The following is a 183,981-nucleotide window of genomic DNA, read 5'->3' as shown; positions in this document are numbered from 1 at the left end:
GGAGCGGGGTCCCCCCCCCCCCCGCATGGTGGGGGTGGGCCCCTGCTGCGGCGGCCGCGCCCCCCCCCCCCCCCGGGGCGGGCGGCCGGGGGCCAACCCCCCCCGGGCCCGCCGTCCGCTTTCGTCTGCGCTCCTGGAGGGCGCCCCGCCGCGCGCCCCTCCCGCACACCGGCCGCCCCACTGCGCACGGCCATCCGGAGGATTACCTTCCGCAGGGTGGGGGTACGACCGCCGTGGACCGGTTTGCACCTGCCTGCCACCTGTAGTAACGGGAGGGATATTCACCATGTTCTGGGAAGCGCTCGGCTCAGTGGTCATCGGTCTCGCGATCGCCTACGCGAGCACCCGCCGGCTCCCTGAGCGGCTCCCGGCCCCTCCGCTCGTGTTCGCCACCGGCGCCGTCGCGGCGCTCTTCGGTGGCCTGGTCACGCACACCGCGGTGGGCGGCGGTCATCCGCTGGCGACGCTCGTCGGCGCCGTGGTGATGTGCGTGGCACTGCTCTCGCTGCTGATCCGCCCATCGGGACGGATGCGCCGCTCAGCGGCGGCCTGACGGCCCACCGGCCGCCGGGCCGCCTTTTTGCACGGTCCGGGTCCCGGGCCAGTGCCCGGGGACCCGGAGAAGAACGTCAGGCGGCCAGGCCCAGAGCGGCCATCCGCTTGGTGTGCGCCTCGGTGATCCGCGAGAACATCTTGCCGACCTCCGCCAGGTCGAAGCCGTCGGCGACCCCGCCGACGAGCATCGTGGAGAGGGCGTCCCGGTCCGCGACGACCCGCTGCGCCTGGCTGAGCGCCTCGCCCATCAGCCGCCGCGCCCACAGCGCCAGCCGGCCGCCGACCCGGGGCTCGGCCTCGATCGCCGCACGCACCTTCTCCACGGCGAACGACGCGTGCCCGGTGTCGTCGAGCACCTGGAGCACCAGCTTGCGGGTGTCGGCGTCCAGCCGGGCCGCCACCTCCCGGTAGAAGTCACTGGCGATCGAGTCCCCGACGTAGGCCTTGACCAGGCCCTCCAGCCAGTCGGACGGCGCGGTCTGGCGGTGGAACTCGTCCAGCGCGGCGGCGAACGGTGCCATCGCCTCGGTCGGCTGCGCGTCGATGGCCGCGAGGCGGTCCCGCAGCCGCTCGAAATGGTGGAACTCGGCCGATGCCATCTTCGCCAGCTCCGCCTTGTCCTCCAGCGTGGGCGCCAGCTTGGCGTCCTCCGCGAGCCGCTCGAAGGCCGCCAGCTCGCCGTAGGCCAGCGCACCGAGCAGGTCCACCACGGCGGCGCGGTACTGCGGCTCGGCGGATGCCGTGGCCCAGTCCTGGGCTGCGATCCCGGTGGGCTGCGCGGCGGGGTCGGGGGTCTCGTCAGACGTCTCCATGGAGCGCACAATAGCCCGCTCGGCTCGACGGGGAAGGCCCTGGTCAGACACGCGCGACGGACACCGCCCGACGATTCGCACAACACGGATGCGCGAATCCGGGGTACAGTGATAATGCACCCGCCGATGAGTCGGTGGGTCATCGCATGAATGCGGATGCCCGGTCGGAGGCCCGATCGGCTCCGACCGACAGGCCCTCCGTGCGGAGTGTGGGCAATACACGCACCGCCGACAGGGGTCCCGCTCGCGGCGCGAGCGGATGCGCGAGAGCCCAGTGGTCCTGCGCCATTCGGCCACCCACGGCCGGTCGATCCCGGCGCGGTACGACCCTCCTCGCCCCTGTGCGCCGCGTCTCACAGAAGAGGCAAGCATCCTGACTACGTTCCGAGACCTCGGGATCCTCCCCGAGACAGCCGAAGCCCTCGAGGCCGTCGGCATCACGTCCCCCTTCCCCATCCAAGAGATGACACTCCCCGTGGCCCTCGCCGGCAACGACGTCATCGGCCAGGCCAAGACCGGAACCGGCAAGACGCTCGGTTTCGGCCTTCCGCTGCTGGAGCGCGTCACCGTCCCCGCGGACGTCGAGGCGGGCCGGGCGCAGCCCGAGCAGCTCACCGACGCCCCGCAGGCGCTCGTGGTCGTCCCCACCCGCGAGCTCTGCCAGCAGGTCACCAACGACCTGCTCACCGCGGGCAAGGTCCGCAACATCCGGGTCCTCTCCATCTACGGCGGCCGGGCGTACGAGCCGCAGGTCGAGGCGCTCAAGAAGGGCGTCGACGTGATCGTCGGCACCCCGGGGCGGCTGCTCGACCTCGCCGGCCAGAAGAAGCTGAGCCTCTCCTCGGTCCGGGCCCTGGTGCTCGACGAGGCCGACGAGATGCTCGACCTGGGCTTCCTGCCGGACGTCGAGAAGATCATCCAGCAGCTGCCGGCCAAGCGGCAGACCATGCTGTTCTCGGCCACCATGCCGGGTGCGGTGATCTCGCTGGCGCGGCGCTACATGTCCCAGCCCACGCACATCCGCGCGACCTCGCCGGACGACGAGGGCCAGACCGTCGCCAACACCACGCAGCACGTCTTCCGGGCCCACTCCATGGACAAGCCCGAGATGGTCGCGCGGATCCTCCAGGCCGACGGCCGCGGGCTCGCGATGATCTTCTGCCGGACGAAGCGGACCGCGGCCGACATCGCGGACCAGCTCACCCGGCGCGGCTTCGCCGCCGGCGCCGTCCACGGCGACCTCGGCCAGGGGGCGCGGGAGCAGGCGCTGCGCGCGTTCCGCAACGGCAAGGTCGACGTGCTGGTGTGCACCGACGTCGCGGCCCGCGGAATCGACGTCGAGGGCGTGACCCACGTCATCAACTACCAGTCGCCCGAGGACGAGAAGACCTATCTGCACCGCATCGGCCGGACCGGCCGCGCGGGTGCCTCGGGTACCGCCGTCACCCTCGTCGACTGGGACGACATCCCGCGCTGGCAGCTGATCAACAAGGCGCTGGACCTGCCGTTCAACGACCCGGCGGAGACGTACTCCACCTCTCCGCACCTCTACGAGATGCTGAGCATCCCGGAGGGCACCAAGGGCATCCTGCCGCGGTCCGAGCGGACCCGGGCCGGTCTCGGCGCCGAGGAGATCGAGGACCTCGGCGAGACCGGTGGCCGAGGCCGCCGGGGCGGCCGTGGCGCCGCCGTCGAGGAGGAGCGCCCGCAGCGCACCCGGACCCCGCGCCAGCGCCGCCGGACCCGCGGAGGTGTGCCCCAGGACGCCGCGACGCCCGCCGACAGCGCCGCGACCGCCGGGGAGACCGCTGCGGACGCCGCGGAGCCGGAGGCCGGGTCCGCCGGGCCGCGGACCCCGCGCCGCCGGCGCCGGACCCGCTCGGGCGCGGGCGCCGCTCCGGAGGCCGCCGAGGCCGCGGTCGACACGGCGGAGGGCGCCGAGGCCAAGCCGGCCCGCCGCCGGACCCGCTCGGCCGCCTCCAAGGCCGCCACGGAGACCGCACCGGCCCCGGCGGCCGACGGGGAGGCCGCACCGGCTCCCCGGCGCCGTCGGACGCGCTCCGCGAAGCCGGAGGGCGAGGCGGCCGAGGCCGCGGCGCCGGAGGCCGGTGAGGCGGCGGGCGACGCCGCCAAGCCCCGCCGTCGCCGCCGGACGCGCTCCACGGCCGCCAAGGCCGAGACCGCGCCGGAGAGCTGACACAGCAGAACGCCGGACGGCCCGCACCCCACCCGGGGTGCGGGCCGTCCGGCGTTCCGGATCCGCCGCCGCACAGCTCCTCCCCTGCCGGCCACCAGCCCGGTGGCGCAGTCATCCGTCCGTTCGGCGGATTCCGCACGCCCGGCGCGGCGGTGCCGCCCGCCGGATGCCGGGACGTCAGGGACGGCCGCTAGCCTCAACCGCATGAGCAGGCCCCCCTTCCTCACCCTCCCCCCGTGCGCCCGGGCCCACCGACTCGGCACCGCGCGCGGCGACTTCGCGGTGCACGACGCCGTTCCGCCGGCCGGGACCCCGCAGCGCGGCAGCGCCCTTCTCGTGCCCGGATTCACCGGCAGCAAGGAGGACTTCATCGCGCTGCTGGAGCCCCTCGCCCACCGCGGCTTCCGGGTCGTCGCCGTCGACGGGCGCGGGCAGCACGAGTCCGGCGGCCCGCGCGACGAGGGCGCGTACGCGCAGGCGGAGCTGGCCCGGGACGTCCTCGCGCTGGCCGCCGCGGTGGGCGCGGACGGCGGGCCGGTGCACCTGGTGGGCCACTCCCTGGGCGGCCTGATCGCCCGTGCCGCCGTCCTGGCGGACCGCACGCCGTTCACCTCGCTGACGATCATGAGTTCCGGGCCGGGGGCGATCTGCGAGGCCCAGCAGGCCCGCACCAAGCTGCTGGTCGACGCGCTGCTGGTGTGGGACATGGAGACGGTCTGGCAGGCGATGCGGGAACTCGACCCGCCGGAGGCCGCGGGGGACGCGACCCCGCCCGCGGTGCGGGAGTTCCTGCACCGCCGCTGGCAGGGCACCGTCCCGGAACAGCTGATCGCCACCGGGAAGCAGCTGATCGGCGAGCCGGACCGGGCCGACGAGCTGGCCGCGGTGCCACTGCCGAAGCTGGTGCTCTCCGGTGTGGTCGACTACGCCTGGCCGGTGCCGCTGATGGACGCCATGGCGGACCGGCTGGCGGCCCGGCGCGCGGTGATCGACGGCGCCGAGCACTCCCCCGCCGCGGAGCAGCCGCAGCCGACGGCGGAGGCCCTCGCCGCATTCTGGGAGGACGACGGGGCCTGGGAGGGCGTCGGCGCCCGGGAGGGTGTCGGGGCCTGACAGCGCGCCGGAGGAAGCCGGAGCCGGTTTCCCGGGCGCCGCGGGTCCCGGCCCGGTCCGAACGGCCGGGGCCCGGTCAGAGCAGCTGGGCCTGGAGGTGGTCCCAGAAGCCGTCGCGGAGCGCCCGCCGCAGGTCAGCATGGCCCCGCAGGGAGTGCTGGAGCAGCCCCTCGGCCTCGTTCAGCAGCTCCTGGTCCGTGGAGCCCGGGAGGTAGGGGTGGCCGGGCAGCAGCTCGGCCAGGGCGTCCCGGCCGCGCTCCCCCAGCCATCGGGAGGCCACCCGGGCACCGACGAAGCGGACGTCCTCGCGGCCGGGCGCGGGACAGGCCTCGCCGCCGGGGTCCGGGTACGGCTCGTACGCGGCGGACCGCCGGGTCACGTACGGCTTGCAGAAGTCGAGGTCGAAGGTGCGCTGGCTGTCGACCTCCCAGAGCAGCGGGTCGGCCTGGTTGCGGCCGCCCGTGGCCTCGATGCCCCACAGGTGCACCCGGGCCCCGTAGCTCTGCGCCGCCTCGACGGCGGAGACCAGGTCCTCGTCGCCGCCGATCAGCACCGCGTCGCTGATGGCACGGTGGCGGGCGAGGGTCTCCAGATCGGTGCGGATCAGGGAGTCGACGCCCTTCTGCTGGTTGTTGGCGTTGAGGTTGCCCAGCCGGACCTTGACGTCGGGCAGCTCGGCGATCCGCTGCTGCTCGGTGGTGTGGAGACGGCGCCGGGCGCCGTCGTACCAGTAGACGCGGAGCAGCCGGCTGTCCGGGAAGATCGTCCGGGCCTTGTCGATGAACGCGTCGATGAGCCCCTCGGCGTCGAGGTCGAAGGCGCGCCGGTCCTCGGTGCCGGCGGCGAGCCGCCCCATGGCCGCGTACACGTAGCCGGCGTCGGCGAACACCGCGTGGATCGAGGGCGTGGTCGAGACCTTCGCCAGCACGCGCTGGAGCAGCTCGTTCGTCCGCTCGATGCCGGCGGTGACCGCGGCGGGGTCGATGGGCCTCGGGGGCTCTGCGTCGCTCATACGGGATTCATTCTCCGGGTCCCCGGAGAACGGTCACAACCTGCGGTCTTACCCGCCAGTAGTTAGTCATGCGAATATTTTCCTTAGCGTAGGGAATGTTTGCAGGGTGCACCTCGGTTGTACCGAGCACCACGCGGGACACCGAAGTCACGCAATCCACTCTTAACGGTCAGGCAATGACCGTGTCGAATCGCGGGCCCATCGTGGAATGAATCCCGCACCAGAGTTCTCCTCCAGGAGGATCAGACGAAGGGAGAAGCCCTATGCGCTTCGAGATCATGCACCTCGACGACGTCGACGGCACCGCCGTGGACAGCACCGTCGTGGACGCCGCCTCCGTCAACCGGATAGTGCAGCAGGCCGCGGCGAGCGGCACGCGCATCTACATCCGCCCGGCCGACACCGCGGCCCGGTAGTACTTCCGCGCAGCGCCCCCGCACACACCGTGCGGGGGCGTTGCGCTGTCCCGGGGGCGCGCTCGGCCGGCGTCAGGCGCCCTGGATGAACTGGGTCACGCCGTTCGCGATCTGCTGGACCGCGATCGCCGAGAGCAGCATGCCGGACAGCCGGGTGACCAGCACCACGCCGCCGTCCTTGATCAGCCGGATGATCAGCAGCGAGTACCGCATGGTCACCCACAGCACGACGTGCATGGCGAGGATGGCCGCCCAGACCGAGAGCTGACCGCTGAAGTCATGGGCCCGCTGCACCGCCAGGATCACGGTGACGATGGCGCCCGGACCGGCGAGCAGCGGCATGCCCAGCGGCACGAGGGCCACATTGACGTCCTTGGTCTGCGTGGGCTCGTCCGTCTTGCCGGTGAGCAGGTCGAGGGCGACGAGCAGCAGCAGCAGTCCGCCCGCGACCATCAGGGCGGGCACGGAGACGTGCAGGTAGTCGAGGATCTGCTGACCGCAGATGCCGAAGACGGCGATGACGCCGAAGGCGACGAGAACCGCCTGGAGCGCCATCCGGCGCTGGACCTTGACGGCCCGGCCGGAGGTCAGCGCGAGGAAGATGGGCGTGATGCCGGGCGGATCCATGATCACGAAGAGCGTAACGAAGACGGATCCGAACAGAGCGATGTCGAACACGGTGCAGCCTTGCGGGGAGAGTGGTACGAGAAGCGGCGGGAGCCGTAACGGACGGTCGGGGTGCGGGGCGGGTCAGCCGCCCGTGCCGGGCACGGGGAAGGCACCGGTCGCCCGGCGCACGATCTCGCCGTAGACCTCGGGGTCGGTGACGTACTCCCCGAGGCGGCAGGTCTTGCGGCTGCCGTGGTAGTCGCTGGATCCGGTGGCCAGCAGGCCGAGGTCGGCGGCGAGGCCGCGCAGCCGGGCCCGGGTCGCCGGGTCGTGATCCATGTGGTCGGCCTCGACGCCGTCCAGCCCCGCCGCGGCGAGCTCCGCCAGGGCGCTCTCGGGCACGCAGGCGCCGCGCTTGACGGCCAGCGGGTGGGCCAGGACGGCGACCCCGCCCGCCGCCTTGACCAGACGGATGGCGTCGAACGGGTCGAGTTCGTGCTTCTCGACGTAGGCGCGTCCGCCGTTGGCGAGCCAGTCCGGGGTGAAGGCGTCGGAGACGGTCGGCACGACGCCCAGCTCGACCAGGGCGGTGGCGATGTGCGGCCGGCCGACGGCCCCGTCGCCCGCGATCTCCGCCACCCGCTCCCAGGTGATGCCCACGCCCAGCTCGCGCAGCCGGGCGACCATGGCCTGCGCCCGGGGGACCCGGTCGTCCCGGACGAGCTCCCGCTCACGGGCGAGGTCGGGCTCGTCGGGGTCGAAGAGGTAGGCGAGCAGATGGAGGCCGATGCCGTCCCGCTCCTCCGCCTCCGGCGAGGCGGGGGCGAGCCGGCAGGAGAGCTCCGCGCCGGTGACCAGGGTCAGGCCCGAGGGCAGCGCGGCCTTCGCCGCGGCGTGGCCGCCGACCGTGTCGTGGTCGGTGAGCGCCACGACGTCGAGTCCGGCCGCCGCGGCGTTCCGCACCAGCTCGGCGGGGGTGTCCGTGCCGTCCGAAGCGGTGGAGTGGGTGTGCAGGTCGATACGCACGCGGCACGCCTCCGGGCTTCGGTCTCGGACGGGGGGACGCTCCAGGATAACGGGGCGGGCGCACCGCCCCGGACGGAGCGGTTCGGCACCGCCCGCGGCACCGGGGGAGGACCCGTTCGGAACCCTGCTTTCCCAGCGACTGTGAAGGTGCGGCAGCCGCACTCGGCAGTCCGGCCTTCGGAAGGCGGCCCGGGCGCGACGGCAGGCCGTCAACGGCTCCGGGCAGGCGCCGGGGTCCGCGCCGGGGTCAGGAGAGGATCCGGGGCGAGAGCGCCCCGCACGGCACGAGGTCGATCTCGGCGCCCGCCTCGCGCAGATCGGTGAGCACCACCTCGTCGTAGAGCAGCAGCCCGGACAGCTCCGGCCAGACGATCGCCCACAGCCACAGGCCGCGCGCCTCCCCCGCGAAGACCGCCCGGTCCCCGGGGACGCCGCCGACGTGCCAGAGCGGCGTGGGCCGGCCGGCGGCCAGCACCTTGGCGTCCGGTGGCTTGTCCACGCAGAGCCGCGATCCGGGGTCGGGCCCGGGAAGGCCGGCGTACCGGGCCCCCAGTCCGACGCCCAGCTCCTCGGCCACCAGGATCAGTTCGCCGACTCCGCCCAGCGGTCCGGGTCCTGAGCAGGCGACAGCCGTGGCCCGGCCGCCGTTGCGGTCGTCACCGGCGCACGCGACCCCGGTGAACAGCCAGCCGATGGGCAGCGGCCACGGCATCCACACCGGGACGTGGGTCCGGCCCACGACCACGCCGAGCGCTTCGACGCTCGGCGGGACGACGGGTTGCAGAGGGTGCACGGTGCCGTGAATGTCGCACTGCCACGAATCCGCGAAGAGACCGGGTGCCCGGACCCGGCCACCGCACTTCGGGCAACTGGGTTCGCCCCTCATAGGCCCCCACGGTCCTCCCCGGCCGTCGCCGCGTCAAGGACGATCACCCGTCCGGTTGCGACGGCGTCGGGGCGATTTACGTGTAGCTTGCATTAATTAGGCTGCCTAACCTACTGTGTGTCATGCACAACGATGTTCCGCCGAGCCGGAGGAAGTGGCAGACCATGCAGCAGAGCAGAAGCAGCGGCGGCGCCGTGGAGGACCCCTTCGAGGCCGGCCGTCCCAGCATCCTGCGCCAGCCGGGGGCCGTCTGGGCCACGGCCGGCGCGGCCGTGGTGGCGTTCATGGGCATCGGCCTGGTCGACCCGATCCTGCCGTCGATCGCCCGGGGGCTGCAGGCCACGCCGAGCCAGGTCTCCCTGCTCTTCACCTCGTACTTCCTGATCACCGCCGTCGCCATGCTGCTCACCGGCTTCGTGTCCAGCCGGATCGGCGGCCGCCGCACCCTGCTGGCCGGTCTCGCGCTGGTGGTCGTCTTCGCCGCGCTCTCCGGCACCTCCAGCTCGGTCGGCGAGCTGGTCGGCTTCCGCGCGGGCTGGGGCCTGGGCAACGCGCTCTTCGTCTCCACCTCACTGGCGGTGATCGTGGGCGCGGCGTCGGGCGGCAGCGCGGCGGCGATCCTGCTCTACGAGTCCGCGCTCGGCCTCGGCATGGCCTGCGGACCGCTGCTCGGCGCGGTGCTCGGCGACCTGAACTGGCGCTACCCGTTCTTCGGCACCGCCGCGCTGATGGCCATCGGCTTCGTCGCGATCACCGCGTTCCTGAAGGAGCAGCCGCGGCCGGCCCGGCGGACGTCCCTGCTCGACCCGGTCCGGGCGCTCGGCCACGGCGGGCTCGCCTCGGCCGCCGCCTCGGCGTTCTTCTACAACTACGCCTTCTTCACGGTGCTGGCCTTCACACCGTTCGTGCTGAACATGACCCCGTACGGCTCGGGCGCGGTCTTCTGCGCCTGGGGTGTGCTGCTCGCCGTCTTCTCCGTGCTGGTGGCGCCCCGCCTCCAGGAGCGCTTCGGCTCCCCGGCGGTGCTGGGCGGGTCCCTCGTGCTGTTCGCGGCGGACCTGCTGGTGCTCGGCTACGGCGACCGCACCACCGCCATCGTCTGCACGGTGCTCTCCGGCGCGCTCATCGGCCTGAACAACACCGTCTACACGGAGCTGGCGCTCGGGGTGTCCGACGCGCCGCGCCCGGTGGCCAGCGCGGGCTACAACTTCGTCCGCTGGTTCGCGGCCGCCGCGGCGCCGTTCCTGGCACCGAAGATCGAGGAGTGGACCGACATCCACATGCCGTTCGTGGTCGCCGCGGGCGCGGCGCTCGCGGGGGCGGCCGTGGTGGTGGTCCGGCGCCGCTCGCTGAGCCGCGCCGCGGAGGAGCCGCGGCCGGCGCACAAGCGGGAGGACGCGGTGCCCGCCGCCCAACCCGCCTGACGTCCCGGGGCGGCGGCCCGCCCCCTCAGGGGCCCTCGCCCCGTGCCCGCCCGGGCCGCGCGCTCACGGCGCCAGGGCCCCTCAGTCCAGCGGTACGGACCTGCGCTGCGGATCGCGCAGGTCCGTGCCGTGCGTCAGCCAGCGCTTCTCCAGGGCACCCGCTCCGTGCACCCGCTTCCAGGCCGCCTCGTTGGCGGTCATCGGCAGCAGCGGCAGGAAGCGCACCGGGTCCAGGGGCGCGTCCAGCTCCAGGTTCTCCACCAGTCCGCCGGACTCCGCCACGAGCACGGAGGAGAACGGCGCCTCCGGCCAGAGCGGCTCGCCCACGTCGAGCGAGGCCCCCGGCGCGACGACGACCCCCTCGACCTGCGGCGAGGCGGCCAGCACGGCCAGCGGACGGAGCACCTTGTCGGTGTCGGCCTGCCCGGTGCGGACCGAGATCAGCAGCTCGGCGCGGGGACCGCGCACCGGGTCGGCGAGGGCGGCGGTGGGGTCGGTCATCGGCTGCGCGGACATGCCGAGCGTGGCGTAGCGCACCACCTCGCCGTCGGCGAAGCGCAGGACCTCGATGCGGTCGGTGCCCAGGAAGGTGACCGCGGCACGCGCGTCCGGCGTACCCAGCGCCGACCGCAACCGGGCTTCGACCAGCTCAAGAACGTCTGACATACCGTGAGCATAGAACGCGTATGCAGCAGGCAAAGTCGAGACTTGACACGCCGGTCGACTGATAGTCTTGGCCGCTGATCAGGGCAGCACGGAGCAGCACCGTATGTCCGAGCCCTGATGATCAGTCTCGCGGCGCATGTCGCGATCCGTGTTTTCCCTACGGGGAACCGGCCGGAGGAGGTGGGGCTGCGGTGGATCCTAGTCGACCGTGCAGTACCAACAGTTCTTCCGTGCGCTGCCACTTCTTCGCGATCTGAAGCCTCCGTACCCAGCCGCCGAGCGGCGAAACCACTGAGGTTCACGGCAATCCGGAAGAGCGACCTCGTTGTGACTCGTCCGTGCCTTGATTTGCCGTCACCGCGGCGACAGCGGTGCCGCCCGCTTTGCCGGCGTGCAGAACACGCGTACGTCGGTATTACGGGCAGCGCTGTTCCCCCGGGGAACCCTCCCCCCGCGGAACCCAGCCGCCGACGGCCGGCCCGTAAAGGAGCCTGCCATGTCGATGATCCGTGACCTGCGTGCCGCCGTGCGCCCCGCCCTGCGGAAGGGGCTCGCCGGCTACGGCGGGACCGGGACCGAACAGCCCGGTGCGCCGACCTCCGTGGTGGACTGCGCCGTGTACCGGGACGGCAACCGTGTCCGGGAGCAGCTGACGCCCGGGGAGGCCATGCGCCGGGTGCGCTCCGAGGGTGGCTTCGCCTGGATCGGACTGCACGAGCCCACCGAGCAGGAATTCGCCGGTATCGCCCAGGAGTTCGGGCTGCACCCGCTCGCCGTGGAGGACGCGATCCACGCGCACCAGCGGCCCAAGCTGGAGCGGTACGACGACACCCTGTTCACCGTCTTCAAGACCATCCACTACGTCGAGCACGCCGAGCTCACCGCGACCAGTGAGGTGGTGGAGACCGGCGAGGTGATGTGCTTCACCGGCCGGGACTTCATCATCACCGTCCGGCACGGCGGCCAGGGCTCGCTGCGGGCCCTGCGGCACCGTCTCCAGGACGACCCGGAGCTCCTCGCCAAGGGCCCCTCGGCCGTGCTGCACGCCATCGCCGACCAGGTCGTGGACGGCTACATCGCGGTGGCCGACGCGGTGCAGGACGACATCGACGAGGTGGAGATCGAGGTCTTCAGCTCGGCGCCCGGCGGCGGCAGTGCCCGCGGCGGCGACGCCAGCCGGATCTACCAGCTCAAGCGGGAGGTGCTGGAGTTCAAGCGGGCGGTCTCGCCGCTGCTGCGGCCGATGCAGCTGCTGTCGGAGCGGCCGATGCGGCTGGTCGACCCGGACATCCAGAAGTACTTCCGGGACGTCGCCGACCACCTGGCCCGGGTCAACGAGCAGGTGGTGTCCTTCGACGACCTGCTGAACTCCATCCTGCAGGCCAACCTCGCGCAGGCGACCGTCGCCCAGAACGAGGACATGCGCAAGATCACCGCATGGGCGGCGATCATCGCCGTGCCCACGATGATCTGCGGTGTCTACGGCATGAACTTCACCTACATGCCGGAGCTGCACTGGAAGTACGGCTACCCGTCGGTCATGGCGGTGATCGTCGGGATCTGCTTCGCGATCCACCGGGGCTTCAAGCGCAACGGCTGGCTCTGAGCGGGGCTTCAGACCGGGGCACCGAGCGCACCGGCGGCTCCGGGCGCACGTCCGCCGGCCGGGGGCGGGGCGTCCGTCAGGGCACCCGCTCGCGGTCGCCCCTGATCACCAGGGCGAGGCCGGCGAGGATCACCAGCAGGGCCGCACAGCCGGCCAGGGGCGGGGTCTGGCCCAGCCACACCGCGGCGATCAGCGCCGCCCCCGGGGTCTCCAGCAGGATCGCGGTCGAGGTCACGGACGGCCCGAGGCCGCGCACCACGCGGTTGATCAGGGTGTGGCCGAGCAGCTGGGCGCAGACGGTGAGCAGGCCGAGCTTCAGCCAGGTCTCCCCGCTGTACCCGGTGAGCGCGGAGCCGGAGACCAGGCAGACGACCAGCAGCAGCGCGGCGGTCGTGGTGTAGCAGACGGAGGAGTAGGCGGTCGTGGTCACGGTGCGGCGCACCGCGGACCCGATCAGCACGTACCCGGCCGCCGCCATACCGCCGCCCAGCGCGAGGGCGTCGCCGGCCAGGGCGGACGGGGACAGCGACAGGTCCACCCCGGTGAGCACCAGCACCCCGAGGAACGCCACGGCGGTGCCCGCCCAGACCAGGGGGGCCGGCCGGTGTCCGCGCAGCCGGAGCACCACGGTCGTCCAGATGGGCGTGGTGGTGACCAGCGCGATCGAGGAGGCCACGGACGTCAGACGCAGGCTGGGCAGCCAGAGCCCGAAGTGCAGCGCGAGCAGGGCGCCGGCCGCGGCGGACAGCAACAGCTCCCGGCGGCCCATGCCGCGCAGTTCGGACCGGTGCCGGAGCAGCGCGAGCGGGGCGAGCGCGCCGGCCCCCATGGCGTTCCGCCAGAACGCGATGGCCAGGGCCGGTGCGGCGGTCGCCGCGATGAGCGGCGCGGAGAACGAGATCCCGGAGACGGCCACCGCGAGGAGCAGCAGGTCGATCCGGTGGGCGGACACCGCGCCGGGGGCGGCGGCGGTCCGGCCGCTACGGGTCGGGGCTGCGGGCACGGGGTCCTCACGGGGTGCGGAGGGGGAGAGCGGAGCGGACCCGTTCAGCGTAGGCCGCGGGGCGGGCGGCGCACCCGTGGGGCGGGCGCCGTCATGCCGGGGCTCCGGTGGCGCAGCCGTGACCGGACCGGAGGCGGCCGGGCGGCGAGGCTTAGAGTGAGGTCATGACGCAGACGCCCGCCCTGATGGACCGCGCCCTCATCGAGGAGGCCACCAAGAAGTCCGGCCTGATCTGGGTCCGGGGCAGCGACGGAGCGGTCGCGCCGGCCCGCCCGCTGTGGCACCTGTGGCTCGACGGCGCCGCCTGTCTCGTCGGGGACGGTCCGGGCGAGCAGCCGTTCACCGGGCTCGGTCTCACCGACGGCGGAACCGCCGAGGTGACCGTGCGCAGCAAGGACAAGGGCGGCCGTCTGGTGAGCTGGCCGGCCCGGGTGACCGAGCTGGCTCCCGGCGGCGAGGGCTGGCAGGCCGCCGTCGACGAGCTGAAGGGGAAGCGGCTGAACGCCCCGGACGCCGAGCAGATCACCGACCGCTGGGCCCGGGAGTGCCGGGTGCTGCGGCTGGAGCCCGCGGGTGCCCCCGGCGGGCTGCCGGACGGCTCACTGGCCGCCGTGCCCCCGCAGTCCCCCGCCACCACGCGGCGTCCGATCCCCGCCGCACTGCCGAAGCTGCTGGGCCGGGGGCTCCTGGGCCGCAGGCGCCGCCGGGGCGGCGCCGCGGAGTGAGGACGGCCGGTACGGCGGAAGGTCCGCGAGTTCCGTGGGAATTCCGCGGGCCCGCGGAAGGCCGGAGCGGCCCGGACGGCAAGCCCTAGTTTGTCGAGATCTGCCGGCCGTAGTCGACGATGTGTTCCTTGTCCGGCGCCTTCAGGCCGAAGTCCTGGTTCCAGTCGGAGAGTTGGACCACTCCGGCGCCGCCCGCGCGCTGCAGCCGCAGCGGGTAGGGCGTGCCCTCCAGCGAGACGTCGAAGGCGCCGCCGGCGCCGTTCCCCGCGGTGACCCGGACGGTGCGCACCCCTCCGACGCTGCCGCGGTCGCCGGCGGCGCGCTTGCCGTGCAGACCGAGCAGGCCGTCGAGCATCAGGTCCATCTCGGTGAAGCCGCTGAGCTGCTTGTACGCGGGGTCGCCGCTGGGCACCTTGACGTACTTGTCGTCGAGCTTGCTGGCCGCGGCGCTGTCGGAGGGCGTGGAGCCGCCCTGCTGGCCGGACCAGAAGGCGGTGTCGGCCTTCAGGTAGAGCTCGTCCCCCACCCGCAGCAGCTCGAAGCGCCTGCCCTTGGTGGAGACTTGGCCGATCCCGCCGTCCTTCTTCAGCCGCATGTCGAGCCGGTAGGTCCGCCCCTTGGTGACGAGGCTGCCCGCCAGCCGTACCGCCTCGGCGCCGTCGACGGCCTTGCGGGCCTTGCCCTCGATCTTCGTCGCGGAGAGCTTGCCGACGCCGTTCGTCCCGGCGTCGGGGTCCTCGCCGCTGCCGCACCCGGCGAGCGCCGCGGCGAGTCCCGTGCACACGGCCCCCACGAGTACCGCGTTCCGTGTGCGGGGGAATGCAGTCACGTCGGCTGTGCCTCCTGGATGCGGGTGACCTCGACAGCAGACGGCAGCGTACCTGGGCGGTACCCGGGGCTCGACAGGCAGCCGTCCGGCTCCCCTGTTCCGGCGGCCCCGACCGGGGCACGTTAGCCTGAATCCGATATCAGACCTTTTGCCCGGATTTAAGGAGGCGCGCGACATGGCGGGTGGCGCCCCCCGGGTCTTCATCTCCCACCTCGCGGGCGTCGCGGTGTTCGACCCCCACGGCGACCAGGTCGGCCGGGTGCGCGATCTGGTGGTGATGCTGCGGGTGGGAGGCCGGCCGCCGCACGTGCTGGGGCTGGTCGTGGAGGTCGTCAGCAGGCACCGGATCTTCGTCCCGATGACCCGGGTCACCGGTGTGGAGTCCGGCCAGGTCATCACGACCGGGGTGATGAACATGCGCCGCTTCGAACAGCGGCCGACGGAGACCCTGGTGATCGGCGAGCTGCTGGACCGGCGGGTGCGGCAGGTGGAGACGGGCGAGGAGGTCACCGTCCTCGACGTCTCGGTGACCCAGCTGCCCGGCCGCCGGGACTGGGAGATCGACAAGGTCTTCGTCCGGCGCGGCCGGGGCGGCGCGCTGCGGCGCCGCGGCGAGACCCTGACCGTCGAGTGGTCGGCCGTCACCGGCTTCTCCGTCGAGGAGGAGGGGCAGGGCGCGGCCAACCTGCTGGCCACCTTCGAACAGCTGCGTCCCGCGGACCTCGCGAACGTCCTGCACCATCTCTCCGCCAAGCGCCGCGCCGAGGTCGCGGCGGCGCTCGACGACGACCGGCTCGCCGACGTCCTGGAGGAACTGCCCGACGACGACCGGGTGGAGATCCTCGGCAAGCTCCAGGAGGAGCGGGCCGCCGACGTCCTGGAGGCCATGGACCCGGACGACGCCGCCGACCTCCTCTCCGAGCTGCCCGAGACGGACAAGGAACGCCTCCTCGGCCTGATGCGCCCGCACGACGCCGCCTCCGTGCGGCGGCTGATGTCGTACGAGGAGAGCACCGCGGGCGGCATCATGACCACCGAACCGATCGTGCTCCGGCCGGACGCGACGGTCGCCGTGGCCCTCGCCCGGGTCCGCGACCCGGACCTGACCCCCGCCCACGCCGCGCAGGTGTACGTGTGCCGGCCGCCCGACCAGACGCCCACCGGCACCTACCTGGGCGTGGTGCACTTCCAGCGGCTGCTCCGCGACCCGCCCTTCACCCTGGTCGGGGCCATCGTGGACAGCGATCTGCAGCCGCTGCCGCCGGACGCCCCGCTGCCGGTGCTGGCCGGCTACCTCGCGACGTACAACCTGGTCGCGGCGCCCGTCGTCGACGAGGCGGGGCACCTGCTGGGGGCGGTCACGGTGGACGACGTCCTGGACCACATGCTGCCCGAGGACTGGCGCGAGTCCGAGGTCCCCCGGGCGTGGGGAGCCGCCCATGCAGGCTGACCGCCGCGACGGCCGCACCGACCGCCCGCGCCCGGAGCGGGTGGAGCGCGCCGAGCGGGTGCGCCGTCTCGACCTGCCGCAGATCCGGCGGCGCAGGCCGCTGCCGGAGTACGACCCGGACGCCTTCGGACGGCTCTCGGAGCGGATCGCGCGCTTCCTGGGCACCGGCCGCTTCATCGTCTGGATGACGGTCGTCATCCTGCTCTGGGTGGTGTGGAACATCGCCGCGCCGTCGGATCTGCGCTGGGACGAGTACCCGTTCATCTTCCTGACGCTGGTGCTGTCGCTGCAGGCCTCGTACGCCGCCCCGCTGATCCTCCTCGCCCAGAACCGGCAGTCGGACCGGGACCGCGTCAGCCTCGAACAGGACCGCGCCCGGCACGAGCGCAGCATCGCCGACACCGAGTACCTGACCCGGGAGGTGGCGGCGCTGCGGATGGGGCTCGGCGAGGTCGCCACCCGGGACTGGATCCGCTCCGAGCTGGAGGAGCTGCTCAAGGACCTGGATGAGCAGCGACCTGCGGAAAGTGACCAACGCGACCGCTGACGTCCTTTCCTCGCCGTCGGTCCGGCGCCGTACCATCGGGGCATGGCTACCGACACGACCGACGCCCCCGACGCAGTGCCCGCCGAAGAGGCGGTGCGCGACGCGCTCGCGACGGTGAACGACCCCGAGATCCACCGCCCCATCACCGAACTCGGGATGGTCAAATCGGTGGACATCGCGGCGGACGGGTCGGTCGCGGTCGGCGTCTATCTGACGGTCTCCGGCTGCCCCCTGCGCGACACCATCACCCGCGAGGTCACCGAGGCGGTCTCCCGGGTGCCGGGCGTCACCGGGGTCAGCGTCGAGCTCGACGTGATGAGCGACGAGCAGCGCAAGGAGCTGACCGCCTCGCTGCGCGGCGGCACGGCGGAGCGCGAGGTGCCGTTCGCCAAGCCGGGCTCCCTGACCCGGGTGTACGCGGTGGCCTCCGGCAAGGGCGGCGTCGGCAAGTCCTCGGTCACGGTCAACCTGGCCGCGGCGATGGCGGCGGACGGGCTGAAGGTCGGTGTCGTCGACGCCGACATCTACGGCCACTCGGTGCCGCGCATGCTGGGTACGGACGGCCGCCCCACCCAGGTCGAGAACATGATCATGCCGCCGTCGGCGAACGGCGTGAAGGTCATCTCGATCGGGATGTTCACCCCGGGCAACGCCCCGGTGGTCTGGCGCGGCCCGATGCTGCACCGCGCCCTCCAGCAGTTCCTGGCGGACGTCTACTGGGGCGACCTGGACGTGCTCCTCCTCGACCTGCCGCCGGGCACCGGTGACATCGCCATCTCGGTGGCGCAGCTGGTGCCGAACGCGGAGATCCTGGTGGTGACGACGCCTCAGCAGGCCGCCGCCGAGGTGGCGGAGCGGGCCGGCTCCATCGCGGTGCAGACCCACCAGAAGATCGTCGGCGTCGTGGAGAACATGTCGGGGCTGCCCTGCCCGCACTGCGACGAGATGGTCGACGTGTTCGGCACCGGCGGCGGGCAGCGGGTCGCCGAGGGGCTGACCCGGACCACCGGTGCCGAGGTCCCGGTGCTCGGCGCCATCCCGATCGACGTCCGGCTGCGGGAGGGCGGCGACGAGGGCAAGCCGGTCGTGCTCACCGACCCGGACTCCCCCGCGGGCAGCGCGCTGCGGGACATCGCGGGCAAGCTCGGCGGCCGTCAGCGCGGCCTGGCGGGCATGACGCTGGGGCTCACCCCGCGCAACAAGTTCTGAACCGCACAACACCCGTCCGACGGCGGGGTGTTCCGGGGCGCGGAGTTCCGGGAACGCCCCGCCGTCGTCGCGTCCCGGGGTGTCCGCGGCGGGGACGGGCGCCGGGCCCGCCGCGGCGGGCCGGGGCACGGTCGGGAGGCGCCGGAGAGCGCGCGCTCTCCGGGCGGGGAAGCGGGGCGTGGGGCTCCGGGAGGCACCCGGTGGGATTCCGGCGGGACTCCGATGGCATTCCGGTGGGCCGGGACACGAGGGTTGCGGAGATGCCGGACGGTTCCCCCGTCGCCGCCCGGCCCGCTGATCGCCGCCGGCCTCCCCGAGCCGGGGGCGCGGTCCGTCAGCCGGTGTATCCGGCGATGTCCTTGATCACGGAGAAGCCGAGGCCGTAGGCGCTCATCCCGCGCCCGTAGGCGCCGACGTGCACGCCCTCCCGGGCCGGTGACGAACCGGCCAGCACCCAGCCGTACTCGGACTCCCGGTAGTGGAACGGGGTGGGCACGCCGTCCACCGGAAGCGACAGCGACGTCCAGTCGGGCGCGGACGGGTCCTCGGCCAGCTCCCAGGCGATCGCGGTCTGCTGGTTCAGCCAGTCGTCGCGCAGGGCCCGCTCCATCTGGCTCGGCCAGGTGCAGGAGAGCAGGCCCGAACCGGCCAGCCAGGCGGCCGACGAGACCGAGGTGGCCTCCAGCGTGCCGGTGCCGTCCGCGCTGCGCCGCACCGGACGGTCGGCGACCGTGACGACGACCGTGAAGCGCTGCTTGGCGTGCTCGGTCTCGACCCGTACCGAGGGCACCTCGCCGTGTCCGGTCGACCCGTGTTCGACCGTGCCGTCGGCAGCGGAGCCGACCTGCATCAGCCAGCGCGGGCCGGTGAAGGCCTCGTCCAGCCCGTACCAGGGAAAGCCTGCCAGCAGATAGCCGTCGAGACTGCGGCCTCCCGGCACGTCCTGGGCCGCTCTTCCGGCCTCCACATCGGTGGACGTACTGGGCTCGTCGGGCGCCCCCTGTGCCCCGGGCCGACTGGTCGTCTCCATCTGCGTGGTGCCTCCTTGTTGCCCCGTCGTCTCAGTGCGATCCGCCCCCGCGGGCGGCGTCACCCCGGACACAGGGAGGATAGCCACCCCGGTCCGCCCCGTCGGACATACGGGGGGATCACGTGGCGTCGGAGTCGAACGGCGGACGCTCGTCGGGGGCCTGGTGATCACGCTTGCGCAGCAGGTCGGAGCCGCCGGAGGTGCCGAAGGAGGACGCGGCCGCCCCGCCGACGGAGGCACCGCTCTCCCGGCCGCGCACCGCGTCGGAGACCTCGGTGACCTCCTTGCGGAGGTCGAAGCCGTTGCGGATCTCCTTCAGCCCCAGGTCGTCGTCGTCCATGAACTGCTTGCGGACGAAGGTCCGGGGGTTGAGGTCCTCGAAGTCGAAGTCCTTGAACTCGGGGCCCAGCTCGGACCGGATGTCGGCCTTGGCCCCATCGGAGAAGTCCCGGATCTTGCGGATGAAGCGCGAGATGTCCTGGATGAGCTTGGGCAGTTTGTCCGGGCCGAAGATGAGCACGGCAAGGATCACCAGAGCGACCAGCTCCAGTGGACCTATGTCATTGAACACCTTGCAACTCCTTGAGATGTCCACGGCCCGGCAGGTCGGATGAGGTCGTCCCCGCCGGGATGGGTGCGCGGGCCGGGGCCCGGTCCACGGTACCCGGCCGCGCGGCCCGGGCGGTACCGCATCACCGGCCGCTCGCGCTGCCGAGGGTGAGCCGGAGGGTGCGCTCGCTGCCGTCGCGCTCCAGACCGAGGCGGAGCCGGTCGCCGGGGCGGTGGCTGCGGATCTTGACGATCAGCTCCTCCCCGCTGTGCACCCGGGCGCCGTCCACCTCGGTGATCACGTCGCCGGGCTCGATGCCGGCCCGGTCGCCGGGGCCGCCGCGCTTCACCGACGCGGCTCCCTTCCCGACGCGGGCGCCGTCGCCGCGGTACTCCAGGTCCAGGGTGACCCCGATCACCGGGTGTGTCGCCTCGCCCTTGTTGATCAGCTCCTCGGCGACCCGCTTGCCCTGGTTGACCGGTATGGCGAAGCCCAGGCCGATGCTGCCGCCCTGGGCGCCGTCCGCACCGGATCCGCCGTCGGCGGCGCGGATGGCGCTGTTGATGCCGATGACCCGGCCGCGGGAATCCACCAGCGGCCCGCCGGAGTTGCCGGGGTTGATCGGGGCGTCGGTCTGGAGCGCGTCGACATAGCTGATGTCGCTGCCGTCGCCCTTCTCCCCGCCCGCGGTGATGGGGCGCTCCTTGGCGCTGATGATGCCGGTGGTGACGGTGCCCGCCAGGTCGAACGGGGCGCCGATCGCCACCACCGGGTCGCCCACCCGCACCGAGTCGGAGTTGCCCAGGGCCAGCGGCTTCAGCCCGGAGACGCCCTTGACCCGGACCACGGCGAGGTCGTAGCCGCTGTCCCGGCCGACGAGTTCGGCCTCGGCCGTCTCCCCGCCGCTGAACGTCACGGAGATCCCGCCGTCCTTGCCCGCGGGCTCCACGACGTGGTTGTTGGTCAGGATGTGGCCCCGCCCGTCGAGCACGAAGCCGGTGCCGGTGCCCTGTGCTCCGGCGCCCTCGACGTGCAGGGTGACGACGCCCGGCAGCGCGGTGGAGGCGATCCCGGCGACGCTGTGCGGATCGCGGCCTCCGGCCTCCGCCGGGGCCTGCGGCAGCTCCACCTCCGTGAGGCCGCCGTTGCGCTCGACGTACGCCCCGATGCCGCCGCCGATACCGCCCGCGACCAGCGCGAGCAGCAGCGCGCCGACGAGCAGGCTGCCGCGCCGGGAGGAGCGCCGGGGAGCATCGTCCCGGGCGGTCACGGGCCCGGCCGTGGCGGGCGCGGCGTACCACGGGTCGTAGCGGTCCCACTGGCTTCCCGGCGACGGGGCGGGCGTCTGCTGCGGTCCCGGCCGGTGTGCGGGGCCGGGCTGATGTGCGGGGCCCGGCTGATGTGCGGGGCCCGGCTGATGTGCGGGGCCCGGCTGATGTGCGGGGCCCGGCTGGTGGGGCACCTGGGTCCCCTGGGCGGGGGTCGCCGCCGGAGTTCCGTGCGGCGGAGTGGTCACGGGCCGCTGCACGGGCGGGGCCGGGGCCCAGGGACCGGGCCGGCCGTAGGGCGGGGTGCTGTAGGGGTCGGGCGCGTGCCGGGGCTGCGGCCCGCCGGCCGCGCCGTCGGCCGCCGGGCCCGGCCCCGGCTGCTGCGGCTCGGGCTGCGCGGGCACGGAGTCCGCGGGTACGGAGTCCGCGGGTACGGAGACGGCGCCGACCAGCGGCCCCTGCTCCTCAGCGGCGGACGCGGAGCCGACCTGCACGGATCCGGGCTCCGGAGCGGCGGCCGCCGGCTCCGATGGCGGGGCCGCGGAGTCCTGGTGTGCCGGTGCCGCGCTCGTCCCGGTCCCGGGGCCCGTCCCCGGAACGCCCCCGCTGCCGTGGTCCGCCTCCGCGGCCTGCCGGCCGATGGCGCTCCGCCGGGGCCGGCTCCACCACTTCGGCTCGGGCCCGGCGGCCTTCCCCTCGTCCATGTTCTCCCCAGTGCTCGCCCGGCACGGCACGGGCCGCTGCGCCGCCCGGTCCGCTCCCCCCGCGCCAGCGATTCAACCAGGTGCGCGCGGTGGTGCGCAGGGGGACCGGGCAGCGCGGCCACGCGCCGGGGAGCGTCAGTGGCCTGCGGAGGCCCGCGCCTCGGGGGCCGTGGCGGCGACGACCGGCTCCGACCGGTCCGAGGACGAGGAGGGGGACGGCGACGGGGCCGGAGCGCCGCTGAGCAGCTTCCCGCCGGGCGCGATGTCCTGCCGCACCGGGGCCGCCGGACGTATCAGGGGGCTGAGCACCGTGGGCGCCGTCAGCACCGGCGAGGCGTACGGGAACAGCGGGCCCGACGGCTCGGCGGCCGGCAGCGGGGAGGAGGGCCGGCGGGCCCAGCTGGGCACGGTGAGCGGAACGCGCTGGCCGCCCGGGGCCGACGCGACCAGCAGCGCATCGCCACCGCCCGCCGCTCCGCTCCTCGACGGAGCCGTGCGCACCGGTTTCACCGCGCCGTCGCCGCGCGCCGACGGGGTTTCGCCCGGCCCCTCGAACGGCAGCGCGCCGCCGAGAGCGAAGGCGGCCAGGGAGACCGCCCCGGCAGCGGCGAACGCGAACCGGCGGCCCCGTGAGGCGGACCGCTCGACGTCATGGATGCGGAAGCCGGACCGGTCCGGCCCGCGATGGGCACCCGCCGGACCATAGGCGAACTGCTCCGGAGACATGCCGAACACGCCGTCCCCGAAGCCGTTCCCGGAGCCGAAGGGCGCGCCCTCCCGGCCCGGATCGCCTCCGGGCAGCCCCTGGAGCCGCGCGAGCAGCCCCTCCGAGGGGGTCGGCTCCGCCGTCTCGGCGAAGAAGCTCTTCAGCTTCCGCTGGGCGTCGGCCTCGGCCTTGCAGGTGCAGCAGGTCGCCAGATGCGCCAGCACCCGCTCACGCGCGTCGTGTCCGAGCTCGCCGTCGACCAGCGCGGCGAGACGGTCGCCCAGGTGCTGCTCTGCATGGCTCGCACCACCGGATCCGATCACGCCCTCCCGCCCTCTCCTGCGATGGCCGGGACAGCGGCGGCCAGCGGGACCGCCCGCCCGGCGCGGGGCGCGGGCGCCCGGTGCTTGAGCGCCTTGCGCAGATGGGACCGGCCGCGGTGGATCCGGCTGCGGACCGTGCCGAGCTTGACGCCCAGCGTGGCCGCGATCTCCTCGTACGACAGCCCCTCGATGTCGCAGAGCACCACCGCCGCGCGGAACTCCGGCGCGAGGGTGTCCAGCGCCTGCTGCACATCGGCGTCGAAGTGGCTGTCGTGGAAGTGCTGTTGAGGGGAGGGCTCCCGGCTGGGCAGCCGCTCGGCGGCGTCGTCACCCAGAGCGTCGAACCGGATGCGCTGCCGGCGGCGGACCATGTCCAGGAAGAGGTTCGTGGTGATCCGGTGCAGCCAGCCCTCGAAGGTGCCGGGCGTGTAGGTGGACAGCGAACGGAAGACCCGGACGAAGACCTCCTGGGTGAGGTCCTCGGCGTCGTGCTGGTTGCCCGTCAGACGGTAGGCGAGACGGTAGACCCGTGCGCTGTGGGTGCTGACGATCTCCTCCCAGGTGGGGGGAGTCCACGCCGTGGCGTCCGCCTCGTCGCCGAAAGACGCAGTGCTGGAGAAGGTCGCGGTCGGCGCGGAGGCGGCGGTGGCGCGGGAACGGTCAGCGGTGTCGGTCACGGATTTCGGCTCGCCGGCCGACCTGCGAAAGCGCCTGAGCACTCCCCGGTCACCGGCCGCAGCCGCACCTCCCCTGTCGGCTCTGGTGGTGTCCAGTAGAGCCCCTACCATATCCACCTCGCCCGTTAGCTCCGGATAAGGATCTTTGACCCGCATTTTAGGCATCGTGGCGCCGCTTCCCTTCCCCGTTCCCCTTCCCCGTAACGCCCGGTCCCATCAGCGGGTTCCCGGGGCAACGGATACAGTCACCGTTGCGTCGACTACGGGGACAGGAGAGGGCCATTACCGGCAACCGCCAGACGAGCTGGGCGTTCGCCGATGCGTTCGTCGCCGAGGACGAGGCGCTGCGCTGGGCCCGCGACCGGGCCGAGGAAGCAGGGCTCCGCTCGGTGTCGTCCGGCACCGGTGCGGCACTGCGCCTGCTCGCCGCCGCGGCGGATGCCAAGGCCGTCGCCGAGATCGGCACCGGCACCGGCGTCTCCGGGATCCACCTGCTCCACGGCATGCGCCCCGACGGCGTGCTGACCACCGTCGACCTCGAACCGGAGCGGCAGCAGTTCGCGCGCCAGGCCTTCCGCGCCGCCGGCTTCGCCGGGAACCGCGCCCGGTTCATCCCCGGCCGGGCGCTCGACGTCCTGCCCCGCCTGGCCGACGGCGGATACGACCTGGTGTTCTGCGACGGCGACCGGACGGAGTGCCTGGACTACCTCGCCGAATCGTTGCGCCTGCTCAGACCGGGCGGGCTCGTGATCTTCGAAGGCGTCTTCGCGGACGGCCGGACCGTGGACTCCTCCACTCCGCCCACCGAGGTCCAGCGGCTGCGGGAACTCCTGCGCGCCGTCCGGGAGAGCACCGTCCTGCTGCCCTCGCTGCTGCCGGTGGGCGACGGGCTGCTCTGCGCCGTCAAGCGCTGACCCCGCCCCTCCGCCGGGGCGCCGGCCGGGGACACGCCTCCGGGACCCCGCGGGGCAGCCGCCCCCAGCGGCGCGGGGGCCCGCCCCGCTCTCCCGTGCCCGCACACGGCACTGCCCCGGCGTGCGGGCCGCGGTGTGCGCGTCCCTCGCCGGGGCAGTGCGAAAAGAGCTGTGGCCCGCGTCTCAGCCGACGACCTTCTTCAGCGCGTCGCCGAGCGCGTCAGCCTCGTCCGGTGTCAGCTCGACGACGAGACGACCGCCGCCTTCGAGCGGAACGCGCATGACGATGCCCCGCCCCTCCTTGGTCACCTCGAGCGGGCCATCGCCCGTCCGCGGCTTCATGGCCGCCATGCTCGTTCCCCTTCCTGAAACCAGCTCATCGTCAGCCGACGGCACCATGACATGACAGGGTCACCGGCATCGAACACATTGCTTCCAGGCCATTATCCCGCATGGCAGGACCCGATGACCAACATCGGTCGGCATACCTTCTGCAACGCGCTCCCGCAAAACCACCCAATTCGGCGATCGGCCTGCGATACTGCGCGATCCTCTGCCCGAGCGGGACACCGAAGAGTTGGACGCAGGTCACACACCAGGCGCCGGTGCCGGGGCCGACGATCTCCGCCATGCTGTTCCCGACCGACCACCGAGCCACCCGACGGAGGGGACCCTGCAATGGCGGACGCCGTGCTGCACGAGGTGACCGACGGCCTCGCGACGATCACTCTGAATCGTCCCGATGCCATGAACGCGCTCAACACCGAGACCAAGGTCGCGCTGCGGGACAGCCTGCGCCAGGCCGCGGACGACCCCGCGGTGCGGGCCGTCCTGCTCATCGGGAGCGGCCGCGCGTTCTGCGTCGGCCAGGACCTCAAGGAGCACATCGGACTGCTGGCCGAGGACCGCGAGCGGGGCAGCGGCAGCACGATGACCACCGTCCGGGAGCACTACAACCCCATCGTCACGGCGATCGCCGGCATGCCGAAGCCCGTGGTGGCGGGGGTCAACGGCGTGGCGGCGGGAGCGGGCGCGGGCTTCGCCTTCGCCGCGGACTACCGGGTGGTCGCGGACACGGCGGCCTTCAACACCTCCTTCGCCGGGGTCGCGCTGACCGCCGACTCGGGGGTCTCCTGGACGCTGCCCCGGCTGATCGGCCACGGGCGCGCCGCCGACCTGCTGTTCTTCCCCCGGAACGTCAGCGCGCAGGAGGCACTGGAGCTGGGCATCGCCAACAAGGTCGTCCCCGCCGACGGCCTCGCCGCCGAGGCGGAGGCCGTCGCGCGCCGGCTCGCCGAGGGCCCGACCGCCGCCTACGCGGCGATCAAGGCGTCCCTCGCGCACGGCGCGGCGCACGGTCTGGAGAGCACCCTCGCCAAGGAGGACGAGCTCCAGGTCCGCGCGGGCGCGTCCGAGGACCACAGCATCGCGGTGGAGGCCTTCGTGAAGAAGGAGAAGCCGCGGTTCCTCGGCCGGTAGGCCGCCGGGCGGCGGGTCCCACGGGGCGTCGGGGCCCGCCGGCCATCGGGACCCGCTGGAAGAGCCGCCGGTGAGCGGCGGGCCCACGGCGTTCAGGCCGTGCCGCCGCCCCGTGCGAAGCAGTCCGCCAGGTGGTCGTCGACCAGCCCGCAGGCCTGCATCAGCGCGTAGGCCGTGGTGGGACCGACGAAGCGGAATCCCCGCTTCTTGAGGTCCTTGGCCAGCGCGGTCGACTCCGGGGTGACCGCCGGGACGTCGGCCAGGGTGCGGGGTGCCGGGCGGCCCGCGGGGTCCGGAGCGTAGGACCAGATCAGGGCGTCCAGCTCGCCGTCGGCCAGTCCGGCGATGACCCGGGCGTTGTTCACCGCCGCCTCGATCTTGGCGCGGTTGCGGATGATCCCGGTGTCGGTGAGCAGCCGTTCCACATCCGCCGCGGTGAAGGCGGCCACGGCCGGTACCGAGAAGTCCCGGAACGCGGACCGGAACCCCTCCCGGCGGCGCAGGATCGTCAGCCAGGACAGGCCCGACTGGAAGGCCTCCAGGCACAGCCGCTCGAACAGCGCCTCGTCACCGTGGAGCGGGCGGCCCCACTCGGTGTCGTGATAGGTGACGTAGTCCTCGGCGGACAGGCCCCACGGGCAGCGCAGCCGGCCGTCCGGCCCCGCGACGGCGCCCGCCGCGGCGCTCATGAACGCGGCCCGGAGTCGCCGGGCCGCTCGTCCTGCGGGCCGTCCGTGCCGGACTCCTCCGCCTCGGACGACCGCCCCATCGCCGTGGCCTGCGCACCCGCGAGGGCCGCTTCCAGCTCGGCGATCCGGGCGTCGCGTTCGGCGATCTCCGCGCCGAGCCGGCCGAGCACGTCGTCGACGTCCGTCATCCGGTACCCGCGCACCTGCACCGGCAGGCGCAGCCGGTCGACGTCGGCGCGGGCGACCGGACGGTCCGCGGGCAACGGGTCGTGGAGCCGGTCCGGCTGCGCCTCCGGCAGCGCGACGCCGTCGTCACCGCCGACGACGACGAGCGTGACCGCGGCGACCACCACGACCAGCGCGACGAGCAGGAACCAGAACACGACGATCTCCCCGGGGCCGTACGAACCTGTGCCGATCTGTAGACCACGATCGTGCCACGCCCGCCCCTGCGCCGGGCGCGCCGCTGCCCGATGCCCCACATGCGGGGAACCGTCCCCTCCGCTCGGGCCCGCACAACCCCGTCCGGCCCGGCGGCCGTACTGCCCGGCAGGCGTTAGGGTCGCTCCGGGCCCGCCGGACCGGTGGGTCCCCAGGGCCTGTCCGACAACCGGCGCCGTCGCCCGCAGGGCGGCCCGAGGAGGTTACGCGTGGTGCTGCGTCTGGGGACGCGCGAGTTCGGGGAGCACGAGCCGGTGATCATGGCGATCGTGAACCGGACCCCGGACTCCTTCTACGACCGGGGATCGACGTTCCAGGACGAGCCCGCGCTCGCCCGGGTCGAACAGGCCGTCTCCGAAGGCGCCGCGATCATCGACATCGGCGGCGTCAAGGCCGGCCCCGGCGCGGAGGTCACCGCCGAGGAGGAGGCACGGCGCACGGTGGGCTTCGTGGCCGAGGTGCGCCGCCGCCACCCGGACGTGGTGATCAGCGTGGACACCTGGCGGCACGAGGTCGGCGAGGCGGTCTGCGCGGCGGGCGCGGACCTGCTGAACGACGCCTGGGGCGGGGTCGACCCCCGGCTCGCCGAGGTCGCGGCCCGCCACGGCGCGGGGCTGGTCTGCACCCACGCGGGCGGCGCCGAACCGCGCACCCGCCCGCACCGGACCGCCTACGACGACGTGATGGCGGACATCCTCCGCGTCACCGTGGGCCTGGCGGAGCGCGCCGTCGCCCTCGGTGTCCGGCGGGACGCGGTGCTGATCGACCCCGGCCACGACTTCGGGAAGAACACCCGGCACTCGCTGGAGGCGACCCGCCGGCTCGGCGAGATGACGGAGACCGGCTGGCCGGTCCTGGTCTCGCTGTCCAACAAGGACTTCGTCGGCGAGACGCTGGACCGCCCGGTCAAGGAGCGGCTGATCGGCACCCTGGCGACGACCGCGGTGTCGGCCTGGCTGGGCGCGCGGGTCTACCGCGTGCACGAGGTCGCCGAGACGAAGCAGGTGCTGGACATGGTGGCCTCGATCGCGGGGCACCGGCCCCCGGCGGTGGCCCGCCGCGGCCTCGCCTAGGGCTTGCCCGGGGCTCCCGGGGCTCCCGCCGGTGGGGCTGCCGCGCCCGGTACCGGCGGCCCGGTCCGCGCCCGAGCCGCCGTCGGCGGAAGGGCGCCCCGCTCCCGGCGGCCGCTGCCGCCGGGTGCCGCGCCGGGCCGGGGCCCGGCCGGGCGCCCGCGCCCGCTACTCCGGGGGCCGCGCCTCCACGGGCCACTCGGCGGCCGCGCCGGTGGAGATCTCCTTGCTCACCAGGGCGACGGCCTCGTCCACGTCGTCGGTGATGTGGAACAGCTCCAGGTCCCGCAGGGCGGCCTTGCCCTGGGCGACCAGGGTGTTCCGCAGCCAGTCGACCAGGCCCTGCCAGTAGTCGCTGCCGAACAGCACGATCGGGAAGCGGGTCACCTTGCGGGTCTGGACCAGGGTCAGCGCCTCGAACAGCTCGTCCAGGGTGCCCAGGCCGCCGGGCAGCACCACGAACCCGCGCGCGTACTTCACGAACATCGTCTTCCGGACGAAGAAGTAGCGGAAGTTCACGCCGATGTCGACGTACTGGTTCAGCCCCTGCTCGAAGGGCAGCTCGATGCCCAGTCCGACGGAGACCCCGCCGGCCTCGCAGGCGCCCCGGTTGGCCGCCTCCATCGCTCCCGGTCCGCCACCGGTGATCACCGCGAATCCGGCGTCCGCGAGCGCCCGTCCGATGCGCACCCCGGTCTCGTACTCGGGGGTGCCGGGGGGTGTGCGGGCCGAGCCGAAGACGCTGACCGCGGGTCCGAGTTCGGCGAGGGTTCCGAAGCCCTCCACGAACTCGGACTGGATGCGCAGGACCCGCCACGGGTCCATGTGGACCCAGTCCGTCTCGCCCTGCGGCGAGTCCAGCAGCCGCTGGTCGGTGGTGCTCGGCTGCACCTGGTGACGGCGGCGCAGAACCGGCCCGAGCCGCTTCTCCCCCGGGGCGCCCGGAGTGCCCTCTGGTTCGGCGTTGTCCACCGTGTGCTCCCTCCGCCTGTCCTCCCCACTGTGCACCGGGGAGGAATCGTTGCAGTTCAGCGTAGGCCCCCGGGGGTTACGGACCGGGGAACTCAGGCTGACAGCCAGGCCCGGAGCTTCTCCTCCGCCTCCAGGACGGCGGCGACCGCGACGTGCTCCTCACGGGTGTGCGCGAGCTTGGGGTCGCCCGGCCCGTAGTTCACCGCGGGGACCCCGAGCGCCGAGAAGCGGGCCACATCGGTCCAGGCGTCCTTCGGGGCGGGCTCGGTGCCGATGGCCTCGACGAACGCCACCGCGGCCGGGTGGGAGAGCCCGGGCAGCGCCCCGGGGGCGGAGTCGGTGAGCTCCACGTCGAAGCCCTCGAAGACCCCGCGGACGTGGGCCAGGGCCTCCGCCTCGCTGCGGTCCGGGGCGAAGCGGAAGTTCACCGTCACCGCGCAGGCGTCGGGGATGACGTTGCCCGCGTGCCCGCCCTCGATCCGCACGGCGTTGAGGCCCTCGCGGTAGACGAGGCCGTCGATGTCGACCTGCCGCGGCTCGTAGGAGGCGAGGCGGGCCAGGACGGGGGCGGCCTTGTGGATGGCGTTCTCGCCGAGCCAGCTGCGCGCGGAGTGGGCGCGCCGCCCGGTGGTCGCGACCCGTACCCGGAGGGTGCCCTGGCAGCCGCCCTCGACCTTGGCGTCGGTGGGCTCCAGCAGCACGGCGAAGTCTCCCGCCAGCCACTCGGGGTGCTTCTCGGCGAGCCGCTTGAGCCCGTTGAGCTCGGCGGCGACCTCCTCGTGGTCGTAGAAGACGAACGTGAGGTCGCAGTCGGGCTCGGGCACGGTCGCGGCGATGCGCAGCTGGACGGCGACGCCGGACTTCATGTCCGAGGTGCCGCAGCCCCACAGCACGCCGTCCGCGTCGAGCCGCGAGGGGACGTTGTCGGCGATCGGCACGGTGTCGATGTGACCGGCGAGGACCACCCGCTGGGAGCGGCCCAGGTCCGTCCGGGCCACGACCGCGTCCCCGTCCCGGTCGACGGTGAGGTGCGGCAGCGCGCGCAGCGCCTCCTCGACGGCGTCGGCCAGCGCCGTCTCGTCACCGCTCTCGGAACGGAAGTCGACGAGGCGGGCCGTGAGGGCGGCCGCGTCCAGGGACAGATCGAGTCTCGGGTGATCCATGCAGCCGACCCTAGGCCATGGCCCCGGAGCGGCCGGCGCCCTGCCCGCCGTCCGGCGGGCGCCGGGCCCGGGCCCGTCCGGTCCGTCACAGCGCCTCACCTTTCCGGCCGGTACCGTGGGCCCGTGTCCCAGCCGACCTCCCCCGCCCGCCGTGGCCGCCTTCTGCGGATCGGCGCGGCCTGCGCCGTACTGCTGGCGCTGGCCGGCTATCTCGCCGTGCACTTCTCGGCGACCGGGCCGGGGGCACCGCAGTGCACCGTGCGGGTGCCCGGCCGGGACGGCGACGGGTACGAGCTGGAGCCCGAGCAGGCGGTGAACGCCGCCAGCATCGAGGCCGTGGGGTCCGCCCGCGGGCTGCCGGAGCGCGCCATCACCATCGCGCTCGCCACCGCGATGCAGGAATCGGGCCTGCGGAACATCGACTACGGCGACCGGGATTCCGTCGGGCTGTTCCAGCAACGGCCGTCCCAGGGCTGGGGCAATGGGCGGCAGATCCGGGACCCGGTCTACTCGGCCGGGAAGTTCTATGAACATCTGGTGAAAGTCCCCGGCTATTCACGCCTTCCGCTGACCGTGGCGGCACAGAAGGTGCAGCGCAGCGGTTTCCCGCAGGCGTACGCGAAACACGAGCCGAACGCGTCGCTGCTGGCCGCCGCGCTGACCGGCCGCATGCCGGGCGCGTTCAGCTGTACGACACCCCCCGCCGACGGCAGGCCGGGGGATCCGGCCGGGGTCCGGGCGCAGCTGGTCCGCGAGTTCGGCCCGGAGGTCCTGCCCGGCCGGGAGGGGGGCCGGAAGCAGCGTGCCGCGGGCGGCGCCCGCTCGGTGGTCGCGGTCCCGGTCACGGCGGCAGTGGGGGACGGCACCGGCCACCGGGGCTGGGAAGTGGCGCACTGGGCGGTGGCCCACTCCACCGAGCTGCGCATCGCACAGGTCTCCTACGCGGGCCGGGTGTGGAGCTCCGGGAATTCCGGGCAGGGGTGGCGGAAGAGCGACGGACGGTCCGTGCCGGGCTCCTCCGGGGGCTCCGGCACGGTGCTCATCACGGTCGCGCGTTAGTGCGAGCGGGCACTCCATAGCGGTAGACCGCCGCCGTTTCCGGGTCGGCGCCATCACCCCGGTGACACCACTTCCGCATCCTCGGAATTCCCTGCGCATCAAGCGAAGTGACGGTTCGGCAGACACTGCCGGAAGCCCCTTTTCGTCCGCTTTCCGCCGGGACGGATAATGCGACGCATTACCAATTCTTTACCCGTGTTCGCCGCAACCTTCGCGGGCTTCACGCGGTAGTCACTGCGTCCGCCCGGCGGACAGGCACATCGTCAGAAGCTGAAGCAACTTCCCGTCGAAGGAGCACAATGTCCCTCCCCCTCACGCGTCGGATCGCCCGGGCCGCGCTGCTGGTCGCAGCGGGCGCCGCTCCCCTCGTCGGCGCGGCCGGTACGGCGAGCGCTGCGGACCTGCCGAGCACGTCCAACCTCGGCGGGGTGGGCTCGCTCGACGGCGCCAACCTCGGAAAGACCGCCAACGTCGGAAAGACCGTCGACAAGGCCTCCAAGGCCGTCGGCAAGCAGGCCGGTGACACCGGCAGCAAGACCGTGAAGCAGGCCGTGCCGAAGACCGCCGGCACCCTGGGCAAGGTCGGCAAGGCCGCCGCCCCGGCCGCGCGGAAGGCCGCCGGCGAGACCGCGAGCACCACCGGCCGCCTGATCGGTGACACCGCCCGGTCCGCGGCGAAGGGCACCGGGAGCGCCCACGCGCTGCCCAACGGCAACAAGCTGCCGTCGTACAAGTCGGTCCGCTGACGTCCGCCTGAAGCAGCGAGGGGCCCGGGGAGATCGCTCCCCGGGCCCCTCGGCGTCGTGTCCGCGTGCCGCCGACGGCGGCACCGGGCCGGCGGGTCAGCCGAGCCGGCGCACGGCCTCGGCGACCCGCTCGTCGGTCGCCGTGAAGGCGACGCGCACGAACCGCTCCCCCGCCGGGCCGTAGAAGTCGCCGGGCGCGACGAGGATGCCGCGCCGGGAGAGGTCCCCGACGGTGTCCCAGCAGGGCTCGTCCCGCGTCGCCCACAGGTAGAGGCTGGCCTCGCTGTGCTCGATCCGGAATCCGCTCGCCTCCAGCGCGCCGCGCAGCGCCGAACGGCGCGCCGCGTACCGGCCCCGCTGCTCCGCCACATGCGCGTCGTCGCCGAGCGCCGCGACCGTGGCGGCCTGCACCGGCGCCGGGACGATCATGCCGCCGTGCTTGCGGACGGTGAGCAGCTCGCCGAGCACCGCCGGGTCCCCGGCGAGGAACGCCGCGCGGTAGCCCGCCAGGTTGGAGCGCTTGGAGAGCGAGTGCACCGCGACGATGCCCTCGTAAGAGCCGCCGCAGATGTCCGGGTGCAGCACCGAGACCGGGTCGGCCTCCCAGCCCAGCTCCAGGTAGCACTCGTCGCTGAAGATCAGCACGCCGTGCTCCCGGGCCCAGGCCACGGTGGCACGGAGCTCGTCCCGGTCCAGCACCCGGCCGGTGGGGTTCGACGGCGAGTTCAGCCAGAGCAGCCGGAGGCCCCGCGGGTCGAGCTCGGTGGGACGGTCGTAGACGACCGGCTCGGCTCCGGCGAGCCGGGCGCCGACCTCGTAGGTGGGGTAGGCCAGGCGCGGGAAGGCGACGCGGTCGCCCGCGCCGAGGCCGAGCTGGGTCGGGAGCCAGGCGACGAGCTCCTTCGAGCCGACGACCGGCAGCACGTTGGTGTGCTCCAGGCCCGTCGCGCCGAGCCGCCGCGCGCACCAGCCGGTGAGCGCGTCCCGCAGCGCCGGGGTGCCCCACACCGTCGGATAGCCCGGGCTGTCCGCGGCATCCCGCAGAGCGCCGCGGATCAGCTCCGGCACCGGGTCGACCGGCGTGCCCACGGAGAGGTCCACGATGCCGTCCGGGTGGGCGGCGGCGGTCGCCTTGAACGGCTCGAGCCGGTCCCAGGGGAAGACGGGGAGCCGGGCGGAGACTGCGGACACGGTGCTCTCTTTCCTCGTCGCGCGTGGGTCTTCGGTCACGCGTGCTGTGTCGCTACGCGCCTCGGTCCCGCACGGAAGGATCTTCCGTGCGGGACCGAGGCGATGGGAGCGACCGCCGTCGGACCTACTGGTTCTGCGGCGGCAGCCCTGCGATGAAGGGGTGGTCGCGCTCGATCAGGCCGAGCTTCGACGCCCCGCCGGGCGAGCCGAGCTCGTCGAAGAACTCGACGTTCGCCTTGTAGTAGTCCTTCCACTCCTCCGGAGTGTCATCCTCGTAGAAGATGGCCTCGACCGGGCAGACCGGCTCACAGGCACCACAGTCGACGCACTCGTCCGGGTGGATGTACAAGGACCGGGAGCCCTCGTAAATGCAGTCGACCGGGCACTCCTCGATACACGCCTTGTCCTTGACGTCGACACAAGGCTGCGCGATGACGTAGGTCACGCTGTCGTTCCTCCTCGATAGGGGCGGCGTACCGGATGGCGGCTCCGCCGCAGGGCGCGCGGGAGCGCGGCGTCGTCGATGCCCGCCACCTAGTATCTCCGTTCCCGGGCACGAGACGAACAGGAGGGGCGGACCTAGCTGTGGAATTCACCACCGGCGGACGACTCAAAGTCTCCATCACCGCCGCTGACGTGGGCAAACGCGTATCCGTACGGCGCCTTGCCGATCCCGGAACCGGTTCCGGGATCGGCGGCGGGAGGTTTACGGACACCGTCGGAGTGCTCGACTCCTGGGAAGACGGAGTGCTCTCCGTCACACGCCGTACCGGGGAGACGGTACGGATCGCGGAGTCCGGCCTCGTCGCGGGGAAGGTCGTGCCCGCCGCCCCCGCCACGCGGCGCGGAGCCGTACGGGCGGGCGAGGCCGGACCGGCACGCCACCGGGGCCCGGCCGCGACCTGGCGGGAACTCGCCCGGACCGCCGCCCGGGCCTGGCCGCCGCTGGAGAGCGAGCCGCTCGGGGAGTGGGAGCTGCGCTGGGCCGCGGGGTTCACCCGGCGGGCCAACTCGGTGCTGGCGCTCGGCGACCCCGGGCTGCCGCTGGACGCGGCGCTGCGCCGGGTCACCGACTGGTACGCCGCGCGCGGCGGGACCCCGTATGTGCAGCTGAGCACCGGGGTGCCGGGGGCGCAGGAGGAGCTGGCCGCGGAGCTGGCGGCCCGGGGCTGGGTCCGGGAGGTGTCCGCGCTGATCCGGACGGCGCCGCTCGCCCGGCTCGCCGACGCGGAGCCCGCGGCCGCGGTGCGGCTGTCCCGCACCGTCGACGACGCCTGGCTCGGCCGCTACCAGCGGTCCGCCCGGCCGACGCCGGAAGCCGTGGCGGTGCTGCAGGGCGGGCCGTCCGTCCACTTCGCGACCGTTCCCGGGGCGGAGGGCGCGCCGCCGGCCGCGATCGGCCGGTGCGCGGTCGACGGGCGCTGGGCCGGGTTCGCCGCCGTGGAGGTGGACCCGGAGCTGCGGCGGCAGGGGCTGGCCTCGGCGGTGATGACGGCGCTCGCCCGCCGGGCCCTGGACGACGGGGCGTCCGCCGCGTATCTCCAGGTGGAGGCGGAGAACGACGGGGCCCGGGCGCTCTACGACCACCTGGGCTTCCGCACGCACCACACCTACCAGCACTGGCGGGCGCCCGAGGGCGGCCCCCACTGAGCGGGCACGAGGCGGACATGCACGACACCACGGCCCGGCGGCAGCGGTTCGCGGAGGCCGCCCGCTCCGAGCGGCCCGATCTCGCCCTGCTGTGCCTGCTGGTGGCCGCCGAGGCGGAGCCGGAGCTGGGCGAGGCGGGCATCGACGCGGCACAGATCGAGCTGGACCGGCTGGCCGGGCTGCTGCCCTACCGGCCGGTCGGCGGCGCGCGGGGCTGGGCACAGGCGGTCGCCGATCTGCTGGGCGAGCGCCACGGCTTCCACGGCACCCCGGCGGACTACCGGCGGCTGGAGTCCTCCCTGCTGCCGCACGTCCTGCGGCGGCGGCGCGGTCTGCCGATCCTGCTGTCGGTGGTGTGGATCGAGGTGGCCCGCCGGGCGGGAGCACCGGTCTACGGCTTGGGGCTGCCGGGGCACTTCGTGGTCGGCTTCGGCGAGCAGGACGCCCGGGTGCTGGTGGACCCGTTCGCCGGGGGCCGGGTGCTGACCGGCGAGGACGCGGAGCTGCTGGTGACGGGGACGACCGGTGAACCCCTGGCGCCGTCGATGCTCACCCCCGCCGAGCCGCTGGAGATCGTGCTGCGGATCCTCAACAACATCCGCGCCTGGGCGGCGGCGCGGCCGGAGCAGTCGGCGGTGCAGCTGTGGGCGGTGGAGCTGTCGCTGCTGCTGCCCAGCCACCCGGCGCGGCTGCGCTACGAGCGCGCCCGGCTGCTGGTGGAGCGCGGCGAGTTCCGGGAGGGCGCGGCGGAGCTGGAGGACTGGGCGGAGATCGTCGCGCCGGTGGACGCGGACGCGGCGGAGACGGCCCGGCACGAGGCGCTGGCGGCCCGGGCCAAGCTGAACTGACCGCCCCGAGCCGCGTACGGACGCGGCGAAGCCCCCTGCCCGGTCTCCGGACAGGGGGCTTCGCCGGTTGCTTCCGCCGGGTCCGGGGCCCGGGGGCGCGGCCGGGCCCGTACGGGGCGGACCTGCGGCTACCGCGCGTTCGTCTCGATCACGGCGACGCGCTTCGCGGGGCTGGTCTCACGCAGCGCCTGCCGCAGCGCCCCGATCACGTCCTGCGGGGTGACGGGGGTCTTCTGGCCGTTGCCGCGCTGGACGAGCACGCCGTCGAAGGTGCCCCCGTACAGCTTCTGGAGCGCCTTGAGGTCGTAGGTGTCGACGAGCCGGCCGTTGATCGGCTGCATCTCCACGAACTTCGGCAGGGAGTTCTCCGGGCTGAACGCGATCTTGTGCGCGGCGTCGGTCTGGACGGTGACCAGGCCGGACATCGCGGGATCGGCGAAGTCCTTCTTCGCGCGGGCGATCTCGGCCCGGTCGATGCTCGGCTTCTGCATGCCGACCGGGAGTTCGACGGCGCCGCTGCGGCCCGTCGCGGCCCGCTGCCGGAAGGCGTCCTCGACGGCCCGCACGGACTTGTCGACGTCCAGCGCCCGGTGGGTCCGGCCGGGCACGGCGACGGCCTTGCCTCCGGAGAACTTGATGCCGCCGTCCTGGAGGCCGGCGGTCTCGCCGGAGACCTGCCGCAGGGCGGCGGTGAGCTTCTCCTCGTCGACCACGATCTTCGGCTCGGCCTCGCGGGCCCCGCCGAAGAGCGAACCGATCACCGAGACCGGGTTGTAGTCCCGTCCGGCGGCGTTGCCGACGGTCGTCTCGGTGTCGAGGGTGAGCCCGGCGGTGGCGGGCTTGAGCGGGCGCTCCTTGCCGTCGACGGTGACGACCAGCGGCGCCTTGGTACGGCCGCTCAGCTCGCCGTCGAGCTTCTGCACCGCCGCTTCCTTGGACATGCCGCCGATGTCCACACCGAGGACGCTGGTGCCGTTCGGCACGTCCGCGTGGTCGAGCAGCAGACCCGCGCCGTACGCGACGCAGACCAGGCCGACCACACCGGCGCCGGCCAGGACGAGCTTGGAGCGGCCCTTCTTGGCCGGCCGGGCGGGGGCGGCGGCAGGCGCCGGAGCGGAGCCGGCGTCGTCGTCCGCGTCCGGCGAGCCGGGGAACGGGGTGCCCGGGAACGCCGAGCCGGGGAAGGGCGAGCCCGGGAACGGGGAGCCCTCGGCCGGCGGGACCGCCGGGAAGCCGCTGACCAGGGTGTCGCCGGAGACGTGGTCGGGGCCCTGGGGCGCGCCGGGACCGTCCGGGCCACCGGGGGCCCGGGGGCCGGAGTCCACGGGGATGCCGAGGTCACCGGCGCCGGAGTGGCCGGGAACGGGCGGGCCGGACCGTCCGGGCGCCGTCGGCCCGGAGGGAGCCGGCGCACCCGCGCCGACCGCCCCTATGCCCGGGGCGGGCGGGCGACGGTCGCCGCCGGGGCCGGGAGGCTGCTGGTTGCGCTGCGGGGGGACGTCCCCGCGGGCGGGGGCGCCGGATCGCGGACCGGCGGGCGGCACCGTCATGTCGCCGTCGCCGGACGCGGTGGGGCCCGCGGGACCGGAGCCGGGGCGGGGCGTGCCCAACGGCGGGGTCGACCCGGGTCCGGAGCCGGGCCCCTGGGCGGCGGGACCGGCTCCCGGGCCGCTGCCGAAGGGGGAGCCGGCGGCGGGGGTGGAGCGGTTGCCGCCGGCGCCGCCCTCGGAGAAGTACGGCAGGTCGGAGCGCTGCTGCCCGCCCTTCCCGGGGCCGGACGGCGCGTCGGAGCCGGACGGCGGGGTCGCGGGGGCGGACGGCGGCGCCGGCTGCGGCTTGCGCGGCGCGAACCAGTCGCTCGTCCGGGTCTCCTCCGTGCTCTCGGCGGCGGAGGCGCTGGGCTCGTCCTTGGGGGCGGGAGCGGCGGCGGCCGGCTTGGTGACCGGCTCGGCGGGCGCCTCGGCGGAGCCCGCGGCGGCCCCGGCCCCGGTGTCGCCCTCCTCGACCGGCTTGCGCATGACGACCGGCGGGATCGGCCGGGAACCCGGGATGTTGATCTTGATCCGGGTGGTCAGCGTTGTCTCGGTCCTCGGCTGCTCCTCGGACTTGGGGAGCGGGGTGGACTCGGCCGTCTCGGAGCCGTCGTGCGCGCCGTCGTCCTGCGTCGGGTGCAGCGACGGATAGGTACGCGCCCCGTACGGCGGGGTTCCCGAGGGGTAGGCGGCTCCCCCGCGGCCGGTGGACCCGGAGGACGAACTGTCAGATTCACGACTCAAGGCGGTTCTCCCGGTTAGCTCCGCCGCCCGGCATACCTCACGCGGGCGGCTCGGCGGCGCGCACCACCATACTGGGGCGGTCCCGGTAGCCCTCCCCGGACCACCGGATCACCCGCCCCGGCCACGGCCTCGCAGGATGGCGCGTTCTGTCACGTCACTTGTCAAGTCGGGCGGGCCGTACGCCCGGTGGGGGCGGGTGCGGCAGGGTGGCACACATCACAGCGACCATCGTTCCGCCCAGCAGGAAGATGTAGGATCCCACGCCCGCGCCGAAGAGGAAGTCCCCCTCCGGCCGGGCGGGCGTCAGCAGGATGACCGCCAGCAGCCAGCCCACGGCGGGCACCAACGCCCCGGCACGGACCCCGGCCGCCCGGAGCCCGCCGTAGCAGAGGCCGGCGACCGCCAGCAGGGCGAGCAGCAATCCGCCCGGGAACCAGGCCGCTTGGACGAGCGTGCCGGTGACCCCGGTCAGCGCCCCCAGCAGCAGAAGTCCGGCAAAGGCCGCGAGCCGCCCGACCGTCATCATGTCTCCTCCCGGCCGTCGGCGCCGGGCACACCGGCGAACAGGTCGCTCTCCGGGAGCTCCCCGCCCGGGGTGCCGCGTACCAGCCGGTAGTACTCCTCCACGAAGAGCGGCTGCCCGAGGTCGTTGGAGAGCGCGAAGAAGGGGCCGTCGACGGCGATCTGGGTGGCATGGGCCCGCAGGGCGGCTGACTTGGCCGCCGCGTGGGCCCGGCCGTCGATCCGGGCCGTCACCTCGGCGTCGTCGACCACGCCCGGCAGGTCCGCCGGCTCGGCGATCCCGGGGAAGGACGCCCCGGACTCCCGCAGCCGCGCGAAGCCGGCCTCGACGACCGACCGCGGCAGGCAGTTCCAGTAGATCTTCGCCACGGTGTGCGCGGCACCGAGCTCCGGCCGGTGGGCGGGGTCCGCGGCGAGATCGGCGGCGCGCATCGCGACGCGGTGTGCCTGGATGTGGTCGGGATGACCGTATCCGCCGTGTTCGTCATAGGCGACCAGGACCTGGGGCCGGACCTCCCGCACCACCGCGACGAGCTCTCCGGCCGCCGTGTCGACGTCGGCGCTCCAGAAGGATCCGGGGCGGTCGTTGGAGGCGACCCCCATCATCCCGGAGTCGCGGTAGCGCCCCGCGCCGCCGAGGAAGCGGTGGTCCTCGACGCCGAGTTCCTTCATGGCGGCGGCCAGTTCACCCGCGCGGTACGCGCCGAGGGTGTCCTCGCGGTCCGCGGCGAGATGGGCCAGCTCCGGCGGGATGACCTCGCCCTCCTCGCCGAGCGTGCAGGTCACCAGGGTGACCCGGGCACCCTCGGCCGCGTACTTGGCCATGGTCGCGCCGTTGTTGATCGTCTCGTCGTCCGGGTGCGCGTGCACCAGCAGCAGACGGCGGGACGGAGCCGTGCGCTCGGCGCTCCCCGGCGGGGCGGGCGACGCGGCACGGGTGGGCTGGTCGGTCATGGCTACAGCGTACGAGCCGTGGGCCGGTGCCCCGGCAGCCGGAGCCCGCCCCACGAGGGAGCGGGAGGCCTACCGCGGGAGACGACGGGAGCGGGCGCCCCGGGAGGGGCGCCGGAAGCCCGGCCGGGTCAGAACTTGATGTCCCCGATCATGCCGGCCACGTTCGTGGTCAGCTCACTGATCGTCGGGGCGATCGACGAGCTCGCCAGATAGAACCCCAACAGCATGCAGACCACCGCGTGTCCGGCCTTCAGTCCGGATTTCCGGACCAGCAGGAAGACGATGATCGCCAGCAGCACCACCGCCGAAATCGAGAGTGCCACGGCGGTTCACCTCCAAAATGCGGTCGGGCCAACGGACGGACAACATACCGATGCCACGGTCTTCATACCCACGATGCGCAACTGATCATAACTTTCCGTGCGAGGTCATGGATCGGTGCACAGGAGCACGAGGGGCGCAGGGGCGCCGCCCATCGTCCGGCAACGCCCGTACCGGTACGGGGATTTCCGGCCGCGCCGCGCCGTACGGGGCCGGTACGGCGTATCCGGCCGGTCCCCTTTCGGCCGGGAAGGGCGGAACCGGCCAGTCCGGTCTCTCGGCCGCCCTCCGGACCCCGGCCATCCCGATTAGGGTCGCCGCATGACCGGACAGCTCACCTTCCCGCGCCAGCACGCCCGAACCCAGCGGTTCACCCTGGGCGCGCCGCGCGCCTTCACCGTGTCGCCGGACGGCGCGCGGCTGGCCTTCCTGCGCACCCGGAGCGGCACCGACCGGGCCCATCTGCTCTGGGTGCACGACCTGGACACCGGCCAGGAGCGCATCGCCGCCGACCCGGCCGCGCTGCTCGGCGGCGCGGCGGAGGAGCTGTCGGCCGAGGAGCGGGCGCGGCGCGAGCGGAGCCGTGAGGGCTCGGCGGGCATCGTCGGCTACGCGGTGGACGACGCCGTCGAGCTGGCCGCGTTCGCGCTCTCCGGCCGCCTGTTCGCCGCCGAACTGCGGGCCGGCACGGCGCGGGAACTCCAGGTCCCCAGCGGTGTCGTGGACCCGCGCCCGTCCCCCGACGGGCGGCACATCGCGTACGCCATGGGCGGCGCCCTGCGCGTCGTCGGCGCCGACGGCGACGGGGACCGGGCCGTCGCCGCGCCGGAGCCCGGGGACCCGGAGGGCGTGACCCACGGGCTCGCGGAGTTCATCGCCGCCGAGGAGATGCAGCGCTCCCGCGGCTTCTGGTGGTCGCCGGAGAGCGACCGGCTGCTCGTCGCCCGCGTCGACACCTCCCCGGTGCGGCGCTGGTGGATCGCCGACCCGGCCCATCCGGACCGGGAGCCCGCCGAGGTCGGCTACCCGGCCGCCGGGACGGCCAACGCCGAGGTCCGGCTCTTCCTCACCGGCCTGGACGGGTCCCGCACCGAGGTCGCGTGGGACCGCGAGCGGTACCCGTACCTGGCGCGGGTGCACTGGTCCGCGGCGGGGCCGCCGCTGCTGCTCGTCCAGGCCCGGGACCAGCGCAGCCAGCTCTGCCTGGCGGTGGACACCGGGAGCGGTGCCACCCGGATGGTGCACGCGGACGAGGACCCGGTCTGGCTGGAACTGTTCCCCGGGGTGCCCGCCTGGACGCCGGACGGCCGACTGGTGCGGATCGCCGACGAGGCCGGGAAGCGGGTGCTGATGGTGGGCGACCGCCCGCTGACCGGCCCCGAACTGCACGTCCGGGCCGTGCTGGACGTCACCGACGACGATGTGCTGATCTCGGCGTCGGCCGGGCCCGAGGCGCCGGAACCGGCGATCGGCGAGATCCACGTCCACCGGGTGAACGGCCGCGGGATGGAGCGGCTCTCCGAGGGCCGCGGGGTGCACTCCGCGGTCCGCTCCGGCGGGGTCGTGGTGCTCTCCTCCACCTCGCCGACCGATCCGGGGGCGACGGTGCGGATCCACCGGGACGGCAAGCCCGTCGGCGTCGTGGCCTCCGTCGCGGACCGGCCCGTCCTGACCGCGCGGGCCCAGCTGTGCGAGGCGGGCGCGCGCAGGATCCCCTGCGCCGTGCTGCTGCCGTCGGGCCACCGGGAGGGGGACGGCCCGCTGCCGGTCCTCATGGACCCCTACGGCGGCCCGCACGGCCAGCGCGTCGTCGCCGCGCACAACGCCTATCTGACCTCCCAGTGGTTCGCCGACCAGGGCTTCGCCGTGGTCGTCGCCGACGGCCGCGGCACCCCCGGCCGCTCCCCCGGGTGGGAGAAGGCCGTGGCCCACGACTTCGCCGGCGCGACCCTGGACGACCAGGTCGAGGCCCTGCAGGCGCTGGCCGAAAACCACCCCCTGGACCTCAGCCGGGTCGCCATCCGCGGCTGGTCCTACGGCGGTTATCTCGCGGCACTCGCGGTGCTGCGCCGCCCGGACGTGTTCCACGCGGGGGTGGCGGGCGCCCCGGTCACCGACTGGCGGCTGTACGACACCCACTACACCGAGCGGTACCTCGGGCTGCCGGAGGAGCAGGCGGAGGTCTACGCGGCCAACTCGCTCGTCACCGACGAGGGGCTGTCGGGCGCCGCGGACCCGGCCCGGCCGCTGATGGTCATTCACGGCCTGGCCGACGACAACGTGGTGGCGGCGCACACCCTGCGGCTCTCCTCGGCGCTGCTCGCCGCGGGCCGCCCGCACGAGGTGCTGCCGCTCTCCGGGGTGACCCATATGACGCCGCAGGAGCAGGTGGCGGAGAATCTGCTGCTGCTCCAGGTGGACTTCCTCAAGCGATCGCTCGGCCTGACCTGAGAGCGGGGCGCCGGAATGACGTCGGCGGCCGACCCGGGACGCCGGCGGGCGGGAGGGCCGGCCCGAGCGCAAGGGGCCGGCCCCGAGCACGACCGGCCGGGGACGGCGTACCGCCCCCGGCCGGTCCACGGCACCCGCACGGCCGTACGCCGTCCAGGATGACGCGTTCACATATCGGCGCTGATTCCGCCAAGTTGCTTGTGTGTTAACGGCGTTGTCCGTTCCTTGTCACCGTCCGGCGGGGCGGTGCGGGCACTGTCAAGCACGCAGCCACGTCGATCTGCCCAACCTTCGCTCAAGAAGCGCCCGCCCGGCCCGGCTTCCTGTGCCTGCCCCTTGACTGGCAGTGACCCCCGTTGCGACAGTCCGCTCATCTCACGGCGTTCGGCGACGCCGCGATCCAGTGCAACGGACCTACAGTGCGGGGGCGTTACACGATGACGAGTCCATACCGGGCCGGTGCGACAGGAGTCGGTGCGCCCCTCCCCGCGGGGCCGGAGCCGGCCGGGGCGGCTGCCGCGGAGGTGGCGGGCCGCTCCCCGGGACAGCTCATGTGGCGCCGGTTCACCCGGGACCGGACGGGCGTCGCCTCCGCCTTCGTCGTGCTGTTCTTCTTCGTGATCGCGCTGCTGGCCCCGGTCATCTCCTGGCTCTACGGCAAGGATCCCTACACGACGTACGGGCTCGACCGGCCGGGCCTGCTCGACGAGTTCTTCTACCCGGTGAAGCCGGGCGGCGGCATCGACGGGGAGTTCTGGTTCGGCCTGGAACCCCAGCTCGGCCGGGACGTGTTCACCCAGCTGCTGTACGGCATCCGCACCTCGCTGCTGATCGCCACCGCGGTGACCGTGCTGTGCACGCTGACCGGCATCGTCATCGGCGTCACCGCCGGGTATCTGGGGGGCAGGGCCGACTACGCCCTCGGCCGGTTCATCGATCTGCTGCTGGCCTTCCCCGCCCAGCTGTCGTTCGTGGCCTTCACCCCCGTGGTGTACGCCCTGTTCGTCAGCCCGGAGAAGGAGACGCCGACCTCTCTGCGTGTCATGACCCTGATCATCGTGCAGTGGGCCCTGGGCTGGATGGGGCTGGCGCGGCTGCTCCGCGGCCAGGTGCTGAGCCTGCGGGAGCGGGAGTTCGTGGAGGCCGCCAAGGTCACCGGCGCCTCGCCGTGGCGGATCATCCGCACGGAGCTGCTGCCGAACCTGTGGACCCCGATCCTGGTCCAGACGACGCTGATGCTGCCCGCCTTCGTCACCGTCGAGGCCGGGCTGTCCTTCCTCGGCGTGGGCGTCGTCGAACCCACCCCCGACTGGGGCCGGATGTTCGCCGCGGGGGCCCGGCACTACCAGAACGACATCACCTACATGTTCTTCCCCGGCATCGCGATGGTGATCTTCGTCGTCGCCTTCAACCTGCTCGGGGACTCGGTCAGGGACGCGTTCGACCCCAGGACGAAGCGCTGACCCCGGCGGCGGGGCCTGAACGGCACTGACGCACCGACGGACGCACCACGGGGCGGGCTCACGCCCCGGCACTTCCCAGCCAGGCAGCACCAGGCGACCACGGACAGGCAGGTGCAGGAATCGATGAGAATGCCAGTGACGGGCAGGGCGCGGTGGGCCACCGCGGCTCTGGCGGCCGGGGTGCTCGTCCTCTCCGGATGCAGCGGCGGAGACGGCCGGAAGGACGAGGACCGGGGCGCGCCGCAGGGCAAGGACAAGAACCGGGCCGAGAACTACTCGGTCGGCACGCGGGCTGACTCCACCGGTCCGGCCGCCGAGGTGCCGGGCGCGAAGAAGGGCGGCACCGTCCACGTCCTGCAGCGCGACGCCTTCACCTACCTGGACCCGGCGCAGATCTACTACGGCGACCAGCTCACCGTCCAGATGCTCTTCAACCGGTCGCTGACCACGTACAAGGTGGCCGCGGACGGCAGGGTCACGCTGGTCGGCGACCTCGCCACGGACACCGGCAAGCCCTCCGACGGCGGCCGCACCTGGACGTACAGGCTGAAGGACGGGCTGAAGTTCGAGGACGGCACGCCGATCACCTCCGCCGATGTGCGGCAGAGCGTCGAGCGGCTGTACGCGAAGTGGGCCACGGACGGGCCGCTCTACATCCCGCAGTGGCTGTCGGGCGGCGGACAGTCCTTCCGGAAGGCGCTGCCGGACGGCCCGTACAAGGGAAAGCACCTGTCCAGCAGCGTGCTGGACACCCCGGACGAGAAGACCGTCGTCTTCCACTTCCAGCAGCCGCACGCGGACACGCCGTACGCGGTCGCCATGCCGAACGTCGGCGCCGTGCCGCACCGGGGCGGCAGGGACACCGGGGAGAAGTACACCAACCACCCGGTCTCCTCCGGGCCGTACAAGGTCGGCACCCTCAAGGCGGGGAAGTCGCTGACGCTGGTGCGCAACGAGCACTGGGATCCGCGGACCGACGCGGTGCGGCACCAGTACCCGGACCGGTTCGACATCCGCTTCGGCATCCAGGAGCCCGATTCCGGCCGCCGGCTGCTGGCCGACCGGGGCAGCGACCGGACCGCGATGTCCTTCACCAACGCCGTGACGATCGAGAACGGGCCCGCGGTCCTCAAGGACCGCGGCACCGCCGCCCGCTCCTTCAACGAGGTGCAGCCGTACGTCGACTACATGGCGATCAACATGACACGGCAGAAGGACAAGAAAGTCCGGCAGGCCCTGGCCTACGCGCTGCCCAACGGCCAGATCCTCGGCCAGTTCGGCGGGCCGCGGGCCGGGCAGGTCGCCGGGAACCTGCTCTCCCCGTCGCTGGCGGGCTGGAAGGACACCGACCCGTACGGCAAGAAGACCCATCCGGCCGGTGACCCCGTCAAGGCCAAGGCCCTGCTGAAGGAGGCGGGCAAGGAGGGGCAGGAGATCGTCTACGCCTACCCCAACACCACCGAGTACCAGAAGGTCGCGGTGGTGGTCGCGCAGGCGCTGGAGAAGGCCGGGTTCCGGGTGGAGAAGAAGGAGATCGACTCCAACAACTACTCCACCGAGATCTCCAAGACCGACAACCGGTTCGACATCTACCGGGCCTCGTGGGGCGCGGACTGGCCGGTCGGCTCGACCGTCGTCCCGCCGCTGTTCCACGGGGACGGGGTGGCCGACGGGTCCCAGAACTACTGGCACCTCAAGAGCGCCTCGGTGGACGCCGAGATCGACCGGATCAACGGGATGACCGATGTGGAGGCGGCGTCCGAGCAGTGGGTGAAGCTCGCCGAGCGGATCCTGAAGGACGAGGTCCCGGCGGTGCCGATCTTCTACAACCGGCAGTGGTCGCTGTGGGGTTCGGGCCTCGGCGGGGTGAAGTACCACTCCGTGTACGGGACCGCCGATCCGACCGGCGTCTTTGTGAAGTAGGCCTGCCCGCCGGGCCGCCTGCCCGCCGGGCCTCGGTGAAGCAGGCCTGCCCGCCCGGTCCTGCGGGGACCTGTCCGGTCCACCCGGCAGGTCCCGGCGCCCGGGCGCACCGCGGCCGGTCCCGCCGTCACCCGGCGGCGGGACCGGCCGGGCCCCCGTCCCCCGTCCGCCGGCCGGCCTCCGCCGGGGCCGCGGCGCTACCGGAAGACCGCGATGCCATGCTGCGATTCCTCCTCCGCCGTTCCCTCGGCGCCCTGGTGATCATTTTCCTGATCAGCGCGATCACGTTCTTTCTCTTCTTCGCCCTGCCCTCCGAGCCGGCCCTGCTGGCCTGCGGCAAGAACTGCAGCCCCGAGGCGGTCGCCCTGATCAAGGAGAACCTCGGTCTCGACGAGCCGGTGCCGCTGCAGTTCTGGCACTACCTCGCGGGGATCGCCGCGGGCCGCGACTTCGCGGTCGGCCGGTGCCACGCACCCTGTCTGGGCTACTCGTTCAACGACTCCCAGCCGGTCTGGGAGACCATCCTCGACCGCTACCCCACCACCCTGTCGCTGACCGTCGGCGGGACCGTCGTGTTCCTCGTCGTGGGGGTGGGCATCGGCATGGTCGCCGCCGCCCGGCGCGGCACCGTCACCGACAAGTTCTTCAGCTCGCTCTCCCTGATCGGCAACTCGCTGCAGATCTACTTCGTCGGCGTGATCGCGCTGTGGCTGCTGGTCGACACCTGGGGGGTGCTCGACAACCCCGAGTACACCCCGCTCACCGAGGACCCGGCCCGGTGGTTCACCGGGCTGCTGCTGCCCTGGCTGATCCTGTCCATCATCTTCGTCGCCAACTACAGCCGGATGACCCGTTCGCAGATGATCGAGCAGCTGGACGAGGAGCATGTGCGCACCGCGCGGGCCAAGGGGATGTCCCGCCGGACGGTCTTCTTCCGCTACGCCTGGCGCGGGGCGCTCGCCCCCATCGTGACCATCGTCGGCATCGACCTGGGGTCGCTGTTCGGCGGCGCGATGATCACGGAGTTCACCTTCGGGCTGCACGGCCTCGGCCGGCTCGCGGTGAACTCGGTGACCGAGAAGGACCTGCCCATGCTCATGGGCGTGATGCTGTTCAGCTGCACCGCCATCGTGGTGGCCAACATCATCGTGGACGCCCTCTACGCGTACATCGACCCGCGCGTGCGGCTCGCCTAGACCGGGGAGGGACCGTGACACTTCCGACCACGCCCGAGAACACCCCGCCGGCCCCGGCGGCCGGCCCGTTCCTCTCCGTCCGCGACCTGTCCGTGCACTTCGGCACCGAGGACGGCACCGTCAAGGCCGTCGACGGGCTCTCCTTCGGCCTGGAACGGGGCCGCACCCTGGGCATCGTCGGCGAGTCCGGCTCGGGGAAGTCCGTCACCAACCTCGCCGTGATGGGGCTGCACGACCCCCGGCACACCGAGATCCGCGGCGAGATCCTGCTGGACGGCCAGGAGATGACCGGCGCGTCCGAGCGGACCCTGGAGCGGCTGCGCGGCAACAAGGTCGCCATGATCTTCCAGGATTCGCTGACCGCGCTGTCGCCGTACTACACCGTCGGGCGGCAGATCGCCGAGCCGTACCGCAAGCACACCGGCGCGTCCCGGCGGGAGGCGCTGCTGCGCGCGGCCGAGATGCTGGAGAAGGTGGGCATCCCGCATGCCCGGCTCCGGGTGCACGACTACCCGCACCAGTTCTCCGGGGGCATGCGGCAGCGCGCGATGATCGCGATGGCGCTGGTCTGCAACCCCGAACTGCTGATCGCGGACGAGCCGACGACCGCGCTGGACGTCACCGTGCAGGCCCAGATCCTGGACCTGCTGCGGGATCTCCAGCAGGAGTTCGGCTCGGCGATCGTGCTGATCACCCACGATCTGGGCGTGGTCGCCCACACCGCCGACGACCTGCTGGTGATGTACGCGGGCCGGGCGGTGGAGCGCGGCACCGTCCGGGAGGTGCTCCGCTCGCCCCAGCACCCGTACACCTGGGGGCTGCTGAGCTCCATGCCCCGGCTGGAGTCCCCGGTGGAAGAGGCGCTGACGCCGATACCGGGAGCCCCGCCGAGCCTGCTGGCGCCCCCGGCGGGGTGCCCGTTCCACCCCCGCTGCGGCTTCGTCTCCGAAGTGGACGCGGCACGGGGGGCGCCGGGCGCGGGCGGTCCGCGGTGCGCCGAGGACCGCCCGGCGATGCCGGACGGGCGCGGAGCCGCCTGCCATCTCGGGGCCGGCCTGCGACAGACCATCTTCACCGGGCAGATCCGGCCCAAACTGGGAGCGAGCCGTCATGAGCAGTGAAGCGAGCGTTCCCGGTCCGCGTGCGGGGGGCGGGAGCGGGGAGGGGCGGAGTGCGGAGACCCGCGGTGGCGAGGTGCCGGGCGCGCAGGCCGTCCCCGCGCCTCCCGGTGAGCCGCTGCTCGTCGCGGAGCAGTTGGTCAAGCACTTCCCCATCAAGGGCGGCTTCCCGTTCCGCCGGAGGGTCGGCGCGGTCCGGGCCGTGGACGGCATCGATCTCACCGTCCACGCGGGCGAGAGCTTCGGACTGGTCGGCGAGTCCGGCTGCGGGAAGTCCACCACCGGGCGGCTGCTGACCCGGCTGCTGGAGCCGACCGCGGGCCGGATCGTCTACCGGGGCCGGGACATCAGCCACGCCGGCCGTGCCGCGCTGGCGCCGGTGCGCTCCGAGATCCAGATGATCTTCCAGGACCCGTACGCGTCGCTGAACCCGCGGCAGACCGTCGGCACCATCATCCGCGGCCCCATGGAGATCAACGGCATCCGTCCGCCGGGCGGCCGGGAGCGGCGGGTGCGCGAGCTCCTGGAGACGGTGGGCCTCAACCCGGAGCACTACAACCGCTTCCCGCACGAGTTCTCCGGCGGTCAGCGGCAGCGGATCGGCGTCGCCCGGGCGCTGGCACTGGAGCCGAGGCTGATCGTGGCCGACGAGCCGGTGTCCGCGCTGGACGTCTCCATCCAGGCGCAGGTGGTCAATCTGCTCCAGCGGCTCCAGCGGGACCTGGGCATCGCGTTCGTCTTCATCGCCCACGACCTGGCGGTGGTCCGGCATGTCTCGCAGCGGGTGGCCGTGATGTACCTGGGGACGGTGGTGGAGACCGGGGACCGCGACTCCCTCTACACCCGCCCCCGCCACCCGTACACCCACGCGCTGCTGTCGGCGGTGCCGGAGGCGGTGATCGGCGAGGAAGAGGAGGAGCGCACGGGCCGGGAGCGCATCCGGCTGGCGGGCGACGTCCCCTCCCCGATCAGCCCGCCGTCCGGCTGCCGGTTCCGGACCCGCTGCTGGAAGGCCCGGGAGCGGTGCGCGGCCGAACAGCCACCGCTGGTACGGATCGAGGGGAACGCCCCGGGGCACCTGACGGCCTGCCACTTCCCGGAGGAGCCGACGACGGCGGCCCGCGGCGCCGATGTCATCCTCGACCCCGCACTGGCCGCGATCGAGGAGGGGACGGAGCGGGACTGAAGCAGGCCACCGGGGTGGAGCCGGAGCAGAGGGGCCGGGAGTCCCGGCCGGCTGCCGGGGTCCGCGGGCGCGGCCGCTACCCCGCCCCCGTCGGCACCACCGCCGGTTTCTCCTCCGCGAAGTGGCAGGCCGACGGGTGGGCGGCCGGGCCGCCGGCGGCCGCCAGCCGCTCCGGCACCGCCAGCGGTGGTGTCTCCAGCGCGCAGATCTCCCGGGCCTTCCAGCAGCGGGTGCGGAAGCGGCAGCCGGACGGCGGGTCGGCCGGGGACGGCACGTCGCCGGACAGCAGGATGCGCTCGCGCAGCTCCCGCAGCTCCGGGTCGGGGACGGGCACCGCGGAGAGCAGCGCCTGGGTGTACGGGTGGGTCGGGTACGTGTAGATCTGCTCCTCGGTGCCGGTCTCCGCGAACCGCCCCAGGTACATCACGGCCACCCGGTCGGAGATGTGCCGGACCACGGAGAGGTCGTGCGCGATGAACACGTACGACAGCCGGAACTCGTCCTGGAGCCGGTCCAGCAGGTTGACCACCTGCGCCTGGACCGAGACGTCCAGGGCGGAGACCGGCTCGTCGCAGATGATGATCTCCGGGTTGAGCGCCAGGCCGCGGGCGATGCCGATGCGCTGGCGCTGACCGCCGGAGAACTGGTGCGGGTACCGGTTGATGTACTCCGGGTTCAGCCCGACGACGTCCAGCAGCTCCTGCACCTTGCGCCGCCGGTCGCCCTTCGGGGCCACCTCCGGGTGGATCTCGTACGGCTCGCCGATGATGTCGCCGACGGTCATCCGCGGGTTGAGCGAGGTGTACGGGTCCTGGAACACCATCTGGATGTTCCGCCGCACCGCCTTCAGCGCCCGCCCCGAGAGCTCGGTGATGTCCTGGCCCTTGAAGCGGATCCGGCCGGCCGTCGGCCGTTCCAGGTGGACCAGCAGCTTCGCGAGGGTCGACTTGCCACAGCCCGACTCCCCCACGACGCCGAGGGTCTCACCGCGCATCAGGTCGAAGGAGACGGTGTCGACCGCGCGGATCGCGCCGATCTGCCGCTTGACGACGATGCCCCGGGTGAGGGGGTAGAGCTTGGCGAGGTCGCGCACTTCGAGGATCGGCTCAGGCATGCAGCTCGTCCTTCCAGAAGTGACAGGCACTGGTCCGGCCGGGGACCTCGGCCTCGCCCATGGCCTCCGACAGCGGGGTCCCCGCCCGGGCCTGCGGCATCGGCACCACCGGCTCGGTGACCGGCAGCAGCGGGGGCCGCTCGGTCCGGCAGAGGTCCCGGGTGCGCGGGCAGCGCGGATGGAAGGCGCAACCGGGCGGTACGGCGGTGAGGTTGGGCGGCAGGCCCTTGATCGCGGAGAGGTCCTGGCCCTTCTGGTCCAGCCGCGGGATCGAGTCCAGCAGACCGCGCGTGTAGGGGTGCGCCGGACGCTTGTACAGCTCGTGCACCGGAGCCGTCTCCACGATCCGCCCCGCGTACATCACCGCGATCTTGTCCGCGACGTCCGCCACCACGCCCAGATCGTGCGTGATCAGGATCAGGCCCATGGTGAACTCGCGCTGGAGCTCCGCCAGCAGGCCCATCACCTGCGCCTGCACCGTCACGTCCAGCGCCGTCGTCGGCTCGTCCGCAATGATCAGATCCGGCTCCAGCGCCAGCGCCATCGCGATCATGATCCGCTGCCGCATACCGCCGGAGAACTGGTGCGGATAGTCCCCCACCCGCTGCTTCGCCGCCGGAATCCGCACCCGGTCCATCAGCTCCACGGCCCTGGCTCTGGCCTCCTTGCGGGAGAGACCCTGATGCACCCGGAACATCTCACCGAGCTGATAGCCCACCGACAGCACCGGATTCAGCGAGGAGAGCGCGTCCTGGAAGATCATCGCCATCCTGGCGCCGCGGATCCTCCGGCGCTCCTCCCGGTCCATGGTGAGCAGGTCCCGCCCCTGGAAGAGCACCTGGCCACCGGTGACGAAGCCGGGCGGGCTGTCCAGGATGCCCATGACGGCCTGGGCCGTGACGGACTTCCCCGAGCCGGACTCGCCCAGCACCGCCAGCGTCTCCCCGGCGTCGACCTCCCAGGACACCCCGTTCACGGCACGGGCGACGCCGTCCCGGGTCCGGAACTCGACGCGCAGATCGCGCACCTCCAGCAGCGTGGTCATGGAGCTCCTCCTCAGCGCAGCTTGGGGTCGAGGGCGTCGCGCACCGCGTCGCCGAGCATGATGAACGCCAGGACGGTGATGCTCAGCGCGCCGGCCGGCCAGAGCAGCATGTGCGGTGCGTTGCGGATCTGCGGGGCGGCGTTGGAGATGTCGATGCCCCAGGAGACGGTGGGCGGGCGCAGCCCCACGCCGAGGAACGACAGCGTGGCCTCCAGCGAGATGTAGGTGCCGAGCGCGATGGTGGCGACCACGATGACCGGGGCCACCGCGTTCGGCCCGACGTGCCGCAGCAGGATCCGGCCGTTGCCCGCGCCGAGGGCCCGGGCCGCCTGGACGTAGTCGTTCTGGATGGCGGTGATCACCGCGCCGCGGGCGATCCGGGAGATCTGCGGCCAGCCGAGCAGCACGATGAACCCGACCACCGGCCACACGGTGCTGCTGGTGACGACCGACAGGAAGACGAGTCCGCCGAGGACGACGGGGATGCCGAAGAAGATGTCGGCGGTGCGGGAGAGCAGGGCGTCCCCCCACCGTCCGTAGTAGCCGCCGAGGCCGCCGAGGAGGCTGCCGAGGAGGGCCGCGCCGAGGGTGGCGCAGACGCCGACGGTGACGGAGGCGCGGGCTCCGTAGACGGTGCGGGTGTAGACGTCGCAGCCCTGGGTGTCGTAGCCGAAGGGGTGGCCGGGCGCCGAGCCCTGCTGGGACTTGGCGAGGTCGCACTGGAGCGGGTTGCCGTCGGCGATGAGCTGCGGCCAGACGGAGATCAGCACCAGGAACACGATCATCAGCCCGGAGAGGATGAAGACCGGGTTGCGGCGCAGTTCGTGCCAGGCGTCGGACCAGAGGCTGCGCGGCCTGCCGGTGGGCCCGGCGGGTGCCGGACCGCCCTCGGGGCCGCCCTCCAGGGTCTCCGCCTCGCTGACGGCGAGGTCCATCGTGCCGCCGACGCCGGTCGGGGCGATCGCTTCCTCCGGGTCGTACGGCTGCTCAGGCATAGCGGATCCTCGGGTCGAGCACGCCGTAGAGGACGTCGACGACCAGGTTGGCCAGCAGGAAGACGATGACCAGCACGGTCACGAAGCCGACCACCGTGGGGGAGTTGTTCCGCAGGATCCCCTGGTAGAGCTGGAAGCCGACCCCGTGGATGTTGAAGATCCGCTCGGTGACGATCGCCCCGCCCATCAGGAAGCCGATGTCCGTGCCGATGAAGGTGACGACGGGGATCAGCGAGTTGCGCAGCAGGTGCCGGGTGATGACCCGGCGGCGCGGGAGTCCCTTGGCGATCGCGGTCCGGACGTAGTCGGCGCGGACGTTCTCCGCGATCGAGGTGCGGCTCAGCCGGGTGACGTAGGCCAGCGAGACCAGGGCGAGGACGGTGCCGGGCAGGATCAGCTCGTCGAACGGTGCCTCGGGCGACACCGACGGGCTGACGACCTCCCATTTGACGCCGAGCAGGAACTGCAGCACATAGCCGGTGACGAAGGTGGGCACCGAGATGACGATCAGGGTCAGGAAGAGCACCGTGGTGTCGACGCTCCGGCCGCGCCGCAGTCCGCTCAGCACGCCGAGGGTGATCCCGACGAGCATCTCGATGACGACCGCGACCACGGTGAGCCGCAGCGTCACGGGGAGGGCCTCGGCCATCAGCTCGGTGACGGGCTGTCCGTTGAACGCCGTGCCGAAGTCACCCTGGAAGATCTGCCCCATGTAGTGGAGGTACTGCTTCCACAGCGGCTGATCGAGGTAGAGGTCCTTGCGGATCTGCGCGGCGGTGGCGGCGTCCGGGGCCTTGTCGCCGAAGAGGGCCGCGACCGGGTCCCCGAGGGCGTACACCATGATGAAGATCAGGAACGTGCTGCCGATGAACACCGGGATCATCTGGAGCAGCCGTCGGATCACATAGCGGCCCATGGCAGCTCCGCGCGTGGTGGGCCGGCGGAGGCGGGTCCGCGGGACCGGCGCCGGCGGGGGCACCGGTCCCGGTGGCGGCCGGGCCTCACTTGACCTGGATCTCGTTGTAGACGGGGACGCTGAACGGGTTGAGCGTCACGTTGCTGATGCGCTCCGAGTAGCCGCCGTTGCCGTTCTGGTACCAGAGCGGGATGGCCGGCATCTGCTGGGCGAGGATCTTCTCGGCGTCCTGGAAGGTGCCGACGGCCTGTGCGGTGTCGCTCTCGCCGTTCGCTCGGTTGACGAGGTTGTCGAAGTCCTTGTTGGTGAACTTGCCGTCGTTGGAGGAGGCGCCGGTGTAGTAGAGCGGCTGGAGGAAGTTCTGGATCAGTGGGTAGTCCATCTGCCAGCCGGCGCGGAACGGGCCGGTCATCTTGCCGCTGGTGACCTGGTTGCGGTAGTCGGCGAAGGTGCCGACGGGCTTGACCGTGCAGGCCTGGTCGTCGCCCAGCACGTTGTTGATGCTGTTGCAGACGGCGTCCGTCCACAGCCGGTGGGAGCCGGTGTCGACGTTGGTGGTGATCGTCATCCGGCCGCCGGGGAGGCCGCCGCCCTCCTCGATGAGCTTCTTGGCCGCGGCGGGGTCGTACACGCAGGCGTCGCCGCAGAGCCCGGCCCGGTAGCCGCCGTCCGCCCCGAGGACCGGTGAGGTCCAGTCGGTGGCGGGGGTGCGGGTCTTCTGGAAGATCTGCTCGGTGATCTGCGGGCGGTTGATGGCCCGGGAGATGCCGAGCCGCAGCTTCTCCTTCCCCGGGCCCCAGTCCTTGTCGTAGTAGGGGAAGGTGAGGGTCTGGATGATGCCCGCCGGCTGGTTGATGTAGCGGCTGCCGAGGTCGCTGGGGGCGTTCTTGAGCTGCGAGGCGGGGATGTCGTCGGCCAGGTCGAGGTTGCCGGCCAGCAGATCGGTGTAGGCGGTGTTGTTGTCGGTGTAGACCTTGAGGTCCACACCGCCGTTCCGCGCCTTGTCGCTGCCGGGGTACTCGTTCCAGGTGCGCAGCTGCATCTGCGAGCCCTTGGTGTACGAGTCGATGGTGTACGGGCCGTTGCCCACCGGCTGGCTCAGCCAGGCGGAGTGGTCGCTGAAGAAGGTCTTCGGGAGCGGGGAGAACGCCGCGTATCCGAGGGTGTCGGGCCAGGTGGAGAACTTCTGGCTCAGCTTCACCGTGAACGTCCGGTCGTCCTTCACCTTGAGGCCGGAGAGGGTCTTGGCGGTGGGGCTGCCGGACTCCGGGTGGACCTGGTCGTAGCCCTGGATGGTGTCGAAGAAGGGGGCGTTCTTCTGCTTGTTCGTGATGAGGGCCCCGTAGTTCCAGGCGTCCACGAACGAGTGGGAGGTGACCTTCTCGCCGTTGCTGAAGGTCCAGCCGTCCTTGAGGGTGATGGTGAAGTTCTGCGAGTCGGTCGTATCGATCTTCTCGGCCACCATGTTCTGGGCCGCGCCGGTCCGGGGGTCGTACTTCTTCAGACCGCGGAAGACCATGTCCATGACCTTGCCGCCCTGGACCTCGTTGGTGTTGGCCGGCTCGAGCGGGTTCTGGGGGTCGCCCCAGGAGGAGCTGACGATTCCGGAACCGTCGGTGCCGCTGCCCCCACCGCCGCTGCCGCACGCCGTCGCGGCGAGGGCGACGGTCACGGCGCCTGCGGCCCACTTGGCGTACATGGCTCCGCGCATGGGTGCCTCCTTGGAGTGCCAGGTCTCACGTAGACCAAATAACACCCCAAATTGCCCCAAAGTGCACTTATGCTAACTCCCTACACGCGGATCATGCGCCAGATCCCCCCGAATGCCCGCCCCGCGGCCGGCCCGGTCCCGGGAACAGACGTGCGCCCCACGGACAGTCCCGTGGGGCGCACGATCCGGAGCGGGGCGGCCTCAGGCCGCGTGCACCACGTCCTTCTCCTCCGCGAAGTGGCACGCCGAATCATGGGCGGCCGGGGAGTCACTGTCCGCGAACCGCTCCGGGATCGCGAGCAGCGGCACCTCCGTGGAGCACTTCTCCTCGGCCTTCCAGCAGCGGGTGCGGAAGCGGCAGCCGGACGGCGGGTTGGCCGGGGACGGCACGTCGCCGGCCAGGATGATCCGCTCCCGGCCCTCGCGCGCCTCCGGATCGGGCACCGGCACGGCGGAGAGCAGCGCCTGGGTGTACGGGTGGGTCGGGTGGTCGTAGATCTCGGTGTCGGTCCCGATCTCCGCCATCCGGCCCAGGTACATCACCCCGACGCGGTCGGAGATGTGCCGGACGATCGACAGGTCGTGCGCGATGAACAGGTAGGAGAGGTTGAACTCCTCCTGGAGCCGGTCCATCAGGTTGATGACCTGCGCCTGCACCGAGACGTCCAGCGCCGAGACCGGCTCGTCGCAGATGATGATCTCCGGGTTGAGCGCCAGGCCCCGGGCGATACCGATGCGCTGCCGCTGACCGCCGGAGAACTGGTGCGGGTACCGGTTGATGTACTCCGGGTTCAGCCCGACGACGTCCAGCAGCTCCTGCACCTTGCGCCGCCGGTCGCCCTTCGGGGCCACCTCCGGGTGGATGTCGAACGGCTCACCGATGATGTCGCCGACGGTCATCCGCGGGTTGAGCGAGGTGTACGGGTCCTGGAACACCATCTGGATGTTCCGCCGCACCGCCTTCAGCGCCCGCCCCGACAGCTTGGTGATGTCCTGGCCCTTGTAGAAGACCTCGCCGGAGGTGGCGGTCTCCAGGGTCATCAGCAGCTTGGCGACGGTGGACTTGCCGCAGCCGGACTCGCCGACGATGCCCAGCGTCTCGCCCTGGTAGAGGTCGAAGGAGACACCGTCCACGGCCTTGACCGCGCCGACCTGCCGCTTGAAGAGGATGCCCTGGGTCAGCGGGAAGTGCTTGACCAGGTTGCGCACCTGGAGGATCGGCTCGCCCCGCTCCACCGGGGCCGCGATGGCGGCCTCCACCTCGGTGGTGGTGGAGGCGTCGCTCGTCACCACCTCGGTGACGTTCGGGGTCGCGTCCACGGCCTCATCGGTCTTCTTGATCTCAGCCATGGATCGTCTCCTTCCAGAAGTGGCAAGCGCTGCCGCGGCCGGCCAGCTCGCTGCCGTCCCGCTCGGTGACCTGGTGCAGCACCGGCACCTCGGTGCGGCAGCTGTCCTCGGCCTTCGGGCAGCGCGGGTTGAAGGCGCAGCCGGACGGGATCTTCAGCAGGTTGGGCGGCAGGCCCTTGATCGCGTAGAGGTCCTGCCCCTTCTGGTCCAGCCGCGGGATCGAGTCCAGCAGACCCCGGGTGTACGGATGCGCCGGACGCTTGTACAGCTCGTGCACCGGAGCCGTCTCCACGATCCGCCCCGCGTACATCACCGCGATCTTGTCCGCGACGTCGGCGACGACACCGAGGTCATGGGTGATGAGGATCAGACCCATGTTGAACTCCTGCTGGAGCTCGGCCAGCAGGTCCATCACCTGCGCCTGGACCGTCACGTCCAGCGCCGTCGTCGGCTCGTCCGCAATGATCAGATCCGGCTCCAGCGCCAGCGCCATCGCGATCATGATCCGCTGCCGCATACCGCCGGAGAACTGGTGCGGATAGTCCCCCACCCGCTGCTTCGCCGCCGGAATCCGCACCCGGTCCATCAGCTCGACCGCCTTGGCCTTGGCCTCCTTGCGGGAGAGGCCCTGATGCACCCGGAACATCTCACCGAGCTGATAGCCGACGGAGAGCACCGGATTCAGAGAGGAGAGCGCGTCCTGGAAGATCATCGCCATCTTGGCGCCGCGGATCTTCCGCCGTTCCTCGTTGCTCATGGTGAGCATGTCCCGGCCCTGGAACAGGATTTCGCCCTGCGGGATCCGGCCGGGGGGCATGTCGAGGATGCCCATGATGGCCTGCGCGGTGACGGACTTGCCGGAGCCGGACTCGCCGAGCACCGCCAGCGTCTCGCCGGGGGCCACGCTGTAGTTGACCCCGTTCACCGCCTTGGCGATGCCGTCCCGGGTGTGGAACTCCACGTGCAGATCACGGACTTCGAGCAGCGGGGTGCTCTCGTCGCCACCGGCACGGGGCGCCGGGACATCAGCTGATTCTTCGATGATGGTCACGTACGCCCTCCTCAGCGCAGCTTGGGGTCGAGGGCGTCGCGCACCGCGTCGCCGAGCATGATGAACGCGTACACGGTGATGCTGACCGCGAGTGCGGGGAAGAGCATGACGTGCGGGTTGTCGCGCAGGACGTCCTTGGCCATGGAGACATCGGTGCCCCAGGAGATCGCCGGGTCGGCGAGTCCCATGCCCAGGTACGAGAGGGTGGCCTCGGCCGAGATGAAGCCGCCGAGCGAGATGGTGGCGACGACGATGGCCGGAGCGACGGAATTCGGCAGCACGTGCCGGAACATGATCCGGGTGGTGCTCGCGCCGAGCGCCCGGGCCGCCATGACGTAGTCGGCGTGCTTGTTGGTGATCACCGCACTGCGCATCACCCGGGTGATCTGCGTCCAGCCCAGGAAGGCCAGCGCGCCGATGACCACGAGGACGTCGCGCTTGGTGAACGCGTTGAGCACGACCATGGCACCGAGCAGGAACGGCAGGCCGAAGAAGACATCGGTGAGCCGGGAGATGATCCCGTCCAGCCAGCCGCCGAAGTAGCCGGCAAGCATGCCGAGGACACCACCGACCAGCGTCACCACGAAGGTGACGCCGACACCGACCAGGATGGAGGCGCGGGTTCCGTAAACGGTACGCGCGTAGACACTGTTGCCCTGGTTGTCATAGCCGAACCAGTCGGGCTGGAAGAAGTGCGTCAGCTGGGGCTTGGTCAGGAAGTGGTCGGTGAGCTGTCCGGCTCGCGGGTTGGCGCTGGTGAAGAGCGTCGGGAACGCGGCCATGGTGAACAGCACGAGCAGCAGCAGCACCGAGATCACAAAGACCGGGCGGCGGCGCAGGTCGTGCCAGGCGTCGCCCCACAGGCTGCGCGCCTTCTCGGTGGCCACGCTCGCCGCGGGCTCGGCGGCAGGTGCCGCGACGGCGTCGACGACCTGCTCCGTCTTCGTCTTGGTCACGTCAGGCATACCGGATCCTCGGGTCCAGGACCGCGTAGAGCAGGTCGACGATCAGGTTGAGCACCAGGAAGATGAGGACGAAGACCGTGACGATACCGACGATCGTCGAGCCCTCGCGCTGGCCGAGCGCGTGGAAGAGCACGTTCCCGACACCCTGGACGTTGAAGATTCCCTCGGTGACCACCGCGCCGCCCATCAGGGCACCGATGTCGGACCCGAGGAAGGTGATGACGGGAATCAGCGAGTTGCGCAACAGATGGACACCGACGATGCGGCCCCGGGGCAGGCCCTTGGCCAGCGCGGTGCGCATGTAGTCCGCCCGGCGGTTCTCGGCGACGGTGGTCCGGGTGAGCCGCGCGACATACGCCAGCGAGAGCATCGCCAGGACGAAGCCGGGCAGCATCAACTGTCCGATGTCCATGGAGTCCTGGACGCTGGGCGTGACCCAGCCCAGGGTGTCGGCGAACAGCGTCTGAGCCAGATAGCCGAGGACGAAGACCGGGATCGAGATGACGACCAGGGTGAACGCGAGCACCCCGGTGTCCACCGCCCGGCCCGCCTTCAGACCGGCCCAGACCCCGAGAGCGATGCCCAGCACGATCTCGATGGTGAGGGCCACCAGGGTGAGCCGGACCGTGACCGGGAAGGCCATCGACATCTCGTCCAGGACCGGCCGGCCGCCGAACGTGGTGCCGAAGTCGCCCTTGAACAGATCGGTCATGTAGTTCAGATACTGCTGCCACAGCGGCAGGTCCAGACCGAATTCATGGCGCAGCTGCGCGACCTGGGCGGGGTCCGCCGCCTTGTCGCCCCACATCGCCCGGACGGGGTCTCCGGGGAGTGAGTGCACCATCAGGAAAATCAACAGAGTCGTCCCGATGAACACCGGGATCATCTGGAGCAGTCGCCGCGCGACGTAGCGCCCCATCATGCCTCCAAGCCGTGAGGGGTGGCGGCAGACCCTCGGCACCGCCCTGCGGTGGGGGTGCGGGGCCTACGCCTGCAGGCCGGTGCCGCCGCTTCGTACGAGCGGCGGCACCGGCCGGCGTTCCCGGGTTCTCTACTTCTGCTTCACCTGGACGTCGGTGAAGATGGGGTCGCCGTCCTGGGCGAACGGGATCTTCCCGAACACGTTCTTGGACTGACCGGAGTCGACCTTGTAGTACCAGAGCGGGATCGCCGGCATGTCGGCTGCCAGCAGCTTCTCGGCCTCCTGGTACTTCTTGACCGTCTCGTCGAGGGTCGGGGCCTTGTCCGCCTCGGCCGACAGCTTGTCGAACTTCTTGTTCGAGTAGGCGTCGGTGTTGCCCGCGGCCGTGGTGCCGTACAGGTCACGCATGAAGTTGGCGTTGACCGGGTAGTCCAGCGTCCAGCCGGACCGGTGCATCGACTTGACCTGCTTGTTGTCACGGGCGTTCAGGTCGGCCTGGAAGTCCGGCTTGGAGTCACCGACGCACTCGACGCCGGTGGCGTTGCGGATGCTGTTGCAGACCGCGTCGACCCAGATCTTGTGCGGCTGGTCCGCGTTGAACTGGATCGAGATCTTGTTGGTCGGGACGCCGCCACCCTCCTTGATGAGGGCCTTGGCCTTCTTCGGGTTGTAGGTGCACGCCTCACCACAGGCGCCGTCCTGGTAGCCGAGGACGTCCTTGGCGACGAAGCTGGTCGCCGGGACGCGGCTGCCGTTCAGCGTCTTCTTGGTGATGGTGTCACGGTCGATCGCCATCGACAGACCCTGCTTGACCTTGGGGTCGATGTTCTTCCACTGCTTGGTGTAGAAGGCGAAGGCGATGGTCTGGATCGACGACTGGTCGGTGTTGATCGCCCGCTCGCCCAGGTCCTGCTTGTAGTTGGCGAGGGAGGTCGTCGGAATCTGCTCGATCCAGTCCAGCTGGTCGGAGCGCAGGTCCGAGTAGGCGGCCTCGGCGGTCGTGTAGTTCTTGAAGTCGATGCCGCCGTTCTTGGCCTTGTTCGACCCCTTGTAGTCGTCGTACTTCCGGACCTTGATCAGCTTCTTGTGGTCCCAGGAGACGAACTTGTAGGGGCCGTTGCCGACCGGCTTCTCGCCGTAGCCCTTGGGGTCCTTGAAGAAGCCGCTGGGGAGCGGCGCCCAGACGTCGTAGCCCAGCTTGTAGGCGAAGTACGAGATCGAGTCCTTGAGGCTGATCGTGAACTCGTTGTCGTTCACGACCTTCAGGCCGGACATCTTGTCCGAGGTCGGCTTGCCCTTCTCGGGGTGGACGTCCTCGTAGCCCTTGATGTCCTGGAACCAGCTGGAGTTGGTCTGGCCGTTCTTGACGTTGGCCGACCAGTTCCAGGAGTCCACATAGGACTTGGCGGTGACCGGCTCGCCGTTGTGGAACTTCCACCCCGGCTTGAGCTTGACGGTCCAGACGGAGGAGTCCTTGTTCGGCGTGACCGACTCGGCGTTGATGTACTCGAGCTTGCCGGTGCCGGGCTGGTAGTCCACGAGGCCGGAGAAGATGGTGCGCAGCACGCGACTCCCCTGGCTCTCCTTGGCGTTCGCCGGCTGGAGCGGGTGCTGCGGCTCACTCAGCTGGGCGACAAGGATCCCCTTGGGGTCCGGCTTGCCGTCGTTGATGCCGCCGCCGGCACCGGAGTCGTTGCCGCCACCGCAGGCGGTCGCGGCCATCGCCACGACGATCGCGCCCGCGACCCACTTGGCGCTCTTGGCACCGCGCATGGGTATGCCTCCTCAGGAGTCCACTGTCCATTACATGGAAGGACGCCGGCCGCGCGCTGACACCCCTGACAGCTGCAGTCGGCACCCCCTGCTCGTGAGTCGGCGCTCCCCACAGCGCTTGACCCATTGACCCGAGCTCAATGGACCCAACTATCGAGTAGGTTCGCGCCGTAAACCACACGTAAGGGATCTCGTTTTGGTCACATCAAGTTCATCGAGATGCCCGAAATCCGGACAAAGGGAGCCCATGCAGACAGGCATGAAACGGACTGTTAACGCTTCTTCCGGTGATCGGTGCCCGATATCCGAACACGGCGCGAGGGAAATCCCGTTGACACGCGGGGGCACGCACGACGGCCCGGCACCCTCGTCGAAAGGGGTGCCGGGCCGAGCGTATCCCTGCGGCTGAAGAGCTGTCAGCTCATCGGCTCACGCGGGAGAGTCACCGGTGAGGCAGCGTGTCACCGCTTGGCGCGCGACGCCGTGCGGCCGCGCTCCTTCTGGTCCAGGACGACCTTGCGGATGCGCACGGCCTCCGGGGTCACCTCGACGCACTCGTCGTCGCGGCAGAACTCCAGGGACTGCTCCAGCGACAGCTTGCGCGGCGGCACGATCGCCTCGAAGGAGTCGGCCGAGGAGGAGCGCATGTTGGTGAGCTTCTTCTCCTTGGTGATGTTGACGTCCATGTCGTCGGAGCGGGAGTTCTCACCGACGATCATGCCCTCGTACACCTCGGTGCCCGGGTCGGTGAAGAGCACACCGCGCTCCTGGAGGTTGGTCATCGCGAAGGCGGTGACCGCACCGGAACGGTCGGCGACCAGGGAGCCGTTGTTACGGGTGGAGAGCTGGCCGAACCACGGCTCGTGGCCCTCGTGGATGGAGTGCGCGATACCGGTGCCGCGGGTGTTGGTCAGGAACTCGGTACGGAAGCCGATCAGACCGCGGGAGGGGACGACGAACTCCATGCGGACCCAGCCGGAGCCATGGTTGGACATGTTGTCCATGCGGCCCTTGCGGACACCCATCAGCTGGGTGACGGCGCCCATGTGCTCCTCGGGCACGTCGATGGTCATGCGCTCGACGGGCTCGTAGGTCTTGCCGTCGACCTCCTTGGTGACCACCTGCGGCTTGCCGATGGTCATCTCGAAGCCCTCGCGGCGCATCTGCTCGACCAGGATGGCCAGCGCCAGCTCGCCGCGGCCCTGCACCTCCCAGGCGTCGGGACGCTCGGTCTCCAGCACGCGGAGCGAGACGTTACCGATCAGCTCGCGCTCCAGGCGGTCCTTGACCTGGCGGGCGGTGACCTTGCGGTCCTTGACCGCGTTCTTGGCGTCCGCGCCCTTGCCGGTGCCGCCCTTGCCGACCAGCGGCGAGGTGTTGGTGCCGATGGTCATCGAGATCGCGGGCTCGTCGACCGTGATCAGCGGCAGCGCGACCGGGTTCTCCGGGTCGGCCAGCGTCTCGCCGATCATGATGTCGGGGATGCCGGCGACGGCGCAGATGTCGCCCGGACCGGCCTTCTCGGCGGGCTTGCGGGTGAGCGCCTCGGTCATCATCAGCTCGGTGATGCGGACGTTGGAGATCGAGCCGTCGCGCTTGATCCAGGCGACGGTCTGCCCCTTCTTCAGCTCGCCCTGCTCGACCCGGAGCAGCGCGATACGGCCGAGGAAGTTGTCGGCGTCGAGGTTGGTGACGTGCGCCTGGAGCGGGGCGGTCTCGTCGTACTCCGGGGAGGGAACCGTCTCGAGCAGCGTGCTGAAGAACGGCTCCAGGTTGTCGCTGTCGGCCGGGACGGTGCCGTCCTCCGGCTTGGTGAGCGAGGCGACGCCGTCACGGGCGCAGGCGTAGACGATCGGGAACTCGATCTGGTCCTCGTCCGCGTCCAGGTCCAGGAAGAGGTCGTACGTCTCGTCGACGACCTCGGCGATCCGGGAGTCCGGGCGGTCGGTCTTGTTGATGCACAGGATGACCGGCATCCGGGCCTGGAGGGCCTTGCGGAGCACGAAGCGGGTCTGGGGCAGCGGGCCCTCGGAGGCGTCGACCAGCAGGACGACCGCGTCGACCATCGACAGACCGCGCTCGACCTCACCGCCGAAGTCGGCGTGGCCGGGGGTGTCGATGATGTTGATGGTGACCGGGTCGCCACCGTCCTTCGGGTGGTACTTGACCGCGGTGTTCTTCGCGAGAATGGTGATGCCCTTCTCGCGCTCGAGGTCGTTCGAGTCCATCATGCGCTCGTCGAGGTTCTCAGCGGCGTGCGCGGCGAAGGCACCGGCCTGCTTCAGCATGGCGTCGACGAGGGTCGTCTTGCCGTGGTCGACGTGGGCGACGATGGCGACGTTACGAATGTCGTGGCGCGTGGGCATGGGTGACTAGCGCTTCTCTCGGATCGTGGGATGCGGCGTCTCATTCCTCGTACGCCCCGCCGGGCTGGCCCGCCTCGGCTGCCTCCCATGGTACGTGGACCGGAAAACTCCGGACTCCCCGGCGATGCCTACCGCCCGTACCACCCGTCCCCGCGCCGGTCAGGAGCGCGCCGGATCGCCCTCGCGGCAGCCGAGCCGGGCCGCCTCGCGCAGCCACGCCGGCCGCTTCTTCCCGGGCTTGGCGGCGCAGCGCACCACGTCCAGATCGGCCCCCGACCGCCAGGTGAGCACATGGCCGGAGGTGGTGCCGCTCCGGCCGGTGCCCCGGCAGGTGTAGGTGAAGTCGGCTTCGACCAGCCGGACCGAGCGGGCCGTGAGGTAGCGGCCGGACCGGCTCGCGGACCAGGTGCCGGTGGAGCTGCCGTCGTCCCGCGAGCTGGCCGGGGAGCCCTCCATGCCGTCACCCGCCAGGCCGTCGGCCTTCAGCCGCTGGGCGAGGGCCTGGATCACCAGGTCGGAGGGGAGCGCCGGGCCCCGGGCCGCCACCGTCGGCGTGAAGCGCACGAGTTCCACGTTGCGCTCGCTGCTGATCTCCCGGCCCTTGCGGTACTGCTGGGTCGGGGAGAGGTCGGTGACGACCGAGCGCTGGGCGGCGTTGAACCAGCGGTAGGTGCCGTCCTGGCACGCCTGCTCCACCGCCCGGCGGGCGGGCGGTGCGGGGGCGGGCCGCTTCGCGGCGGCCTCGGTCCTGGCCGGCTTGTCGTCGTTCTCCGCCGAGCAGCCCGCCGTCCCCGCTGCCACCAGGACGGCCACCGCTGCTGCGATCCACACACGCTGCATGCTCTCGACTCCCCCGTTCCCGGGTCTGATCACGGTCATGGTCTCGGTCCGCGGGGGACGGGCCCCCGGGGCGGTGCGGCGAGGGCCCTCCCGGCCGGTGGCGGGCCGGCCCTCGCCACCGGTCCGTCCGGGCGCTCCGCGGAAGCCGTCTCCCCGGAGCGCGTTGTACTGCGGAGAGCCCTGTCCTGCGGAAGCCGTCTCCTGCCGAAGCCGTCCCCGCCGGACCGGTCTCCTGCGGAGGCGCTACTTCCGGAAGCCGATGTCCTGGTAGCGCGGGGTGGCGAAGCCGAAGGCCCCGACGTTCGCGAGGTTCGACCGCGCCGCCACCAGCTGCGGCCGCTGGTAGAGCGGGAGCGAACCGGCCACCGCCCAGATCCGGGCGTCCGCCCGGCGCACCAGGCTGCGCGAGGCCGCGCCGTCCAGCTCGGAGACCGCCTGGTCGAAGAGCTGGTCGATGTGGTCCGTGCCGACCCGGGTGTAGTTCTGCTCGACGATCAGCGAGCCGTCCGCCGCGGGCTGCGGCTTGGCGAAGATCGGACGGGCGTCGGTGGCCGGGTAGGCGCTCGCGGGCCAGGACCACAGGGCGAGGTCGTAGTCACCGGCGGCGATGTGGTCCTTGAAGTAGCTGTCGTCCTTGACCTTGACGATCTCGGTCCTGACGCCGATGTCCTCCAGCATCGCGGAGATCCGGTCGCCGACGGTGCGCAGCGGTTCGGCACCGGTTCCGGTCGGCAGGACGAAGCGGAGGACCAGCGGCTTGCCGTCCTTGCGGACCGCGTGGGCATCGGCCGACCCGGCCCTGCTGCCGCCCGGCCCGGCCTCCTTGGTCGTGCCCTTCTTCTCCCGGTCCTTCTTCGCCTGCTTCTCGCCGTCCTGCTTCTGGCCGTCCTGCTTCTCGCCGTCGTCCTTCCGCGCGCTCTCTTGCTTCTCCCGGTCCTTCTTCGCCTGCTTCTCTTCGTCCTGCTTCTCCCGGGCCTTCTTCTCCTCGTCCCGCTTCTTCTCGTCCCGTTTCTTCTCGTCCTGCTTCTTCTCGTCCCGCTTCTCGTCCTTCTTCTCGCCGTGCTCCTCCCGGGCCTGCTTCTTCTTCTCGTCCCGCTCCTCGGCACTGCCGTCGTCGCCGTTGCGCCGGTCGTCCGCCTTCCCGCCCGCCTTGGGCAGGTCCGCGCCGCCCTCCCGCCGCCAGCCCGCGGAGCTCAGCAGCGCCTGGGCGGCCTCGGTGTCCTGACTGCCGAGCGCGGCGCTGTTGTCCTGGTAGCCCTGCTGCCCGGCCATCAGCAGATGGCTGCCGAGCGGCTGGGCGGGCAGCGCGAGCGGCTTCAGCACGGCGTCGGCGATGGCCTGCCGGTTGATCGCCCGGGCGACGGCCCGGCGCACCCGCTCGTCGGCGAGGGGCCCGGAGGCGCCGTTCAGCGCGAGCTGCGTGTAGGCGGGCTCCAGGGACTTGCGCACGGTGTAGCCGCGCAGGTTCTCCGCCCGGGCGGCCACCGCGCGGCGCGCCCGCTCGGCGGCGCGCTCCTGCGGCGTCCCGTGGGCCCGGGCCCAGGCCCGGAGCGCCTCCGTCGGACCGGCGTGGGCGGAGCGGAGCGCTCCGGCGAGCGACTCGCCGTGGTGGGCCGCCTGCCGCGCGCCGCCCTTCTCGCTCCGGCTCCCGCTCTTCGGCCGCGCCGCGGCCTGGATCTTCTCCACCGTCGACCGGTCGATGTCCGCGACGTCCAGCTCACCGGCGCTCAGGGCGGCCGCCCGCCGGTCCCGCGCCACGGCCCGGAACACCACCGAGTCCAGCTTCGGCCGCTCGCCCCACCAGCGCGGATTCCGGACCAGGGTGACCTTCCCCCGCCCCTTCGCACCGTCGACGCCCTTCAGCGCGAAGGGGCCGGCCGTGGCCTTGAGCGTCTTGCGGGCGCCGTCGTTGAAGGCCCCGGGGGTGCCCATGACGGCCTTGGGGTAGAGCGGGGTGAACAGCGACCGCCAGTCGGTGTACGGCTTGGCGAAGGTGACCCGGACCTCCTGCGGGCTGTGCCCCCGCTCGATCTTCCGGATCCGCTCGTACCCGGCGTTGCGCGCGGTCCAGTAGGCGCGGTTCCGGCCGCTGAGCGCCTTCCACTGGGCCACGAAGTCCTCCGCGCCGAGGGCCCGGCCGTCGCTCCACTTGGCCGCGCGCTTCAGCTTGTAGACGACGACCTGCTGGGGCTCGCGCTCGGTCACGTCCGCGGAGTCGAGGTAGTCGGCGTTCCGCTTGGGCCGGCCGCGCTCGTCGAGGGTGAACAGCGCGGGCAGGACCGCCCCGGCGATGCGGTCGCTGGCCGCATCGGCGTCGGACTGGAAGGTGTTGAGGGTCACCGGCACGGCGTCGATCGCCCAGCGCACCGTGCCGCCGCCGTGCAGCTGTCCGCGGGCCGCGGAAGCGACGTCCTGCGGTACGACGGCCTGCCGGGGAGTGGCCTCCTCGGAGGACGAGGAGCTGCAGCCGGCCAGCACCGGCAGCGGAAGGAGCACGCCCGCCGCGAGGAGCGCGGTGCAGCGGCGCTGACGGGAGGCCGCCCCGACTCGGATGCCGTCGATCGACATGTCTGAACCTCCGGGCTGGACACGTTTGGCGGCTTATGTCTTTCATCGCATCTATTGCTGCACCACTGAACGCGACGCCCCCCGTTCCGGGGCGCAGACACGGCGGACACGGGGGCTTTGCCACCCGGAGGGAGCAAGCCCGACGACACTCCGCGCGCTGACAGGGCGTATCCGGACGACACGAAATGGGTAATCGTGGTGGCGCCCTAGCCAAGGCAATATGTGACGCGCGACACTCTCATGCGCATCAGCGTTGTCAGCCTCCCTCCTGCTCCCTTCGACAGGAGGAGCCCATGGGAAGCGAGGGCATTTCATGTCCCTTCAGGACGATCTGACAGCCGCACAGCGCACGGTGGAGGAGCTGTTCCGCACCGTCGGCCGACTGGAGCAGCAGATCGGGACCGGCCTGGAGATCCGCCGGGTGCGCGCCGACGCGGACCATCTGCGCGAGAGTCTGGCCCTGCTGCGCGAGACCGCCCCACCCGAGCGGGCCGGGACCACGCCCCGCCGCACCGACCTCGTCACCATCCCCGACGCCCCCTACAACAGCGCTCTGTGGGCGGACGCCGAGGACGAAGGTCTCGGCGCGCGCGACCGGCGCGCGCCCTAGTGCCGTGACCGGAGAGGCGCACCGGCACGCGGCGCCCGGCACGGCACCTCGCCGCGGGCTCTCCGGCACACCTCTCCGGTCACGGCACCAGCCGACGACGGGCCCCTCCGCTCCACGTCCACCGCCGATCCCACTCCAGCACGGAGTCACTCTTGGCCACTGGCACCGAACCCCGACCGGGCACCGACGACCCCGGCGACGCACGGGGCGGAGTGCTCTCCGCCCCGCGTGCCGCCATTCCGGCGCGACATCTGCGGACCGACCGCTGGTGGCTGGCGCCGGCCGTCACCGCCGCCGGTCTGCTCGCCTTCATCGTCTACTCGACCTGGCGGGCCTTCGCCAATTCCCACTACTACGCGGCGCCGTACGTCTCGCCGTTCTACTCCCCGTGTCTCGCGGAGAACTGCGAGACCATGCGCGGCGGCCCCAACTGGGAGATCTTCGGCAGCTGGTGGGGCCTCTCCCCCGCCCTGCTGATCCTCATCTTCCCGCTGGGCTTCCGGCTCACCTGCTACTACTACCGCAAGGCCTACTACCGGGGCTTCTGGGCCTCGCCCCCGGCGTGCGCGGTCGCGGAGCCGCACCGCACGTACACCGGCGAGACCCGCTTCCCGCTGATCCTGCAGAACATCCACCGGTACTTCTTCTACGCCGCGCTGCCGGTGGCCGGGATCCTGACGTACGACACCGTGCTCGGCTTCCGGAACAGCGAGTACGAGTGGGGCCACATGGGTCTGGGCACCCTGGTCTTCCTCGTCAACATCGTGCTGATCTGGGCGTACACCCTGTCCTGCCACTCCTGCCGGCACATCATCGGCGGCCGGCTCCGGCACTTCTCCAAGCACCCGGTGCGCTACCGGATGTGGGGCTGGGTGGGAAAGCTCAACGAGCGGCACATGCTTCTCGCCTGGTCGTCACTGATCAGCGTCGCGCTCGCCGACTTCTACGTCTATCTGCTCGCCACCGGCGCCTTCGACGACCCGCGGCTCTTCTGAGATGGAGATGGAACAACGATGACCCAAGTCGACCGGCAGGCGTGGGACGTGGTCGTGGTCGGTGCGGGAGGCGCCGGCCTGCGCGCCGCCATCGAGGCCCGGGAACAGGGCATGCGGACCGCGGTGATCTGCAAGTCGCTGTTCGGCAAGGCCCACACGGTCATGGCCGAGGGCGGCATCGCCGCCAGCATGGGCAATGTGAACGCGGGCGACAACTGGCAGGTCCACTTCCGCGACACGATGCGCGGCGGCAAGTTCCTCAACCAGTGGCGGATGGCGGAGCTGCACGCGCGCGAGGCCCCCGACCGGGTGTGGGAGCTGGAGACCTGGGGGGCGCTCTTCGACCGCACGAAGGACGGGCGGATCTCCCAGCGGAACTTCGGCGGCCACGAGTACCCGCGGCTCGCCCACGTCGGCGACCGCACCGGTCTGGAGCTGATCCGCACCCTCCAGCAGAAGATCGTCTCGCTCCAGCAGGAGGACGAGCGGGAGCACGGCGACCACGAGGCGCGGCTGAAGATCTTCCAGGAGTGCACCGTCACCCGGGTACTGAAGTCCGACGGCAGGGTCGCGGGCGTCTTCGGCTACGAGCGCGAGTCCGGGCGGTTCTTCGTCATCGAGGCCCCGGCCGTGGTGCTCGCCACCGGCGGCATCGGCAAGTCCTTCAAGGTGACCTCCAACTCCTGGGAGTACACCGGTGACGGGCACGCCCTCGCGCTGCTCGCCGGGGCCCCGCTGATCAACATGGAGTTCGTGCAGTTCCACCCCACCGGGATGGTCTGGCCGCCGTCGGTGAAGGGGATCCTCGTCACCGAGTCCGTGCGCGGCGACGGCGGCGTGCTCCGCAACAGCGAGGGCAAGCGCTTCATGTTCGACTACATCCCGGACGTCTTCAAGGAGAAGTACGCGCAGAGCGAGGACGAGGGCGACCGCTGGTACGAGGACCCGGACCACAACCGCCGCCCGCCCGAGCTGCTGCCCCGCGACGAGGTCGCCCGCGCCATCAACTCCGAGGTGAAGGCGGGCCGGGGCTCGCCGCACGGCGGAGTGTTCCTGGACGTGTCCACCCGGATGCCCGCCGAGGCGATCAAGCGGCGGCTGCCGTCCATGCACCACCAGTTCAAGGAGCTGGCGGACGTCGACATCACCGCCGAGCCGATGGAGGTCGGGCCGACCTGCCACTACGTGATGGGCGGGGTGGACGTGGACCCCGACACCACGGCCGCCACCGGGGTGCCCGGGCTCTTCGCGGCGGGCGAGGTCGCGGGCGGTATGCACGGCTCCAACCGGCTGGGCGGCAACTCCCTGTCGGACCTGCTGGTCTTCGGACGGCGGGCCGGGCTGCACGCGGCGGAGTACGCCGCCGCACCGGCCGGTGGCGCCCGTCCGCTGCCGGAGGACACGGAGATCGCCATGGCGGAGGCGGAGGCGCTGCGCCCGTTCAGTGCCGAGGGCCCCGATCCGGAGCACCCGGACAGCCGCCCCGCGGAGAACCCGTACACGCTCCACCAGGAGCTCCAGCAGACGATGAACGACCTCGTCGGCATCATCCGGCGGGAGAGCGAGATGACGGAGGCACTGCACCGGCTGGCTGCGCTGCGGCTGCGGGCGCGGCGCGCGGGCGTCGAGGGGCACCGGCAGTTCAACCCGGGCTGGCACCTGGCGATCGATCTGCGGAACATGCTGCTGGTCAGCGAGTGCGTGGCGCGGGCCGGGCTGGAACGCACGGAGAGCCGCGGCGGCCACACCCGGGACGACCATCCGCGGATGGACCGGGACTGGCGGCGGATCAACCTGGTCTGCCGGCTCTCCGACCCGACGGGCGGCCTGGCCGCGACCGACACCGAGCGCGGACAGATCCGGCTGGAGCGGCGGGAGAGCGAGCCCATCCGGGACGACCTGCTCGGGCTGTTCGAGAAGGAAGAGCTGGTGAAGTACCTGACGGACGAGGAGCTGACCCAGTGAGTGGCTACGAGGCCCGCTTCAAGGTGTGGCGGGGCGACCCGGACGGCGGCGGCCTGGAGGACTTCCGGGTGGAGGTCCACGAGGGTGAGGTGGTGCTCGACATCATCCACCGGCTCCAGGCCACGCAGGCGCCCGATCTGGCCGTGCGGTGGAACTGCAAGGCGGGCAAGTGCGGTTCGTGCAGTGCGGAGATCAACGGGCGGCCGCGGCTGCTGTGCATGACGCGGATGTCGGTCTTCGAGCGGTCGGAGACCATCACGGTCACCCCGCTGCGGGCCTTCCCGGTCGTCCGGGACCTGGTGACGGACGTGTCGTTCAACTACACCAAGGCGCGGGAGGTGCCGTCGTTCGTCCCGCCGCCGGGGGTCGCGCCGGGCGAGTACCGGATGATGCAGGAGGACGTGGGGCGCTCGCAGGAGTTCCGCAAGTGCATCGAGTGCTTCCTGTGCCAGGACACCTGCCATGTGATGCGCGACCACGAGGAGAACAAGCCGGCCTTCGCCGGGCCGCGCTTCCTCATGCGGGTCGCGGAGCTGGACATGCATCCGCTGGACGCCGCCGAGGAGTCCGGCCTGGACCGCAAGCGGACCGCGCAGGACGACCACGGGCTGGGCTACTGCAACATCACCAAGTGCTGCACGGAGGTCTGCCCGGAGGGGATCAAGATCACCGACAACGCGCTGATCCCGCTGAAGGAGCGGGCCGCGGACCGGAAGTACGACCCGCTGGTCTGGCTGGGCGACAAGATCCGGCGGCGGGGCTGAGCCGGTGACCGGCCGCGGCCCGTGACGGCGGGCCGGGCACGCGCGGAGGGGGAGGGCCGGACGGCCCTCCCCCTCCGGTACGTCGGGCGCCTCAGTACAGGCTGAGCAGGGCCTCCACCGGGTCCACGGCCGCCGACTCACCGCCCGGCAGGGCGAGTTCGAACCAGACCGTCTTGCCGTGCGGGGTGCGGCGGCTGCCCCACCCCGCACTGAGCAGGCCGACGAGCTGGAGCCCGCGGCCGCCCTCGTCCGTGTCGCGGGCCCGGCGGCGGCGCGGCTGGACCAGACCGCCGTCCCAGACCTCGCAGACCAGGGTCCGGTCGAGCAGCAGCCGGAGCCGGATCTCACCCTCGCCGTACCGCAGCGCGTTGGTGACCAGCTCGCTGACCAGCAGCTCGGTGGTGTCCACCAGGCTCTCCAGGCCCCAGGCGACGAGCTGTTCGCGCGCCTGCTCGCGGGCCCGGGAGACCGACTGCGGCTCGGGCGCCAGCTTCCAGTCGCCGACCGAGTCCGCGGGCAGGCCCTGCACCCGGGCCATCAGCAGGGCGATGTCGTCCTCGCCGTGGTGGGTGTCCAGGGTGCCCAGGACGTGGTCGCAGAGGTCCTCGAGCGGGTCGGGGGCGCCCGCCGCCGAGGACGGCGGCGGGTTGGTGAGGGCGGTGCGGAAGTCCCGCAGCCCCTCGTCCAGCGGATGGTCGCGGGACTCCACGAGGCCGTCGGTGTAGAGCGCGAGCACCGCCCCGTCGGGGAGCTCGACCTCGACCTCCTCGAAGGGCTCCCCGCCCACGCCGAGCGGCATGCCGGTGGGCACCTCGAGCATCAGGGCGGGCTCGCCCGGCTCGACGAGCGCGGGCGGCAGATGACCGGCGTTGGCGAAGGTGCACCGCCGGGTGACCGGGTCGTAGACCGCGTACACGCAGGTGGCCAGGTAGACCTCGGAGAGGTCGGAGGCGGCCGCGCCGGAGCCGCCGTTCCGGGAGGCGGCCCGGGAGGCGGCCGCGCCGCCGTAGGAGCCGCCGGGGGCCCCGAGGCCGCGGGCGATCTCGTCGAGGGCGGAGAGGACCTCGGCGGGCTCCAGGTCGAGCAGGGCCAGCGTCCGTACGGCGGTGCGCAGTTCGCCCATGGCGACGGCGGCCCGCAGTCCGCGGCCCATCACGTCGCCGACGACCAGGGCGGTGCGGTGGCCGGGCAGTTCGATGACGTCGAACCAGTCGCCGCCGACCTCGGTGGCGGTGGTGCCCGGCAGATAGCGGCAGGCGATGTCGAGTCCGGCGGCCTCCGGGTCACCCGGCGGCAGCAGGCTGCGCTGGAGGATCAGCGCGCGCTCGTGCTCCCGGCGGTAGAGGCGGGCGTTGTCGATGCAGACGGCGGCCCGGGAGGCGAGTTCGACGGCGAGCGCGGTGTCCCGCTCGCCGAACGGCTCGCTGCCCTTGGTGCGGGAGAACTGGGCCAGTCCGACGACGGTGTCGTGGGCGACCATCGGCACCGCGAGGGTGGACTGCACGACGGCGCCGAGCTCCGGGCCGTCGTCGCTGTCCTGGCCGGGGATGACACGGGCCTGGCCGGTGCGCAGGGCGCTGGCACAGGGCGAGTTGAAGGGGTAGCGGTGGACGGCTCCGACGTCGATGGGCCGCGGCTCCCCGTCGTCGGGGACGGTGCAGGCCGAGATGACCACGGGGGCGTCGGAGACGGCGCTGGCGAAGGCGACCCGGCGCAGTTCCGCGCTGCCGTCGGCGAGCCCCGGCGGCGCCTCGTCCCCCACCAGCAGCCCCTGGTAGAGGTCGACGGAGGCCAGGTCGCAGAACTGCGGCACGGCGACGTCCAGGAGTTCCCGGGCGGTGGTCTCCAGGTCGAGGGAGTTGCCGATCCGGGCGCCGGCGGCGTTCAGCAGGGCCAGGTTGCGCCGGGCGCTGGCGGCCTCGCGTTCGGCGTTCCGGCGCCGGGTGACATCGGTGGCGAGTCCGGCCACCCCGATGGGACGGCCGCTCGCGCTGTGCAGCCGGAACAGGTTGACGGACCACCGGTGCCGCTCCTGGTCGCCGGGGACCGCCCCCATCAGCTGGAGCTCCGTCACGGGATTGCCGCTCTCCATGACCTGGCGGAGGGCCCCGGTCAGCCGCTCGGCCTCGCCGCGCGGCAGGTAGTCGGCGGGGCTGCGGCCGCGGTGGGAGTCGATGGTGCCGCCGAAGACCGAGGCGAAGCGGGCGTTGGCCCGCAGGATCCGGAGGTCCGCGCCGAAGAGGATGAAGCCCATCGGAGATTGACCGAAAACCGCCTGCGAGGCGGCGAGGTCGGTCTCGATGCTGCGCAGGGCGCGGACGTCCACGACGATGCAGACCGCGCCGCGGCCGCCGTCGTCCGCGCGGGCCGGCATCACATAGACCTCGGCGAGCCCGTGCGGCCCGGCGCCCTCGATGGCCCGGAACGGGACCAGCCCGACCCACTCGCGGCCGTCCATGATCTCCGCGATCTTGCGGTGCCCGAGGTCGCGCAGCTCCCTGGGGACGAAGGCGTCGATGGGGTCCTTGCCGACGGCGGCGTGGGCGGGGATTCCGAGGAGTTCGGCCGCCCGGTCGCTCCACTGCTCGATGCGGCCGTCGGGCCCGAGTGAGAAGGAGGCCACCCGGATGTAGTCGTAGATCGATCCGGGCGGATTGCTCTGCCACGTGGGGGCAGCCGCTGCCTCGTCAGGCGTCCCCGCCCCCGCTGGTATGTCGCTCACGCGCCCGTCCCCTCCAGCTCACCTTGCCCGGACCGGCCTGGGCCAGTATCCAGCACCCCGGCTGTCCGGAACACGGCCTTCACGATCACAGCACCGTCTCATTCGAGGGTGGGTGCGCCACCCCCGAAATGCTGCCGCCCACTATCGCATCGAAGATCGTTCAGCGGGACCGCTGCCGTGATCAGCACTACCTCCCTTCTCCTAACCAGGGAGACCGAGCTCGAACCACACCGCCTTGCCCCGGTTGCCGTGACGCGTGCCCCAGCGCTTGGAGGCATGGGCGACGAGCTGCAGGCCGCGCCCGCCCTCGTCGTCGGGTTCGGCGCTCCGCGCCAGCGGCGGATCGGGCAGCGGATCGGACACCTCGACGAGCAGCGCGTCGGCGCGGATGCGCTGGATGCGCACCCCGATGGGGCCGCTCGCGTAGCGCATGGCGTTGGTGACGAGTTCACTGACGAGCAGTACGGTCACGTCGCTCACCGCGTTCAGGCCCCACTCGTTCAGCGTCGAGCGGACCAGGGACCGCGCCTTGCGCACGGAGCCCGGTTCGGCCGGGAAGCTCCATTCGGCCGCCCGGTCCTCCGACAGGGGGCGTGCGGCAGGCGGAGCCGGGTCGAAGGCCCCTGCGCTGTCGCTCACGCCGACCACTTCCAGACCGCTGGCAGATCCCATGGCAGACCACGCTGTTCGATCTGTCCGAATACCGGGGGGATGTTCGGAACACCAGGGCGTGTTTCGAAGCACGCCCTGGAAGGCACATACCCGCTATCGAAGCCCGGCTATCGCGACATTCGGCGCACTGTGCCACGAAAGGCACAAGATGCGGGTGCTACGCCCCGCCTACCGGGCGCTCCGGCGTCCGGGGCTTCCCCGGCGCGCGGCCGGACAGCTCACGGACGGCCTCCCCGACCGCCGGACGGTCCTGGTCGAGCCAGTCGACCTCGTCGGCGCGGTCGGCGGTGAGCCAGCGCACCGCGTCGTGGTCCTGGAGCGGGCGGGGTTCACCGGCGACCAGCCGAACGGTCCACACCCGGAGCACATAACCCGGCGTCAGCGGCCACTCCCCGGGGATCCGGGCGAGCGGCTCGGTCTCGATGCCGAGCTCCTCCCGCAGTTCGCGGACGAGCGCGGCCTCCGGAGCCTCTCCGGGCTCCACCTTGCCGCCGGGCAGCTCCCAGCGGCCGGCCAGCGCGGGCGGCGCGCTGCGGCGGGCAGCCAGCAGCCGCCCGCCGTGCAGTACCGCTCCGGCGACCACGATCGTCGTCCCGTCGTCCGTCACGCGCCAAACCCTACGGCGCGAAGGCGACTTAGGGCGTGTTTCGAAAGTCCCGCCCGGGCCGTGCGGCCCGGCGACGCGACACGGCCCGCACGGGACCGCGCGACCATCGGGCACTCATGGCGCACGGACCCCTTACGACGAGGCCCGGCGGCCGGCCCGCTCGACCAGGTACAGCTGCTTGTGGCCGCCCGCCTCCAGCCGGTCGGCGACCCGCTGGGCCTCGGCGCGCGTGGCGTAGCGACCGACACGGTACTGGTTGCCGTTGTCGTCCTGACGTATGACGATCCACGGCAGTACGGCACCGTTGTCGGTCATCGCCGCGCCTCCCGCGCCGGGCCCTGCGCACCCGAGCCCTGCGCACCCGTGCACAGCGCCACGACCTCTGTGGAAACCCCAGTCCGCATATGCCCGAGCGTACGCCCGACCCTTACGCACCGGATACGGGTTTTCACAAAGAGGTCATCATCCGGCCACGCGTTCGAGGTCGGACTTCTCGCGGCCGTCGGCGGTCTCGCCTTCCGCCACGGCCATCTCGGCCCGGACGTCGGCCAGGGACGGGTTCGGCCAGGCGCTGCGGACGCCCCAGGCGTAGAAGGCGAGCCCGATCAGGGCCACGACCAGGATGTCCCAGCCCTCCGGCAGGTAGCCCCGGCCGCCGAACTCCTTGCCGCCGGCCCACGAGACGAAGGCCATGACCAGCAGGTAGGTGACCATCCAGGCGCCGGCCTTGAGGTGCGGCTTCAGCTCGGCCCACGGCTTGCGCAGCTCGTACCAGGCCCAGATCGGCAGACCGATCGCCATGATGAAGATGACCTTGCCGGTCAGCGGCCAGCGGGCCCAGTACATGACCAGCGAGCCGAAGATCATCGCGATGGGCGCGATGACCGGCATGGCACGCAGCTTCACCGGCCGCGGCAGCTCGGGGGCGAGCCGGCGCAGCGCCATCACGGCGACCGGGCCGGTGATGTAGGAGATCACGGTGGCGACACCGACGATCTCGGCGATCGAGCCCCAGCCACGGAAGACGGCGAGGAAGACGAAGGCCACGACCAGGTTGAGCAGCAGCGCCGGCTTCGGGACACCGGTCTTCGGGTCGACCTTGCCGAAGACACCCGGCAGGTGGCCGTTCTCCTGGACGCCGTGGATCATGCGCGAGGTGGTGGCCGCGTAGATCATGCCGGTGCCGGACGGGGAGACGAACGCGTCCGCGTAGAGCAGCAGCGCCAGCCAGTTCATGCCCCAGGCGATGGCGAGGTCGGCGAGCGGGGAGTTGAAGGCGAGTCCGCTCCAGCCGTTGCCGGCGGCGAGCTTCTCGGCCGGGACGGCCATCAGGAACGCGACCTGCAGGGCCAGGTAGATGACCAGGGCGATCAGGATCGAGCCGATCACGGCCTTGGGCAGCGACTTGCCGGGGTTGCGGGCCTCGGCGGCCATGTTCAGCGGCGACTGGAAGCCGTTGAAGGCCCAGACGATGCCGGAGACGGCGACGGCACTGAAGACCGCGCTCCAGCCGTTCGGCGTGAAGCCGCCGTGGCTGGTGACGTTGCTCGTGTCGAAGTGGGCGAACATCAGCGCGCCCGCCGTCAGGACCGGCACCACGACCTTGAAGACGGTGATGGCGGTGTTGGTCTTCGCGAACAGGGTGATCGCGAACCAGTTCAGGAAGAAGTAGACGAGCAGCAGCACGCTGGACGCGGCGACGCCGGTCCCGGTGAGCTCCTTGCCGTCGTACAGCCCCTGCGCCCAGGCGAAGTCCCAGGAACTCATGTACTGGATCGAGGCGGTCGCCTCGCCGGGTATGACCGAGACGATCGCGATCCAGTTGGCCCAGGCGGCGAGGTAGCCGGCGAGCGAGCCGTGCGAATACTGGCCGTAGCGGACCATGCCGCCGGCCTTCGGGAACATCGAGCCGAGCTCGGTGTAGGTGAGGGCGATGGTCAGGGCGACCACGGCGCCGATGACCCACGCGAGGATGGCGGCGGGACCGGCGAGCGCGGCGGCCCGTTCAGCACCGAAAAGCCACCCGGAACCGATGATCGACCCCAGCCCGACGGCGGTGAGGGCCACCGTGCCGAGGGATCGTCGGTAGTGGGACTGAGATCCCTGCTCCGTACTCAACGCTCCTGGTTCTCCCTTCGCCCCCCATGGACAGGACACACAAACCGACACATCGTAAAGATCAAACGGAAGATCATCATCCAGGCAGGCCCCCCACCTGGGACTCTGTGAGTTTTGACACAGAAGGACCGCCCTCCCCAAGTGGGGCGAAGCAGGCATAAGGACGGCGATGGGGTGATGTGCGGTGGTCACGGAGCCGCCCACCGGAGCCGCTCCCGCCACGACGGCGTCGCGACGGGACGGCGGGACGGGACGGCGGGACGGCAGGAGCCGGAGCGGGCCGCCCCGCAGCGGAACCGGAAGGCGTCCCGGGTGCCGGGAGGGCCCGGCACCCGGACGGACGGCGGACCGGAAGCCCCGGGCCGCTATTTCACCGGCAGGTGGTACGAGACGCGGAAGCGGTCGGCCGGCACCACGACGTCGGCCGTCTCCACCGGCCGCCCCGAGGCGAAGAACGTCCGGGCGACCACGATGACCGCATGTCCGGGGACGCCGCCGAGCGCCAGGGTCTCCTCCGCGAGCCCGGGCCGGGCGCCGATCTCCTCCAGCACGTTGTCGACGATCACGTCGATCGCGGCCATCCGCTCGACGACCCCGCGGCCGGCCAGCGGCCCCTCCTCGGGCAGCATCACGGGGGTGCGGCCGGTGACGGCCAGCGGCTCCCACGAGGTGGAGAGCATCGTCGGCTCGCCCTCCGCGCGGTAGACGTAGCGCGTGCGCATCACCCGCTCCCCCGGGGCGATGTCCAGCCGGGCCGCGATCTCCGTACTCGCCTCGGCCTGCTCGCTGCTGGACTCCCAGGTGCCGGCGACCCGGTCGTCCGCGTGCTCCTGGCGGAACGGGGTGGACTCCCCCGCCGCGCGGTAGCCGGTGCGGGCGATCCGCCGCGGAACGGGCTGCTCCCGGACGTAGGTGCCGGATCCGGAGCGGCCCTCGACGAGCCCCTCGGCCATGAGCACCTTGCGCGCCTCCAGCGCGACGGTGTCGGAGACGCCGTACTCCTCGCGGATGCGGGCCTGGGACGGGAGCCTGGTGTGCGGCGGCAGCGAGCCGTCCGCGATCTTCTGCCGCAGGTCACCGGCGACCCGCAAGTACGCAGGCTGCTCACCGAAAGGCACGGGCCCCTCCCCCATCAGGTTGACATTCTGCAACAGCGTGGCAACCCTGGGTTGTTGACGGCAAGCGCAGGCCAGAGTTTCACTCGAAGTGGTGATCTTGGTCAAGATCCCGCATGCACCGCAAGGAAGCGCGCCAGGACGGGCCGGGCGATCTGGGTCCCCCAGCCGCCCCAGTTGTAGTCGAACGCATGGTCCGCCCAGGGGATCTCCACATACCGGTGCCGCGCGCCGATCGCGGCCAGCCGGGCGTTCAGCTCGCGGGCCTGCGCCACCGGGACGAGCCGGTCGTGGCTGCCGTGCAGCAGCAGGGTCGGGGGCACATCGGCCCGGACCAGCTGGGCCGGGGACCCCAGCCGGAAGCTGTCCGGCGCCGACCGGAACGAGCCGCCCATGAAGCGGCGCACGGCCGGGTCCGCCGGATCGGCGCCGCTCGCGATCAGTCCGGCCATGTCGGTGGGCCCGTAGAACGACACCACCGCTCGCACCGAGGTGTCCCGGGCCGTGCGGCAGGAGGGGCGCGGCCTCACATCGCGGGCCGTGTAGGCGGCGGAGAGCGCCAGGTTGCCGCCGGCGGAGGTGCCCGCGAGGACGATCCGGGACGGGTCGACGCCGTAGCGGTCCGCGTGCCGGCGCACCCAGCCGATCGCGCACTTCACGTCCCCGATCTGCTGCAGCTGGGTCGCCCCGGGCGCGAGCCGGTACTCGACGTCGAACACGGCGTAGCCGCGGTCGTTGAGCCACTGGTTCCAGCGCGGGGTCTGGCTCCGGTGGCCGGACTCCCAGCCGCCGCCGTGCACCCAGACGACGGCCGGGCGGGGCCGGTGCGCGGGCCGGTCCGGCAGCCAGACGTCCATCTTCAGCCGGTGCCGGCCCACCCGCGCGTAGCCGAGGGTGCGCTCCCGGTCCGGAGTGAGGGCGTAGTTGAGCCCGCCGAACTGCCCGGCCAGGGACAGCCCTTCGCCCTGGGCGCGGGCGGTGCGCCAGGCCAGGGCGTACGGCGCGAGGGCGCAGAACAGCGCCGCGCCGGAGGTGGTGAGCGCGATCCAGGAGGCCCAGCGCACCCGGACCCGCCGCGCGGCCAGGACCCCGAGCAGCCCCAGCGCGGCCGGAAGCGCGAGCACCGGGGTGCACCACGAAGTGGCCAGCACCGACGCGGTGGCCAGCAGCGGCTGCCGGGGCAGCGGCACCAGCACCAGGACGAGCAGCAGGATCTGCACCCCGGCGAGCAGCAGCAGCGCCGTGGCGAGCAGCCATCGCACGATGCCTCGCCACAGCGCCATGACCGCCTCCTCGGCACCGCCCTCCTCGCCCCGCCCTCGCGCCGGGACCGCGGGAACCGCCGGGCCCAGACTGTCCCGGGCCGGGGCGGAGCGCCCACGCGGACTGGTCCGATCGGCGCAGCGCCCGGCTGCCGGGTGGACGGGGTGCGGAGCGGCCGACGGGCCGGCCCGGAGGGGGTGCACGGCGGTCGCCGACCGGTCAGCCGGACGGGGCGGGGTGATTGCCGACCGGTCAGCCGGAGGGGGCACAGCGGACATCCACCGGTCAGCCTGCGGGGGTTCCGGCTCCGGTTCCGGCTCCGGCGGGCGGGGTGTCCGTGCCGGTGTACGCCGTGAGCAGCAGCGCCACGTCGTCCGGCCGGTCCGGTGCCCGGCGGGCCTGCCGCACCAGCAGGTCGGCCAGGTGCTCCAGGGAGTCGGGCGGGGTGCGGGCGAGGCAGGACAGCACCGCCTCCACGCCCTGGTCGATGTCGACGCCCGGCTGTTCGACCAGCCCGTCGGTGTAGAGCGCGAGGACGGAACCGCGGGGCAGTTCCAGCTCGTTCACCGGATAGGTGGCGTCCGGGTCGACGCCCAGCAGGGTGCCGCCGGCGAGTTGCAGCTGCTCGGTGCGCCCGTCGGGATGGCGCAGCAGCGGCGGCGGGTGGCCCGCCCGGACCGCGTGGGCCCGGCCGGTGGCGGGATCGAGTTCGATGTAGCAGCAGGTGGCGAAGACCCCCGCGTCGAGGTCGGCGAGCAGCCGGTTGGTCCGGGAGAGCACCTCGACCGGTGTGCTGTCGCTGGTGGCGAAGGCGTTCACGGCGCTGCGCAGCTGGCCCATGACCGCGGCGGCGGCCACGTTGTGGCCCTCGACGTCGCCGATCACCAGGGCGACCCCGCGGCCGGTGACGATCACGTCGTACCAGTCGCCTCCGATCTCCATGCCCTGGGTGCCGGGGAGGTACCGGCCGGCCGTGCGCAGCCCCTCGACCGGGGGCAGCCGGTGCGGCAGCAGGGCGTCCTGCAGCCCGCGGGCCAGGGTGAACTCGGCGTCGTAGAGGCGGGCGCGCTCCATCGCCTGGGCGACGAGGCCGCCGAGGGCGGTCAGGGCGGCGCGTTCGTCGGCGGTGAAGGTGTGCGGTGCGTCGTAGCCGAGGATGCAGGAGCCGACCGGGTGCCCGGAGGCGATGAGCGGCAGGAACGCCCAGGCGTGCATCCGGTCCAGGGAGATGCCCGGGTAGGCGGCGGAGAGCCGGCGGGGCGACTCGAAGAAGATCGGGACGCCGGAGGTGAGGGTCTCCACGCCGGGCAGGTGGGCGTCGAGCGGTACGCCTTCGAACTCCTCCAGGAAGCCGTCCGGGTAGCCGGACTCCCAGGCCAGGTGCATCCGCCCGTCCCGGATGACGTAGAGCGCGAGTTCCTGTCCGCCGAAGGCCGGGAGCAGCTGGTCGGCGACGGCGATGCAGACCTCGCGCACGGTCACCGCCTCGGTGAGCACGCTGGCCATGTGCACCACGTGGTAGAGCGCGCCGGGCCGGCGCAGGGCGACGGGCGCGGCGACCTGGGCGTCGGGCTCCGGGAACCGGTCGTCGGGGGCCTCGTCGAGGGGCGGGGCGGTGGGGAAGACCCGGCCGGTGAGCCCGCTGGCGTCCGGGTAGAGGATGAACCCCAGCCAGCCGCCGTCGGGATGGCGGGCCAGGAACGACGCGGGTTCCTGGGAGAGCATCGCCGCCCGGTAGCGGTCCTCGTACGACGGGTCCGACAGCCAGTGGAGCACCTCCCAGGGGTGCCGTCCGAGCAGTTCCTCCCGGGAGTGGCGGAGCAGTTGCTCGCAGCGGTGGTTGGTGTAGGTGACCCGGCCGTCCTGGTCCATGGAGAAGACCCCGTCGGGCAGCCGTTCGGCGGCCTCGGCCGCGGTGGTCCCGGTGCCCGCGTCGACGACGACGCCCACCAGGCGGCGGTGGGACTCGGGCCGTTCGCGGCCGCCGACCACCCGGCCCCACATCTCCACCTGCCGGTAGCGGGGCTCGCCGGCGTCCCCGTCCAGCACCCGGAACCTGCGGGCGCGGACCCAGCCGTGCTCGGTGGCCTCCCGCCGGCTCGCCCGCAGCTCGTGGAGGTCGTCGGGGCTGACGCGGGCCTCCAGCTCGTCGAGGGTGCCGCCGAAGGTCGCCGGGTCCGCGCCCAGCACCGCGCAGGCCTCGTCGTCGGCGGTCATCGTCCCGGACCCGAGGTCCCAGTCGATCAGTCCGACGCGGACCCCGGCGACGGCGGCGGCCGGGAGCCGGACGCTGAACGGCTCCTCGTCGTACTCGATCGGGCAGTCCTGGTCCTGGAGCCGCGCCAGGTCCTCGCCCATGGCGTCGGCGGCGGTGCGCAGCCGGTCCTCGCCCGCGGCGGGGCCGTTGCCGCGGGTGCTGGACCGCATCACGATGAGGACGCCCACCACCTCGCCGTACACCAGCACGGGCAGGTAGGCGGAGGCGAACGGGTAGGGCAGGCCGACCGACATCTGCGGGAAGCGGCGCATGGTCTCGCCCTCGTCGGAGAGGTGGATGCCCTCGGCGTTGCGGTAGGCCTCCGCCGCGGGGACGGCGCCGCTGACCGGAACCCGCCACCAGGGCTTCAGCAGGGAGCGGGGGATCCCGGCGACCATGGCGAGCACGAGGGAGCGGCGGTCCCGGGAGCGCAGGTAGATGCCGCCGCCGTAGCCGCCACCGGCGCGGACGGCTTCGACCAGGGCCGGGGCCAGGGCCGAGGTCAGCGTGTTCTCGACCTGTACCTCGCAGCCGTCGTCGTCGCTGCCGGTCCGCGGCTCCCCGCCCGGCCACGGGGCTTCCTCAGCCATGTCGCGTCCTCCCGGGTACGGACGCCCGCACGTCGTATCACCAGCATGTGACACGGCGGGGTGATCGGCGCGCGGGGCGGGGCGGAGGGCCCGTGGCCGGGCCACCCCCGGGCCGCGGGACCGCGGAGGCTCCGGGCCGCGGCGTGCGACGGACGGGCAGGCGGCCGGGCCCGGCTCCGGCCCGGGCCGGGACGGACGGGGAGGCACGGTCGCGGCGCGACGGACGGGCAGGCACGGCCGGGGCGACGTAGCGTGGAAGAGGGATCGGTTCATCAGAGGTGGTCGTGATGGCTGCGAGCGCAGTGATTCAGCAGCTCCGCGGGCGTGTGGAGGGACCGGTGACCGGTCCCGGTGACGCCCGTTACGACGAGGCGCGGAGCGTCCACAACGCGATGATCGACCGGACACCGGCGGCGGTGGTCCGATGTACGGGCGCCGGTGACGTCCGGGCGGTGGTCGACGCGGCCCGGGAGAGCGGGCTCGAAATCGCCGTCCGGGGCGGCGGCCACAGCGTCCCGGGCTTCGGCACCTGCGACAACGGTCTGGTGGCGGACCTGTCCGGCATGCGGGAGGTCCGGGTCGACCCCGCCACCCGGACCGCGCGCGTCGGAGGCGGCGCGACCTGGGGCGACTTCAACGACGCCGGCTACGCGTACGGCCTCGCCACCACCGGCGGCATCATCTCCACCACCGGCGTCGGCGGGCTCACCCTGGGCGGCGGCATCGGCTATCTGGCCCGGTCGATGGGGCTGTCCTGCGACAGTCTGATCGCGGCCGAGGTGGTCACCGCCGACGGCCGGATCCTCGTCGCGAGCGAGCAGGAGAACGAGGATCTGTTCTGGGCGATCCGCGGCGGCGGCGGCAACTTCGGGGTGGTGACGTCGTTCGAGTTCCGGCTCGGCCCGGTCAAGGACGTCTACGGCGGTCCGCTCCTCTACGAGTTCGAGGACACGGCCTCCGTGCTGCGCTTCTTCCGCGACTTCATCACCACCGCGCCCCGCGAACTCGGCGCCTTCCCGGGGCTGCAGATCGCGCCGCCGCTGCCGTTCATCCCGGAGGAGCGCCAAGGCCGGGTCCACGCGATCGTGGTGACCTGCTGGACCGGTCCGATGGAGGAGGGCGAGCAGGCCGTGCGGCCGCTCCGGGACGCGGGCCGGGTGGTCGCCGAACACCTCGGGCCGATGCCGTATCCGATGCTCAACAGCGCCTTCGACGACCTGGTGCCGCCGGGCCTGCAGCACTACTGGAAGGCCAACTTCGTCACCGAGCTCACCGACGCGGCGATCGCGGCGCACGTCGAGCACGCCCCGGGGCTGCCCGCCGTCAACTCGACCGTGCACATCTACCCGATCAACGGCGCCTGCCACGACATGGCGCCGGACGCCACGGCCTTCGCCTACCGGGACGCCACCTTCGCCACCGTCATCGCCGGCATGTGGCCGGACGCGGCGGACAACGAGGCGTCCGTCGACTGGGTCCGCGACTACTACCGGGCGACCGCCCCGCACTCGGAGGGCGGCGGCTACGTCAACTTCATGGCCGACGACGACCAGGGCCGGGTCCGGGACAACTACCGGGAGAACTACGAACGGCTGGCCCGGATCAAGCAGAGTTACGACCCGGACAACCTCTTCCACCTGAACCAGAACATCAAGCCGTGACGGGTACCGGCGGGCTGTGTCCGGGGACCGCCGGGCCGTGACGCGGACGGACGAGCGGACCGTGACGGGTACCGGCGGCGGGCCGTGACGCGGACGGACGAGCAGACCGTGACGGGTGCCGGCGGCGGTTCGTGAGGCGGACCGGCGGGCCTTGACGGCCGCGCCCACGGCGGGGTGCGGGCCGGGCCGGGCCCGAGCCCACAGCGGGGTACCGGCGGCCGGCCGGTGGACTCAGAGCCGGGGAGCGGGCAGCAGGCCCAGCAAGTGGCCCATCTTCAGCCCGAGATGGAGCACCAGCCGGTCGTCGCCGACGGCGAGGCTCAGACCGGTGATCTGCTCGACCTTGTGCAGCCGGTAGTAGAGGGTCTGCCGGTGCACCGCGAGTTCGGCGGCGGACCGCTGGGCGTTGCCCGCCTCGTCCAGGTAGACCTCCAGCGTGCGGATGAGTTCGGGGTCGCCGCAGGCGAACAGCCGGTGCACCGCCGGGTCGAGGGAGGAGTCCCGCAGTTCGCTCTGCGGGATCCGCGCCAGCAGCCGGTAGACGCCGAGCCGCTCCCACTCCACGACCGGACCGGCGTGCGGCAGGAACGCCCCGATCCGGGTGGCGAGCCGCGCCTCCTGCCAGCTCGCGTGCGCCTCGCCCAGGTCGGCCCGGGGTGCCCCCAGCCCGATGAGCAGCGGCGGGCGGTCGCGGACCGCGCCGGGCGGCACGCCCGCCCCGTCCGCGATCCGGGCCGCCGCCGCACGGGCGGGACCGAGGTCCGTCACGGACTCCAGGGGCACCAGCAGAACGGCGTGATCGGCGGCGACATGGGCGAGCACCTGCCGCGGCAGTCCCCACAGCAGGGTCGCCAGGGCGTCCCGGGGGTCCCACTGCTCCGGGACCTTCGCGGCGGCCGCGTCCGGCTGCTCCCGCATGGCCGGGATGCCTCCCCGGTCCCGGGCGTACCGCGCGTCCCCACTGCCCGGTGCGTACCGCGCGTCCCCACTGCCTTGCGCGTGCCGTGCGTACCGTGCGTCACAGCCGCCCCGGCCCGTCTTGTCGAACCGCAGCGCGACGGCGGCCACCGGGGTACCGCGCGGCACGTGCCCCAGGTCGCTGATCTCCACCGCCGCCTGCTCCCGGACCTCGGGCGAGACGGAGATCAGGTCGCGCAGCCGGTAGCCCAGGTCCTCCCGCAGGTGCAGTTCGGTGGCCATCAGCGCGCCCGCCCGTGACGCCAGCGCCATCGCGCGGGGCAGCAGGGTCTCCTCGATCTCCCGGCCCTCGTCGAGCAGCCACAGGTACCCGTAGGTGATGCCCTGCCAGCGGACCGGGAGGCACAGCCGGGCCATCACCCGCGACCGGGGGTCCGCGGGGATGCGGACGGGCCCGGTGGCGGTGCTGATGCCGTAGCCCTCGAAGTGCTCGCGGATCTCGGCGGAGGACTGCCGCTGCAGGATGGACCGCTCCCGCACGGTGTCGATCGCGCCGTCGTGGGCGCAGAAGGCGATCAGGGCGAGGCTGCGCTCCTCGAGGATCGCGGGTGCTTCGAGCAGCCGTGAAACCTCGTCGACGATGTCCTGGTACTCGGGCCTCATATCCGTTCGCTCCCGGCGTCCGCGGCCCGGCTGCCTGCCCGGCCCGGGCGCCTCCGGTCGGGGCACTCGGCGGAAACTCACCGGAAAGCCGGTGGGAACCCACGGCGAACGATACCCACCACCCCGGCTCGCGGCCTTTGAGCAAATGGAGCAATCCGGGGCCGGAAGATGTGGCACTTGTCGATGGGTCCGGCTCCCGCCGCGCACCTACCTTCCCGGCAGGCCCGGTGCGACGCACGACCTGCTCCGCGGGGCCCGCCTCCCCGGCCGACCGGACTGTCGTCCCCCTTCCGGCCTGCGGAAACCCCCACTCCGGGGTGCGAACCGGCCGCTGTTCCCCCGCCCGGCATCCCCGGGCGCGCGGCCGTGAACCGGGACGCCCGCCACCCCTTCCGATGGGAGTGACCCATGACCACAGCAGGCAGAGCCGGTCCGTCCACCGGCATCTTCCGCCGCCAGCCGATCACCGGCGGCCCCGACGACGGCAAGCCGTCCGGCCTGAAGCGCACCCTGGGCCTCTGGCAGCTCACCGCGATCGGCCTCGGCGCGATCATCGGCGCCGGGATCTTCTCGCTGGCCGGGACGGTCGCCAAGGGCACCGCCGGGCCGGCCGTCAGTCTGTCGTTCATCATCGCCGGAGTCGCCAGCGCCACAGCGGCGCTGGCCTACGCCGAGTTCGCCGGGATGATCCCGCGCGCCGGGTCCGCGTACACCTACAGCTACGCCGTGCTCGGCGAGGTCGTCGCCTGGCTGATCGGCTGGGACCTGCTGCTGGAGTACACGGCGATCGTCGCGGTGGTGGCGATCGGCATCTCCGGCTACTTCTCCTTCCTCCTCGAGGGGCTGGGGGTCGACCTGCCGGCGTGGATGCTCGGCGCCCCGGGCACCGGCTCCGGCCACCGGGTCGACCTCTTCGCCGCGCTGCTCTGCCTGCTCATCGCCTGGCTGCTCAACCGGGGCATGAAGACCAGTGCGCGGATCGAGACGATCCTGGTCTTCGTGAAGATCGCGATCGTGCTGGCGGTCATCGTGGTCGGCGCGTTCCATGTGAACTCCGGCAACCTCAGCCCGTTCCTGCCGTACGGCTTCGGCGGTGTGGTGACCGGCGCGGCCACGGTCTTCTTCGCCGTCTTCGGCTACGACGCGATGAGCACCGCGGCGGAGGAGTCGAAGGACGCGCAGCGCAATCTGCCGCGGGCGATCCTGCTCTCGCTGGCCATCGCCATGGTGCTGTACCTGCTTGCCTGCGGGGTGCTGACGGGCATGCAGCCGTTCGACCGCATCGACCCGGAGAGCGCGTTCTCCTCGGCCTTCGCGGCCGTCGGCCTGCCCGGCTTCGCGGACGTCATCGCCGTCGGGGCGATCGTGGGCATCCTGACCGTGCTGTTCTCGTTCATGCTGGGCGCCTCCCGCGTCTGGTTCGCGATCAGCCGGGACGGACTGCTCCCGGCCTGGTTCGCGAAGGTGCACCCGCGCACCGAGGTGCCGCACCGGCCGACGTGGATCGTGGGCGTGGTGTCCGCGGTCATCGCGGGGTTCATGCCGATCGCGGAGGCCGCGGAGCTCACCAACATCGGCATCCTGCTCGCCTTCGTGGTGGTCTCCGCCGCGGTGATCGTCCTCCGCTACCGGTCGCCGCAGCTGCCGCGGTCGTTCCGCTGCCCGGGCATGCCGGTGGTGCCGCTCATCGGCATCGCCTTCTCGCTCTGGCTGGTCTTCCAGCTCCAGCCGACGACCTGGCTGCGTTTCCTGGTCTGGTTCCTGCTCGGCCTCGCGGTCTACGGCCTGTACGGCTACCGGCACTCGCTGCTGGGGCGGACGGCGGAGGCGGGGGCGGTTCCGGCGGAGGCGCGACCGACGGACGCGGAGTCGGTGGAGGCGGACGGGGCGGGAACGGGCCGGGCCGAGGCGGACCGGTCCACGGAGGCCGGGGAGCAGGGAGGGGAACGATGACCGCGCCCTCGCGATCCTCCCCTTCCGTCCCGGCCGTCCCAGACGTCCCAGCCATCGCGGCCCCGTCCGACCCAGCCGACCGGGCCGACCGGGCCGACCGGCCCGGCACTCCGCGATGCCACTGCGGGGAGCCGCTCACCACCTGCGCCGGCTGCGGGGAACCGCGGTGCCCCGCCTGCGATCCCTACCGGTCCGATGACTGCACGTTCGGTGTCTGAGGCGTACGGGGCGCCGGATGCCTCGGCGCTCCGGGCGTCCGAGGCGTGCGGTCCGCCGGCGGCCGGAGCGTCGTCCGGTCCGACGGCGGCCGGGGCATCCGGCGCATCGGCGCTCCGGGCGTCAGGGTCCTCGGTGCCCCCGCGCGCCGAGGACCCGTCTCCCCTCGGGCGGGCCACCGGGACCACCGGTGCCCCGCCCGAGGGGAACGGCACACCACCCGGCCGGTACTACGTGGTGATCGGCGGCGATGTGGCCCGCAAGGTCTGCGGCACCCTGCAGGCCGCGGGCCACACCGTGTGCCACCTGACCCAGCCCACGGACGAGGAGCTGCGCGCGGCCCTCACCCCCGGCGGAACGGCACCGAGCGGGGCCGATCCGTCGGCTCCGTCCGGCCCGCCCGATCCGTTCGCCGCTCCCGATCCGAACGGCCATCTCGGTCCCGACGTGACAGGCGCGGGGGACGTGGCCGGCGCGGCGGAGACGGCTGGGGCCGGGGTAGCGGACATAGCAGGGGCCGGCGTAACGGACACGGGCGGCGTGGCGGACACAGCCGAGGCCGGTGTGCCGGACACGGGCGGCGTGGCCGGCGTGGCGATCCTGCTCGACGACGTGGAGTCCCTCCGCTACGCGCTCGCCGTGGAGCACATCCGCCCCCATGTCCGCCTGGTGGTGACGATCTTCGACCGGACCGTGGCCGAGCAACTGGTGCGGGTGGTCCCGAACTGCCGGGTCACCTCCCCCGCCGACGTCGTCGCCCCCACCTTCCTGGCCGCCTGCATCGAGCCCGGTCTGGTGTCCCTGAGCCGTACGGAATCCGGCCATGCCGCAGCCCGCTGGGAGAACGGTTCCCTGCGGCGCACGCCCTACCGCGCGCCCCGGGCGCTGCGGTACCGGGCCCGGGCAGGCCGGCTCCGGGGGCAACTGCGGCCGCACGACGGCAGTTCACGGATCATGCTGGCCGGGCTGGCCGGGCTGCTCGCGGTCCTGCTGTCGGACTGGGCCTGGCTGGTGTTCCTGCACCACCGGCCGCCGGTGGAGGCGCTGTTCGAGGCGACGCGTACGGTCTCCACCGTCGGCCCCGCGGCCCCGCACGGTCCGGACACCCCGTACCTGGTGTTCGGCATCGTCGCGATGCTGATCACCATGGCCTTCACGGCGGTCTTCACCGCCGGGATGGTGGACCGGATGCTCGCGCCGAGCCCCGTCGGCATCGTGGGCCCCCGGGCGCTGCCGCGGGCCGGCCATGTGGTGGTCGTCGGTCTCGGGCAGGTGGGCCTGCGGCTCTGCACCGAACTGCAGGACCTGGGCATCGGCGTGATCGCCGTGGAACGCGACCCGCAGGCCCCCAACCTCCGGCTGGCCAGGGCGCTCGGTGTCCCGGTGGTCGTGGCCGACGCCCAGGACCGTTTCGTCCTGCGGGAACTCGGCCTGCACAGGGCGCAGGCGCTGGCCGCCGTCGCCTCGGACGACCTCGACAACATCGCGGTGTCGGTGGCGGCCCTGGCGGTCGCGCCCGACCTGCGGATCGTCATCCGGGCCGGCGACCACGAGGCCATCGAGGAGACCCGCTCACTCTTCAGGATCGGCCTGGTCCACGACCTGGGCGGCCTCAGCGCCGCGTACACGACGGCGAGCCTGTACGGGGCGCAGCCGCCGCGCGGGGTGCTGGTCCAGGACGGCCGGCTCCTCGTCGAGGACGCGGACGGCACGCTCCTCCCCTGGCCGGACGCGGAACGCTGCGACCACGCACAGGAGGAATCCGCGGACGGAAGGCCGACGGCGGGCCGCACCGTCCCGGGCCCGAGACCCCGGCAGCAATGAACACCCCTGGTCACGCGCCCTGTTCGCGCGCCCTGTGTTCGCACTCTCTGTTCGGCCTCTGCCGCGACCTCGGTCTCGACCTCGACCTCGACCTCGACCTCGTCCCGGATCGTCGAACGGTCCTGGTCGTCACCCAGCCGAGCAGGTTCTGCCCTGCTGCCGCCGTCGGGCCGATCACGCGATCCAGGCCGGAACCAGCCGTTCACCGTCCCGTACGGCGCATCCGTCGGCGTCCGGTCCGGCGGCCTCCCGCACCCGTGCCTGCCCGCCGGCCCGGGAGGCGACCACGGCGGTGAGCCCCTCGGGCACCTCGCAGAACACCCGCCGGGGGACGCCCGCGGGCATCACCACGGTGTCGCCGGATCTGACGGTCACCGCTTCCCTGCCCAGGTCGATCCGGGCGCTGCCCTCGAGCACGGTCCACACCTGTTCCGTGTCGAAGGTGTGCTCGGGCCCGGCCTGCCCGTGCCGCATCTCGACCCGCCAGACGGCTAGTCCGTCGGCAGGTCCCTGAGTGGGTGACGCGAGGGTGGTCATGACAGCGTTCGGCGTCTCGGTCCGGCGGGCTTCGGCGTGACGGATGACAGGCATCGTGGAGTCTCCTACACTCGACAACATGGTTGCCCTTCTCGCCGCAACAGTGAACCTGGTTGTCGATCGTGTCAAGTGATCCCGCCGCCGCCCCCGGCTTCGAACTGCCCCTGCGCCTGTTCCTCGGGTTCCGGGTCCTCATCGACGATCTGCACGCCGAGCTCGCCCGCCAGGGGCATCCCGACGTGCGTCCTCTGCACGGATTCGTCTTCCAGGCCATCGGCCCGGGCGGCACCACGGCCGCGGAGCTGGGCCGCACCCTCGGCGTCTCCAAACAGGCCGCGGGCAAGACGGTCGACTCCCTCGAACGCCTCGGCTACGTCCAGCGGGCGACCGACCCCCACGACGCCCGCCGCAAAACGGTCCAGCTGACCGAACGGGGCGTCGACTGCCTCACCCGCTCGGCCCGGATCTTCGACGAGCTACGGGCGCAGTGGGCCCGAACCCTGGGTCCGGAACGCCTGCACGCCCTGGAGGCCGACCTGCGCACGGTGACCCCGCAGGACCTGTTCCGCCTGGACGTCCCGGGCTGGTTCGGCGGGGCGTGAACGGCGGGGCTTCGAGGCTAGAGGCTCCGGGGTGGGCGTTCGGGCTCGGGTTCCGGGACTCCGGAGCTCGGGACTCCAGGCTCGGGACTCCGGGGCTGAGGGCTGAGCGTTCGGGCTCGGGGCCATGGGGCCAGCGGCCGGGTCCGGTGTTCGGCGCTCCGGGCTCGGGATTGGGGGCGGGTTCGATCCTGCGGGGTCCGGCCCTGCGGGTCCGGGGCGGATCTACGACCTGCCGCGGGGCTTTCCACGCTTGCCGCCGCCCTTGGCGCCACCGGAACCACTGCCCCGGCCCTTGCCCGCCGTCCTGCCGGTCGGCTTCCCGGCGGTCCTCCCCGTCGGCTTGCCGCCCGACCTGCCGGTTCCGCCACCCGCGGGCTTCCGGCCCGAGCCGCTCGCACCGCCCGCGTCGGACCGCTTGCCCTGCGACTGCGCCGCGGCCCCGGCCCGCCCGCGTGTGCTGTTGACCGTCCGGCCTCGGACGATCCCGATGAAGTCGTCCACCAGGTCGGGGGTCTCGCCCTCCGGCCAGGACAGCGCGACGCGCGACTGAGGGGCGTCCGACACCGGACGGTAGGTGAGGTCCCGGCGGTGGTGCAGCCGGGCGAGGGACTGCGGAACGACCAGCACTCCCACGCCGGCCGCCACCAGCTCGATGGCGTCCCCGGTCGTGGCCGGGCGCTCGATCGCCGGCTGCCCCGGCAGGCGCTCCCAGTCGAGGGTGTCGTCGAGGGGGTGCAGCACGATGTCGTCGGCCAGATCCTCGACGGACACCTCCTCGGCCGCCGTCACGACGTGGTCCTTCGGCACCACGACCACGGTGGTCTCGGTGTAGAGGGGGATCGCGCTCAGCGCCGTCCGGTCGACCGGCAACCGCACGAAACCCGCGTCGGCGCCACCGCTCAGCAGCAGCTCGGGGGCTTCCGCGGCGGTTGCCGCGACAAGATCCAGAGGAATATCGGGAAGCCGCTCGTTCCAGATCCGCACCCACTTGGCCGGCGTCACACCCGGGACATACGCGAGCCGGAACGAAGGGGACACGTCGGAGCCAGTCACCCGGCCAGATTACCGGCCGCGGCCCGGGACAGCGGCCGTGGGCCGGGGCAGCAGCCCGCAGCCCGGGTGACGGCCTCAGGCGCTCCGGCCCCCGCGGTCCCGAGTGACGGCCACGGTCGGCGGTCGCGGTCCCGAGTGGCGGCCGTGGTCGGCGGTCACGCACACGCTCGTTACCCTGGACGGCATGACGTCGCACAAGACCACCCAGACCATGAAGCCCGCAACCGCGGCGAAGAAGCTGGGTGTGTACCTCGAGGCCACCCCCGCGGAATTCCGGGAGGGTGTCGTCTCGCGCAGCGAGCTGAACGCGCTGCAGACCGACCCGCCCGCGTGGCTGCAGGAGCTGCGCCGCAACGGCCCGCACCCGCGGCCGGTCGTCGCGTCGAAGCTGGGCGTCTCCATCTCGGGCCTCGCACGCGGCGGCGTCACCGAGCCCCTCACCACGGAGCAGATCGAGGCGCTCAAGCAGGAAGACCCCGAGTGGCTGCAGCAGGAGCGCGCCACCCAGGCCGAGGTCCGCAAGGAAGCGGTGCGCATCAAGGAAAAGAAGAAGGCGGAGCGGGACGACCAGTCCGGCAAGCCGCGCTCCTGAACGCCCCGCACCTCCACGGCGACGAGCCCACCACCGGCGGTACGTGACGCGATGGCCTCCCTGGTGTACTTCCACCGCCTGGAGGAGAACGAGGACGGGGTCCGGTACCTCTTCGGTTCCGACCCCGAGGAGATGCACCGCACCCTCACCCTCAACAAGGGCACCCGCCGCTCCCTGCCCGACGACGACACCGTCGACCACGCCTTCCTGAAGGCATCCCAAAAAATCAACAGCATCTACGGCGAACGGGGCACCTGGCCCCTGTGCGGCTTGAGCGCCAGTTGATCTTCACGCTCCTGGGGTCGGGGCATCGATGACCTGGGCCGCCACCCATAGACCTCAGGCTCACCGTCCGGGGAGCAGCCACGGGCAGCCGTTCATGGAACATGGGGCAGGCCTGCTGAACACCTCGCCTGTCTGACACGGTTTCAGCCAACTCGGCTGCGCCCCTCGGCCGCCCATGAGCGGCCGAGGGAGAACTGCCTTCCGTGGTGCAGCCTGCGTGAGCGGGAAACCTCAACCCCGGGACCCGGATCCCTCTGCCGTTCCGGGAGATCGATCAAGACACGCCGCGCACAAGCTCGTTGAGTCCACGACACCTCACAAGAGAGGATGTTCGACGGACCGACAAGAGTTCGTTACGCGCTGCAACGATGGCAACGGCAGCGCACCAGACCGTACGGGGGTAGGTGCATGAAGTTCGACATGGGCAGCACGACTCTGTCCAGCCTCGGTAAGAGCACGGTGGGTTCCAGTGACGACCTCGGCGCACTGATCAGGCTGCTGATCGCTGCTGCGGAACCCCTGGAAGGCAAGTTCAACGGCGCCGGCAAGGTGGCGTTCGACTCGTTCAAGGCGGGTGCCGACGAGATCACCGCCGCGCTGAACGGATCACTGCAGGGCATCCTGGGCGGCCAGTCCGGCATGGACAGCGCGTTCACCACTGGTGACCAGGAGCAGGAGTCCAACGCCCACCAGAACATGGCCGGGGCCAACTTCGACGCCGCCCGGTTCTCCGGACGATAGGGGGATTCGCAATGGGACAGAGTCTGGACCGCACCTCGTTCGACACCGGTGTCTCGTCGGAGGTGCAGGGCGGCCTCCAGGGAATCATCGGCCAGCTGGAGCGGGTCCTCGTCGACCGGGACCAGGCAGTGAAGGCGGCCATGGCCGACTTCCAGGCCGACGGAGTGTCGGACGAGTACCACAACAAGGAAGTCCGCTGGAACCGCGCTGCGCACGAGGTGCGCGAGATCATCCGCCTGGTGCGCTCGACGCTGGAGAAGAACGACGGCACGGCGCAGTCGACGCTCGCCAAGGCCAGGGCCGCGGTCGACAGCATCGGTTGATCCAGGTCGTAGAGCGGCGGGACCGGTTCGGAGCTGTAGCGGGGGGGATATTGCCATGACCGGGTGGGACGTGACTCCGTCGGGAGTCGACTTCGTGACCTCTCTCGTGGGGGACGCGATCGAAGAAATCGACAAGGCCGTCAAGTCGTACGGAACGAACGCGAAGAGCGCGGCTGATTCGGCCGGCAGTATCAGCGGGCCGGTCTGCGGCGCTGTACCCACCGGGCCGGTCGGTGCAGCGCTCGCACTGTTCGTCGACAGGACAGCACGTGACGTGATGTTCCTCAGCGCTCGGGCCGCGAAGTCGGCCAATGGAGCTCGCGAGGCCACGGCGTACTACGTCGTGGGGAATCTCGAGATGGCCTCCGACACCCAGCACAAGGCGCTCGCGGCGCCGAAGATCGACCTGCCGGGCGACAAGCGGGGTGGCGACCACAAGTGAAGATGATCGAACCCGGTGGCATATTTCAGTTCACCGGCAATCTCGAACAGCTCGAGAAGGACGTCTCCGCGCTGCGCAGCAATGCGATCGGCATCCGTAACGGCGGCCTGCACGTGCACTCCCGTTTCCAGATGCTGGAGGCCCACTACAAGGCGCCCGAGGCGGACCAGCTCTTATCCAGCACGCTGCCGGTGAGCCAGAAGGCGGATGCCTTCGCCACCGATCTGGAGGCTGTGGCGGACGCGCTGGACACATACGCCCACGAGGTCCGCCCGCTCGTCAAGCGCCTCGAACAACTCAAGGCGGACGCACTCGCCTTCGTCGACAGTGTCGAGGGCAAGGACGACTGGACCGAGGACGAAGGCAAGGTCGACCGCCACCAGAAGCTGCTGGACGGCGTGAACACCGCAGTGGCCGCCTTCCAGGAAGCCGAACGCCGGGCTGCGGGCAAGATCTCGGCCCTGGTGGGCGGCCCGAAGTTGGTGGTGGACGACGGCAGCCACACACAGAACCGCAAAGAGGTGATGTACGGCTACGGCCTGAACGTTCTGGGACAGGCCAAAGAGCTGCCCTGGGGAAGCCCGGTCACCGAAGCCCGCCACTGGTGGGACTGGGACTTCTGGGAGCACCAGGCCAAGAGCTTCGTCTGGGACGGCCTGGTCATGGACAACATCGTGGGCAGTGTCGATGGGCTGATCACGCTGTTCAGCCCAGGCGAGGAAGGTAGCCAGGCGCGACAGGGGCTCGGCCGCATAGCCGTCGGACTCGGCGCCTACATGGCAGATATCCATCCCGATGGCCCGCAAGGCGCCTGGAAATCCGAGTTCTACCAGGGGAGCAAGAAGTACACCAAGGAGTTCGCTAAGTCCCTTGTGGCTTGGGACATGTGGGACGAGAACCCCTCACGCGCCTCAGCGACCGTCGCTTTCAACGCCCTCACTCTGGCAGCGGGCCCCCTTGTTGCCACCGCCACGAAAGGCGCCAAGGCTGGTACGGCCGCAAAGGCAGCGATCGTTGCCGCCAGGGTCGGCGAATACATCGACCCACTCTCGGCCACCTTCAAAGCGACCGGGAAGGTCGCAGGCTCGCTGCCGAAGATCTCCGAAGTGACAGGGCGCATTCGGGCCGGGCTCGAGGCCGCGCACTCACAACGCCTGCACAGCGAGCTCGAACTCGCCGACGGCTCCAAGGTCCGCATCCAGGACGGCGAATTCCTCCGCGTCGACGCCGACGGCAATTCCATCAGGGACACGCCGAAGCGGGAGTTGGGGGCACACGAACGGGACGGACAGCACGAAAGGACCGCCGAGCGGCAACTGGCGGGAGTCAGCACAGACTCCCGGAAAGCTGAGCCCTTCGCTCAGAGGGTGGAGAACCGGCGGCCGAGCACCAGTCACGAAGTCCCGACCTCGCGCGGAGGGGGTGGCGATGGGACACCCTCCAGCAACGGCGAAGAGAGAGTAGGTCGGCAACCCGCCGAGCAAGGATCCAGCCATGACCCGGTTTCCGACAAGGGCAGAACTGACCACGGTCCGGCTAGGGGGACGGGTGCTGATCCAATGGCGGAGGGCTCCGGGGACCGTTCGCACGGTGGGTCCGATGATCCCCCCTCTGAGGTACCAGGGGAGGGTTCTGCGCCGGGAGCTCCTGAGAGCGCACCGGATGATGTACGTGCGGACGAATGGCTGACAGGGGCCCGGAGGCGCCCACGGGATCTGCTGGACGACCCGACTCAGACCCGATGGGCACAGAAAGCATATGATGACTTCCTGGCAAGCGAACGAGACATTGGGGAAATAAGTAAGGCAACTGTAGAATTTGAACGAATCGACGGATCGAGGGGCTTCTCACCCGATGAAATATCCCTGATCAAGAAGCATATTTTCGACACGGAGCACCCTATCGTCGACTACGACACCGGCGAGGTCATTCGGCGGAAATTCGACGCAGATGCAGAAATCGCAGATGCATGGATTCGCCTGCGCGCCGGGCGACCCGAACCGACGGACTTCATTCTCCTCGGCCACGAAATGACCGAACTGACATACCTTCGGGATAACCCCGGCGTGACATACCAGGAAGCCCACAGGCATGCCAACCGACTCTACAACTGGAGCGATGCACCCGGCATTCCGCTCGGCAGGCGCGAAGACTTCGAAGGTGAATGGTAATGGCATCAATTGTGTATTTTAAAATGCTGGAAGAAAACAATGAGGGGGTTCAATACATCTTCGGTTTCGAAGCGGAGGAAATGAGTCGCACACTCACCCTTAACAAGACATCGCGTCGCTCCCTACCCGACGACGGAAACATCAATTACGAGTTCCTGAAGGCATCACGGAAGATCAATAGCCTTTATGACGAGAGGGGTACCTGGCCACTCCGAGGCATGAGTGTGAGCTGACCTCAAACGATGTTTAGGGTGAGGCCTCTGGTCGGCAAGTTCCTCGGACGAAACTAATATGGCAGCCCACGACTACGACAGCCAGCTACTCGAATCGGTGTCAGTACGCCGCCGGCGCCTCCGCGATGCCCTGCTGTTCGGGGACCAGCGCCAGCGGCGCTCCGTGGACGAGCGGCTGGGGAAGGTCGTTGCCGGGGTGGTGATCGCGGCGGTGCTGTGTGCCGGTTGCGTGGGCTGGTCGTTCATCTCCCACCGGCTCATCGGTAAGAGCCCGTACGGCCCCTCGGCCCCGTCCCCTGCCCCTTCCCCTTCGTCCCCCTCTGCACCGAACAGAGCGACTACTCACCGATGATAGGTTCGAACGCGTGGTAGCTGCTGGGGCATTATGTCGGACTGCGCTGAGCCGGGTCACGCTCGTCGGCGAGCGGCGGCGGATCGATCTCGTACTGCCGTCCCAGGAGCCCGTCGGCCGCCTACTGCCCGACGTGCTACGGCTGCTGGACGACCGTGTGCCCGCTCGCCCCTCCCTCCGCCACCTGGTCACGGCGGACGGTTCGGTGCTGGCTCAGGACAGCACGCTGGAGTCGGCCGGGATACCGGACGGCGCGGTGCTGCGCCTCGTACGCGTCGAGGACGCGCCGTCGGCGCCGGTCGTGCACGACGTGACCGACGAGGTGGCCGAGGATCTCGACGTCCGACCGTGGCGATGGAGCCCTGCCGCGCGGCGCGTCACCGCCGGTGCCGCGACAGTCGGCTGGGCCGTCGCGGCCGGGTTTCTGGCACGCGGCGAGTTCGCCCCGGCCTCCGTCGCGGCCGCACTGCTGGTTGTCGCAGCGACAGCGGCGACAGCCGGTGCCCTGGCCGGTCGTGCCGGCCGGCGCGGGGTGGCCACGGCATTGATCGCGACGGCCGGAGCCCTGGGTGTTGTGGGTACGTGGACGCTGGCCGACGCCCATGAGTGGTCCTCCGGACTGCGGCTGGCCGCGGCCGCCGGTTCCGTGGTCATGACGTTGCTGCTGCTGGGGTGGTTCTCCCCGCTGGGACGCGGCGGACTCGTGGGAGCTGCGGCCGTCGCGGTCACGGCCGGGTGCTGGGAGATCGTCGCGGCGCTCCAGGGTGGCGCGGGATCGGCCGATGAGCAGGCGCGGGTGGGCGCCGTACTCGCCGTCGTCTCCGTCGTGGCGCTGGGGCTGGTACCGCGGCTGGCCCTGATGGCAGCGGGACTGACGGGGCTGGACGACCGCCGCTCCGGCGGGGCCTCGGTGAGCCGGTACCGGGTGGGAACGGCGTTGACGGCGACGCACCGCGGGCTGGTGCTCGCCACGCTCGTCGCAGCCTGCTCCGCCTGCGCCGCCGGAGTCCTCGCGCTGCGCACACCCACCGTGTGGACGGTCCTGGTGGCTGTCGTCGTCGCCGTGGTGGTGCCCCTGCGGGCCCGTGCCTTCCCGCTGATCGCCGAGGTCGTCGCGCTGTTCCTGGCCGGCGCGGGCGTCGGGCTGGGGCTGATCGTCGTCTGGCTGGAGCACTCCGGTGTCCACGGGCCCCTTGCCGTGCTCGCCGCACTCGCCGTCGTTCCCCTGGTCGTCCTGGCCGTGCAGCCCGCGGAGCATGTCCGGGTGCGCCTCCGGCGCATGGGGGACGTGGCCGAGTCGACGGGCGTGATCGCTCTGTTCCCGCTGGTCATCGGAGTGTTCGGGGTGTACGGACGCCTGTTGGACACGTTCGCTTAGGGGCTCGGCATGTCTCAGGGAGACTGGCAGCGGGATCTGCTGCGGGAGTTGAGCCACGGCAGCAGCCCAGAGAGCACCTCAAACACGGGCCACCCCCGGAGCGAGATGTCGGCGGAGCCGGGCAAGGCCGCCCCGCAACCGCCGCACGCTGCCGCGCAACAGCAGCCGCCGCAGCCGCAGCCAGGACCGGTCGAACCGCCTCACCAGCAGGCGCCCATACCTCCGCAAGCCGGCTCCCCTGCCCAGGTACACACCCCCGCGGACGGGTCCCGGCCCGCTGTCCGCAGCACCCGGGATCCTCGTCCCCCGATGCCGACACCCGAGTCCGTACCGACCGTCGACCCGCGCCTCGCCCGGGCGATGGGCCGCCCGGTGCACGGGGACTCCATGGCACGGCGCACCGGTCGTTCACTGCTCCGCCTGGGGCAGTCCGCGGCGCAGGAGGTCGCGGAGGAGACCCGGCTGGCCGCCGAGTTGCAGCAACCGGTGACCACCGGGCGGGTGATCGCCGTGACCTCGATCCGGGGCGGGGTGGGCAAGTCCACGGTGACGGCCCTGCTGAGCCGGGTCTTCAACCACTACCGGCACGATCCGGTGCTCGCTCTGGACGCCGATGCGGCGCTGGGCACGCTGCCCGTGCGCCTCGGTGCCGAGTCGGTGCGCTGGTCCTGTGCCGAGCTGGCCGGGATTCTCACCCCGTCGATGCAGCTGACCGACATCATCGGCTATCTGGTGCCGGTGTCGGACGGGGGCTGGCTGCTTCCCGCGAGCAACGGCCGGGTCGGCCCGCCGCTGGACGTACGGAGCTACCGCACGGTGACGCTGGCGCTGCGGCGCTACTTCGCCCTGACGCTGGTCGACTGCGAGACGCTGCCGGGCGAGGTGGCCCGCACGGCGATGGACACCGCCCACGCCCGGGTGGTCGTCGCCCCGATGACCGCGGAGGGCGTCAACGGCACCCGCATCGTCCTGGACTGGCTCGCCCGGCTCCCGCACTCGGCCCTGGAGACCACGGTCGTGGCACTGACGGCGAATTCGCCCGACACGACACTCGACCTGAAGACGGCAACCGCACATCTGCGGGAGACGGGAGTCGTGGTGGTCCCCGTCCCGTACGACCGCCACCTCGGCGGAGGAGGACCCCTGGTGAACGCCATGCTGGGACGGGACACCCGGGACGCGGCCACGGTGCTGGCCGCCGAGGCGATGCGGCGTGCGGTGAGCGCCCGGTGACCCAGCAGCTGATCCACCGGCCCGCCCGCAGCACCCGCCCGCTCGCTCCCGCGGAACCACGCACCGTCGAGCCCCCGCCGAACCTTCCCGAGGGCAGGATCGGAAACGCGGCGACCGCGCTGCTGCCCATGGCCGGCGTCATGAGCTCGGTCGTGATGATGACCGTGATCCGCAACAGTCAGTTCGCGGCGATCGGCGCCATCGTCCTGGTGTTCGCTCTGCTCGGCGCGGTGGCCCTGTTCTGGTCGCAGCGGGGCAAGGCGCAGCGCACCCGACGGGCCCAGCGCGAGAGGTACCTGGAGTATCTGGAGGAGCTGCGGGAGGAGTTCGGGCAGTTGGAGCGCCGTCGCCGCCGGACCGCCCGGGTGCTCGATCCCCCGCCCGGAGCCCTGTACGACGTGCTGCGGGACCCGGCACGGCTGTGGGAACGGCGGCGGCCGGACGCGGATTTCCTGCGGGTGCGGGTGGGCACCGGCGAGGTGCCGGTGCAGGCGTTGACGGTGGGGCAGCATGCGGGCACCGTGCTGACGCCGCCGGACCCGTTCATGCTGAACGAGGCCCACGCCCTGCTGGGCCGGTTCGCCGCGTCGACCGACTTCCCGCTCACGGTGCCGCTGGACCGCGCGGGCAACGTCAGCATCGTGGGAGACCGCGAAGGGGTCCTCCGGGTCGCCCGGGCCGTGCTGGTCCAGGCGGCCGTGGCGCACGCCCCCGACGACCTGGCCCTCGCTCTGGCGTTCCCCGACGGGCGCGAGGAGGACTGGGCGTGGTGCAAGTGGCTGCCGCACGTGCTGGACCCGTCCGAACGCGACGGGTCGGTGGCCGCGCGGCGGATGGCCCCCGGCCCGCAGCAGCTGGCCACCCTGCTGAGCGCGGAGCTGCGGAGCCGCGCCTCCTTCGCCGCCGAGATACGCCGGGGCCTGTCGGACCGGAACGCCCTGCGCATGACCGGGCGCCTCGTGGTGGTCAGTGACGCGCACGGCGGGACGGCCGTGGAACTGCCGCGCCCGGACGAGGCCGTCACCCTGCCCGACATGGGCGTGACGGTCCTGCATCTGCTGGAGCGGCAGGTGCAGGAGCCCGATCAGGTGAGCGTCCGCATCACCGTCGCCGGGGACCGGGTCGAGGTGGAGGACCTGCGCGTTCCGGACGCTGCTCGCGCGTCGGGCACCGTGGACGACATCACCCTGCCAGGGGTCGAGGGAGTGGCGCGGGCCCTGGCACCCCTGCGGCTGTCGGCCGAGTCCGCCGCGGACGGCACACCGGTGTCCGGCCCCGTGGACTTCCCAGAACTGCTCGGCATCGACGACCCGGCGGCACCGGACCTCGAACGGCTGTGGGCCCCGCGGGGCGAGCGAGGCTTTCTGCGGGTCCCGATCGGGGTGACCGACCGGCGTGAGCCCCTGCTGCTGGACCTCAAGGAGTCCTCGGAACTGGGCATGGGCCCGCACGGGCTGTGCGTGGGCGCCACCGGCTCCGGCAAGAGTGAGCTGCTGCGCACCCTGGTCCTCGCCCTGGTCGCCACGCATGCTCCGGAGGACCTGGCACTGGTGCTGGTCGACTACAAGGGCGGCGCCACGTTCGCGCCGTTCGAGGACCTGCCCCACGTCGCCGGTGTGATCACGAACCTGGAGAACCAGGCCGGCCTCGTGGAGCGGGTGCACACCAGCCTCGCGGGAGAGGTGAAGCGCCGCCAGCAGGTGCTCAAGGACGCCGGGAACGTCGCCGACATCGGCCACTACGCCGCGCTGCGTGCCACGCGCCCCGGTCTGGAGCCGCTCCCCCACCTGTTCGTGGTCATCGACGAGTTCGGTGAACTGCTCACCGCCAAACCCGACTTCATCGACCTCTTCCTGTCCATCGGGCGCATCGGCCGCTCCATCGGCGTCCACCTTCTGCTGTCCAGTCAGCGCATCGAGGGCGGCAAGCTCAAGGGGCTGGACACCTACCTGTCCTACCGACTGGGCCTGCGCACCTTCTCCGCCGACGAGAGCCGCACCGTCCTGGACACCACCGACGCGTTCCACCTGCCGCCGTTGCCGGGGTTCGGATACCTCAAGGTGGACACGTCCACCTACGAACGCTTCAAGACGGGGTACGTCTCGGGGGCCTACCGCGGCCCCGCGCTGCGCGTGCCCGAGAAGGAGGAACCGCTCGCCCTGCCGTACACCGCCTTCAACAGCGTTCCGGCAGCCGATCCCGCTGCCGATGACGCTCCGGAAATGCGGGAACGGGAGACCGGCCCGACCGTCCTGTCCGCCATGGTCGGCCGGCTGCGCGGCGCCGCGGAGCCGGTGCGTCGCATCTGGCTTCCGCCGCTGCCCGACGCCGTCGCCCTGGACGTCGCCGCGGGCGGCGTCCGGGCCTCGGCCGACGGGGTGCACTTCACGGACCGGCCCGCTCCCCTGCGCGTACCTCTCGGAGTCCTCGACGATCCGGCCCAGCAGTGGCAGGACCGCTGGCAGCTGGATCTGACCGTCGCGGGAGGCCACGCGGCAGTCATCGGAGGCCCCCAGTCCGGCAAGACCACCCTGCTGCGCACCCTGGCACTCTCCCTCGCCCTGTCGCACACGCCGCGCGACGTCGCGATCTACGGACTGGACCTGGCCGGTGGCGGCCTCAGCGCCCTGACCGGCCTGCCGCATGTGGGAGGCATCGCCGGTCGCTCCGATCACGAACGCGCCGCCCGCACCGTCGCGGAGGTCCGCGCCATGCTGGGCGAGCGCGAGGAGCTGTTCCGCGCGTCCGGCATCGACTCCGTCGACCAGCTCAGGCGGGTCCGCGCCCAGGGCGGCCTGACGGCGCTCCCCTCCACCGACATCGTCCTGCTGATCGACGGCTTCGGCGCGCTCCGCGACGAATTCGCCGACCTCGAGGACCCCATCACCGATCTGCTCAAACGCGGCAGCGGGTACGGCATCCACGTCGTGGCCGGCATGATGCGCTGGAACGACGTGCGGCTCGCCACCCAGTCCATGTTCGGCACCCGTGTCGAACTGCGGCTCAACGACCCGTCCGACTCCAGCATCGACCGCAAGCTCTCCGAGACCCTGGACCCCGGCACCCCCGGCCGGGTCCTGACCGATGGCAAGCTCTTCGCCCAGGTCGCCCTGCCCCGTATCGACACCGTTCCGTCCGGGGAGGGCCTCGGCCCGGTCCTGGAGGACACCGCCCGCACGATCCGCGCCTCCTGGCACGGCGAACTCGCCGCGCCCGTCCGCATCCTGCCCACCCGCCTGCCCGCCGCGAAGCTGCCCTCGGCCGCGGCCGAACCGTCGCGGATCCCCATCGGTGTCGACCAGGACAGCCTCGCCCCCGTCCTGCTCGACCTGTTCGAACAGGACCAGCATCTGCTCGTCCTGGGCGACAACGAGTGCGGGAAGACCAATCTGCTGCGGCTCATCGCCGGGCAGTTCGTCGACCGCCGCACCGACGAGGAACTGGTCTTCGCGGTCTTCGACCCCCGGCGCGGCCTGCGCGGCGTCGTCCCCGAGCCCTACCGGGGCGGCTACGCCCACAACCCAAAGCTCTCCGCCGCCCTCGCCACCGGTATCGCGAAGGAACTGGACAAGCGCCTCCCCGACGAGGCGTTCGACCACGAAACGCCGGCCGACGGACGGGCCTTCACCGGCCCGCGCATCGTGGTCGTCATCGACGACTACGACATCCTGACCGCCGCCGGGCAGCAACCGCTGTCCCCCTTCCTGCCGTACCTCTCCTCGGCCCAGGACATCGGGCTGCACTTCGTCATCGCGCGGCGCGTCGCCGGAGCCTCACGTGCCCTGTACGACCCGCTGCTGACGACCCTGCGCGAGACCGGCACCGCGGCCCTCGTCATGACCGGCGACCGCACGGAGGGCCAGCTCTTCCCCGGCCTCCACGCCAGTGCGCAGCCTCCGGGGCGCGGCACCCTCGTCCGCCGCGGCCGCCCCCACCAGCTCATCCAGACCGCGCTCGCCACCGACCTCAGCCGGGAAGACACCCTGTGACCAAGGACGTCATCGCCCTCACCCCGACGATGCCCGATGTCCGGACGCTGCTGGCGGGCCTGTACGCCGGCGGCCCCGACCTGACCGTCCGGACGACAGCGGACGGAGCCGTCGTCCAGCTCTGCGCACCCGACGGACGGACCCTGCTCTCCGTGGAGGCTCCCGTCCTCGTGCAGGTCCCCGGCGAGGTCGAACGACTGCTGGGGGCCGTCCCGGCACTACCGGACGGGCCCGTCTGGTGGACCGAGGCCCGCGCCTCCACCGCGGTCCCCGAAGCCGAGCAGCTCGCCGCATCCTTCGCCGGGCGCCTCGCCACGGTGCTGGACGGCACCACGTGGCCGTCCCAGGCCGTGACGACCGCGGTCGTCCCCGTCCCGTCCGGCACGGACGCTCCGCCGGAGACCGAGGGCATTCCCCCGGCTGTGGACGTCCTCACCGAGCAGGCCGCGATCGTCTTCCAGGACCGTCCCGTGGTCGCCATGACCAGCTGGCTCTCGGACGCCCTGCGCACCGCGATCACCAGCGACCGCGCCCTGCAGATCGTCACCCCCGGCACGACGCGCCTCACCCTCCCCGCCCGCGCCGCGCTGGGCGGCCACCCCCACCGCTGGGTCGTCCAGGACGGCGAGGACGGCTACTACGACGGCCTGTCCGGCGCCGTCCTGCACTGGCAGGGCGACAGCTTCGCCCCCGCCCGGACCACGTCGGCCGGGACTCCCGTAGCGGCCGCGTTCGCCGACCGCACCGACTCCGGGGACCGCCAGCTCGTCCTCTCCCTGCGCACCCGCCACCCGGCCGACGAGCACCTGGTACTGGGCCGCGCTCTCGAGGCCGCCTGGCACCACATCACCGGGGCCGCGCCCGCCGGCTGGAGCACGGCGGAACCGGTCAACCACCCTTGGACCACCCGCCAGCTGACCGACCTCGCCCGCCGACGCGCACCCCAGCCGACCTGGTTCACCGTGGTCGGGCACCCCGACCGCCCCGCCCTGGCCACGCTCCGGGTCACCCGCACCACCGCAGGTGTCGAGGAGGAGATGACCCTCGCCGTGGGCAACGGCGCCGCCGAGGACCTGCCTCTCGGCGCGGTCCTCCCTCTCGCCGAGGCGCTCTCCGCCCCCGAGCACGGGCTGACGTCGATGCTCGCCACCGTGCACCGGGCCCGCCGCGACCTGACCGTTCCCGCACACATCGAGGCGCCGCCCGTCCCCGTCTCCTTCACGCTCGGCCCGGACGCGGTCCAGGACATCGGCCTCCCGCACGCCCGCCGGCCGCCCCTCGACCTCCTCCCCGCGCCCGTCGGCCCCACCGCACGCCCCGCGCTCCACTACCCCCTCGGCGACGGAACCGACCCCCAGACGTGGACCGCGCTGCGCGGGCTCACCCACCACCTGCGCGCCGGCAGCTGACCCCGCGCCCCGCTGTGGGCCGTCAGTACCAAAAGCCGCCCCGCCCGCCTGCGCCTGCCGCCGGAAATCCCCGGCACGCTGAACAATCGCCCCGGTCACGGCCCATGGACACCGCAGCGGGCTGAGGGGAAACGGCCGATTGGAGAGAGCGGGACTCCCGGATCGCAGAGCTCTGCTCACCGGCGGGCTGCTGGCCGGCGGAGTGGGGGCTCGCCACGGCGGCGCTCGGCGGACGCTCATCACTGAACGCCGCCCCGTCATCGCCCAGCACCTCGCCGGACAAGCGGCCGACAACACCTGCCGCCGCGTTCGCGCGCCTGATGGACGGCAACGAGCGCTGGGTGAGCGGAGGCCTCCGGCATCCCGACCGTGATCCGAACCGGTGCGAGTTCGTGGCCCAGCAGCAGAAGCCCTCGGTTCGGTGCTCGCCTGCATCGACTCCCGGGTGCCGCCGGAACTCCTCTTCGACACCGGGCTGGGCGACCTCTACGTCATGCGCACCGGCGGGGAGGCGATCGACCCGGTGGTCACCGGCTCGGTGGAATACGGGCCGATAACGAGCGGCACCCCGCTCATCGTGGTCCTGGGGCACCAGCGCTGCGGTGCCGTCGAAGCGGCCTACCAGTCCTTCCGGGACGACGAACCGCTGCCCGGAAACCTGGAGGCGATCGCGAAGGCCCTGCGCCCGGCGTACGAGGAGAGGTCCGGAAGGGCGGCGGCAACGACCCGGTCGACGCCATGGCCCGCGACCAGGTCGAGCTGGTCTCGGCCGACCTCCGCGACAACCGGGACCTGGCACCACTCGTCCGCAAGGGCGCCCTGGCCGTGGTCGGCGCCTACTACTCGCTCGACACCGGCAGGGTGGAGTTCCTGGGCGGCGCACCGTCGTAGTCAGCAGATGTCACGGGCGCACTATCGGTCCACGCCTGGCTGCGAATCGCCGACCATACGGCTCCCACCTGCGAAAACGCAGGCCTGAGGACTCAATTCAGAGCACGTCCCGCCTGGCCGGAAGCACCGGCGAGACGAAGATGACCGTGGTGTACACATGGACCACTCGGTACACTGGAGTCATGACGCAGCCACTCCCTATAGAGTCCATCCGCGATGTACGCGCTCACCTGGCCGAAGTCGTGGAGCGGGCCGACCGTGATGATGTGCCCACAGTCATTACCCGCCGCGGCAAAGAGGTCGCGGCCGTGGTGTCCATCGAGGTACTCCGCAGGTACCAGGAATGGGAAGAGCGCGAGATCAACCGGATCATCGACGAGCGCATGGCGAACCGGTCGGCCGGCATCCCCATCGAGGACGTCATGAGGGAGACGCTGGCGCGCAGTGAGTGAGTACCGCACCACCTTTCGACCGGAAGCCCAGGCCGAGCTGCGGAAGATTCCTCGGGCCATGGCGCTCCGCATCCTGGCCAAGCTGACGGAGTTGGAGAGCGACCCGCTCGGCTTCAACACCACCGCACTTGTGTCTCAACCCGACCGTCGCCGCTTGCGAGTCGGCGACTACCGCGTCGTCTATACGATCGACAACGGGGAACTAGTGGTGTGGGTCGTGCACGTCGGCCATCGCTCCACGATTTACGACACCTGAACGACGCCCTGCACCGGCGTTGCGTCCCGGGGGCCCGACGCCGTCCCGGCCAGGGACAGCGGAAGGGGCCAGCCCCCGAAGGAACCGGCCCCGCACCGGCATGTTCCAGATCAGTGACCTGGCGTGGACGCCACGCGCTCAGACGTTGAAGCGGAACTCCACCACGTCCCCGTCCTGCATCACGTAGTCCTTGCCCTCCATGCGCGCCTTGCCCTTGGCGCGGGCCTCCGGGATGGAGCCGCAGTCGAGGAGGTCCTCGTAGGAGACGATCTCGGCCTTGATGAAGCCCTTCTGGAAGTCGGTGTGGATCACACCGGCCGCCTCCGGGGCGGTGGCGCCCTTCTTGATCGTCCAGGCGCGGGCTTCCTTGGGGCCGGCCGTGAGGTAGGTCTGCAGGCCGAGGGTCTCGAAGCCGACGCGGCCCAGCGTGGCGAGGCCCGGCTCGTCCTGGCCCATCGACTGGAGGAGCTCCAGCGACTCCTCGTCGTCGAGCTCGATCAGCTCGGACTCGATCTTCGCGTTGAGGAAGATCGCCTCGGCGGGCGCGACCAGCTTGCGCTGCTCGTCCTTGAACGCCTCGTCGACCAGCTCGTCCTCGTCGACGTTGAAGACGTAGAGGAAGGGCTTGGTGGTGAGCAGGTGCAGCTCGTGGAGGAGCGCACCCTGCTCGGTGCCCTTGGTGATGCCCGCGGAGAAGAGGGTCCGGCCCTCCTCCAGGATCTTCTTCGCCTCCTCGACCGCCGCGAGGACCGCGACCTTGTCCTTCTGGAGGCGGGACTCCTTCGTCAGGCGCGGGATCGCCTTCTCTACGGACTGGAGGTCGGCGAGGATCAGCTCGGTGTTGATCGTCTCGATGTCGTCCTTGGGCGAGACCTTGCCGTCCACGTGGACGACGTTCTCGTCGTGGAACGCCCGGATGACCTGGCAGATCGCGTCCGACTCGCGGATGTTCGCCAGGAACTTGTTGCCCAGGCCCTCGCCCTCGGACGCGCCGCGCACGATGCCCGCGATGTCGACGAAGTCGACGGTCGCCGGGAGCTTGCGCTGCGAGCTGAAGATCTCGGCCAGCTTGTCGAGGCGCGGGTCCGGGACCCCGACGACGCCGACGTTCGGCTCGATGGTGGCGAACGGGTAGTTGGCCGCCAGCACGTCGTTCTTGGTCAGGGCGTTGAAAAGGGTCGACTTGCCGACATTCGGCAGGCCGACGATTCCGATCGTGAGCGACACGTGGCGACTTCCCGTAGCGAGAACGATGGTGGAGGACGGGCCCCGGGCCGGGGCCGGTCATCCAGTCTACGGGGCCGGTTTCCCTGCCCGAGGACCGCCGACGTCGCGAGGCCCGACGCCCGGATGGCGCGATCCCCCGATCCCCCGATCCCCTAGTGGCCCGGCGGCCCGGCGGCCCGGTAACGCCCGCGATCTTCCGCCGGCCGTCGGCTGCCGCTGCGGGCGGCGTCTGCCGTGGGCCACCGCTCCCAGGTTCCGCGCCCACGCCCTGCCCCGCTCCGTGCCCACGCCCTGCCCCGCTCCGCGTCCGGCCCGCCCACCGCACGGCCCACCAACCGCACGACCCGCCCGCGGCACGAACCACCCACCGCACGGACCGTCGGCCACACCGGCTGCAGGCCACGCCCGCCTGTCGACCGCATCGACCACCGACCACCGACCATCGACCGCACGGACTATCGGCCGCACGGACTATCGGCCGCACGGACTATCGGCCGCTCGGACTATCGGCCGAACATACCGCCAAGGTGGCTCAAACCGCGTGTCCCACCCCGGGTTCCGCGCCCCCCGCGACCTACGTTGGTCGGGTGGAGCAACCCAGGATGCGCACGCCCCGGCCGCGTAGAGGCGCCCAGCAGGAGTCGGCCACCGTTCACCGCGCCGGGCAGCGGCCCCCCGGCGCCCCGGGGCCCGCCGGGCTGCGGCGGTTCGGGAAGCGGCTTCCCGGTCCCCGGCTCACCGGCCTCGGCTGTGGGCTGGCCTCGCTCGTCGTCATGATCGTCGGCGGGGCGCTGGACGGGCTGCTGCTGGACGCCGCCGCGCTGCCCTACGGACTGCTGTTCCTGCTGACCAGCGCGCTCTGTGCCCTCTGGGTACGGCCGTCCGACCTGGTCGCGGCGCCGATCAGCGCGCCGATCGCGTTCGCGGCCGGACTCGTGCCGGTCAGCGGCGGCTCGGGCGGGTTCGGCAGTCAGGTGATGGCGGTGTTCACCCAGCTCGCGCTTCAGGCGGGCTGGCTCTACGGCGGGACGCTGACCGCGGTGCTCGTCGTGGTGGTGCGCAAGGTCCTGCTGCTCGGCAGCCGCGCCCGTCGCACGGGGCGCACGCCGCGTACGCCGGGGGGCGGCCAGCCGACGGCCGAGCGCCCGCAGCCCGAGAGCGCCTGACCAGCCCCATTCCGGAGACCGCCGCCCCGGACCCGCCCCCGACGACAGGGCTCATGACGGATGACAGGGCTCATGACAGACCTATGACGGACTCGAGTCCGAGGCCGCACCACCGTCCGTAGAACCGTCCGCCGCGGAGCTCGCCCCGGCGCCCGGGACCGGCCCCGCGTCCCCACCGGCGCCCGGGCCCGGGCCCGCGCCCGGCCGTGACCCCGCCGGCCCCACCGTCGGCCCCTCGCTCCCCCGCTGCTCGAAGGCCGCCATGGCGGCGCCGACGATGCCTGCGTTGTTCTGGAGCTGCGCGGGGACGATCTCGGCCCGGATGCCGTCGATCAGCGGGAGGAACTTGTCGGCCTTGCGGCTCACGCCGCCGCCGATGATGAACAGCCCGGGCGAGAACAGCATCTCCACGTGCGCCAGGTACTTCCGGACCCGCCGTGCCCAGTGCGACCAGCTGAGGTCCTCGTCCTCCTTGGCCTTGGTGGAAGCGCGCTTCTCCGCCTCGTGGCCGCTCAGCTCCAGGTGGCCGAGCTCGGTGCTGGGCACGAGCCGGCCGTCGGTGAAGACCGCACTGCCGATGCCGGTGCCGAAGGTCAGCAGGATCACCGTCCCCGAGTGTCCCCGGCCCGCCCCGAAGGCCATCTCGGCGGTACCGGCCGCGTCGGCGTCGTTCAGGACGGTCACCGGCAGGCCGAGCCGGTCGGCGAGCAGGCCCTCGGCGTCCCGGTCCACCCAGCCCGCGTCGACGTTGGCGGCGGTGCGGGTGATGCCGCCGGTCACCACGCCGGGGAACGTCACCCCGACCGGTCCGGACCACCCGAAGTGGTCCACGACCTCCTTGACGCCCTCGGCCACCGCCTCCGGCGTCGCCGGGTGCGGGGTGAGCACCTTGTGCCGCGCTTCGGCCAGGTCGCCCTGATAGAGGTCGACCGGGGCGCCCTTGATGCCCGATCCGCCGATGTCCACACCGAAAATGTGTCGCTGCATGAGAACAACGCTACGGGCAGCGACCGCGCGTCACTTCTCGGACGACGCAGATCGCTGCCCGTTAGCGGACATGCGCAGATTTCGCGGACATGCGCAGATATTTGACGGGCACCGGTGACCGGGGACGGGGCCGGCCGGTCCCGGACCGTCCGGCCGTCAGTCCTGGGAGGGCTCCGTGCCCGCCGAGGCCGCGGCCTCGGCGCGCAGGTCGCGCCGCAGCTCCTTCGGCAGCGAGAAGGTCAGGCTCTCCTCCATCGGCTGCACGACCTCGACGTCGCCGTAGCCGCGCTCCTTCAGCCACTCCAGCACGCCCTCGACCAGGACGTCCGGGACCGAGGCGCCGGAGGTGACACCGACCGTGCCGACGCCCTCCAGCCAGGCCTCGTCGATCTCCTCGGCGAAGTCCACCAGGTGACCGGCCTTGGCACCGGCGCCCAGCGCCACCTCGACCAGACGGACGGAGTTGGAGGAGTTCTTCGACCCGACGACGATCACCAGGTCGGACTCGGCCGCGACCTGCTTGATCGCCACCTGCCGGTTCTGCGTGGCGTAGCAGATGTCGTCGCTGGGCGGGCTGATCAGCTGCGGGAAGCGGTCCTGGAGGGCGCCCACGGTCTCCATCGTCTCGTCGACGGAGAGCGTCGTCTGGGAGAGCCAGACGACCTTGGACTCGTCGCGGACCTCGACGTTCTTCACGTCGTCCGGGCCGTCGACCAGCGTGATGTGCTCGGGCGCCTCACCGCTGGTGCCGATGACCTCCTCGTGGCCCTCGTGACCGATGAGGAGGATGTCGTAGTCGTCCTTGGCGAAGCGGACGGCTTCCTTGTGGACCTTGGTGACGAGCGGGCAGGTGGCGTCGATGGTGGCGAGCTTCCGCTGGGCGGCCTCGTCGTGCACCACCGGGGCGACGCCGTGCGCCGAGAAGATCACGATGGACCCCTCCGGCACCTCCTCCGTCTCCTCGACGAAGATCGCGCCCTTCTTCTCCAGGGTCTGCACCACGTACTTGTTGTGGACGATCTCCTTGCGCACATAAATGGGTGCGCCGTACTGCTCCAAGGCCTTCTCGACGGCGATCACGGCACGGTCCACGCCGGCGCAGTAGCCACGGGGGGCGGCGAGCAGGACCCGGCCGGTCTTGCGAGCAGCCTCTCCGCTGTGGGCGGTGGCGGGCGACGGGCTGGGCGTTGCAGTCATGCCCCCCATCGTAAGGCCGCGGGAGGTACGCGATGATCGCACCCGCCGCCGGGGCGGGCACCGGCCGGGGGCGGCGCGGGCCATGCCTGGTCAGGGCGTTCCGGAGCGGCGGCGCGGGGGTCCGAACGAGGGACCGGGCGGGTGTTCCGGGCGCGCGCTCGGTGTGTCTCCCGGACGCGCTCGCCGCCTGCCCCGCTCACCGTCGTTCCCGCGGCCCCGACCGTCGTTCCCGCGGCCCCGACCGTCGTTCCCGCGGCCCCGACCGTCGTTCCGCGGCCCCGGACGAGCCGGTCACCCGCCCGCACGCCCTCGTTCCCGCGGCCCCGGACGCACCCGCCCCGGCCGGCTCCCCGGGTGCCCCCGGGACGGCGGAAAGCGGATCGCGCGGATCCGGGGGTTCTGTCGGCGCGGGCGGCTAGCCTGCCGGTATGGCTCTCAACACCTCGGCGGACGCACCCATCCCGGTGGGGCAGGTGTCCCGGCTGATCGGCGGGTGGATCGACCGGCTCGGCTCCGTCTGGGTCGAGGGGCAGATCACCCAGCTGTCCCGGCGGCCCGGGGCCGGGGTGGTGTTCCTGACGCTGCGCGATCCGTCGCACGACATCTCGCTGTCGGTCACCTGCTACCGCGTCGTCTTCGACCGGGTCGCCGACGTCATCTCCGAGGGCGCGCGCGTCGTCGTGCACGCCAAGCCCGAGTGGTACGCCCCCCGCGGCCAGCTCTCGCTGCGCGCCGCGGAGATCAAGCCCGTCGGGGTGGGCGAGCTGCTGGCCCGGCTGGAGCAGCTGAAGAAGTCGCTGGCCGCGGAGGGGCTGTTCGCCCTGGACCGCAAGCGGCCCCTGCCGTTCCTGCCGCAGCTCGTCGGCCTGGTCTGCGGCCGGGCCTCGGCGGCGGAGCGGGACGTCCTGGAGAACGCCCGGCACCGCTGGCCCGCCGTCCGCTTCGAGGTGCGGAACGTGGCCGTCCAGGGCGTCCGGGCCGTGCCCCAGGTGATCGGGGCGGTCGAGGAGCTGGACGCGCACCCGGACGTGGACGTGATCGTGGTGGCCCGGGGCGGCGGCAGCGTCGAGGACCTGCTGCCGTTCTCGGACGAACAGCTGATCCGGACGGTGTCCGCGTGCCGGACGCCGGTCGTCTCGGCGATCGGGCACGAGCCGGACACGCCCCTGCTCGACCTGGTCGCCGACCTGCGCGCCTCCACGCCCACGGACGCCGCGAAGAAGGTGGTGCCGGACGTCGGCGAGGAGCTGGTCCGGATCCGGCAGCTGCGGGAGCGGGCGCTGCGCACCGTCACCGGGCTGCTGGACCGGGAGGAGCGGGGCCTCGCCGCGGCCCGGCACCGCCCGTGCATGGAGCGGCCGCAGCGGATGGTGGAGGAGCGGGAGGAACAGATCGACGCGCTGCTCGGCCGGAGCCGTCGCACGCTGGGGCACCTGCTGGACCGGGCCGACTCGGAGCTGTCCCACACCCGGGCGCGGGTGGTGGCGCTCTCCCCGGCCGCCACGCTGGAGCGGGGGTACGCGGTGCTCCAGCGCGCGGACGGCGCGGTCGTCCGGGCCGCGGACGAGGTGTCGGCCGACGAGAAGCTGCGGGCCAGGGTCGCGGAGGGCGAGTTCTCGGTGCGGGTCACCCCGTGAAGCCCTCTCGCCACGCGGGCACCCGCGTGCACGCCTCTCCCCGAGGCCCCAGAGGCCTCCCCGGGTGGCACGCCCCACGCACCGGACCTCCCTCCCGCCCCGGCGGCCGCACCGCGTCGGTCCCCGCCGCCACAGCGCCGCAACTCTCCTGTCGTCTCCCCCCTCTAGGCTGGAGCCCATGACCACTACGGACGAGCAGTCCAGCGGCTCGGCAGGCCCCGGCTCCGGCGGCGCCGGGGCGGCCGGCAGCGACCCGGCCGGCTCGACGCCGGCGTACGAGCAGGCGCGCGACGAGCTCATCGAGGTCGTACGCCGGCTGGAGGCGGGCGGATCCACGCTGGAGGAGTCCCTGGCCCTGTGGGAGCGGGGCGAGGAGCTGGCGCAGGTGTGCCGCCGGTGGCTGGACGGTGCGCGGGCCCGGCTGGACGCGGCTCTCGCCGAGTCGGAGGACGGCGCCCCCGGCGCCGGAACGGGCGACGAGGACCGACCCGCCCGATGACCTCACCCGTTCCGTTATCCCCGCGCGGCCCCCGGGCCACGTCCGTGGCGGCATCAGGCGGCTGCAGGGCCCCGTCCGTCGCGGCACCACGCGGTCCCCCGACGGCCCCGTGCCCGCATACCCCCGGACCGGGACGAACCAGTGCGCACGTGACGTGCACCACGCCGGGTCCGATTTAGTTGAAGGTTAACCTACCTTGATACGGTCGGCTCCGCTGCGGCCGAGCCCGCCCGCCATGCACACGCGACAGAGAAGGTGCTCTCCGACATGACTCTCGCCCTCGACCACACCGCACAGGACCTGCTGTTCCGTGAGGCCCGCACCGCCAACGCGTTCACCGACGAGCCGGTGACCGACGAGCAGGTGCAGGCGATCTACGACCTGGTGAAGTACGCGCCGACCGCCTTCAACCAGTCGCCGCTGCGCGTCGTCCTGGTCCGCTCGCCCGAGGCCCGCGAGCGCCTCGTGCAGCACATGTCCGAGGGCAACCGGCCGAAGACGGCCGCGGCCCCGCTGGTGGCGGTGCTGGCCACGGACCACGAGTTCCACGAGGAGCTGCCGCGGCTGTTCCCGCCCTTCCCGCAGGCCAAGGACGTCTTCTTCAGCGAGCGCCCCGCCCGTGAGCAGGCCGGCTCCTTCAACGCCGCGCTGCAGGCGGGCTACTTCATCATCGGCGTCCGGGCGGCCGGTCTCGCCGCGGGCCCGATGACCGGGTACGACGCCGCCGCGGTCAACAAGGAGTTCTTCCCCGACGGCGACCACTCCGTGCTGGCCGTGGTGAACATAGGCCGTCCCGCCGAGGACGCCTTCCGCCCGCGCCTCCCGCGCCTGGCGTACGACGAGGTCGTCACCACCGTCTGAGCCCGCCGGCGGCAGCCGGGAGCGGCCTCCGCCCCGGCTGCCGTCACCGGTTCCCGGCCCGGCGGCGGATCCGGCCGATCCTCGACTCGGGTCCTGACGCGGGTCCCGGTTCGCGGCAGCCTGGCCCATGACGTCCCGGCCTCCGGTCCACCAGAGAGCCGGGCGGAGGGACGTCCGGTTACGAGGAGGGCTTCGCCTCGGCCGGCTTCGCGGTGGAGGACTTCGTGGCGGAGGGCGTCGCCGCGGACGGCTTCGCGGAGGCCGTCTCGAGCGCGGCGGCCATCTCCCCCAGGCGCTCGAACGAAGCGGTGCCGGTGACCACGGTCGTCACCCCGTGCCCCTTCCGCACGAGGGCGTCGTACTTCGGCCCCTCGTAGCGCTCCCACGTCGTGTCGCCGACCTTCTGGGTGCGGTCGGTCTTCGTGGCCCGCCGGCTGACGGAGTCGATGAACTTCGCCGCCCGGCCGTTGCTCTGCTCCACCGCGACGTACTGGTTCGTCGGGTCCATGAAGCCCAGGTGCCAGACCGCGCCGTCGTCCCCGGCGCCGTTGTAGGTCACCGAGGTCGCACGCCAGGTCTTCGGCAGCCCCTGGGGCGCGGCGACCGGGTACGGCGCGGCGCGGCGGGCCGTGTCGAGCTCCACCCGGTAGCCGATCGGCTTCACCGGGTCCTGGGATTCGTCGTGCGGCACGAAGATGTAGATGGACGCGACGACGACACCGATGACCGCCATCGACAGCACCATGTCCCGCACCGTCTGGGTTCCGCGCATACCTGCCACGCCCCCATCGTCCCCCATCGCCGGGCGGATCTTTCCGGCACCCCCCGCCGGCACGGGGCGACCCGGCCGCGGCGCCGTCGCGGCCCGGCGGGTCCGACAGGTCCGGCGGGTCCGACAGGTCCGGCGGGTCCGATGGGTCCGGCATGCGGCCCGACTCCCGTGGCCCGCCGGACCGTCGGACGTTCCGCGCCGGTTCGGCGGGACCCCCGGCGGTGCTCATGCGTGGGGCCCTCTGCTCACATTCGCGATGAACGGATAAAGTCACAGGCACCCTCTTATCCGGCCGTCGTCGTACAAGGAAGGTGCGCACCGATGACCGAGCACCATATGCCGTCCCCGCTCGAAGTGAGCCCGGAGGCCCCCGACCGCAACCTCGCCCTGGAGCTCGTCCGGGTCACGGAGGCCGCCGCGATGGCGGCGGGCCGGTGGGTCGGCCGCGGCGACAAGAACGGCGCCGACGGCGCCGCCGTGAAGGCCATGCGGACCCTGGTCTCGACCGTCTCGATGAACGGCGTCGTCGTCATCGGAGAGGGCGAGAAGGACGAGGCCCCGATGCTCTTCAACGGGGAGCGGATCGGCGACGGCACCGGTGCGGAGTGCGACGTCGCCGTGGACCCCATCGACGGGACCACGCTCGCCGCCAAGGGCATGACCAACGCGCTCTCCGTGCTGGCGGTGGCCGACCGCGGCACGATGTTCGACCCGTCCGCGGTCTTCTACATGGAGAAGCTGGCCACCGGCCCGGAGGCCGCCGGGGTCGTGGACATCGGCGCGCCCGTCGCCGAGAACATCCGCCGGGTCGCCAAGGCCAAGCACTCCGCCCCGGAGGACGTGACCGTCGTCATCCTCGACCGCCCCCGCCACGAGGGCATCGTCAAGGAGATCCGCGAGGCCGGGGCCCGGATCAAGTTCATCTCGGACGGCGACGTCGCCGGCGCCATCATGGCCGCCACCGAGGGCACCGGTGTCGATCTGCTGCTGGGCATCGGCGGCACCCCCGAGGGCATCATCACCGCCTGCGCGATGAAGTGTCTCGGCGGCACCATCCAGGGCCGGCTGTGGCCCAAGGACGAGGAGGAGCGCCGGCGCGCCGTCGACGCGGGCCACGACCTCGGCAAGGTGCTCACCAACGACGACCTGGTCTGGGGCGAGAACGTCTTCTTCGTCGCGACCGGCATCACGGACGGCGAGCTGCTGCGGGGAGTGCGCTACCGCTCGGACAACGCGCTCACCCAGTCGCTGGTGATGCGCTCGCGGTCGGGCACGATCCGCCAGATCGACTCGCGGCACCGGCTGTCGAAGCTGCGCGCCTACAGCGCCGTGGACTTCGACCGGCCGCGCTGACCCCGCCGCACCGACACCGCCGCGCCACCCCCGCCGCACCGATACACGGCCGCGCCGATTCCGGCGCACCGGTTCCACCCGCGGCGGGCGGCCCGCCGGGCGCACGGTCCACAGACGCCAGGGGCGCCCCCGTCACTGGGGGCGCCCCTGGCGTCTGTGGTTCAGCCTGCGGCGGCGATCTGCGAGACGGCCGAGCGGGCCGCCTTCTGCAGCTCCACGTCGCGGCGCCGGCGGCGGGCCAGCACCACCCGGCGCTCGGCCGCGGTGAGCCCGCCCCACACGCCGTACGGCTCCGGCTGGAGGAGTGCGTGCTCGCGGCACTCGACCATGACGGGGCACCGGGCGCAGACCCGCTTCGCGGCCTCCTCCCGGGACAGCCGCGACGCTGTCGGTTCCTTCGAGGGGGCGAAGAACAATCCCGCTTCGTCGCGACGGCACACCGCCTCCGAGTGCCAGGGGCCTGCCTGCTCCCGGGCCGGAGTGCGCTGCGGCGGGGCGGCGGGGGCCTGCAGGGGCTGATGCGGCGGTTGCAGCACGGTCTACTCCTGACGACGGCTTCGCTGAAGAGTCACCCTTGCCCGTCTCCCAGGCGCACGACCGATGGCACCCCCATGCCGTACGAGAGACGATGCAGCAGTCCCTACCCGCTGTGCGCACGCCTATTCACACCGTGGCAGTTTGCTAGTCACCGAGTTCTTTACGGGGGCGTTCCCGGAGGTTCTTGAGGCGTTTGCCCCGTTTCGCTCTGGCGTCCACTCCGCCGAAGGCCGCGAAGCCGGTGACGACGACCACGGGCGCCTCGGGGTCGGCGGCCTCGTTGGTCCGGACGTCGAACCCGCCGAAGATGCCGGTGCCCGCACCGCGCAGCGAGACGTTCTCCGGCACCCGGACCTCCACCCCGCCGAAGAGCGCGACGGCCCGGATGACGATCTCCTGCTGCTCGAAGACCGCCTCGGTGAGGTCGATCTCGACTCCGCCGAAGCAGGCGAAGGCACGGGTCAGGCGCCCCACCCGCCAGCGCCCCCGGCGCGAGGCACCGCCGAAGACCGCGACCAGGTTCTCGGCGGCGCCGTCGGTCGGGGAGTGCGGCGGCGCCGGGTGCCGCGCGGCCGCGGGGGCCGCGGGCAGATCCCGTACCAGCGGCTCCAGTTCGGCCACCCGCCGGGCCCGGTAGACGCCGTCGATCCGCTCGGAGTGCTCCTCCGGGGTCAGCCGGCCCTCCGCCAGGGCCTCGCGGAGGATGTCGGCGGTCCGGTCGCGGTCCGCGTCCGACGCGCGCAGGCCGCCCTCCGCGACCGGGGCACCGGATCCGGCGGCCGGCCGGTCCGCCTCGGCGGCGGGCTTGCTCAGCGGTACCGGCGGCTGCCCGGGAGCCGGTTCGGGGCGCGCACCGGCGAGTTCGGTCCGCTGCGGGTCCGGGGGCCCGGGAGTGACACCCGGGCGAGAAGAGGCTGCATCCACCCCGTCAGCGTAGCGAAACGCGATAGATCGCGACCAGTGTCCGGTCCGCCATACTGCGGGCGGACCGGTCCCGTGGTGACGGATTCCGCGGGGGGCGGATCCCCGGGGTGACTGAGCCTTACCTCACCACCCCGGCAGCCCCGCCGCGTTCTACGCTTGTCCGGCTGGCCCGGCTCCGGCCGGGAGGTGTCCAGGAAGATGTCAGCGCAGCCGTCTGCCGAGTGAGGAAACGACCCCGATGCCCGAGTTCGCCTATACCGATCTGCTCCCGCTGGGCGAGGACACCACCCCGTACCGGCTGGTGACCTCCGAGGGCGTCAGCACCTTCGAGGCCGACGGACGCACGTTCCTCAAGGTCGAGCCGGCGGCCCTGCGCACCCTGGCGGCCGAGGCGATGAAGGACATCTCGCACTACCTGCGGCCCGCCCACCTCGCCCAGCTGCGCCGCATCCTGGACGACCCCGAGGCCTCCGCGAACGACAAGTTCGTGGCGCTGGACCTGCTGAAGAACGCGAACATCGCGGCGGCGGGCGTGCTCCCGATGTGCCAGGACACCGGCACCGCGATCGTCATGGGCAAGCGCGGGCAGAACGTGCTGACCTCCGGCGGCGACGAGGAGGCCCTCTCCCGCGGCATCTACGACGCGTACACCGAGCTGAACCTGCGCTACTCGCAGATGGCCCCGCTGACCATGTGGGACGAGAAGAACACCGGCTCGAACCTCCCGGCGCAGGTCGAGCTGTACGCGACCGACGGCGGCGCGTACAAGTTCCTCTTCATGGCCAAGGGCGGCGGCTCGGCCAACAAGTCCTTCCTCTTCCAGGAGACGAAGGCGGTGCTCAACGAGGCGTCGATGATGTCCTTCCTGGAGCAGAAGATCCGCTCGCTGGGCACCTCCGCCTGCCCGCCGTACCACCTGGCGATCGTGGTCGGCGGCACCTCCGCCGAGTACGCGCTGAAGACCGCGAAGTACGCCTCCGCGCACTACCTCGACGAGCTGCCGGCCGAGGGGTCGCCGACCGGGCACGGCTTCCGTGACCGGGAGCTGGAGGAGAAGGTCTTCGAGCTGACGCAGAAGATCGGCATCGGCGCGCAGTTCGGCGGCAAGTACTTCTGCCACGACGTCCGCGTCGTGCGGCTGCCGCGGCACGGCGCGTCCTGCCCGGTGGCGATCGCCGTGTCCTGCTCGGCCGACCGGCAGGCCGTCGCGAAGATCACCGCCGAGGGCGTCTTCCTGGAGCAGTTGGAGAAGGACCCGGCGACGTACCTGCCGGAGACCACCGACGAGGAGCTGACCGAGGGCGCGGGCGCGGACCTCGACGCGATCGCCGTCGACCTGAACCGGCCGATGGACGAGGTCCTCGCCGAGCTGACCCGGCACCCGGTCAAGACCCGGCTGTCGCTGACCGGCACCCTCGTCGTCGCCCGCGACATCGCGCACGCGAAGATCAAGGAGCGGCTGGACGCGGGTGAGGAGATGCCCGAGTACCTGCGGAACCACCCGGTCTACTACGCGGGCCCGGCCAAGACCCCCGAGGGCTACGCCTCCGGCTCCTTCGGCCCGACGACCGCGGGCCGGATGGACGCCTACGTCGAGCAGTTCCAGGCGGCCGGCGGCTCGAAGGTGATGCTCGCCAAGGGCAACCGCTCCCAGCAGGTCACCGACGCCTGCAAGGCGCACGGCGGCTTCTACCTCGGCTCGATCGGCGGCCCGGCGGCCCGCCTAGCCCAGGACTGCATCAAGAAGGTGGAGGTCCTGGAGTACGAGGAGCTGGGCATGGAGGCGGTCTGGCGGATCGAGGTCGAGGACTTCCCGGCCTTCATCGTCGTCGACGACAAGGGCAACGACTTCTTCCAGGACCCCTCGCCCGCCCAGCCGTTCGTGACCAGCATCCCGGTGCGCCAGGCGTAGCGGGAGGCCGCTCCGCGCGGAAGCTCCGGCACCCACGGCGGGTGACCGGGGCTTCTTCGCGTGCGGCTGCGGGAAGGACGGACGGCCCGGTGTCACCGGGCTGTGGGATGGTGGTCGCGTGACGCTCGAGGACCTGGTCCGGCTGCGGCGGGCCCGTGACCGGATGGACCGCGACTACGCGATGCCGCTCGACGTTCCGGCGCTGGCGCGCGAGGCTCTCATGTCGCCTGGCCACTTCTCCCGCAGCTTCCGCGCCGCCTACGGGGAGACGCCGTACGGCTATCTGATGACGCGCCGGATCGAGCGGGCCAAGGCGCTGCTGCGGCGGGGCGACCTGACGGTGACGGAGGTCTGTTTCGCGGTCGGCTGCACCTCGCTGGGGTCGTTCAGTTCGCGCTTCACCGAGCTGGTCGGCGAGAGCCCGAGCGCGTACCGGGCGCGGAGCCATGAGGACGGCGCCGCCATCCCGGCCTGCATCGCGAAGATCCACACGCGACCGGTCAGGAATGGAGAAGCGAAACCGGCCCCCCGCCCGTAGCGTGAAACGCATGGACATCACGCTCTCGCAGTGCTTCATCGCCGTCGACGACCACGACAAGGCGCTCGCCTTCTACCGGGACGTGCTCGGTCTGGAGGTGCGCAACGACGTCGGCTTCGAGGGGATGCGCTGGGTGACCGTCGGCGCTCCGTCGCAGCCCGGTGTCAGCATCGTCCTCGAACCGCCGCTCGCGGACCCAGGCGCCTCGCCCGCCGACCGGCAGGCCATGGCGGAGCTGCTGGCCAAGGGGCTGCTGCGGGGTGTCATCTTCACCACCGACGACGTCGACGCCACCTTCGAGCGCATCCGCGCGGCGGGCGGCGAGGTGCTGCAGGAGCCGGTCGACCAGCCCTACGGCGTCCGCGACTGCGCCTTCCGCGACCCCTCGGGCAACATGCTGCGCTTCAACCAGGTACGCGGGCAGTGACCTCCGGCCCCGCGCTCCGGGCGCTGCCCCGCCGCCGCACCGCAGCGCCCGGTCACCCCTGCGGGGCCGTCCGTCGTCGGTAGCGGCGATCGCGGGCCCCGGACGGCCCCGCCCGAGAGATGGAGACAGCATGAGCAGGGCCCCGAGGGCGAAGGCGCAGCCGGCTGCGGCGCACGCCGCCGACCGCCACGAACTCATCCGTGTGCACGGCGCGCGCGAGAACAACCTCCAGGATGTCAGCATCGAGATCCCGAAGCGCCGGCTGACGGTGTTCACCGGCGTCTCCGGCTCGGGCAAGAGCTCGCTGGTGTTCGACACCATCGCCGCGGAGTCGCAGCGGCTGATCAACGAGACGTACAGCGCCTTCGTGCAGGGCTTCATGCCCACGGCGGCCCGGCCCGAGGTCGACGTGCTCGACGGCCTGACGACCGCGATCATCGTCGACCAGCAGCGGATGGGCTCCGATCCCCGCTCCACGGTCGGCACCGCCACCGACGCCAACGCGATGCTGCGCATCCTCTTCAGCCGGCTCGGGAAGCCGCACATCGGCCCGCCCGGCGCGTACGCCTTCAACGTCCCCTCGGTCAGGGCGAGCGGCGCGATCACCGTCGAGCGCGGCGCCCGGAAGGCGGTGAGGGCGACGTTCAGCCGCACCGGCGGCATGTGTCCGCGCTGCGAGGGCCGCGGCGCGGTCTCCGACATCGACCTCACCCAGCTCTACGACGACTCCAAGTCGCTCGCCGAGGGTGCGTTCACCATCCCCGGCTGGAAGTCGGACAGCTTCTGGACCGTGCGGCTCTACGCGGAGTCGGGCTTCCTCGACCCGGACAAGCCGATCCGCAGGTACACCAAGCGGGAGATGCAGGACTTCCTGTACCGGGAGCCGACCAAGGTGAAGGTCGAGGGCGTGAACCTCACCTACGAGGGGCTGATTCCGAAGATCCAGAAGTCGTTCCTGTCCAAGGACAAGGAGGCGATGCAGCCGCACATCCGGGCGTTCGTGGAGCGGGCGGTCACCTTCGCCACCTGCCCCGAGTGCGACGGCACCCGGCTCACCGAGGGTGCCCGGTCCTCGAAGATCAAGAGGATCAGCATCGCCGACGCCTGCGCGATGGAGATCAGGGACCTGGCCGAGTGGGTCCGCGGCCTGCGCGAGCCCGCGTCGGGCTCCGCGAGCACGGCGTACGCCTCGGTGGCGCCGCTGCTCACCGCGCTGCAGCAGAGCCTCGACTCGTTCGTGGAGATCGGCCTCGGCTATCTCGCGCTCGACCGGGCGTCGGGCACGCTGTCCGGCGGCGAGGCGCAGCGCGTCAAGATGATCCGCCACCTCGGCTCCTCGCTCACCGACGTCACCTACGTCTTCGACGAGCCCACGTCGGGCCTGCACCCGCACGACGTCCAGCGGATGAACGACCTGCTGCTGCGGCTGCGGGACAAGGGCAACACGGTGCTCGTCGTGGAGCACGAGCCGGAGGTGATCGCGATCGCCGACCACGTCGTCGACCTCGGTCCCGGCGCCGGTTCGGCGGGCGGCACCGTCTGCTTCGAGGGCACCGTCGAGGGGCTGCGGAAGGGCGGCACCATCACCGGCCGCCACTTCGACGACCGGTCCTCCGTCAAGGAGACGGTCCGGAAGCCCACCGGCACGCTGGCGGTCCGCGGCGCGAGCACGAACAACCTGCGCGGCGTCGACGTGGACATCCCGCTCGGGGTGCTCACCGTCGTCACCGGCGTCGCCGGCTCCGGCAAGAGCTCGCTGGTGCACGGGGCGCTTCCCGGGCAGGCGGGCGCGGCCGGTTCGGAGGTGACGGCGATCGACCAGAGTCCGATCCGCGGCTCGCGGCGGAGCAACCCGGCGACGTACAGCGGGCTGCTCGACCCGGTCCGCAAGGCGTTCGCCAAGGCCAACGGCGTGAAGCCGGCGCTGTTCAGCGCCAACTCCGAGGGCGCCTGCCCCACCTGCAACGGCGTCGGCGTCATCTTCACCGACCTGGCGATGATGGCCGGCGTCTCCGCCCCCTGCGAGGACTGCGAGGGGAAGCGGTACCAGGCGCCGGTTCTGGAGTACCGGCTCGGCGGCCGGGACATCAGCGAGGTGCTGGAGATGTCGGTGGCCGAGGCCGAGGGGTTCTTCGGCTCCGGCACGGCGCACACCCCGGCCGCCCACCGTGTCCTCGACCGGCTCGCCGACGTCGGGCTCGGCTATCTCAAGCTCGGCCAGCCGCTCACCACGCTCTCCGGCGGCGAGCGGCAGCGGCTCAAGCTGGCCACCCTCCCCCAGCCCTCGGCCGGGGGGAGCTCCCGGGCCGGGAAGGGCGGTGTCTACGTCCTCGACGAGCCGACCGCCGGCCTGCACCTCGCCGATGTCGAGCAGCTCCTCGGGCTGCTCGACCGGCTCGTCGACTCCGGCCGGACGGTGATCGTCGTCGAGCACCACCAGGCGGTCATGGCACACGCCGACTGGATCGTCGACCTCGGCCCCGGCGCCGGCCACGACGGCGGCCGGATCGTCTTCGAGGGCACCCCCGCCGACCTCGTCGCGGCCCGCTCCACCCTCACCGGTGAGCACCTGGCGGCCTACGTCGGCGGCTGACCGTCCGCCGGGCCTCCGGTGGAGGGCGACGGGCGGCCCGCGCGGACGGTCCGTCAGGTCCTCGCGCGCCGCGGGGCGGGGTCCGCGCACACCGGGGCGTGGCACATACCGGGGCGGGCGGCACGCACCGGGCCGGGGCGAGGTGCTGCCGCCCGGGCCCGCCGGTCAGCCCGACCCGGAGAGCGCCGCGGCGAAGTCGCCCCGCGCCTGGGTGACGCCGCTGCAGCGCACGGCCGGCTTGTCGGTGGCGGCGGCGCAGGGCCGGTCCCGCTCCGCGGACCACATGGACAGCCGGCCGACGCCCTCGTCCGCGGCGAACCGGGCCAGCGCGGCGGCGTCGCGGACGGTGAAGACCTCACCGGGGACGTCGTTGACCCCGATCATCGGTGTCACCGCGAGAGCCTTCCAGGCCCCGGCGGGCGACAGCCGGAGCGCCTGCCGGAGCTGGCCGTGGGCGGCGGTGGCGGCCCGGACGGCGTAGGTGCCCATGTCGCCGGTGTGGGCCGCGCCGTAGTTCATCGCCATGACGTTGACGGTCGATACGGTCACCCCCCGCGCCCTGGCCTCCTTCAGCAGCGCGAGGCCCGGGGCGGTGAGCCCGGAGGGCATCGCGGGCAGGGTGAACGAGACCTCCAGGCTCGGCCGGGAGCGCTGGAGCAGGGCGGCCGCCCGGGCCCGGCGGGTGGACGCCGCGGTGTCGGCGAGGGTGGCGCCCTCGATGTCGAAGTCGATCCGGGTGAGCCGGTAACGGTCGATCACCGTGCCGTAGGCGGCGGCGAGTTCGGCCGCGTCCCGGCAGGCACGGGCCGGTTCGGTGCCCTCGGCGCCGCCGAAGGAGACCCGTACGTCCCCTCCGGCCTTGCGCAGGGCGGCGATCCGGCGCTCCAGCGCCCGGTCGTCGAGCGCGGTCCCGCCGCCCCACCGCGGGGCGCAGCCGCGTCCGGCGACGACGAAGGCCAGGGTGAACTCGTCGATGCCGCGCGGCACGGCGGCGGCCATGTCGTACGTCCGGGCGGCCCAGGCGCTGAGGTAGGGCGTGACGCGGACGTGCCGGGCGGCGGACGGGCCGGACGCGGGCCGGTCCTCCGCCGGGCCGGAGCCGCCCACCCAGACCGCGGCGGCGGCGCAGCCCATGGTCAGCGCCACCGCGCCGACGAATCCGCCGAAGCGGGAGCGGTGTCCGCTCATCCCGCACGCTCCTCGTTCCGGCCTGGGACCCGCTTCCGGGCCCGGAGCGCGTTCCCGTGATCGGGCTCGTTCCGGTGGTGGGGCCCGTTCCGTCCGGGCGAGGCGTTCCGCGGCGATTCCAGCATGCCGGACAAGCTTCCATACCTGACTCTGCGCCATGAACCGTGACACACCAGACTTTTGACAGATATCCTAAGATTGTCTGCATTAATCTCAGGTCATGGATCTTGAGGCTGCCGTGGTCGAGCGCGTGCCGTCGCGCGCACTCCTGTCATGTGGGGGCGAGGAGAGGCCCGTCTTCGTGGACTCCACCGGCCGCCGGGCGCGCACGCTCCGGCACGCCGGTCTGGTCGCGGACCTCGTCCTGCTCGGCTATCTGGGGACGGTGGTCCTGGGGCTGGCGGGCGGCACTCCGCTCGCCCCCGGGCGGCCCCCCGGCAAGGAGTCCGTACCGGCCGCGGCCGCCGCCCCGCTGGGCGAGCGCCTCCCGGGCCGGCCGACCACCCGCGCCGGCGGCGGACCGGTCCCGGTCATCGGCACCACCCTCTCGGCCCAGGGCCGCGTCCGACCGCAGCTGCCGTGAACCGCTGGAAGCCGCTGGTGCTGCCGCGGCCACGCCGTCCCGTCCGCACCCCCCGCGACGACGCCCCGGCCACCCCGCGCGGTCCGCGCCTGCCGGTCCGGACCATCGCCGCCGTCCGCCGTGCCGCGCCCCGCCCCCGGCTGGTGCTCTCCCTGGTGGCCCTGGTCTCGGTGGTCTGCGTCCTGCTGCTGGACGGCTTTCTGCGGGCGAAGCCCGACGACCACTGCCCGGCGCACACCCCGGGCTACGCGGGCAGCGTCCCCGAGGAGGTGCGCACCGGCGGCCCGGTGCTGACCTTCCGCGACGGCGAGGCCACGAGCCACACCCCGCCGTCCCGGACCGTCGCGCTCACCTTCGACGACGGCCCGGACCCCCGGTGGACGCCGAAGGTCCTGGACATCCTGCGGGAACACCGGGTGCCCGCCACCTTCTTCGTCGTCGGCCGGCAGGCGGTCCGGTACCCGGGGCTGATCCGGCGGATGCGGGCGGCGGGCAGTGAGATCGGGCTGCACACCTTCTCCCACCCCGACCTGGCGAACCAGGACGTGGCCGGCGTCGACCGGGAAGTGGCCCGGACCCAGCTGGCCCTGGCGGGCGCCGCGGGCATCTCCAGCTCCCTGTTCCGGGCCCCGTACACCGCGCACGTCTCGGGGCTCGACGACCGCGCCTGGCGGGTGCAGCAACACCTGGGCGCGCAGGGCTACATGAGCGCGTTCGTGGACCGGAACAGCCTGGACCGGCGCGGCCCCGGGGTGCCGCAGATCGTCCGCAACGCCACCCCGCCGGAGGGCCGGGGCGCCGTGGTCCTCTTCCACGACGCGGGCGGCAACCGGTCCCGGACCCTCGCGGCGCTGCCCCGGTACATCGAGCGGATGAAGGCGCGCCACTACACCTTCACCACCGTCACCCGGGCGGTCGGCGCCCCGGGCGCCAACCGCCCGGCGTCCGGACTGCGGCTGTGGCACGGGCGGGCGCTGGTCCTGGCCGCCGCGCTCGGCCGGCTCGCGCTGCCGGGCCTGGCCGCCCTGCTGGTGGTGGTCGGCGCGGCCATGGTCGGCAGGATCGTGCTGATGACGGTGTTCGCCCGGCGGCACCACCGCATCCGCAACGGGAAGCGGTTCTCCTGGGGGCCGCCGGTGGACGGGCCGGTGACCGTGGTCGTGCCCGCGTACAACGAGAAGGAGTGCATCGCCCACACGGTGAACTCGCTGGCCGCGAGCACCGTTCCGATCGAGATCCTGGTGGTGGACGACGGCTCCACGGACGGCACCGCCGACCTCGCGGAGGCGCTGGGCCTGCCGAACGTGCGGGTGCTGCGGCAGCCGAACGCGGGCAAGCCCGCCGCGCTCAACCGCGGCATCTCCGAGGCCCGGTCCGACATCGTGGTGATGATGGACGGCGACACCGTCTTCGAGCCGGAGACCGTGCGGGAGCTCGTCCGGCCCTTCGCCGATCCCTCGGTCGGCGCCGTCGCGGGCAACGCCAAGGTCGGCAACCGGCGGAAGGCCATCGGCGCCTGGCAGCACATCGAGTACGTGATGGGGTTCAACCTCGACCGGCGGATGTACGACCTGCTGGGCTGCATGCCGACGATCCCGGGGGCGATCGGCGCGTTCCGCCGCCGGGCGCTGCTGGACATCGGCGGGATGAGCGCGGACACCCTCGCCGAGGACACGGACGTCACCATCGCCCTGCACCGGGCCGGCTGGCGGATCGTCTACCAGGAGCACGCCCGCGCCTGGACCGAGGCGCCCGGCTCCGTCGGCCAGCTCTGGCGGCAGCGCTACCGCTGGAGCTACGGCACCATGCAGGCGCTGTGGAAGCACCGCTGGGCGGTGCTCGACCGCGGGCCCTCGGGGCGCTTCGGCCGGATCGGACTGCCGCTGGTGGCGCTCTTCCAGATCCTCACCCCGGCGTGCGCTCCGCTGATCGATCTCTTCACGCTGTACGGCGCGCTGTTCGGGGACCCGCTGACCGCCCTGGCGCTGTGGTGCACCCTGCTGCTGGTCCAACTGGCCAGCGCGGCGTACGCGTTCCGGCTGGACCGGGAGCCGCTGCGGTGCCTGGTGATGCTGCCGCTCCAGCAGATCGCGTACCGGCAGCTGATGTACCTGGTCCTGATCCACTCCTGTGTCACCGCCGCCACCGGCGCCCGGCTGCCCTGGCACAAGCTCCGGCGCACCGGGGAGGTGAGCACGCCCCTCGCGGCGGAGGCGGTGCGGTGACGCGTCGCGTTCCCGGGGCGGCTCACCGCCTGTGGGCGGGCGAACGGAACGGGCGCGGCGGGTGTGCGTCGGTTGCGGCCGGCTCCGGACCGCCGCCGCACAGCGCACTGCCCCCGCGGGCCCGGGGACCCGCGGGGGCAGTGGCAGGACGGAGGACGTTCCCCGTCACATCGTGGGACGCGGCACTGGCGGGTGACAGGCTGTCAGCGCAGCGCGGTCAGACGAAGCGCTGCCCCGACGAGCCGTCGCACTTCCGCAGCCGCACCAGCTCCCGCGGCCCCGCCAGCGTCAGGCACAGCTCCCGCGCCTCCGACGGCCGGAGCGTGTCGCCGTCCCGGACGAAGCGCTGGTTGGTGCCGCCGTGGCAGTTCCACAGCGTCGGCGACACGCCGTCGGCGTACCGGCCGCCCGGCACGTCCAGGCAGCGGTCGTGGGTCAGCCCCACATGCAGGGAGCCCCGCTGCTCGTCGTACCACCAGCTCTGGTTGCGGCCGTTGTGGCAGTCCCAGCCGCCCACCGCGGTGCCGTTGCGGCTGCCGCCCTCCCGGGCGTCCAGGCAGGAGCCGGTGGCGGCGCTCTTCAGCGGCTCGAACGCGTCGTCCCAGCCGCCGCGGAACAGCTCCGGCTTTCCGGTGCTCGCCGGGTCGGCGCAGCTCGCCTCGCGCCAGCCGGCGTTGTAGAGCCGGGTCAGGCAGGACGCGAACGCGCCGTGCCCGCGGGCGTTGGGGTGGAAGGACTGCCGGACGGAGTTGGAGTCCGGCGGGAACGGGTTGGCCAGGTCGATCCACAGGCCCCGCGCCCAGGTCTCCTCCATGCACACCTCGTGGCCGTGGAAGAGCCGGGAGTTGTCGAGGAAGGTCGCGCCCGCGTCCCGGGCCGCCTGCCGCATCCCGCGCTCGAACGCGGGTACCGCGGTGTTGCGCCCCCAGGCGGCGTCGGAGGTGTAGCCGGTGCAGCCGCCCGGCAGCTTGCCGATGTAGCCGGGGTTGTCCTGGATGTCGGGGCCGATGGGGCTGGGGTAGCCCATGACGACCAGCCGGTAGTCGGTGTCGGCGTACCCGGCGTCACGCATCACGGTCCGCAGGTCGCTCACGCTCCGCTCGACCTTCGGCCGCAGACCGTCCACACGGGCCTGCCAGCCGGGGTCGTACTTGGGCTGACAGGTGCCCTGGATGAGGAACCAGCGGGTGACGCAGTCGGTCATCACCGGACCGAACTGGAGGTCGTCGTTGGCTCCGGCGACGAACAGCACCATCTTGATCCGGGTGGTGCGCGCCTTGACGGCCAGCGCGTCGCTCTGCACCAGCTCGTCCGGGTACTGCTGCGAGCCGCCGATGCGGATGTTGTCGGTGCCGGCGCCGGAGCAGGCGACGTTGTACGTCACGTCGGCCGGGATGCCGGTGCGGTGGATGGCGGCGTCCGGGGAGCGGTGGCACCAGTTGTCCGGGCCGTTGGTGCCCGGTTCGTAGGTGCCGACGCCCTCACCGGAGATCTCGCTGTCCCCCAGGGAGATCAGGGAGGACTTCCGGTCGGCGAGCGGACGCTCGGCGGAGCTGCCGTACAGCTTCGTCGCCTCCGCCGCGCGGATCCGCTCCAGCTCGGGCGAGAGGGGTGCCGATGCCGTGCCGCGGCCGGCGTCCGCCGCGGCGGCGGGGGCGGTGGCCGACATTCCACCGAATCCGGCGGCGAGCGCGGCGAGGACCGCGACCGTACATCGCACCCCACGTCTGCTGCGTTGCATGAGACCTCCCCTGTTTTCGGTTGTTACCCGCGGTATTTACTGTCAGGTAAGCCGCATTGGGAACACTGTGAACCGGACAAACGCTGTGGCACCCAGGAGGTAACGAACGATGGCCGACCACGGCAGCGGACAGCACACCCCGGACGGCCCCCCCGAGGGCCCCGGACACCGGACCGAACACGACTCCATGGGTGAGGTGCGGGTCCCGGCGCACGCCAAGTGGCGGGCGCAGACCCAGCGCGCGGTGGAGAACTTCCCCGTCTCCGGCCAGCGCCTGGAGCGCGCCCACATCGAGGCGCTGGCCCGGATCAAGGCGGCGGCGGCCCACGTCAACGCGGAGCTGGGGGTGCTCGACCGGGACGTCGCCGAGGCGATCGGACAGGCCGCGGCCGAGGTGGCCGAGGGGCGGTGGGACGAGCACTTCCCGGTGGACGTCTTCCAGACCGGCTCCGGCACGTCCTCGAACATGAACACCAACGAGGTGCTGGCCACCCTGGCCGGCGAGCGGCTGGGCGCGCCGGTGCACCCCAACGACCACGTGAACGCCAGCCAGTCGTCCAACGACGTCTTCCCGTCCTCCGTGCACATCGCGGCGACGGCGGCGGTGACCCGTGACCTGATCCCCGCTCTGGACCATCTGGCCGAGGCGCTGGAGCGGAAGGCGGAGGAGTTCGCGGAGGTCGTGAAGTCGGGGCGGACGCATCTGATGGACGCCACCCCGGTCACGCTGGGCCAGGAGTTCGGCGGGTACGCCGCCCAGGTCCGCTACGGCGTGGAGCGGCTGCGGGCGTCGCTGCCCCGGCTGGCCGAGCTGCCGCTGGGCGGCACCGCGGTCGGCACCGGCATCAACACCCCGCCCGGCTTCGCCGCCGCGGTCATCGCCGAGCTGGTCCGCGGCACCGGGCTGCCGCTGACCGAGGCCCGGAACCACTTCGAGGCGCAGGGCGCGCGGGACGGGCTGGTGGAGACCTCCGGCCAGCTCCGCACCATCGCGGTGGGCCTCACCAAGATCTGCAACGATCTGCGCTGGATGGCGTCCGGCCCGCGCACCGGGCTGGCCGAGATCGCGCTGCCGGACCTCCAGCCCGGCTCGTCGATCATGCCGGGGAAGGTCAATCCGGTGATCCCGGAGGCCGTGCTGATGGTGGCCGCGCAGGTCACCGGGAACGACACCACGGTGGCCACGGCCGGGGCCTCGGGCAACTTCGAGCTCAATGTGATGCTGCCGGTGATCGCCAAGAATCTGCTGGAGTCGGTCCGGCTGCTGGCGAACGCCGCCCGGCTGCTGGCCGACCGCACGGTCGACGGCATCACCGCCGATGCGGAACGGGCCCGCGAGTACGCCGAGTCCTCGCCGTCGGTGGTGACTCCGCTCAACCGGTACATCGGCTACGAGGAGGCGGCGAAGGTCGCCAAGCGGGCGCTGGCCGAGCGGCGGACGATCCGTGAGGTGGTCCTCGCCCAGGGCTATGTGGAGCGCGGCGACCTCACCCTGGAGCAACTGGACGAGGCCCTGGACGTGCTGCGGATGACGCACCCGTGAGCGGGCGCGCCCCCGGCGCCCGCCGGACCACGGCGCCGGGGCGCAGCGCCGTGAGCGCCCCCGGGACCGGCGTGCCGCGCCCCGGGCACCCGGTTGTGCCGCACGTAACGGTCCGGAGCGCCTCCCGCGGCACTAAGATCTGTGCATGACAGCGGAGACGACGAGCCCCCAGGCAGGCGGCGCGGGCGCGGCCCCGGGCACCTGGTCACCCGGGGAGCACATCCTGTGGCGCTACCGCGGCAACGCCACGGACCGCTTCCACATCTGCCGTCCGATGACGGTCGTCGAGGACTCCGCCGAGCTGCTGGCGGTGTGGATGGCGCCGAGCACCGTCTGTGTGAAGCCGGTGCTCAGCGACGGCACACCGGTGCACCGCGAGCCGCTGGCCACCCGCTACACCAAGCCGCGGACGCTCACCCGCTCGCCCTGGTTCGGCACCGGCGTGCTCAAGCTGGCGCGCCCCGGGGACCCCTGGTCGGTCTGGCTGTTCTGGGATCCGGGCTGGCGGTTCAAGAACTACTACGTCAACCTCGAGGAGCCGCGCCGCCGCTGGGCCCGCGGAGTCGACTCCGAGGACCACTTCCTGGACATCGAGGTCCGTCCGGACCGCAGCTGGGAGTGGCGCGACGAGGACGAGTTCGCCCAGGCCCAGCGGGCCGGGCTGATGGACGCCGGGCAGGCCGAGCGGGTACGGGCCGCCGGACGCGCGGCGGTCGAACAGATCAGCGCCTGGGGAACGCCGTTCGACGCGGGCTGGGAGAACTGGCGGCCGGACCCGGCGTGGACGGTGCCGGAACTGCCGGCCGACTGGGACACCGCACCCGCGCGGCTGGCCAGCTGAAATACGGCTGTCGGGGAATCATCCACCGGGAGCTCTTGAAGTTTCCCTGTGCACCAAACGTAGGATCGTCCTCCGCAACCATGCACAGGTACGCACAACTCCCGGACCACAGGCAACGTTTGGCCATAAGTTTTCGTCATCGGGAAGCTGAAAGGGTGGAGTCGTGAGCGGCGAGGGCTACGACGGGTACGACCCGTTACGGATCGACCGGACCGGTCAGGCCGAGGCATTCGATGCCATCGGCGACCGGTACGACGAGGCGTTCCCGCACAAGGACGGACAGCTCGCCGCCGGGCAGTGGCTGGCCGGCGCCCTGCCCGCGGGCTCCCGGGTGCTGGACCTCGGCTGCGGTACGGGCATGCCGACGGCGGCCCAGCTCGTCGCGGCGGGGCACCGGGTGGTGGGCGTCGACCTGTCGCCCGGCATGCTCAAGCTCGCCCGGGACAAGGTCCCGGCGGCGGAGTTCCTGCGGCGGGACATCGCCGGTCTGACCGCGGACGGACCGGAGGGAATCGGCCGCTTCGACGGCGTCGCCGCCTTCTTCTCGATCCTGATGCTGCCCCGCGCGGAGATCCCGTTCGCGCTGCGGACGCTGCACGCACTGCTGCGGCCCGAGGGGCTGCTCGCGCTGTCGATGGTCGAAGCCGACGTGGACGACTTCGCAATCCCGTTCCTGGGCCACACGATCCGGGTATCGGGTTACCTGAGGGACGAACTGCGCCAGGTCGTGTCCGACGCGGGTTTCGAGGTCACCGGGGAGGACAGTTACGCATACGCCCCGGCCAGTACGGACGTACCGCCCGAGATCCAGCTCTTCCTGCACTGCCGACGACGCGCCTGACCACGCGCGCCCGACGCGCAGCCCCGGACGGATGGAACCCTACGCGTGACGGAGTACCCGACCTCCCACAACGGCCGGCAGGCCGCCGCCTCCGCCGTGCCCGCGGCCGGACAGCCGCCGCGGGCCCGTGAGGACGCACCTGGCGCCTCGCCGGACCCGCGCCGTGCGATCCAGCAGGCCGCGGCGCACGGCCAGGACCCGGCAGGACGCGCCGGGCCGGCCCGGCGGTCCGCGGACCACGACGCCGCCCACCGCGCCCGGCCGCAGGGCGGCGCCGCCCACGGCCCGGCCGAGCCGGACGGCACCATAGGACGCCCCCGGCCCGCGGGCGACGACACCCTCGCCGCCCCCACGAGCCGGCCCCGGCAGGGCCCCGACGGCTCCGGCCACTCCTGCGGTCCGGCCGGCGCGGCCGACCACCGCAACCGGGCCGGCGCCTCCGCCTCCCCGGCCGAGCCCCCGCCGGGGGTGCCGCACCCGGCGCCGCCCGGCGGCGAGTCCGACCGCAACGCCGCCACCGGCGCCGGCCGCGCCGGCCACCCGCTGGGCACGGGGACCGAGGAGCCCGCGGGCCATGCGCACAGCGCGGAGATCGGCCACCAGCGCGCCCCGTCCGAGCCGGTGCCCGACCCGGCCCTCCCGCCGGACCAGGCCGACGGCCTGCCCACGGCGGGCGGCACGCGGGACGGCGACCGGCTGCGGTTCGTGGGCGCCGCCACCCGGCGGATCGCCCGCGGCATCGACCTCGACGAGATCGTGCTCGGGCTCTGCCGCGCCACCGTCCCCACCTTCGCCGACGTGATACTCGTCTACCTCCGCGATCCGCTGCCGGTCGGCGACGAACGGCCCACCGGCCCGGTCGTGCTGAAGCTGCGGCGCACCGACCGGATTCCCGAGGACCAGGACACCGACGGCAACCGGCTGCCCGTGCTCACCGTGCCGGCCGACTACCCGCAGGCCGCCGAACTCGCCGAGGTGCGGCCGGGCGGTGCGCTCGCCGAGGTGCTGCGCGGGGTGCGGCCGGTGTTCGGCGACTCCGCCGCGGCCCGCGCCGCGCTGCCCGAACTCCTTGGCCCGGCCCACTCCGTACCGGGCGGACGGCGCGCCGTCCTCGCGCCGCTGCGCGGGCGCCGCCGGGTGATCGGGGCGGCGGTGTTCCTGCGCCGCCCGGACCGGCCCGCCTTCGACCCCGACGACCTGCTGGTCGCGGCGCAGCTCGCGACGCACACCGCGCTCGGGGTCGACAAGGCGGTGCTGTACGGCCGCGAGGCGTACATCGCGGACGCGCTGCAGCGCACCATGCTGCCCGACTCGCTGCCGCAGCCCACCGGGGTGAAGCTCGCCAGCCGCTATCTGCCCGCCGCCGAGACCGCCCGGGTGGGCGGCGACTGGTACGACGCGATCCCGCTCCCCGGCAGCCGGGTGGCGCTGGTCGTGGGTGACGTCATGGGCCACTCCATGACCTCCGCCGCGATCATGGGCCAGCTGCGCACCACCGCGCAGACGCTCGCCGGGCTGGACCTGCCGCCGGAGGAGGTGCTGCACCACCTGGACGAGCAGGCGCAGCGGCTCGGCAGCGACCGGATGGCGACCTGCCTGTACGCGGTCTACGACCCGGTCGCGCACCGCATCATGGTGGCCAACGCCGGGCATCCGCCGCCCGTTCTGCTGCATCTGGGCGGCCGTGCCGAGGTGCTGCGGGTGCCGCCGGGTGCCCCCATAGGCGTCGGCGGGGTCGACTTCGAGGCGGTGGAGCTGGACGCCCCGGCGGGCGCCACGCTGCTGCTCTACACCGACGGTCTGGTGGAGTCCCGGCTGCGCGACGTCTGGACCGGCATAGAGCAGCTGCGGGAGAAGCTGACCGCGACGGCCCGGCTGACCGGCCCGGACCACCCGCCGCCACTGGAACCCCTCTGCGACGAGGTGCTCGACATGCTCGGGCCGGGCGACCGGGACGACGACATCGCGCTGCTCGCCGCGCGCTTCGACGGGATCGCGCCGAGCGATGTCGCGTACTGGTTTCTGGAGCCGCACGAGCAGACGCCGGGCAAGGCCCGCCGGCTCGCCCGGCGGGCGCTGGCCCGCTGGGACCTGGAGGAGCTGACCGACTCGGTCGAGCTGCTGGTCAGCGAGGTGGTGACGAACGCGGTCCGGTACGCGGGGCGGCCCATCACGCTCCGGCTGCTGCGCACCGACGTCCTGCGCTGCGAGGTGGGCGACGACGTGCCCCAGCTGCCCCGGCTGCGGCAGGCCCGCCCGTCCGACGAGGGCGGCCGGGGGCTGTACCTGGTCAACAAGCTGGCGCGGCGCTGGGGCGCGACGCGGCTGAGCACCGGGAAGGTGGTCTGGTTCGAGCTGGCACGCCCCGCGGCGGGGCGGCAGCCGTAGCGCGCGGCCCCGGCCCTGCGCCGGGGCCGCAGTCGTGGGCCCGGCACAGGCCTCGTGCCGGGCCGGGACAGGGTTCCGTGGAGCCGGAGGGTTCCGCGGAACCCTGTGTGCTGTCCGGGGGGCGGTGCGGACCTGCGGGGCGCGGGCGCTTTCCCGGGGCGCGCGGGTGGCGGCGGGGGCGGACGCCGTTCCGCGGTGCTCCGTTCAAGGGTTTCGGCGGGGGCACGCCGGGGACCCGCGTGATTGCCGACGGGCCGTCGGCAGAGTTGACTGCATTCCGGACATCCGGAATAAATCGGCACCCACGGCACTGCGAGGCATTCCATGAGCCAGGCCCAGAAGAACGTCCCGCACACCACGAACAACACCGGCATCCCGGTGGAGAGCGACGAGCACTCGCTCACCGTCGGCGACACCGGCCCCATCCTGCTCCACGACCACTATCTGATCGAGAAAATGGCCCAGTTCAACCGCGAGCGGGTGCCCGAGCGGGTGGTGCACGCCAAGGGCGGCGGGGCCTACGGAGTCTTCGAAGTCACCAACGACGTCAGTCAGTTCACCAAGGCCGACCTCTTCCAGCCGGGCAAGCGGACCGAGATGCTGGCCCGCTTCTCGACCGTGGCGGGCGAGCAGGGCAGCCCGGACAGCTGGCGCGACCCCCGCGGCTTCGCACTGAAGTTCTACACCGACGAGGGCAACTACGACCTGGTCGGCAACAACACACCGGTCTTCTTCGTCCGCGACCCGATGAAGTTCCAGGACTTCATCCGCTCGCAGAAGCGCCGTCCGGACAGCGCGGTCCGCGACCACGACATGCAGTGGGACTTCTGGACCCTCTCCCCCGAGTCCGCCCACATGGTCACCTGGCTGATGGGCGACCGCGGCATCCCGAGGACCTGGCGCCACATGAACGGCTACGGCTCGCACACCTACATGTGGGTCAACGGCGGCGGGGAGCGGTTCTGGATCAAGTACCACATCAAGACCGACCAGGGCATCGACTTCCTCAGCCAGACCGAGGCCGACACGCTCGCCGGCGAGGACGGGGACGCCCACCGCCGCGACCTCTACGACTCCATCGCCGCGGGCGACGCCCCGTCCTGGACGATGTACGTCCAGGTGATGCCGTTCGAGGACGCGCCGGGCTACCGGTTCAACCCGTTCGACCTGACCAAGGTGTGGTCGCACGGCGACTACCCGCTGATCGAGGTCGGCCGGATGACGCTGAACCGGAACCCCGAGGACTTCTTCGTCCACATCGAGCAGGCCGCCTTCGAACCGTCCAACCTGGTACCCGGCGTCAGCGTCTCGCCGGACAAGATGCTGCTCGGCCGGATCTTCTCCTACGCGGACACCCACCGGTACCGGATCGGCCCCAACTACGCGCAGCTGCCGCCGAACCGGCCGCACGTCCCGGTCCACTCCTACGCCAAGGACGGGCCGATGCGGTACGAGCCCAGCCGGGTCGGCGCGGTCTACGCCCCGAACTCCTACGGCGGTCCGGCGGCCGACTCCGTCCGGTACGGCGACCCGGCGGGCTGGCAGGCCGCGGGCGAGATGGTGCGCGAGGCGTACTCGCTGCACCGCGAGGACGACGACTTCGGCCAGGCCGGCGCCCAGGTGCGCGAGGTGCTGGACGACGCGCAGCGCGACCGTCTGGTGTCGAACATCTCCGGGCACCTGCTCAAGGGCGTGAGCCGGCCGGTCCTCGACCGCGCCGTCCAGTACTGGCGCAACGTCGACAAGGACCTCGGCGACCGGGTCGCCAAGGAGGTCAACGGCGGCTGACCCGGCTCCCCTTCCCCGTCCTCGGGCCGGAGCGCCGACCCGGCCCTGCGCGCAACGGGAAGCGCCCGGACCCACGCGGGGTCCGGGCGCTTCGCGTACCGGCTGTTGACCGGGTATCAGTTCTCGGGTGGCAGCAACTGCGGTTCGTCGCCGCCGCCCGGTTCCGTCGACGGCCGGGGGTCGTCCGGCTGCGGCGGTGTGGACACCGTCGGCCGGCCGGACGGCTTGGACGGGGACGGTGCCGGTGTGGACTCCGACTCCGACGGGCTCGCACTCGGGGACTCCGACTTCTTCGTCTTCGACGGGGTCGGCTCCGGGTCCGGGGAGGAGGTCGTCGGGGTCGGCACCGGGGTGGGCGCCACCGCGGCGCCCTGGTCGGTCTCCAGGTCGAACTCGCCCGACGAGCCGTTCAGCGCGTCCTGGGTGTAGGCCGCCCAGATCTCGGCCGGGAAGCCACCGCCGTTGACGCGTCCGCCGCCGGCCGCGCCCTTGAGGGTGACCTGCTTGCCGCCGTTCTCGTTGTCCTCGCCGAACAGGCCGATCGAGGTGGCCAGCTTCGGGGTGTAGCCGGAGAACCAGGCGGACTTGTTGTCGTCCGAGGTGCCCGTCTTGCCCGCGACGTCCAGGCCGGCGCTGCGCACCGCGAAGCCCGTGCCGTCGTCCACCACACCGGTGAGCACGGAGGTGACGGTGTCCGCGGTGGTGCGCTCCACCACCTGCTCGCCGATCGGGTCAGGCAGCTCCACCTTCTCCTCGCCGCGCTCGGCGGACTTCACCACGCGCGGGGTGACCTTCTTGCCGTGGTTGTCGAGGGTGGCGTAGACCCCGGCCATGTTCATCGGGCTGGCGCCCATCACGCCGAGCGACATCGCCGGCTTGGTGTCGAAGCCGCCCGCTTCCCCGTCCATGCCGAGGTCGACGGCGGTCTTCTTGACGTCGTCCAGGCCCACGTCCACGGCCATCTGCGCGAAGACGGAGTTGACCGACTTGTTCATGGCCCGCTGCACCGTGACGGGGCCGTAGCTCTCGTCGTCCTCGTTCGGCGGGGCGAAGGCGACGTCGCTGCCCTTCACGGGCCGCTTGGTGGTGCCGTCGTAGACGGTGTCGGCGTTGATCGGCACGCTGTCCTGGGTCGTGGAGTCGTTCTCCAGCGCGGAGGCCAGGATGAGCGGCTTGAAGGTGGACGCGGGCTGGTAGTCGGCCCGCGTGGCGTTGCTCGTCTCGTGCTTGGCGTAGTCCTTGCCGCCGTAGAGTGCGGCGACCATGCCCGTCTTCGGGTTCACGGAGACGGCGCCGGCCTGGACATGGGAGTCGACCTTCCGCCCCTTCGGGTCCAGACGGCTGGTGAGCTTGCGCTGGACGGCCTTCTCCAGCGCCTTCTGCTTGCCCTTGTCGATGCCGAGGGTGATGTTCCAGCCGCCTGCGGCGATCCGCTGCTCGCTGACACCGGCCTTCATCAGCTCCTGGTTGGCGGCCTTGACGAGGTATCCGGTCTGGCCCTTCTGGTTCGGGGCCGGACGGGGCGCGATCGGCTTGGGGAACTTCATCCCGGAGCGCTCGCCGGAGTCGAGCCACTTCATCTCGACCATGTTGTTCAGCACGTAGTTCCAGCGCTGGAGCACCAGCTTGCGCGAGGTCTCCGAGGCGGCCGACCAGTCGTACTGGCTGGGGGCCTGGAGCAGCGCCGCGAGGTAGGCGCCCTGCTGGGGCGTGAGGTCCTCGGCGTCCACGTTGTAGTACGCGCGGGCCGCGGCCTGGATGCCGTACGCACCCCGCCCGTAGTAGCTGGTGTTCATGTAGCCGGCGAGGATGTTCGGCTTGGTCATCGTCTGGTCGACCTTGAGCGAGATGATCAGCTCCTTGGCCTTCCGGGTGACCGTCTGCTCCTGGCCGAGGAAGTAGTTCTTCACGAACTGCTGGGTGATCGTGGATCCACCCTGCTTGCCCTGGCCGGTGACGGTGTTGAGCAGTCCGCGGGCAGTGCCCTTCAGGTCGACGCCCTGGTCGGTGTAGAACGACTTGTTCTCCGCCGCGACGAAGGCGTGCTGAACGTCCTTGGGCACCTTGGACAGCGGCACGGACTCCCGGTTGAGGTCGCCGGTGCGGGCGATGAGGGAGCCATCGCTGTACTTGTAGGTGTTGCTCTGGAGCTTCGCCTGGGCGTTGGCATCCGGTATGTCGATGAGCAGGTACAGCGCGACGAAGGTGCCTATCCCGAGGGTGCACACCGCAAGGAAGCTGCCTAGCAGCTTCTTCCAGGTGAAGAAGCGGCGTATGCCGCTCTTCCCGTTGGCGCGGCGTGACCCGCGACTCTGCGCGCGTCTCGCTTCGGCTCGGCCCATCTCTCGCAGCTCCCGTTTCGTTTGCCCCGCGACCGGGGCCCGGGGCCTACCCCCGGCAAATCACCGGTCCCAGACGCTAACACCGCATCTGACACCAAAGGCGCATCGATCAAGGCCATTCCGGACGTGACAATCAGCACCTCTGGCAAAGAAAAGACATCCAAGAGCTCCACTTGGTTGCGTCGAGCATTAATGTGCTATCACTTTGATAGACCGGAACGGTGAGGGCGCACGGCCCTCACCCGGAACGAACGGGGGACCCCATGTCCGACACCACACCGGCTGCCGTCGATGCTCCCGACCTGCCCAAGCCACAGGTCCGTGAGGTACCGGCGCGGGACATCGGCGGCGGGCTCGCCCTGCTCCTCGGTCTCCTGGGGCTCGTCGCGGGCGTCGGCACGATCGTCGGCGGGGCGGCGCTGTCGAACGACGGCAGCGCGCTGGGCGTGCCGCTGATCATCCTCGGCATCCTGGTCGCCATCGGGGCGTTCTTCGCGATGTGCGGGCTGAACACGGTGGCGCCGGGCGAGGCCCGGGTGGTCCAGCTCTTCGGCCGGTACGTGGGCACCATCCGCACCGAGGGGCTGCGCTGGGGGAACCCGCTCACCTCCCGGGAGAAGATCTCCACCCGGGTGCGCAACCACGAGACGGCCGTACTCAAGGTCAACGACGCGTACGGCAACCCCATCGAGCTGGCGGCGGTCGTGGTCTGGCAGGTACGGGACACCGCTCAGGCGGTCTTCGAGGTGGACGACTTCCTGGAGTTCGTCGCCACCCAGACCGAGGCCGCGGTCCGGCACATCGCCATCGAGTACCCGTACGACGCCCACGACGAGGACGACCTCTCCCTGCGCGGCAACGCCGAGGAGATCACCGAGAAGCTCGCCGCCGAGCTCGCCGTCCGGGTCACCGCGGCCGGTGTGCAGATCGTCGAGTCGCGCTTCACCCACCTCGCATACGCCCCGGAGATCGCCTCCGCGATGCTCCAGCGGCAGCAGGCGGGCGCGGTCGTGGCGGCGCGGCGGCAGATCGTGGACGGCGCCGTCGGCATGGTGGAGGCGGCGCTCGCCCGGATCACCGAGGAGGACATCGTGGAGCTGGACGAGGAGCGCAAGGCGGCGATGGTCAGCAATCTGATGGTGGTGCTCTGCGGCGACCGGTCCCCGCAGCCGGTCCTCAACACGGGCACGCTCTACCAGTGACGGACGACGCGCCCCACCCCCCTCGGCGGGGCCGGGACCCGCAGCGGAAGCCGCAGCAGCGCAAGCAGGTGCTGCTGCGGCTGGACCCGGCGGTGCACGACGCGATCACCCGCTGGGCGGAGAGCGAGCTGCGCAGCGCCAACGCGCAGATCGAGTTCCTGCTGCGGAGGGCGCTGGCGGAGGCGGGGCGGCTGCCGCGGTCGGCCGGGCCGATTCCGCGCCGCGGCCGCCCGCCGAAGGATCCCGCCGGGGAGGGGCCCGGACCGGGCGGACCGGTGCCGGGGGCGGGGCGCGAGCGTGCGCCGGGGGGCGGTCGTGAGGGCGCCGGCCGCGAGGGAGCGGCGGGCGCGGGTCGTGACGGAGCGGGCCGCGAGGGCGCGGGTCGTGAGGGCGCGGCGGGCTCAGCGGGATCGGGCGACGGTCGGGGCGCGGCGGCGCCGAGAGACGGGACGAGCTCCGGTGAGCCGCTGCCGGACGACGGCCGGACGGGAAGCTGAACGCTCCGGCTGGTGATCGATCTCCGGCGTCGCACTCCCACCCCTGATCGAGGCGCCCTCGGATGCTGCGTCGAACGACACTCCAGCATCCTGATGTCATTTCTATGCCTGAATTGATATCGTTTCTGTGTCGTCGGGCTATGGAGGGATAACTGATGGCCAGGACTGTGATCGATCTGGACGAGGAGATCGTCGAGCAGGCGATGCGGGTGTACGGGGTGAAGACGAAGGCCGCCGCAGTGCGGGCGGCCATGGAGGAGGGGGTGAGGCTGCGGCTGCGCCGGGAGTTGTTCGACGCCATTGACGAGGGTGAGTTCGAGGACGCATTCGCGGAGATCCGCTCGCAGACGGGGCCGCGGAATCCGGACGGCTCGCTGAAGCGTGACGGCGGGGCCTCGGCGGCGTGAAGGGGCGCTACCTCATCGACAAGTCCGCGCTGGCCCGCCGGGGCAAGCCGGCGGTGCGGGCGCGACTGGATGCACTGAACCGCGATGGCCTCCTCGCGGTGTGCGCCCCGACCGAGTACGAGGTTCTGTACTCGGCGCGCGGAAAGCCCGAGGCGCTGCGACTGCGTACCCTGCTTCGCGGCTTCGACTATCTGCCCTGCAATGACGAGGAGTTCGGGCGGGCAGTCGAGATCCAGGCCCTGGCCCTGAACGCCGGCTTTCACCGGGCACTGTCGCTGGCCGACGTCCTCATCGCGGCAACCGCCGAGCGGCATCGGGCCACGGTCCTGCACTACGACGGCGACTTCGACATGATTGCCTCGGTGAGCGGGCTGCAAGCCGAGTGGATCGCGGAGCCCGGCACTGCCGACTGAGCCGGGAGCGCGCATGCCGTGTCAGCCCATGCCTCGACGGGTGAGGACAGAGCCTGCTCGCCGTCGGCCGGATCGTCACACATCTGCTCAACGGCGTGGTGCGGGTGATACGGCTGCCCAGGCCTGGACCGCCCTCATCGACGACGTGAAGACCGGCCGGCTGGACCGGTCCCAGGCCTGAGCCCCGCACCACACACGCCGCCACCCGGATCGGCCCGGCTGCGAGGCCCCTCCCGGACGGGACGGCAGTCCGGTGGGCCGCCCGGCTCCCGGGCGCGGGCGGTTCAGTGCACGCGTACCGGGAGCGAGCGCACCGCCGAGCGCAGTGCCTGCGCCAGTTCCGCGAACTCCTCCTGCCGCGCCGCGCCCGAGCGCATCGCCAGCGCGATCCGGCGGGCCGGCGCCGGCTCCGCGAAGCAGCCGGTCGAGAGCTGGTCGTTGCGCTCGGTCTCCACCTGGAGCGCCGTGCGCGGCAGCAGCGTCACCCCGAGGCCGCCCGCCACCAGCTGCACCAGCGTCGACAGCCCCGCCGCGCTGGTGGTGACCGGGGTGCCGTCCTCCCGGCCGGCCTCGCGGCAGATGTCGAGCGCCTGGTCCCGCAGGCAGTGCCCCTCGTCCAGGAGCAGCAGATCCAGCTCGCGCAGCGCCTCGCGCGGAATGTCACCGCGCCCGCCCAGCCAGTGGTCGCGGGGGGTGACGAGCACGAAGTCCTCGTCGAAGAGCGGGAGTTCGGTCACCCCCGGCGCGCCCAGCGGCACGGCGAGCAGCAGCAGGTCGAGCCGCCCCTGCGCCAGCCCGTCCAGCAGCGAGGAGGTCTGCTCCTCGTGCACCTGGAGGTCCAGGTCGGGGTAGCGTTCGTGGACCGTGCGCAGCACCGTCGGCAGCAGGTACGGTGCGACGGTCGGGATCACCCCGAGCCGCAGCACACCCGTGAACGGGGCCCGCACCGCGTCCGCCTCCTCCAGGAGCGCGCCGACCGCCTCCAGCACGGCCCGGGCGCGCCCCGCCAGCCGCTCCCCCGCCGGACTGAGCAGCACCTTGCGGGTCGTACGCTCCAGGAGCTGCACGCCGAGCGTCTCCTCCAGGGCCGAGACGGCACCGGAGAGAGCGGGCTGGCTCATCCCGATGTCGGCCGCGGCGTCCCGGAAGTGCAGATGCTCGGCGACGGCGACGAAGGCGCGGAGCTGCGCCAGGCTGGGCTGCCGGGCGCCGTTCCGGCCAAGGCTTCTTCCGACGGTCACTGATAACCACCTCCGATCAACATCAACAAGTTTACCGATTTCCGCGATCAATGGCGCCTGTGGTTAGGTGAAGCCCGTCCAACCCCCAAGGAACAGCCCCAAAAGGGACGTTCCACGCTACAAGGAGAGCGCGTGCTCACTGTCGGTGACAAGTTCCCCGCCTACGACCTGACCGCTTGCGTTTCGCTCGAGAGCGGCAAGGAGTTCGAGCAGATCAACCACAAGTCCTACGAGGGCAAGTGGCGCGTCGTCTTCTTCTGGCCGAAGGACTTCACCTTCGTCTGCCCGACCGAGATCGCCGCGTTCGGCAAGCTGAACGACGAGTTCGCGGACCGCGACGCCCAGATCCTCGGCGTCTCCGGCGACTCCGAGTTCGTGCACCACGCCTGGCGCAAGGACCACGACGACCTGCGTGACCTGCCCTTCCCGATGCTGGCCGACTCCAAGCACGACCTGATGCGCGAGCTCGGCGTCGAGGGCGAGGACGGCTTCGCGCAGCGTGCCGTGTTCATCGTGGACCCGAACAACGAGATCCAGTTCACCATGGTGACCGCCGGCTCGGTCGGCCGTAACCCCAAGGAGGTCCTGCGGGTCCTCGACGCCCTGCAGACCGACGAGCTCTGCCCCTGCAACTGGAGCAAGGGCGAGGACACCCTCGACCCGGTCTCGCTCCTGTCCGGAGAGTGATCTGACATGGCCCTCGACGAGCTGAAGTCCGCCGTTCCGGACTACGCCAAGGACCTGAAGCTGAACCTCGGTTCGGTGATCGGCAACTCCGACCTGCCGCAGCAGCAGCTGTGGGGCACGGTGCTCGCCTGCGCGATCGCCAGCCGCTCGCCGCGCGTCCTGCGGGAGCTGGAGCCGGAGGCCAAGGCCAACCTGAAGCCCGAGGCGTACGAGGCGGCCAAGGCCGCCGCCGCCGTCATGGCGATGAACAACGTCTACTACCGGACCCGGCACCTGCTGTCGGACCCGGAGTACGGCAACCTGCGCGCGGGTCTGCGGATGAACGTCATCGGCAACCCGGGCGTGGAGAAGGTCGACTTCGAGCTGTGGTCGCTGGCGGTCTCCGCGATCAACGGCTGCGGCATGTGCCTGGACTCGCACGAGCAGGTGCTCCGCAAGGCCGGTGTGGACCGCGAGACGATCCAGGAGGCGTTCAAGATCGCCTCTGTGCTGCAGGCCGTCGGCGCGACCCTCGACGCCGAGGCCGTGCTGGAGGGCTGAGCTTCTCCCCCTTCGCGATGAGGGCCACGCGGTTACCGCGTGGCCCTCATGCGTGTGCCCGGACGAGCACGCGCCCGCACCGATACGGCCGAGCGGATACGCCGGTGGCCCGTCCGGATCCGGACGGGCCACCGGCACAGGTACGGTGCCGCGCGATAGCACGGACATGCCCCGAAGCACGCCGTCCGGACCAGGCCGGATTCGGACGACAGGGCTCAGACGCGTGGCGCCCCTTCCTCCGGTGCCCCCGGCTGCGCGGCGGGAACGGACGGCCCCACCGCGACCGGCGCGGGCACCGGGACGACCCGCAGCGCCTGCTCCTGGGAGAACTTGCGCAGATAGCCGACGACGGTGTTGGTCACGGCCACCAGCGGCACCGCCACCACCGCGCCGCCCACTCCGGCGACCAGCGAGCCCGCGGCGACCGAGAGCACCACGGCCAGCGGGTGCACCCGGACCGCGCGCCCCAGGATGAACGGCTGCAGCACATGGCCCTCGATCTGCTGCACCGCGAGCACCACCACGAGCACCATCAGGCCGGTGAAGACGCCCTGGGTGACCAGCCCGACGATGACGGCGAGCGCACCCGAGACCACGGCTCCGACCAGCGGGACGAACGCGAAGAGGAAGATGAAGACCGCGAGCGGCACGGCCATCGGCACATCGAGGAACCAGATGCCGAGCCCGATGAAGATCGCGTCGATCATCGCCACTATGACCGTCCCGCGGACGTAGGCGGTGAGCGTGCGCCAGGCGCGCGGACCGGCACCGGCGACGCCCTCCCGGGCCGCACTCGGCACCAGCTTCAGCAGCCAGTTCCAGATCTTGGGGCCGTCGTGCAGCAGGAACAGCGTGCTGAACATCGCCAGCAGGATGCCCGTCAGGAACTCCAGGATGACGGTGACGCCTTCGAGCCCGGCGGAGGTGATCTCCTCGGTGTTGGACCCGACCGCGTCCCGCAGGCTCTGGGCGATGTCCTTGATCTGCGCCTCGGTGACGTGGAACGGGCTCTGCAGCAGCCACTTCTGGAGCTCGTCGATGCCGTCCTGCACGCGCAGCGAGAGGTTGTCGATGTTGTCCATCACCTGCCACACCACGAACCAGCCGACCAGGCCCATGATGACGAAGCCGGTGATGAAGGTGAGGGTGGTGGCGAGCCCGCGCGGCAGGCCCAGTCTTCGGAGCCGGCCGACGGTGGGCTGGAGCAGGGCGGTGATCAGCAGGGCCGCCACGAAGGACAGCACCACCAGCTGGACGGCGCTGATGACGCGCATCAGCACGAAGAGCGTGCCCGCGAGGACGAGCAGCCGCCAGCCGGCCTCCGCGGCCACCCGTACGCCCCAGGGGACCGCGGCGACCGGATCGGGCTTCGCGGCGACCGCCGGAGCGTAGGCGGGAGGGGCGGGGACGTGGTCCGGCTCCTGGTCGGCGCCCTCGGACGGGCCCGCCGGGCCGCCCTCGTGCTCGTCGGCGGCGGCCGCCGCAGCACGCCGCCGGTCGTCCAGCCACGCGGCGAAGCCGTGCAGCCTGGACCCCAGACCGCCCACCCATTGCGGCAATGTGGACATGTCCCTTCCGCCCCCCTCTCCCCGCGTCGTTGTCCTGAAGACCGTACCCCGGACACGACGAAGCCCCCGACCTTGTGGACGGGGGCTTCGCGGGTGTCTTCGCCTCGGTGGCCCGGAACCCGGACCGGAGGGGCTAGTACCAGCTGTTGGCCTGCCAGAAGTCCCAGGCACCGCAGGGGCTGTCGTAGCGCTCGTTCATGTAGTTCAGACCCCACTTGATCTGCGTGGCGGGGTTGGTCTTCCAGTCGGCGCCGGCGGACGCCATCTTGGAACCGGGGAGCGCCTGAACGAGACCGTACGCACCGGAGCCGGCGTTGGTCGCCTGGTAGTTCCAGGTGGACTCGTGGTCCACGATGTTGCTGAAGCACTGGAACTGGTCGGCCGGCATCATCTGCCGCGCCATGGCCTGCACCTGGGCGACCGTGTAGGACGCCTGGACGGGGAAGTCACCGGAGTCGCGGGTGGAGCGGCTGGCCACACTGGCGGCCTTCTCGCGCTCCTTCGCCTTGGCCTCAGCCTTGGCTTCGGCCGCCTTCCGGTCCGCTTCGGCCTTCTTGTCCGCCGCGTCCTTGGCCGCCTGCTTACGGGCCGCTTCCTCCGCGGACTTCTTCGCTGCCGCGTCCGCCGCGGTGGACTGGGCGTCCGCCTGCTGCGTCAGCGACGCGGTCTGCGCCTGGGTCTGGTTCCCGGCGGATATGTCTGCGAGGAGCGTCGCATCAGCAGCTGTCGCCTCGGCGGGCTCGGTGGTCGAACCCGGCGTGCTACCCGAGGCAACACCGACGACAGCGCCGACGGTGGTGACTGCGGTGGCCGAAGCCACTGCGAATCCCCGGACCGAAATCCGGCTCACACGGTTTCCTTCCAGCATCGCCCGCTTAGGTGACCTCGCGGACGCAATCGTGCCCCTGGCGCTGGCCTCCCCTTGTTCCGGTCCCGGTGGTGCTGGGTCCGGCTGGTCACGGGAGGCACTGGCCCGGTGCGAACTCCCTCGGGAGTTCCGCGTGGTGCTCGGGCGGCATACGGCGAACGCCTGTTGAGTTTTGTGGTGCTGCACCGCTGGGGGTGCCGGTGTGCCGTATGCGGGGCCTGACAGGACCCAGACTCTGCCCGACGCCGACGCCTCGAGGCAATTCCGCGTTGCGTGTTAAAGCTCACATCCCGTTTGGGCCTGCGGCTTTTCGGAAACACCCGCGCGTGAAAACGCCGCGCGGCTAAGCTTCTTCGCTTTGCCACGCGGCGCCTCGGTGTGAAGTTGTACGGAGCTCCACGAACCCCTCAAACGGGTCCGTATCACCCTCAGATGCGGGCGTCCTCCAGCATTTCGGTCACCAGTGCCGCAATCGGGGAGCGCTCCGAGCGGTTGAGCGTGACGTGCGCGAAGAGCGGGTGTCCCTTCAGCTTCTCGACGACCGCGACGACCCCGTCGTACCGCCCGACCCGCAGGTTGTCGCGCTGGGCCACGTCATGGGTGAGCACCACCCGGGAGTTGGCCCCGACCCGGGACAGCACGGTCAGCAGGACGTTCCGCTCCAGCGACTGCGCCTCGTCGACGATCACAAAGGCGTCGTGCAGCGACCGCCCGCGGATGTGGGTCAGCGGCAGCACCTCGAGCATGCCGCGGCCGACCACTTCCTCGATGACGTCGCGCGACGTCACCGCGGACAGCGTGTCGAAGACGGCCTGCGCCCACGGGCTCATCTTCTCGGCCTCGCTGCCCGGCAGATAGCCGAGGTCCTGCCCGCCCACCGCGTACAGCGGCCGGAAGACCATCACCTTCTGGTGCTGCCGGCGTTCCAGCACCGCCTCCAGGCCCGCGCACAGCGCGAGCGCGGACTTGCCGGTGCCCGCCCGGCCGCCCATGGAGACGATCCCGACCTCCTGGTCGAGCAGCAGGTCCAGGGCGATCCGCTGTTCGGCGGAGCGGCCGTGGATGCCGAACGCCTCGCGGTCGCCGCGCACCAGCCGGACCCGGCCGTCGGCGGTGACCCGGCCCAGCGCCTTGCCGCGCTCGGACTGGAGCACCAGCCCGGTGTGCACCGGCAGCTCCGCCGCCTGCGCCATGTGCACACTGTCCGCCGCGAAGAGCTCGTCCACCTCCTCCGCGCTGACGGCCAGCTCCGCCATGCCGGTCCAGCCGGAGTCGGTGATGGCGAGTTCGGCGCGGTACTCCTCGGCGAGCAGACCCACCGACGACGCCTTGATCCGCAGCGGCAGGTCCTTGGACACGACGGTCACGTCGTACCCCTCGGCCTGAAGGTTTCTGGCCACCGCCAGGATCCGCGAGTCGTTGTCCCCCAGCCGGAAGCCGGCCGGAAGGACGCCCGGGTCGGAGTGGTTGAGCTCGACCCTGAGCGTGCCGCCCAGCTCCCCGATCGGGATCGGCGCGTCGAGACGTCCGTACCGCACCCGGTACTCGTCGAGCAGGCGGAGGGCCTGCCGGGCGAAGTAGCCGAGCTCCGGATGGTGTCGCTTGGCCTCCAACTCCGTGACCACGACGACGGGAAGCACGACCTCGTGCTCGTCGAAGCGGCTCATGGCCGACGGGTCTGCCAGCAGGACGCTGGTGTCGATGACGTAGGTGCGCCGGTCGTGCGCGCGGCGCTTGTTACTGGTCACCACGGGTGGACGAACCCCCTCGGATGAGGTCGGGGTGCGACGGCGTCGCCGGGGAATGGACCGGGCTCGGGCCGCGATGCACGGGCCGTGCGCCGGCCCCTCACGATGTCCGTCCGCGGCTCGTCGGCTCCTGCCGAGCGAACCGCACGGTCGTCCGTGTGCAAAGGGCCTCCCGGGCGGGCGGCCCCATGCCACCCGCTGGTGCCGGACGCCCGTGGACCGGGCGTCGACGTGACTGAGATATTCCCTCGAACGTGCGCGGCCATGCCATGGCATATGACGGCGCGACGGTGAACGTTGGGCAACAGCGCCGTCCAACTTGCGGCGATACGCGGCTCACCCTACGGAATGTCCCCACCGGGTTCCGGTGCGCCGCGGACGGGAACGGGGCCGCCGCACCGGTCTCAATCGGCCACCGCCCGCCACGCCGGGCCGGGCCGGGCATGGTCCGAACGGGTCACTGCGCGCGGCCGCGCGGCTCATACGACAGAGGGGTTCCTCCGATACCCCGGCCGGAGCAACGCAGGGTCACCCACGCCCCCGGGCGCGCCCCGGTACGAGAGGAGAGAGCTCACCCGGGCCGGCCGGGCACGACGGCGGCCGGGAGGCGGTAAGGCGGTGGACGGTCCCGGCCCCGGTGGGTGGCGTCCGCCCGCGGACCGTCCGGCACGGACGGCCCCCCGGCACGGACGGCCCCGACCGGCGGCCGAGGGCGAGCCGGTGGGCCTGGACCGGCTGACGGAGTGTGGGCCCGGGCGGCGAGGCCCTGCCGCCGCGGCGGGAGGGCGAGCCCGGCGGGCCGCGGTGCGGGCCGCGGCCGGCCGGGCGTCAGCCTCCGTAGCGCCGGTGGCGGGCCGCGTAGTCGCGCAGCGCCCGCAGGAAGTCCACCTTGCGGAAGGCGGGCCAGAAGACTTCGCAGAAGTAGTACTCGGAGTGGGCGCTCTGCCAGAGCATGAAGCCCGACAGCCGCTGCTCACCACTGGTACGGATCACCAGGTCGGGGTCGGGCTGGCCGCGCGTGTACAGGTGCTCGGCGATGTGCTCGACGTCGAGCACCTCGGCGACCTCCTGGATCGACTTGCCGCGCCCGGCCTGCTCCAGGAGCAGCGAGCGCACCGCGTCCGCGATCTCCTGACGGCCGCCGTAGCCCACGGCCACGTTCACCACGATGCCGTCGACACCGCTGGTCGCCTGCTCGGCCTCCTTGAGGACGGCCTGCGTGCGCGGGGGCAGCAGATCGGGCGCGCCGACGTGGCTGACCCGCCAGCGGCCGTCGGCCCCGAGGTCGCGGACCGCGTCCTCGATGATGCCGAGCAGCGGGACGAGCTCCTCCTCGGGCCGGTCGAGGTTGTCCGTCGACAGCAGCCACAGGGTGACGACCTCGACGTCCGTCTCGGCGCACCAGCCGAGCAGCTCCTTGATCTTCTCTGCCCCGGCCTGGTGGCCCTGCTCGGCGGTGCCGCCGGAGGCACGGGCCCACCGCCGGTTGCCGTCGAGAATGACGCCGATGTGCTTGGGCACCTGATCGTGGTCGAGGCGGCCTTCCACCCGGCGCGCGTAGAGCCTGTAGGCCAGGTCACGTACCACCCGCGGATACGGGGAGCGGCCCCCGGACAAACGCAGCATCGCCTTCTTCAGCCCCTCCGTGACATGGCGGCCCCGAAGCCAGCAGCCTACTGCGCGGTCGCCCTCCGCCACCAACCCGGCCGGGCCGGGACCCCGTGATAGGGAGGGCGGTGTGACAGACACCTCCCCTTTCCTCGCCGCCGATGAGCGCTACGACACGATGCGGTACCGCCGCACGGGCCACAGTGGCCTCAAGCTGCCCGCGGTCTCCCTCGGGCTGTGGCACAACTTCGGCGACGACCGCACCCTGCAGTCGCAGCGCTCGATCCTGCGCCGCGCGTTCGACCTGGGGGTGACCCATTTCGACCTGGCGAACAACTACGGGCCTCCGCCCGGCTCGGCCGAGCTGAACTTCGGCAAGCTCTTCGCCCAGGATTTCCGCCCCTACCGGGACGAACTGGTCCTCTCCACCAAGGCCGGCTACCTCATGCACCCCGGCCCGTACGGCGAGTGGGGCTCCCGTAAGTACCTGCTCTCCTCGCTCGACGCCTCACTGCGGCGGATGGGTGTCGACTACGTCGACATCTTCTACTCGCACCGGTTCGACCCGGACACCCCGCTGGAGGAGACGATGGGCGCGCTCGCGTCCGCCGTGCAGCAGGGCAAGGCCCTGTACGTCGGCGTCTCCTCCTACAGCGCGGAGCAGACCCGGGAGGCGGCCCGGATCCTGCGCGACATGGGCGTCCGGCCGCTGATCCACCAGCCCTCGTACTCCATGATCAACCGCTGGACCGAGGACGACGAGCTGCTCGACACCCTGGAGGCGGAGGGCATGGGATGCATCTCCTTCGCGCCGCTCGCGCAGGGTCTGCTGACGGACAAGTACCTCGACGGCGTACCGGAGGGCTCGCGGGCGTCCCAGGGCAAGTCCCTGGACCCGGGGCTGCTGACGGACGATGTCGTGCGACGGCTGCGGGGGCTGCACGCCATCGCCGAGCGGCGCGGACAGTCCCTCGCCCAGCTGGCCCTGACCTGGGTGCTGCGGGACGAGCGGATGACCTCGGCGCTGATCGGCGCGTCCAGCGTGCGGCAGCTGGAGACCAATGTCGCGGCGCTGGACGGCCCGCCGCTCACGGCGGACGAGCTCACGGAGATCGACTCCTTCGCCCGGTCCACGGAGGGCGTGAACATCTGGGCCGCGCGGAGCTGAGGCCGCCGCGCGGAGCTGAGGCCGGGGCGGGGCCCGGGTGAGGCGGGGCCCGAGGGGCCTGGATCCGGAGTTTCCCCGAGCGGGGCGCCATGGGGCGGCTCCGGCGCACCGGGCAAAGAAAGCGGGCCGGTCCGTGGGGGGGATACGGACCGGCCCGAGGGGGGGTTTCCACCATAGCGGCTCATAGGGCGTGGTCGGGGCAATGACGGGGGTGACGGCGCGCTGGGCGCGTCGCACGTCTCCGCCGCGGCCCCCGGCAGGCCCGCCACGCTGGGCCGGGACCGCTCGGGGCGGGTCCGGAGAAGAGTTGTGGAGAGGGGTTAGACGCGGGAGGGGAGCCTTGACTTCCGCCCCGTCCGCCCCATGAGCACCAGACCCGCCGTTCCCGGACACGGCGGGACACCGCGGGCGGGACGCCGCGGGACACGGCCGGCTCGTCGAGCGCACCCGGGGAGGGCGGACGGGTGGCTCCGGGCCGGGAGCCGGGTACGGGCCGGGTACGCAGGCGGGCGGATCCGGGAACCGGGGCCGCCCGCGACAGGGGACGGCCCGGTGCGCCGGGCCCGGAGGGCAGGAGGACGGATGGGCCGCTGGCAGGACGGCAGGAGCGCGTTACGGATCGACGGCACCGGGGGCGGGAGCACGGGGCTGCCCGCTGCTCGGGAGGCATCGCCGAGCGAGGTGCCGTGCGCGGGTCGGGGGGCGTCCCGGTCCCAAGCCCCGGGTGCGCCCATTCCCGTGGAGATCGCCACGTCCTACCGGGCCCGCACCCGCGGTCTGCTCGGGCGCGACGGTATCGAGGGGGCGCTGCTGCTCACCCCGGCCAGTGGGGTGCACACCTTCCGGATGCGGTTCCCCATCGATGTCGCCTATCTGGACCGGCGGCTGCGGGTCATCGCCGTGCGCACCATGAAGCCCGGCCGGCTCGGCCTCCCCCGGCTGCGCGCCCGGCACGTACTGGAGGCGGAGGCCGGGGCGATGGCGCGCTGGGGGCTGCGGCCCGGTGCGGTGGTCGAGATCGGCTGACGTGTCGCGCGGGCGGGGCGACCCGGCGCGCGCTCCTCCTGATCCTCGTCTCCTACTCCTCGGGCTTCTTCTCTCCGGGCTTCTTCTCCCCGGGCTCCGACTTCCCGGGCGCCTTCTCCCCGGACTCCGGCTTCCCGGGCTCCCGCTTCTCGGGCTCCGGCTTCCCGGGCTCCGTCAGCCCCTGCTGCGGGGGCGGTGTCGCGCCGTTCGCCGGTCCGGCCAGGAACTCCTCGAACGTGATCCGGCCGACGGCACGGTCCGGGACCAGGTTGCCGCCCCTCCGCAGGCCCGCGACGAGGGCACCCGGCAGCCGCAGCGGGACGACGCGGCGTCGGACGCCGGCGGCCCGGAGACAGCTGCGGGCCAGATCGGTGGCGTCGCGGATCTCGGGCCCGCCCATGTCGGCCACGCGTCCGGCCGCCGGGCCGGCGGCCAGTTCCACCAGCCGGTCCGCGACCTCGCGGACGTCGACCGGCTGGAAGCGCACCCCGGCGGCTGTCAGAACGACCGGCAGTCGCCGCTGCGCCGACGTCATCCGCGCCACCAGATCGTGGAACTGCGTGGCGCGGAGCACGGTCCAGGGAAGTCCGGAGTGCTCGATCAGCCGCTCGGCGGCCAGCTTGGCCCGGTAGTAACCCAGCGGCAGCCGGTCGATCCCGACGATGGAGATGTAGACGAGGTGCGGACGGCCGGCCCGCTGTGCGGCCTCGGTCAGCAGCCGGGTGGCTTCGGCGTCGCCGCGGCCGTTGGCGGTGGCGCAGTGGATGACCGCGGTCACCCCGTCCAGGGCCGCGTCGAGCCCTTCCCCGGTGCGCAGATCGCCGGTCGCCCAGGTGTACGGCATCCGGTCGGCCTCCGCTCGGGGGCGCCGGCTGAGCACCCGCACCGGGGTGCCGTCGTCGAGCAGCCGACGGACGACGGCCCGTCCGAGCGTGCCGGTGCCACCGGTCACCAGAACGGTTCCGTTCACCGTGCGTACCTCCCAGCGGGCGGCCCGCTCGCGAGAAGCGGCGGGCGCGGATCGAGACGGGTCCGGTCGCGGTGGGACGGGCCGAGTGCGCGGGGCCTCGCCCCACCGGGTGTGCGGCGGACCGGCGGGCGGGGTCACGCGCTCGGCCGGCGCCCCTCCGGTGCCGGTACCGGCGGCCTCAGCTTGTCATGAGCACCGGGCGGCAGGGGCGATCGGAGTCACCGGATGGGCCGTTCGGGCGTTCCGCTGTCCCTTCGGCCGGTGGCTGTGCCGTACGGGACTCCCGTGGCGGCCGGGACGCCTGTCCCGCCCGGGTGCGTCCGCGAATGGCTGAGTCCATGACAGCTGTCACGTCGCCCGCTGTGAGCCTCCGATGCCCGAGGGTGATGGCGCGGGGTGCACCTCGGCCGTGTTCCGGTGTGCTTTGGCTCACCGCTCCGGCCCCGGCCCGGCGAGGCCGGTCCGTCGGTCCCGACTCCGGCACATCCGCTCCCACCTGGCAGAACAGCATTCCGCAGAGCGGGACTTGCCCCTGTTCGCGCTCTTGACAGCGCCCGGTTCACGGCTCTCCGGGCGGGCCGACATTCATCCCAGTCCGCCCTTGGCACGTGTACAAATTCCCCGCCTGAACAGGAGCCCCTTATGACCGTCATTGCTCCGGCCTCCGATCGCGGGTCTCTTCCCGAGCCGCCCGCATCGTGGCAGTACAGCCTCCAGGTGCCCCACGACCCCCTGGGACCGGCCATCGTCCGGTCGACCGTCCGCATGGTTCTGGACCAGCACGGACTGGACGAACTCGCGGACACGGCGGAGCTGCTGACCTCGGAGCTGGCGACGAACGCGTACCGCTACTCGACGGGCCCCGCCTCCGTACGGCTCAAGTGGACCGACGACACGCTCCGGATCAGCGTCTGGGACACCAACCCGGCTCTGCCCTCGCCGATTCCGGCCGACCTGGAGAGCGAGGGCGGCCGGGGGCTGCTGCTCGTCCGCCTCTGTTCGGACAACTGGGGCCGCTACGCGCTCACGGAGCGGCAGGTCGGCTCGGGCGGGAAAGTGGTGTGGTGCGAGATCCGGCACCCGGCGGTCGCCACGAGCTGAGCGATCGGACGCCTTGTCGATGGGGACGGTCGGCGCGGGTTCGGATGCGATGAGGGTTGGTACGGGGAGCGGTGCGGACGAGCCGCGCGGTGCCGGTGGGGGTTCGGGTACCGGCTGGGCCGTACCGCCGGTGGAGCACCGTTTGGTGGAGCACCGTCGGTGGGGCGCCGTCGGTGGAGCACCGGCGGTGGGACGCCCGGACGCTCAGGACGCGAAACCGCCGAGCAGCAGCCCCAGCAGAGCGCCGGTGAGCATGAACGGACCGAACGGGACCGCCGTCTTCCGGCCCGCGCGCCGCAGCACGATGAGCCCGACCCCGTAGACCGCACCCAGCAGGAAGCCCGCGAACGTGCCCGTGAACAGGACGGCCCAGCCGTACCAGCCGAGCACCGTGCCCAGGCCGAGGGCCAGTTTGACGTCACCGAAGCCCATCCCGCTCGGATGGATCAGGAACAGCAGGCCGTAGACGCCGCCCAGGGCGCAGCCCCCGAGCAGGGCGCCCACCCAGGAACCCGCGGAATCCGGCAGCAGGGCGGCCATCCCGAGCAGGGTGGCGGCCCCGGCGGCCAGCGACAGGGTGAGCACATCCGGGAGACGCTTGACGGCGGTGTCGACCAGGGCGAGCGCCACTGCCACGGGCGCGAGCAGCAGCCAGACGGCCAGTTCCGGCCGCTTGCCGACGGCCGCCGACAGCATGGCGCAGACCAGCGAGGTGAGGAGGGCGACGATCACGGCCGGGGGCCCGTAGGCGTGGACGCCGCGCGGGCGGTCGCGGGCAGCCGATGTGCCGGGCCCGGTCGGTGCGTTCGGCCCGGTCGGGTCGGTCGGGTCGGTGGAGACCGTGGCAGCGGGGGACGTGCCGTCGGGGTGAGCGTCCGGGAGACCGGCCGGTGCCGTGTGGGCCGGGACCGCACAGCGCGCGAGGCCGAGCCAGCCGCCGGCCGGTCCGGTGATCGGATGGCCTTCGGGGCACGCGGCGCGCCACTGCTGCTCGGGCTCGACGGCCAGCCGGTAGACGGCTCGCGGCACGAACACCCCGGCGACGGCGCCGTAGCAGGCGGCGAGGACGGTCAGTATCGGATGCACCCCCCGACCCTACGGGGCCGGGAACGGCGGTCGTCAGGGCAGTCCCGGGCCGGCAGGCGCGCCACGCCGCCCGGGCGGTACGGCGCCCGAACCGGCCGCGTCAGGGGCCGGACCGGGCCCGCGGAATCCGGCCGTCCCGCCCCCGCGGCGGTCATCCGCCGCCGCCCGGCTCCGCGCGGGGGAAGCTGACCTCGACGCGGCGGTTCTTCTTCCGGCCCTCCTCGTCGTCGTTGCCGGCGATCGGATAGTCCTCGCCGTAGCCGCGGATCTCGTAGGTGACGTCCGATCCCAGGAGCCCCGCGAGGACCCGCTGCACCGCGTCGGCGCGCTTCTTGGACAGCACGTCGCCGTGGGCGGAGGAGCCGAGGTTGTCGGTGAAGCCGAACACCCGGACGTTCGGGGCGTCCTGCTTCTCGATCTCGTCCGCGATCTCGCGGATGCGGGACCGGGCGCCGTCGCCGATCTTCGCGCTGTCCTTGCCGAAGAGCACCTCGGCCTGCAGGGCGAAGGTGACGCTGCGGTTGGTGTCCTCCCGCCGTTCCTCACCGCCCTCGGACTCCACGACCGACGTGATGTCGAGGACCTTGGCCGGGGCGAGGGTGGCGCCGTTCACCATCTTGAGCCCGGGGTCGTCGGCGTCGACGCGCACCGGCGGTGCCGCGGGCCCGGGCAGTCCGGGCGGGTCGTCCGCCACGGCGTGCGGGGCGGGGACGAGCGTCAACGCGGCCACGGCGCACGCGCCGAGGGCGAGCGCGGCGGCCGGACGGGGGCGACGGGGTCTGGTCATGGGGCGCTCACCCGGAGATCTCGATCGAGGCGGAGGGGAAGGTCGGGACCTGGAAGTCGACCTTGCGGGTGTTCGCCGGCGGAGCGGGGAACTGGGCGAAGACCGGAACGCTCTTCCCCGCTTCGATGTCCGATTCGAAGGTGGTGCACAGGGGGCGGCCCTCGGTGTCCCGGAGGACGTAGTAGCGCTTCTTCCCGGTGCTGTCGACGAGGGTGGCGCCGCCGAGGGATTCGCCGTGCTTGAGAACCTCTTCCTCGTCGCCGCTCCAGTCGGTGGCATCGGTGGAGATGAAGTCCTCGTCGCTGGTGTTCTTCAGCGTTCCGGAGACGGTGACGAACCCCCCGGAGTCCCGATCGGCCTCGGTGACCGTGATGATCAGTCCGCTCCTGCCCTTGATCGTCGCCAGCACCCGCCTCGGCTCGGCGGCCTCGTTGTCCTGTCGCTCCGCTCCGCCATCGCCCTTGGCCCGTTCCGTCCGCTTGGGCTCCTGCGGCTTGCCTGCCTCCTCGCCACCACAGCCGGAAACGACGAGAACCAGAGCGGCCGCCAGCGCGACCGCTGCCGTGCCCCTTCGGGCCTTTGCTGTCTGCCCAGTGCTCATGAACCATGTGTCCTTTACTCGTCGTTCGCTGGGTGCGGCTCAGCCCTCGAGGTGAACGGAGAACAGGTCCGCCGCTTCCGGGAGGGGAGCGCCGCTCCCGGGGTCGATGACCCAGGCGTGACCGGCACAGTCGAGTTCGAGCCCCGGCTTCTCCTCGTCGTCACCCGGGTCCTCTGCGCCGGGCTCGTCCGGCTCCTCCGGTTCGTCGTCGGCGGGACCGGTCGCGCCGTCGTCGGGACGGCCGGACTCGGTGGCGGACGGAGCGGGCGCGACGCGGCAGAGCGGTTCGACGACCGCGGTCGCGGTGGCGCGGGCGTGCCGGTCCTCCGTGCCGGGAACGATGGAGTCGCCGACGGTGCCCCGGGTCTCCACGGTCACGGTGAACCCGTCGTCCACCCGACGGCAGCCCTCGCCCACCACAACATCGGCGCCGTTCCGCGCCGCGAAGGACTGCGCCTCGGCGCACGCGGTCGCGAACTCGACTCCCTGCCCGTTCAGCAGGTCCTTCAGGGCACCGGGGTCCAGGAGGGGGTCCAGCAGCGCCGTCCGCAACTGGTCGCGCGCGTCCTGGGCCGCGGCCAGCGCGGCGGCGTCGGCAGCGGTCTGGCCACCGCTGCGCCGGTCCACGGCCTGGGCGACCGCGAAGTACGCGAACGCAAGAAAGAGCAGGCCCGCCACCACCGTGATGTAGATGGGGAAGGCCTGCCCGGTGTCGCCGGACCGGCGGGAACTCAGCCCTGTCCGGTGACCTTGCTGATCTGTTCGCCGATCGCCTTGTAGATGGTTTTGCCGATCTTGGTGCCTGCCAGGGCGCCCACGATCAGGACGACCACCGCGATGATGCCCAGGTACTCGACCGCCGTCTGGCCGCGGTCCCACGGCTGGGCATAACGCTTGCGGAACGCCGCGCCGGCCGTCCTGCTCCAATGGGCCGCGCGCACCTCGGTCGTCACGTACGCCTTGGTCAGCAGATCGCTCATGAAGTTCCCCTCGTTCGGGGCTCGCCCCTCGCAGAGAGGTGGCCCGGGTCCCGTGGGCGCCGTCCCCGTTCGCGGTGGTGCTCTCGCCGGTGCCGCTGTCGACCCGGGCACCGTAGGCCGACGGGAGGGGCCCGCCCCAGGGCCCAGGGGCCCAAATCCGGGCCCAGATCCGGCCGTTCGCCCGCGCGCCGGGGTGCGCTCCGGGGACCGGCCGGCTCGTGGGCCGTGCGTCCTCAGTCACGGTGCGCTCCTCTCGCCACGCCGGCCGGGGCTCCCCGCGCGATGCCCATCCACACGGCGATCGCGGCACTGCGGCTCTCGCAGTGCAACTTCCCGAAGATCCGGTTGATGTGGTTCTTGACCGTCTTCTCGCTGATGAAGCATGCGGCGGCGATGTGCTGGTTCGACATGCCCGTCGTGATCAGTTCCATCACCTCCGCCTCCCGCCGGCTCAGCCCGAACTGCGCCCGGTCCACCGGACTTCCGCTCCGGGGCTCCCCGACTGCCGTCCACGGGCCGGCCGATGGGCTCCGCCCCCCGGAAGACCCGGCTCTCGACTGTCCCATATTTCGTCGCACTTGCAAAGAAGTCCAGGATTCCCGTGGACTGTCCGATGTCGGGGCGACACCCTTGCGGGCGGCCCGGTCCTGCTGCGGCACGCCGGCCGCAGGAGGCGGTACGGGCCTGTCACCACGGGCCTCGTCGGCCGGTCCGAACCCCGTCGGCGCAGCCGGGTCCCGATGCCCGCCCGACCTCCCGGGAGCCGACGCGGACGGCGCGTCGTACGCTCCGGAGCGAACGTGCTCCAGCAATGCGTCGGCAGCGGTCACCGTGAAGTGGGCCCGCCCCGCGCGGAGGTCGCGCACGGCGAGAACGAGCTGGTCGACGGTGAATTCACCGTGCACCAGATAGCCGCCCGCACCCAGCCGGAGGGCCTCCCGGACGAGGTCGCGCTCCCCGCTGTAGGTGAGCATCAGGACGGGCGCGAGGGGCGTCAGATGGGGCAGGGCCTCGATGCCGTCGACGCCGGGCATCCGGACGTCCAGCAGGATCACGTCGGGGCGGTGCCGGAGCGCGGCGTCGTACGCCTGGCGTCCGTCGGCGGCCTCGGCGGCCACCTCGATGCCCTCGCGGCTGCCGAGCAGCGTGCTGAGCCCGGCCCGTACCACCGGGTTGTCGTCGGCGACGACCACGCGCAGCGGCCGTGCGCCGGGGGGTTCCCGGAGGGCGGCGGGCGGGGACGGGGTGGTGCCGCATCCGCCGGTGCCGGGCAGGACCGTCATGGCGTGCGGCCTCCTCTCGATGGGCGGGGACGGGTTTGCGCTGGATGGGAGAGCTCACGGGGTTCCGTGGCCGGTTGCTGTGGGCCCGGAGGTTGTGGGCCCGGCGGTTGTGGACCCGGTTGTGGACCCGAAAGATGTGGACCGGCGTACTGCGGAGCGGTGGGCTGCGGGCCGCGGGGTTGAGCGGTGCGTGGGTGCCGGACGGCGGGAGGGGGCTGGGCGCCGGGCCGGTGGCCGGCCGGCAGCACCGCGGCCATCGGCAGGTCGAGACGGACCTCGGTGCCGCTGCCCGCTCCGCCGCGACCGATCCGGAGCCGCGCGCCGAGCCCCGCCGCGCGCTCCACCATGCCGACGAGGCCGAAGTGCCCGCCCTTGCGCAGGCCGTCCAGCGTGGTGCCGGGCGGCAGTCCGCGGCCGTCGTCCAGGACCCGGACGCACAGCATCCGGTCCACCACGCCCGCCTCCACCACCACGTGCGCGGGACGGGCGTGCCGGGCGGCGTTGTCCAGTGCCTCCCCCACGATCACCAGCAGCTGGCGCGCCACGGCGTACGGCACCGGGGGCACGGGTGTCTCGTTCAGCGGGCGGACCCGGGCGTCGAGGCCGGTCCGGCCCGCGAAGTCGGCCACCCGCACGGCGAGTTCCCCCGGCAGGTCCGTGCCGGCGCTGTCGATGTCGGTCTCCCGGCGCAGGTCGGACAGGAGTTCGCGCGACTCGGCGGCCGCCCGGCGGGCGGCGCGGGCGACGGTTCCGGCCTGCCGTCCGACCTCGTCCGGGTCCATCCGCCCGGCGCTTCCCGCCAGGCCGTCGGCGGCGAGCGCCAGACCGTGCAGCGTCTTGGCCACCGAGTCGTGCATCTCGCGGGCCAGCCGGGCCCGTTCCGCGCCCACCGCCTCGGTGACGGCGAGCCGGGCGCGGGCCTCGGTGAGGGCCCGGGTGGCCGCGCCGACCCGGAACATCAGACCGCGCAGGGTGACCCCGATGGCACCGGCGACCACACCGAACCCGGCCAGCAGATAGGCGTTGGGGCCGGTGGCGTCGAGCCGGCCGTCCGCGGCGTAGAGCGTGGCCAGGAGCAGCACGTCGAGCCCGGCGAACACCCCCGCGCCGCGCCAGCCGTAGACCAGCCCGGCGAGCAGCGGAGTGCAGCTGGTGACGTACGCCAGGGTCGACTCGGGGGTCGCGGTGATGAGGAGCAGCGAGCCGAAGACCATGTCGACGGCGAGCAGCGCGGGGTGCCGCAGCAGCAGCGGCCCGAACCGCTCCCAGTCCCGGAAGAGGACGTAGGAGCCCATGAACGTGACGACGACGGCGCCCCCGACGAGGCAGGAGGGCAGACCGGGGGCGGTCCGGGCGAGCGCGGCCGGGGCCGCGAGGCCGATCATCGCCATCCGGAAGCCGAGGACCTGCCGGCACAGCGCCTGGAGGGCGCTCACCTGGATACCGAGCGACGGTTGGCCGGAACAGTCCGGGTCGCGCGACCACTCGGGGCTGTACGGGTGCCCGGACGGCGGAGGACGCTCGGGGCTGTGCGGCTGCCCGGACGGCGGAGGACTCTCGGGACGGTGCGGCTGCCCGGACGGTGCGGGATGCTCCGGGCCGTACCCGTACCCATACCCGGAGCGCGGCGGACGGCGCTCGGGGCCGTACGCGTGCCCGGCTCCGTAGTGGTGCTCCGCGTGCCCCGGCGGGCCCGGCCGCGGGGTGCCCGCGGGGCCGCCGGTCAGGCTTCCGTGCGTGACGTTCTCTCCCCGGGACATCCGGTCGGCACCTCCTTCCACCGCGTCCGTGCCGTCACTGTCCGGTGATGGCGCCGAAGTCCGCGCCCGAGCCGAAGACGAAGCCCGCGACCAGCAGGATCATCGTGGCCGGGACCATGAACGTGGTGATCACGGCGGTGGCCTTCGGCACGGCTCGGGCGGCTCTGCGGCGGGCGTTCTGGGCGTCCGTCCGGCGCATGTCGGTGGCGATCTGGATGAGGATGTCCACGATCGGGGCGCCCAGCTCCTCGCCCTGCTGGAGCGCCGTCACGAACATCGCGACCTGTTCGGAGTCGTTGCGCCGGCGCAGCTCGTCGAAGGCCTGCCGGCGGCTGACGCCCATGTCCATCTGGCGCAGGGTGATGCGGAGTTCGTCGGCCCAGGGCCCCGCGTACTGGTCGGCGACCCGGTCCAGGGCCTGCCGGAAGCCCAGGCCCGCGCTCACCACGACGGCGAGGACGTCGAGGAAGTCGGGGAGCGTCCGCTCGATGACGTCCTTGCGCTGGCGGATCGCCGCCCGGATGCCGACGTCCGTCCACCAGATGCCGAAGGCGAGCAGCAGGGCGGCGAGGACGAGGTTGCCCTTGTCGAGCATGACGAACGCCCCGACCGCGCCGAGGATGCCGTAGACCGCGCGGCGGGCGGCGTAGCGGTCGAGGGTCAGGCCGCCGGGGTTGCCGGCCAGGTCGATTCTCCGCCGGACCGCGTCGACCCGCTTCGGGCCCATCAGGCGCAGCACCAGGGGGGCGAAGCGCATGCCGAGCCGGTCGATCACCGAGCCGACGGCGGTCGTCCGGGAGGCGCCGACCTCCAGGGCGACGGCGAGGTCGCCGGGGAGCCGGGCTTCCGCCCGGTACATCCGCAGGCCCTGGAAGGCGCCCAGGACCCCGAGGCCGATCACCGACGCGAGCAGCAGTCCCACGGTTCCGCTCCTCTCAGACGTCGATCTTCGACATACGGCGGATCAGGAAGAACCCCAGCCCGTAGAGGCCGAGGGCGACGAGCACCGCCACCCGGCCGACGGCGGACGAGGTCATCCGGTCCAGCGATCCCGGCATGACCTGGTTCATCAGCAGCAGCGCGCCGAGCCCCAGCAGGGGCACCGCGAACGCCGTCATGGTGACCTGGGAGAGCTGGGTGCGGACCTCGCGGCGGGTCTCCTTGCGCTCCTCCAGCGTCACGGTGAGGTTCCGCAGCGAGCCGACGACCGTGCCGCCCGCCCGGTTGGAGAGGACGAGGGTGGTGACGAGGACGACGAGTTCCCGGGAGGGCAGCCGGCCGGTGAGCTCCGCCAGGGCGTCGTCGACGGAGTGGCCGACGGACAGCTTGTCGGCCACCTTGCCCAGTTCCTCACCGGCCGGTGCCTCCAATTCGTCGGCGGCCATGGACAGCGCCGTGCGCAGGGCGAGGCCGGCCTGGGTGGCGTTGGCCAGGATCCGGGACAGCTCGGGGAGCTGGTTGATGAACCGCTCGTTGCGCCTGCTGCGCTGCCAGTTGAGGTACGCGAAGGACGCCCAGACGCCGATCAGCCCGGCGATCGGGCCGAAGAACGCGGCGAGCACCGAGGCACCGACGAGCCACAGCCCGCCCGCGAGGAGCGCCATGAAGACGGTGAACTCGCCGACGGTGAGGTCCAGGCCGGTCGCCGCGAGCCGGTTGTCGAGGTGCCGGCCGTAGCGGGTGCGCCGCAGCCGCCGGTCGAGGCCCGGGAACCGCCGCCGACGGCCGGGGGCGGGCGCGGTGCCGACGGCGGTGAGCCGGTCGACGACGGCCTGCCGCTGGGCCTTCCCGGTGGCGTAGGCGTGCCCGCCGAGGACCGCGAGGCAGCAGGCCAGCAGCGTGACACCGAGGGTCGGTAGCGCGAGATGGTCCATGTCGGGGGCCGGCTTTCATGTCGTGGGGCTCGGCGGGCGTGGGGTTCGGCGGGCGTGAGGTTCGGCAGGCGTGAGGTTCGGCAGGGCGTGGGCTTCGGTGCGGTGTGGGCTTCGGCGGGGCGTGGCTTCGTCGGATCGGGCTGCGTCGGGTCGGGTGGGCTGTCGGGTCGGGTGGGCTGTCGGGAGCCCGTCGGCTAGAGGGCTCTGCGGGTGTCGAGCTGGTCGTCGGAGGCGGCGACGCCGAACGCGGGCGGGACGGCCTCCCCCGCGTAGTGCAGGCGTTCGGCGGTACGGGCGGGCAGGGGCAGACAGCGGAAGCTGCCGTGCACGATCCGGTCGGCGCCCAGGGGCCGGGCGTCGAACCGGCAGACGGAGACGATGCGGAAGGGCTCCCGGCCGCGCGAGGACAGCATGGTGATCTCGTCGATCCGGCGGGATCCGTCGGCGTGCCGGGCCAGTTGGACGATGCAGTCGACGGCGCTGTTGATCTGGTCCTGGAGCGCCTCGAACGGAATCTCCACCTCCGACATGGACGCCAGCGTCTGCAGCCGCATCAGCGCGTCCTCGGCGCTGTTGGCGTGCACGGTGGCCAGCGAACCGTCGTGGCCGGTGGACATCGCCTGGAGCATGTCGAGCGTCTCGCCGCCCCGGACCTCGCCGACGATGATCCGGTCCGGGCGCATCCGCAGCGAGTTCCGCACCAGGTCGCGGATGGTGACCCGGCCCTTGCCCTCGACATTGGGCGGCCGGGTCTCCAGCCGGACCACGTGCGACTGCTGGAGCTGGAGCTCGGCGGCGTCCTCGACGGTGATGATGCGCTCGCCCTCGGGGATCAGCCCGGAGAGGGCGTTGAGCAGCGTCGTCTTCCCGGAGCCGGTGGCGCCCGAGACGATGATGTTGAACTTGGCGCGGACCAGGGCCGAGAGCAGCATCAGCATCGGCTCGTCGAGGGTGCCGAGCCCGATCAGTTCCGGCAGCCGGTAGGCGCGCGGGAAGCGCCGGATGGTGAGCGTGGCGCCGGTGAGGGAGAGCGGCGGGACGATGACGTTGACGCGCTCTCCGGAGGGCAGCCGGGCGTCGACCATCGGATTCGACTCGTCGACCCGGCGGTTGACGGTCGAGACGATGCGCTCGATGGTCTGCATCAGCTGGTCGTCGGAGGCGAAGCGCAGGGGCAGCCGCTCCACCCGGCCGGCCCGCTCGACGTAGATGTGATCCGGCCCGTTGACCATGATCTCGGTGATGGAGGCGTCCTCGAGGAGGGGTTCCAGCACACCGAGGCCGAGTGCCTCGTCGACGACCCGGCGGATCAGCAGGGAGCGTTCGTGGGTGGAGAGAACGGGCCCCTCGCGGCTGATGATGTGGCCCAGCACGCGTTCCAGGCGGGCCCGGCGTTCGGCGGCGGCGAGCACCGACATCTCCGCGAGGTCGATCTCCTCCAGCAGCTTCGCGCGGTAGACGGCGACGAGATGGCTCTCCTCGTGCTGCCCGCCCGCCGTCTCGGGGGAGGTGATGCGCGCCCTCAGGCTCATGCGGTGCTCCTCGGTGCGGGGCTCACGGGGCCGGCTCGTCGCGGGGCATGGTGGCGGTCTTCTCCGCCGGTCCGAAGAGGGTGATCCCGGGGATGACGGAGGGGACCGGCACCCGGACGGTGGCGGAGACGGCGTCGGCCCCGTCGGGGGAGACCCCGATCTCGGCGCGCCGGGCGACCCAGTCGCTCATGGACGCGTGGCCCGCGGCCACCGGGTCGGCGGCGGGCTCCGCGCGGGTCGCCGTACGGGCCGCCGCGCGGGCACCGGTCCGTGCCTGCGCCGCCACGTACCCGGCGAGGCCCAGTTGCACGGCGGCGAGGACGACGACCAGCAGCACGGGCAGGAAGCCCAGGAACTCGACCGAGGCCTGGCCGCGGTCGCGGGGCCGGGGGCGTGCCGCGGCCGGCGGAAACCGGTTCGACGGGAGCCGCTCCGACGGCGGCCACCGCCGCTCCGGCCGTGCGGGTTCCCGCGTCATCCCCGGTCCTCCGTGGCCGCGCCGGCGTCCCCGGTGACCGTGAACGGGAAGGAGACCCCGCCGGGGAAGAGCACCGGGACCTTCAGGTCGACGCTCACCTTCGTCAGCCCGTGCCCGGTGCGGGGGGCGCCGACCCGGGCCCCGTCGGCCCAGGCCCGGGGCAGGTCCTCGGTGGCGGCGGCCTCGACGCCGGTGCCCCCGCCCCCGGCCGCGACCGCGGCGGCGCGCGCGCCCCGGTCGGCCGCGTCACCGGCCAGGGTGAAGGTGTAGCCGACGAGCACGAACTGCCAGAGCAGCACCAGCACGACGAGGATCAGCGGGGTGATCCCCAGGAACTCGACGGAGACCTGACCGCTGTCGGCGCCGCGCCGTCGGCGGCCCGACGCCGCCCAGCGCCCGGCCGGCCTGCGGGATCTGCCGCCCGGACCGCCGCCCCGTCCGTCCGCGCCGCCCCGTGCGTCGCCACCGGCCAGGCCCAGTTCCCCGGCCAGCCCCCACAGGGCCTGTTTGACGGTGGAGCGGCTGTCCAGGTCCTGGAGCCGGCCCGCGTCGACGCACGGCTGCAGCTCCTTGAAGTTCGCCGGAACCACCGTGCGGGCGACCTGGGTTCCGGTGGTCCGCCCGACGATCGCGGGCTGGATCTCGGTGGTCCGGTTGTGCCGGTTCACCACGGTGGTGGTCTCCTCGGCCTTGCGGATCTGCAGCCGGTCCCAGAGCCGCACCATCCGCTTGGCCGACCGCACCGCGACCACGTCCGGCGTGGTGACCAGCAGCGCAGTGTCCGCCATCTCCACCGCGGCTGCGTTCGCGCCGTTCATCTGCGCGCCGCAGTCGATGACGACCAGTTCGTAGCGGCTGCGCAGGGCGCTGACGATCTGCCGGGCGGCCCGGTCGCCGACCTCCTCGCCGCGCTCCCCCTCGTCCGGGGCGAGCAGCAGCCCGAGGCCGGTCGGATGGGTGAAGAGGGCGTCCTGCAGCACTCTCGGGGAGAGGTCGCTGATGCCCGCCAGGTCGACGATCGACCGGCGGAACTGCACGTCCAGGCAGGAGGCCACGTCCCCGGACTGGAGGTCCATGTCGACCAGGGCGACGCTGCGGCCGGACGCGCGGGCGGCGAGCGCCAGTTGGACGGCGGTGAGGGTGGTGCCGACGCCGCCCTTGGCGCCGGTGACCGTGACCACCGTGCCGCCGGGGCCGGTCAGCACGTCGCCGTCGGAGCCGAGGTGCCGCCGGACGCCCACCGCCCACTGGACGGTGGCCTGCACCCGGGCGGCCAGTGCGTCGTAGGAGAGCGGCAGTCCGATGAGGCCGCGGGCGCCGGAGTCCATCGCCGCCGCGTACAGCCCGGGGCTCATGTCCGCGGTGATCAGGATGGTGCCGACCGCCGGGAAGCGGAGGGCGATGTCGCGGATCAGTTCCAGGGCGGGGACCGGGCCGATCCGCTCGTGGACGAGCACCACCTCGGGCAGGTCCACGACGGATTCGCCGGAGAGCCGGGCGAGGGTGTCGACCAGCGCGGTGGAGTCCGCGGCGGCCGGCAGCGGCTCGGTGTCGGGCAGTCGGCCGATCAGCGTGGTGATCGCCCGGGCGGCGTCGGGGTCGCCGACGACCGGGAGGATTCGGGTGGCCATCCGGTGCCTCACCTGTCTCCGTCAAGGGTGTAGGTGCGCTCGTTCCGGGGGATCGACGCGTCGCTCCCGGGGGCGACCAGGGCGAGCCGGACGCGGGTGGCGAAGGACTCCGCGTAGGCCACCCGCTGGGCGTCGTCGGTGTCCAGGGCGAAGGTGATCGGGACGGCCTCGCCGCTTCCGCCCCGCCGCCGCTCCTCGTCGTTCCGGGGCCGCAGGGCGGTGAGTTCGCCGACGTCGATGACGCGGGCCCGGTCGACGATGACCTTGGAGACGGGGGCCCGGTCGTCCCGGTCGCCCTCGAAGGTCGCGTAGATGTTGACGCTGGAGCCCGGGGTGATCTTGCCGGCGACGCCGGTGGCCGCGTCGATCATGATGGCGATCTCCTGCTGCCCGGACCCGAGTTCGGGGCGGTCGGCGATCATGTCGGACTGGAGCAGGGAGCCCTTGCGCAGCGGATTGACGGCGATCTTTCCGCGGAGGTCGCCGAGGTCGGTCACGGCAGTGCGCGGCAGCCAGCGCTCGGGCACCGATATCCGCCGGAACTGCCCGGAGTCCAGTGCCCGGTAGGCCGGTACGTCCGCCTTGAGTTCGTAGGCCGTCGTCTCCGGCCCGACCTTCGACTCCACGTCGCTGATCACGGAGAGCACACCGGCGAAGGCTCCGCCCGCGCAGAGGACGGAGAGCAGCAGCAGGATGACGCCACGGCGCTGGCGTGAGTTCATAAGGGGATTCCTCGTCGGGGTACGGGGCCGTTGCGGGTGGCGGGTGCCGGGTGCGGCGGGCGGGGCACGGCGCGGCGCGCGTGCGGGCCGGGGTCACGCCGGGGGCCGGGCCGCACGGAGGCCACCGGGAACGGCCGGACGCGGGGAGCTCTCACCGGTTCGGGTCACCGTGGGACGCCGCCGGGAGCTCGGGCCGGAGCAGCGGAGCGGAGCAGAAGGCGCAGCGGTCGCCGATGAATTCGAGCCCGCACCAGTGACAGAGGTCCCGGCGCACCGAGGCGACGAGCTGGTACAGCATCACGGGATCACGGATGGCGGCCGCGAACTCGATGAGCTTTCCGGTGCCCCACCAGCGGGGCGAGTCCTCGGGGAGCCGGGCGTCCTGGACCTCCTGGACGCGCCACTGCCGGGCGAGGGTTCCGGTGACCCAGTCGGACCGGAGCCGGCCGCCCGCCACGGTGAGCCGGGTGTCGAAGCCGGGACCCTCCAGCGTGGTGTCCGGCCGGACGCGGACGAGCCGGGCCTCGGGGGCGGCGAGGACGCCGTAGCGGGTACCCGGCAGCCAGGAGCCGAGGTGGGACGCGAGGCCGACGGGCATCCGGTCGAGCCGGGCGACGGACGCGAGCAGCGCGCCCGCGTGGATGTAGTGGGAGAGGAGCCGGGCCGCGGAGGCGAGGACTCCGGGGCTGAAGTCGCCGAGTGACAACTGGCGTAACTGGCGGACGAGCACGGCGACGGCGAGCGGCGGGAGCCCGACCGGCAGCAGGGCGATCCGGTCGCTCTCCATCACCGACCGCACGGTGTGCAGGCGCCGGGCGAAGTCCCGGTCGATCGAGGAGGGGTAGAGCGCGATGACGTAGCCGTGCTGTTCCACCAGGACCTGGAAGGTGGTCAGCGCCGCCTCCAGCTCCTGCCGGGCGGGCGGCTGCAGGACGACCGCGGTGGGCGTGTGCCGGTCGGCCGGCGGAAGCACCAGCTCGGGGCTGGTGACTGCTATGGCGGTGAGCACGTGTGGTTCCCCGTTCCACTCCGTACCCGGCCGGACCCGGGGACGGTAGATCATCCCTGTACGCACTGCTCGAGGTGATGGCGCTGCCCCCTGACGCCTCCGCAGCTTATCCGCGCGGTGAGCGCCAGAGAACACTCTGCAAGGAATGATCAGCGCAGAGTTCATCGCCAAAACGGGCGAGACGGGCCGGATCGGCCGAACACGGGCCGGTGACGGGGCGGTTGAGCGGCGGCGGTGACGTGGGGGGGCGCCGACGACGACGTACGCCCGCCCCCTGAGCGATGACGGACAACCGGGCCCACTGCTCAGGACGCGCCGCGCGGTCGCGCCCGGCCCGGCCGCGAGGGATCCACGGGCTGTGGCGGGCCCCGGGAAATTCCCCTCCCGAATCACCCGTTCGGCTCAGCCCGGCCCGGCGCCGGGGGTCACGGCAGGCGGGCCGGCCGCCCCCCGGCGGCCGGCCCACGTCGGAACCGCACGTTCCGTCAGGAGCGGACCCCCGACGGCTTCGGCAGCTCACACCCCGGCAGCGTCAGGTCGACCTTGTTGCCGGCCCCGATGCAGCGGGTGATCCCGTAGGTCTGCTGGGCGTAGTTGATGCCCTCGCGCACCGTCACCGTGCCGTTCTCGTCGACTTCACAGGGGTTGTTGTCGGTGCACCGCTCCCCGTCCTCGTTGCCGGTGTTGTTGACCGCGACGACCTTGCCGGTCGCCGCGTCGACCACGGGCGAGCCCGAGGTGCCGCCGATGGTGTCGCAGGCGGCGGTGTAGCGGACGGAGTCCTTCCAGGTCCATTCGCCCTCCCGCAGCCGGTGGGCGAAGCCGTCGACGTTGCAGCTGTAGATCCGCTTCCAGTAGCCGGAGACCACCTTGATGGCGGTGCCCTGCGCCGGGCGGTCCGCGGAGAGCGGCAGGGCCCGGATGCCGTACTGGGACTCGATCGCGGCGTAGCTGGTGTTGAGCTGATAGAGCGACACGTCCGTGTCGGTCATGGTGGCGTACGCGACCTTGGTGGCCCGGAGCGTGGCCACCTTCCGGCCGGCGGAGTTCAGCAGGCTGAACGACCGGCTCGACGCCTTGTCGACGACGACCTCGCCCGCGCCCGGCATGCCGCTCTCCAGGCAGTGGCCGTTGGACATCACGAGTGCGGGGTCCGCGGAGCTCGCGGAGGGCGGGCGGACCACCGAGCCGGAGCAGTTGCTGAGCGCCACGGTGCCGGCGAAGTCGACCGCCCTGGCCTTCGCCCGGGGCTGCGCCGCCGGGGCCTGGGCGGCGACGGGAGCCGACGTCAGGTCAGGACCGAGGGCTGCCGCGGGTGCTGTGCCCAGGCCGGCCAGGGCGGCCGCCGTGAGCGCAGTGACGAGAGGTTTTTTCATGTGGGGGTCCCCTCTGTACCGAAAATCCTTCGGTGTTGTCATGCGCATTGTGGGGGCACCGACGGCGGAGAACAACCATGCCCTCTTGACCGTTGCATGCCATTTCCCGACGATGGGCGGGGACACCCGCACCCTTCACGTCGCACTGAGCACCCCACTCCGGACACCCCACCCAGGAGCCTTCATGCGACTCCCCCTCAAGGGCAGACGGGCCACCGCCCTCGCCGCACTGCTGGCGCTCGCCCTGGCCGCACCCCTCACCGCACAGGCCGACGACACCCCTTCCGCACGGACCGTCACCGGCGAACCGGACGCCCGGCAGTACGTGGTGGCCGGCCCCGCCACCGCCGCCCAGCGCTCCGCCCTCGCCGCGGCGGGGGTCTCCATCGACGAGGTGGACGACCACTCCGTCGTGGTCACCGCCGATGCCGCGCAGGCCAGGACCCTGCGCCGGCTCGGCCACCGGCTCCGGCTGCTGCCCGCTCCCCCGGCCCGGACGGACGGCAAGGCCGCGAAGGCCTTCGACTTCCCGTCGGCCGACTCCCGCTACCACAACTACGCGGAGGCGATGGCCGAGATCGACGCCAGGATCGCCAAGTACCCCGCCATCATGAGCAAGAAGGTCATCGGAAAGTCCCACGAGGGCCGCGACATCATCGCCGTCAAGGTCAGCGACAACGTCGCCAGGGACGAGTCCGAGCCCGAGGTGCTGTTCACCCACCACCAGCACGCACGGGAGCACCTCACCGTCGAGATGGCCCTCTACCTGCTGCGCGAGTTCGGTGAGGACTACGGCAGCGACTCCCGGATCACCAAGGCCGTGGACGGCCGGGAGATCTGGATCGTCCCGGACCTGAACCCGGACGGCGGCGAGTACGACATCGCCACCGGCCGCTACCGGAGCTGGCGCCTCAACCGGCAGCCCAACGCCGGGTCGTCCCGGATCGGCACCGACCTCAACCGCAACTGGGACTACAAGTGGGGCTGCTGCGGCGGCTCCTCGGGCACGCCCGGGGCGGAGACCTACCGCGGCGCCCGCCCGGAGTCGGCACCCGAGGTGAAGGTCGTCGCCGACTTCGCCCGCAGCCGGGTCGTCGGCGGGAAGCAGCAGATCACGGCCGGCATCGACTTCCACACCTACAGCGAACTGGTGCTCTGGCCGTACGGGTACACCGACGACGACACCGCACCGGGCATGACGAAGGACGACCACGACGCCTTCGCCGCGGTCGGCGGGAAGATGGCGGCCAGCAACGGCTACACCCCGGAGCAGGCGAGCGACCTCTACATCACCGACGGCTCGATCGACGACTGGCTGTGGGGGAACCAGAAGATCTTCAGCTACACCTTCGAGATGTATCCGACCGGCTTCTTCGGCGGCGGCTTCTACCCGCCGGACGAGGTGATCGAGCGGGAGACCTCGCGCAACCGCGACGCCGTCCTGCAACTGCTGGAGAACGCCGACTGCATGTACCGCTCCATCGGCAAGGAACAGCAGTACTGCGCCACCCGCTGATCCGCCTGCCGTTCCTGCGCGGGGAACGGGGCGCCCCGTACGGGGCGCCCCGTTCGCCGTGCGCCGGGTCCCTCACCCGCCGCCCGTCCGCGGGCGGATTCCCTGCGGGAGCCGGGGCGGCCTTCCGGTGCGCGGCCCGGGGCCGTTCCGCACCCTCCGGCCCCGAAGCCGTTCCGCGCACGCCGGCCCCGGGCGCGGCCGGTTCAGCCGAGGACGGCGAGGGCGTCGATCTCGACCAGCAGCCCGGCCGGCAGGCCGACGTAGACCGTCGTCCGGGCCGACGGCGGCCCCTCCAGATCCGCGAAGTACGCGTCGTAGATCCGGTTGAACTCGGCGAAGTGCCCGGTGTCGGTGAGATACACGCGCACCATCACCACGTCCTCCCAGCGCGCGCCGCCCTCCTCGAGGACCGTCCGCACATTGGCGAGCGTCTGGAGGGTCTGCTCGCGGAGCGTGGGCCCGGCGGGGGTGGGGGCCTGCCCCTCGGCCGCCGGGAGGAAGCCGACCTGGCCGGCGACCTGGAGGACGGAGCCCTTTCTGACGCCGTGCGAGAACTTCGCCGGCGGCGCGGTGTGGGTGGCCGGGGTGATCGCGGTTTTGCGGAGCCCGTCACTCATGGGCTGGCCTCCTTCGCGGATGGTCCTGCGTGATGGGGTTCCCCACCCGGCACTCCTACCCGGACGCCCCGGGTCCGCCCCCGCCGTAAGCCCTCACCGGACCCCGTCGACGGCCGTCCGCGGCACCCTGCGCCCTTCCGACGGGCCGGCGCCCGCCACCCGATACCCGTCCACGCCCCGTCGGCCGCCGCCGGAGCACCCGCTTCCAGGGCCGCGGTCCGCCGTTGACCAGGCGGTTTTCCGGATGCTAGACAGCCGTGAACGATATCCGTCATGGGTGTTGTGTCCCTGTCCCACGAACGTTTCCAGGAGGCTCCATGGCCGCCGACAACGCCGTCGCCCGGCTGGCGCACGAGCGGGTCGACCACCGCTTCAAGGGTCTCCCGCCGGACGCCGAGGGGCTGACCGTCGGGGCCCTGGCGGCCGAGCGCCGCTCCCTGTTCACCGGTGGCTTCCTCACTCCCGTGCTCACGCTGTCGGCCGAGGCCCTGGAGCACAACCTCGCCCAGATGGAGCGCTACTCCACCGAGCACGGGCTGGCCTTCGCCCCGCACGGCAAGACCTCCATGGCACCGCAGCTGTTCGAGCGTCAGCTGGAGCGCGGCGCCTGGGGCATCACGGCCGCCACGCCCGCCCAGATGCGCGTCTACCGCGCCTTCGGGATCCAGCGGATCTTCCTCGGCAACCAGCTCGTCGACCCCGCCGCGCTGCGCTGGCTCAGCGGCGAACTGGACGCCGACCCCGGCTTCCGCTGCGTCGTCTACGCCGACTCGGTGCGGGGCGTCGAGCTGATGGACGCCGCCCTGCGCGACGCCCGGGCCCGGCGGCCGGTCGAGGTCGTGATCGAACTGGGCGCCGGCGACGGGGCCCGCACCGGCGCCCGGACCGAGGCCGACTGCACCGCCGTCGCCGACGCGGTCGCGGCCGCCCGGACGCTGCGGCTGGTCGGTGTCGCGGGCTACGAGGGCGAGGTGCCTCGGCCGGACAGCGAGCGGGTGACGGCCTGGCTGCGCCGGCTCGTCGCGATCACCACCGCGTTCGACGCCGAGGGCCGCTTCGCGGAGGTCGACGAGATCGTGCTGAGCGCGGGCGGCAGCGCCTGGTTCGACGCGGTGGCGGAAGTCTTCGCCGAGGTGCCGGAGCTCTCCCGGCCGGTGCTGAGGCTGCTGCGCTCCGGCGCCTACGTCTCGCACGACGACGTGCACTACCGGCGGCTGACCCCGTTCAACCGGGTGCCGGAGGAGGGCGCGCTGATCCCCGCGTTCCGGCTGTGGGCCCAGGTCGTCTCCCGCCCCGAGCCCGGCCAGGCCTTCCTGAACGCGGGCAAGCGGGACGCCGCGTACGACCTGCACCTCCCGGTGCCGCAGACCGTACGGTCGGCGCGCGACGGAGCCGAACGCCCGGCGGACGGCCTCTCGGTCACCGGGCTGTCCGACCAGCACGCCTGGGTGAAGGTCGCCGACGGTGCGGAGCTGGAGGTCGGCGACTGGGTCGCGCTGGGCCTGTCCCACCCGTGCACGGTGTTCGACAAGTGGCAGCTGATCCCGGTGGTGACGGAGGACGGCACGGTCACGGACTTCGTCCGCACCTTCTTCTAGGGCAGCCCCTGTCTTCTAGGGCCGCTCTTCCAGGGCCGCCCGCGTCACCGGAGGCGCGGGCGGTCCGCGTCCCGAGGCAACGGCGCGGGCGGAGGCGTCCCGGCACAGCCCCGGCCGCGGGCCCGGGCCGGCCCGCACGTACTCCCACCGGAGCAGTGCGTGGCGCATCTCACCCCGCACCCGGACGGCCGGCCGCCGGGCCCGCCCGCGCCCCCTTTCCGCAGGTGGCGCGGGCTCCCGGCGGGTGGACCGGCGGCGGGAGCGGGGCGAGCCCGACTCCACTTTCGAAGCCGCACCGGCCGTTCCGACCGGGATTCCGCACGTCCGGATCCACGGCCGCTTTGTCATCGAAGACGGTCCGCGAGCGGGAGCGAGCCACGGCCGTCGGGGGCTCCGGTCACGGACCGCCGCGGCCCCGGTGATCCACGGTCCGCCGGGGCGGCCACCGGCCCGTTCCGGTGGCCGAAAACACCGCGCCGCCCGCGCCGTACGCCCGTATGGTGGCGGGCATGCAGGTGATCCAGTCAACGAAGCTCGCCAATGTCTGCTACGAGATCCGTGGCCCGGTCCTCGAGGAGGCAATGCGGCTGGAGGCAGCAGGTCACCAGATCCTCAAGCTGAACACCGGCAACCCGGCACCCTTCGGTTTCGAGTGCCCGCCGGAGATCCTCGAGGACATGCTGCGCTCGCTCGGCAGCGCCCACGGCTACGGCGACGCCAAGGGCCTCCCCGCCGCCCGCCGCGCGGTCGTCCAGCACTACCAGACCAAGGGCATCGAGCTGGACGTCGAGGACGTCTACCTCGGCAACGGCGCCTCCGAGCTGATCCAGATGTCGATGCAGGCGCTGCTCGACGACGGCGACGAGGTGCTGGTACCGGCCCCCGACTACCCGCTGTGGACCGCCGCCGTCTCCCTCTCCGGCGGCACCGCCGTGCACTACCGCTGCGACGAGCAGTCCGACTGGATGCCGGACCTCGCGGACATCGAGCGCCGGATCACCGACCGCACCAAGGCGATCGTCGTGATCAACCCGAACAACCCGACGGGCGCGGTGTACGACGAGGCGCTGCTGACCGGCATCACCGAGATCGCCCGCCGGCACCAGCTGATCGTCTGCTCCGACGAGATCTACGACAAGATCCTCTACGACGGCACCGTCCACACCCCGACCGCCGCCATCGCCCCCGACCTGCTGACCCTCACCTTCAACGGCCTGTCGAAGGCCTACCGGGTGGCGGGGTACCGCAGCGGCTGGCTCGCGGTCTGCGGCCCGAAGGACCACGCCTCCAGTTACATGGAGGGCCTGACGATCCTCGCCAACATGCGGCTGTGCGCGAACGTTCCGGCTCAGCACGCGGTGGCGGTGGCCCTGGGCGGCCGGCAGTCGATCAACGATCTGGTGCTGCCGGGCGGGCGGCTGCTGGAGCAGCGCGACACGGCGTACGAGCTGCTGACCTCGATCCCGGGCGTGACCTGCGTGAAGCCCAAGGGCGCGCTGTACGCGTTCCCCCGGCTCGACCCGGACGTCTACAAGATCAAGGACGACCGGCAGATGGTGCTCGATCTGCTGCGCGCCGAGAAGATCATGATCGTCCACGGCACCGGCTTCAACTGGCCGGAGCCCGACCACTTCCGGCTGGTCACGCTGCCGCACAAGGACGACCTGGCGGACGCGGTGAACCGGATCGGCCGCTTCCTGGACGGCTACGGCCAGCCGTGACACGCCGGGCCGGCCCCGCCGGCCCACACACCTCCCGGATGCCGGGGCACGACCTGTGTGCCCCGGCATCCGGCTTTCCGGTGGGCGGCGGCAGTAGTGGCCTTCGGATTCTCGTTTCCCGGTCGGATACGGCTCTCCTCCACGCCAGTACCCTTCCTGTCCCGGAGTCCCGCGCGCTCCGGTCATGCGTCGGCGGTCCGTGGCGGAGGCCGGGGCATCCGGGGAGCCGAGAAGATCCGGAGAGCAGATCCCGGTGAACTTTAGACTGGATCCAAGTTAGGATGGGCTCCTAGACCTGGCTGGAGGCCACCATGTACGAACCGATCCGCACCAAGTCGGTCCACACCATGGCCGAGCCGGAGTTCCCGCACCGCTCCCGCGGCGAGGAGCTGGACATCCAGCTCGCCGGGCACTTGGCGGCTCTGCTGGCGGTGACCGACGAGTTGCGCGCCCTGCCCGCCGGTGCCGGCGGCGGGCCCGGATCCGAGCTCGACCCCGCTGCCGACCGGATAGCGGAGCAGGTCGCGCGGCTGCGGCGAGGGCGACGCCCGGTGCGTTCGACCGCGCCGGGCGCGGGCGCGGCCCGTGCGGACACCCTGCACCGCCGGGCGCACGCGCTGGCCGGCCGGGCGCTGGTGGTCGCGGCGTCCCGCGCGGACACGGCCGCGGCGATCCTGGCCGCCGAGCGGATGGACGCCCACGCCGCCGCGCTCGACGTCTCCTCGGCGGCCCTGTCGGCGGCCCACTGACTTCCGGCCCACTGGCTTCCGGCCGACGGACGGCGGCCGACCGGACGGAGGTGCACTCAGCGCGCAACCGACGGCAGTCCGCCCGGACACCACGATGCCCCCGCCCCACCGGATCTCCGGCGGAACGGGGGCATCGAGCGCTGTCGGGATCCGCTCCCGGGGGCCCGGGATGCGGGTGCGCCCGGGCCGGGGAGGCCCGGGGCACCGTCCGGACGCAGGCCCGGGTCAGCCGAGACGCTGGACGAGAGCGCGGTACTCGTCCCACAGCTCCTTCGGCGTGTGGTCGCCGAAGGTGTTGAGGTGCTCGGGCACCAGGGCCGCCTCCTCGCGCCACACGTCCTTGTCGACGGTGAGCAGGAAGTCGAGGTCGGCGTCGCCGAGGTCGAGGCCCTCGGTGTCCAGGGCCTCCTTCGTCGGCAGGATGCCGATCGGCGTCTCGACGCCCTCGGCCGAGCCGTCGAGCCGCTCGACGATCCACTTGAGTACGCGGCTGTTCTCGCCGAAGCCCGGCCACACGAACCGGCCGTCGGCGTCCTTGCGGAACCAGTTCACGTAGTAGATCTTCGGCAGCTTGGACGCGTCCTTGTCCTTGCCGACCTCGACCCAGTGCCCCATGTAGTCGCCCATGTTGTAGCCGCAGAACGGCAGCATGGCGAACGGGTCGCGGCGCAGCTCGCCGACCTTGCCCTCGGCGGCGGCCGTCTTCTCGGAGGCGACGTTGGCCCCCAGGAAGACACCGTGCTGCCAGTCGAAGGACTCGGTCACCAGCGGCACCGCGCTCGCGCGGCGGCCGCCGAAGAGGATCGCGGAGATCGGCACGCCCTTGGGGTCCTCCCACTCGGGCGCGATGATCGGGCACTGGCCGGCCGGGACGGTGAACCGGGCGTTCGGGTGGGCCGCCGGCGTCTGCGAGGCCGGCGTCCAGTCGTTGCCCTTCCAGTCGGTGAGGTGGGCGGGCAGCTCCTCGGTCATGCCCTCCCACCACACGTCGCCGTCGTCGGTGAGCGCGACGTTGGTGAAGACCGAGTTGCCCCACATGGTCTTCATGGCGTTGGCGTTGGTGTGCTCGCCGGTGCCGGGCGCGACGCCGAAGAACCCGGCCTCGGGGTTGATCGCGTAGAGCCGGCCGTCCTCCCCGAAGCGCATCCAGGCGATGTCGTCACCGATGGTCTCGACGGTCCAGCCGGGGATCGTCGGCTCGAGCATGGCGAGGTTGGTCTTGCCGCAGGCGGACGGGAACGCGGCGGCCACGTACTTCGACTCGCCCCGCGGCGGGGTGAGTTTGAGGATCAGCATGTGCTCGGCCAGCCAGCCCTCGTCGCGGGCCATGACGGAGGCGATGCGCAGCGCGTAGCACTTCTTGCCGAGCAGGGCGTTGCCGCCGTAGCCCGAGCCGAAGGACCAGATCTCGCGGGACTCCGGGAAGTGCGAGATGTACTTGGTGCTGTTGCAGGGCCACGGCACGTCGGCCTGGCCGGGCTCCAGCGGCGCCCCCAGGGTGTGGACGGCCTTGACGAAGAAACCGTCGGTGCCCAGCTCGTCGAGGACGGGCTGCCCCATGCGGGTCATGGTGCGCATGGCGACGGCCACGTAGGCGGAGTCGGTGATCTCGACACCGATGGCGGACAGCGGCGAACCCAGCGGACCCATGCAGAACGGCACGACGTACATCGTCCGGCCCCGCATCGAGCCACGGAAGATGCCCTGGTCCCCGGCGAAGATCTCGCGCATCTCGTCGGGGTGCTTCCAGTGGTTGGTCGGGCCCGCGTCCGCCTCCTTCTCGGAGCAGATGAAGGTGCGGTCCTCCACACGTGCCACATCGCTCGGGTCGGAGGCGGCGTAGTACGAGTTGGGGCGCTTGACCGGGTCGAGCTTCCGGAAGGTCCCCTTCTCGACGAGCCCCTCGCAGAGGCGCTCGTACTCGGCCTCGGAACCGTCGCACCACACGACCTCGGCAGGCTCGGTGAGTGCCGCGATCTCGTCGACCCAGGAGATCAGCTCCTGGTGGTTGGTGAGGGTGGTGGGAGCCGCATTGCTGCGCGCCACGATCGCTCCGTCCCGCCGGAACCGCCAGCTCCGGCGTCACTGATTGAGGGTTGAACGGGCCCGGCCCGAAATCCGCCGTACAGGATGTCCAGGGAGTCCGCTGATGAAGTAGTTGCCCCGTGGGGGCCGCGACCCGGATGCTTCGTGACCGCTCATCCGGTGCCGACCGCACTCATTTGATCATCCGACCCCGGGGCGAATCTGTCCAGGGGGCGATTTCGTGAGCATCACCACTCGACGGACCGGCGGTACTTACGGTGGCGTAGCTAGCATGGCGGCCATGACTGCCGCCGCCCACGACGCCGCGTCCGACGCCGCGCACGACGACCTCACGCCCCCGGACGGCTCCCCGGAGAACGGGCCCCGGCCCTCCGGAACAGGGACACTGCACCTCCCGGACCAGGTCAAGCCGCATCTGCGCGGCTGGCTGCACGCGGGCATGTTCCCGGCGGCGCTGGTCTCCGGGATCTTCCTGACGGCGCTCGCCGACAGCACCCGCGGCCGGATCGCCTGCGCGATCTACACCCTGACCGCCTGTCTGCTGTTCGGCGTCAGCGCGCTCTACCACCGCGGCAGTTGGAGCCCGCGGGTCACGGCGGTGCTGCGCCGCCTCGACCACGCCAACATCTTCCTGATCATCGCGGGCACCTACACCCCGCTCACCATGCTGCTGATCCCGGGCGGCCGGGGGCAGGCGCTGCTGTGGGCGGTGTGGGCCGCCGCCATCGCCGGCATAGCTTTCCGGGTGTTCTGGGTCGGTGCGCCGCGCTGGCTCTACACCCCCTGCTACATCGCGATGGGCTGGGCCGCCGTCTTCTTCCTCCCGGACTTCATGCGCACCGGGGGCATCGCCGTGCTCGTCTGCGTGATCGTCGGCGGGGTGCTCTACAGCGTCGGCGGCGTGGTCTACGGCATCAAGCGCCCGAACCCGTCACCCCGCTGGTTCGGCTTCCACGAGGTGTTCCACTCCTTCACCCTCGCGGCGTTCGTCGTGCACTACGTCGGCATCTCCCTGGTGGCGTACCAGCACGGCTGAGCTGCCGGCGGCGTCCTTCTTCCGGCTCCTTCTTCCCGGTTCCCGCTCCGGCTCCGGTCCCGCTGTCGCCTGCCGCTGCCCCTGTACCCCGCTCGCGTCCCGTCCCCCGCTCCGTCCCCGTCCCCCGTTCTCCCCTGGCCGTGGCCCCGGAGGCCGCGGCCTTTTCGCATGCCCGGGGCGTGGTCGACGGCGCGCCGCGACGGCGGATTCCGGCCGGGGACGGGGGCGTTCCCGGCGGCGCACGCGCCGTGGCCGAACCGCTGTCGTGGTCCCGCCGATCTCCGATCCCCGACAATGATCCGCATGGTCTCCGCGCGCACCGCCGTCTCCCCCTCCGGCGCTCCCGTCGCCCAACTCGGTCTGCGTGAACGGAAGAAGATCAGAACCCGGCAGGCGATCCGTCGGGCCGCCTGCCGGCTCTTCGAGGAGAAGGGGTACGACGCCACCCCGGTGGAGCGGATCGCGGAGGCGGCCGAGGTCTCCCTCAGCACGGTCTTCCGCTACTTCCCCACCAAGGAGGACATCGTCCTCACGGACGAGTACGACCCCCTGCTGGAGAGCGCGCTCCGCGCCCGGCCGGAGGACGAGCCGCCCCTCACCTCCGTACGGCACGTCGTGGTCGGGACGCTGCGCCTGTTGCTCGCCGACCGTCGCGAAGAGGTCGTTCTCCGGGCCGGCCTGGTACTCCGGGTACCGGCGCTGCGGGCCCGCATGTGGGAGCGGCAGGCGGACACCGCGCGCCTGCTGTGCCGGATCCTCGCGGAGCGCACCGGGCGCCCGGCCGACGACCTGGACCTCCGGGTGTTCGCCGCGGCGGTGCTCGGCGCCCTCCACGAGACGCTGCTGCACTGGGCCGAGGGGGGCCTCGACGGGAACCTGGAGGACGTCATGGACCACACCATGACCGCCCTCACCCACGGCTTCACCGTCTGACCCGGCCCGGCGGGCACCTCCCGCCGACGGAGCGCACCACTCCCCATGGCTCCGGGACCGGGCCGGGGCGTCCGCGGGCACCTCTCGCCCGCGGAGCGCACCCCTCGCGATGAGGCGGCGCTCGTCCGGCCGGATCGGGCCGGTCCGCGGTCCCGGTGCGCCCCGGGCCGATGCCGGCCCCGGGAGGCCGGACTCAGCCGGCCCGGGTCCCGACCTCCGACACGGGAGGCCGGACTCCACCGCCCCAAGCACCCGACCCGCCGCCCCGGGAGGCCGGATTCAGCCGGCCCGGGTGCCGACCCGCCGCGCCAGCTCCGACGGCTCGGCCGTCGGCGCGTCACAGGTGAAGTGGCGGCAGACGTACGCGGCCGGGCGGCCGTCCACCAGCGGGCGGTCGCGCAGCAGCGGAACGTCCGCCTCCGCCGCCGCGGGTGCGCCCACCGCGACGACCGCGCCGGGGGCCGTGCCGAGCAGAGCCGTACGGTGCAGCGCCGCCGTCGCCGGGTCCGCCTCCGGGCCGGCCACGGCCACCTCGCGCGGCCCGTCCAGCGCGGCCTCGGCCACCGCCAGCCCCCAGCCGATGAAGCGGGGCGCGCGTGCCGCCAGCGCGCCCACGACGCCCAGGGCCCGTTCGGCCGCCTCGCGGTGGCGGGAGCTGCCGGTGAGCGCGGCGTAGCCGAGCAGCGCCCCGGCCGCCGCCGACCAGCCCGAGGGGTGGGCGTTGTCGGTCGGGTCCTGCGGCCTGCGGATCAGCGGCTCCCCGTCGTCCGGGGTGTCGTACAACGAGCCGTCCTCGGCGGTGAAATGGCGGAGCACGGTGTCCAGCAGCAGCCCCGCGAACTCCACCCAGACGCCCTCGCCGGTGACCGAGTACAGCGCGAGGAAGCCCTCGGCGACATCGGCGTAGTCCTCCAGAACTCCGGCGTGGCCCGCCGCGCCGTCGCGCGAGGTGCGGAAGAGCCGGCCCTGCTGATCCATGTGCACCCGGACCAGCAGGTCCGCGGCGTCGAGGGCGGCCTCGACCAGGTCGGGCCGGCCGAAGTAGGCGCCGGTCTCCGCGAGCGCGGCGACGGTCAGGCCGTTCCACGCGGCGACGATCTTGTCGTCGCGGCCGGGGCGCGGGCGCTGCTCCCGGGCGGCCAGCAGCCGCTCCCGGACCGACCGCATCCGCTCGGCGTCCGCGGCCTGCTCTGGGCCCCCGGCCTGCCCTGTGTCCGCAGTCCGCCCGGTGCCCGCTGCCTGCTCCGTCGCCGCGTCCGGCTCCGCCTCCATGCTCTGTGCGGCGGCGCCTCCGGGCCGCCCCACGGCGTCGCTCTCCCCGGCACCGCTCTCCACGACGCCGCTCTCCACGACGTCGTCGCCCGGGAGTCCGGGACCGTCGGCGGGGAGCCGGAGCACCGAGGCGCCCTCCTCGAAGCTGCCCTCCTCGGTGACCCCGAAGGCCTCGGCGGCCCACCGGCCGTCCTCCTCCCCCAGCACGGCGCGCAGCTGCTCCGGCGTCCACACGTAGTAGGCGCCCTCGACATGCCGGCCGGAGCCGGCGCCCTCGCCCTCGAACGCGGGGCTGTCGGCATCGAGCGCCGAGGCGAATCCGCCCTCGGACGTGCGCAGTTCGCGCACCAGGAAGTCCGCGGTCTCCAGCGCCACCCGGCGCGCGAGGGCGGACCCCGTGGCGCGCCACAGATGGGCGTACGCCCGGCACAGCAGGGCGTTGTCCCAGAGCATCTTCTCGAAGTGCGGCACCGTGAACGTACGGTCCACGGCGTAGCGCGCGAAGCCGCCCCCGAGTTGGTCGTAGATCCCGCCGCGCGCCATGGCCCCGCAGGTGTCCCGGGCCATCTGGAGGGCGCCCTCGGAGCCGGTCCGCGCGTGATGCCGCAGCAGGAACTCGATCACCATCGACGGCGGGAACTTCGGGGCCCCGCCGAACCCTCCGTACGAGGCGTCGTACTCGCGGGTGAGGCCGAGGAGAGCCGCGTGCAGATCCTCCTCGGAAGGCGGCCGGGCCCCCGCGGAACCGAGCGACAGGGAGCGGGAGGCGAGATCCCGGACGATCTTCCCGGCGACCTCCCCGACCTCGTCACGGCGCTCGTCCCACGCGGCCCGCACGCCCTCCAGGACCTGCCGGAAGGACGGCATCCCGTGGCGCGGCTCGGGCGGGAAGTACGTACCGAAGTAGAAGGGCGCGGCGTCCGGGGTGAGGAAGACCGTCATCGGCCAGCCGCCCTGCCCGGTGGCCGCCTGCACCGCCTCCATGTAGACGGCGTCCACATCCGGCCGCTCCTCGCGGTCCACCTTGACCGCCACGAAGTGCTCGTTGAGCTGGGCGGCGGTCGCCTCGTCCTCGAAGGACTCGTGGGCCATCACATGACACCAGTGGCACGCGGAGTAACCGACCGACAGCAGAACGGGCACATCGCGCCGCCGCGCTTCCTCGAAAGCCTCCGGCGTCCAGGGCCACCAGTCGACCGGATTGTCAGCGTGCTGAAGCAGATAGGGCGAGGTCACGCCAGCCAGCCGGTTCATACGAGCCAGCCTCTCACAATGCCCCACCTCGTCAGCCAGGCCCGCGCGGGCTCCGCCCCGCTCGGCCGAACTGCACTTGCCGGGCATCGTCACACGGCACAGGCCCGGCTCAGGCGATGGCAGCGATGTCACCATCGTCGAAGTAGATGGCCTGGTGAAGACGTCCGCCGAGCGCGACGGCGAACCGCGCGAGAACGTCCTGCCCCGAAACGTGCCCCCGCTCGATCTGCGACACGCGCCCCTTGGTGACACCCATACGATCAGCCACGTCCTGCTGGGTGAGCCCGCGGGCCCGTCGCAGCTCCGCCAAACGGCGCCCGGTCATCTCCGCGAGGAGTTCCTCCTTACCTTCCCGCACCGCCTCCTCACCGCCGGCGCGGGCAACATTCTCAGCGCGGATGTCCTGCCAACGCGTGTAGCCGCTCACGATCGCCCTCCTTCTTCCTGGGCTCGTTCCTTCACATAGATCTCGTAACGCTCTTCAGCCAGCGGAATGGCCTCCCGATACCACTCATTCCACCGCCCCGCCTTGTCCCCCGCCACCAGCAGAATGGTGCAACGCCACGGGTCGAAAGCGAACAGAATCCGCACCGTGCCGGGACGCAATTCCTTCAGGTTCGCCATCGAGGAGCCGTGAATGGTGTCCACCAGCGGACGTCCCAGCCCTGGCCCGCCCTCCGCCAGCGCATCCAGCGCCTGAACCACTCTGGCGTGCGCTGGCCCCTCAAGGCAGTCGATCCACTCACGCACCTCGTCGACGAGGAAGATCTCCCATTCGGCATCCACCCCGTGGAGTATAGCAAACGCTATACTCCACCGCCCGTGCCCATGCCCATGCCCGACGGAACCAACCTCTACCGCTCAGTGAGATCGTGGACGGATGGTCGTCGTGAGCCCGAACGCGTCCAAGCGGCACAACCGGCCGGCCCGGATCCTGGCCAACGCCCTGGACACCGCCGCAGGCCCGGACTGGAACGCCGACACGGACTTCCACGTCCGCCTGCAGGACGTTCCGCTCACCAACCGCCGCCCGGACGTCATCGTCTACCAGGCGGAGACCCTCGACCTCACACCCACCCGCCCCGAACATCTGCTGCTGGTCGTCGAGGTCGTGTCGCCCGGCTCGGAGACCACCGACCGGATCGTGAAGGTGGACCAGTACGCCAAGGCCGGCATCCCCTTCTACTGGCGGGTCGAACAGGCCGCCACCGGTGTCCCCATCGTCTACACCTACGTTCTCGACCCCGCCACCAAGGCCTACCGGGACGGCGACATGTTCACCGGCGTGATCAAGGCTGCCGTGCCCTTCTCCGTCACCGTCGACTTGGGAACCGTCTGACAGCAATTCCGAGCCGCAAGGCCGGTGCACCAGTGCGGCTCGACGAGCATTCTTTGCGCTACGCGATTTGTCCTACGAGCTCATCCAGGGCTTGGTCGCCGCTTTCCCCCAGAAAGCATGCGTCCGTCATACCGGCGTAGACGGCGCCGGCCGGCGTCATGCCGAGGTACGCCTTGCGATTGGCGGTCATGCCGAGCGGGTAGAGCTCGGCGCCGACATCCGCGCTGAGCACCTCAAAGCTCTCCCGGTTCCCCTTCGCCAGCGCAGGGTCGAGGATCACCTCCGCCCGCTCCTCCAGGAAGGTGCTGACGTACAGCCGCGTCACATTCAGCCCGCCGAACTCCGCCAGAAAGCGCTGCGCCATTGGATGAATCTCGAAGCCGTCGCGCTCCCGCAGCCCGCGCTCCCACTCCGCCGTGGACACCGAACGCCCTGGGTACCAACCCGCCTCTTCCAGCAGTCCGTTGGTCTTCGCCGACCACCGCGGCCTGGATCCGTTCCGCACCCTAGTGCCGCCTCCGTCTCCCGGATCCGCTGCACCAGTGCGTTAACGGGTCCTATCGAGGAGTTTCTCCAGCGCCTGCTCGCCGGTTTCTGCCAGGAAGTACGCGTCGTCCATGCCGGTGTAGACCTCACCCGTTGGCGCCATGCCAAGGTATGTGTTGCGGTTGTTGGTCATGCCAAGGGGGTAAAGTCCGGCGCCTGCCTGCTCGCTGAGCACCTCGAAGATCTCCTGATCCCACTTGGCCAGCGCGGGATCGAAGCTGACCTCTACCCGCACCGGCTTGACGCTGCCCGGGAACCACAGCGTCACAGTCAGTCCGCCGAACTCCGCCAGGAAGCGCTGCGCCATTGGATGAATCTCGAAGCCGTCGTGCTCCTGCAGCCCCCGCTCCCACTCCGCTGTGGACACCGAACGCCCCGGACGCCAGCCCGCCTTCCGTAGCAGTCGCTCGGTCTCCCTCGACCACCGCTGCCCGAATCCGCTCTGCTGCGTCACTGGGGCCCACTCCCGCAATTCCGAGCCGCAAGGCCGGTACGCCAGTGCGGCTCGACGAGCATTCTTTGCGCTACATGATTTGCCCTACGAGCTCATCCAGGGCTTGGTCGCCGCTTTCCCCCAGAAAGCATGCGTCCGTCATACCGGCGTAGACGGCGCCGGCCGGCGTCATGCCGAGGTACGC

At 72.3% G+C, this 183,981-nt stretch carries 160 protein-coding genes and 4 pseudogenes; 79 read left to right on the top strand and 85 right to left on the bottom strand.

The genetic code is table 11. The annotated features are described in order from the left end of the window. Positions 1 to 286: 286 nt before the first annotated feature. Entirely contained in the window at positions 287 to 553 is a 267-nt protein-coding gene (locus ACFYYR_RS28015; protein ID WP_388859320.1) for a hypothetical protein, read from the top strand. Positions 554 to 629: 76 nt separating this feature from the next. On the opposite strand, the gene ACFYYR_RS28010 is transcribed toward ACFYYR_RS28015, so the two are convergent. After that, positions 630 to 1,367: a ferritin-like fold-containing protein gene (locus ACFYYR_RS28010; protein ID WP_388859317.1), complete on the bottom strand. Its 738-nt coding sequence runs from the start codon at positions 1,365 to 1,367 to the stop codon at positions 630 to 632. A 463-nt stretch (positions 1,368 to 1,830) separates the two neighbouring features. On the opposite strand from ACFYYR_RS28010, the gene ACFYYR_RS28005 reads away from it, so the two are divergent. Together ACFYYR_RS28005 and ACFYYR_RS28000 are read left to right on the top strand one after the other, a co-directional pair. Then, a complete protein-coding gene (locus tag ACFYYR_RS28005; protein WP_388859314.1) occupies positions 1,831 to 3,564 on the top strand; it encodes a DEAD/DEAH box helicase in 1,734 nt (577 codons plus the stop codon). Positions 3,565 to 3,768: 204 nt separating this feature from the next. After that, positions 3,769 to 4,677: an alpha/beta fold hydrolase gene (locus ACFYYR_RS28000; protein WP_388859311.1), complete on the top strand. Its 909-nt coding sequence runs from the start codon at positions 3,769 to 3,771 to the stop codon at positions 4,675 to 4,677. Positions 4,678 to 4,753: 76 nt separating this feature from the next. Here ACFYYR_RS28000 and ACFYYR_RS27995 read toward each other — a convergent pair whose 3' ends face one another. Further along, positions 4,754 to 5,689 (bottom strand): NYN domain-containing protein, encoded by a 936-nt coding sequence (locus ACFYYR_RS27995; RefSeq protein WP_388859308.1) that lies wholly within the window; start codon positions 5,687 to 5,689, stop codon positions 4,754 to 4,756. Between the two features lie 263 nt (positions 5,690 to 5,952). Here ACFYYR_RS27995 and ACFYYR_RS27990 point away from each other — a divergent pair, with 263 nt between their 5' ends. Beyond that, a complete protein-coding gene (locus tag ACFYYR_RS27990) occupies positions 5,953 to 6,105 on the top strand; it encodes a hypothetical protein (RefSeq protein ID WP_351514972.1) in 153 nt (50 codons plus the stop codon). A 72-nt stretch (positions 6,106 to 6,177) separates the two neighbouring features. On the opposite strand, the gene ACFYYR_RS27985 is transcribed toward ACFYYR_RS27990, so the two are convergent. From ACFYYR_RS27985 to ACFYYR_RS27975, 3 genes are all read right to left on the bottom strand, one after another. Beyond that, positions 6,178 to 6,783, bottom strand: coding sequence for a MarC family protein (locus ACFYYR_RS27985; RefSeq protein ID WP_388859305.1), 606 nt, complete (start codon positions 6,781 to 6,783; stop codon positions 6,178 to 6,180). 72 nt (positions 6,784 to 6,855) lie between these two features. After that, a complete protein-coding gene (locus ACFYYR_RS27980) occupies positions 6,856 to 7,740 on the bottom strand; it encodes a PHP domain-containing protein (RefSeq protein WP_388859301.1) in 885 nt (294 codons plus the stop codon). Positions 7,741 to 7,987: 247 nt separating this feature from the next. Beyond that, positions 7,988 to 8,626 (bottom strand): DUF6758 family protein, encoded by a 639-nt coding sequence (locus ACFYYR_RS27975; protein WP_388859298.1) that lies wholly within the window; start codon positions 8,624 to 8,626, stop codon positions 7,988 to 7,990. A 164-nt stretch (positions 8,627 to 8,790) separates the two neighbouring features. On the opposite strand from ACFYYR_RS27975, the gene ACFYYR_RS27970 reads away from it, so the two are divergent. After that, positions 8,791 to 10,050 carry an MFS transporter gene (locus tag ACFYYR_RS27970; RefSeq protein ID WP_388859295.1) on the top strand — a complete coding sequence of 420 codons (1,260 nt, stop codon included), beginning with the start codon at positions 8,791 to 8,793 and terminating at the stop codon, positions 10,048 to 10,050. An 81-nt stretch (positions 10,051 to 10,131) separates the two neighbouring features. On the opposite strand, the gene ACFYYR_RS27965 is transcribed toward ACFYYR_RS27970, so the two are convergent. Continuing rightward, on the bottom strand, positions 10,132 to 10,716 hold the full coding sequence (locus ACFYYR_RS27965) for a suppressor of fused domain protein (protein ID WP_388859292.1): 585 nt from the start codon (positions 10,714 to 10,716) through the stop codon (positions 10,132 to 10,134). 496 nt (positions 10,717 to 11,212) lie between these two features. Between ACFYYR_RS27965 and ACFYYR_RS27960 the strand changes: the two genes are divergently transcribed. Continuing rightward, positions 11,213 to 12,322 (top strand): magnesium and cobalt transport protein CorA, encoded by a 1,110-nt coding sequence (locus tag ACFYYR_RS27960; RefSeq protein ID WP_388859289.1) that lies wholly within the window; start codon positions 11,213 to 11,215, stop codon positions 12,320 to 12,322. Between the two features lie 76 nt (positions 12,323 to 12,398). Here ACFYYR_RS27960 and ACFYYR_RS27955 read toward each other — a convergent pair whose 3' ends face one another. Then, positions 12,399 to 13,325: a DMT family transporter gene (locus ACFYYR_RS27955; protein WP_388859286.1), complete on the bottom strand. Its 927-nt coding sequence runs from the start codon at positions 13,323 to 13,325 to the stop codon at positions 12,399 to 12,401. Positions 13,326 to 13,489: 164 nt separating this feature from the next. Here ACFYYR_RS27955 and ACFYYR_RS27950 point away from each other — a divergent pair, with 164 nt between their 5' ends. Continuing rightward, positions 13,490 to 14,050 carry a hypothetical protein gene (locus ACFYYR_RS27950; RefSeq protein WP_388859283.1) on the top strand — a complete coding sequence of 187 codons (561 nt, stop codon included), beginning with the start codon at positions 13,490 to 13,492 and terminating at the stop codon, positions 14,048 to 14,050. Between the two features lie 85 nt (positions 14,051 to 14,135). On the opposite strand, the gene ACFYYR_RS27945 is transcribed toward ACFYYR_RS27950, so the two are convergent. After that, positions 14,136 to 14,879: a hypothetical protein gene (locus ACFYYR_RS27945; RefSeq protein ID WP_388859280.1), complete on the bottom strand. Its 744-nt coding sequence runs from the start codon at positions 14,877 to 14,879 to the stop codon at positions 14,136 to 14,138. Between the two features lie 175 nt (positions 14,880 to 15,054). On the opposite strand from ACFYYR_RS27945, the gene ACFYYR_RS27940 reads away from it, so the two are divergent. The 3 genes from ACFYYR_RS27940 to ACFYYR_RS27930 all read left to right on the top strand — a co-directional run bounded on the left by ACFYYR_RS27940 (position 15,055) and on the right by ACFYYR_RS27930 (position 18,085). Next, positions 15,055 to 16,329: a magnesium transporter MgtE N-terminal domain-containing protein gene (locus tag ACFYYR_RS27940; RefSeq protein ID WP_388859277.1), complete on the top strand. Its 1,275-nt coding sequence runs from the start codon at positions 15,055 to 15,057 to the stop codon at positions 16,327 to 16,329. Then, positions 16,319 to 16,876 (top strand): DUF1003 domain-containing protein, encoded by a 558-nt coding sequence (locus ACFYYR_RS27935; RefSeq protein ID WP_388859274.1) that lies wholly within the window; start codon positions 16,319 to 16,321, stop codon positions 16,874 to 16,876. The genes ACFYYR_RS27940 and ACFYYR_RS27935 overlap by 11 nt, the downstream gene beginning before the upstream one ends. A 75-nt stretch (positions 16,877 to 16,951) precedes the next feature. Continuing rightward, a complete protein-coding gene (locus ACFYYR_RS27930; protein ID WP_388859360.1) occupies positions 16,952 to 18,085 on the top strand; it encodes an Mrp/NBP35 family ATP-binding protein in 1,134 nt (377 codons plus the stop codon). Between the two features lie 334 nt (positions 18,086 to 18,419). Here ACFYYR_RS27930 and ACFYYR_RS27925 read toward each other — a convergent pair whose 3' ends face one another. From ACFYYR_RS27925 to sigE, 5 genes are all read right to left on the bottom strand, one after another. Beyond that, entirely contained in the window at positions 18,420 to 19,115 is a 696-nt protein-coding gene (locus ACFYYR_RS27925) for a hypothetical protein (RefSeq protein ID WP_388859271.1), read from the bottom strand. A 118-nt stretch (positions 19,116 to 19,233) separates the two neighbouring features. Further along, on the bottom strand, positions 19,234 to 19,686 hold the full coding sequence (locus ACFYYR_RS27920) for a sec-independent translocase (protein ID WP_388859268.1): 453 nt from the start codon (positions 19,684 to 19,686) through the stop codon (positions 19,234 to 19,236). A gap of 121 nt (positions 19,687 to 19,807) precedes the next feature. Next, a complete protein-coding gene (locus ACFYYR_RS27915) occupies positions 19,808 to 21,637 on the bottom strand; it encodes a trypsin-like peptidase domain-containing protein (protein ID WP_388859265.1) in 1,830 nt (609 codons plus the stop codon). A gap of 135 nt (positions 21,638 to 21,772) precedes the next feature. Beyond that, complete coding sequence (locus ACFYYR_RS27910) at positions 21,773 to 22,666, bottom strand: zf-HC2 domain-containing protein (RefSeq protein ID WP_388859262.1); 894 nt, start codon at positions 22,664 to 22,666, stop codon at positions 21,773 to 21,775. Continuing rightward, a complete protein-coding gene (sigE, locus tag ACFYYR_RS27905) occupies positions 22,663 to 23,454 on the bottom strand; it encodes an RNA polymerase sigma factor SigE (protein WP_388859259.1) in 792 nt (263 codons plus the stop codon). Before sigE ends, ACFYYR_RS27910 begins: the two co-directional genes overlap by 4 nt. 140 nt (positions 23,455 to 23,594) lie before the next feature. Between sigE and ACFYYR_RS27900 the strand changes: the two genes are divergently transcribed. Beyond that, positions 23,595 to 24,257, top strand: coding sequence for an O-methyltransferase (locus ACFYYR_RS27900; protein WP_388859256.1), 663 nt, complete (start codon positions 23,595 to 23,597; stop codon positions 24,255 to 24,257). Positions 24,258 to 24,440: 183 nt separating this feature from the next. Here the strand turns inward: ACFYYR_RS27900 and ACFYYR_RS27895 are convergent, their stop codons facing one another. After that, positions 24,441 to 24,608, bottom strand: coding sequence for a DUF3117 domain-containing protein (locus tag ACFYYR_RS27895; RefSeq protein ID WP_003966491.1), 168 nt, complete (start codon positions 24,606 to 24,608; stop codon positions 24,441 to 24,443). A 327-nt stretch (positions 24,609 to 24,935) separates the two neighbouring features. On the opposite strand from ACFYYR_RS27895, the gene ACFYYR_RS27890 reads away from it, so the two are divergent. After that, positions 24,936 to 25,736, top strand: coding sequence for an enoyl-CoA hydratase-related protein (locus ACFYYR_RS27890; RefSeq protein ID WP_388859253.1), 801 nt, complete (start codon positions 24,936 to 24,938; stop codon positions 25,734 to 25,736). A 92-nt stretch (positions 25,737 to 25,828) separates the two neighbouring features. Here ACFYYR_RS27890 and ACFYYR_RS27885 read toward each other — a convergent pair whose 3' ends face one another. Together ACFYYR_RS27885 and ACFYYR_RS27880 are read right to left on the bottom strand one after the other, a co-directional pair. Continuing rightward, entirely contained in the window at positions 25,829 to 26,425 is a 597-nt protein-coding gene (locus tag ACFYYR_RS27885) for a DNA-3-methyladenine glycosylase I (protein ID WP_388859251.1), read from the bottom strand. Further along, positions 26,422 to 26,808 carry a hypothetical protein gene (locus tag ACFYYR_RS27880; protein WP_388859248.1) on the bottom strand — a complete coding sequence of 129 codons (387 nt, stop codon included), beginning with the start codon at positions 26,806 to 26,808 and terminating at the stop codon, positions 26,422 to 26,424. Before ACFYYR_RS27880 ends, ACFYYR_RS27885 begins: the two co-directional genes overlap by 4 nt. A gap of 318 nt (positions 26,809 to 27,126) precedes the next feature. Here ACFYYR_RS27880 and folP point away from each other — a divergent pair, with 318 nt between their 5' ends. Continuing rightward, the gene (gene folP / locus ACFYYR_RS27875) at positions 27,127 to 27,939 is read left to right on the top strand and encodes a dihydropteroate synthase (protein WP_388859358.1); all 813 of its coding nucleotides are present in this window, start codon (positions 27,127 to 27,129) and stop codon (positions 27,937 to 27,939) included. 165 nt (positions 27,940 to 28,104) lie between these two features. On the opposite strand, the gene ACFYYR_RS27870 is transcribed toward folP, so the two are convergent. After that, positions 28,105 to 28,908 carry a TIGR00730 family Rossman fold protein gene (locus ACFYYR_RS27870; RefSeq protein ID WP_388859245.1) on the bottom strand — a complete coding sequence of 268 codons (804 nt, stop codon included), beginning with the start codon at positions 28,906 to 28,908 and terminating at the stop codon, positions 28,105 to 28,107. 92 nt (positions 28,909 to 29,000) lie between these two features. After that, positions 29,001 to 30,071 (bottom strand): succinyl-diaminopimelate desuccinylase, encoded by a 1,071-nt coding sequence (gene dapE / locus ACFYYR_RS27865; RefSeq protein ID WP_388859242.1) that lies wholly within the window; start codon positions 30,069 to 30,071, stop codon positions 29,001 to 29,003. A 123-nt stretch (positions 30,072 to 30,194) separates the two neighbouring features. Between dapE and ACFYYR_RS27860 the strand changes: the two genes are divergently transcribed. Both ACFYYR_RS27860 and ACFYYR_RS27855 read left to right on the top strand, forming a co-directional pair. Beyond that, complete coding sequence (locus ACFYYR_RS27860; RefSeq protein ID WP_388859239.1) at positions 30,195 to 31,130, top strand: hypothetical protein; 936 nt, start codon at positions 30,195 to 30,197, stop codon at positions 31,128 to 31,130. Positions 31,131 to 31,429: 299 nt separating this feature from the next. Further along, a complete protein-coding gene (locus ACFYYR_RS27855) occupies positions 31,430 to 31,876 on the top strand; it encodes an ATP-binding protein (protein WP_388859236.1) in 447 nt (148 codons plus the stop codon). Positions 31,877 to 31,972: 96 nt separating this feature from the next. Here ACFYYR_RS27855 and dapC read toward each other — a convergent pair whose 3' ends face one another. Beyond that, entirely contained in the window at positions 31,973 to 33,067 is a 1,095-nt protein-coding gene (gene dapC / locus ACFYYR_RS27850) for a succinyldiaminopimelate transaminase (protein ID WP_388859233.1), read from the bottom strand. A gap of 124 nt (positions 33,068 to 33,191) precedes the next feature. Next, on the bottom strand, positions 33,192 to 33,512 hold the full coding sequence (gene fdxA / locus ACFYYR_RS27845) for a ferredoxin (RefSeq protein ID WP_187811607.1): 321 nt from the start codon (positions 33,510 to 33,512) through the stop codon (positions 33,192 to 33,194). Between the two features lie 140 nt (positions 33,513 to 33,652). Between fdxA and ACFYYR_RS27840 the strand changes: the two genes are divergently transcribed. Next, positions 33,653 to 34,717, top strand: coding sequence for a GNAT family N-acetyltransferase (locus ACFYYR_RS27840; RefSeq protein WP_388859229.1), 1,065 nt, complete (start codon positions 33,653 to 33,655; stop codon positions 34,715 to 34,717). A gap of 17 nt (positions 34,718 to 34,734) precedes the next feature. Next, positions 34,735 to 35,565, top strand: a complete 831-nt coding sequence (locus ACFYYR_RS27835; protein WP_388859226.1) for a tetratricopeptide repeat protein — start codon at positions 34,735 to 34,737, stop codon at positions 35,563 to 35,565. 128 nt (positions 35,566 to 35,693) lie between these two features. On the opposite strand, the gene ACFYYR_RS27830 is transcribed toward ACFYYR_RS27835, so the two are convergent. The 4 genes from ACFYYR_RS27830 to ACFYYR_RS27815 form a co-directional block, all read right to left on the bottom strand. Continuing rightward, positions 35,694 to 37,841 (bottom strand): peptidoglycan binding domain-containing protein, encoded by a 2,148-nt coding sequence (locus ACFYYR_RS27830; protein ID WP_388859223.1) that lies wholly within the window; start codon positions 37,839 to 37,841, stop codon positions 35,694 to 35,696. A 154-nt stretch (positions 37,842 to 37,995) separates the two neighbouring features. Beyond that, positions 37,996 to 38,364, bottom strand: coding sequence for a DUF6113 family protein (locus ACFYYR_RS27825; RefSeq protein ID WP_388859355.1), 369 nt, complete (start codon positions 38,362 to 38,364; stop codon positions 37,996 to 37,998). Then, positions 38,364 to 39,317 (bottom strand): N-acetyl-1-D-myo-inositol-2-amino-2-deoxy-alpha-D-glucopyranoside deacetylase, encoded by a 954-nt coding sequence (mshB, locus tag ACFYYR_RS27820; RefSeq protein ID WP_388859220.1) that lies wholly within the window; start codon positions 39,315 to 39,317, stop codon positions 38,364 to 38,366. The genes ACFYYR_RS27825 and mshB overlap by 1 nt, the downstream gene beginning before the upstream one ends. A gap of 128 nt (positions 39,318 to 39,445) precedes the next feature. Beyond that, positions 39,446 to 39,640, bottom strand: coding sequence for a hypothetical protein (locus ACFYYR_RS27815; protein ID WP_351504854.1), 195 nt, complete (start codon positions 39,638 to 39,640; stop codon positions 39,446 to 39,448). 319 nt (positions 39,641 to 39,959) lie between these two features. On the opposite strand from ACFYYR_RS27815, the gene ACFYYR_RS27810 reads away from it, so the two are divergent. From ACFYYR_RS27810 to ACFYYR_RS27785, 6 genes are all read left to right on the top strand, one after another. Next, positions 39,960 to 42,089 (top strand): prolyl oligopeptidase family serine peptidase, encoded by a 2,130-nt coding sequence (locus ACFYYR_RS27810; RefSeq protein WP_388859217.1) that lies wholly within the window; start codon positions 39,960 to 39,962, stop codon positions 42,087 to 42,089. 437 nt (positions 42,090 to 42,526) lie between these two features. Beyond that, positions 42,527 to 43,552 carry an ABC transporter permease gene (locus ACFYYR_RS27805; RefSeq protein WP_388859214.1) on the top strand — a complete coding sequence of 342 codons (1,026 nt, stop codon included), beginning with the start codon at positions 42,527 to 42,529 and terminating at the stop codon, positions 43,550 to 43,552. A gap of 123 nt (positions 43,553 to 43,675) precedes the next feature. Continuing rightward, positions 43,676 to 45,475 (top strand): ABC transporter substrate-binding protein, encoded by a 1,800-nt coding sequence (locus tag ACFYYR_RS27800; RefSeq protein ID WP_388859211.1) that lies wholly within the window; start codon positions 43,676 to 43,678, stop codon positions 45,473 to 45,475. A gap of 218 nt (positions 45,476 to 45,693) precedes the next feature. After that, positions 45,694 to 46,671 (top strand): ABC transporter permease, encoded by a 978-nt coding sequence (locus ACFYYR_RS27795; RefSeq protein WP_388859208.1) that lies wholly within the window; start codon positions 45,694 to 45,696, stop codon positions 46,669 to 46,671. A 14-nt stretch (positions 46,672 to 46,685) separates the two neighbouring features. Next, positions 46,686 to 47,792, top strand: a complete 1,107-nt coding sequence (locus ACFYYR_RS27790; RefSeq protein WP_388859204.1) for an ABC transporter ATP-binding protein — start codon at positions 46,686 to 46,688, stop codon at positions 47,790 to 47,792. After that, the gene (locus ACFYYR_RS27785; RefSeq protein ID WP_388859200.1) at positions 47,782 to 48,975 is read left to right on the top strand and encodes an ABC transporter ATP-binding protein; all 1,194 of its coding nucleotides are present in this window, start codon (positions 47,782 to 47,784) and stop codon (positions 48,973 to 48,975) included. Before ACFYYR_RS27790 ends, ACFYYR_RS27785 begins: the two co-directional genes overlap by 11 nt. Positions 48,976 to 49,051: 76 nt before the next feature. Here the strand turns inward: ACFYYR_RS27785 and ACFYYR_RS27780 are convergent, their stop codons facing one another. The 13 genes from ACFYYR_RS27780 to ACFYYR_RS27720 form a co-directional block, all read right to left on the bottom strand. Continuing rightward, positions 49,052 to 50,089 carry an ABC transporter ATP-binding protein gene (locus tag ACFYYR_RS27780; RefSeq protein ID WP_388859197.1) on the bottom strand — a complete coding sequence of 346 codons (1,038 nt, stop codon included), beginning with the start codon at positions 50,087 to 50,089 and terminating at the stop codon, positions 49,052 to 49,054. Next, positions 50,082 to 51,134 carry an ABC transporter ATP-binding protein gene (locus ACFYYR_RS27775; RefSeq protein ID WP_388859194.1) on the bottom strand — a complete coding sequence of 351 codons (1,053 nt, stop codon included), beginning with the start codon at positions 51,132 to 51,134 and terminating at the stop codon, positions 50,082 to 50,084. Before ACFYYR_RS27775 ends, ACFYYR_RS27780 begins: the two co-directional genes overlap by 8 nt. 11 nt (positions 51,135 to 51,145) lie before the next feature. Continuing rightward, on the bottom strand, positions 51,146 to 52,129 hold the full coding sequence (locus ACFYYR_RS27770; RefSeq protein ID WP_388859191.1) for an ABC transporter permease: 984 nt from the start codon (positions 52,127 to 52,129) through the stop codon (positions 51,146 to 51,148). Then, positions 52,122 to 53,045 carry an ABC transporter permease gene (locus tag ACFYYR_RS27765; protein WP_388859188.1) on the bottom strand — a complete coding sequence of 308 codons (924 nt, stop codon included), beginning with the start codon at positions 53,043 to 53,045 and terminating at the stop codon, positions 52,122 to 52,124. The genes ACFYYR_RS27770 and ACFYYR_RS27765 overlap by 8 nt, the downstream gene beginning before the upstream one ends. An 85-nt stretch (positions 53,046 to 53,130) precedes the next feature. Then, on the bottom strand, positions 53,131 to 54,756 hold the full coding sequence (locus ACFYYR_RS27760; RefSeq protein ID WP_388859185.1) for an ABC transporter substrate-binding protein: 1,626 nt from the start codon (positions 54,754 to 54,756) through the stop codon (positions 53,131 to 53,133). Positions 54,757 to 54,957: 201 nt separating this feature from the next. Then, a complete protein-coding gene (locus ACFYYR_RS27755; protein ID WP_388859182.1) occupies positions 54,958 to 56,106 on the bottom strand; it encodes an ABC transporter ATP-binding protein in 1,149 nt (382 codons plus the stop codon). Continuing rightward, positions 56,099 to 57,157, bottom strand: a complete 1,059-nt coding sequence (locus ACFYYR_RS27750; protein ID WP_388859179.1) for an ABC transporter ATP-binding protein — start codon at positions 57,155 to 57,157, stop codon at positions 56,099 to 56,101. Before ACFYYR_RS27750 ends, ACFYYR_RS27755 begins: the two co-directional genes overlap by 8 nt. An 11-nt stretch (positions 57,158 to 57,168) precedes the next feature. Next, on the bottom strand, positions 57,169 to 58,122 hold the full coding sequence (locus ACFYYR_RS27745; protein WP_388859176.1) for an ABC transporter permease: 954 nt from the start codon (positions 58,120 to 58,122) through the stop codon (positions 57,169 to 57,171). After that, positions 58,115 to 59,041 carry an ABC transporter permease gene (locus tag ACFYYR_RS27740; protein WP_388859352.1) on the bottom strand — a complete coding sequence of 309 codons (927 nt, stop codon included), beginning with the start codon at positions 59,039 to 59,041 and terminating at the stop codon, positions 58,115 to 58,117. The genes ACFYYR_RS27745 and ACFYYR_RS27740 overlap by 8 nt, the downstream gene beginning before the upstream one ends. Positions 59,042 to 59,173: 132 nt before the next feature. After that, positions 59,174 to 60,817: an ABC transporter substrate-binding protein gene (locus ACFYYR_RS27735; protein WP_388859174.1), complete on the bottom strand. Its 1,644-nt coding sequence runs from the start codon at positions 60,815 to 60,817 to the stop codon at positions 59,174 to 59,176. 461 nt (positions 60,818 to 61,278) lie between these two features. Then, positions 61,279 to 63,183, bottom strand: a complete 1,905-nt coding sequence (typA, locus tag ACFYYR_RS27730; protein ID WP_388859171.1) for a translational GTPase TypA — start codon at positions 63,181 to 63,183, stop codon at positions 61,279 to 61,281. A 159-nt stretch (positions 63,184 to 63,342) separates the two neighbouring features. Then, positions 63,343 to 64,023, bottom strand: a complete 681-nt coding sequence (locus ACFYYR_RS27725; RefSeq protein ID WP_388859168.1) for a hypothetical protein — start codon at positions 64,021 to 64,023, stop codon at positions 63,343 to 63,345. Between the two features lie 243 nt (positions 64,024 to 64,266). Beyond that, positions 64,267 to 66,591: an ABC transporter substrate-binding protein gene (locus ACFYYR_RS27720; protein WP_388859165.1), complete on the bottom strand. Its 2,325-nt coding sequence runs from the start codon at positions 66,589 to 66,591 to the stop codon at positions 64,267 to 64,269. 313 nt (positions 66,592 to 66,904) lie between these two features. Between ACFYYR_RS27720 and ACFYYR_RS27715 the strand changes: the two genes are divergently transcribed. The 4 genes from ACFYYR_RS27715 to ACFYYR_RS27700 all read left to right on the top strand — a co-directional run bounded on the left by ACFYYR_RS27715 (position 66,905) and on the right by ACFYYR_RS27700 (position 70,925). Next, positions 66,905 to 67,201 carry a hypothetical protein gene (locus tag ACFYYR_RS27715; protein WP_351504815.1) on the top strand — a complete coding sequence of 99 codons (297 nt, stop codon included), beginning with the start codon at positions 66,905 to 66,907 and terminating at the stop codon, positions 67,199 to 67,201. 152 nt (positions 67,202 to 67,353) lie between these two features. Then, the gene (locus ACFYYR_RS27710; RefSeq protein ID WP_388859162.1) at positions 67,354 to 68,196 is read left to right on the top strand and encodes a hypothetical protein; all 843 of its coding nucleotides are present in this window, start codon (positions 67,354 to 67,356) and stop codon (positions 68,194 to 68,196) included. An 18-nt stretch (positions 68,197 to 68,214) separates the two neighbouring features. Beyond that, on the top strand, positions 68,215 to 70,161 hold the full coding sequence (locus ACFYYR_RS27705; protein WP_388859159.1) for a fumarate reductase/succinate dehydrogenase flavoprotein subunit: 1,947 nt from the start codon (positions 68,215 to 68,217) through the stop codon (positions 70,159 to 70,161). After that, entirely contained in the window at positions 70,158 to 70,925 is a 768-nt protein-coding gene (locus tag ACFYYR_RS27700; RefSeq protein WP_388859156.1) for a succinate dehydrogenase/fumarate reductase iron-sulfur subunit, read from the top strand. The genes ACFYYR_RS27705 and ACFYYR_RS27700 overlap by 4 nt, the downstream gene beginning before the upstream one ends. A gap of 91 nt (positions 70,926 to 71,016) precedes the next feature. Here the strand turns inward: ACFYYR_RS27700 and ACFYYR_RS27695 are convergent, their stop codons facing one another. The 8 genes from ACFYYR_RS27695 to ACFYYR_RS27660 all read right to left on the bottom strand — a co-directional run bounded on the left by ACFYYR_RS27695 (position 71,017) and on the right by ACFYYR_RS27660 (position 82,269). Next, positions 71,017 to 73,647, bottom strand: coding sequence for a SpoIIE family protein phosphatase (locus ACFYYR_RS27695; protein WP_388859153.1), 2,631 nt, complete (start codon positions 73,645 to 73,647; stop codon positions 71,017 to 71,019). A gap of 201 nt (positions 73,648 to 73,848) precedes the next feature. After that, a complete protein-coding gene (locus ACFYYR_RS27690; protein WP_388859150.1) occupies positions 73,849 to 74,319 on the bottom strand; it encodes an ATP-binding protein in 471 nt (156 codons plus the stop codon). Positions 74,320 to 74,476: 157 nt separating this feature from the next. Next, positions 74,477 to 74,905 (bottom strand): (deoxy)nucleoside triphosphate pyrophosphohydrolase, encoded by a 429-nt coding sequence (locus ACFYYR_RS27685; protein ID WP_388859349.1) that lies wholly within the window; start codon positions 74,903 to 74,905, stop codon positions 74,477 to 74,479. Between the two features lie 153 nt (positions 74,906 to 75,058). Further along, positions 75,059 to 75,241, bottom strand: coding sequence for an SPOR domain-containing protein (locus ACFYYR_RS27680; protein ID WP_388859147.1), 183 nt, complete (start codon positions 75,239 to 75,241; stop codon positions 75,059 to 75,061). A 147-nt stretch (positions 75,242 to 75,388) separates the two neighbouring features. Then, complete coding sequence (locus tag ACFYYR_RS27675) at positions 75,389 to 77,044, bottom strand: APC family permease (protein ID WP_388859144.1); 1,656 nt, start codon at positions 77,042 to 77,044, stop codon at positions 75,389 to 75,391. 365 nt (positions 77,045 to 77,409) lie between these two features. Further along, complete coding sequence (locus ACFYYR_RS27670) at positions 77,410 to 78,162, bottom strand: GntR family transcriptional regulator (RefSeq protein WP_388859140.1); 753 nt, start codon at positions 78,160 to 78,162, stop codon at positions 77,410 to 77,412. A 101-nt stretch (positions 78,163 to 78,263) separates the two neighbouring features. Continuing rightward, complete coding sequence (locus tag ACFYYR_RS27665) at positions 78,264 to 79,442, bottom strand: alpha/beta hydrolase fold domain-containing protein (protein ID WP_388859137.1); 1,179 nt, start codon at positions 79,440 to 79,442, stop codon at positions 78,264 to 78,266. Between the two features lie 265 nt (positions 79,443 to 79,707). Continuing rightward, positions 79,708 to 82,269: a SpoIIE family protein phosphatase gene (locus ACFYYR_RS27660; RefSeq protein ID WP_388859134.1), complete on the bottom strand. Its 2,562-nt coding sequence runs from the start codon at positions 82,267 to 82,269 to the stop codon at positions 79,708 to 79,710. 287 nt (positions 82,270 to 82,556) lie between these two features. Here ACFYYR_RS27660 and ACFYYR_RS27655 point away from each other — a divergent pair, with 287 nt between their 5' ends. Then, positions 82,557 to 83,930 carry an FAD-binding oxidoreductase gene (locus tag ACFYYR_RS27655; protein WP_388859131.1) on the top strand — a complete coding sequence of 458 codons (1,374 nt, stop codon included), beginning with the start codon at positions 82,557 to 82,559 and terminating at the stop codon, positions 83,928 to 83,930. Between the two features lie 231 nt (positions 83,931 to 84,161). On the opposite strand, the gene ACFYYR_RS27650 is transcribed toward ACFYYR_RS27655, so the two are convergent. After that, on the bottom strand, positions 84,162 to 85,511 hold the full coding sequence (locus ACFYYR_RS27650; protein ID WP_388859128.1) for a PucR family transcriptional regulator: 1,350 nt from the start codon (positions 85,509 to 85,511) through the stop codon (positions 84,162 to 84,164). Between the two features lie 408 nt (positions 85,512 to 85,919). Here ACFYYR_RS27650 and ACFYYR_RS27645 point away from each other — a divergent pair, with 408 nt between their 5' ends. After that, positions 85,920 to 87,464, top strand: coding sequence for an amino acid permease (locus tag ACFYYR_RS27645; protein WP_388859125.1), 1,545 nt, complete (start codon positions 85,920 to 85,922; stop codon positions 87,462 to 87,464). Between the two features lie 351 nt (positions 87,465 to 87,815). After that, complete coding sequence (locus tag ACFYYR_RS27640) at positions 87,816 to 89,504, top strand: NAD-binding protein (RefSeq protein ID WP_388859122.1); 1,689 nt, start codon at positions 87,816 to 87,818, stop codon at positions 89,502 to 89,504. Between the two features lie 174 nt (positions 89,505 to 89,678). Here ACFYYR_RS27640 and ACFYYR_RS27635 read toward each other — a convergent pair whose 3' ends face one another. Continuing rightward, a complete protein-coding gene (locus ACFYYR_RS27635; RefSeq protein ID WP_388859120.1) occupies positions 89,679 to 90,095 on the bottom strand; it encodes a cupin domain-containing protein in 417 nt (138 codons plus the stop codon). A 68-nt stretch (positions 90,096 to 90,163) separates the two neighbouring features. On the opposite strand from ACFYYR_RS27635, the gene ACFYYR_RS27630 reads away from it, so the two are divergent. Next, the gene (locus tag ACFYYR_RS27630) at positions 90,164 to 90,643 is read left to right on the top strand and encodes a MarR family winged helix-turn-helix transcriptional regulator (protein ID WP_388859117.1); all 480 of its coding nucleotides are present in this window, start codon (positions 90,164 to 90,166) and stop codon (positions 90,641 to 90,643) included. A 222-nt stretch (positions 90,644 to 90,865) separates the two neighbouring features. Here the strand turns inward: ACFYYR_RS27630 and ACFYYR_RS27625 are convergent, their stop codons facing one another. Next, positions 90,866 to 91,696: a LysR substrate-binding domain-containing protein gene (locus ACFYYR_RS27625; RefSeq protein ID WP_388859114.1), complete on the bottom strand. Its 831-nt coding sequence runs from the start codon at positions 91,694 to 91,696 to the stop codon at positions 90,866 to 90,868. Between the two features lie 184 nt (positions 91,697 to 91,880). Between ACFYYR_RS27625 and ACFYYR_RS27620 the strand changes: the two genes are divergently transcribed. From ACFYYR_RS27620 to ACFYYR_RS27545, 16 genes and pseudogenes are all read left to right on the top strand, one after another. After that, complete coding sequence (locus ACFYYR_RS27620) at positions 91,881 to 92,288, top strand: DUF5997 family protein (RefSeq protein WP_388859111.1); 408 nt, start codon at positions 91,881 to 91,883, stop codon at positions 92,286 to 92,288. Between the two features lie 51 nt (positions 92,289 to 92,339). Next, positions 92,340 to 92,573 carry a hypothetical protein gene (locus tag ACFYYR_RS27615; RefSeq protein ID WP_388859108.1) on the top strand — a complete coding sequence of 78 codons (234 nt, stop codon included), beginning with the start codon at positions 92,340 to 92,342 and terminating at the stop codon, positions 92,571 to 92,573. 408 nt (positions 92,574 to 92,981) lie between these two features. Next, on the top strand, positions 92,982 to 93,314 hold the full coding sequence (locus ACFYYR_RS27610) for a hypothetical protein (RefSeq protein ID WP_388859104.1): 333 nt from the start codon (positions 92,982 to 92,984) through the stop codon (positions 93,312 to 93,314). An 11-nt stretch (positions 93,315 to 93,325) separates the two neighbouring features. Then, positions 93,326 to 93,637 (top strand): pore-forming ESAT-6 family protein, encoded by a 312-nt coding sequence (locus ACFYYR_RS27605; protein WP_388859101.1) that lies wholly within the window; start codon positions 93,326 to 93,328, stop codon positions 93,635 to 93,637. Between the two features lie 55 nt (positions 93,638 to 93,692). Beyond that, on the top strand, positions 93,693 to 94,079 hold the full coding sequence (locus tag ACFYYR_RS27600; protein ID WP_388859098.1) for a DUF6507 family protein: 387 nt from the start codon (positions 93,693 to 93,695) through the stop codon (positions 94,077 to 94,079). After that, positions 94,076 to 96,250 carry a hypothetical protein gene (locus ACFYYR_RS27595; protein WP_388859095.1) on the top strand — a complete coding sequence of 725 codons (2,175 nt, stop codon included), beginning with the start codon at positions 94,076 to 94,078 and terminating at the stop codon, positions 96,248 to 96,250. The genes ACFYYR_RS27600 and ACFYYR_RS27595 overlap by 4 nt, the downstream gene beginning before the upstream one ends. Then, positions 96,250 to 96,483: a hypothetical protein gene (locus ACFYYR_RS27590; RefSeq protein WP_388859092.1), complete on the top strand. Its 234-nt coding sequence runs from the start codon at positions 96,250 to 96,252 to the stop codon at positions 96,481 to 96,483. Before ACFYYR_RS27595 ends, ACFYYR_RS27590 begins: the two co-directional genes overlap by 1 nt. Before the next feature lie 58 nt (positions 96,484 to 96,541). After that, a complete protein-coding gene (locus ACFYYR_RS27585) occupies positions 96,542 to 96,835 on the top strand; it encodes a hypothetical protein (protein WP_388859089.1) in 294 nt (97 codons plus the stop codon). A 13-nt stretch (positions 96,836 to 96,848) separates the two neighbouring features. After that, positions 96,849 to 98,213, top strand: coding sequence for a type VII secretion integral membrane protein EccD (eccD, locus tag ACFYYR_RS27580; RefSeq protein ID WP_388859086.1), 1,365 nt, complete (start codon positions 96,849 to 96,851; stop codon positions 98,211 to 98,213). 309 nt (positions 98,214 to 98,522) lie between these two features. Beyond that, a complete protein-coding gene (locus ACFYYR_RS27575) occupies positions 98,523 to 99,446 on the top strand; it encodes a type VII secretion protein (RefSeq protein ID WP_388859083.1) in 924 nt (307 codons plus the stop codon). Continuing rightward, on the top strand, positions 99,443 to 103,435 hold the full coding sequence (gene eccCa / locus ACFYYR_RS27570) for a type VII secretion protein EccCa (protein WP_388859080.1): 3,993 nt from the start codon (positions 99,443 to 99,445) through the stop codon (positions 103,433 to 103,435). Before ACFYYR_RS27575 ends, eccCa begins: the two co-directional genes overlap by 4 nt. Beyond that, entirely contained in the window at positions 103,432 to 104,844 is a 1,413-nt protein-coding gene (locus tag ACFYYR_RS27565) for a DUF6177 family protein (RefSeq protein WP_388859077.1), read from the top strand. Before eccCa ends, ACFYYR_RS27565 begins: the two co-directional genes overlap by 4 nt. Before the next feature lie 382 nt (positions 104,845 to 105,226). Then, a pseudogene (locus ACFYYR_RS27560) lies at positions 105,227 to 105,502 on the top strand (carbonic anhydrase); the annotation flags it as partial. A gap of 80 nt (positions 105,503 to 105,582) precedes the next feature. Beyond that, the gene (locus ACFYYR_RS27555) at positions 105,583 to 105,735 is read left to right on the top strand and encodes a hypothetical protein (protein WP_388859363.1); all 153 of its coding nucleotides are present in this window, start codon (positions 105,583 to 105,585) and stop codon (positions 105,733 to 105,735) included. Positions 105,736 to 105,917: 182 nt separating this feature from the next. Beyond that, positions 105,918 to 106,187: a type II toxin-antitoxin system Phd/YefM family antitoxin gene (locus ACFYYR_RS27550; RefSeq protein ID WP_388859074.1), complete on the top strand. Its 270-nt coding sequence runs from the start codon at positions 105,918 to 105,920 to the stop codon at positions 106,185 to 106,187. Next, entirely contained in the window at positions 106,180 to 106,443 is a 264-nt protein-coding gene (locus ACFYYR_RS27545) for a type II toxin-antitoxin system RelE/ParE family toxin (RefSeq protein ID WP_388859071.1), read from the top strand. Before ACFYYR_RS27550 ends, ACFYYR_RS27545 begins: the two co-directional genes overlap by 8 nt. 138 nt (positions 106,444 to 106,581) lie before the next feature. Here ACFYYR_RS27545 and ychF read toward each other — a convergent pair whose 3' ends face one another. Then, positions 106,582 to 107,670, bottom strand: coding sequence for a redox-regulated ATPase YchF (gene ychF, locus ACFYYR_RS27540; RefSeq protein ID WP_388859068.1), 1,089 nt, complete (start codon positions 107,668 to 107,670; stop codon positions 106,582 to 106,584). Between the two features lie 587 nt (positions 107,671 to 108,257). On the opposite strand from ychF, the gene ACFYYR_RS27535 reads away from it, so the two are divergent. Beyond that, the gene (locus ACFYYR_RS27535) at positions 108,258 to 108,836 is read left to right on the top strand and encodes a DUF6542 domain-containing protein (protein WP_388859065.1); all 579 of its coding nucleotides are present in this window, start codon (positions 108,258 to 108,260) and stop codon (positions 108,834 to 108,836) included. An 81-nt stretch (positions 108,837 to 108,917) separates the two neighbouring features. On the opposite strand, the gene ppgK is transcribed toward ACFYYR_RS27535, so the two are convergent. Next, the gene (gene ppgK, locus ACFYYR_RS27530; protein ID WP_388859062.1) at positions 108,918 to 109,823 is read right to left on the bottom strand and encodes a polyphosphate--glucose phosphotransferase; all 906 of its coding nucleotides are present in this window, start codon (positions 109,821 to 109,823) and stop codon (positions 108,918 to 108,920) included. A gap of 156 nt (positions 109,824 to 109,979) precedes the next feature. Further along, positions 109,980 to 111,029 (bottom strand): 4-hydroxy-3-methylbut-2-enyl diphosphate reductase, encoded by a 1,050-nt coding sequence (locus ACFYYR_RS27525; protein WP_388859059.1) that lies wholly within the window; start codon positions 111,027 to 111,029, stop codon positions 109,980 to 109,982. 419 nt (positions 111,030 to 111,448) lie between these two features. On the opposite strand from ACFYYR_RS27525, the gene xseA reads away from it, so the two are divergent. The 3 genes from xseA (at position 111,449) to ACFYYR_RS27510 (ending at position 114,017) form a co-directional block, all read left to right on the top strand. Beyond that, a complete protein-coding gene (gene xseA, locus ACFYYR_RS27520) occupies positions 111,449 to 112,657 on the top strand; it encodes an exodeoxyribonuclease VII large subunit (protein WP_388859056.1) in 1,209 nt (402 codons plus the stop codon). Between the two features lie 178 nt (positions 112,658 to 112,835). After that, on the top strand, positions 112,836 to 113,156 hold the full coding sequence (locus ACFYYR_RS27515) for an exodeoxyribonuclease VII small subunit (protein WP_388859053.1): 321 nt from the start codon (positions 112,836 to 112,838) through the stop codon (positions 113,154 to 113,156). A 267-nt stretch (positions 113,157 to 113,423) separates the two neighbouring features. Continuing rightward, positions 113,424 to 114,017 carry a malonic semialdehyde reductase gene (locus ACFYYR_RS27510; RefSeq protein WP_388859050.1) on the top strand — a complete coding sequence of 198 codons (594 nt, stop codon included), beginning with the start codon at positions 113,424 to 113,426 and terminating at the stop codon, positions 114,015 to 114,017. A gap of 178 nt (positions 114,018 to 114,195) precedes the next feature. Here ACFYYR_RS27510 and ACFYYR_RS27505 read toward each other — a convergent pair whose 3' ends face one another. After that, complete coding sequence (locus tag ACFYYR_RS27505) at positions 114,196 to 114,789, bottom strand: DUF4245 domain-containing protein (RefSeq protein ID WP_388859346.1); 594 nt, start codon at positions 114,787 to 114,789, stop codon at positions 114,196 to 114,198. A 321-nt stretch (positions 114,790 to 115,110) separates the two neighbouring features. On the opposite strand from ACFYYR_RS27505, the gene glpX reads away from it, so the two are divergent. Continuing rightward, the gene (gene glpX, locus ACFYYR_RS27500) at positions 115,111 to 116,142 is read left to right on the top strand and encodes a class II fructose-bisphosphatase (RefSeq protein ID WP_388859047.1); all 1,032 of its coding nucleotides are present in this window, start codon (positions 115,111 to 115,113) and stop codon (positions 116,140 to 116,142) included. A 161-nt stretch (positions 116,143 to 116,303) separates the two neighbouring features. Here the strand turns inward: glpX and ACFYYR_RS27495 are convergent, their stop codons facing one another. Both ACFYYR_RS27495 and ACFYYR_RS27490 read right to left on the bottom strand, forming a co-directional pair. Continuing rightward, positions 116,304 to 116,678, bottom strand: coding sequence for a WhiB family transcriptional regulator (locus ACFYYR_RS27495; RefSeq protein ID WP_351504725.1), 375 nt, complete (start codon positions 116,676 to 116,678; stop codon positions 116,304 to 116,306). Positions 116,679 to 116,823: 145 nt separating this feature from the next. After that, the gene (locus tag ACFYYR_RS27490; RefSeq protein WP_388859343.1) at positions 116,824 to 117,492 is read right to left on the bottom strand and encodes a DUF1707 domain-containing protein; all 669 of its coding nucleotides are present in this window, start codon (positions 117,490 to 117,492) and stop codon (positions 116,824 to 116,826) included. Positions 117,493 to 117,841: 349 nt separating this feature from the next. Between ACFYYR_RS27490 and ACFYYR_RS27485 the strand changes: the two genes are divergently transcribed. The 4 genes from ACFYYR_RS27485 (at position 117,842) to ACFYYR_RS27470 (ending at position 123,073) form a co-directional block, all read left to right on the top strand. Then, positions 117,842 to 119,515 carry a fumarate hydratase gene (locus ACFYYR_RS27485; protein ID WP_388859044.1) on the top strand — a complete coding sequence of 558 codons (1,674 nt, stop codon included), beginning with the start codon at positions 117,842 to 117,844 and terminating at the stop codon, positions 119,513 to 119,515. Between the two features lie 118 nt (positions 119,516 to 119,633). After that, complete coding sequence (locus tag ACFYYR_RS27480) at positions 119,634 to 120,053, top strand: helix-turn-helix transcriptional regulator (RefSeq protein ID WP_388859041.1); 420 nt, start codon at positions 119,634 to 119,636, stop codon at positions 120,051 to 120,053. A gap of 10 nt (positions 120,054 to 120,063) precedes the next feature. Beyond that, positions 120,064 to 120,480 (top strand): VOC family protein, encoded by a 417-nt coding sequence (locus tag ACFYYR_RS27475; protein WP_388859038.1) that lies wholly within the window; start codon positions 120,064 to 120,066, stop codon positions 120,478 to 120,480. A 130-nt stretch (positions 120,481 to 120,610) separates the two neighbouring features. After that, positions 120,611 to 123,073 carry an excinuclease ABC subunit UvrA gene (locus ACFYYR_RS27470; RefSeq protein WP_388859035.1) on the top strand — a complete coding sequence of 821 codons (2,463 nt, stop codon included), beginning with the start codon at positions 120,611 to 120,613 and terminating at the stop codon, positions 123,071 to 123,073. 165 nt (positions 123,074 to 123,238) lie between these two features. Here the strand turns inward: ACFYYR_RS27470 and ACFYYR_RS27465 are convergent, their stop codons facing one another. Further along, positions 123,239 to 124,261: a chitinase gene (locus ACFYYR_RS27465; RefSeq protein WP_388859032.1), complete on the bottom strand. Its 1,023-nt coding sequence runs from the start codon at positions 124,259 to 124,261 to the stop codon at positions 123,239 to 123,241. Between the two features lie 220 nt (positions 124,262 to 124,481). On the opposite strand from ACFYYR_RS27465, the gene ACFYYR_RS27460 reads away from it, so the two are divergent. Beyond that, on the top strand, positions 124,482 to 124,844 hold the full coding sequence (locus ACFYYR_RS27460; protein WP_388859029.1) for a hypothetical protein: 363 nt from the start codon (positions 124,482 to 124,484) through the stop codon (positions 124,842 to 124,844). Between the two features lie 89 nt (positions 124,845 to 124,933). Continuing rightward, positions 124,934 to 127,069, top strand: coding sequence for a bifunctional polysaccharide deacetylase/glycosyltransferase family 2 protein (locus tag ACFYYR_RS27455; RefSeq protein WP_388859340.1), 2,136 nt, complete (start codon positions 124,934 to 124,936; stop codon positions 127,067 to 127,069). 217 nt (positions 127,070 to 127,286) lie between these two features. Here the strand turns inward: ACFYYR_RS27455 and ACFYYR_RS27450 are convergent, their stop codons facing one another. Then, entirely contained in the window at positions 127,287 to 128,810 is a 1,524-nt protein-coding gene (locus ACFYYR_RS27450) for a ricin-type beta-trefoil lectin domain protein (protein WP_388859026.1), read from the bottom strand. 109 nt (positions 128,811 to 128,919) lie between these two features. Here ACFYYR_RS27450 and ACFYYR_RS27445 point away from each other — a divergent pair, with 109 nt between their 5' ends. The 5 genes from ACFYYR_RS27445 to ACFYYR_RS27425 all read left to right on the top strand — a co-directional run bounded on the left by ACFYYR_RS27445 (position 128,920) and on the right by ACFYYR_RS27425 (position 136,211). Further along, entirely contained in the window at positions 128,920 to 130,353 is a 1,434-nt protein-coding gene (locus ACFYYR_RS27445) for a class II fumarate hydratase (RefSeq protein WP_388859023.1), read from the top strand. A gap of 145 nt (positions 130,354 to 130,498) precedes the next feature. Then, positions 130,499 to 131,194, top strand: coding sequence for a DUF402 domain-containing protein (locus tag ACFYYR_RS27440; protein ID WP_388859020.1), 696 nt, complete (start codon positions 130,499 to 130,501; stop codon positions 131,192 to 131,194). A 163-nt stretch (positions 131,195 to 131,357) separates the two neighbouring features. Beyond that, complete coding sequence (locus ACFYYR_RS27435; protein ID WP_388859017.1) at positions 131,358 to 132,035, top strand: class I SAM-dependent DNA methyltransferase; 678 nt, start codon at positions 131,358 to 131,360, stop codon at positions 132,033 to 132,035. Positions 132,036 to 132,080: 45 nt separating this feature from the next. Further along, positions 132,081 to 134,423: a SpoIIE family protein phosphatase gene (locus ACFYYR_RS27430; RefSeq protein WP_388859014.1), complete on the top strand. Its 2,343-nt coding sequence runs from the start codon at positions 132,081 to 132,083 to the stop codon at positions 134,421 to 134,423. 324 nt (positions 134,424 to 134,747) lie between these two features. Then, entirely contained in the window at positions 134,748 to 136,211 is a 1,464-nt protein-coding gene (locus ACFYYR_RS27425; protein ID WP_388859011.1) for a catalase, read from the top strand. A 116-nt stretch (positions 136,212 to 136,327) separates the two neighbouring features. On the opposite strand, the gene ACFYYR_RS27420 is transcribed toward ACFYYR_RS27425, so the two are convergent. Then, entirely contained in the window at positions 136,328 to 138,553 is a 2,226-nt protein-coding gene (locus ACFYYR_RS27420) for a transglycosylase domain-containing protein (protein WP_388859008.1), read from the bottom strand. 263 nt (positions 138,554 to 138,816) lie between these two features. Between ACFYYR_RS27420 and ACFYYR_RS27415 the strand changes: the two genes are divergently transcribed. From ACFYYR_RS27415 to ACFYYR_RS27400, 4 genes and pseudogenes are all read left to right on the top strand, one after another. Further along, positions 138,817 to 139,755: an SPFH domain-containing protein gene (locus ACFYYR_RS27415; RefSeq protein ID WP_388859005.1), complete on the top strand. Its 939-nt coding sequence runs from the start codon at positions 138,817 to 138,819 to the stop codon at positions 139,753 to 139,755. Beyond that, positions 139,752 to 140,060 (top strand): annotated as a pseudogene (locus ACFYYR_RS27410) (hypothetical protein); the annotation flags it as partial. The gene ACFYYR_RS27415 and the pseudogene ACFYYR_RS27410, both read left to right, overlap by 4 nt. 347 nt (positions 140,061 to 140,407) lie before the next feature. Continuing rightward, entirely contained in the window at positions 140,408 to 140,659 is a 252-nt protein-coding gene (locus ACFYYR_RS27405) for a type II toxin-antitoxin system VapB family antitoxin (RefSeq protein WP_388859002.1), read from the top strand. Continuing rightward, a complete protein-coding gene (locus ACFYYR_RS27400) occupies positions 140,656 to 141,072 on the top strand; it encodes a PIN domain nuclease (protein ID WP_388858999.1) in 417 nt (138 codons plus the stop codon). Before ACFYYR_RS27405 ends, ACFYYR_RS27400 begins: the two co-directional genes overlap by 4 nt. 284 nt (positions 141,073 to 141,356) lie before the next feature. Here the strand turns inward: ACFYYR_RS27400 and ACFYYR_RS27395 are convergent, their stop codons facing one another. Next, a complete protein-coding gene (locus ACFYYR_RS27395; RefSeq protein WP_388858996.1) occupies positions 141,357 to 142,313 on the bottom strand; it encodes a LysR substrate-binding domain-containing protein in 957 nt (318 codons plus the stop codon). Between the two features lie 132 nt (positions 142,314 to 142,445). On the opposite strand from ACFYYR_RS27395, the gene ACFYYR_RS27390 reads away from it, so the two are divergent. Beyond that, on the top strand, positions 142,446 to 143,000 hold the full coding sequence (locus ACFYYR_RS27390; protein ID WP_388858993.1) for a peroxiredoxin: 555 nt from the start codon (positions 142,446 to 142,448) through the stop codon (positions 142,998 to 143,000). A 6-nt stretch (positions 143,001 to 143,006) separates the two neighbouring features. Next, positions 143,007 to 143,540 carry an alkyl hydroperoxide reductase gene (locus tag ACFYYR_RS27385; RefSeq protein WP_388858990.1) on the top strand — a complete coding sequence of 178 codons (534 nt, stop codon included), beginning with the start codon at positions 143,007 to 143,009 and terminating at the stop codon, positions 143,538 to 143,540. Between the two features lie 215 nt (positions 143,541 to 143,755). Here the strand turns inward: ACFYYR_RS27385 and ACFYYR_RS27380 are convergent, their stop codons facing one another. The 4 genes from ACFYYR_RS27380 to ACFYYR_RS27365 form a co-directional block, all read right to left on the bottom strand. Beyond that, on the bottom strand, positions 143,756 to 145,108 hold the full coding sequence (locus tag ACFYYR_RS27380) for an AI-2E family transporter (protein ID WP_388858987.1): 1,353 nt from the start codon (positions 145,106 to 145,108) through the stop codon (positions 143,756 to 143,758). Positions 145,109 to 145,241: 133 nt separating this feature from the next. Next, on the bottom strand, positions 145,242 to 145,976 hold the full coding sequence (locus ACFYYR_RS27375) for a transglycosylase SLT domain-containing protein (RefSeq protein WP_388858984.1): 735 nt from the start codon (positions 145,974 to 145,976) through the stop codon (positions 145,242 to 145,244). A 428-nt stretch (positions 145,977 to 146,404) separates the two neighbouring features. Beyond that, entirely contained in the window at positions 146,405 to 147,727 is a 1,323-nt protein-coding gene (locus ACFYYR_RS27370; protein ID WP_388858981.1) for a PhoH family protein, read from the bottom strand. Positions 147,728 to 148,552: 825 nt separating this feature from the next. Continuing rightward, a complete protein-coding gene (locus ACFYYR_RS27365; protein WP_388858978.1) occupies positions 148,553 to 149,350 on the bottom strand; it encodes an isoprenyl transferase in 798 nt (265 codons plus the stop codon). A gap of 112 nt (positions 149,351 to 149,462) precedes the next feature. Between ACFYYR_RS27365 and mgrA the strand changes: the two genes are divergently transcribed. Together mgrA and ACFYYR_RS27355 are read left to right on the top strand one after the other, a co-directional pair. Beyond that, positions 149,463 to 150,500 carry an L-glyceraldehyde 3-phosphate reductase gene (gene mgrA / locus ACFYYR_RS27360; protein WP_388858975.1) on the top strand — a complete coding sequence of 346 codons (1,038 nt, stop codon included), beginning with the start codon at positions 149,463 to 149,465 and terminating at the stop codon, positions 150,498 to 150,500. A gap of 582 nt (positions 150,501 to 151,082) precedes the next feature. Beyond that, entirely contained in the window at positions 151,083 to 151,526 is a 444-nt protein-coding gene (locus ACFYYR_RS27355) for a DUF192 domain-containing protein (RefSeq protein WP_388858972.1), read from the top strand. A gap of 220 nt (positions 151,527 to 151,746) precedes the next feature. Here ACFYYR_RS27355 and ACFYYR_RS27350 read toward each other — a convergent pair. Continuing rightward, positions 151,747 to 152,496 (bottom strand): annotated as a pseudogene (locus ACFYYR_RS27350) (SDR family oxidoreductase); the annotation flags it as partial. 717 nt (positions 152,497 to 153,213) lie between these two features. On the opposite strand from ACFYYR_RS27350, the gene ACFYYR_RS27345 reads away from it, so the two are divergent. After that, positions 153,214 to 153,597, top strand: a complete 384-nt coding sequence (locus ACFYYR_RS27345) for an ATP-binding protein (protein ID WP_388858969.1) — start codon at positions 153,214 to 153,216, stop codon at positions 153,595 to 153,597. A 204-nt stretch (positions 153,598 to 153,801) separates the two neighbouring features. Here the strand turns inward: ACFYYR_RS27345 and ACFYYR_RS27340 are convergent, their stop codons facing one another. The 15 genes from ACFYYR_RS27340 to ACFYYR_RS27270 all read right to left on the bottom strand — a co-directional run bounded on the left by ACFYYR_RS27340 (position 153,802) and on the right by ACFYYR_RS27270 (position 168,716). Next, positions 153,802 to 154,683, bottom strand: a complete 882-nt coding sequence (locus tag ACFYYR_RS27340; protein ID WP_388858966.1) for a prepilin peptidase — start codon at positions 154,681 to 154,683, stop codon at positions 153,802 to 153,804. 151 nt (positions 154,684 to 154,834) lie between these two features. After that, a complete protein-coding gene (locus ACFYYR_RS27335; RefSeq protein ID WP_388858963.1) occupies positions 154,835 to 155,470 on the bottom strand; it encodes an OmpA family protein in 636 nt (211 codons plus the stop codon). 7 nt (positions 155,471 to 155,477) lie between these two features. After that, positions 155,478 to 156,071 carry a hypothetical protein gene (locus ACFYYR_RS27330; RefSeq protein WP_388858960.1) on the bottom strand — a complete coding sequence of 198 codons (594 nt, stop codon included), beginning with the start codon at positions 156,069 to 156,071 and terminating at the stop codon, positions 155,478 to 155,480. A gap of 39 nt (positions 156,072 to 156,110) precedes the next feature. Continuing rightward, positions 156,111 to 156,806 (bottom strand): pilus assembly protein TadG-related protein, encoded by a 696-nt coding sequence (locus tag ACFYYR_RS27325; RefSeq protein WP_388859337.1) that lies wholly within the window; start codon positions 156,804 to 156,806, stop codon positions 156,111 to 156,113. Continuing rightward, a complete protein-coding gene (locus ACFYYR_RS27320) occupies positions 156,803 to 157,051 on the bottom strand; it encodes a hypothetical protein (RefSeq protein WP_388858957.1) in 249 nt (82 codons plus the stop codon). Before ACFYYR_RS27320 ends, ACFYYR_RS27325 begins: the two co-directional genes overlap by 4 nt. A gap of 233 nt (positions 157,052 to 157,284) precedes the next feature. After that, on the bottom strand, positions 157,285 to 158,334 hold the full coding sequence (locus tag ACFYYR_RS27315; protein ID WP_388858954.1) for a response regulator: 1,050 nt from the start codon (positions 158,332 to 158,334) through the stop codon (positions 157,285 to 157,287). Further along, positions 158,331 to 160,094, bottom strand: coding sequence for a histidine kinase (locus ACFYYR_RS27310; RefSeq protein WP_388858951.1), 1,764 nt, complete (start codon positions 160,092 to 160,094; stop codon positions 158,331 to 158,333). Before ACFYYR_RS27310 ends, ACFYYR_RS27315 begins: the two co-directional genes overlap by 4 nt. A gap of 34 nt (positions 160,095 to 160,128) precedes the next feature. Continuing rightward, on the bottom strand, positions 160,129 to 161,016 hold the full coding sequence (locus tag ACFYYR_RS27305; protein ID WP_388858948.1) for a DUF5936 domain-containing protein: 888 nt from the start codon (positions 161,014 to 161,016) through the stop codon (positions 160,129 to 160,131). A 13-nt stretch (positions 161,017 to 161,029) separates the two neighbouring features. Further along, on the bottom strand, positions 161,030 to 161,968 hold the full coding sequence (locus tag ACFYYR_RS27300; protein WP_388858945.1) for a type II secretion system F family protein: 939 nt from the start codon (positions 161,966 to 161,968) through the stop codon (positions 161,030 to 161,032). Positions 161,969 to 162,162: 194 nt separating this feature from the next. Beyond that, positions 162,163 to 163,500 carry a CpaF family protein gene (locus ACFYYR_RS27295; RefSeq protein WP_388858942.1) on the bottom strand — a complete coding sequence of 446 codons (1,338 nt, stop codon included), beginning with the start codon at positions 163,498 to 163,500 and terminating at the stop codon, positions 162,163 to 162,165. A 22-nt stretch (positions 163,501 to 163,522) separates the two neighbouring features. Further along, positions 163,523 to 163,978: a TadE/TadG family type IV pilus assembly protein gene (locus ACFYYR_RS27290; RefSeq protein ID WP_388858939.1), complete on the bottom strand. Its 456-nt coding sequence runs from the start codon at positions 163,976 to 163,978 to the stop codon at positions 163,523 to 163,525. Beyond that, positions 163,975 to 165,609, bottom strand: a complete 1,635-nt coding sequence (locus ACFYYR_RS27285; protein WP_388858936.1) for a CpaE family protein — start codon at positions 165,607 to 165,609, stop codon at positions 163,975 to 163,977. Before ACFYYR_RS27285 ends, ACFYYR_RS27290 begins: the two co-directional genes overlap by 4 nt. 8 nt (positions 165,610 to 165,617) lie before the next feature. Then, entirely contained in the window at positions 165,618 to 166,331 is a 714-nt protein-coding gene (gene cpaB, locus ACFYYR_RS27280) for a Flp pilus assembly protein CpaB (RefSeq protein ID WP_388858933.1), read from the bottom strand. 151 nt (positions 166,332 to 166,482) lie between these two features. Then, positions 166,483 to 167,340, bottom strand: a complete 858-nt coding sequence (locus tag ACFYYR_RS27275; RefSeq protein WP_388858930.1) for a hypothetical protein — start codon at positions 167,338 to 167,340, stop codon at positions 166,483 to 166,485. Positions 167,341 to 167,825: 485 nt separating this feature from the next. Next, complete coding sequence (locus ACFYYR_RS27270; protein ID WP_388858927.1) at positions 167,826 to 168,716, bottom strand: serine protease; 891 nt, start codon at positions 168,714 to 168,716, stop codon at positions 167,826 to 167,828. Positions 168,717 to 168,900: 184 nt separating this feature from the next. Here ACFYYR_RS27270 and ACFYYR_RS27265 point away from each other — a divergent pair, with 184 nt between their 5' ends. Further along, positions 168,901 to 170,232, top strand: a complete 1,332-nt coding sequence (locus tag ACFYYR_RS27265) for a M14 family metallopeptidase (RefSeq protein ID WP_388858924.1) — start codon at positions 168,901 to 168,903, stop codon at positions 170,230 to 170,232. A 203-nt stretch (positions 170,233 to 170,435) separates the two neighbouring features. Here the strand turns inward: ACFYYR_RS27265 and ACFYYR_RS27260 are convergent, their stop codons facing one another. Continuing rightward, positions 170,436 to 170,849, bottom strand: coding sequence for a RidA family protein (locus tag ACFYYR_RS27260; protein ID WP_388858921.1), 414 nt, complete (start codon positions 170,847 to 170,849; stop codon positions 170,436 to 170,438). Positions 170,850 to 171,166: 317 nt separating this feature from the next. On the opposite strand from ACFYYR_RS27260, the gene ACFYYR_RS27255 reads away from it, so the two are divergent. The 3 genes from ACFYYR_RS27255 to ACFYYR_RS27245 all read left to right on the top strand — a co-directional run bounded on the left by ACFYYR_RS27255 (position 171,167) and on the right by ACFYYR_RS27245 (position 174,917). After that, positions 171,167 to 172,447 carry an amino acid deaminase gene (locus ACFYYR_RS27255; protein WP_388858918.1) on the top strand — a complete coding sequence of 427 codons (1,281 nt, stop codon included), beginning with the start codon at positions 171,167 to 171,169 and terminating at the stop codon, positions 172,445 to 172,447. Between the two features lie 509 nt (positions 172,448 to 172,956). Beyond that, entirely contained in the window at positions 172,957 to 174,168 is a 1,212-nt protein-coding gene (locus ACFYYR_RS27250) for a pyridoxal phosphate-dependent aminotransferase (RefSeq protein ID WP_388858915.1), read from the top strand. Positions 174,169 to 174,479: 311 nt separating this feature from the next. Then, the gene (locus ACFYYR_RS27245; protein ID WP_388858912.1) at positions 174,480 to 174,917 is read left to right on the top strand and encodes a hypothetical protein; all 438 of its coding nucleotides are present in this window, start codon (positions 174,480 to 174,482) and stop codon (positions 174,915 to 174,917) included. 225 nt (positions 174,918 to 175,142) lie between these two features. Here the strand turns inward: ACFYYR_RS27245 and ACFYYR_RS27240 are convergent, their stop codons facing one another. Next, complete coding sequence (locus ACFYYR_RS27240) at positions 175,143 to 176,963, bottom strand: phosphoenolpyruvate carboxykinase (GTP) (protein ID WP_388858909.1); 1,821 nt, start codon at positions 176,961 to 176,963, stop codon at positions 175,143 to 175,145. Between the two features lie 280 nt (positions 176,964 to 177,243). Between ACFYYR_RS27240 and ACFYYR_RS27235 the strand changes: the two genes are divergently transcribed. Further along, positions 177,244 to 177,999: a hemolysin III family protein gene (locus ACFYYR_RS27235; RefSeq protein WP_388858906.1), complete on the top strand. Its 756-nt coding sequence runs from the start codon at positions 177,244 to 177,246 to the stop codon at positions 177,997 to 177,999. Positions 178,000 to 178,293: 294 nt separating this feature from the next. Further along, complete coding sequence (locus ACFYYR_RS27230) at positions 178,294 to 178,932, top strand: TetR/AcrR family transcriptional regulator (protein ID WP_388858903.1); 639 nt, start codon at positions 178,294 to 178,296, stop codon at positions 178,930 to 178,932. Between the two features lie 279 nt (positions 178,933 to 179,211). Here the strand turns inward: ACFYYR_RS27230 and ACFYYR_RS27225 are convergent, their stop codons facing one another. From ACFYYR_RS27225 to ACFYYR_RS27215, 3 genes are all read right to left on the bottom strand, one after another. After that, complete coding sequence (locus tag ACFYYR_RS27225; RefSeq protein WP_388858900.1) at positions 179,212 to 181,458, bottom strand: thioredoxin domain-containing protein; 2,247 nt, start codon at positions 181,456 to 181,458, stop codon at positions 179,212 to 179,214. A 109-nt stretch (positions 181,459 to 181,567) separates the two neighbouring features. Further along, a complete protein-coding gene (locus ACFYYR_RS27220) occupies positions 181,568 to 181,885 on the bottom strand; it encodes a helix-turn-helix transcriptional regulator (protein WP_351515524.1) in 318 nt (105 codons plus the stop codon). Further along, on the bottom strand, positions 181,882 to 182,244 hold the full coding sequence (locus tag ACFYYR_RS27215) for a type II toxin-antitoxin system RelE/ParE family toxin (RefSeq protein ID WP_388858897.1): 363 nt from the start codon (positions 182,242 to 182,244) through the stop codon (positions 181,882 to 181,884). The genes ACFYYR_RS27220 and ACFYYR_RS27215 overlap by 4 nt, the downstream gene beginning before the upstream one ends. A gap of 94 nt (positions 182,245 to 182,338) precedes the next feature. On the opposite strand from ACFYYR_RS27215, the pseudogene ACFYYR_RS27210 reads away from it, so the two are divergent. Continuing rightward, positions 182,339 to 182,797, top strand: a pseudogene (locus ACFYYR_RS27210) (Uma2 family endonuclease); the annotation flags it as partial. Positions 182,798 to 182,855: 58 nt separating this feature from the next. On the opposite strand, the gene ACFYYR_RS27205 reads toward ACFYYR_RS27210, so the two are convergent. Then, positions 182,856 to 183,302 carry an SUKH-3 domain-containing protein gene (locus tag ACFYYR_RS27205; RefSeq protein ID WP_388858894.1) on the bottom strand — a complete coding sequence of 149 codons (447 nt, stop codon included), beginning with the start codon at positions 183,300 to 183,302 and terminating at the stop codon, positions 182,856 to 182,858. A 42-nt stretch (positions 183,303 to 183,344) separates the two neighbouring features. Next, positions 183,345 to 183,797: an SUKH-3 domain-containing protein gene (locus ACFYYR_RS27200; RefSeq protein ID WP_388858891.1), complete on the bottom strand. Its 453-nt coding sequence runs from the start codon at positions 183,795 to 183,797 to the stop codon at positions 183,345 to 183,347. Between the last annotated feature and the right edge of the window lie 184 nt (positions 183,798 to 183,981).

This window comes from Streptomyces sp. NPDC001922 (assembly GCF_042891165.1).
In the GTDB taxonomy this organism is placed as follows: Bacteria; Actinomycetota; Actinomycetes; order Streptomycetales; family Streptomycetaceae; genus Streptomyces.
Note: the sequence above shows the minus strand (reverse complement) of the source record. Positions and strands in the feature narration are given on the sequence as shown.

Coding starts and splice junctions, on each gene's coding strand:
- ACFYYR_RS28015 (WP_388859320.1), top strand. CDS start 287: ATGTTCTGGGAAGCGCTCGGCTCAGTGGTCATCGGTCTCGCGATCGCC.
- ACFYYR_RS28010 (WP_388859317.1), bottom strand. CDS start 1,367: ATGGAGACGTCTGACGAGACCCCCGACCCCGCCGCGCAGCCCACCGGG.
- ACFYYR_RS28005 (WP_388859314.1), top strand. CDS start 1,831: ATGACACTCCCCGTGGCCCTCGCCGGCAACGACGTCATCGGCCAGGCC.
- ACFYYR_RS28000 (WP_388859311.1), top strand. CDS start 3,769: ATGAGCAGGCCCCCCTTCCTCACCCTCCCCCCGTGCGCCCGGGCCCAC.
- ACFYYR_RS27995 (WP_388859308.1), bottom strand. CDS start 5,689: ATGAGCGACGCAGAGCCCCCGAGGCCCATCGACCCCGCCGCGGTCACC.
- ACFYYR_RS27990 (WP_351514972.1), top strand. CDS start 5,953: ATGCGCTTCGAGATCATGCACCTCGACGACGTCGACGGCACCGCCGTG.
- ACFYYR_RS27975 (WP_388859298.1), bottom strand. CDS start 8,626: ATGAGGGGCGAACCCAGTTGCCCGAAGTGCGGTGGCCGGGTCCGGGCA.
- ACFYYR_RS27970 (WP_388859295.1), top strand. CDS start 8,791: ATGCAGCAGAGCAGAAGCAGCGGCGGCGCCGTGGAGGACCCCTTCGAG.
- ACFYYR_RS27965 (WP_388859292.1), bottom strand. CDS start 10,716: ATGTCAGACGTTCTTGAGCTGGTCGAAGCCCGGTTGCGGTCGGCGCTG.
- ACFYYR_RS27960 (WP_388859289.1), top strand. CDS start 11,213: ATGTCGATGATCCGTGACCTGCGTGCCGCCGTGCGCCCCGCCCTGCGG.
- ACFYYR_RS27950 (WP_388859283.1), top strand. CDS start 13,490: ATGACGCAGACGCCCGCCCTGATGGACCGCGCCCTCATCGAGGAGGCC.
- ACFYYR_RS27940 (WP_388859277.1), top strand. CDS start 15,055: ATGGCGGGTGGCGCCCCCCGGGTCTTCATCTCCCACCTCGCGGGCGTC.
- ACFYYR_RS27935 (WP_388859274.1), top strand. CDS start 16,319: ATGCAGGCTGACCGCCGCGACGGCCGCACCGACCGCCCGCGCCCGGAG.
- ACFYYR_RS27925 (WP_388859271.1), bottom strand. CDS start 19,115: ATGGAGACGACCAGTCGGCCCGGGGCACAGGGGGCGCCCGACGAGCCC.
- ACFYYR_RS27915 (WP_388859265.1), bottom strand. CDS start 21,637: ATGGACGAGGGGAAGGCCGCCGGGCCCGAGCCGAAGTGGTGGAGCCGG.
- sigE (WP_388859259.1), bottom strand. CDS start 23,454: ATGGTAGGGGCTCTACTGGACACCACCAGAGCCGACAGGGGAGGTGCG.
- ACFYYR_RS27895 (WP_003966491.1), bottom strand. CDS start 24,608: ATGGCGGCCATGAAGCCGCGGACGGGCGATGGCCCGCTCGAGGTGACC.
- ACFYYR_RS27890 (WP_388859253.1), top strand. CDS start 24,936: ATGGCGGACGCCGTGCTGCACGAGGTGACCGACGGCCTCGCGACGATC.
- ACFYYR_RS27885 (WP_388859251.1), bottom strand. CDS start 26,425: ATGAGCGCCGCGGCGGGCGCCGTCGCGGGGCCGGACGGCCGGCTGCGC.
- folP (WP_388859358.1), top strand. CDS start 27,127: ATGGCGATCGTGAACCGGACCCCGGACTCCTTCTACGACCGGGGATCG.
- dapE (WP_388859242.1), bottom strand. CDS start 30,071: ATGGATCACCCGAGACTCGATCTGTCCCTGGACGCGGCCGCCCTCACG.
- ACFYYR_RS27855 (WP_388859236.1), top strand. CDS start 31,430: ATGTCCCTCCCCCTCACGCGTCGGATCGCCCGGGCCGCGCTGCTGGTC.
- ACFYYR_RS27835 (WP_388859226.1), top strand. CDS start 34,735: ATGCACGACACCACGGCCCGGCGGCAGCGGTTCGCGGAGGCCGCCCGC.
- ACFYYR_RS27825 (WP_388859355.1), bottom strand. CDS start 38,364: ATGACGGTCGGGCGGCTCGCGGCCTTTGCCGGACTTCTGCTGCTGGGG.
- mshB (WP_388859220.1), bottom strand. CDS start 39,317: ATGACCGACCAGCCCACCCGTGCCGCGTCGCCCGCCCCGCCGGGGAGC.
- ACFYYR_RS27810 (WP_388859217.1), top strand. CDS start 39,960: ATGACCGGACAGCTCACCTTCCCGCGCCAGCACGCCCGAACCCAGCGG.
- ACFYYR_RS27805 (WP_388859214.1), top strand. CDS start 42,527: ATGACGAGTCCATACCGGGCCGGTGCGACAGGAGTCGGTGCGCCCCTC.
- ACFYYR_RS27800 (WP_388859211.1), top strand. CDS start 43,676: ATGAGAATGCCAGTGACGGGCAGGGCGCGGTGGGCCACCGCGGCTCTG.
- ACFYYR_RS27795 (WP_388859208.1), top strand. CDS start 45,694: ATGCTGCGATTCCTCCTCCGCCGTTCCCTCGGCGCCCTGGTGATCATT.
- ACFYYR_RS27785 (WP_388859200.1), top strand. CDS start 47,782: ATGAGCAGTGAAGCGAGCGTTCCCGGTCCGCGTGCGGGGGGCGGGAGC.
- ACFYYR_RS27780 (WP_388859197.1), bottom strand. CDS start 50,089: ATGCCTGAGCCGATCCTCGAAGTGCGCGACCTCGCCAAGCTCTACCCC.
- ACFYYR_RS27775 (WP_388859194.1), bottom strand. CDS start 51,134: ATGACCACGCTGCTGGAGGTGCGCGATCTGCGCGTCGAGTTCCGGACC.
- ACFYYR_RS27770 (WP_388859191.1), bottom strand. CDS start 52,129: ATGCCTGAGCAGCCGTACGACCCGGAGGAAGCGATCGCCCCGACCGGC.
- ACFYYR_RS27765 (WP_388859188.1), bottom strand. CDS start 53,045: ATGGGCCGCTATGTGATCCGACGGCTGCTCCAGATGATCCCGGTGTTC.
- ACFYYR_RS27760 (WP_388859185.1), bottom strand. CDS start 54,756: ATGCGCGGAGCCATGTACGCCAAGTGGGCCGCAGGCGCCGTGACCGTC.
- ACFYYR_RS27755 (WP_388859182.1), bottom strand. CDS start 56,106: ATGGCTGAGATCAAGAAGACCGATGAGGCCGTGGACGCGACCCCGAAC.
- ACFYYR_RS27745 (WP_388859176.1), bottom strand. CDS start 58,122: ATGCCTGACGTGACCAAGACGAAGACGGAGCAGGTCGTCGACGCCGTC.
- ACFYYR_RS27740 (WP_388859352.1), bottom strand. CDS start 59,041: ATGGGGCGCTACGTCGCGCGGCGACTGCTCCAGATGATCCCGGTGTTC.
- ACFYYR_RS27735 (WP_388859174.1), bottom strand. CDS start 60,817: ATGCGCGGTGCCAAGAGCGCCAAGTGGGTCGCGGGCGCGATCGTCGTG.
- typA (WP_388859171.1), bottom strand. CDS start 63,183: ATGCCCACGCGCCACGACATTCGTAACGTCGCCATCGTCGCCCACGTC.
- ACFYYR_RS27725 (WP_388859168.1), bottom strand. CDS start 64,023: ATGCAGCGTGTGTGGATCGCAGCAGCGGTGGCCGTCCTGGTGGCAGCG.
- ACFYYR_RS27720 (WP_388859165.1), bottom strand. CDS start 66,591: ATGTCGATCGACGGCATCCGAGTCGGGGCGGCCTCCCGTCAGCGCCGC.
- ACFYYR_RS27715 (WP_351504815.1), top strand. CDS start 66,905: ATGTCCCTTCAGGACGATCTGACAGCCGCACAGCGCACGGTGGAGGAG.
- ACFYYR_RS27705 (WP_388859159.1), top strand. CDS start 68,215: ATGACCCAAGTCGACCGGCAGGCGTGGGACGTGGTCGTGGTCGGTGCG.
- ACFYYR_RS27690 (WP_388859150.1), bottom strand. CDS start 74,319: ATGGGATCTGCCAGCGGTCTGGAAGTGGTCGGCGTGAGCGACAGCGCA.
- ACFYYR_RS27680 (WP_388859147.1), bottom strand. CDS start 75,241: ATGACCGACAACGGTGCCGTACTGCCGTGGATCGTCATACGTCAGGAC.
- ACFYYR_RS27665 (WP_388859137.1), bottom strand. CDS start 79,442: ATGGCGCTGTGGCGAGGCATCGTGCGATGGCTGCTCGCCACGGCGCTG.
- ACFYYR_RS27660 (WP_388859134.1), bottom strand. CDS start 82,269: ATGGCTGAGGAAGCCCCGTGGCCGGGCGGGGAGCCGCGGACCGGCAGC.
- ACFYYR_RS27655 (WP_388859131.1), top strand. CDS start 82,557: ATGGCTGCGAGCGCAGTGATTCAGCAGCTCCGCGGGCGTGTGGAGGGA.
- ACFYYR_RS27650 (WP_388859128.1), bottom strand. CDS start 85,511: ATGAGGCCCGAGTACCAGGACATCGTCGACGAGGTTTCACGGCTGCTC.
- ACFYYR_RS27645 (WP_388859125.1), top strand. CDS start 85,920: ATGACCACAGCAGGCAGAGCCGGTCCGTCCACCGGCATCTTCCGCCGC.
- ACFYYR_RS27635 (WP_388859120.1), bottom strand. CDS start 90,095: ATGCCTGTCATCCGTCACGCCGAAGCCCGCCGGACCGAGACGCCGAAC.
- ACFYYR_RS27620 (WP_388859111.1), top strand. CDS start 91,881: ATGACGTCGCACAAGACCACCCAGACCATGAAGCCCGCAACCGCGGCG.
- ACFYYR_RS27615 (WP_388859108.1), top strand. CDS start 92,340: ATGGCCTCCCTGGTGTACTTCCACCGCCTGGAGGAGAACGAGGACGGG.
- ACFYYR_RS27610 (WP_388859104.1), top strand. CDS start 92,982: ATGAAGTTCGACATGGGCAGCACGACTCTGTCCAGCCTCGGTAAGAGC.
- ACFYYR_RS27605 (WP_388859101.1), top strand. CDS start 93,326: ATGGGACAGAGTCTGGACCGCACCTCGTTCGACACCGGTGTCTCGTCG.
- ACFYYR_RS27600 (WP_388859098.1), top strand. CDS start 93,693: ATGACCGGGTGGGACGTGACTCCGTCGGGAGTCGACTTCGTGACCTCT.
- ACFYYR_RS27590 (WP_388859092.1), top strand. CDS start 96,250: ATGGCATCAATTGTGTATTTTAAAATGCTGGAAGAAAACAATGAGGGG.
- ACFYYR_RS27585 (WP_388859089.1), top strand. CDS start 96,542: ATGGCAGCCCACGACTACGACAGCCAGCTACTCGAATCGGTGTCAGTA.
- ACFYYR_RS27575 (WP_388859083.1), top strand. CDS start 98,523: ATGCCGACACCCGAGTCCGTACCGACCGTCGACCCGCGCCTCGCCCGG.
- ACFYYR_RS27555 (WP_388859363.1), top strand. CDS start 105,583: ATGGCCCGCGACCAGGTCGAGCTGGTCTCGGCCGACCTCCGCGACAAC.
- ACFYYR_RS27550 (WP_388859074.1), top strand. CDS start 105,918: ATGACGCAGCCACTCCCTATAGAGTCCATCCGCGATGTACGCGCTCAC.
- ppgK (WP_388859062.1), bottom strand. CDS start 109,823: ATGCAGCGACACATTTTCGGTGTGGACATCGGCGGATCGGGCATCAAG.
- ACFYYR_RS27525 (WP_388859059.1), bottom strand. CDS start 111,029: ATGGGGGGCATGACTGCAACGCCCAGCCCGTCGCCCGCCACCGCCCAC.
- xseA (WP_388859056.1), top strand. CDS start 111,449: ATGGCTCTCAACACCTCGGCGGACGCACCCATCCCGGTGGGGCAGGTG.
- ACFYYR_RS27515 (WP_388859053.1), top strand. CDS start 112,836: ATGACCACTACGGACGAGCAGTCCAGCGGCTCGGCAGGCCCCGGCTCC.
- ACFYYR_RS27510 (WP_388859050.1), top strand. CDS start 113,424: ATGACTCTCGCCCTCGACCACACCGCACAGGACCTGCTGTTCCGTGAG.
- ACFYYR_RS27505 (WP_388859346.1), bottom strand. CDS start 114,789: ATGCGCGGAACCCAGACGGTGCGGGACATGGTGCTGTCGATGGCGGTC.
- glpX (WP_388859047.1), top strand. CDS start 115,111: ATGACCGAGCACCATATGCCGTCCCCGCTCGAAGTGAGCCCGGAGGCC.
- ACFYYR_RS27485 (WP_388859044.1), top strand. CDS start 117,842: ATGCCCGAGTTCGCCTATACCGATCTGCTCCCGCTGGGCGAGGACACC.
- ACFYYR_RS27475 (WP_388859038.1), top strand. CDS start 120,064: ATGGACATCACGCTCTCGCAGTGCTTCATCGCCGTCGACGACCACGAC.
- ACFYYR_RS27470 (WP_388859035.1), top strand. CDS start 120,611: ATGAGCAGGGCCCCGAGGGCGAAGGCGCAGCCGGCTGCGGCGCACGCC.
- ACFYYR_RS27465 (WP_388859032.1), bottom strand. CDS start 124,261: ATGAGCGGACACCGCTCCCGCTTCGGCGGATTCGTCGGCGCGGTGGCG.
- ACFYYR_RS27460 (WP_388859029.1), top strand. CDS start 124,482: ATGGATCTTGAGGCTGCCGTGGTCGAGCGCGTGCCGTCGCGCGCACTC.
- ACFYYR_RS27450 (WP_388859026.1), bottom strand. CDS start 128,810: ATGCAACGCAGCAGACGTGGGGTGCGATGTACGGTCGCGGTCCTCGCC.
- ACFYYR_RS27445 (WP_388859023.1), top strand. CDS start 128,920: ATGGCCGACCACGGCAGCGGACAGCACACCCCGGACGGCCCCCCCGAG.
- ACFYYR_RS27440 (WP_388859020.1), top strand. CDS start 130,499: ATGACAGCGGAGACGACGAGCCCCCAGGCAGGCGGCGCGGGCGCGGCC.
- ACFYYR_RS27425 (WP_388859011.1), top strand. CDS start 134,748: ATGAGCCAGGCCCAGAAGAACGTCCCGCACACCACGAACAACACCGGC.
- ACFYYR_RS27420 (WP_388859008.1), bottom strand. CDS start 138,553: ATGGGCCGAGCCGAAGCGAGACGCGCGCAGAGTCGCGGGTCACGCCGC.
- ACFYYR_RS27415 (WP_388859005.1), top strand. CDS start 138,817: ATGTCCGACACCACACCGGCTGCCGTCGATGCTCCCGACCTGCCCAAG.
- ACFYYR_RS27405 (WP_388859002.1), top strand. CDS start 140,408: ATGGCCAGGACTGTGATCGATCTGGACGAGGAGATCGTCGAGCAGGCG.
- ACFYYR_RS27385 (WP_388858990.1), top strand. CDS start 143,007: ATGGCCCTCGACGAGCTGAAGTCCGCCGTTCCGGACTACGCCAAGGAC.
- ACFYYR_RS27380 (WP_388858987.1), bottom strand. CDS start 145,108: ATGTCCACATTGCCGCAATGGGTGGGCGGTCTGGGGTCCAGGCTGCAC.
- ACFYYR_RS27375 (WP_388858984.1), bottom strand. CDS start 145,976: ATGCTGGAAGGAAACCGTGTGAGCCGGATTTCGGTCCGGGGATTCGCA.
- ACFYYR_RS27365 (WP_388858978.1), bottom strand. CDS start 149,350: ATGCTGCGTTTGTCCGGGGGCCGCTCCCCGTATCCGCGGGTGGTACGT.
- ACFYYR_RS27355 (WP_388858972.1), top strand. CDS start 151,083: ATGGGCCGCTGGCAGGACGGCAGGAGCGCGTTACGGATCGACGGCACC.
- ACFYYR_RS27335 (WP_388858963.1), bottom strand. CDS start 155,470: ATGACCAGACCCCGTCGCCCCCGTCCGGCCGCCGCGCTCGCCCTCGGC.
- ACFYYR_RS27330 (WP_388858960.1), bottom strand. CDS start 156,071: ATGAGCACTGGGCAGACAGCAAAGGCCCGAAGGGGCACGGCAGCGGTC.
- ACFYYR_RS27320 (WP_388858957.1), bottom strand. CDS start 157,051: ATGAGCGATCTGCTGACCAAGGCGTACGTGACGACCGAGGTGCGCGCG.
- ACFYYR_RS27315 (WP_388858954.1), bottom strand. CDS start 158,334: ATGACGGTCCTGCCCGGCACCGGCGGATGCGGCACCACCCCGTCCCCG.
- ACFYYR_RS27310 (WP_388858951.1), bottom strand. CDS start 160,094: ATGTCCCGGGGAGAGAACGTCACGCACGGAAGCCTGACCGGCGGCCCC.
- ACFYYR_RS27300 (WP_388858945.1), bottom strand. CDS start 161,968: ATGGACCATCTCGCGCTACCGACCCTCGGTGTCACGCTGCTGGCCTGC.
- ACFYYR_RS27295 (WP_388858942.1), bottom strand. CDS start 163,500: ATGAGCCTGAGGGCGCGCATCACCTCCCCCGAGACGGCGGGCGGGCAG.
- ACFYYR_RS27290 (WP_388858939.1), bottom strand. CDS start 163,978: ATGACGCGGGAACCCGCACGGCCGGAGCGGCGGTGGCCGCCGTCGGAG.
- ACFYYR_RS27285 (WP_388858936.1), bottom strand. CDS start 165,609: ATGGCCACCCGAATCCTCCCGGTCGTCGGCGACCCCGACGCCGCCCGG.
- cpaB (WP_388858933.1), bottom strand. CDS start 166,331: ATGAACTCACGCCAGCGCCGTGGCGTCATCCTGCTGCTGCTCTCCGTC.
- ACFYYR_RS27270 (WP_388858927.1), bottom strand. CDS start 168,716: ATGAAAAAACCTCTCGTCACTGCGCTCACGGCGGCCGCCCTGGCCGGC.
- ACFYYR_RS27265 (WP_388858924.1), top strand. CDS start 168,901: ATGCGACTCCCCCTCAAGGGCAGACGGGCCACCGCCCTCGCCGCACTG.
- ACFYYR_RS27260 (WP_388858921.1), bottom strand. CDS start 170,849: ATGAGTGACGGGCTCCGCAAAACCGCGATCACCCCGGCCACCCACACC.
- ACFYYR_RS27255 (WP_388858918.1), top strand. CDS start 171,167: ATGGCCGCCGACAACGCCGTCGCCCGGCTGGCGCACGAGCGGGTCGAC.
- ACFYYR_RS27250 (WP_388858915.1), top strand. CDS start 172,957: ATGCAGGTGATCCAGTCAACGAAGCTCGCCAATGTCTGCTACGAGATC.
- ACFYYR_RS27245 (WP_388858912.1), top strand. CDS start 174,480: ATGTACGAACCGATCCGCACCAAGTCGGTCCACACCATGGCCGAGCCG.
- ACFYYR_RS27235 (WP_388858906.1), top strand. CDS start 177,244: ATGACTGCCGCCGCCCACGACGCCGCGTCCGACGCCGCGCACGACGAC.
- ACFYYR_RS27230 (WP_388858903.1), top strand. CDS start 178,294: ATGATCCGCATGGTCTCCGCGCGCACCGCCGTCTCCCCCTCCGGCGCT.
- ACFYYR_RS27225 (WP_388858900.1), bottom strand. CDS start 181,458: ATGAACCGGCTGGCTGGCGTGACCTCGCCCTATCTGCTTCAGCACGCT.